Consider the following 225,873-nt stretch of genomic DNA (forward strand, 5'->3'; position numbering starts at 1 on the left):
ATCCGGTTATGGGGCATCCGGAAAAAGGCTGCATCGTCGCTCCTGGAGTGGCTGAATTCCACGTACGCTATGCGCTGCCGGCCAGTGATATCATCGCGCCGAATCTTGTCGAGCTGGAGATCCTGTGCGGCCATCCGGTGGCCAACGTTGATGAAGCCGTTAGCGCGGCCCGTGAGCTTATAGCGCAAGGGCCTCAGGTAGTGCTGGTGAAGCATCTGGCGCGGGCGGGTATGAGTATGGATCGCTTTGAGATGTTGCTGGTGACGGCGGATGAAGCCTGGCATATTAGCCGCCCGCTGGTCGATTTTGGCAGCCGTCAGCCGGTCGGCGTGGGCGATGTGACCAGCGGCCTGCTGCTGGTTAAGCTACTGCAGGGCGCCAGCCTGCGCGACGCCCTTGAGCACGTCACTGCGGCAGTGTATGAAATCATGCTGGCAACCAAAAATATGCAGGAGTATGAACTGCAGGTGGTGGCGGCGCAGGACCGCATCGCCAAACCGGAACATTACTTCAGCGCAACGCAACTGTAAGCGCGATGGCATGCCCGCTTGCGGGCATGCCGATGATTTACTTCAGACCTTCCGCCGACAGCGCCGCCGCAACGGACGGACGCGCCGCGACATGCGCCATCCAGGCGCCAATATTAGCGTAAGCTTCCATATTCAGTTTCACCGCATAGCCCCAGCGCAGGACCGTAAACAGGTAGCCATCGGCGATGGTGAAGCGATGCCCATTCAACCACTGTTTATCCTGTAGCGCCTCATCGACATACTGCAGCTTTTTCTCCAGCAGGGCGCGCACCGTTGGCTTGTAGTCTTCCGGGGTGTCAGGACGGAACAGCGGAGTAAAGCCTTTATGTAGTTCGGTGGCGACGTAATTCAGCCATTCCAGCGTCTGATAGCGGGCAATGGTGCCCACTGGCGCCAGCAGCTGGCGGTCGGGCACGCGGTCGGCAATATACTGCATGATGGCCACACCTTCGGTCAGCAGTACTTCATCGTCAAGCAGCAGCGCGGGAACCTGACCCTTAGGATTAATCAGCAGGTAGTCATCGCCGTTTTCGAGGCGTTTCTTCGCCAGGTCGACGCTATCGATGGTAAAGTCGAGGCCGCTTTCGCGCAGGGCGATATGAGAGGCAAGGGAACAGGCGCCGGGCTTGTAGAACAGTTTCATCAGTAACTCCTCGTGGCTGCAGTTTCCTGTATGTTAGTCCCCCGTGGGGCAAAAAAAAAGCCGCTAACAAATGTTAGCGGCCTAAATTTATTGGTTTTCCCGGAGCATTTAAGCGGTTGCGGTTTCGCGCGCTTTGGCGACAGCGTCGTCGTCCAGCGTCATACGGTTTAGCTTCGGCGCGGTCAGCAGCATCAGGAAGGCGATGACTGCGGTCGCGATACCAATTTGCAGGAACACGTGGCCGTAAACATTCAGAGAAACCAGCGGGTCGGTCACGTTTTCCGGTACTGCCATCAGGTTAGCGATTTTACCTGCAATGATGGCGGCGCCTGCGGTGGTCAGGAACCAGCTACCCATGATGAAGCCCATCAGACGTTGCGGTACCAGTTGAGCAACCATCGCCAGGCCGAGGCCGGAAATCATCAGTTCACCGATACTCTGCAGCGCGTAGCTGAGGATCAACCAGTTGACGGAGACGATACCGGCATCGCTGGCGAATTTGGTACCCAGCGGCAGCACCAGGAAAGCGCCGGAGCACAGCACCATACCGATGGCGAACTTATGCGGCATCGGCAGGCGGTCACCCATCTTGTTATAAATCGCGGCCAGAATCGGGCTACCAATCATAATCCAGAACGGGTTCAGCGCCTGATACTGCTCAGGTTCGAACGCGATACCCAGAATCGAGTGCTCAACGTTACGGATCGCGAAGAAGTTCAGCGAGGTTGGCATCTGGCTGTACAGTACGAAGAATACAATCGCTTCAACCATCAGCAGGAAAGCAACGATCATTTTACGACGCGCCGCGCCCTGCAGCGCCATGGCTTCTTTAGCGAAGATGATAACGATGCCCAGTGCAATGACGCCCAGCGCCATACGTGCGATGCCCTGATTGTGCAGCAGCCAGGTGGCAATAGCGACCAGCACTACCACGCCGACGATGGTCGCCAGCAGTTTGCCGACATGCACCGGAGCGAAGTCAGGTTTGGAACCGTACTGTTTAACCCACTTCTGGCAGAAGGCGAAGTTAACCACGGTGATCAACATGCCCACGACGCTCAGCGCGAACGCCACGCTCCAGCCGAACTTCGCTGCCAGCCACGGCGTGGCGAGCATAGAGAAGAAGGAGCCGATATTGACGGACATATAGTACATGGTAAATGCACCGTCCAGACGCGGGTCGTTCTTGTCATAGCAGGTGGAGAGCAGGGAAGACGGGTTAGCTTTGAACAAGCCGTTACCGACGGCGATAGTCGCCATACCCATATAGACGATGGTGGCATCGTGACCGGACCAGGCAACTAGCGCATAGCCGATAGCCAGAACAATCGCGCCAAGCATGATCACGCGTTTGGTACCAAGCACCTTGTCGCCGAGCCATCCGCCGATAGCGACCAGGCCATAAACCAGTGCACTAAAGGAAGAGAACAGGGTGATAGAATCCGCTTCCGACATACCCAGCTGTTTTACCAGGTAAACGGCCATGATCCCTTGCAGGCCGTAATAACCAAAACGCTCCCATAACTCAATGGAGAAGATGAGATAAAACGCTCTTGGTTGTTTGAAAGCGTTCAAACTCACGCTTTCTGCTGGTTTATTGTTTGCAGTTGACACATATACCTCTTTTTTTACATCCCATATTAACGGGGGCTGTTTGGGGCGCAATCCCGGAGGACCGCCGCCTTTATAGTTATTCTTGGAGGGAAAACGGCAAGTAATGTTCACTATCCTGCCCCATCAGGCAATAGCTTTGTAATACTCTGTTACACATAACCAAGCTACTATAATTAGCCAGTCATACAAATGTTATACAGAGTTAAATTTCACCTTTTCGTTAAACCTGATATTTTAATCTGCGCCGGGCGGCCATCGTGGGGATAAAGGCGATATATTCTGCTTTTTGACCTTGAAGGCAGTGGGATGGCCTATATTCCTAAAAATAAGCAGGCTATTCTCCTGGTGACTGAGGCTCTGATATTGAAATTGCTGGCTTTTTGCAGCATTTTTGCAACAGTAATTTAACGACGAGTTGCGTGGATGATCTTGATCACAAATACATAGAAAATTTTCAGCGGTAAAAAACGATTGCGCTGATTGCTGGTTATATAACCGCATAATTATCCATCTAAATGGCAAAAGTATGGAGTCATTGTCGGTGTGATTGATGAAAAATAGAACCATAACCACAGGTTAGGTTATGGATCCGGGCGATCGTTGGTGAAAATAGCGGTGACTGACGAGGACGGTAATATTCAGCAGATATGCAAAAATCAGGACTCAACCTTCTCTTTATACTCGCACAAATCTTCTATCAGGCAGGAACCGCAGCGCGGTTTTCGCGCGACGCAAGTGTAACGGCCGTGAAGAATAAGCCAGTGGTGACAGTCAACTTTAAACTCCGCCGGAACCACCTTTAACAACTTTTCTTCGACTTGTTCAACGTTCTTACCGGGAGCAAATTGTGTCCGATTGCAAACGCGGAAGATATGGGTGTCGACGGCAATAGTCGGCCAGCCAAAAGCGGTATTCAGCACGACATTGGCGGTCTTACGACCGACTCCTGGTAGCGCTTCCAGCGCCGCCCGGTCTTCCGGCACCTCACCGTTATGTTTCTCCAGTAAGATGCGGCAGGTCTTAATGACGTTTTCGGCTTTACTATTAAACAAGCCAATGGTTTTGATATAGGACTTCACGCCGTCAACGCCAAGCTCCAGCATCGCCGCTGGCGTATTGGCGACCGGATAGAGCTTCGCCGTCGCTTTGTTGACGCTAACATCAGTGGCCTGCGCTGACAGCAGCACCGCAATAAGTAGCTCGAACGGTGAGGTGAAATTGAGTTCAGTGGTTGGGTGCGGGTCGTTATCCCGCAGCCTGGTCAGGATCTCCAGGCGTTTGGCTTTATTCATCTTACGCTTTCCCTGTCACATCAGTTGGGGCGACGGAGACGGCCTGCGCCGCTTTCGCCTTACGCTGCTTAGTACGCTCATCGATGAGGTATTTTACCGCCAGCATCATACCGAGGCCAATGAAAGCGCCTGGCGGTAGCATCGCCAGCAGGAACGGCGTATCGGTATGGAAAACTTCAATGCGCAGGACTTTCGCCCAGCTGCCTAATAAGCTATCGGCACCATCAAACAGCGTGCCATTACCGATTATTTCGCGCAGCGACCCCAGCACAAACATGGCGCAGGTCGCGCCCATACCAATGGAAAAACCATCGAGCGCTGACAGCGCCGGTCCTTTTTTGGCGGCGAACGCTTCGGCGCGCCCAACCACGATACAGTTGGTCACGATAAGCGGAATGAAGATACCCAGCGATTGATACAGGCCGAAAGCGTAGGCATTGATAAGCATTTGTACCACACTGACTACCGAGGCGATAATCATCACGTAGATCGGAATACGGATCTCCGCCGGTGTCCAACGGCGCAGGCTGGAAATGGTGAGGTTGGTGAGCGTCAGCACCAGCGTGGTCGCCAGACCGAGGCCCAGGGCATTGGTAGCCGTCGAGGTAACCGCAAGCAGGGGACACATCCCCAGCAGCTGGACCAGCGCCGAGTTATTCTTCCACAACCCTTGAACAATGACGTCTTTTACTTCGCTCATGGCTTAGTCTCCGCAGGCGGTGAATTCAGGGATATGCGCGGGCAGCGTTTGCGCATACAGTCCCGCGCGTTTAACGGCGTTTACCACCGCGCGTGGGGTAATGGTCGCGCCGGTGAATTGGTCGAAATCACCACCGTCTTTTTTCACCGCCCAGTGGCTATCATTTTGGCCATGGATAACCTTGCCGCTGAAGTGGGTGATCCAGTCAGAAATACGCAGTTCAATCTTATCACCGAGCCCGGGGGTCTCATGATGCTCGGTGACGCGTGAGCCGAGAACGGTGCCTTTAAAGTCAGCTGCGACCAGCAGTTGAATCGCCCCGGAATAACCATCCGGCGCCGTGGCTTCCATCACCGCGCCGACCGGCGCATCGTTATTCTTTGCAATCCATACTTTATGCTGACCTTTGCCTAACTGCGGCGCGGTCACCAGATAACAGCTTTTCAGCAGATCGTTATTATAACTCTCCGCTGGCAGGACCTGATCGAACAGGGCCTTTTGCTGTAGCGCGGCCTGCTGCTCAATGGTGTTCTTGGTTAATTCATTGATGGCGGCCGTCAGTCCGGTAGAGCCAGCGGCGAAGAGTGCCAGCGTGATGCCGTGTTTACGCATGCTATTTAACATCGCGACTCCTCAACGGTGGCCATACACGCGCGGGCGCGTGTAGTAGTCAATCAATGGGACGGTAATATTCGCCAGCAGCACGGCGAAGGCGACGCCGTCCGGATAACCGCCGAAGCTGCGGATTAGCCACACCAGTAAACCTGCCAGCGCGCCGAAAATCAGACGTCCGCGGTTGGTGGTGGATGCCGTCACCGGATCGGTAAGGATAAAGAACGCTCCAAGCATGGTGGCGCCGGAAAGCAGATGCATCTGCGGCGATGCCAGGCTTTCCGGTGAGAAAATCCAGCCGAGAGTGGCGCAAACGGCAAGGCTTAACAGGAAGCTTACCGGAATATGCCAGCGAATGGTTTTTTGCCAAAGCAGGAACAGACCGCCAGCCAGCCAGGCGAGGTTAACCCACTGCCAGCCGAGACCAGCCAGTTGGCCGCCGTAAATTGGATACTGCAGGATCTCTTTTGCGCTGTGTCCGGCATGCAGGGACGTTTTAAACGTATCCAGCGGCGTGGCCTGGCTGATACCGTCGATTCCCATACGCAGGCTGTTCATATCGCCGCCGCTGGCGGTATGGCCGCTGAAAATAACCTGCAGCGCATCCATAAAACCAGGCACCTGAGCGGCAATCTCATGCGGTGGTAACCAGGAGGTCATCTGCACCGGGAAAGAGATCAGCAGAACAACATAGCCTATCATCGCCGGGTTAAAGGGGTTATGCCCTAATCCGCCGTACAGTTGCTTGGCAATGACTACCGCAAAGGCGGTGCCTAACACCACCATCCACCACGGCGCCAGCGGCGGAATACTGACGGCCAGCAACAGCCCGGTCAGCAGGGCGGAGTTATCCGCAAGGGTTGCCGCAATATTTTGTTTGCGCAACTTGAGAATAGCCGCTTCGGTTCCCCATGCGGTGAAGGCCGCGAGGATAATCTGCAACAGGGTACCCCAGCCGAAAAACCAGCTCTGGACGATAATACCAGGGATCGCCGCCAGCAGCACCACTAGCATAATTCGCGAGGTCTGGCGCTGGTTGTGGGTATAAGGGGAGCTTGCGATTCTGAAAACCATTTATTCCTCGTTAACTGCCTGCTGTGTTGCTTTACGCGCCTGAACGCGAGCGATAGCTGCCGCGACGGCCGCCTTACGCGGATCGTCATTGGCGGCATCCGGCGCGGATTGTTGTTCTGCTTGTTGTGCTGCCTTTCGCGCTTTGGCACGGGCGATAGCGGCCTCAACGGCGGCTTTACGCGGGTCGACCACGGGGGCAGCCTCAACCGGTGTTTCACTTTCGGCAGAAGGTGCTGCGCTTTCAACTTGCTGTGCGGCCTTACGCGCTTTTGCACGGGCGATAGCGGCTTCAACGGCGGCTTTACGCGGGTCGACCGCGGGGGCAGCCTCAACCGGGGGTTCACTTTCGGCAGAAGGTGCGACGTTCTCAACCTGCTGTGCGGCCTTACGCGCTTTGGCACGGGCAATAGCGGCTTCAACGGCGGCTTTGCGCGGGTCGACCGCGGGGACAGCCTCAACCGGTGTTTCACTTTCGGCAGAAGTTGCGACGTTCTCAACCTGCTGTGCGGCCTTACGCGCTTTGGCACGGGCGATAGCGGCCTCAACGGCCGCTTTGCGCGGATCGCTTGCTTCGGCTGTTGATTCAACAGCGGCTTGCTGTTCGGCTTTGCGCGCCCGAGCCTCGGCCTTACGCGCTTCGCGGGCGGCAATCGCTTCGCTGTTGTCCGGTTTGCTGCCGGACTGAATGACAATCGGCTGCGCCGCGTCACGCTGCTTATCGCGTACGCGGGCCAGCGCGGCGTTAATGGCATCCTGATCTTTTGCCGCCGGTTGTACGGCCGCTTTTTTGTGCCGCTCCTGACGCGCGGCTTTTTCACGTTCAAGACGCGCCTGTCGCGCTTCAAAACGAGCTTTCGCTTCGGCGGCGCGCTGTTCTTCCAGGCGAATGGCGGCTATTTCCGCTTTTTCCTGGCGGAAATATTGCACCAGTGGAATATTGCTGGGACAAACCCAGGCGCAGGCGCCGCATTCGATGCAGTCCGCTAAGTTATGGGTAGTGGCTTTGTCGTGCTGCTGGCCTTTACTGAACCAATACAGCTGCTGGGGGAGTAGATCTGCCGGGCAGGCATCCGCACAGGCGCTGCAGCGGATACAGCCTTGTTCTTCCTGCGTTTCGCCCATCTCAGTTATCGACGGCGCCAGCAGGCAGTTAGTGATTTTCACGACAGGAACGTCAAGCCAGGGCAAAGTGAAGCCCATCAGCGGCCCGCCCATGATGACCATCGGCTCCGCGCTGGCGCAGAAACCGGCATCGCTCAGCAGATGACGCACCGGCGTACCAAGGCGCGCCCAAACGTTGCCCGGACGGCTAATCGCTTCGCCGGTTAAAGTGACGACGCGCTCGGTTAACGGCTCGCCGTCAATAACCGCGCGTTTAACAGCATAAGCGGTACCAACGTTCTGCATCAGGACGCCAATATCGGAGGAGCGGCCTCCGTGCGGCACCTGCTTACCGGTAAGAATTTGCGTGAGCTGCTTCGCGCCGCCGGAGGGATATTTCGTTGGGATTACCCGCAGCGCTATGCCATGGGCGTCGGATAATACCGCGCGCAGCATGGAAATGGCCTGCGGTTTATTATCTTCGATACCAATCAGCACCTGTTTGGGCTGCAAAATATGCGCAAGGATGCGGATCCCTTCAACGACCTGCGCCGCGCAGTCCTGCATCAGGCGATCGTCGGCGGTGATATAGGGTTCGCATTCCGCGGCATTGATAATCAGGGTGTCGATTTTATCACCGCCGCCGCGCAGTTTTGTTCCCGTGGGGAAGCCGGCGCCGCCTAGCCCGGCAACGCCAAACTGGTGGATACGCTCGATCAGTTCTTCACGCGATTTGTTGTGGTAGTCGCTCCAGCCGTCGCGCTCGATCCAGCAGTCATCGCCATCGGCGTCGATAATAACGCTCAGTTCCGCCAGCGCGGAAGGATGGGCGGTCGAGTGAGGCTCGATGGCCGTCACCGTCCCGGAAGTTGGGGCATGGACCGGCAGCATTCTGCCAAAACCGCGGGTCAACGGTTGGCCGCGCAGAACCTTATCGCCCGGTTGTACGCACAGTTCGCCTTCAGCACCGATATGCTGCTTCAGCGGAATGACGAAACGCTGCGGCAGAGGAACCTGACGCAGCGGCGTGCCGTTGGACTGAGTTTTCATTTCCGGCGGATGAATACCGCCGTTGAAATCCCAGATCTTGTCTTTTCGGAAAGCGGAAAATAACTTAAACATGTTGTTCCACAGGAATATTGCGTACTGGGATGGTTTGCAGGTCCCATTTCCAGGTTTCGGTGGTCTGGGCGACTGGACGCAGGTCAATACACTGAGTCGGGCAGGGGGCCACACAGAGATTACAGCCGGTACACAGGTCGCTCATTACCGTATGCATGGCGCGGGTCGCGCCAACGATGGCATCGACCGGACAGGCCTGAATACATTTGGTGCAGCCAATGCAGTTGGCTTCATCAATCACCGCCAACATGCGAACCGGCTCTTGCTGCTGCTCGTCGCCGTCAATAGGCTGCGGATCGACATTCAATAACGCGGCGATTTTTAACATGACTGCTTCGCCGCCGGGGGCGCAGCGGTTGATTTTTTCACCTTGGGTGCCTACGGCTTCCGCGTAGGGACGGCAGCCCGGAAAACCGCACTGACCGCATTGGCTTTGCGGCAGCAGTTCATCAATTTTTTCTACCACCGGGTCGTCTTCCACCGCAAAACGGCGCGACGCGTATCCCAGTATTAAGCCGAAGATCAGCCCGAGCAGGCTGATGGCGATCACGGCTATCCAGACAGCGCTCATTACAACTTCACCAAACCACTAAAGCCCATGAATGCCAGTGACATTAATCCAGCGGTCACCAGCGCAATCGCGTTACCGCGAAACGGCGCGGGAACATCGGCAACCACCAGGCGTTCGCGAATGGCGGCGAATAACACCATCACCAGCGAGAAACCGACGGCAGCGGCGAAACCGTACAGCGCGGACTGCAGGAAATTGTGCCCGAGGTTAATATTCAGCAATGCCACGCCCAGCACCGCGCAGTTGGTGGTGATTAACGGCAGGAAGATCCCCAGCAGACGATACAGCGCCGGACTGGTTTTACGGACCACCATCTCGGTAAATTGCACCACCACTGCGATGACCAGGATAAAGGCCAGGGTGCGCAGATAAACAAGGTTCAGCGGGATAAGGATCCAGGTATCAATCAACCAGGCGCAAATCGAGGCCAGCGTCATCACGAAGGTGGTGGCCAGTCCCATCCCCATAGCGGTTTCCAGCTTTTTGGAAACCCCCATAAACGGGCACAATCCAAGAAACTTCACCAGCACGAAGTTATTAACAAGGACAGTACCGACAAAGAGCAGTAAATAATCAGCCATTATTGGACCTGAAACGAAAAAAAGCCGCCTATTATCGAATAAATCGATACCGGCGACAACAGGTGAACTGTGTGGTTATTACGGATTGACGAAGGTCCGCTTAACCCGCGCAGAGCGTCGAAAATAGGGCGCAAACAACGCTGCGGCAAGCAACGGAAACAACAGTTGGCGCATGGCCAGAAGATCCGAAATCGGCGAAAAAGCGAACGCCTTAATCGCCAGCAGCAGAGAAATAAGCAGCCAGATAATGTAGTGCTTAGGTACCACCGCGCGGCGTTTGAAAAAAGCGATTGTCAGCCACAGGGTATAATACCACATCGCGACGGCGAACAGCAGGGAAGCCAGCCATAGCGCCAGGTGGCCGAAGCTCATTGCTTTCAGCAATGCCCAGGTCTGCGGCGCCATCAGCGCATTCGCGTACAGTATTAATGATAGAGAGGTGCTGAACAGCGCGAGCAGTAACCACGCCAGCGGCGCCAGTAGCCAGCCGCCGATACGTTCTGCAGATTGAGAGGACATCGTAACCCCCGGATTCAACGCCAGTTAGTTAATTTCAGGGCGGGAAGTATAAGCAACTGGCGTGAATGATAACAGCCTTTATTGCACGTAACGCCATACCGACTTCGGCACATGGCCTACATCGAACAGTTTTCCGCCAGAGACTAACTCGGCGCGGCGATGATCGGCGGCGCGATACATGTTGACGATTTCATTGGTGTCAGAGAGAGAATAGTTAAGATGATCAAAAAGTTTTTCCAGGCTTTCCAGCGAACTAATTTTGCGGAATTTTAATAAATAATCCTGTACGGTCATTTGTGTATCCATTTAATAATCGGAATTAAGTCGAATATTACCAATTTTCTGTAAACCGTGTTTCAACTAACAGCGCCTTCTTGATGGGCCGGCGGAATTATTTCGGTTGCTAATACTAAAAACAAGAACTGATTAGGGTCCTGGCATCGTAAAAAGAAATTTAAGAATATTCTACAACCAGATCAGGCGCCGGACGGCGCCTGGGAGGGAAGATTAACGCTGTTCGCCTCGGCTGGCAATAACGTTTTGATACCAGAAATAACTCTTTTTTCGTTTGCGAGCGCGGTTCTGCTGGTGATCGACGTAGACAAAACCGTACTGCTTCTGATAACCGTTGAGCCAGCTTAGCAGGTCAATAAAGGACCAGGGGTAAAAACCACGGACATCCGCACCTAATGCTATTGCTTTTTCCAGCGCATTAATGTGGCTACTCAGATAGTCAATTCGCGGATCGTCGACAATTTCACCGTCAATTATCGGATCTTTTGCCCCCAAACCATTTTCGGTGATATAGATTGGGATATCGCCATAGCGCTCTTTTATCATCATGATGCCGTCGGTTAATCCCTGCGGCCAAATTTCCCAACCCCATTCAGTATAAGTACTTTGCGGATTGCGGACGAAATAAAATAATCCATCTACGCCGGACTCGCCGACGCCTGGACCCTCCTGCGGCGTGGCGGAGACCGTCTCCCGACGGTAATAATTCAGGCCGATAAAATCACAGCGGTTTTCCTTGAGCAGCGCATCATCGCCCGGGGCGAAGCGCGGTACATTCCACAGCGCCTGAGCCTGACGAAGCAAATCGTCTGAATAGACGCCTTTCAGTACCGGATCGTAGAACCAGTGGGTATGAATAGCATCGGCCAACGCGGTGGCCTTAATATCCTCCGCGCTTGGCGTCAACGGCGTATGGGGCTGCAGGACATTAACGAAACCAATCTGACCGTCAATGTTCATTTCACGAAAGCTCTTAACGGCCAACGCGTGGGCGATAAAGACATGGTGACAGGCCTGGATGGCGCGCGCCGGGTCGCGTACCGCCGGTGGATGGCAGCCATTTATATAACCGTGGCCAATAAATACGATAGTTTCGTTAAAGGTGGCCCACAGCTTGACCCTGGAACCGAAGCGCTGATAGCACAGACGCGCGTATTCGGCGAAGGCTTCCGCGGTGCTGCGGGCCTCCCAACCGCCTTCGTCCTGCAATGCCTGCGGCAAATCCCAGTGATAAAGGGTGATCATCGGTTCGATATTGTGCGCCAGCAGTTCGTCGATCAAATCGCTGTAAAACTGTACGCCGGGTTCATTGACTTCGCCGCGGCCACGAGGCAATAACCGTGGCCAGGAGATAGAAAAGCGGTAGCTTTGGAGCCCCATTTCCGCCATCAGGGCGACATCTTCACGAAAACGATGGTAGTGATCGACTGCGATATCGCCATTGGTGCCCTGAAAGGTGGTTCCCGGCTGGTGCGAGTAGATATCCCAAATAGAAGGGCCTTTGCCATCGGCATCGTGCCCGCCTTCAACCTGGTAGGCGGCCGTTGCGGCCCCCCAGAGAAAATCTTGCGGAAATGCGCCCATCAAAAAAACTCCTTATCAAGTGATAAAGAGAGTGTATTGAATGGCGCGACAAATCTGCAACCGGTTTCTGAAACCGGTTGCAGATTTGCGGCGAGTATCACTTTTTGCCGCTACTTCGCCTGAACGGTGCTAGCCGGAGGCGGGGACTGATAATCATCGATTTGATGCGCAACCACCAACAGCACAGCCGAAACGCCAAAAACAACCCAACCAATAAGTTCTACAATGCGGGTAAAAACAGTCGTCATAATTCTAAAGCGTAAAGTTAAAATGGACTGAAATGTTACTAAACCGCGGAAACAACGCAAGTACTACCGCCCATGCTTTGCGCAAATGGCGCAAAGATGAACACCGTACACTGATAAGTGGAAGATTGCGGTTTATAGTTAAAGTCATGTTGCCTGTGAGGATGACGCCATGAGTGATGCTATACGGGTAGGGCTGATAGGCTACGGTTATGCAAGCAAGACATTTCATGCGCCTTTGATTTCCGGTACGCCGGGCATGGCGCTGTCGGCTGTGGTCAGTAGCGACGCGCAAAAAGTGCTGGCAGACTGGCCGGCGACCCAGGTGGTGGCTTCCGCGAATTCGCTCTTTGCTGATCCCGATATCGATCTCATTGTCATTCCGACCCCCAACGATACTCATTTTCCGCTGGCGCGAGCGGCGCTGGAGGCGGGCAAACACGTCATTGTTGATAAGCCTTTTACCGTGACACTGTCACAAGCGCGTGAGTTGGATGCCATCGCCAGAAGCCGTGGGCGTCTGTTATCAGTATTTCACAACCGGCGTTGGGATAGCGATTTTCTCACGCTGAAGGCCTTGATTGCCGCTGGGGAATTGGGAGAGGTCAGTTACTTTGAATCACATTTCGATCGCTATCGTCCGCAAATTCGCGATCGCTGGCGTGAGCTAGGCGGCCCTGGCAGCGGTATCTGGTATGACTTAGGCCCTCATCTGCTGGATCAGGCGGTCAATCTGTTTGGCCTGCCGGTGAGTATTGCCGTCGATCTGGCGCAGCAGCGCCCCGGCGCTCAGGCGACGGATTATTTCCACGCGGTGTTAATTTATCCGCAACGACGCGTGATTTTGCACAGTACGCTGCTGGCGGCGGCGGAAACGGCGCGTTATATCGTCCATGGTTCACGAGGAAGCTATGTGAAATATGGTCTCGATCCGCAGGAAGAGCGTTTGAAAAGCGGAGAGCGGCTGCCGCAAGAGGATTGGGGCTACGATATGCGCGACGGCATATTGACCCGCGTTGAAGGTGAAGAGCGCGTCGAGGAAACCTGGCTGACGCTGCCGGGAAATTATCCCGCTTATTATGCGGCGATCCGCGATGCGCTCAACGGTAGCGGTGAAAACCCGGTACCCGCAAGCCAGGCGATTCAGATTATGGAACTGATTGAGCTGGGGATTGAATCGGCACGGCACCGGACGGCGCTGTGCCTGATTTAACCGCTTACTCCGCCTGTGCGGCGGAGCTTTGACTTAATGAGCCTGCAGGACGCGTTGCATTAGCGCCTCTTTTTCCTGACGACTCAGGAACGCCAGCTCCAGACCGTTAATTTGCGCCTGGCGGATCTGCGCACGGCTGAGGCCCGCCGCCGGTGCGGCGACATTGTACTCATGAATGATATCCACACCCTGTACCGCCGGATCATCGGTGTTAATGCAGGCCAGAACGCCGTGATCGAGGAAGGTCTTCAGCGGGTGCTGCGCCAGTGAGGCGACGGTACTGGTCTGGATGTTTGATGTCAGGCAGGATTCAATGCCAATACGTTCAGCGGCGAGGAAGTCCATCAGCTTCGGATCCTGCACCGCTTTCACCCCGTGACCGATACGTTCGGCGCCCAGTTCACGAATAGCCTGCCAGATACTTTCCGGCCCGGCGGCTTCACCTGCGTGGACGGTAATACGCCAACCCGCGTCACGTGCGCGGCGGAAATGATCCATAAACAGCGCGCCAGGGAATCCCAGCTCATCGCCAGCCAGATCCAGCGCGGTGATACCATCGCGATGGGCCAGCAGGGCGTCGAGTTCTTCTTCACAGGCCGCTTCGCCGAAGGTGCGGCTCATGATGCCAATCAGACGCGCTTCGACGCCAAAATCACGGCAGCCCTCACGTACTCCGGCAATCACCGCTTCGACGACGCCGGCGACCGGCAGCTGATGGGTCATCGCCATATAACGCGGAGAAAAGCGCAGCTCAACGTAGTGCAGGCCGTTGCGCGCGGCGTCTTCAACGTTTTCCCAGGCAACACGCCGGCAGGCTTCCAGAGAAGCCAACACCTTCACGCCCCAATCGAGTTTCGCCAGGAAGCTGACCAGGTCTGGTTCATTGCTGGTGACCTGCACATGCGGACGCAGCGTTTCAAGCGTGTCTGCCGGGAGAGTAATATTGAACTGGCGGCCAAGATCGAGAATGGTTTGGGCACGGATGTTGCCGTCAAGATGGCGGTGAATGTCAGTTAAAGGCAAAGTTGAATCAATCATGGACGCACTCGTTTTTTAGTTGAAGTGCACGACATTATACATCAGCAGCGGAACTGTTTAAAAGTAGGGAAAAAATCCTGTTGATACAGAGAGATGACTTGAACAAAGTCTGTTTTTGCGCAAATAAAGAGCCATTTTTTCTTTTTGTTGCGCAATTCGGCTGATGGACTGCCCGCCACAAAACTAACTGCGGGCCGCCTGAATATCCGGATGAGCGTTTAATAATTTCTGCGATTAAAATGGCAGAATCATATTTTCCATATGTAATAACGTATTATCTTTTGACCAGTAATGGCGCGTTTTTTCATTAAGATCAACCACCCACTTGAATACCCCTGCATTTGCCAGTTCAGCGCAATAGATATCAAAAGGGGTGATACCGCTAAAGTGGCGTCGCGCAGCTTCTCGGGTAAGCGTTCTGCAGGCCTGCGAGTTAACACGCAGCAACTTTCTGTTGCTTTTCAGGGAAACGAAAGTATCTGATGACATAACAAAATTCACATTCCCGGTAGCGACAAAATAAATGTAATAAGAGACATTATTTTCAATAAGTACTTCAGTAAATGAAATAAAATCCGCATCAGTACGTACTCGCTCAAAAATGGTTCTGAGCAAATCCAGAAGCTCCATGGTTTTCCTTGTGGGTCGTGTGCGCGCGTGAGACGGCTTCATATACGGTTGGTGTATATAAAACGTTCACATATCTATTTATTATAATGCTAATTATATAGGCTTAATTTTAATGTGTGTAATGGTGTTGGAACAGTGTTTCAAGTGTTACAAAATATTGCTTCAGCGTCAGATATCGCGGTTGAACTGGCAGGGAGTAAAACAGCGCGGCGACTTATCAATAGCATTTCGCTATTAGTCATAGAGAATCAGTATTTAATCTTAATATTCCGCTTTTATATAGTGTCACGGACTACTATTCCTGCCATCGTTAGCAGGCTATTTTATAAAGGACGCTGGGAAAATGGCATTTACTCTGAAAAATTTGACGCATTCATTGGTTTTCGCTGGCGCATTGCTGCTGGCGGGCTGTGGGCCAAAAGATCAGGATCCGAATCATATTAAAGTGGGGATTAGCGCGGGGATCGACCAGCAAGTCTGGGCGGTGGTGCAAAAGGTCGCCAAACAAAAATATAATCTCGATGTTGAGGTGGTGACTTTCAATGACTTCGTCCTGCCAAACGAGGCGCTGAACAATGGCGATCTCGATATCAATGCTTTCCAGCATAAACCTTATCTGGATAAACAGATTCAGGAGCGCGGCTATAAGCTGGTAGATGTCGGTACCACATTTGTCTATCCGATAGCCGCTTATTCAAAGAAAATCACCGCCATTTCACAGCTTCCGGACGGCGCCCAGGTGGCGGTGCCTAACGACCCAACCAACCTTGGACGCTCACTGTTATTGCTGGAGAAGCAGGGGCTCATCACTCTGAAAGAGGGGGTTGGCCTGCTGCCAACCGCGCTGGATATCGTGAATAACCCGAAGAAGCTGAAAATCGTCGAGATTGAAGCGCCGCAGCTGACCCGCGCGCTGGATGATAAACAGGTGACCATGGCTATCATTAATACCACCTTTTCCAGCCAGATTGGCCTGTCGCCGACGCGCAATGGTCTGTTCATTGAGGATAAAAATTCGCCGTACGTCAATATCTTCGCCAGCCGTGAAGATAATAAAGACAGCGCAAAGGTAAAGAACCTGGTGAAAGCCTATCAGACCGACGAAGTCGCCAATGCCGCCGCCGAATTGTATAAAGGTGATGCGGTGAAAGGTTGGTAGCTATTCTTCCCTCGCGGTCTGGTTCTGTGCATCCAGCACCTGAGTTAACACGCGCCGCGCATTAGCGGCGCAGTCAATGTCATCCGGCTTCTGTTGTATCTCATCAATAACGCTTACCAGCTGCGCTTTGCTGTGCGCGAGTTTCTGTTCCAGTTTTTCAATATCCGCCACTTTTTGTTGCAGGGTGGTGAGAAGCGTTTGTCGGTCCCAGTGGTTGAGATCGGACGGTAACAGGGCGGCGATTTCTTCAAGAGTAAATCCCGCCGCCTGTGCGGTAGTAATCAATCCCAGCACCACCAGCGCCTCTTCCGGATAGCTGCGATAGCCATTGGTTTTACGCTGCACGGTATTGAGGATCCCGGCGCGCTCGTAATAACGGATCCGCGAAGGCGTAAGGCCGCTGCGTTTTGCCAGAGTACCGATGTTCATTTTTATTCCTCATAAGCTGCTTGACCTTAAACTTAACTTTAAGGTTATGGTTTGTCCAGTACACTGACTGGAGCCCTGACATGACACTCTTTACTCCGCTGCGACTGGCCTCTGGCGTCGTCATTAACAACCGCATCGCTAAAGCGGCGATGGAAGAAAATATGGCCGATGCCGATCATGCGCCGTCAACGGAATTACTCACTCTCTATAAGGCCTGGGCGCAGGGGGGCGCCGGGGTGATTATTACCGGCAATGTGATGGTGGACGCCAGGGCGATGACCGGCCCGGCGGGCGTGGTGCTGGAAGATGAACGACATCTCGACAGGTTCCGCGCCTGGTCGCAGGCGGCGCGGGCGAATGGCGCGCAGGTGTGGATGCAGATCAATCATCCTGGGCGACAGATGCCTGCGGGCCTGGGACAGGAGACGCTGGCCCCTTCGGCGTTGGCGCTGGATCTTGGGTCGCAATCTTCGCGCTTTCGCCTGCCGCGGGCCATGGATGAGAAGGATATCGCCGATGTGACGCGACGGTTCATCACCACCTCCCGGTTAGCGGAACGCGCTGGATTTCACGGCGTCGAAATCCATGCCGCCCACGGTTATTTGCTGAGCCAGTTCCTCTCGCCGCTCAGTAATCAGCGCACCGATCGATATGGCGGGAGCATTGAAAATCGCGCCCGTCTACTGCTGGATATCGTGCGCGGCGTACGCGAGACGGTGGCGGCGGATTTTACCGTTGTGGTCAAACTCAATTCAGCGGATTTCCAGCGCGGCGGCTTTTCGATTAACGATGCGAAGAGGGTGGTGCAAATGCTGGCGGAAAGCGGCGTCGATCTGGTCGAACTTTCCGGCGGCAGCTACGAAGCGCCGGCGATGATGGGCGCCATGCGCGATGAGCGGACGTTGGCGCGGGAAGCTTACTTCCTGCAGTTTGCCGAGCAGATCGCCGAAGTGGCGACGATTCCTTTAATGGTCACCGGCGGCGTGCGGCGGCGTGAAGTGGCGGAAAGGGTGGTGAATAGCGGGGTTGCGCTGGTGGGGATCGCCACGGCGATGGCGATTGTCCCCAGTCTGCCGCAGTACTGGCGTGAGGGGGAGTTCGATGCGCCACTGCTGCGTCAGGGTAACTGGAAGAACAAGGCCATTGCCGCCACCGCGCATATGGCGGCGGTGAAATATCAGCTGCAGCGGCTAAGCCGCCACCGCGCGGCGCGGCCGCAGGTCTCACCGCTATGGGCGCTGCTGACGGCGCAACTGACGGCGAAACGGCAGGCTAAACGTTATCGGCGCTGGATGGCGGGCAAATAATGACAGCCGGTAGCGTGCTACCGGCCCCTCGCGTCACTTTTGAATCAGATAGCGGATTGTCGGCCCGTCCTGCTGAATATCCAGCACGGTATAGCCGTGATTTTTAGCATCGTGCGGGATGTTGTTGATTGACTGCGGACAGTCGCTCACCACTTCCAGTATTTCCCCTTTTTTTAGTGCCGGCATCGCTTCAAGCGTGGCCACGGCTGGGTAGGGGCAAGGTTCGCCAACCATATCGAGGCGGTAATCAGGAACGATCTCTTTCATGCGGTTTCCTTAATACGGGTCGCCGAAGTGTTTTTCTGGCGAAAGAAGTGTTTTTCCCAGGCGATAACCAACATCAGCGCGATAAACAGCAGCAGGTAGGTGATAAGCAGGCCGCCGAACGGACCAAAAGTCGTCAGCAGGTTAATCTTATCCCAGTTGGTGGCAAGCGTCGGCGATAAATCATCCCAGAAGTAAGCCAGCAGGGTGGAGCCGATAACGTTGCCTAACCCGACCCACCAATAATGTACCTGGCCTTCAACGGCGCGATACATCCAACCGGTTTCGCAACCACCGGCCAGTACGATGCCAAAACCGAACAGCAGGCCGCCAATTACCGCGTTCGGCCCGGCCCACATGATTTTGGGCTCCATGCCGAGCTGCACATAGCTAAAGATACCGATAGCGCTGGCCGCCATCCCGAAGATGATTGCTTTGGCCATATAGGTGCGCCCGGTCACCCACATATCGCGAAAGGCGGAGGTGAAACAGATTTGCGCTCGCTCGATGAGCAGGCCAAAAGCAACGCCGAACAGCAGGGCAAGGCCAAGTTTAGGCTGATTGGCGACGGTCAGTAGCCCCCAGCCGATCATAGCGACAAATACCAGCATTCCCAGACGAAAGCGGCGACGCGCCTGCGCGGGTTTTTGAGTTAACGGTGAGGCCGCGGAGACTTTCTCAATTTTGACCGGAATACGGAAAACAGGCAGCAGCGTAAAACGCGCGCCGAACCAGGTCCCGATGGCGGTGGCGATGGCGAAGAACCATGCGTGCAGGGAAAACTGCGGGATCCCGGTGAAGAAAGCCGCCAGGTTACAACCCATTGCCAGCCGGGCGCCGAAGCCAGCGATAATGCCGCCGGCCAGCGCCTGGAAAATGCGAATGCGGCTACGCGGCATCCGCAGCTTGACGTTATTCGCCCACAGCGCGGCGGCCAGGCAGCCGCCAAACATGCCAAGGATCATCATGCCGTCGATACGCGTTAACGGCGTACCTTCGAGATGGATTAATTGGTAGTAACCCCAGTTTTCGGCCGGAACGCCCATCATCTGCAGCAGTTGGCCGCCCCAGCGGGTAAATTCGCCGGTGACTGCCCAGAATGTACCGGTAATGCCAAAATAGTAAGTAGAAAGAATACCGGCGGCGATCACCGCAGGCGCTGGCGCCCAAAACTTAATTAGCCAGGCTTGTTTGAATTGTTGCCATGTCATAGAAATGCCTCTGAACTCAGAAGGTAATTCGCCCCGAAAGGGCTTGAAGAGCCGCGATAATACGCCGCTTAGCTTTCAGAATCACTCGACGAGATCAAAAGCGGGAAGAATGCCTCATGAAAAAGGCCGCCAGTCAGGGCGGCCTTAAATCAACAACGCTGGAATTAATTAAAGCCCAGGCGAATAAGATTCAATGGGCAATACAATTCATGGCTACCGTCTAATTCTACGCAGTCACTGCGGCGCAGCTGTTCGCTGTTTTTATTGGCGCCATGAATGGCCTTAATCACTCCCGTCGCGCCGCTGTCGGCCACCATGACCCGGCTGCCGGCATCAATAGCATTACGGTTACGATCGTAGGTTTTCATCATTTCCTCCTCTGCATTGTCATTCGGACGTGATTGTTTAGCGTTGTTTTAATACTCCTGTGTGGTTAAAAAGTTTTTGAGATATATCAAAATTATTTTAATTGAGGGCGCAATGACCGCAGAGCGGCAATCAATCCTTGAACCCCTTTCTCAAGCTTCACCCGCGGGCATCCGGCATTTAGCCTGATGAAACCGTTACCCTCTTCGCCATAGGTATAACCCGGCATGATCGCGACCTTTTGCTCTTCAATCAGCGCTTTTTGCAGCGCGCGATCGTCGATATCGAGTGGACGCAGATCGATCCACGCCAGATAGGTGGCCTGTGGTGGCTGCCAGTTTAGCTGCGGGAAGGCCTGATTCAGCTGCCCGGCGATATAGCGCATGTTTTCCTGCAGATAATCGCGTAGCGCATCCAGCCATGGCGCGCCCTGACGATAGGCGGCGATATGCGCGACCAGCGCCGGAACCGACGGAGAAGAGAGACCATCGCGGCCTTTCAGCGCTTGCAGATAGCCATCGCGCGAAGCAGTATCGGCGATGAGCCCATAGGCGCCGGTAAATGCCGGGATATTGAAGCTTTTTGAGCCCGACGTGAACAGCGCCCAGGGGCCCTGCGCAACGGCGCACCAGGGGGTATGATGGTGTTCTCCCCAGGTCATATCCATATGAATTTCATCGCTAATAACCCGGACGTTATGCTTCGCGCACAGTTGCGCCATGGTGGTCAGTTCGTCGCGGCTCCAGACTTTGCCCGTTGGATTGTGCGGGCTGCACAGCAGCAAAATGCGGTTGTCGGGATGGGCGAGCGCGGCTTCCAGTTCGTTCATATCGCAGCGCCACTCACCCTCGTCAAGCTTGAGCGCCACCGGGGCAATGCGGCGCTGGTTGCCGTCGATAGTTTTGTAAAACGCGTCGTAAGCCGGAGTATGGACCACGATGCCGTCCCCAGGATTCGACCATTGCCGGATCATTTCGGCCACCATGTAGATAACCGACGGGCCGTAAACGATGGCGTCGTGGTCGATGGGGCTATGAAAACGGCTGGCGAACCAGTGGCTGACGGCCCCGAGAAATTCGTCGTTTTTCCAGCGGCTATAGCCAAAAACGCCGTGCGCCAGGCGCTGGCTGACGGCGTCGATAATACAAGGGGCGGTAGCGAAATCCATATCAGAGATAGTGAACGGCAGGAGGTCGGCGGCGCCGAAACGGTCGGCAACGTAATCCCATTGGGTGCACCAGGTACCGTGGCGATCGACTGGCGTGGCAAAATCAAACATCTGAACGTCCTTCGAAAATGCCCCCTACGCGTGGAAGGGGGCGTATGTTTAGGCCTGAACGGTATTCATCAGGGTGGCCATTTCATCTTTTACCGACTGAACCTGTGGGCCGATGACCACTTGCAGGTTGTGATCGTTAAGCTGGACCACGCCGATTGCGCGGTTGGCTTTCAGCGCGGCGGTATCGACTTTGCTCATGTCGTTCACCGACAGGCGCAGGCGGGTAATGCAGTTATCGAGCGTGACAATATTGTCGGCACCGCCGAGCGCGGCCAGAATCGCCGGCACGTTATAACCTGATTTGCCAATCGTTCCGGCAACCGCTTTTTCGATGTTAGTCGCCGTTTCGATATCGCGGCCCGGCGTTTTCAGATTGAAGCGGGTGATGGCGAAACGGAAGATACCGTAGTACACCGCGAACCAGATGGCGGCGACAACCGGCACCATATACCACTTGGTCGACAGCCCGTGCAGGATGCCAAAGACCACGAAGTCGATAATGTTGCCGTCGGTGTTGCCGATGGTGACGCCAAGTACCGCCATGATAGTGAAACCAAGGCCGGTCAGCAGGGCGTGGATGACGTACAGTACCGGCGCGACGAACAGGAACAGGAATTCCAACGGTTCAGTGGTACCGCCGACTACGCAGGCAATGACGCCAGAAATGAGCAGCCCTTTAATTTTATGACGGTTTTCTGGGCGGGCGCAGTGGTACATCGCCAGCGCCGCGCCGGGCAGGCCGCCGAGGAAGGCTGGCATTTTACCCTGTGACAGGAAGCGGGTCGCGCTTTCAGAGAAGCCGTGCGTCGTCGGACAACTCAACTGCGCCTGGAAGATGGTCAGCGCGCCGCTGACGCTGTGGCCGCAAACGTCCATGGTGCCCCCCGCTTCGGTAAAGCGGATCAGCGCCACCAGAATATGATGCAGGCCGAACGGCAGCAGCAGGCGTTCTCCGGTGCCGAAGATCATCGGGCCAAAATCGCCGGCGCTATTGATAACATGTCCTAGTCCGTTGATACCCATCGCGAACACCGGCCACACCAGTGGAATAACCAGGCCGACCAGGCCTAACACCACGGTGGTAATGATAGGCACAAAGCGCGTGCCGCCAAAGAAGGCCAGCGCGTCCGGCAGACGGATGTTGTGGAAGCGTTCGTGCAGCATCCAGACGATAATCCCGGCGATAACCGCTCCGAGGATCCCGGTGTCGATCGACTGAATACCGATAATATTCTGAATGTTGTTGGCCTTGAGGATCGCCGCGTCGGTCGTTGGCAGAATGCCTTTCGCCGTCAGCCAGAAGTTAACCGCGAGGTTCATTACCGCGTAGCCGACGAAGCCCGCGAAAGCGGCGACGCCTTTGTTTTCACGCGCCAGGCCGAGCGGAATAGCGATACAGAACATGACCGGCAGGAAGCTAAAAGCAAATGAGCCGACTTTACTCATCCAGACAAAAATCGCCTGCAGCAGCGGCACGTTTAGCCACGGCAGCAGCGTAATCACATCGTGGCTGCTTAACGAGCTGCCGATCCCCAGCATGATCCCGCAAAACGAGAGCAACGCCACGGGCAACATAAAGGTTTTTCCTAACTGCTGGAAAAACTCCCATAAGGTAATTTTTGGTGCTGTTTTCGCCGTCATACACGAATCCTGGTTCTGAAAAGGGTCGATAGGATGTAACGTAGCGGCAAGATAAAACGTTTTATCATTTTTTAGTGCGATAAAAATCACATAATCAAGCGATAATAAGGTTTATAAAGATAACATACTGATAAAACGTTTTATCGAAAGGCAAAGGGAGTCAGCCAGTCGTTATGGCTATCGCAAAAAAGACAACCATCAATGATGTGGCGCTGGCGGCTGGCGTCTCGGTTAGTACGGTATCGCTGGTGCTCAGCGGTAAAGGGCGCATCTCTTCGGCCACCGGCGAGCGCGTCAATCAGGCCATTGAGCAACTCGGTTTTGTGCGTAATCGCCAGGCGGCGTCGCTCCGCGGCGGGCAAAGCGGGGTGATTGGCCTTATCGTTAGCGATCTGTCGAAACCGTTTTATGCCGAACTAACCGCCGGGTTGACCGATGCGCTGGAATCACAGGGTAAAATGGTATTTCTGACCCAGGGCGGGCATCGCGGCGAGAAAATGCTCCAGCGTTTTGAAACGCTGGTCTCGCAGGGGGTGGACGGGGTGATTATCGCCGGCGCTATCGACAAGGGCGGCGAACTGCGCGATCGTGCCGCCGAAGTGGGGATGCCGCTGGTTTTTGCCTCCCGCGCCAGCTACCTGGACGATATCGACCTGATCCGCCCGGATAACATGCAGGCGGCGCAAATTGTGACTGAACATCTGATTCGCCGCGGTCATCAGCGCATCGCCTGGCTGGGCGGACAAAGCGCGTCCCTGACCCGCGCCGAACGGGTGGGCGGCTATTGCGCCACCTTATTGAAGTACGGGCTGCCGTTTCATAGCGAATGGGTTGTCGAGTGTGGATCCAGTCAGCAGCAGGCGGCGGAAGCCATGATCGCGCTGCTGCGGCAAAACCCGACCATCAGCGCGGTGCTTTGCTATAACAGCGTCATCGCCACCGGGGCGTGGTTCGGTCTTCTGCGCGCCGGGCGGCAGAGCGGCGAGGGTAGCGTGGAAAGTTATTTTGAGCAACGCATCGCGCTGGCGGCCTTTGCCGAAGTGCCGGAAGCGGCGCTCGATGATGTTCCCTTGACCTGGGTGACCACCCCCGCGCGTGAGATGGGGAACAGTCTGGCGGAGTGTATTTTACGCCGCCTTGAGGAGGGGCAAGGCAGCGCGCGTAATCAGATTATGCCGCCGCGGCTGGTTATTAGAAAATAGGGGCCGCCATCGATTAAGGTGGTTCCCGGGCTGCGGCTTACGCCTTGCCCGGGCAACCTGATTGCAGCCCGGTATGTGTTTTTACTGCTGCGGTTCGGCGGTGGGGAGCGTCAGGCCGAACATGGCGGCGAAATCAGCCAGCGGCATTTTCTGCCCGTTTAGCGTGACCTGGCCGTCGGCGTACTGCAGGCTGGAGGTAATCGCGTTATCTTCCATCGTGGTCAGACGGAACATCTGGCCCATCGCCGCCAGCCCTTTAACCTGCTGATCGGCAAGTTTTGCCGCATCCTCCGGCTGATAGCCTTCCAGCCCGGCAATCTGCGTCATCAGAGCGGTGGCCATATCCACCGGGATCACCAGCTTGCCGTCCAGCGATTTCACGCTGCGGTCCAGTTCATCGGCGACGGTCTGCGGCGCGACGGTCGTTTGCGCCGGATCCTGCATCAGCACCGACAGATTCAGGGTGCTTTCGCCTTTCGCATTTTGCCAGCTCAGCGGGGAAATCGTCAGCGACGGATTACCTTTCAACAGAATCGGCAGCGAGCTAAAGAAGATTTCGCTTAACGCCTGCTGATAGAGTTCCGGATTCTGCGCCAGCTCTGGCTTCGCCATCAGCGCCTGTGCCTGGGCGTTATACTGCTGGCTGAATTGATGCCACGCCTGTCCGTCGAGATTATCCAGCTTAACGGTGAGTTTGCCGCGGCCCATATCCTGGTTTTGCAGTTTCAGGCTGTTAAGGTTGTAATCAAGCTGGCTATTGATACGCTTGCCGTCATCGGAGAGCGTAGAGCGGCCGTCGATATTCATGCCTTCCAGCAGCGCCAGCTCTTTACCTTCAACGCCGATCGCCAGTTTATCAAGCGAGATCTTCTGCTTGCCGATACGCTCCTCAAAAGCGGTCATTTCGGTGGCGCCGTCAGCCTTCAGGTTGCTGAAATTGAGCTGAACTTTCTGGTTGTATTCGTTGACCGCGTTGATCTGCCCGCTGGCCGCTTCGCCGCTCAGGCTGATAGTTTTGCCATCGCGATCGGCATTGAGCTGGAACTGGCCGCCGCTAAAGATAACTTTTTCATTGTCTTTAGCGTAATCCAGCGGGTTAAGGAAGATGGCCGACTGGGTATCGCCGCTGTAGGCAATACGGGTGTCGATGTTGAACGGCGCTTGCCCTTTAGCAATATCGAACAGCGCTTTGCTGGCGTCGTTATTCACCAGTGTGGTGTTGACGGAGGCCATTGCCGGCACGAGGTTAAAAGATTTTAACGAGGCAAGCGGGAAGGGACCATGATCGACCTTCTCGTCAAACACCAGGCTTTGACCGGCGGCCAACAGGCTGTGTTCTTTACCGGCCTGCGGCTTTACCACCAGTTGCAGATGGCTGCTGAATAACCCGCGCTGGTAGTCCTGATAGCTCAGCTCTACGCCCGCTTCCGGCGCGTTGCTCTGCAGTTGGGCATTCGCCTGCTGCACCATTTCGGCAATACGGTTTTCCAGTTGCTTACCGGTAAACCAGGCTCCGCCTGTCCAGACGACTCCGAGCGCGACGATAACTCCCGCGGCGACCAACGTTTTTTTCATAGCATTTGTCCATAAATGAAACCAGGCGGAACATGCCGCCTGGTTGTGTTGTCATGATGGGGGAAGTCTAGCAACTGCGGATTAAAAGTTCAGTAACTTACTTAAGCTTATTGAACACGCGCGCCAGACGACCGTTGCCGCTGACCTGTACCGGCGATTCGTTGCAGGCGATAAACGCCGATTCACCCGGCTGCAGGGTCAGACGCTGCTCGCCTTTACGCAGCGTTGCTTCGCCTTCCACACAGAACAGAATCGCGGCGCTCTCTTGCGCCAGAGAGGCCTCATTAGTGGTCAGATCGTGCAACGAGAAGGCGAAATCATCGACCGGGATTGGGAAATCCAGCTCGCTACCGCGTTGTTCCGGCTGGGTCAGCAGCTCAGCGGCCGGTTTGGCGACAAATTTCACGTTCGCCACCAGTTCCGGAATATCGATGTACTTCGGCGTCAGACCAGCGCGCAGCACGTTATCCGAATTGGCCATTACTTCCAGCGCCACGCCCTGCAGGTAGGCGTGCGGGGTCTCGGCGAACAGGAACATCGCTTCGCCAGGATTCAGTTTCACCACGTTGAGTAGTAGCGGGGAGAAGAGGCCGCTGTCATCCGGGTAGAATTCAGCGATCAGACGAATGGTCTGCCACGGCTCGCCCTGCTGGCGGTCGAGGGCGTTTTGCAGCACGCTGAGCGCATGCGCTTTTTCTTCACCTTTCATATTCAGCAGGCTGGCGAATAGTTGGCTTAAATGCGCGGCATCCGGCTGTTGAATGAATTCGCCAATTGCCGGATGCGCCTCGGCAACCGGCTGCAGCAGCGCGACAATTTCATTAAATTCGCGGAACGCGTTCATAGCGAGGAACGGCGTCAGGGCGAAGACCAGCTCCGGCTTGTGGTTGGGATCTTTATAGTTGCGCTCGGCGGCATCCAGCGGAATACCCGCGGCGTTCTCTTTGGCAAAGCCAATTTCCGACGCGCGTTTATTCGGGTGAACCTGGATGGAGAGCGGCTGGGCGGCGCACAGTACTTTGAACAAGAACGGCAGTTCGCCAAAACGCTCGGCGACGTTAGCGCCGAGGAGGGCATTTTTATCGGCTTCAATGACCTCGCGCAGCGACTGCGGCTGGCCGTCGGCGTTAAGGATCCGCGAGCTGCTTTTCGGGTGTGCGCCCATCCACAGTTCCGCCATCGGCAGGTTGTCCGGATTGGCGATACCGTAAAGGTCGGTTAACGCGGTGTGACTTCCCCATGCATAGTTTTGCACTGAGTTAATGAGCTTCTGCATTCTCAATCCCTGTTTCCACATAAAAATGTTGGCTCTATTAAACCAACAAATCGTCGAGAAGCAACTGCTGAAAGAAAAAGTCGTCCTTGTCTCAGTTTTTGTTAAAAAATTGTGTAAGATTGATCGACTCGCTTTTCTACAGGCAAATGGAGTGTCTGCCTGAAACATAATCAGCCAAGCAGTAAGTGAGAGTACAATGTCGAACAAACCGTTTGTTTATCAGGATCCTTTTCCGCTTAAAAAGGATGACACCGAGTATTATCTCCTCAGCAGTGATTACGTCTCCGTCGCCGAATTCGCCGGCCAGGAAGTTCTGAAGGTTGAACCTCAGGCGCTAACCTTACTGGCCCAACACGCGTTCCACGACGCCTCCTTTATGCTCCGCCCGGCACACCAGCAGCAGGTCGCGGATATCCTCAACGACCCGGAAGCCAGCGAAAACGACAAATACGTCGCGCTGCAATTCCTGCGTAACTCCGATATCGCCGCCAAAGGCATTCTGCCGACCTGTCAGGACACCGGTACCGCGATCATCATGGGGAAAAAGGGACAGCGCGTTTGGACCGGCGGCGGCGATGAAGCCGCGCTGGCGCAGGGCGTGTACAACACCTATATCCAGGACAACCTGCGTTATTCGCAGAACGCGCCGCTGGACATGTATAAAGAGGTCAACACCGGTACCAACCTGCCGGCGCAGATCGATCTTTATGCAACCGATGGCGATGAGTATAAGTTCCTCTGTATCGCCAAGGGCGGCGGCTCCGCGAACAAAACCTATCTGTACCAGGAAACGAAAGCGTTAATCACCCCGGCGAAGCTGAAAAACTACCTCGTCGAGAAGATGCGCACCCTCGGTACCGCAGCCTGTCCGCCTTACCATATCGCCTTTGTTATCGGCGGCACCTCAGCGGAAGCCACGCTGAAGACGGTGAAACTGGCCTCGACCAAATACTACGATGGTCTGCCGACCGAAGGTAACGAACATGGCCAGGCGTTCCGCGATGTGCAGCTGGAGCAAGAGCTGCTGCTGGAAGCGCAGAACCTCGGCCTCGGCGCACAGTTTGGCGGCAAGTACTTCGCCCACGATATCCGCGTGGTCCGCCTGCCGCGTCACGGCGCCTCCTGTCCGGTGGGGATGGGAGTCTCCTGTTCCGCTGACCGTAACATCAAAGCTAAAATCAACCGCGACGGCATTTGGCTGGAGAAACTGGAGAGCAACCCAGGGAAATACATCCCTGAGCACCTGCGCCAGGCCGGCGAAGGCGAAGCCGTGAAGGTGAACCTCAATCAGCCGATGAGCGAGATTCTGGCGCTGCTGTCGCAGTATCCGGTGTCGACGCGTCTGTCGCTGAGCGGCACGATCATCGTGGCCCGCGATATTGCCCATGCCAAGCTAAAAGAGCTTATCGATAATGGCGAAGCGCTGCCGCAGTATGTCAAAGATCACCCGATCTACTACGCAGGCCCGGCGAAGACGCCGGATGGTTACGCTTCCGGTTCTCTGGGTCCGACGACTGCTGGCCGCATGGACTCATATGTCGATCTGCTGCAATCGCACGGTGCGAGTAAAATCATGCTGGCCAAGGGTAACCGCAGCCAGCAGGTGACCGATGCCTGCCACAAACACGGCGGTTTCTATCTCGGTAGTATCGGCGGCCCGGCGGCGGTTCTCGCGCAGCAGAGTATCCGCAGCCTCGAGTGCGTGGCTTATCCGGAGCTGGGAATGGAAGCTATCTGGAAAATCGAAGTGGAAGATTTCCCGGCCTTTATCCTCGTTGATGATAAAGGTAACGACTTCTTCCAGCAGATCCAGACGTCGCAGTGTTCGCGCTGCGTGAAGTGAACGATGCCGCCCTTCGGGGCGGTTTTTGTTTGTGCCGCTTAGCGGCACGAACGACCAAAACAACTAATAAATCTGGTTAATACTTAATCCTTTAAGCAGGTGAGCTTTGTCGCTATGACGCACTTTGAATCCAAGGAGAAAGTAATGACAACGCATCGCAGTGAAAAAGACTCGATGGGCGCCATCGACGTCCCGGCCGATAAACTTTGGGGCGCGCAGACCCAGCGCTCGCTTGAGCATTTCCGTATCTCAACGGAGAAAATGCCTGGTGAACTGATCTACGCGCTGGCGCTGACCAAACGCGCGGCGGCGAAGGTTAACCAGGATCTGGGGCTGCTGGCGGCGGATAAAGCGGGCGCCATCATCGCCGCCGCGGATGAAGTCCTCGCCGGCAAGCATGCGCAGGAGTTTCCGTTGGCTATCTGGCAAACCGGCTCCGGTACCCAAAGCAACATGAATATGAACGAAGTGCTGGCTAACCGTGCGAGCGAGTTGCTTGGCGGCGAGCGCGGCATGGGTCGCAAAATTCATCCCAATGATGACGTCAATAAAAGCCAGAGCTCGAATGATGTTTTTCCAACGGCGATGCACGTCGCGGCGCTAATCGCGCTGCGCGAAAAGCTGATCCCGCAGCTACAGGCGCTGCGGGCCACGCTACAGGAAAAGTCGCTGGCCTTCGGTGACATCGTTAAAATTGGCCGCACCCACCTACAGGACGCTACGCCGCTGACGTTAGGGCAGGAGATCTCCGGTTGGGTCGCGATGCTGGAACATAATCTCCGCCATATTGAACACAGCCTGCCGCATCTCGCAGAGCTGGCGCTGGGCGGTACGGCGGTTGGCACCGGCTTGAATACGCACCCGGAATATGCGGTGCGGGTGGCGGCGGAACTGGCGTCGCTTAGCGGACTGCCGTTCGTCACCGCGCCCAACAAATTTGAAGCGCTGGCCACCGTGGATGCGCTGGTCCACGCCCACGGCGCGCTGAAGGGGCTGGCGGCTTCGCTGATGAAAATCGCCAACGATGTGCGCTGGCTGGCCTCCGGGCCGCGCTGCGGCATAGGTGAAATCGCCATTCCGGAGAACGAACCGGGATCCTCCATTATGCCCGGCAAGGTCAACCCGACGCAGTGCGAAGCGTTGACGATGCTGTGCTGCCAGGTGATGGGTAACGACGTGGCGGTGAATATCGGCGGCGCGTCAGGGAACTTTGAGCTTAACGTCTATCGGCCAATGGTCATCCACAACTTCCTGCAGTCGGTACGCCTGCTGGCGGACGGCATGGAGAGCTTTAATGAGCACTGCGCGGTGGGTATTGAGCCGAACCGCGAGCGAATCAACCAGTTGCTGAATGAGTCGCTGATGCTGGTGACCGCGCTCAATACCCATATCGGCTACGATAAAGCGGCGGAGATCGCCAAAAAAGCGCACCATGAAGGGCTGACGCTGAAAGCCGCGGCGCTGTCGCTTGGTTACCTGACGGAAGCCGAATTCGATAGCTGGGTTCGCCCGCAGGATATGGTTGGCAGCCTCGCTACTCGCTAGCCAGCCATAAATGCAGACGCGGGATCAGTAATCGTAACGACTGTGCCTGCGGCTTGTGGCGGTACTGCACGTTATCAGCATCGTAATTCAAAAGTTCGCCGAGATCCGGCACGCTAACCCCGTGGGTGCCGGAGATTAGCGCAATCAGCGGGCCGGGGCAGGCGTACTGCACCTGCTTCTGCTCGCCGGCATACCACACCCGGGCAATCGGCTGTACCTTGACCGGGCGTTTGATTTTCAATTTTGCCCGCTGCGGCAGGGCGGCGATATCCTGAAATTCCCGTTCCAGCTTGCTTTGCCACTGTTCGCGGGTCCAGGGCGGCACCGCGCGCGGCGATTGCAGGCTCTTCTCTAACTGCATTAATACTTCATCGCGGGTCAGATTTTTAATCACATGCTTATTGGCCCAGCCGAAGCGGATGGTGCTGGGATCGAGCAGCGGCGTCAGAGTACGATAGGCGCTAAGGGTAATCAGGCCGGGCAGGTGGCGGTGAACCCATTCGAAACGCGCGGCGGCCGGCAATCCGGAATCGACGGTCACTATTTTCTCAAACGCCGCTTTCAGCGCGTTAATGGCGCTGATTTTCTCCAGCAGGTCTGCCTGCTGTTGCGTATCAACCGCCAGGCAAATCGCCCCGGGGAGGCGTACCGCCGCCTTGCTGCTGCGGTTTTCCGACTGCTGCTGTATAAACAGATGGCTGTAGTGCCTGAGCGCCATCTCCAGCGCGCTTTGCCCGACGTGCTGGGTGACCTGAATGGTATCCAGCGGCGCGTGCTCCGCCTCTTTACTCACCGCGGGTAATTCGAAAACCCGCGCCGCCAGCAGACGGCAGCGGCTCAGCGACGCTTTGAAGGTTTGTAGTTCGCGCTCAAGCTCACGAAAGGTGTCATTTAAGCGCGCAACGAGGTCGTAGCTTGCCATGATTACCGCCTTAGTTACAACATACTGTTTGAGTATAAACTATACGCAGGCCGTAACGCCTGCGCAAGCTCGGCTAAGCAGAAGTAAAAGCGGGAAGCTGGTGGTAAATAGGCCAGCTGAAAATGAACGCCGCGCCGCCGAGCGAGCTTTCGTCGCAGCGGACTTCACCGGCCATCGCCTGAGCAATACTGTGTACGATAGCCAGCCCCAGGCCGCAGCCGCCGGTGGCGCGATCGCGGCTGGGATCGAGACGGACAAACGGCTCGAATACCCGTTCGCGTTCCTCAAGGGCGATACCCGGGCCATCATCTTCCACTCGCAGCGTCGCCCGTGAACCGGCCAGCGACAGGCTGATATGAATATGTTGATGGCTGTAGCGCAGGGCATTATTGACCAGGTTATCCAGCACGCGCTCCATTAAACGCATATCCAGCGCGCCGTAGTCGCCGGCCGTTAGCTGGCGCAACGCGACTTCACGCTGCGGATTGACCAGTTGAATGTCCTCGACGTGCGCGCGGATCCAGGCCGGGAAATCCGGGGTGGTCAGGTTGAGTTCGTTCTGCGGGCGATCGAGACGAGCGTAGGTCAGTAATTCTTCAATCAGCGCTTCCAGTTGCCCGATATCGCGGTTGAGAGCCTGCGACTCGGCCTCGGTCAGATTTTCGCTCATCTCCAGGCGATAGCGCAGGCGCACCAGCGGCGTGCGTAGTTCATGAGCGATACCGTCAATAAGCTGTTTTTTACTGGCTATCAGGGCGTTGATATTATCCGCCATTTGGTTAAAGGCCACGCCGAGTCGCTCGAAGCTCGACATGCTATCGAAATGGATGCGCTCGCTAAAATGGCCTTCGCCGAAGCGCTGTGCGGCGGTTTCGATACGCAACATATCCTGCCAGTGTGGACGCATCCAGATAAACACCGGGAACGCCAGTGAAATAGCGATAAACGCCATCAGCGCGACGTCCAGCAGGCGCATCTCATGCAAAAAATAAAGATAGGGCACCGGGCCGACTGATAATACGTAATGGCTGCGCGGGATGCGTTGAATGAAGGTGTACTGATCGTCCAGCGCCACGATATCCCCCGCGCGCAGGTGCTGCATCGAGCTTTCCGACAGCTTGAATTTGCTTAACGGTTCAATGTGCAGATCGAAAGAGAGGTTGAGGTCCAGCTCTTTCAGCGTGTTGCTCCAGTCGCGCGGCGGGATCTCACGCAGTTCGCTGCGCATCAGATACAGCGAGCTTTTCATCAGATCGTCCAGCGACTGGCGACCGGCGCGCTCGGCGGTGAATTTATACACCAGGCCGACCAGCATGGTCATGACCAGGAAGCAGACGAACAGCAAAAGGTAAAACTGCACAAACAGTTTTTTCATTAATCATCACCGGTCATTAACTGGGTTATCTCGCGTCAAAAGATTCTACAGGAGAAGGATCCCGCTCGGCAAAGTTCTCACAGAGGCGCCAGGCCAAATGGCCGATGGCCGTATTGTGCCATTTCCCCGGTCTGCCAGACGCCAGCCTCTCTGTTAATTTAAGCGCCCCTTAAATGATGGAGAGCGCCAGATGACTAAGCCCGTGTATTTGCATACTGATAATGATGTTGAGATTTTAAAAACCTTCGATATGGTCCTTAGCCATATGCAGGCGATCGCCGACCCTTATCAGTGGAAGTGGGTGATTACCGGCTGGCACAGCATCCTGCAGAACGCGATGGTGTTGGCGCTGTGTCAGGGCAATGACTTTCAGGTATATCTGGCCGACGGTAAAGCGTCGACTCGAGATATTTTCCTGCAAATTTATAACGACGATTTTTCCAACATCGACAAGCTGCAACTGCCGTCCTTTATGACGCTATACCGTGCGACGAGGGAGAACAGCGCATTCGCACCCAGCGAAGACTGTACGGTGGCGATGGGCAAGCTTCACCAGCTGCGCAATGATTTCATCCACTATCATCCCGGAGGCTGGAGCCTGCAGGTCGATGGTTTACCGCAATGGATTCTGGCGAGCGGCGAACTGCTGGATCATTTCCTCGCCAGCCGTGAGGTCGTGCGCTGGTATGGCGAAGACGATGAAATGGCATTCAGAGAGAAATACGCTGAATTTCAAGACCGACTACACGGCGTGATATCGGTCTATTCCTGACGCCGATTAATTATCCCAGGCGTGCGGAGCGAACAGATAACCTTTGTTGCGCACCGTCTTGATACGGTAGGGCTCGTTGGCGTTGTCGAGCAGCTTTTTACGCAGGCGCGAAATCGCGACATCGACGCTGCGATCCATGCCGTCGTAGCTGACGCCACGGAGATTTTTCAACAGCGCATCGCGATCCATAATCTGCCCGGCATGGGTCGCCAGCTCCCACAGCAGGTCGAAATCGGCGGTGGACAACGCAACGTTGTCGCCACCGAGCAATACCTGACGGTTAACCGGGTCGATCGACAGCGAACCAAAGACAATGGCTTTATGCGGCGTCAGGGTTGCGGGAGCGGGCATCGACGGCGAAGCCACATGCTGGCGCAGATGCAAACGTAACCGGGCCAGCAGCACCGCAGGCGGGGTGGTCTTGAGGATATAATCACTGGCGCCCATCTCCAGCGACAGAATATGGTTCATATCGCTATCGAGCGAGGTCAGCAACACAATCGGACCCTGCCACTGGCTGCGCAGGTCGCGGCACAGCGTCATTCCGTCTTTGCCAGGCAGCATGATATCCAGCAGTACCAGATCGGGTTGTTCACGAGCAATAACCTCTTCGGCCCGGTCGCCGCGCGGTTCAACGACCACGTCCATATCATGCTTTCCCAGATAGGCGGCGATAAGCGCGCCAACTTCGGGCTCATCCTCAACAAAAACGATCTTATTCATATCTTACGCGTATAAATTAAAAAGCTAACATACACCGCCCGCAAATTGCCTGCCATTAATCTTTCATAAACAAATGTTCTTCCGTTATGCTGGGGAAATTGTTGTTCAAATGTTAAGGCATAAAATGGGGCTGTTGATTAAAGCGCTGCTGGGAGCGCTGGTGGTGGTACTGATAGGCGTACTGTCAAAAACCAAAAATTACTATATTGCCGGTTTAATTCCGTTATTTCCGACCTTCGCGCTTATTGCCCACTATATCGTCGCCAGCGAGCGCGGCATTGAAGCGCTGCGCACGACTATCGTCTTCGGCATGTGGTCAATCATCCCGTATTTTATCTACTTACTTTCGTTATGGTACTTCACCGGCGTAATGCGCCTGCCTTACGCGCTGGCAGGCGCGGTGATCTGCTGGAGTCTGGCGGCCTGGCTGCTGATCCTCGGCTGGAGCCGTTTCCACTAGCGCAGCGGTCGGCCGCCGTCGACCGCGAAAGAGCGGCCGGTGACGTAGCAACTGGTGAACAGATAATCGATGAGGTCGATAATCTCTTTTTCACCCGGTGCGATTTTCATCAGCGATTTATCCAGCGCCTGTTTACGGTATTCAGCGTCATCATGCTCGTTAAACATAATCAGCGATGGCGCGATGGCGTTGACCTTCACTTCCGGGGCCAGCTTACGGGCGAAAGAGCGGGTCATATTATCAAGTGCCGCTTTACTGGCGGCATAGGCGATATGCTTATCGCTGCCGCGTTCCACCACGTAGTCGGTAATGTGAATAATATCGCTGGCCGCGTGACCAAAACCGCGCAGTAGGCTCTCCAGCGCGTGGTTAAGCAGATAGGGCGCGTGGACGTGAATTTGCATCATCCGCGATATCACCGTGGATAACGGCACCCCCGGTTTCTCCGCCATCCAATCACTGGCGTTATGAATAATCGCGCGCAGGCCGCTGGTCTGCGCTTTCACCGCTTCCGCGAAGGTAAGAATACCGTCGTCGCTGCTGAAATCGGCCTGCAGACACACCGCGCCGGCGTCGCGCAGGGTGTCAATCGATGGATAATGCTGGCGATAGCTGACGATCACCGGTTGCTGCTGGTTTAAAAAATGGTGTGCCAGAGCGAGGCCGATACGGCGGCCTGCTCCCGTGATCAGGACCGGACGAGGCTGTGCTTCAGCCATGGGTATCTCCTTTCAAGTTCAGCGGTAGGGCAACCGCTTACCCCACCAGCATCCACGTTGCCGGAACGGCGGCAACCAGCAAAAAACCAATTAATGCCATTTCACGGCGTTTGAGCATGCGATCGTGCTGGTGAGTACGGCGGGCGTACAGGAAAACCAGAAGACCCGGAGCGTAAAGTACCACCGACAATAGCAAATGCACAGGACCGGACGCATACAATAACCATAAGCCATAAACGCACGCGCCGACACCCACGGCTTTGTGTAACGGACGTACGGCAATCTTAAGCAGGAAAGCGCCGACGAGGAAATAGGGCACCAGAATCATTTCTGAGGCGATGGTTAGCAGGGTACCGTAGTCGGATCCGGTAAGCCAAATCAGCACCAGACAAATCTGCACGCTGATGTTGGTCAACCACAGCGAGGAAGAGGGGGCGTTATTCTTATTGGTTTTGGCGAACAGGCGTGGGAACGCTTTATGCGTCGCCGCCAGATACGGCACTTCAGCGGCCATAATGGTCCAGCTTAAATAGGCGCCGCAGACGGAGATAATTAATCCCGCGGCGATCACTACCTCGCCCCACGATCCCATCATCTTGACCATCAGGCCAGCCATCGACGGGTTGCGCATTTCAGCCAGTTCCGGGCGGGCGACAACGCCCAGCGACAGCAGGGTGACCAGCAGATAAACCGCCAGCGCCGAGACTACCGCCAGCAGCGTCGCGCGGCCAACGTCGCGCTTATGACGGGCGCGGGCAGAGACCACTACCGCGCCCTCCACGCCGATAAATACCCACAGGGTAATCAGCATGGTGTTTTTCACCTGTTCCCATACCGGTACGCCGAGCGCGATACCGCTGAAGTCGAGACGGAAAGTATCGAGCCGGAACGCGATAGCGGCCAGCGCCACAAACGCGCCGAGCGGCAACAGCTTCGCCAGCGTCGCCACCAGGTTAATGCCTGCCGCGGTCTGTACCCCACGCAGCACCAGAAAATGGACCACCCAGAGCAGCACGGACGCGCCGACGATCGCCTGCCAGGTGTTACCGTCACCAAAAATACGCATCTCCGGCGTATCGGTGAAGAAACTCAGGGCGGAGAAGACGATAACCAGGTAGGAGACGTTGGCAATCACCGCGCACAGCCAGTAGCCCCAGGCGGAACAGAAACCGATCAGTTCGCCAAAACCTTCCCGGGCATAGGTAAATATGCCGCCATCCAGTTCCGGGCGGATACGGGTCAGTAATAGCATGGCGAATGCGAGGAATAGAATCCCGACGCCGGTGATGGCCCAGCCGATAAGCAGAGCGGATGGGCTGGCGACGGCAGCCATGTTTTGCGGCAAACTGAAAACGCCCGCGCCCAGCATGGAGCTGAGTACCAGTGCGGTCAGGGCGCTAAGGCCCAGTTTCTTTTCCATTGTATTCCCGAGGTGGCAACAGTGAATCAAGAATATTTATTTGGCGAAATCGCATAAAAATGGAGGATTACGCTAAGGCGCGGGATTTTACGGAGTGTCTTGTACGCATGCAATGGCGGCGGGCGAAAAAATGCAAAAAGGCGACATCATGTCGCCTTTTTGAGCAGTTGAAACCGATTACTTATACAGGTCGGCGCTAATGGTGATGTTACCGCCACGTTCCTGCCACTGGCGGGTGATGTGGTAGTATTTCGCTCCTTTCTTCGCCGCGCGTTTCGCGGTCTGATAGGAGATTTCCGTCATGTTGCCGTAGTTACCGGTGAATTTGATGCTATCAAACGGCACCATCTGCGCGGCGGTGATTTTGTTCACCTCTTCGACTTTCGTGCCGTCCGGCAAGGTGACAGTGTAACGTCCGCCTTTCGACGATTGGGTTTCGTAGAACAGACCTACGCCGGTACCGGCGCCGACCGCGGCAGAGGAGGCCACGCCTGGGATTTCGACGTTTTTAGCCGCTTCGCCGCCTTTAGCCAGAGCGGCGCGACCGGCTTCGGAATCAGCAGGAATCGCATCCGGGCTCTGCAGTACGCGCTTCTGCGCATCCTTTTTATAAATATAAGCGGTGATGCGCTGGTTGCCGCCCTGGTTGGCGTCAACCTGGCGGACGATGAAGAAGGCATACGCGCCTTTAGCTTTTGCCGCTTTGGCGATGGCGTCGTTGACTTCCGGCTGGCTACGGTAGAAGCCCTGCACGGTTACGGTGTCATACGGCATCAGCGCGACGGCCTGATCTTTCGGCAGTTCCATCACGCCGTTAATAATACGGTTTTTCGGGGTATCCGCCTGCGGGGCGTTTTCTTTATAAAAATCCGCCGTTACGCGCCAGTTGCCGCCGTTGCCGAAATCTGAGGTGTCGACAACATAAAAGGAAGCTGCGCCATCTTTATCCGCCTTGCGGGAAACCGCCTGTACGGCATCGCCAATCGCGTTAAAACGGCCAGTGACGACGACGCGGTCATAGGGCTTCAGCGCTGCCGCTTGCTCCGGAGTCAGCTCGGTCGCTGCATGGGCAGACAACGCGGTGGTAGCCAGAAGAGCAGACGCCAGGAGTGTGTTCTTAAGCTTCATAAAAATAATCCTTTGCCTTGCGCAAACCATGTACTGGTATTGTTGTTGACTGAAAACAGGTGATTATTGCATTTAAACAACGTAACTGTCTGCGTCATTTTTCACTTCCCGCCCGAATCGTTCGTTACAAAAATATAACAAATACTGATATGTTGAAAAAACAGCCCCTTGAACAGCAAAATCGATAATCAATATCACTTTTATAAGTTAACGTAATGTTAATGCAATGATACTGGCGGTAATAAATGGCGAATTAACCGCAAAGGTAAGCGAATTATCAGGTTCTGGCATAAAATTAAGGCAAATATTGCTGCCTGACGCAGTCAGGACTAATTTTTCTCAATAAAATCAAAAATTCTGTTTTAACGATGTAGATCACAATCGGTATTTTCAGTAGGTTATAAAAAGTTTGTTACTGTTTCATTTTCCAGATGAATACCTGTGCGGCGTTTTTGCGCCGCCGCTGGCGCATTTGTGAAAAAAATAAACCATCATCAAAAACCGATGGAAGGGAAAACTATGCGAATTGGGATACCAAAAGAGAGCTTAGCTCAGGAAACCCGGGCCGCTGCGACGCCGAAGACGGTCGAGCAGCTGCTTAAGCTCGGGTTTAGCGTGGCGGTCGAGAGCGGGGCCGGGAAACTGGCGAGCTTCGACGATGAAGCCTTCGAACAGGCGGGCGCGGAAATCGTCAGCGCGGATAACGTCTGGCACTCCGACGTTATCCTCAAGGTTAACGCGCCGAACGATGCGGAAATTGCGAAGCTCAACCCGGGCACCACGCTGGTGAGTTTCATCTGGCCGGCGCAGAATCCGGATCTCATGGAAAAGCTGGCCGCTCGCGGTATCAACGTCATGGCTATGGACTCGGTGCCGCGTATTTCCCGCGCCCAGTCGTTAGATGCGCTGAGTTCGATGGCTAACATCGCCGGTTATCGCGCGATTGTCGAAGCGGCGCACGAATTCGGCCGCTTCTTTACCGGCCAGATCACCGCGGCGGGTAAAGTGCCGCCTGCGAAGGTGATGGTCATCGGCGCAGGCGTCGCCGGCCTCGCAGCGATCGGCGCGGCGAACAGCCTCGGCGCCATCGTCCGCGCCTTCGATACCCGTCCGGAAGTGAAAGAACAGGTGCAGAGTATGGGCGCCGAGTTCCTTGAACTGGACTTCAAAGAAGAAGCGGGCAGCGGTGACGGTTATGCCAAAGTCATGTCTGAAGCCTTTATCAAAGCCGAAATGGCGCTGTTCGCCGCGCAGGCTAAAGATGTCGATATCATTGTTACCACCGCGCTGATCCCGGGTAAACCGGCGCCGAAGCTGATTACCCGCGAAATGGTTGACTCCATGAAGTCGGGCAGCGTCGTCGTCGACCTGGCGTCGCAAAACGGCGGCAACTGCGAATACACCGTGCCGGGCGAAGTCGTGACCACCGCCAACGGCGTGAAAATTATCGGTTATACCGACCTGCCGGGTCGTCTGCCGACGCAATCTTCTCAGCTCTACGGCACTAACCTGGTAAACCTGCTGAAGCTGCTGTGCAAGGAAAAAGACGGCAATATCACCATCGATTTCGACGATGTGGTGGTACGTGGCGTTACCGTGGTCCGCGAGGGCGAAATTACCTGGCCGGCGCCGCCGATTCAGGTATCCGCGCAGCCGCAGGCGACGGCGAAAACCGTCGAAGCGCCAAAAGAAGAGGCCAAACCAGGCTCGCCGTGGCGTAAATACGCGCTGATGGCGCTGGCGATTATCCTCTTTGGCTGGCTGGCGAACGTCGCGCCTAAAGAGTTTCTGGGTCACTTTACCGTCTTCGCGCTCTCCTGCGTAGTCGGCTACTACGTGGTGTGGAACGTGTCGCACGCGCTGCACACGCCGCTCATGTCGGTAACCAACGCCATTTCAGGGATCATTGTCGTTGGGGCATTGCTGCAGATAGGGCACGGCGGCTGGGTCAGCTTCTTGAGCTTTATCGCGGTGCTGATCGCCAGCATTAATATTTTTGGTGGTTTCACCGTCACTCAGCGCATGCTGAAAATGTTCCGCAAAAACTAAGGGGTAGCACATGTCTGGAGGATTAGTTACAGCTGCATACATTGTTGCCGCTATTCTGTTTATCTTTAGCCTTGCGGGGCTGTCAAAGCACGAAACGTCGAAGCAGGGGAACCTGTACGGCATCGCCGGGATGGCGATTGCGCTGATTGCCACCATTTTTGGGCCGGACAGCGGTAACGTCGGCTGGATCATCGTGGCGATGGTTATCGGCGGGGCGATTGGTATCCGTCTGGCGAAGAAAGTCGAAATGACCGAGATGCCGGAGCTGGTGGCGGTGCTACATAGCTTCGTTGGTCTGGCGGCGGTGCTGGTTGGCTTCAACAGCTATCTCGACCACGGACCGGGCCTCGATCAGGTGCTGGCGAATATTCACCTGACCGAAGTATTCCTCGGTATCTTTATCGGCGCCGTAACCTTCACGGGCTCGATCGTTGCCTTTGGTAAGCTGCGCGGCAAAATTTCGTCAAAACCGCTGATGTTGCCGAATCGCCACAAGCTGAACCTGGCGGCGCTGGTCATTTCCTTCCTGCTGCTGGTGGCCTTCGTGCGTACCGACAGCACCGGAACCCAGGTACTGTGCCTGCTGGTGATGACCATTATCGCCCTGGCGTTCGGCTGGCACCTGGTGGCGTCTATCGGCGGCGCGGATATGCCGGTCGTGGTATCGATGCTGAACTCCTACTCCGGTTGGGCGGCGGCGGCGGCGGGCTTCATGCTCAGCAACGACCTGCTGATCGTGACCGGCGCGCTGGTTGGTTCTTCCGGTGCCATCCTCTCCTACATTATGTGTAAGGCGATGAACCGTTCGTTTATCAGCGTTATCGCCGGCGGTTTCGGCACCGATGGCGGCAGTTCCAGCGGCGATGAAGAAGTCGGTGAGCATCGTGAAATCAGCGCCGAAGAGACGGCTGAAATGCTGAAAAACTCGCATTCCGTGATCATCACGCCGGGCTACGGTATGGCGGTGGCGCAGGCGCAGTATCCGGTCGCGGAAATCACCGAGAAGCTGCGCGCACGCGGTATCAAGGTGCGCTTCGGCATCCACCCTGTCGCCGGGCGACTGCCGGGGCATATGAACGTGCTGCTGGCGGAAGCGAAAGTACCTTACGACGTGGTGCTGGAAATGGACGAAATCAACGATGATTTCGCCGATACCGATACCGTACTGGTGATCGGCGCGAACGACACCGTCAACCCGGCGGCGCAGGACGATCCGAAGAGCCCGATCGCCGGTATGCCGGTGCTGGAAGTGTGGAAGGCGCAAAACGTGGTGGTCTTCAAACGTTCGATGAACACCGGCTATGCTGGCGTGCAGAATCCGCTGTTCTTCAAAGAGAACACCCACATGCTGTTTGGCGACGCTAAAGCCAGCGTGGATGCCATTCTGAAAGCGCTGTAATAGCGCAACGCTCTAAGCCGTCTCTGTTGAGACGGCTTTTTTATATAGACAGTGAAACCATGATTTTGCTCATAAAGTGAACGGCGATGGGTGTTATACTATGCCTGTTTTTTAACCACACTGAGGATATTATGGATACCGAGTTAACCCCCACGCAGATGGCCATCGAGTACCTGCGCCGCGACACTTCCGTTATGACCCCCGCGCAGTACCTGAAGAAGCTCAAACTCCTCGAGCTCGAGTTTGCCGATCTGATGTCGCTTTCATCAATGGAGCTGAAAGAAGAGATCGACCTGGCCTGGCGTTTAGGTATCCACTAACGCATTCTGTAAGTATGTTCAATTAGCGTTGATATCCCGGGCCGTATGGCCCTTTTTCTTTTTTAGCGGGCCGACAAAAAAATCCCCCGACGGGCGGGGGATGATTAGATAAAACTTCAGGCCTGATGAGACGCCGTTAGTCGTCGTCTTCATCGTCCAGTTCAACTGGAGTTTGATAGGCCTCCGGTTTCAGTACCAGCAGGTCGCAGCGCAGGTGGTCGATAACCTGTTCCGCGGTATTGCCGAGAAACGCGGCAGAGATGCCGGTGCGGCCAACGGTGCCCAGCACCACAATCCCGGCCTGCAGATGTTCAGCTAAATCAGGGATAACCTCTTCAGGCAGCCCTTTTTCTACGTGGGTGCGACTTTCATCGATGCTGAATTTCTGACGCAGCGCTTTCATTGCCAGCAGATGCTGGCCGCGAATCGCATCGTTATAGATGCTCGGGTCAAAATCAGGTAATTCAATGGCGATGTTAATAGGCGTCACCGGATAGGCGCCAACCAGATGTACTTCGGTATGGTTAACCTGATAGGCGAGGGCGATGGTCTCCCGCACCAGTTTTTCATTAAGGGCGTTGTGATAGTTCTCTTCACTGGCCAGATTAACCGCCACCAGCGCTTTACCGCCTTCCGGCCACGGCTGATCTTTAACCATCCATACCGGGCATGGACATTTGCGCAGCAGGTGCCAGTCGGTCGGGGTGAAGATGACCGCTTCGAGTTTGTCGTGCTGATGGGCCATTTTCAGCAGCAGGTCGTGTTTATCGCTGATGATTTCCTGAATGATGGCTTCAAAGGGGCGGTTGTGCCACACCACTTTGATATCGATTGGCACCCCGGATTCAATGTAAAACTTGGCCTGTTCACGGATCCAGGCGCTGCGTTGGCTAATCACGCCCTGGCGCATCGCCGTCCGCTCGTCGGGCGACAGCAGGGTAGTCATTTCGTAGGAAAAATCATAAATCGGCAAAAAGGCTTTGATGCGTCCACCAATCCGTTGGTGCAGATACACCGCGCGCCGTAATGCAGGCTGGTCGTCCTGGTTAGGGTCGATTACTACCAGCATGTTCTGATACTTCGCCATACAGGGTCTCCTTACAGCTGTAGCTACAGTCAGTATTTAAAAAGATAACCTATATGGATGAATTGAAACAGGGGATGACCCTGGCCAGATCAACAAATTAGAAAAAAATGTCGATCCAGCACAAGGTGGAAGAGAGTATAGCGGAGATAAATCAGGCGACGTTGCGCGCCTGGCCTGCCAGTTGCGCCAGCAGATCGCTGTTTTCGATGGTGATATATTTCCCTTTCACCGCCAGCATACCGCTTTTCTGGAAACGACCAAGCAGGCGGCTGATGGTTTCAACCGTCAGGCCCAGATAATTGCCGATGTCGCCACGGGTCATGGTCAGACGGAACTCACGCGGTGAGAAACCGCGCTGCGCGAAACGGCGGGACAGGTTGTAGATAAAGGCCGCCAGCCGTTCTTCGGCGTTCTTTTTGGAAAGCAGCAGGATCATGTCCTGATCGCCTTTGATCTCGCCGCTCATCAGACGCATCATCTGCTGACGCAGGTTCGGCATTTTACCGGAAAGATCATCCAATGTTTCGAACGGAATTTCGCAGACCATCGAGGTTTCCAGCGCCTGCGCGAAGCTTGGGTGCAGGGCGGTGCCAATGGCGTCAAAGCCGACCAAATCACCAGCCAGATGGAAGCCAGTAATCTGCTCATCGCCTTGTTCGGTGATGGTGTAGCTTTTGATGGTCCCTGAACGGATAGCGTACAGCGACTTCAGCTCATCACCCGCTTTGAACAGGGTTTGCCCTTTCTGAATAGGCTTTTTACGCTCGATGATATTATCAAGCTGATCCAGCTCATGTTCGTTCAAAGTAAAGGGGATGCAGAGCTGGCTAATGCTGCAATCCTGACAATGGATTGCACAACCACCAGACTGTATGCGTCGTATAATTCGCTTTTCCGGGATCATATGTCTGCTCAAGCTTTAATTGATATTGGTCAATTTTAACATCTTTTTGAGGAGCAAGTAAGTCTCGAAACCCGGAAAGACGTAATATTAGAAGGGTAAATATGTCGATCGCCATATCTCTTTGATAACAAGAAAATTATTAAGCGATTAATTATTGTAAAGTTACCTGTAATTTCCAAAAAAGGCATTATCTGTTAAAGCAGCAAATAGCCCTCATGGCGCAATAACCACTCTTTACGCTGTACGCCGCCGGCGTAGCCGGTCATGGTGCCGTTGCGGCCAATCACCCGATGGCAGGGAACCACGATGCTGACCGGATTGGAACCGTTTGCCGCGCCGACCGCACGGGCCGCGCCCGGACGGCCAAGAACCTCGGCTAACTGACCGTAATGCATCACCTGCCCGCAGGGAATCGTGCGCAGCGCTTGCCACACCTGACGTTGAAAGGGGGTACCGGCGGTTGCCGTCGGCAGGGTATCGATAATTGCGAGATCGCCGTCGAAGTATTGCTGCAGCTTCGCGCTCAGCCCGCCAGGATCGCGCGCATCAACGCGTTTATAACCCTCGTGACGGTAGTGGATGTCGAGCAGTTGCTCCATGCGGTCGCGGTGCTGATCCCACTCTACGGCGCGCAGGTTGAATTGTTCATCGCAAATGACCCACAGCGGCCCCAGCGGGGTGTCGATTTTATCTTGCAGCAGCGTCAGCATCGGGCGTCCTTCTACGAGGTTAATTCGGCAAGGGCACACCATATCATGACGTGCGGCCTGCAAACTATACCTCCGAAAGGTCAGCAAATAATGAAACCTGTACTATTAATTTATAAATACGAATCGCAGTCATTTAAATTCAGTCATTCCGTTGCCTGATGGTTAATCGTCGGAATAAAGGAAGGGGTGGAGCAATGTTTATTTTTGCATTAACTAGCAGGCGCGGCGTGATGGGCATTTTGCTACCTTTGTCTGGCGGCGAATTTCCCTGTGCGGAGGAGCGTTCAGTTCAAATCTCTATGCAGTTTGTCATACGCACGCGGATTAGTGTGAACTGGCTAATTCACCGGGAGGCACCCGGCGCCGCAGATAAATATACAGGCATTCCTTGAGTCAATTATTTTTTCCAGCGCTTTGGCGCTGGTTTTTTTTAACTACAAGAAAGGTGGCGATATGCAATACATGTTAACGGGAGTTGTTGTGTTGATTATCAGCGGATTAGCTATCAATTTGCTGTCGGTGGTCATCGAAAGTCTGTATAAAACGTTCCTGAACCGCACCACATCGCGTTAACTTACGCAGGCCATCCCTGGCCTGTCGCCGCGTTATGGCAAGCGTGGATAAATACCTGGGCCAATCGGTAGCCCTACCAGGTACCAACCCACCAGCAACAGCAGCCAGACGGCTAAGAAAATCAGCGGGTAGGGTAATACCAGCGAATAGTAGGTACCCAGTCTGGCATCGGGCCGGTAGCGCTGTAAAAAGCCGAGAAACAGCGGTACAAATGGCGATACCGGCGCGAGCGGCAGTACGGACGAATCGGCGATACGAAACAGGATCTGCGCAAACGCCGGGTGAAAGCCCAGCAGCATAAACATCGGTACAAAAATGGGCGCCAGAATCGACCAGATAGCCGAACCGCTGGCGATAAACATACACAGAAACGCCGACAGCAGCGCCAGACCGACAAACGCCGGCACGCCATTCATTCCCGCACTTTCCAGTATATCCGTTAATCCTACCGCCATGAATTTCCCCATATTGCTCCAGTTGAACATGGCGACAAACTGGGCCAGCGGGAAGACCATCACGATGAAGCCGGCCATCTCCTTCATCGGCTCGATCATTAACTGCGGCAGGTCAGCCTGACGGCGAATTTTGCCGGTGGCGATGCCGTAAGCTAAAGATACGACGAAAAAGAAAAAGATAATCAGCGGTACGATGCCTTTAATAAAAGGCGAGGGCATCACGGTATGTTTGATAGGATCGCGCAGGATGCCGTTTTCCGGCACCACCATCAGTGCGATAACCGCCACAAACAACAGCGCCGCAATACCGGCAATGCGCAGCCCGAAGCGCTGTTCCGCCGTCAGCGTCTGCAGCGTTTCATCGCTCTGGCCTTGCCACTTTCCTAGCCGCGGCTCGACCAGTTTATCGGTAATCAACCCGCCGACCAGCGTCAGAACGATGACTGAGGTGGCCATGAAGTACCAGTTGTCGATAACGCTAACATGCAGCGAGGCATCAAGCGTTTTCGCCGCTTCGGTACTAATACCGGAGAGCAACACGTCGGTAGTGACAATAAGTAAATTTGCCGTGAATCCGCAGCCGACGCCGGCGATTGCCGCCAACAACCCGGCTACCGGATGGCGGCCGACGGCGAGAAACATTAACGCCCCCAGCGGCGGCATAATGACCAGCGCCGCGTCGGAAGAGATGTGGCTGAAGAAGGCGATAAATAACACCATGTAACTGGCGTAACGCGCGCTAACGTGCGATGACATCTTGACCATCAGCGACGGCAGCAGGCCGACACGTTCGGCGAAACCGGCACCGAGCACCAGCGCCAGAATCGCCCCCAGCGGCGCGAAGCCGCTAAAGTTTTTAATCACGTTTGGCAGAAACCAGTGCAGCCCTTCTACGCTGAGCAGGTTCTTTACCACCACTCGCGAACCGTCGGTGGGGTTCTGTACGCTGACGTTTAGCGCCGACAAAATGGCGGTGGTGGCCATCAGCGCGACGATCAGATAGATAAACAGCAAAAATGGATGCGGAACCTTATTACCTATTTTTTCAACCCAGCCATACAGCTTACCGGTGGGGGAATGCGACGGTATGGATGACATACTCATGGGCGTTCCTCAGTTGTCGTTGTTGTGTTGTTTGCGGCATGCCTCAGGGGTTGTCAGCTGTTATTTTTATTGGCGATTGCCATCACGCTGTACGCTATCCCAGAGGCTAATTTTTCTTATTTTAAAATTGATGGTACGACGTCACGCGGGATCGGGCACTGGTATGGAGTTACCGCCAGTACCTGAGCCAGTTCCTGCTGGCTTGCTTCGAGTAACGGCCTGTCGCTGAACAAACGAATCGCCGTCGCTCCCAGAATTTTACCCGCCAGCAGCATCCCTTTATGGGCGATGGAGGTTCTTCCCTGGCTCACCAGTTGCCAGCTATGCAGCGGCGTACCGATGGCGAAACAGGGGCTAAAACACTGGGCCACCGGCGCTTTCCAGCTCACGTCGCCGACGTCGGTAGATCCCGCCAGCACGTTTTCCGTTGCCGCCCACGGCGCGACTTCATCAATCAACACCGTGTCGTGATGGCGGCGGGCAAACGCTTTTCCTTCTTCACCGCTGGTGCCGGCAATATTCTTCAGGCTGTTATTTATATCGTTCACGCCGAGCGTGGCGCGAATATCCGCCGCGAAAGCGCGCTCTTCGTCACTCCACTGCGGCGTACCGTAATGACATACGGCCTGATACATTGCCGCTTCCAGCGTGCGATTGGGGAGATAGCTGGAACAGGCTTTTTCAAAACGGCAACTGACGCTGGTTTCGGTCATCAGCGCGGCGCCCTGGGCGATTTTCTCAATACGGGCGAAGATTTGCTGCACAGCGGCCATCTCCGGAGCGCGAATCAAATACAGCACTTCAGCTTGCGCCTGCACCACGTTGGGCGACACGCCGCCGGTATCGGTAATGGCGTAGTGCACACGCGCTTTCTCGATAATATGCTCATTGAGGAAATTACTGCCGGTGGTCATCAGCGTGACGGCGTCCAACGCGCTCCGCCCCAGATGCGGTGAGTTTGCCGCGTGCGCAGCGGTTCCGGTAAAGCGCCACGCCGCCTGAATATTGGCCAGCGTGCTGGTACTGAACATCCCGGCCCAGGCTTCCGGATGCCACGTGAGGGCGGCGTCAATATCATCGAATAATCCCTCGCGCACCATAAAGGTTTTACCCGAGCCGCCTTCTTCCCCCGGGCAGCCATAAAAGCGCAGGGTGCCCGCTCCGCCTTGCTGCTGCAGCCACTGTTTCGCGGCGACGGCGGCGGCGAACGCCGCGGTGCCGAGGAGATTATGCCCACAGCCGTGACCATTTTCCCCCGGCGTCGCGGATGTTGGTTCAGCACTGTGCGCCTGTTGGCTGAGTCCTGCCAGCGCATCAAACTCGCCGAGCAGGGCGATGACCGGTTTACCCTCGCCGTAGCTGGCGATAAACGCATTGGGTATGCCGCCAGCGTGACGGGTTAGCTGAAAACCTTCCGTTTCCAGCGCATCGGCCAACCGCGCGGCAGACCAGAATTCCTGGAAGCGGGTTTCCGGATGATCCCAGATATCATCGGCAATAGCGCAAAAATCGTCGCGCCGTGACGTAATGATGTCATCGACAAATTGATAGATCTTTTCCATCACACACCTCGCTGCCAGGGAAAGTTGAGCGCGATGCGCGCCAGCGTCTCGACCGCGATGACCATCACGCCTTCGTCGAAATCAAATTTCTCGTTGTGATGTCCGGCGCTCAGTTCAGTACCGAAAATCATGTATGAAGCCAGTCCACCGCGATCCTGTACCCGCGCCATCATCAAAGTGGCATCTTCGGATCCCGCCGGCGCGGCAATATGATCCACTGCTTCTACTACCCCCGGCACCTGTGCTGCCTGCTCACGCAGGTATTGCACCCACGCCGGAGAGGGGGCGCTGGAGGTTGCCGCGCCCATGAGCCGAAGTTCATAGCGGGCTTCATACATCGCTGCGGCGCCGGCAATCACGTTTTGCGCCCGCTCAAACACATACTGGTTGATAGCTTCCGTCTCGCCGCGGGTTTCCACTTTAATTAGCGCCGATGAGGGGACCACGTTACGCCCGGTGCCGGCCTGTATGACGCCGACGTTAACCCGCGAGGCGCCTGCGCTGTGCGGCGCGATGGCGTGTAATGCGAGGGCGGCCTGGGCGGCGGCCAGTAGCGCGTTGCGCCCATCTTCCGGTTTGCCGCCGGCGTGAGCGGCGACGCCCTCGAATTGCACGTCGAATTTGGTGGTCGCCATAAAGTTGTCACCGCCGCAGACCACGGTACCGTTGGGAACGCCGGTACCGATATGAATGGCGGTGAAGTAGTCCACGTTATCGAGCACGCCTGCCGCCACCATCGCGCGCGCGCCGCGGGTGCCTTCTTCGGCAGGCTGGAAAATCAGCTTGATGATCCCGTTGAGCCGATCGGCATACTGCTTTAGCACGTGCGCCAAACCCAGCCCAATGGCGGTATGTCCGTCATGGCCGCAGGCGTGCATCATCCCGGCGTTGCAGGAGGCGAAACCCGCGCGATGCGGGCGATGGCGATCGTCGTGTTGTTCGTTAAGATCGAGCGCGTCCATATCGACGCGAAACGCAAGCGTAGGGCCGGGGCGGCCGGTGTCCAGGGTGGCGACGACGCCGGCGAATCCGCCTTCAAAAGCCGGCAGCCAACGTTCCGGCGCTCCCTGTTCGCGGGCGCGCTGGAATGCCTGCTCCAGGGTAGCATCGTCGGGCAGCCCCATCCGGCTGTCGGCATCGATAACGTCGCGACCCAGCGCCAGTTGATAACCGAGGCCGTCTAAGATCTCGGCAACCTTGCTGGCGGTGCGAAATTCCAGCCAGCCGGACTCCGCGTGCAGGTGAAAATCACGACGCCATTGCGTCATTTCCGGCGCCAGCTGGCTTACCAATTCATGAAGTTGCGGCATAACCCTTCCTGTCATAATTAAAAAGTGTGACGGCGTTCACGGTGTGATAGCTTTTAATTATCACAAACGCCTTTCTGGCAATCTCACCCTTAACCTGCCACAGCATGATGGATTACAGTAGATGTCATTTTCTTCTGTCTGATAAACAATGGTTATCACCTAAAACATGTCATTTCAGATTAAATTTCATCAAATTCGCGCCTTCGTTGAGGTCGCTCGCGAGGGGAGTATTCGCGGCGCCAGCCGGGCGCTGGCGATCTCGCAGCCCGCGTTGACCAAAGCGATTAAAGAGCTGGAAGAAGGGCTTTCCGCCCAACTGTTTGTCCGCCGCAGCCAGGGGGTGGCGCTGACGGAAAACGGCGAAAGTTTTTATCAACATGCGAGCCTGATCCTTGAAGAGCTTCGGGCGGCGCAGGATGAACTGCTGCAGCGTCAGGGGGAGCAGGCCGGGCAGATTAATATTGGTCTCGGCGCCAGCGTCGCCCGTTCGCTGATGCCATCGGTTATCTGTCGCTTTCATCAGCAGCATCCGCTGGTGAAGGTTCGGATCATGGAAGGGCAACTCCTGGCGATGATTAATGAACTGCGCCAGGGTGAGCTTGATTTCACTATCAACACCTACTATCCCGGCCCGTACGATCATGAATTCAGCTTTGAAAAACTGTTTGAGAAACCGTTCGCGGTATTCGCCCGCGCAGGGCATCCGGCGGCGCGCGCCACTTCCCTGACTGAATTGCTCGCTCACCACTGGACGATGCCAACGCCGCGCGGTAGCTACTTCAAACAGTTGCAGGAGATGTTCAATCAGGCCGGGCTGGCGCCCAAGGTCGATATCGTTTGCGAAACCTTCTCTTCATGCATCAGTCTGGTGGTGAAGAGCGATTTCCTTAGTATTCTGCCGGTAGAGCTCGGAAACGATCCGATGATGGCGGATAAACTGGTGATGATCCCCATACGTGAGGTATTGCCCAGGGCAACTTACTACCTGATCCAGCGGCGCGACACGCGACCAACGCCGCTAACGGCTTCGTTAATCACCCTGTTTCGTCGTCAAAGCCGTCAATTGTTTCCTTAAATATCCCGCGTTGGTCTATTTGCCAGCAGTTGCGGCTAAACGCGTTGAGGGGTAGGCGTGAGGCGGCTATAGTAGCAGGCGATAGCCGCTGGAGGAGTGACCATGAACCTTGACGACAAATCCCTGTTTCTTGACGCCATGGAGGATGTCCAGCCTCTGAAACGCAATAATGACGTACACTGGCATCGTGAACGACCCGCGCGCGCGCCGCAGCGTATCGATACCCTACAGCTCGATAATTTTCTGACCACCGGCTACCTCGATATTGTGCCGCTCGCCGTGCCGCTGGAGTTCAAACGGGAAGGGCTGCAAAGCGGAGTGCTGGACAAGCTGCGGCGTGGAAAATACAGCCAGCAGGCAAGCCTGTCGCTGTTGCGCCAGCCGGTCGAACAGTGCCGGCAAATGCTGTTCGCCTTCGTGATACAGGCGCAAAAAGAGGGGCTGCGTAATTTACTTATCATCCACGGCAAAGGCCGTGATGACCAGGCCCACGCCAATATTATTCGCAGCTACCTGGCGCGCTGGCTGCCAGAGTTGCCCGAGGTACAGGCGTTTTGCGCCGCGCTACCGCACCACGGCGGCAGCGGCGCTTGTTACGTGGCGCTGCGTAAATCCGAACAGGCTAAGCAGGAGAACTGGGAGCTGCACGCTAAACGCAGCCGCTAGCGCAGCAGCAGCGTTAGCTCGCGGGCGGCTTTTTGTAATTCCGGCAGCACCCTGTCCAGCATTTCGCGGGTCGACATCTGGCCCGCGTGGACCCCGACGTTCAGCGCTGCTTCCACCTGTCCCTGTGGGTTATATAGCGGTACCGCCAGCGAACGCAGCCCCATTTCCAGTTCCTGATCGTTCAACGCATATCCCTGCTGATGCACACGTTTTAGCTCCGCGCGCAGCTTATTCACCGAATCTACCGTTTGCGGGGTGTAGCGAATCATCGTCACCCGGCCCAGCATGTCGTTCAGCCTTTCTTCCGGCTGATGGCTTAACAGCACGCGCCCCATGGAGGTCGCCCACGCCGGCAGACGACTGCCAATATCAAGATCGATCGTCATAATGCGCGAACTGGAGGCGCGGGCGATATACAAGATATCGTCGCCATCCAGGGTGGCGATTGAGCAGGACTCATTGAGCATTTCGCTCAGATGCTTGAGCACCGGCTGCGCCGAGCGCGCCAGCGGCGTTGAGGCCAGCCAGGCGTGGCCGAGGGCAAGTATCCGTGGTCGCAGCTGGAAATTCTTGCCGTCTTCGGCGTAGACGAAACCCAGCTTGCTTAGGGTGTACAGGCAGCGACGTACCGCCGCTCGGGGGATGCCGGTCTTTTGGCTGATCTGCGAAATCGACAGTACCGGGCGCTGCGGGGTAAAAGCCTGAATCACTTCCAGCCCGCGCGCCAGCGATGCCATAAAGTTCGGATCGCCCTTAAACGGATCGCCGTCGCCCGCCACTACATCATCTGGATGCTTGTCCATTTTGTTCTCCGTATTTGCCATCGATCACATTCTTTCGCTAAAGATATACGATGTTCGATTATCGCACCATATTTCGATTATCGCCCTTGACCAGCATCGTTAAGCAGGTCACATTTTGTGCGAACAACGCATATAAGTGCGATTACCGCACGTTAAGGAGCGACCTGATGATTGATAAAAGCGTGTCGACGCTGAGTGAGGCCATTGCCGGGATCCACGACGGCGCGACCATCATGATCGGCGGATTTGGCCCCGCCGGGCAGCCGACGTATCTGATTGACGCCCTGATTGACCAGGGCGCCCGCGACCTAACCATTATTAATAACAACGCGGGTAATGGCGAAGTGGGGCTGGCGGCGCTGCTTAAAGCCGGGCGGGTGCGCAAAATGATCTGCTCATTCCCGCGCCAGGTAGATTCACAAATTTTCGATGACCTCTATCGCCGCGGCAAAGTTGAGCTGGAACTGGTGCCGCAGGGCAACCTGGCGGCGCGGATCCAGGCCGCTGGCGCAGGTCTCGGCGCGGTCTTTACCCCTACCGGCTACGGCACGCCGCTGGCGGAAGGCAAAGAAACCCGGGAAATCGACGGCCGTCATTACGTGCTTGAATATCCAATTAAAGCCGATTTTGCGCTGATTAAAGCCCATCAGGGCGACCGCTGGGGCAACCTGGTCTACCGCAAAGCGGCGCGCAACTTCGGCCCGATTATGGCGACCGCCGCCAAAACCACCATTGTTGAAGTCTCGCAACTGGTCGCCCTTGGCGAACTCGACCCGGAAAACATCATCACCCCGGGGATTTTCGTCCAGCGCGTATTCTCGCTGGAAAATCTGTCCGCCGCGCAAAGCGCCTGAGGAGCCGAACATGCAAAAACTGACTCGTGACGAAATGGCCCAGCGCGTCGCCCGCGATATTCCGGAAGGCGCTTACGTAAACCTCGGTATTGGCCTGCCGACCCGTATCGCCAACTATCTACCTGCCGATAAAGAGGTGTTCCTGCACAGTGAAAACGGGCTACTGGGAATGGGGCCGAAGCCGCAGCCCGGCGAAGAGGACCCGGAGCTGATCAACGCGGGTAAAGAGTATGTCACCCTGCTGCAGGGCGGCTGTTTTTTCCACCATGGCGACTCCTTCGCCATGATGCGCGGCGGGCATCTCGATATCTGCGTGCTGGGCGCCTATCAGGTTTCCGCCAGCGGCGATCTCGCTAACTGGAGCACCGGCGCGCCGGATTCGATCCCGGCGGTCGGAGGGGCGATGGATTTGGCTATCGGCGCCCGCCAGGTGTTTGTAATGATGGACCATCTGACCCGCGATGGCGAATGCAAACTGGTCGAGCAGTGCAGCTATCCGCTGACCGGCGTCGGCTGCGTCAGCCGTATCTATACCGATCTGGCGGTCATCGATATTACCGACCGTGGTCCGGTGGTACGCGAAATCTTTAACGGCCTCTCATTTGAAGAGCTACAGCGCATCACTCCGGTGGCGCTGACTTTTGAACAACTGGCGGAAAGCGCGTGAGGAACCTATGATGAATCAGGCATTTATCTGTGATGCGGTGCGTACGCCGTTTGGCCGTTTTGGCGGCGCATTATCGAGTTTGCGCGCTGACGATCTGGCGGCGCTGCCGCTGAAAGCGCTGCTGGAGCGTAATCCGGGTCTCGATCCGGCGCTAATTGACGATGTGATCTACGGCTGCGCCAACCAGGCCGGAGAAGATAACCGTAACGTGGCGCGTATGGCGCTGTTGCTGGCCGGCCTGCCGCAGAGCGTTCCCGGCAGCACGATTAACCGCCTGTGCGGCTCGAGCCTTGATGCGATCGGCGTCGCGGCGCGGGCGATTAAAAGCGGCGAAACCCAGCTGATGATCGCCGGTGGGGTGGAGAGTATGTCGCGCGCGCCGTTTGTGATGGGCAAAGCCGAGAGCGCCTTTAGCCGCTCGATGCAGATGGAAGATACCACCATTGGCTGGCGTTTTATTAACCCGCAGATGAAAGCGCTGTACGGCGTGCACTCGATGCCGGAAACCGCGGAAAACGTCGCCGATGAGTTTGCCATTTCTCGCGCCGACCAGGATGCTTTTGCGCTTCGTAGCCAGTTGCGTACCGCTGCGGCGCAGGAAGCGGGGCGTTTCGCCGATGAACTGATCGCCGTATCGGTACCGCAACGCAAAGGTGAACCGCTGTGTTTCAGCCGCGATGAACACCCGCGCAGCACCTCGCTGGAGGCACTGGCTAAACTGCGCGGCGTGGTTCGCACCGACGGCAGCGTTACCGCCGGTAACGCCTCCGGCGTCAATGACGGCGCCTGCGCGCTGCTGTTGGCCAGTGAACAGGCCATGTCGGCGAATGATTTACAGCCGCTGGCGCGGGTTGTCGGCGTGGCGACGGCCGGGGTGGCGCCGCGAATTATGGGCTTCGGCCCGGCGCCGGCGGTGCGTAAGGTGCTGGCGCAAACCGGGCTGACGCTGGCGCAGATGGACGTCATCGAACTGAATGAGGCTTTTGCCGCACAGGCGCTGGCGATTACCCGTGATTTAGGTCTGCCGGATGATGCCGCCCACGTTAACCCCAACGGCGGGGCCATCGCGCTGGGCCATCCGCTAGGCGCTTCCGGCGGGCGTCTGGCGATGACCGCCGCTTATCAGTTGAAGCGAACCGGCGGCCGCTATGCGCTGTGCACCATGTGTATCGGCGTGGGCCAGGGGATTGCGCTGATTATTGAACGCGTTTAAGGAGTAGCGATGAGTTTGTTGACCCCCATGTTGCGCAGCAGTCCGCTAACCGACTGGTTTAGCGATGCGCAGCGGGTACAGGGCATGCTGGATTTCGAAGCCGCGCTGGCGCAGGCGCAGGCCGACTGCGGGCTGGTGCCGAAGGCGGCAGTCTCGCCGATAGTCGACGCCTGCCGGCATGCGCTTATTGATTTCGACGCGCTGGGACAGGCTGCGGCCAGCGCCGGTAATCTGGCAATTCCGCTGGTCAAACAGCTGACCGCGCGGGTGAAAGCGCAGGATCCTGACGCCGCGCGCTATGTCCATTGGGGCGCCACCAGCCAGGACGCTATCGATACCGGGTTTGTTTTGCAACTGCGCGGCGCGCTGGCGGCGACGGATAGCCTGCTACAAAGCCTGATTGATGCGCTTGCCGAACAGGCGCAGCGCTATCAGCATACGGTGATGCCGGGGCGCACCTGGATGCAGCATGCGCTGCCGGTCACGTTTGGCCTTAAACTGGCGGGGACGCTGGATGCGCTACTGCGCTGGCAGCAGCGGTTGATCGAGATGCGCCCACGGGTGCTGGCGCTGCAGTTTGGTGGCGCGGCTGGCACGCTTGATTCATTGAAACAGCAGGCGCCGCAGGTCGCGCAGGCGTTAGCGCAAACCCTCGAGCTGCAGTTGCCGGATACGCCATGGCATAGCCAGCGCGACCGTTTCCTCGAAGTCGGCGCCTGGTTCGCTGGCGTTTGCGGCACTCTGGGAAAATTCGCCAATGATTTTTCGCTGCTGATGCAAACCGAGGTTGCGGAAGTCGGCGAGCCGCTGGCGGAAGGGCGCGGAGGCTCCTCGACCATGCCGCACAAACGTAATCCGGTCTCCTGCGCGGCGATTTTAACCGCGGCGCAGTGCACGCCGGGGCTGGTCGCCACCCTTTACGCCGGTCAAATCCAACAGCATGAGCGCGCGCTCGGCGGCTGGCAGGCGGAATGGGAAACGCTACCGGAGCTGATTATGCTGGTGGGCGGGGCGCTGGCGCAAACTGACATGCTGGTGCGCGAGATGCAGGTTTTCGTGCATAAGATGCGTGCCGACCTTGATATTACCCACGGGCTGATTATGGCGGAAGCGGTGACCCTGGCGCTGGCGGAGTTTATCGGCAAAGCCGAGGCGCATCACCGTGTAGAAGCGCTGTGCCGCCAGGCTCTGGACAGTCACGGTTTACTTGTCGATCTGCTGGCGGCTGACCCGCTGGTCAGTCAGTATCTCTCCCGCGAACGTTTAAACATGCTACTGGATCCGGCAACGGCCACCGGTAGCGCCGAACGCTTTGTGCGCCAGGTACTGGCGCGTTATCAGGAGCAACGTCATGAATCTTGATTATCAACTCGACGGGCCGGAAGGCGCGCCGGTTATCGTGCTGTCGAACTCGCTTGGTACCACGCGCGCAATGTGGCAGCCGCAAATGGAGGCCCTGACGGCGAATTTTCGCGTACTGCGTTATGACACCCACGGTCATGGTAAAACGACGAAAAACGGCAAGGTGACCCTGGCGCAATTGGGTGAGGATGTGATTGCGCTGCTCGATCACCTAAATATCGACAAAGCGCTGTTTTGCGGTATTTCGATGGGCGGGCTGACGGGATTATGGCTGGCACGCTTTGCGCCGGAACGTTTTTATGCGGTGGCGGTGGCCAATACCGCGGCGCGGATCGGCGATCAGTCGGGCTGGCTTTCTCGCGCCCGCGCGGTACGTCAGGAAGGGATGGATGTGGTTGCCGCGGGGGCGGCGGATCGCTGGTTCAGCGATGCTTTCCGCCAGCGCGCGCCGGAGGTGGTCGAGGCATTATGCCATCAACTGACTCATAGCGACGCCGAAGGCTACGCTGCCTGCTGCGAAGCCCTGGCGGCGGCAGACCTGCGGGGGGAGGTCGGGCAAATTGCGATTCCGGTGCTGATTATTGCCGGAGAAAGTGACCCTGTCACGACTGTCGCCGACGCTAACTTCCTGCATCAGCAGATCGCCACTTCACAGGTGGTGGTGTTGAAGGCGTCGCATCTGTCGAACATTGAAGCGCCTGCTGCCTTTAACGCCGCGCTGAACGGCTTTTTGCTGGGGGAGCAAAATGGAAGATAAACAACGTTATCAGCAGGGAATGGAGGTTCGCCGCAAGGTATTAGGCGATGCTCACGTTGACCGTACTCTGCAGAATCTGACGCCGCTGAACGAGGAGTTTCAGGATTTCATTACCCGTTACGCCTGGGGAGAAACCTGGACCCGTCCAGGGCTCGATCACCATACCCGCAGCATGATCACTATTGCGATGCTGATTGCGCTGAACCGCGAGGCGGAACTTAAGATGCATCTGCGCGCCGCCTTTAATAACGGTGTGACCCGTGATGAGCTGAAAGAGCTGATTATGCATTCGGCGCTGTACTGCGGCTTACCGGCGGCAAACGCCACGTTGCACCTCGCGCAGCAGGTGTTTGCCGAGATTGACGCCGCGCAGGCGTAGCGGGGCGGCGCATTGCGCCTTGTACGGGCTACTAAATCGCACAGCGCTGTAGCCCCGGTAAGCGGTAGCGCTACCGGGGATTTTGAGTTGTAGGCCGGATAAGCGCAGCGCCATCCGGCATTGCCTGATGACGCTGCGTCGGCGTGGGACGACGTTACCTGTCGCGCTCCTGCGGCGCGACCGCCGGGGCGGTATACCAATCCTCTTTGGCGACCACCACCGCGCTTTTCGGTTGCATGACAAAATTGGGCGACATAATCTGCACGCCAAATTCGTTAAATACATCGATAATGCTGCTGTGCAGCGCGTTGCGCCCCTCCGGCAGCGTCGTTTCCGGTAACAGCCGCACCTGCAGTTCATACGACGTATACCAGTCGAGCAATCCCAGTTTGCGAACCACCGGCGCCACCTGATGATCCACTCCCTGGGCGCGGTGGGCCGCCAGTTCCAGCATCGCCTGTACCTGCCGCCACGGCGTGTCGTAACCAATGGTCACGCCGGTGGTGAGGTTGATTCCCTGTTGCGGGTCGCTGGCGCTGAGATTGGTGATTTTACCGCTGACCACCACCGCGTTCGGCAGGGTGACAATATAGTTTTCGCGGGTCAGGATTTTGGTCGCCAGCATGCCGATCTCGCTGACCTGGCCTTCGTTATCGGCGATGCGGATCCAGTCGCCTTTATGCAGCGCGCGGGTATAAATCAGCACCAGGCCGCTCATGGCGTGATTCATCACCCCCGCTGAGCCCAGCGTCAACATCAGACCGAAGAACACGCTAATCCCCTTGAAGGCCAGAGAATTTGCGCCAGGCAGGAAAGGATAGGCGGCGGAGAGCGCAAAAAGCCAGATAACCACGGCGATAAGCTTTCGCGTGGCGCCGACGGTTTCCGGATGCAGACCGGGGATCTGCAGACGTCCGGCGGCGACCTGATCCAACACCACCTTCAGCAGGCGGATGATAAACCACGTAATCAGAAAGATAAGCAGTACGATCATCAATCCCGGCAGCGCCGACACGATGGACAGCGAAATATCGCGAATCACCCCTACCGACCACTCACCGAGCGACTCTCCCCATACCCGGGTCCAAGGAAACAGGCTGAATACCCAACTCAGCCAAACATAACCCGCCAGTACCCCAAGCAGTATGACCAGCAGCGCGTATAATCGGCTTTCAATGTTGCCGAGAAAACGCCGCCAGTTATGCGGGATCAGGCTGCGCTTTTCGAGGATCCGCAGATGGAAAAAGCGCCTCACTCGCCGCCACGAACGGAAAGCGAGATAGCAGGCCAGGGCGAGGAGCAACGCGCCGGCGGCGGATTTTAGCGCCGCCAGCAGCAGATAGCGGGTATTGTACTGTTCGCGCAGCGACGTCCGCTGCGCTTCCATACGGGCAAGAACGCGCTGCGCCGCCTGATCGAGGGTCAGATCGTCGCCTTCATCGAGGTCCGCCTGGCTGAGTAACATGATGGGTTTGCCATTCATCAGGAACAGCCGCCCCGGCTGGTTGTAGCGGGTGACAGGCACCACCTGTAGCGGCTGGCTGATATCGGCCTCGGTAAAGGCGCGTAGCGTATTGCGGATGCGCAGAACCCGCTCTTCCGGCGTGGTCTGGCCGAAGGTGGCCTGCAGCATGACGATCGGTTGATGGAAAATAGCGACGGTTCGCGCCTGCTCGCGAGCGGTGGGCTGCTGACGCGGTTCTGCCGCCGAAAGCGGGAAGGCCAGCCATAGCAGAAAACACGCCGTTAATAACGCCTGGATCCTGTTCATATGCGACACCGGAAAAGGGGGAATTATTGTTATTTTTCAGCTGGTCAAACTCTGAACGGCTGCTGGATTGAGCATAGTTCAGCGTCGGGTGAATTCAAGAGTAAAGGGGGAGAATACGCCCGACGATGAGCCGCCGGGCGTGGAGGGAATTAGCCGTGTTGTTTACAACCGGCGCACTGCTGATTTTGGATCTGTTGGAAGAAATCGTTACCTTTATCATCAACGAGAATAAAGGCCGGGAAATCTTCGACTTCGATTTTCCAGATAGCTTCCATTCCCAGCTCCGGATAAGCCACGCACTCGAGGCTCTTAATGCTCTGTTGGGCAAGGACTGCCGCCGGGCCGCCAATACTACCGAGGTAGAAGCCGCCGTGTTTATGGCAGGCGTCGGTCACCTGCTGGCTGCGGTTGCCTTTGGCCAGCATCACCATGCTGGCGCCGTGCGATTGCAGCAGATCGACGTAGGAATCCATACGTCCCGCGGTGGTCGGGCCGAGGGAGCCGGAGGCGTAACCGGCCGGCGTTTTGGCCGGACCGGCGTAGTAGATCGGGTGATCTTTCACGTACTGCGGCAGCGCTTCGCCGTTATCGATAAGCTCTTTCAGTTTCGCGTGGGCAATGTCGCGGGCCACGATAATGGTGCCGTTAAGGCTCAGACGCGTGGAGACCGGGTGCGCCGACAGCTGTGCCAGGATCTCGCTCATCGGCTGGTTCAGGTTGATGCTAACCACATTGCCTTCGCCTTGCTGGCGCAGGTGTTCAGGGATGTATTTCCCCGGGTTGCTTTCCAGTTTTTCAATCCAGATGCCGTCGCGGTTGATTTTAGCTTTGATATTGCGGTCGGCGGAGCAGGAGACGCCCATGCCGATCGGGCACGAAGCGCCGTGGCGCGGCAGACGGATAACGCGAATATCGTGGGCGAAATATTTCCCGCCGAACTGCGCGCCGAGACCGAGATTTTGCGCTTCTTGCAGCAGCTCTTGCTCCAGCTGCACATCGCGGAAGGCCTGACCGTGCTCGTTGCCTGCGGTCGGCAGGTCGTCATAGTAGCGGGCGGAAGCCAGCTTAACGGTCTTCAGCGTGGCTTCCGCCGAGGTGCCGCCGATCACAAAAGCGATGTGGTAGGGCGGGCAGGCCGCGGTACCGAGGGTACGCATCTTCTCGACGAGATAGTTTTTCAACTTCGCCGGGGTGATTAACGCTTTGGTTTCCTGGTACAGATAGGTTTTGTTGGCGGAACCGCCGCCTTTCGCCATGCACAGGAATTTATATTCATCGCCGTCGACGCTGTAGAGATCGATCTGCGCCGGAAGGTTGGTGCCGGTGTTGACCTCTTTATACATATCCAGCGGCGCATTCTGCGAGTAACGCAGGTTGTCTTCGGTATAGGTGTTATAGACGCCCTGCGCCAGCGCGGCTTCATCGCCGCCGCCGGTCCATACGCACTGGCCTTTTTTACCCATGATGATGGCGGTGCCGGTATCCTGGCAGGTTGGCAGCACGCCTTTGGCGGCAATTTCGGAATTACGCAGGAACTGCAGCGCGACGTATTTGTCGTTTTCGCTGGCCTGCGGGTCGAGCAGAATGGCCGCGACCTGCTGCTGATGCGAGACGCGCAGCATAAAAGCGGCATCGTGGAAGGCCTGTTGCGCCAGCAGGGTTAACGCCTGTGGTTCCACTTTCAATACTTCCTGACCATCGAATTCGGCGACGGAGACGTGCTCTTTGCTGAGCAAATAGTATTCGGTATCGTCATGCGCCATCGGGAACGGGTCTTGATAAACAAAGGGTTTCGTCGACATATTCACATACTCCATAAAGATAAAAACCGCCGGGGGAAGACCCGGCGGTTATGAATCAGAACATCATGGACATCCACGGATAGCCAATCAGCAGCAGGGCGGCCAGGAAGATGGCGCCGAAGATGGTGCCGAGGCGCCAGTAGTCTTTGGTCGGCAGATAGCCGCTGCCGTAGTAAATCGGGCTCGGACCGGTACCGTACGGGGTGATGATGCCCATCACGCCCAGCGAGGTCACCATCAGCAGGACGAAGACTTGCATATTCATTCCCGGAATAGTCGAAGCGATGGTCAGCATGGCCGGCAGCAGCGCGGTAGTGTGCGCGGTGGTACTGGCGAACAGGTAGTGCAGCAGATAGAACGCCAGCAGCAGGACGATGGTCGCAACGCCCGGAGAAATACCGCTCATCAGCGCGCCGCCTTCTTTACCCAACCAGGCGATGAAACCAGTGGAGGAGAGACCGTCAGCCAGCGCGACCAGCGTGGCGAACCAGACAAAGGTATTCCACGCCGCTTTGTTGTTGGTGATATCGCTCCAGGACAGCACGCCGGTCCACAGCATCAGCACGATAACCAGCAGGGCAGCCAGCGCCGGTTCAATCCAGTCGGCGGCGAAGATCCACATCATCAGCGCGAAGCAGACGAACACCAGCAGCAGGATTTCATTGCGCGACAGTTTGCCCAGTTTCTCCAGTTCACGAGCGGCCCACAGCGGTACTTCGTTATTGATTTTAACTTCTGGCGGATAGAACCAGTACGCCAGCAGCGGCATGGCCAGGATCAGCAGGATACCGAGCGGCAGGAAGGCGATAAACCAGGTACCCCAGGAGATGTTGATACCGACGATGCTTTTTACCAGCGCCAGCGCCAGCAGGTTCGGCGCCAGCGCCGACAGGAACATGGAACTGGTGATACAGGCGGCGGTAATGGCTACCCACATCAGATAAGAGCCAATACGGCGTGCGCTCGGATCGTTAGGTTTAGAACCGTACAGCGGCGGCAGGTTAGCGATAATCGGGTAGATGGTCCCGCCGCTACGTGCGGTGTTGGACGGGGTAAACGGCGCCAGCAGCAGGTCAGCGAAGGTAATGGCGTAGCCCAGCGTCAGGCTGCGGCGGCCAAGATATTTTACCAGAATCAGCGCCAGACGGCGGCCGAACTGGGTTTTGTCATAGCCGGCGGCGAACATGAACGCGCCGAAGATAAGCCACACGGTAGAGTTGCCAAAGCCGCTCACCGCCCATTTAAATGACGCGCCGGCCAGCTTAAAGCTTGGCGCCGCCATCTGTTCCGGGCTGAACAGTAGCCACTGGCTACATAAAGCAATCACCACCACCCCGGTGATACCGATAACGGCGCCCGGCAGCGGTTCGAAGATAAGGCCGACGATGACGCCAACGAAGATAGCAAAATAGTGCCAGGCGAAAGGCGGTAAGCCGTCAGGCACCGGGACGAACAGCAGCAGTACGGCGACGATAATGGGCAACGCCATCATGATCAGACGTTTATACGCCGCGTTAGACGCGGCACCGGCAGGCGGTATGGTTGTCTTTTTCTCTTTCATAATGAGTATCTGCTAGTAGTTGAAAATACGGTTCCGTCTTCGCTTACAACACTCGATTTTTTTAGTTGCGAAAGTTTCTTTAATTATTAATTGTCGAGATTGCTTGTTGCTTAAACGGTTATTTAACGCGTTTTTCGCGGCGTTAAATTAAATTCATTGGGTATTTATATATTGCGCTTTCACGTTGCATTGCAATTGATCGAGATCAAAAAAAACAGGTGATCTGGATCTTTTTTTTCGTTTGGCAATAACCACATATGATGATGTGGTTATTATCCGCAAGAAACCTTAATTGTTAATGGAACGCTTAAAAAATAATAAATGGCTAAAGCAATTAATTATTTAAATTGTTGAAATTTAGTGTTTTATTTTTGTTTTGCGCGTTTTTCTAGCGTTAACAAAAGTGACCGAAATGTTATCATTCATTTGTATTATGTAAATACGATATATAAATTTAATAATACAATGGAGGTATTGCTGTTATTGCAGGTATTAAATAGTTTTTTAACTAACGTAATTAATTTAGTAACTAAAAAACACGCTATATTATTGGCATGACAACAGGAATGAAAATAAACAATCAATAAAATTTCCGTCACCCAATTCTGAATTTCAATATTTAAAATCTGGAGTATTAATATGACCAGTAACGAACGAATTCTGCAGCCATTTACTTTACCGAATGGGACTGAACTGAAAAACCGTTTGCTAATGGCGCCAATGACCACCTGCACCGGTTATTTCGATGGTACCGTCACCAGCGAGCTCGTTGAATACTATCGCGCCCGCGCCGGCAGCATCGGGACTATCATCGTTGAATGCTGCTTTATTGATGATTATGGTCTGGCCTTCCCGGGCGCTATCGGCATCGATAACGATGAAAAAATCGCCGGGCTGGCGAAAATCGCCGAAGCGATTAAAGCGGAAGGCTCAAAAGCGATTTTGCAGATTTACCACGGCGGTCGCATGGTTGACCCGCAATTGATTGGCGGTCGCCAGCCGGTGGCGCCGAGCGCCATTGCCGCGCCGCGCGACGGCGCCGCCATGCCGCGCGCCCTCAGTGGTGAAGAAGTCGAAGGCATGATCGCCAAATTTGGCGACGGCGTGCGTCGCGCGATTCTTGCCGGTTTCGACGGCGTCGAAATCCACGGCGCCAACACCTATCTTATCCAGCAGTTCTATTCGCCGAACTCTAACCAGCGTGACGATGAGTGGGGCGGCAGCCGTGACAACCGCGCCAGATTCCCGCTGGCGGTACTGGACATCACGCATAAAATGGCCCGCCAGTACGCTGACGATGCCTTTATTATCGGCTATCGCTTCTCGCCGGAAGAGATGGAAGTCCCGGGGATCCGCTTCGACGACACCATGTATCTGCTGGAGAAACTGGCCGCCCGCGGCGTCGATTATCTGCATTTCTCGGTTGGCGCGACGCTGCGCCCGTCTATCGTTGATACCAGCGATCCGACGCCGCTGATTGAAAAATACTGCGCCATGCGTTCTGAAACGCTGGCGCAGGTGCCGGTGATGGGCGTCGGCGGGGTAGTTAACGCAGCCGACGCCGAACAGGGCCTCGATCACGGTTATGACCTGATGGCCGTCGGCCGCGCCTGCATCGCCTATCCGGACTGGGCTTCACGTATCGCCGCCGGCGAAGAGCTGGAACTCTTTATCGACAGCACCCAGCGCGAGGCGCTGCATATTCCGGAACCGCTGTGGCGTTTCTCGCTGGTCGAAGCGATGATCCGCGACATGAGCATGGGCGACGCGAAATTTAAACCGGGGATGTTTGTCGAAACCGTTCAGGACGATGCCAACGAACTGGTCATTAACGTCAGCCTCGAAAACGATCGCATTGCGGATATCGAGCTGGCCGCAAGCCCAGTACAGAGCGTTGAATTTACCACCAGCTTCGAAGAGATCCGCGAACGTATTCTGACCGCCAACACGCCGCACGTCGATGCTATCTCCGGTGCGACCAGCCAGAGCGAAGCGGTGAAAAAAGCGGTGTCCAAAGCGATGCTGAAATCCAGCAAAGCGCTGGCCGCGGAAGAGGGCGGCAACGATGCCGCGCCGAAAAGCTATGACGTTGTGGTGGTGGGGAGCGGCGGCGCCGGTCTGGCGGCGGCGATTCAAGCCCACGACGAAGGCGCCAGCGTGCTGATCGTCGAAAAAATGCCGACTATTGGCGGCAACACCATCAAAGCTTCCGCCGGGATGAACGCCGCAGAAACCCGCTTCCAGCGCGTCAAAGGTATTCAGGACAGTAAAGAGTTGTTCTATCAGGAAACCCTGAAGGGCGGCCACAACAAAAACAACCCGCAGCTGCTGCGCCGTTTCGTTGAAAACGCGCCGCAAGCCATTGAATGGCTGGCGGACCGTGGGATTATGCTTAACGATATCACCACCACCGGCGGGATGAGTATCGACCGTACCCACCGTCCGCGCGACGGATCGGCGGTTGGTGGCTACCTGATTAGCGGTCTGGTGCGTAATATCACCAAACGCGGTATCGATGTGCTGCTGGATACCTCGGTAGAAGAGATCCTGATGCGCCACGACGAAGTGAGCGGTGTGCGTCTTATCAACGATGAACAAGAGATCATCGAAGTGCAGACCAAAAGTATTATCGTGGCAACCGGCGGCTTCAGCGCCAACAGCGCGATGGTGGTGAAATATCGTCCTGACCTCGAAGGCTTCGTGACCACCAACCATAAAGGGGCGACCGGTAGCGGTATCGCGCTGCTGGAACGTATTGGCGCCGGCACCGTGGACATGGGCGAAATTCAAATTCACCCGACCGTCGAGCAGCAGACCTCGTACCTGATTTCCGAATCGATTCGCGGCGGCGGCGCTATTCTCGTTAACCAGCAGGGGAACCGCTTCTTCAACGAGATGGAGACCCGCGATAAAGTGTCTGCGGCGATTATCGCGCTGCCGGAACACTATGCTTACATCGTCTTCGACGAGCATGTGCGGGCGAAAAACAAAGCCGCCGACGAGTATATCGCCAAAGGCTTCGTCACCAGCGCCAGCTCGCCGCGTGAACTGGCGGAGAAGCTGGGGATGGATTACCATGCGTTCCTCGCTACCCTGGAATGCTACAACGGCGCGGTGGAAAAACAGCACGATGAAGCGTTTGGCCGCACAACCGCGCTGCGCGCGCCGATTAACGAAGGCCCGTTCCACGCCATTCGTATTGCCCCAGGGGTGCACCACACTATGGGCGGCGTGACCATTAATACCGATGGCGAAGTGCTGAATGTGGCGCAGCAGCCAATTCGCGGCGCCTACGCCGCGGGTGAAGTGGTTGGCGGTATCCATGGCGGTAACCGCATCGGCGGTAACGCGGTCGCGGATATCATCATCTTCGGTACCCTCGCGGGCCATCAGGCGGCGAAACGTGCCAGAGGATAATAGGTAATTGCTGATGCCGGGCTGGCTTAGCCGCCCGGCTTATCCCTTCTAAGGAGAGCCCGATGTCCGATAACCGCGTCTATAGCTACTCCGCCGTGTTGATGGGCTCGCCCATCCTGCTCAAACTCTATTCCCACGATGAGGCACTGGCCTCCCGCGTATTTCAGTTAATTAAACGCTACGAAGATCTGCTCACCGTTAACCGCGCGCAGTCGCAGGTAATGAATATCAACCATGCCGCCGGGCGTCATCCCGTTACCGTTAGCCGTCCGGTTTACCAGCTGATTAAGTGCGCTAAAGCCGCCAGTATGGTGCGCGACAGCGCCTTTAATCTGGCTATTGGCCCGCTGGTTAAACTGTGGCGCATTGGCTTTCAGGGGCATAGCGTGCCGTCGGCGGCGGATATTGCGGCGCGGCTGCCGTTAACCCGCCCGCAGGATGTCATTCTCGATGACGAAAAGCAGAGCGTGTGGCTGGCGCAGGCCGGAATGGAAATTGACCTTGGCGCAATCGCCAAAGGATATATCGCCGACCGGGTACGCGATTACCTGGGCCAGCAGGGGATCGAACAGGCGCTGATTAATCTCGGCGGCAATGTACATACGTTAGGGGAATGGGCGATTGGGCTGAAAAAACCCTTTGCCGCGGCGCAGGAACTTGTCGGCTCGATTGCCGTTAGCGGGCAGTCGGTTGTCACTTCAGGCACCTACGAACGCTATTTCGAGCAGGATGGCAAACGCTGGCACCATATCCTCGATCCGCGCAGCGGCTATCCATTGGATAACGAACTCGACAGCGTCACGGTCATTTCCGCGGACTCACTGGACGGCGATATCTGGACCACGCTGCTGTATGGCCTTGGCGTGGAGAAGGGCTGCGCGGCGCTGCGCCAGCGGGACGACATTGAAGCGATTTTTGTCACCAAAAACCGCAACGTGATTCTATCGTCACCGCAGCGCATCCGCTTTCAGCTGCGCGACAGCGGCTACCAGATTACTGACTGTACTGCTTGAGCAGGCCGTACTGCTCGGCGACCAGCCGGTAGCGATACACCGGTCGGCCGGTCGCGCCGTAATGGATGGTGGTGTAGAGAATATTGATCTGCGCGAGCCAGATCAGATATTTGCGGCAGGAGACGCGCGAGATATTCACCGCCGCCGCCAGCTCATCGGTAGAAAACTCCACATCAGGGTGGCTGTCAATCCACTGGCACAGGGTGCGTAGGGTTTGCGCCGTTAAGCCTTTCGGTAGCTTACGCGCGTCAGCCGCTTCCGGCGCGCCGCCGTGCAGTAGACGATCGACATCCGCCTGCTCGTAATAGGGCTGGCCGGTCATCAGTTTGCGCTTTTCGCGCCATGCGGTCAGCGCCTCTTCAAAGCGCGGGAACTGGAAAGGTTTAATCAGATAATCCACCACGCCGTAGTGCATGGCGGTTTGAACGGTGGCGGCATCGGCGGCGGAGGTTATCATAATCACGTCGATGGCGCGGCCGCTGGCGCGAATGGTCGGCAGCAGATCCAGGCCGCTATCCTGCTGCATATAAACGTCCAGCAGTACTAAATCGATCGCCATCTGCGGGTCGTTAATCATCTCCTGGGCTTTGCCGAGCGTCGACGCGGTGCCGCAGCAGCTGAAACCGGGGATGCGCGCCACGTACAGGCGGTTCAGCTCGGCAACCATCGCATCGTCGTCAACAATCAATACATTTATCACGCTTTTTTCCTTTTACTATCCCAGGGCAGGTGAACAAAAAATTGGGTAAATACGCCAGGTTCGGACTCAACGGCTAGCGTGCCGCCGAGTTCGTGGAGCTGCTGGTTGGCGAGAAACAGGCCGACGCCGCGATTCTCGCCTTTGGTGGAGAAGCCCTTATTAAAAATGGCGTCGATATTGGCCGCCGGGATCCCCGGGCCGTCGTCGCTGACTTCACCGCTTAGCCAGCCATCCTGATAGTGCAATAGCAGGCTCACTTCGCCTTCCGCCTGGCCGCTCATCGCATCCAGCGCATTTTCAATGAGATTACCTAATACCGTTACCAGCACGGTGACCTGTTTTTCATTCGGGCAATCCGGCACCAGGCTTTCTTCGGCGAGGTTCAAGGTGAAGCCTCGCTCTTTGGCGCGCTGGATTTTACCAATCAGGAAGCCGGCGACCACCGGCGATTTTATCCGGTGCTGAATTTCGCCGATGTCGGCCTGATAGGCATGGGCGGTTTGCAGTACATATTCTTCCAGCTTGTCATAGCTTTTCATATTCAGCAGGCCGAGGATCACGTGCAGCTTGTTCATAAATTCGTGCGAAGTGGTGCGCAGGGCATCGACGTAGCTCATCATGCCATCCAGCCGTTGCACCAGTTGACTCATCTCGGTTTTATCGCGGAAGGTGCTGATGGCGCCGACGATGGCGTTCTGGCTGCGCACCGGGACGGTATTGCTAATCAGCAACAAGCCATTACAGCCGAGCGCGCGGTCATAGATGGGCTCGCCGCTGCGCAGAACTTCCTGCAGGTCCGCCAGCAGCGGGGTGCGATCGATGCTTTTATCCGGCCCGCTAAGTAACATGCCGCGGGCGGCCGGGTTAATTAGCGTGACCTGGCCGCTGCTATCCACGGCGATCACGCCTTCTTTGAGCGAGTGCAGCATCGCCTGACGCTGTTGGAACTGGGTAGAGATATCCTGCGGCTCCAGCCCCAGCAAAATACGCTTCAAGCCGCGCACCAGGCTCCAGGTGCCGATTGCGCAGACCAGCGCGCTGAACAGAATGGTCAGCAGGACGTCCCAGCGGCTATTGGCGATCTGTTCGTCGACTTTACTCAGCGAAATCCCCACCACCACCACGCCTATCTGTTGATGCTGTTCATTGAATACCGGGGTGAACACGCGCAGCGCCGGCGCCAGTACGCCGTGGTTAATCGCCACGTTTTCGCGCCCGGCGAGCGTCGGGCGGATATCCTCGCCGATAAACGGTTTACCGATGATGGCGCTATCCGGATGCGAATAGCGGATACCGCGCATGTCGGTCACAATCGCGTAAAGCAGATCGTTACGTCGGGTAATGGCCTGCGCCAGCGGCTGAATAATATTGCTCTGCGGCGGCTCGCTGAGGCCGCGCTTCACCTGCGGCATATCGGCCATGGTGCGCGCCACCGCCAGCGCCGTCTCTTTTAAGCCGTCGCGGGTGGCGTTGCTGATCTGCATAAACCATAGCGCGTAGACCAGCAGTAGCACCGCGCCGATAACGCTGCCAATCATCAGCGTGACGGCGGTGCTTAATTTCAGGCTGCGGGCGCGCTTACGGGTGGGCGGCTGTAGCTCGGCTTCCTTCATGACAACCCCGGTCAATTCGTTGAACGATCATTATCGCCGATAGGTCGGCTTTCATAAAGCCGTGTAATAACAGTAAAACCGGCTTACCGGGTATCCGCTGCCTGACATGCGTAGCCCTCATGCTCGGATAACGCGCAATCGCGCCGCGATTAGGTGTCGAGTGAACAAACTGTGACCCCCGTGGCGGTAAAGCCGTGGATGAAGGCTTTACACTGGCCGCATCAATCAAATAGCCGTGATGAATGAATGGATATGTCAGTGCTATTGATGTAGCCGCAGTGAGTTCGGTTTTAAATGGAGGTTTTATGAGCAGTAAGCCAACCGCATCAATGCTGGAACGACGCCACCCGCAAACGCGCCATATCGATACGCTCGCCACCCTCGATATGCTGACCCTGCTGCAGCAGGATAACAAACAGATAGCCGTCGCCATCGATGCCTGCCTGCCGCAGATTACCCGGCTGGTGGATAACGCCGCGGCGACCCTGAGCCGGGGAGGACGGCTGGTGATCATTGGCGCCGGGGCATCCGGGCAGGCGGCGTTGCAAACGGTTAATGACTATTCCCCTGAAGCCAATCACTCACTGGTGGCGATTATCGCCGGCGGCGAAGAGAGCTCGCTGCAGGCGGCCGAGATGGCGGCTAACGATTATGACGCGGGCGTGCGCGATTTGCAGCTACATGCCTTCAGCGCCAACGATATGCTGTTGGCCCTTTCCGTCAGCGGCAAAACACCGTGGGTGTGGGGAGCCATGCGTCACGCCTGGTCGCTGGGAGCGCCGATTGCGCTACTGACGCAGCTAAGCGACAGCGAGGCTGCGCAGCTGGCGGATATTATTATTGCGCCGCAGACCGGGCCGGAGGCGGTAGCCGGTTATGGCAATCCGAAAGCGCAACTGGCGCAGCGGCAGATTCTCACCCTGTTAACCACCGGCCTTGCGGTACGCAGCGGCAAAGTGTTCGGCAACCTGCGCGTTGATCTACAGGCAACCAGCCCGCGCTGGGAGGAGCGGCAAATCGCCATGGTGATGGCCGCCGCAGAGTGTACGCGCGCGCAAGCCAAAGCCGCGCTGGCCAGTTGCAATCAGCATTGTCGGACGGCGATTCTGATGCTGATGACGGGGCTTGATGCCTGGCAGGCGCGGGATCTGCTCAGCGAAAACAACAACCATCTGCGTATCGCCCTGGGTGAAGCGCAAGAGAAAACGCCATGTAACGTCAATTAATTTCCTCGCCGCGCCGGTTTGTTAAATAACTAAATAAACCGGCGCTATATTTCTTATCGCCTGAATAATCCTGCTTTTTTTGCCGCTATTTTCACAATAACCGCCAGTGAAATAAATAAACTGCTTTTTTAAGTTAAAAAACTGTTTGCATTAAAATATCGAAGTGTAAATGATATTTTAAAATAAAGTAAAAGTGCGTTAATATGACGGCTCTTATTACACTTTTGCTACGCGATATTTCTATTATGCCTGCAATTAAAAAAACGATTATATCTATGACCGCATTAGCGATGTTCGTCAGTACGGCGACCTACGCGAATGGCGATACCTCGAAAAAAACTGATTTTCTGCTGATCGGCGGCGGCATCATGAGCGCTTCGCTGGGCACCTGGCTGCAGGAACTGCAGCCGGAGTGGAAACAGGTGATGGTGGAGAAACTCGACGGCGTCGCGCTGGAGTCCTCTAACGGCTGGAATAACGCCGGTACCGGTCACTCGGCAAATATGGAACTGAACTACACGCCGCAGCGTGCAGACGGTTCTATTGATGTCAGCAAAGCGCTGGATATCAATGAACAGTTTATGATTTCGCGCCAGTTCTGGTCGGCGCAGGTCAAACGCGGTATTTTGCACGACCCGCACTCGTTTATTAATTCCACGCCGCATATGAGTTTCGTGTGGGGCGATAATGTGGATTATCTGCAAAAGCGTTATAACGCGCTGCAGCAGACTACCTTATTCCAGGGAATGAAATTCTCCACCGATCACGCGCAAATTAAACAGTGGGCGCCGTTGGTCATGGAAGGACGCGATCCGCAGCAAAAAGTGGCCGCCACCTGGACGCCGGTCGGTACCGACGTGAACTACGGTGAAATCACCCGTCAGCTGATCGGCAGCCTGAAAAAGAGCAGCAATTTCTCGCTGCAGACCTCTTCTGAAGTCACCGATTTCAAACGCAATGCCGACAACTCCTGGCACGTGACGATTAAGAACGTGAAGAGCGGTGAAGAGCAGGCTATTGACGCCAAATATGTCTTCATCGGCGCCGGCGGCGGCGCGCTGAAGTTGCTGCAGAAAACCGGCATTCCGGAAGCGGACAACTATGCGGGCTTCCCGGTAGGCGGCTCGTTCCTGATGACCGAAAACCCGGAGCTGACTAAACTGCACCAGCAGAAAGTCTATGGTCAGGCCTCGGTTGGCGCGCCGCCGATGTCGGTACCGCACCTGGATGCTCGTTACCTTGATGGTAAGCGCGTGGTGCTGTTCGGACCATTCGCCACCTTCTCCACCAAGTTCCTGAAAAACGGTTCGTTCTTCGATCTGCTGAGCACCACCACCACCAGCAACGTACTGCCGATGACCCACGTTGGCCTCGACAACTTCGATCTGGTGAAGTATCTGATTAGCCAGGTTATGCTCAGCGATGATGACCGCTTTGCGGCGCTGAAAGAGTACTACCCGAACGCGCGCAAAGAAGACTGGAAACTGATTCAGGCCGGTCAGCGCGTGCAGATCATCAAAAAAGACGCGGAGAAGGGCGGCGTACTGAAACTCGGTACCGAAGTGGTGGTCGATCAGCAGAAAACGATTTCTGCGCTGCTCGGCGCATCGCCAGGTGCTTCCACCGCCGCGCCGATCACCCTCAACGTTCTCAAGCAGATGTTCCCGCAGCAGTTTAACTCGCCGGAATGGCAGAGCCGCATTCGCGCCATCGTGCCGAGCTACGGCGAGAAGTTAAACGGTAACGTGGCCCTGACCCAGCAGGTTTGGGATGACACCGCCGCGGCGCTGCAGTTGACTAAGCCTCCGGTCATTCAGATGCCAGAGCCCGCGCCGACCGCGACCGCCAAACCGGCAGAGACGCCGCGCGAAGCCTCGCCGCAGCACGATATGGCGCTGTAACGACGCATCCAGGCAGTGAATAAAAGGGAAGACCATGGTCTTCCCTTTTTTGCGTTATTTACCGGCTGACGCCGCGCGCTGCCTGCAACTTTGGCCTCATAAAAGATATACTGGTTTGAATTGAAACAGAAAATTAAACCAGGAGTGTGGAAGGGCTATGAAAGACGATATCAACCAGGAGATCACCTTCCGCAAGCTGTCGGTCTTTATGATGTTTATGGCGAAGGGCAATATCGCCAGAACCGCCGAAGCCATGAAGCTCAGCAGCGTTAGCGTTCACCGCGCGCTGCATACGCTCGAAGAGGGGGTCGGCTGCCCGCTGTTTGTCCACAAAGGGCGCAACCTGCTGCCGCTGCAGGCGGCGTGGACGCTGCTCGAATACTGCCAGGATGTGATGAGTCTGATGAGCCGCGGGCTTGAGGCGACGCGCAAAGTCGCCGGCGTTGGTCAGGGGCGGTTGCGCATCGGTACTCTCTATTCGCTGACGCTGGAAACCGTTCCGCGCATCATTATGGGGATGAAGCTGCGTCGCCCGGAGCTTGAACTGGATCTGACGATGGGCTCCAACCAGATGCTGCTGGATATGCTGGAAGACGATGCCCTTGACGCTATTTTAATCGCGACCAATGAAGGCGAATACAATAATTCGGCCTTCGACGTGGTGCCGCTGTTTGAAGATGATATCTTCCTCGCCGCGCCGGCGACGGAACAGCTGGATACCACTCAGCTTGCCGATCTGCGCGATTACGCCGATCGCAAGTTTGTCTCGCTGGCGGAAGGGTTTGCGACTTATGCCGGGTTTCAGGAGGCTTTTCAGGTAGCCGGTTTTGAGCCGGAAATTGTGACCAGGGTGAATGATATCTTTTCGATGATAAGCCTGGTGCAGGCGGGCGTCGGCTTCGCGCTGCTGCCGGGGCGCATGAAGAAAGTCTATGAAAACGATGTGCAGCTGTTAAAGCTGGCGGAACCCTATCAGATGCGCCAGCTGATCTCTATCGTCTATTCACACCATCGCGAGCGCGATGCCGACCTGCTGGCGCTGGCGGCGGAAGGGCGCATGTACGCCCGCAGCATTAATCGCTAAGCCGCTTTGCAAGATGGCGGGCGACGTCTACGCCGCTGCGCTCCAGTGCAATGGTCTCGCCGCGCCAGCCTGCCTGGCGGGTCAGGCAGGTGAGCACGCCGCCGGGCGGCATCTCGATTGCCAGTCTCGCGTCGCGTTCATCGGCGGCGATCATCGCCTCCTGCCAATGTACGGTGCGCGCCATGTTCATCGCCAGATCGTCGGCGATCCGCTGCGGATCCCACAGCACGCGCGCCGTCGAGCCGCTTAAATAGGCGCGCTGAGGGCGCGTTAAGGTGACCTCGGCGAAGGCTTTTGCCAGGGCGACGGCCGGTTTAGCCAACAGCGCGCAGTGCGACGGCACGCTGACCGCCAGCCGTTGGGCTTTACTGGCGCCAGCCTGCAGCGCCAGCTGCGCCACCTCGGCCATGGCGTCATCACGCCCGGCGATCACGATCTGCGTTTCGGCGTTCAGGTTGGCGAGATACACCTCGTGGCCCTGCATCAGCGCCTCAATCCGCGGGCGGGTCAGCCCCATAATCGCCGTCAGCCCGTAACCTTCGGGATAAGCCTGCTCCATTAAATCGCCGCGCAGCGCCACCAGCCGCAGCGCGCTGGCGAAATCGAGCGCGCCGGCAATCACCGCTGCCGGAAACGCGCCGATGGACAGACCGCTGACCATCTGCGGATCCACGCCCTGACGCTGTAGCTCGCGCGCCCAGGCCACCCCGGCGATCAGCAGACAAAGCTGGACCGCACGGGTATGCTTTAGCGCATCGGCGCTATCGAGAGTATCGACTTCATCCCCCAGCACGGCGCGCGCCTGGGAGAGGATAGCCTCGCGATCGGGGATTGCCGCCAGCATCGCGGGGCGCTGACCGCCCTGACCGGGAAACGTAAATAAAATCTTCATCATTCCTCCCTGTGCCACGGCGTCGCGGTTAAGCGCGCGCCGCGGGATGTTTTCAGCAGCGCGCGGCCATCGCGCAGCCACTCATTAAGGGCGAAGGCGCCGTAGGGGGTTTCTACCTGGGTATCGGCGCGGCACGGTAGTTGGGCCACCCGGGCCTGCCATTCCAGCAAGGCCTCGCGGTCCAGCGGCTGCGGCGCGCGGATCAGCAGATCCAGATCGCTTGCCGCATGCAGCACCGGGATTTCGGTTGCCAGCGCGTAGCCGGTACTGCCGGTGACGCCCCAGCCCCAGGGCCAGCGGTGTAAGGTGAGGGCGATAGCCGCCTGGACCGGCGGCTGCGAGACAAACGGCGAGCAGAGTAATGCTTCGCGCTCGACAAGCATCTCCGGGGTGACGCTGCGCACGATATTGTGCGCCTGTACCCAGCCGGCGGCGCGCTGCTCGCGCTTCATGCCCCGCACTCCAACCGGGATGCGGGCCTGGTCGTCAACGTCGCGCCTCACCACCACCGGCAGCGCGGCTCGCCACTGCTGAGCCACCCACGGCTCGGCAATAGCTTCCAGGGCGCTGGCGAGGTTTAACCAAACTAAATCGTGGGGACGCGGCGTTGATGACATGGTTTACAGTCCTGAAGTCAAAGAGATAAACAGCGGTAGCGACAGGATACACAGAACCGAGCTTAACAGCAGCACGGCTTCAGCATCCGGAGACTGCACGCCGAAGCGGTTGCCGAAGACCACGCCGAAGAAGCCGGCGGCCAGCGCAATCATCAGGATCGCGGTAATGGCGATAGAGCCGTGCAGACCAAGTAACATCACCAGACTCCAGGCAATAAACGGCTGCACCAGCAGTTTCACGATGGTTGAGGTAGCGATCAGCGCATTGAGCTGCAGTTTACGTGCCGACAGGATCACCCCGGTGAGGAACAGCGCGGCGGCGGTGGCGGCCAGGCCCAGCGGTTTGATCGACGCCAGCAGCAGGTCCGGCATTTTAATGCCGATAGCAGAAAGCACCACCCCAAGCAGCGGCCCCCAGACGATCGGTTTTTTCACCGAACGCCACATCAGCACCGGCAGCATCGCCAGCGTAGAACCGCTGTTTTCACCCGCGGCGCGGGCTTTTTCACGCTCCAGAATCAGCAGGCAGAACGGGGTCATCAGCACCGAGCCGCAGGCGATAGAAACCGCCACCGACAGCGAGGTTGAAGCGCCTTCACCCAGCACGCTGCCGAGGATCGGCAGACCCAGCGCGGCATAGTTTGGCAGGGCGACGGTGAGGGTCAGCACCGCGGCATCCTGCGGCGTGCGTTTGAACACGCTGGTGGCGAGGAAGTAGATTGCGGCATAGGTGATCCACATCGCGCCGGTCAGCACCAGCACCAGCGGCGACTGGGCGACGATACCGGCCCACGGCGTTTGTACCGTCGCGCTAAACAGCGTGGCGGGTAAGGCAAAATCCATTACAAAAATATTAAGCAGCGAGACGTTTTTGTTATCTACCATCCCGGCCTTTCCGGCCCAGAAACCCAGCAGCATAATGACGAAAATGGGCGCGAGAGCATGAATAATCACATAAGTCATAAATCACCTGTAAATAAAATAGAGTACTGGCGCGATTGTTATTTTTTCTAAAAGCCGTCCCTTCCCGGAGCGTTTATTCCGCGCTCCGGGAGACTGCTTCCGGCAGGTTTTCTTCTACTACTTACGTACGAACGTCTTACCAGCTGGCGCGCATGCGATCGCGAACCAGTTGTGAGCTGCGGCGGTTTTCCGCGCCCAGGCGGCACTTCAGTGAGGTATCGGTGCGCGCGTCAGCGATGGCGTCGCGCAGGGTACGGCTGACCAGCGACAGATCGCCTTCGTCTGGCGCATCCGGATGGTTGATATCGAGCAGGGCGGAGAGCAGGCCGAGCGTAGCGTAGTTGCTGACGTCGTAGGCCATCGGCGGGATCGTCGCCGCCAGTTTCTCCAGCGCTTCTACGGTACGCAGCGTAATGCGCGCTGCCGATTCTTTACCCATCGCGTGAACCAGCACGCCGCTATCGTTAAAGGCTACCAGGCGGTTGGCCTGATAGCCGTGGGCCAGAAACGCCCCGGACATCGCTTTTCCGACAATCAGGCCAATCACCGGGTGGCCGGCAAGACGGGCTTTGGCGTAGGCGCCTGCCGCCCCGGCCAGGGCCTGGTGGATGCCAAAGGCTTCTTCGCGGCGGCCATAGGCCTGGCTCGGGACATCAATTACCGCGACGATCGGCCGTTTGACAGGCCGATCGGCGTCGGCGGCGATGGTTTCGTTGACCACTTTCGCCAGCGTCCAGCCTTCCAGCAGGCCGACTTCGCCGCCGGCGGCGCGCGGGTAGTGGTTGTTGGCGTCAGGTACCACGGCGATAAAGCGGACGTTTTCGCCATCAATCTGGCCATCTGCAACCTGAACAGAGGCGCATAACCCGCTCATCAGCGGCGCGTTGGGCGCCAGTTTGTTCAGCCATAGCGCGGCGCGGTTTGGGAACTGACTCATTATTTATCCTCCCGGGCAAAAAGCTGTTTAATCTGCGCGGTATCCGCCTGCTGGCGGGTATCGAATTGGCTCAAGCGACGCAGATAATCGTCATAGTTGTCGCTGCGGTGTTGTGCCGGTACACCTTTGGCGATCGCCTCATTCATTGCGGTTTTAACGGCGTTAACGCCATCGTTAACTAGCGCGTCGACCAAGCCGCTGGCGGCGCGAATTTCGCCGCCGGTCATGCTCCAGATAAACGGACGGTTACGGGAGTCGTACTCTTCAATTCCGGCTTCCTGCTCGATAACCTGCGGGCCGTTGAGGCCGAGACGGGCTTCACGGGTGACGATAAGGTAGCTGCACAGCGCCGCGGCGATGGACATGCCGCCGAAGCAGCCGACGGTACCGGTAATAATGCCGACCACCGGGGTGTAGCGGCGCAGGTCGACAATCGCGGCATGAATATCGGCGATGGCGGCCAGACCGAGGTTGGCCTCCTGCAGACGTACGCCGCCGGTTTCGAGGCACAGTACCGCCTGCGTCGGGATACCGTTGCGGTTATCTTCCGCCGCCAGCTCCAGCGCGGCGGCCATTTTGGCGCCGGAGACTTCGCCCATGCTGCCGCCCTGGAAGGTGCCTTCGATGGCAATTACCACCGCAGGTTGGCCGTTGATCGTGCCTTTGGCGACCACCATACCGTCGTCGGACTGCGGGACGATGCCCTGCGCGCCGAGCCACGGCGACATAATGGCTTCAAACGGATCCAGCAGTTCGCGGTAGCTGCCGTCGTCCAGCAGGGCGTGGGCGCGTTCGCGAGCGCGCAGTTCGATAAAGCTGCGATCGTTACGCATGAGCGGCCTCCTCAAATACTTGTTCAATACGAATACGGGCGACGCCCGGCGTGGCGCCGAAGTCGTGGATAATCAACTGCCCGGCGGGCAGACCGTTGATCAGGTTCAACCTGTCGAACAGCGCCTGCCAGCGTGCCTGGCTGTTATCCACTGAGGTGGTGATCTGTACGTTGAGCGTGGCGCCCTGTGCGGCGGTATAAAGCACTTCCATATCGCCTGAACCTACGACCCCTGCCAATGCTTTGCCGCTGAGGGCGCGGTTGGCAGGAAATGACAATGTAATCTGTTCCATAACATCCTCTGAATGCGTTAGCCGGAAACCCGGTCGAGAAACAGGGTGGCGGCAAGGAGATCGGCCGCGCCACCCGGCGAGGCGTTTTGCGCCAGCATCTGCGCATCGAGGCGCGCCAGCGCGGCGCGACCGGCGACGCTGGCGCAACCGCCCGCCGCCAGAACCTCACGGGCGCCTTGCTGCATGGCGTGTAGGCCGTTCATGCCGGCCCGCGACAGCACGCAGGTATCGCTCAGCGAGGTCATGATGGCCATCAGCGCGTCGAGGCGCGCCTGCGGCTCGCTGGCGCCTCGCGCCCGGCTTTGCTGTAGTTGCGGCAGCGCCAGGGCGGTAACATGCGGAAATCCGCGCTGCGCTTCCTCGCGTGCCCCCGGCACCTGCCAGCGACGGCTGGCGCGCAGCCCTTTACTAAAGGTTTTCGGCGCGAAGCCGTCAGGCAGGCGGGCGAGGGAGGCTGCAGCGGCGGCGATCGCCTGTGATTGACCCTCTCCACCCAACATCGCCACCGCGCTGACCAGCAGGCCCAGCGCCCAGATAGCGCCGCGGTGGGTGTTAACTCCACCCGTCGCCATCATCATCTGCGCTTCACCTTCGCGACCGAGGCGGCCGACGGTTTCGCGCAGGGCGATATCCGCCGGACGCTGCCAGCTTTGCTGCGCCAGTGCGTGAAAGGTTGGCTGCAGGCTGCGGGCGGAACGTTCCATCAGGTCCAGATTGAGATCCTGATGCGCGCCGTTGCCGCGACTATCGACCAGACCCGGTTTCGGGCTCAGACGGGCTTCGTCAATCAGACACGCGCTGGCGGTATGCGCCAGCCAGCTGACGCGGCTTTCTACGTGTAGGGGGGAGAGTTTTTTCATTACCAGCTCCGGAATTTTGCCGGTGGGTTATACAGTCCGTCGGACCATTCCACCAGCTCGGCGACGCTGCCGGCGGCCAGTAGTGAGCGGGTGGCATCGCTGCGGCGAATGCCGATATCTTCCGGGTACACCACTTTGCCGCTCTGGCGCAGCGCGGCGACGCGTTTGGCGTCCACGCCGAGGCCAATATCGGTGATCCCGGCCACCGCGGCGACCATCGCCCGGCGCTCTTCAAGGCTTTCCGCCCGGTACAGGTAAGCGATACCCTCTTCGGTCAGCACGTGGGTCACGTCATCGCCGTAAATCATCACCGGCGCCAGCGGCATGCCGGAAGTTTTGGCGACCTCGACCGCATCGAGCGTTTCAACGAAGGTCGGTTTCACGCCGGCCTGGAAGGTTTCGACCATCTGCACCACCAGTTTTTTACCGCGCTGCATCGGGTCTGGTTCAGTGATCATATTGAGCCAGGCCGGGGTGGCGTGGCGGCGACCGTGCGGGTCGTGGCCCATGTTCGGCGCACCGCCGAAGCCGGAAAGGCGGCCGCGGGTGACGGTGGAGGAGTTGGCCAGACCATCAACCTGCAGGGTCGAACCGATAAACATATCTACCGCGTACTGACCTGCCAGCTGGCAGAAGGCGCGGTTAGAACGCATCGACCCGTCCGGGCCGGTAAAGAAGATATCCGGGCGGGCGCGGATGTACTCTTCCATCCCCAGTTCGCCGCCGAAGCAGTGCACGCTCTCCACCCAGCCGCTCTCGATGGCCGGGATTAAGGTAGGGTGCGGGTTCAGCGTCCAGTGTTTACAGATTTTGCCTTTCAGGCCGAGCTGTTCGCCGTAGGTGGGCAGTAGCAACTCGATGGCGGCGGTATTAAAGCCGATACCGTGGTTAAGCGACTGCACCTGATGCTCCGCGTAGATGCCTTTAATCGCCATCATCGCCATCAGAATGTGTTCTTGCTTAATCAGACGCGGGTCGCGGGTGAACAGCGGTTCAATAAAGAACGGTTTGTCGGCGACCACCACGTAATCGATCCACGAGCCGGGGATATCGACGCGCGGCAGATCGCATTCGTCGTCCACCAGTTCGTTGACCTGGGCTATCACAATGCCGTCGTGGAAGGCGGCGGCTTCAACCAGCGCCGGGGTATCTTCGGTACTCGGTCCGGTATACAGGTTGCCTTTACGGTCAGCTTTATAGCCGGCGATCAGCGCGACGTTTGGCGACAGATCGACATACAGGCGGGAGTAGAGTTCGATATAGGTGTGGATGGCGCCGATTTCGAGCAGACCATCTTCCAGCAGTTGCGAGATGCGCAGGCTTTGCGTGCCGGAGAAAGAGAAATCCAGTTTACGGGCAATGCCTTTTTCAAACAGGTCCAGATGCTCGCTGCGCCCGACGCTTGGCATAATCATATGCAGGTCGTGGATTTTCTGCGGATTGACCTCGGCGAGCATGCGGGAGAGGAAATCAGCCTGCTTCTGGTTATTACCTTCCAGTACTACCCGGTCGCCAGGGGCGAGCAGATTTTCCAGTACGCTGACCAGTTGGTCAGTGGGTATGACTTTGCCGGCAATCTTCGTGTCGGCCAGCCGCCGCTGTTTTTCCGTCCGGCGACGGTTCCAGACCCGTCCCGTCGTTTGTTCAGCATTCATTGTTAACCTCCTGATTCGACAAATCGTTTCGTTTGTCCTGGTGGAAGTTAGTGTGCGATGCGCAGCGCTGCGCATCAATTAAGCACGCCGGCTAATCGTTAGCTTTAGAGTAATGATTGGATGTGCCCATTTGTGATGGGGATCAATAATAAAAAAGGAGTAACGGTCTAAGCGGAAAAGATGAAAGGAGGGGAAGGCTGGCGGATAGGCCAGCCAGATTACCGGTTATTCTTTACTTAAGTCGCTGAGTAAGAAAGCAATACTCTGCCCGCCGTTGGTCTGCTCAAGGGCGATTTTCACAATGATGGTCAACGGCACCGACAGCAGCATGCCGACCGGGCCAAGCAACCAACCCCAGAATATTAACGACAGAAATACCACCAGCGTGGAGAGCCCCAGTCCGCGGCCCATAATGCGCGGTTCGAGAATATTGCCGAACACCAGGTTGATAATAAGGTAACCGGCAGTGACGATCAGCGCCTCATACAGGCCGCCAAATACCATTACCTGCAAAATCGGCGGGATGGCTGCCAATACCGAACCGATATTGGGAATGTAGTTCAGCGCAAAAGCCAGCAACCCCCACATAAAGGCGAAGCGGACGTCCAACAGCGCCAGCATACCCCAGACCACCAGTCCGGTGACCAGGCTTATCGCGGTTTTCAGCACCAGATAGTGGGACACGCTATCAATCGCCCGCTGAATGGCGCCCATCCCCTCAACCGGCCGCGACATCAGCTGCTGGAGCTTGGCGGGCAGTTGCGGCACTTCCAACAGCATAAATACTACGGTGAGCAGCAACAGAAAAATGGACGACATCGCATTCGACAACTGGGTCAACAGGCTGGTAACCAGCGTCATCACCGCGTTGGGATCGATATACTTATTCAGCTCAATGGCGGAGACGGTAAAACCAAAGCGCTGTAGCCATGGCGTGACCGTTTTTAGCGGTTCGGCCAGCGACGTGCGGTATTGTGGCAGAGTGCGCGCCAGTTCGTTAAGCGAGGTGCCAAGCGACGCCAGCAGTACCACCGCCAGCAGGACGATAGCGCCCACCAGTAGCGAAATCGCCAGCACCCGGGGCACCCGACAGCGCACCATCAGCTGGACCAGCGGATTGATCACCACCGCAAGGAACAGCGCTAAGATAAAGGGGACGATAATGTCGGCGGCAAAACGGATGCCCGTAAGGATGATAACCAACATGCCCAGCATGATGACGATCTTGAGTCCATTAAGGGTGATGATGGGTTTGGCCATTGGGTTCCTTACGGTAAAGATGAAAACGTCCTTGATCATAGCGACTTTGCTATACACGTTTATGATGGAGATCAGTTTGAGAAAATACTAATTGAAATCGCGCCTTAGACGTAAAGAATTGCAAAGACTTTGAGTTAATATTAACACTATGGTACAAATTTACTTGTGTTTAACTACCGAGGACAATTTTTTTCCGCAATGACGAGAAGCAACACCGCGGATAATTGTAATTTTATGAACAATCAGTTCAGCTTTTATTTTTCGACTCATCACGCATTACCTTTCATCCTTTCCCGATTTGCTGGCGAACAGCACTGGCGCTCCGCGCTATAGTCCCATTCTCTCTGCCTGAGCTGGCGCACCGCGCACGGCTAAAACTACGTCAGAATTTTTTCGGTTTACCTTCGTAAGCCGTCATGGATTGTATTCTCAAGCAGGAGAAGGGATTATGTTTTATTGGATTTTATTAGCCTTAGCTATCGTTGCTGAAATAACCGGCACGCTGTCTATGAAATGGGCAAGCGTCAGCGGCGGTCATACGGGCTATATTTTAATGCTGGCAATGATTGCGCTTTCATATATTTTCCTGGCCTTCGCCGTTAAAAAGATTGCTCTCGGTGTGGCGTATGCGCTATGGGAAGGTATCGGTATTCTGTTGATTACCGTATTTAGCGTGCTGCTGTTCGATGAAAGCCTGTCTATCGTAAAACTGGCCGGGCTGGCAACGCTGGTCGCGGGTATTGTGCTGATTAAGTCCGGCACAAAGAAAGCGGTGAAACAGCGTGAGGAGACAGCTCATGCAACAGTTTGAGTGGATTCACGGCGCCTGGCTGGCGCTGGCTATCGTACTGGAAATTACCGCGAACGTATTTCTGAAATTTTCCGACGGTTTTCGTCGTAAAATCTACGGTATCCTGTCGCTGGCGGCGGTGTTAGGGGCTTTTAGCGCTCTTTCGCAGGCGGTAAAAGGTATCGATCTTTCCGTCGCTTATGCGTTGTGGGGAGGGTTTGGGATCGCGGCGACTATCGCCGCCGGTTGGATCCTCTTTGGACAACGCCTTAACCATAAAGGCTGGGTTGGCGTCGTGCTGCTGGTAGCCGGCATGGTATTGATAAAACTGGCTTGATATGATGCCGCCTGCGTAAGCTGGCGGCAAATTCTGTCCTCTGTATTACGCTTAAAAAGCAGATTCGGCCTGGTTTCGGTAGGCCGCTATGAGGACAGCGCATGATCCCTTTGCCAGGCTGGCGGAATATTCCCTCTGCCAAAATTCTTTCTGTACTGGTCTTTTTCGCCGGCCTGGGGCTGGTGGTCTCCGTTATTTCTCTTTTCTATTTGTCACAACACCTGGTCAGTATAAAAACCAATGAAATTGATAAGCACCGTTCGATGCTCTCGGTGCAAGGGGCCGTACAGACATCGGTCAATCGGGTGTTGTCTTTGGTATTGGATAATTCGATTTGGGATGATGCGGTTAAACAAACCTATACGCCCCATCTTGACCCACACTGGCTGTATGATTCGTGGGGGGCGGGTTTTAAGATTAATAATCTCTACGACGGGACCTTTATCCTGGATGAAAACTATCGGATCCTGTGGGGCGCTTTTCGCAGCGAGCCATTTACCGAACCCGATATTGGTTTTTTTGGCAGCGGGCTGCAAGCCCTTATCGAGCAACACGCGAACGCGCTGAGACGTGGTGAAAATGCCTTTGCTGGTATTACCCGCACCCGGGAGGGTATCGCGTTTGTGGGTATCGGCTTGATTCGCCCGACGATCGGCCGCTTACCGGTTTATGACAAGACCCGTCGCTATCTGGTTATTACCCGCCACATTAATCCGACCATGCTGGAAAACCTGGGGAATACTTTCCAGATTAATCGCCTGCATACGACGCAGCTCGCCGGCGAATACAGCGTACCATTGCGCACAGAAGGTGGGGAAACGCTGGCATATCTGAGCTGGCAACCGCGTCTTCCTGGCGCGGAGGCGGCGCGAGCCGCGTCAAACAGCATCAGGCTCATCGCCATTCTGGCGGCGAGTTTGATTCTGCTATTTATTCTGCTCAGTAGCCTGGGGTTATACAAACTGGCGCGCGGCGAACAGCAGGCGCGAAAAAATGCGTTAATCGATTGGCTGAGCCGTTTGCCGAACCGTCGGGCGCTGATTGAACGCTTAAATGCGATGGGCGAATGCGGCAAGAATGAAATGCAGAGCGTGGTATTTATCGATCTCGATGGCTTCAAAGACGTTAATGACAACTATGGCCATGATGTTGGCGACGCGCTAATCGCACGCATTGCCCGCGAATTACGCGACCGTGTTCCGGCGGGGGCGATGCTGGCGCGGATGGGCGGTGATGAATTCGCCATGACCGTCAGCGGTGAACAAGCGGTTAATCAGGCTTCCGCGTTTGCCTGGGCGGTGCTTGAGTTATTAAAAGCCCCTATTGAACTCAGCGAGCGCAAAATATACATCAGCGCCAGTATCGGTATTGCCAGCGGCGTACCGGCATTATGCTCCAGTACCGAGTTATTCCGCCGCGCCGACATGGCTATGTATCACGCGAAGAAGAGCGGTAAGGGGAGAGCGGCCTGGTACGATGATACCCTCAACGAAACGCGTCAGCACCAGTTGCACATTGAAAATGGTATCCGGGAAGGGCTGGAAAGGGGCGAATTTGACGTCTGGTATCAGCCGATCGTCAACGCCGAAACGCTGGCGATGGAAGGAGTTGAAGCGTTACTACGCTGGCCGCGGCGGCCTGAAGGCCCACTTGCGCCAGATGCTTTTATTTCTATCGCTGAAAGCAGTGGTTTGATCTACGCGCTAGGTCAATTTGCCTTATCGCAAGCCTGTTACGACTTACAACCGATGGGGGATTTGTTGCTTTCCGTCAATATTTCACCGGCGCAATTCCGTGACCCGGAATTCGAAACGCGGGTGGTCCAAACCCTGGGACGCTGTCAGTTTCCTGCTCGCCGCCTGCAGCTTGAAGTGACCGAAAGCTATGTACTGGAAAACCCGGAGCGCGCCCGCGTGGCTATCGAGAACCTGAAAGCGTTGGGTATCGCCGTCGCGCTGGATGATTTCGGCATTGGCTATTCCAGTATTGGTTATCTACGCAGCTGTCGTTTTGATAGCCTCAAGATTGATAAGTCGTTAGCCGGGGTGGTGGATGTCGACCCACAGGCGGCAGAACTGGTGCGCGGCACGGTACGTATCGCTAATGCGCTGGGGATCACCGTGGTTGCAGAAGGGGTAGAAACTCAGCAGCAGCTGGCGCTGCTGCGGCGGGCGGGATGCGATCGACTGCAGGGATTTTATTTCAGCCAACCGATGCCTATCGACTCATTGCTTCAACTGCGCCAGCAGCAGGGATAATTACTCTTTGGCCAGCGCTTCCAGCTTGTCGAGAAAACCGGTCACGGCAATGGCCCGGTTATCGGCGCGATAGCGATCTTTCGGCCCCGGCGCCGAGCTTTGCACCGCAATGACCTGCCAGCCGTTATCCGTTTTCAACAGCAGTGGAGAACCGCTGTCGCCCGGTAGCGTATCGCATTGATGCGATAACACCGACGTTTGCGCCCATCCCGTCACCAGACAATCCTGGTGGCTATAGAGGCTATCCAGATGATCTTCCGGGTAGCCGGATTGCGTCACTTTGCGGTCCGTGGCTTTTAGCGCCGCGGTCAGCGCTTCTTTATCACCACTAAAAACAGGAACAGGCGTAATACCGCCTGGCGCGTAGCGCAGGACGATCAGGCCAAAGTCCCAGGGGGCTGCGGAAGAGGGGACAATCCAGCCATCGCCGTCAGCTTTAAGCCGTTTGCCTAGCGATGGGTCGGTACGGCCGTCAATCCCGTGAATTTCATAGACCCAGTTGCCTTTACGCGAGATAAAACGCAACGCGACGGCCTTGTCCGGCTTGCCTTTCGGCGGCTGCAGCAAACAGTGACCGGCGGTGAGGGCCAGATGCGGAGAAATCAGCGTTGCGGTACACAGATTACCGCTGGCGGTTTCTAATTGACCGATGGCATCCCAGGGGGAACTGGCCGGATCGCTGACCGCTTTACGATCGTCATGGCCGAAAAAAAGCGTTTTGATATCTTTCGCGCTCATGCCGTCATCATCGGCGTGAGCAAACAGGGGAAATACACAAAACGAACACAGTAATAACAGTACGTCTCTACGCATATCACTCTCTGGGGAGATAATTATGTCTATTGAAAGTAGCAGGAGATTTAAGTTTATGAAAGTTAAGAATAATTTTTATTAAGCCAAACGGCAGATAAAACGACTCCTGAAGACATTTCATCTCTGCGAGAACCATGGTAATTCAGAGGGTTAACGCATAATCTCTGCTGTCGTCATTTCCGCAGAAAGCGGCGGGCAACGCAACATAATTCGTGTATCGGAACGTACGTAAAGCGCGGGAAAAATAATCACTTTGCCTTGCAGGACATTCGTAAAGCGCAATTTTTAGCGGGCGTTTTAGTTGCCTGAAGTACGCAAAAGTTCATCGTCATTGGCGTTTTTTTACCATCTTCTCAATTATTTTCACTACGAAACATTTTCTCACTGTAAACATTGTTTTCGCCGGTTCCCATTGAGTGAAATGTGAGGTTGACCCGGCCATCATAAGCACAAGGTCATTTCCCGCAGTGGGAGGGTGTATGTCTAAACAAGGTATTCGCGCGTTAGTTTATGTTTCGTTAGTTTCAATTTTTATGTGGGGAGCGATGGGTTATCTCGTGATTGAGGCGGTACATGCCCTGTAACGAGCCGCCAGCGCCGCTGAGGTGGCGTTGGCTATAATATCTGCCAGTGAATGCAGAACTGGCGGACATGATGACTATCGATGAGACGCAATTACGGGCGGTGATTACAGGAGCGAAAACCGAAGTGTCGGCCGCTGAATTGGCGGTGGAGTTGCTGGCGGCGCGGCAAAAAATTAGCGAGCTGGAACGTCAACTGGCGACGCCGATTCGCTTGCCTTTCTCCAGCGCGAGCCCGGTATGTGAAATTGAAGCGGGATATGCTGCAGGAGTCAGCGATTGCCGTCAGGCTATTCGTGAAGCCGGTTTTCCCATTGAGGGGGAAGATTAGCGGCGCCTAATAGAGGAAAAAGCGGGTTGCCACCAGCGCGCAGATTATCAGCAGTATCAGGATGAGCTCAAAACGATAACGTCGCAGCATAGCGCTCTCCAGAAAAAAACGGCGCTGAAACAGCGCCGATTTATACAAGACCAGACTAACCGGAAAGATTATGCAGCCGGCTGAGCAGCAGGTTTAGCTGCGGTGTGTTTAGTGGTTTTGTGGTGTTTTTTGGCAGCCTGAGCTTTCTGCGCTACTGGTTTAGCGGCAGTTTTGTGGTGCTTTTTGGCAGCCTGAGCTTTCTGCGCAGCCGGTTTAGTGGCGGCTTTGTGGTGTTTTTTCGCTGCCTGAGCTTTTTGCTCTACAGCAGGTTTTGCCGCGGCTTTTTTGTGTTTCTTAGCAGCCTGGGCTTTCTGTTCTGCAGCTGGTTTGGCGGCAGCTTTGTGATGTTTTTTATGGTGAGTGGTCTTGGCAGTGGTGCTGTGAGTTGCAGCAGCAGGTGCCTGAGTGGTGCTTACTGCATCAGCAGCGAAAGCAGCGGAAGACAGACCCATAGCAGCGGCAACGACCAGAGCTAATACTTTTTTCATTCTGATATCCTCGAAAAGGTTTCTTCATTTCAACCCCACTGCGGGGCCGTTGAAGTAACTATATGCTTGTCTTTTCGAGCTTTCCGTGAGTGTTTGGTATCGGCGTGTAACCGTTTGTACAATACGAGCAAGGCGGGGGTAAAGCGCCGGAGCAGGCCCCGGCGCGCAGGCTTAGAGATAACGGGCGGTAAGGTGCTGGCGGAAATACTCGCTGTTGAGATCTTCACCGGTGGCATTCTTAATCAGCTGCGAAGTGGTAAAGCGGCTGCCGTGTTGCCAGATATTTTGCCGCAACCAGTCGAACAGGGCGTTAAAATCGCCGCCGGCGATATCCTGTGCGAGATTCGGTAGCGCGCGTCTGGCGGCCGCCATCAGCTGTGCGGCGTACATCGCCCCCAGCGTATAAGAAGGGAAATAGCCGAAACCGCCATCGGTCCAGTGAATATCCTGCATACAGCCGTCACGATAGTTGCCGAGGGTCGAAATACCCAGCCAGCTCTGCATTTTCTCATCCCACAGGGCCGGAATATCGTCTACTTCAATATCGCCGTCGATCAGCGCCCGCTCGATTTCATAGCGCAGAATGACGTGCGCCGGGTAGCTGACTTCGTCGGCATCGACGCGAATGAAGCCCGGCTTCACGCGCTGGTTCCAGGCGATAAAGTTTTCCGCGCTGAACGCCGGCTGGTCGCCAAAGCGCTGACGCACGGCGGGCAGCAGGCGGTTGAGGAAGGCTTCGCTGCGGCCAAGCTGCATTTCGAAGAACAGACTCTGAGATTCGTGAATCGCCGTTGAGCGAGCCAGCCCAACCGGCTGATCGACCCAGTTACGCGGGAGGTTCTGTTCATAGCGAGCGTGGCCGGTTTCGTGGATCACGCCAAATAGCGCGCTGAGCAGATCGTTTTCGTTATAGCGGGTGGTGATCCGGACGTCCTCTGGCACGCCGCCGCAGAAGGGGTGTGCGCTAATATCCAGACGCCCGCCGTCAAAATCAAAGCCTAAAACCCGCATCGCTTCCAGGCCCAGCTCACGCTGATCGGCGATGGCGAAGGGCCCCTGTGGCTCGAGCAGCGTCTTCTGCGCTTGCTTATCGACGACGTTTGCCAGCAGCGACGGCAGCCAGGATTTCAGATCGGCGAATAGCACGTCAAGACGCGCGCTGGTCATGTCGGGTTCAAAAATATCCAGTAGGGCGTCGTAGCGGGAACACCCTTTCGCTTCGGCTCGGATTTGCGCCTCTTCGCGACTGAGCTTAACGACTTCGCACAGGTTTTCGGCAAATCCCTGCCAGTCGTTAGCCGGACGCTGGCTGCGCCACGCGTGTTCGCAGCGGCTGCCGGCCAGTGATTTCGCCTCCACCAGGCTCTCCGGCAGTAGCGCCGCCTGCTGGTACTGCCGGGTCATTTCGCGCAGGTTAGCTTGCTCCAGATCGTTAAGATCTTCCTGCTGGGCGTGCCGCAGCCATTCGCCAACCTTCTTATCGGTCAAAATTTGGTGCTGCAGTACCCCGAGCTCCGCCAGCGCTTCGCCGCGCGCGCGGCTGCCGCCGGGCGGCATCATGGCGAACATATCCCAGCCGGCGATGGCGGCAAGGTGCGAGAAGCGGGAGAGCCGTTGGAAAGTGCGGGTGAGCTGCTGATAGTTGTTGTTTTCAGTCATAGTCTCTGCTGGCCTGTGGCGAGTGAAATAAATCTGTTGTCAGTGGGTACACTAGCGCGTCGGGGGGATTTGGTCGAGTCGTGGGCACGACATTTTGCGTGCGGCGAAAAATGCGCATGTGATGACTATAACGGACGGCGCGCCACGCCAGCGGCTACACTGATAACAGGCGCTGGCTGTCAGCGGAGGCGAGTATGAATCCGTTCACGTGGGTGTTTTTCGCACTGCTCTCTATGGATGCTCTCAGAGAACTGTTGGGGTTGCCGTCGGTGCTCGGGCTATGGTGAGCGGACGTGACCCGTAAGGTCACGTCGTTTAACGATTATTTCAGGCGGTTGTGCAAACAGGCGCCGGTCAGCAGCGCGGCCATTAACAGGAGCGCGATAAAGCCGCCGACGCCGTTCCAGCCGTAATGATGCCAGAAGACCCCGCCCAGCGTCCCCGCAATACTTGAACCCAGATAGTAGCTGAACAGATATAGCGAAGAAGCCTGGCCGCGCGCGCGACGCGCCCGTGGGCCGATCCAACTGCTGGCGACCGAGTGCGCGGCAAAAAAGCCGGCGGAGAACAGCAACATGCCGATGAAAATTAGCCACAGGGGCGAGAATAGCGTCATCAGCAGGCCAAACAGCATCACCGCAATAAAGAACAGCATCACCGGTCCACGGCCATAGCGCACCGTCAACGCGCCGGCTTTTGGCGAACTCCAGGTCCCGGTCAGGTAGGCGACCGACAGCAGACCGACCACCGCCTGGTTCAGCGACCACGGCGACATCATCAAGCGGTAGCCAATATAGTTAAACAGGGTCACAAATGCGCCCATCAGCAGGAAACCTTCGAGGAACAATAGCGGCAGGCCGCGATCGCGCCAGTGCAGATGGAAGTTAATCAGCAGCGTTTTCGGTTTCAACGAAATAGGGCGGAAGTGGCGCGACTCGGGAAGAATACGCCAGAACATGATTGCCGCCGCGAGGGCGAAGGCGCTTATCACCGCCAGCGCCACGCGCCAGCCGAAGAAATCGGTAAAGACCCCGGTGAGCAGGCGGCCGCTCATGCCACCTATCGAGTTACCGCTGATATAAAGCCCCATTGAAAACGCCACCACGCTTGGGTGGATCTCCTCGCTGAGATAAGTCATCCCAACGGCGGCTACGCCGCTTAACGAAAGACCAATCAGCGAGCGCATGATCAGAATCCCGTGCCAACTGGTCATCATTGTTGATAAGAGGGAGCAGCACGCGGCCAGCAGTAACGCGGTGACCATCACCGGTTTACGGCCAATGGCATCCGACAGCGGGCCGGTAAACAGCAGGCCAATGGCAAGCATCGCGGTGGAAATCGATAACGAAATACTGCTGCTGGCGGGGCTTACGCCGAACTCGCCCGACAGCACCGGCAGAATGGGCTGCACGCAGTAAAGCAGGGCGAAGGTTGCCAGTCCGGCGGAAAACAGCGCCAGGGTGACGCGGATAAACGCCGGGGTACCGCGTTTAATAAATTGATTTGGCTGGTTTACCGCCTTATCACCGGCGCTGCTCGCCGGCGCGGTGCCGGCGGTTGTTGTGTTGCTCACGGAGAATTCCTTGCTTATATACAGCTGGATTACAAACAAACTGATGTGAGCATTCAGCTCACATTTTTAGGGTATAAAATTGTAAATATTCCGTCTAATATATTAATAATCTCAAATAAGATGTTTTAAATATGAATATCGAGCTGCGTCATTTGCGTTACTTCGTCGCCGTGGCGGAAGAGCTACATTTTGGCCGTGCGGCGGCGCGCCTCAACATCTCTCAGCCGCCGTTAAGCCAGCAGATTCAGATTCTCGAACAGCAAATTGGCGCGCGACTGTTTGCCCGTACTAACCGCAGCGTCAGCCTGACGGCGGCGGGGAAGCAATTTCTCGCCGATAGCCGACAAATTCTGACGCAAGTTGAAGATGCCGCCGCCCGTGCCGGGCGCCTGCATCACGGCGAAACCGGTGAACTGCGCATTGGTTTCACTTCATCGGCGCCATTTATCAAAGCGGTTTCCGATACGCTTTCCACTTTTCGCCGCCGCTTTCCCGATGTCCATATCCAGACTCGCGAAACCAACACCCGCGAACAGATAGTGCCGTTAACTGAAGGGGCGCTTGACCTTGGCCTGATGCGCAACACGCAGCTGCCGGATACGCTGTGCTGGGAAAAAGTGCTGCGCGAACCGCTACTGGCGATGGTGCCCAGCGATCATCCTCTGGCCCGTCAGCAGGCGGTCAGTCTGCTTGAGCTGGCGCGCGAGCCGTTTGTCTTTTTCGACCCGCACGTTGGTACCGGCCTGTACGACGATATTCTCGGACTGATGCGCCGCTACGGTACCGCGCCGGTTATCACCCAGGAGGTCGGCGAGGCCATGACCATCATCGGCCTGGTGGCTTCTGGTCTTGGGGTATCAATCCTACCGGCCTCGTTTAAGCGGGTGCAGCTGAATGAAATGCGCTGGCTGCCGATTACTGAACCCGATGCGGTGTCGGAAATGTGGCTGGTGTGGGCCAAACATCGCGAAAAGGGGCTGGCGGCGCAGCGTTTTCGCGATTATCTTCTCGCCGCCGCCGCGTTAGCAAAATGAGACAAAAAAGACCCAAAAACGTGCGGTAAATCACAAGGCTAAGTAAAAATTTGACGTGTACCATCGAAGTGCTTCACCATAGCCGAAAGTTTATTTCGAAGCGCGAAAATAAAGGGAGTCAACGGTGGTAGCGGACAGTCAACCAGGCCATATCGATCAAATAAAGCAGACCAACGCAGGAGCCGTGTATCGCCTGATTGATCAGCTTGGCCCGGTGTCGCGTATCGACCTTTCCCGATTTGCGCAACTGGCGCCGGCCAGCATTACCAAAATTGTTCGCGAGATGCTGGAAGCGCATCTGGTGCAGGAGACCGAAATCCAGGAGCCGGGGAGCCGCGGCCGCCCGGCGGTCGGGCTGATGGTTGAAACGGAAGCCTGGCATTATTTGTCGTTGCGCATCAGCCGGGGGGAGATTCATCTGGCGCTGCGCGATCTCAGCAGCAAACTGGTGGTGGAAGAACAACTGGAACTGCCGCTGCAGCATGCGCAACCGCTGCTGACGCGGATCATCGAGCATATCGACCAGTTTTTTATTCGCCATCAGCACAAGCTCGAGCGCCTTACCGCTATCGCCATCACCTTGCCAGGGATCATCGATACTGAAAACGGCATCATTCACCGGATGCCATTTTACGACGATGTGAAAGACATGCCGCTTGGCGAAACGCTGGCTAATCACACCGGGGTGTCGGTCTATATTCAGCACGATATCAGCGCCTGGACCATGGCCGAATCGTTGTTTGGCGCGTCACGCGGGGCGCGTGACGTCATCCAGGTGGTGATCGACCACAACGTCGGCGCTGGCGTCATCACCGATGGCCGCCTGCTGCATGCCGGTAGTAGTAGCCTGGTGGAGATCGGCCATACCCAGGTCGACCCTTATGGAAAACGCTGCTACTGCGGCAATCACGGCTGCCTGGAAACCATCGCCAGCATCGAAAGCGTGCTGGAACTGGCGCAGATGCGCATGGCAAAATCGATGAGCTCGATGCTGCATCAGCAGCAGTTGAGCGTTGAATGGTTATGCCAGGCGGCGCAGCAGGGTGATTTACTGGCGCGGGACATCATTACCGGTGTTGGTACGCACGTGGGGCGTATTCTGGCCATTATGGTTAACCTGTTTAATCCACAAAAAATCCTTATCGGTTCGCCGTTCAACCAGGCATCCGATATTTTGTTTCCGGCAATTTCTGACTGTATTCGGCAACAGGCGCTGCCAGCATATAGTCGTCATATTGCGGTTGAGAGTACCCAGTTCTCAAACCGCGGCACGATGGCTGGCGCGGCTCTGGTGAAAGACGCCCTCTATAACGGATCGCTCCTTATCCGACTGTTACAGGGTTAACATTTTTTCATAGTCGCACCAAAAATTGCGCTATCTCAATCTGGGCCCCGACGGCTTCGCGTAGACTTTTCCCACTGTTGATTATTTCTCTTATGTATCTTTCGTATAGACAACTTTGGGGTTAGTGATGTTTAAGCGTTTCTTTATAACAGGTACTGACACTGCTGTCGGGAAGACGGTAGTTTCCCGCGCGTTGCTGCAGGCACTTGCTGCCAGCGGTAAAAGCGTCGCCGGGTATAAGCCTGTGGCGAAGGGCAGCAAAGAGACGCCGGACGGACTGCGTAATAAAGACGCGCTGGTATTACAGAGCGTGTCGACGTTGTCGCTGCCGTATGATGCTGTCAATCCCATCGCGTTAAGCGAAGAAGAAAGCAGCGTGGCGCACAGCTGCCCGATCAACTACGGTTTACTCAGCGACGGGCTGCAGCAGCTCAGCGGCAGGGTCGATCATGTCGTAGTGGAAGGTACCGGCGGCTGGCGCAGCCTGATGAACGATTTACGCCCGCTCTCCGAGTGGGTGGTACAGGAACAACTGCCGGTAGTGCTGGTGGTGGGTATTCAGGAAGGGTGTATCAACCATGCCCTGTTGACCGCTCAGGCGGTGGCTAACGACGGTTTGCCATTAATCGGCTGGGTCGCCAACCGCATTAATCCTGGTCTTGCGCACTACGCTGAAATCATTGATGTACTGAGCAAAAAGCTACCCGCGCCGCTTATTGGCGAGCTGCCTTATCTGCCGCGCGCCGAACAACGTGAACTCAGCCAGTATGTTGACTTAGACGTTCTCGGCAGCGTCATGGCGATAGATCGAATCCCGGCGTAACGTTCGCGACAGTACCGAGGCCAGTACGCAGGCGATCAATAAACCGGGCAGCAGCACATACTGCCCGGTCATCTCACAAATCATCAGCGTTGACATAATCGGCGCATGCGTTGTCGCGGCGAGAAACGCCGCCATCCCGGTTAACCCAATCATAATCGCCATGTTCTGATCGTTATCTAACCACAGCCCGCTAAAACTGGCGAACAGCATGCCCAGCGCCAGCCCGACGAAAAGCGTCGGGGTAAAGACGCCGCCCGGGGCGCCGGAGCCGCTGCTGGCCAGAACCGCCAACAGCTTACAGACAAAGACGATGATAATGACGCTAAATAGCGGCGGCGACAGCAGGTAGCTTTGCACCACACTATAACCGTTGCCCCACACCGCTGGGGTAATGAGCGATAACATGCCGACGATCAGTCCACCCATCGCCAGCTGCCACGGCGGTGACAGTTTCAGCCTCACGAAGCCACGGTGGCTGTAGTTCATCAGCCAGATAAATAGCGGCCCACACAGCCCGGCCAGCAGGCCGGTCGCCAGCATTAAAACGTAATGCAGCGCGTTAAGGTTTTGCTGAAAGACGACGTGGTACAGCGGCGCGGCGCCGCCGTTGAGCAGATTCGTTAGTAACAGGGCGATTACCGCCGAAATGACTACCGGGCCGAGCGAGGCCAGCATCAGAGTGCCAAAGAGGATTTCGGCGATAAACAGGCTACCCGCCAGCGGCGCATGATAGGCGCTGGCCATCCCGGCGGCGGCGCCGCAGGCGACCCACAGCTTCCATTCAGCGCGCGGGGTAAAGCGGCGGGCGAACAGCGAGGCGGCCAGCGCGGCCAGCAGGATCATGGCTCCTTCGCGGCCAATGGCGCTGCCGGTCACAACCACCAGCAGCGACGCCAGAGATTTCACGAGGCTTGCCGGCGTATCGAAACAACCATCGCCGGTTTCCAGCGCTTCCATGTAATCGGTCGGGGCGTGCGGACGCGACACGCTGCGCCGTTGCCATAACCACAGCAATGTCCCCGCGGCCAGTCCGCCAAGCGCTGGCGTCAGCAGCCGACGCCACCACGGCAGCGACTGTGCGGCGTTCACCAGGCTACCGCTATCGTTACCGAGAAATAATGTTTCCAGCACGACCATCGAGTGGCGAAACAGCGCCACGGCCAGCGCCGCAAAGATGCCGACGAGCGTGGCGATGAGCAGGCGACGGAACATCACCTGCACATCAGGATAGTTATGAAGACGGTGCATTAGCGGGCGTGAAATTGGGAGTCATGGCGTTATTGTGATAGGGAATAACCTTAGATGCAAAAGCTATAAGTGCCGCGCCGGGGATCGACGCGGCGGGTGAGTTAACGATACAGCTGCTTTTCTGCCACCGCGATGGGCAAATGTGCCTGCCAGTTAGCCAGCGTCGACTGCGCCAGTTGGCCCAGCGCCCGATAGAACGGATGCCCGGCGTTTTCCATAAAGACGCTCAGGAAACGCCCGGACCACGGCAGCAGATGCCAGGCCAGCAGTTGCGCAAACAACTCATCCTGATTTGTTTCGCACAGCCATGCAGCCAGCAGCAGCAAGGTGCCGAAGTGATCTTCGGGTTCGTTGCGCTCAAGAGCCAGCGCGATACCGCTGGCCCGCATCCATTCGCGCAGCGCAAGCGTCGAGTCGCCGAATAACACCGACTCTTTATCCAGCCACACCGAGCCCCACGGCGGAGCGGGCAGCGCCCATGGGCCGATAAACAGACGCTGCCAGGCTTGCGGCAGCGTCTCGTCGCTGCTGGCGGCGAATTCCATTGCCAGTGAATCGGAGACCGGGAACGGCCACTGCGGCTGCCAGCTACCATCGAGAAAAGCGGCGACCAGCGGCGCGTTTTGCTCGCTGTCCGGTACAAAAGAGAACAGCGCGCCCAGCGTACGGGCGCTTAGTGCGACGGCGTCGCGATTTGGGATCTGCATCATTACCCTATTCCTTACTGCGGCGCGCACAGGCGCGCCGTCTCGTTAACCCGCAACCGCCATACCTACGGTCATATGCAGGCCATAAAACAGGCCGCGGCCTATACACTCCGCGACTAAAACCATTATCAGCCCGATCAATAACCCGGCGGCGCGCGGCGGCTGGCGGCGGAGAAGCGGACACAGCCAGCAGCCGAGACCGAGCGCCAGCAGGATCAGCCGTAGAACCTGCAGTCTGCCGTAATCCGGAAGAAGGGCGTTCGCCTGTTGTACTGAACTGTGGATCGTGCCGAGGTCAGCGCTTTGCAAGACAACAACGGCCACGCTGATGATGAGGGCGGCGACGCTAATCGCGGCAAAAAACCAGCCGTTGAAGTCAACTTTCGCCAGCTTCAGCAGCAGGGCGGCGAACAGCGGCCCGCTGAGTAGTACCGTCAGGAAGAACGCGCTGGTAGTGTAGCCATTATACCACGTCGGCACGGTGTCAATTTGGTAGACGCGGGTCATCGCCATCACAAACAGCAACCCCAGTAGCATGGTGAGAAACAACCAGATTTTGCCGAGCGCCGCCGGCATTTTTCCTGGCACCGCCAGTAGCCACCAGAATCCGCCAACGGCGAAGAAGAGGGCGCCGCTGGCGATTTCATTACTGAGCGCTGAAGCGCCAACGCGGTTCAGTGAATTAAATGCGCGTAGCGGCGAGCCGAGATGGATTACGGAAGCGAGAAAACCTATTCCCATCAATAGCCAGATAAAGAACATGCTGCGCACCAGCCGCTCTCGCGCTTCGCGCTGACCGCAGAGCGACACCCAGCCCAGGCCGCTGACGATGACTGCGCCAGCGACGCATTGCCCCAGTACCGTAAACAGGACCAGCGGCCATTCATGCCATCCATTTCCCATTTCAGACCTCCTGCGGATTGGCCAGATAGCCGGTGGTATCGCCACACGGACGGCTGTTGGCGTTAGGTTTTATCACAATGCTCGGCCTGGTGAAGTGCGCTGAAGGCAGCGGCGCCACGGCGGCCAGCTGGCCGTGTTTTTCCCGCAGTTCGGCAATCGGCCCGAAGTCCAGCGCGCGCAGCGGGCAGGACTCGACGCAAATCGGTTTCTTGCCTTGTGCGACACGCTCGTGACAGCCGTCGCATTTGGTCATATGCCCTTTAGCGGCGTTGTACTGCGGCGCGCCATACGGGCAGGCCATATGGCAGTAGCGACAGCCGATGCACACCTCTTCATTGACCACCACAAAACCGTCTTCGCGCTTGTGCATCGCCCCGCTCGGGCAGACCTTGGTGCACGCCGGGTCTTCGCAGTGGTTACAGGCGATAGAGAGGTAATAGGCAAAAACGTTCTGATTCCAGACGCCGTTGTCCTCCTGCCAGTCGCCGCCGGCATACTCATAGATACGACGGAAGCTGACGTCCGGCGTCAGGTTCTTGTAGTCTTTACAGGCCAGCTCGAAGGTTTTGCAGCCGGTGCAACGGGCGGAATCGATAAAAAATCCGTATTGAGCGCTCATGGTTTACTCCTTAAACCTTCTCGATTTCGACCAGGTTGGTATGCTGCGGATTTCCCTTCGCCAGCGGTGAAGGCCGGTGGGTGGTGAGGGTATTCATGCAGGCGCCGTGGTCGACGCGATCGCCAGACATATTGGCATCGTGCCATGCTCCCTGACCCATCGCCGTCACCCCAGGCATAATACGCGGCGTGACCTTCGCCGGAATACGCAGTTCGCCGCGCTGATTAAAGACGCGCACCATGTCGCCGTTTTTAATCCCACGTTTTTCGGCATCGATGGGGTTAAGCCACACTTCCTGGCGGCAGGCCGCTTGTAAGACATCGACGTTGCCGTAGCTGGAGTGGGTACGCGCCTTATAATGGAAGCCAAACATTTGCAGCGGGAATTGGCTGCGCAACGGATCGTCCCAGCCTTCAAAGGTGGAGGCATAGACCGGCAGCGGGCTAATGACGTCGCCTTTTTCCAGTTGCCAGCGGGCGGCAATATCGGCGAGGCGGCTGGAGTAAATCTCAATTTTGCCGGAGGGGGTTTTTAGCGGATGCGCTTCAGGATCGCGACGGAAATCGCGATAGGCGACGAAATGGCCGTTCGGGTCTTTACGCTTGTAGATGCCCATTTTTTTGAGTTCGTCATAGCCCGGCAGCGCCGGATCTTTAGCGACCATTTTGGCGTACAGGTACTGTAACCACTGCTCCTGAGTCCGGCCTTCGGTGAAGCGCTGATGCACGTCGTCGCCAAGGCGTTTTGCCACTTCACTTAAGATCCAGTAGATAGGTTTGCGTTCGAACTTCGCCGTGGTGGCGGGCTGGATGAAAATCAGATAGCCCATATTGCCGGCATAGTCGTTAGGAATGATATCTTCCTGTTCTACGGTCATCAGGTCCGGCAGCAGAATATCGGCATATTTTGCCGACGAGGTCATAAAGTTTTCGATAACCACGATCGTCGAGCATTTGCTCTCGTCCTGTAGGATATCGTGGGTTTTATTGATGTCGGAATGCTGGTTAATGATGGTGTTGCCAGCATAGTTCCACAGGAATTTGATGGGAACCGTCAGCTTCTCTTTGCCGCGCACGCCGTCGCGGGTGGCGGTCATCTCCGGCCCGCGGGCGATAGCGTCGGTCCAGCTAAAGCAGGAGATGGCGGTTTTTACCGGATTTTCCAGTACCGGCAGACGCTCAATGGTGATGGTATAGGTCGATTCGCGGGCGCCGCTGTTGCCGCCGTTGATGCCGACGTTGCCGGTTAAAATCGGCAGCATGGCGATAGCCCGCGCGGAGAGCTCGCCGTTCGCCTGGCGCTGCGGCCCCCAGCCCTGGCAGATATAGGCGGGTTTGGTCATACCGATTTCGCGCGCCAGTTTAATGATGCGATCGGCGGGAATACCGGTAATACGCGAGGCCCACTGCGGCGTCTTGGCGGTCGCGTCGTCCCCCTGGCCGAGAATATAGGCTTTATAGTGGCCGTTGGCCGGAGCATCGGCCGGCAAGGTTTTCTCATCGTAGCCGACGCAGTATTTATCGAGGAACGGCTGGTCTACCAGATTTTCATTAATCAATACCCAGGCGATACCGGCGACCAGCGCGGCATCGGTACCGGGACGAATGGGGAACCACTCATCTTCACGCCCGGCCGCGGTATCGGTATAGCGTGGGTCGATGACGATCATGCGGGCGTTGGAACGCTCACGGGCCTGCTCCAGGTACCAGGTAATGCCGCCGCCGCTCATGCGGGTTTCCGCCGGGTTATTGCCGAACATTACCACCAGTTTACTGTTTTCAATATCCGAAGTGCTGTTACCGTCGTTGCTACCGTAGGTATAGGGCATGGCGCAGGCGATCTGCGCCGTACTGTAGGTGCCGTATTGGTTGAGCGATCCGCCGTAGCAGTTCATCAGCCGCATCACCGGCGAGGCGGAAGGGGAAGAGCGGGTCATATTGCCGCCGACAATCCCGGAAGAGTAGTTAATATAGACCGCTTCGTTGCCGTACTCTTTTACCACGCGTTTCAGACTTTCGGCGATGGTATCCAGCGCTTCGGTCCAACTAATGCGTTCGAATTTTCCTTCGCCGCGTTTGCCTACGCGTTTCATTGGGTAGTTAAGACGATCGGGGTGATTGATACGTCGGCGGATAGAACGCCCGCGCAGGCAGGCGCGAACCTGATGATCGCCGTAAATATCATGGCCGGTATTATCGGTCTCCACCCACACCACTTCGTTGTCGCGAACGTGCAGGCGCAGCGCGCAGCGGCTGCCGCAGTTAACCGAGCAGGCACCCCAGACGGTTTTTTCTTCTGCTCCGGTGGCTTGCTGCACGGCGGCGGCCGCGGCGCGTAGACTGAAAGGCAACGACAGGCCGCCGGCGGCCAGGGCCAGGGAACCGATTGCTGAGGATTTTATGAGGGTGCGACGACTGACGCCGCCGGGATGTTCAGGGTTGGACATTGTGCTCACTCCATGATTTTTATTATGCGAAATGCCGCTGGCAACCGCAGGATTGCTGGCGCATGGGTGAGGAATAATACTTAAATAGGGGTAGGCGAATCTTATCTCCGGTCAACCAGAGATAAGATCCTTCACTCGAAAGCGGCGGTTATTGCCCGTCTGAATCGGTCGCCGTCGCGTCGCCGTTGCGGGTATAGATTATCTTGAAGGTGTCGTTAGCGCAGTGGCCAACCACCTGAGCGCCGGGCTGGTCAGGCTGATCGTTCGGTACAATGGCCAGGCTGAAACCAGAAGCCGGAACGCCGTTGTTGATGATCTTTTGCTGGATCTCGCCCTTTACCCGCTCGCAGGAGTCCGGCGCTGCCAGTGCGGATGCCGAACCCAGCAGCAGGGCCGCGCACAACCATGGGGATAGTTTCATCATAAGCTCCTTATTGATGTCATCCATTTTTAAGCATAGCAGAATTGGTGTAAATAATTGTATTTGCTAAAATGATTGGAATATTCCCAAAAAGGTAGCGGCTGTGAATAAACTGTTTTTGCTGATCCCGGCAGCGTTGCTGCTCAGCGCCTGCGATAAGCCATCAACGCCGGCGGCGTTTACCCCGGAGATGGCCAGTTTTTCCAATGAGTTTGAGTTCGACCCGCTGCGCGGCCCGGTGAAAACGTTTACTCAGATCCTGTTCGACGACCAGGGGGAAATGGTGAAGCGGGTGCGTGCCCAGGTGTCGGCAGAAGGGTGTTTTGATCTGCTGGATTTTACCGACCTCGAAAATAAAACCGGCGCCACGCTGGTACTTGACGCGAATTACTATCTGGATGCGCAAACGCAGGAGAAACGCCTGCGGCTGCAGGGGAAATGCCAGCTCGCCGAGATGCCGGCGGCGGGCGTCAGCTGGGAGACCGATGACAACGGGTTTGTGGTGACGGCTCGCGGGAAAGAAAGCACTTCCAGCTATCGCTATGACAGCGAAGGTTATCCGCTGGGCAAAACCACCACCGCGAAAGATGAGCGCTTCAGCGTCGTATCGACGCCGTCCACCGATCCGCGTAAAAAGCTCGATTACAGCGCGGTGAGCGTATTTAACGACCGCGCGTTAGGTAAGGTGAAGCAAACCTGCGACTATGACGATCACGACAACCCAATCCGCTGCGAGATGCAGGTTGTCGATGAAAGCGTCCAGCCGGCGGTGACGCGACATTACAGCATCAAAAACACTATCGACTATTACTGAGCGGTGGGCTTGAGCAGCGTCTGGCCTTGAGGACGATGTTTCTCAAGGTACTGATGCTGGAACAGGCACATGCGAATGGTATTGCGGTATTCGCCGTTGATAAAGAACTCGTGAATCAGCTCGCCTTCGACCATGAAACCGAGTTTGCGGTAGATGTGGATCGCTTTTTCGTTTTCTTTATCAACAATCAGATACAGCTTATACAAATTGAGAACGGTAAAGCCGTAGTCCATTGCCAGCTTAGCGGCGCGCGTCGCCAGCCCTTTGCCCTGATATTCCGGGGAGATGATAATCTGGAACTCGGCGCGACGGTGAACGTGGTTTATCTCCACCAGTTCAACCAGCCCGGCTTTTTCGCCATCGCATTCGATAACGAAACGGCGTTCACTTTGATCGTGAATGTGTTTGTCGTAAAGGTCAGAGAGTTCGACGAAGGCCTCGTAAGGTTCTTCAAACCAGTAACGCATTACGCTGGCGTTATTATCAAGCTGGTGGACGAAGCGCAGGTCTTCGCGCTCAAGCGGGCGGAGTTTGACGTGAGGGGCGTCAGACATGGGAAATCCTGTGTGCATTAATAGAGGATGGCGCCCACGGGCGCCGGGGAATTATGGCGTAATAACGCGACCGGTGCGGCGGTCAAGACAGCGCAGGGTGTTAGGTTCCCAGTAGGCGTTGACGTTGGCGCTCTTCTGGCAGTTATCCTGCGCATCGAAGGCGACGTCGGTTTTGTCCCACTCTTTCTCCGCGCGTTTATTTACCTTCTGCCGTAGCGAGCGGGTATCGTTCCACTGCTCTTTTTCCATTGCGGCTTGCTGACGGCTCTGCGCGCTGTCGCCGGACTCGATCACCAGTTTGTCGGTTTGCGCGAAGGACGAAGCGGTATAGACCATTGCGCTTGCCGCCAGCAGGGCGGTCAGGCACCAGCGTTTATTGCGTGTCATTTTCATCACGATTTCCTTTGAGTGATAAAAAGGGTTAACCAGTTGGACAAGTTTACTACAACTCGCTACCCGCGCCTACCGGACAAAATGGCATGGGTGCCTGCGCATTATCGCGTACACTAGTGCAACAAATTGTCTCATTTACCAAACTTTAATGCTGAAAACCACATTACTTTTCTTTGCTACCGCGCTGTGCGAAATCATCGGCTGTTACCTGCCGTGGCTATGGCTGAAGCGGGACGGTTCGCCGCTGCTGTTGATCCCGACCGCGATGGCGCTGGCGATGTTCGTCTGGCTACTGACCCTGCACCCGGAGGCCAGCGGCAGAGTCTATGCCGCTTATGGCGGCGTCTACGTCTGCACCGCGCTGCTGTGGCTGCGTTTCGTCGATGGTGTGAAGCTAAGTCACTTTGACTGGGCGGGGGCCGCGATTGCGCTATGCGGCATGCTGATCATCGTTGCTGGCTGGGGGCGGGCATAGCGTCTTGTAGCAGGATAAAAAATCGCCCTTTGTGATCTTCCACGCTAATTTCAACCTTAATTCTTGTATGGTAGCCGACTAGTTGCCTTACTTACCCTAAACGCATCGTGCTGTTTATCGTAAGAGGCAATTATGGCTACACAAACCCTTGCCAGCGAAGCTGGCGCCAAACCCGTGCGCATTGGCCGGGTGCAAAAAGTCACCCTGACGCTGCTGTTCATCGCCGGTATCGTCAACTTCCTCGATCGTTCGTCATTAAGCGTTGCCGGTGAGGCTATTCGCGGCGATCTCGGGCTTAGCGCGACGGAATTCGGCGTGCTGCTGTCGGCGTTCTCTCTGTCATACGGCTTTGCTCAACTGCCCTCGGGTATTTTGCTCGATCGCTTCGGCCCGCGAATTGTATTGGGGGCAGGGCTGATTTTCTGGTCACTGATGCAGGCGCTAACCGGGGTGGTGAACTCCTTTAGCCACTTTATTTTGCTCCGTATTGGCCTCGGGATTGGCGAAGCGCCGTTTATGCCGGCGGGGGTAAAATCCATTACCGACTGGTACGTACAAAAAGAACGCGGTACCGCGGTCGGCATCTTTAACTCCTCAACGGTGCTTGGCCAGGCGATCGCGCCGCCGGCGCTGGTGCTGATGCAGATAGCCTGGGGCTGGCGCACCATGTTCGTGGTTATCGGCCTTGCCGGGATCGTTGTGGGCCTGTGCTGGTACGCGTGGTATCGCAACCGCGCGCAGTTCGATCTGCAACAGGAGGAGCGCCAGTATCTGGCGGCGCCGGAAAAAGCGCGCCCAACGCTGGTATTCAGCGAGTGGCTGGCGCTGTTCAAACGGCGCACCACCTGGGGAATGATTTTAGGCTTCTCCGGGGTTAACTATACCGGCTGGCTGTATATCGCGTGGCTGCCCGGTTATCTGCAGGCGCAGCAGGGATTGAGCCTGGCGAAAACCGGCTGGGTGGCGGCAATCCCGTTTCTGGCCGCGGCGGTGGGCATGTGGGTCAATGGGCTGGTGGTCGATGCGCTGGCGCGCCGCGGGTACGATCTGGCGAAAACGCGCAAAACGGCCATTGTGGTTGGCCTGACGCTTTCTGCGCTCGGCACGCTGCTGGTGGTGCAATCGAGTTCGCCGACCCAGGCGGTGGCGTTTATCTCCATGGCGCTATTCTGCGTCCACTTTGCCGGGACCTCGGCCTGGGGGCTGGTTCAGGTGATGGTTAGCGAGAATAAAGTCGCGTCTGTGGCGGCGATCCAGAACTTCGGCAGCTTTGTTTTCGCCTCTTTTGCGCCGGTTGTCACCGGTTGGGTAGTGGACACCACGCACTCCTTTAACCTGGCCTTAGTCATCGCCGCCTGTGTGACCTTTACCGGCGCGCTGTGCTATTTCTTCATCGTAAAAGACCGCATTAATTAATCGCTAACGGGGGGACGCCTGGCGCCCCCCGCAACCACATCCGTTTGTGATCCTTCGCATCTTTTTTAAATATCATACTTGTATGGTAGTAGGTCTGGTGATTTAATTTTGATCACTAACCGCACAGATGTAAGGAATTACCCATGAAGATCGTTGCCGCCGACGTGTTCGTTACCTGCCCAGGGCGTAACTTCGTCACCTTAAAAATCACCACCGATGACGGGATTGTCGGCCTCGGTGATGCCACGCTCAACGGCCGTGAATTGTCGGTCGCCTCATACCTGAAAGATCACCTTTGTCCGCAGCTGATTGGCCGTGATGCTCACCGCATCGAAGATATCTGGCAGTTCTTCTACAAAGGCGCCTACTGGCGCCGCGGTCCGGTGACCATGTCGGCTATTTCCGCCGTTGATATGGCGCTGTGGGATATCAAAGCCAAAGCCGCCGGAATGCCGCTTTACCAACTGCTGGGCGGCGCCTCGCGCGAAGGGGTGATGGTCTACTGCCACACCACCGGTCATTCCATTGATGAAGTGCTGGACGACTACGCCCGCCATCAGGAAATGGGTTTTAAGGCGATCCGCGTGCAGTGCGGTATTCCGGGGATGAAAACCACCTACGGCATGGCCAAGGGCAAAGGTCAGGCATACGAGCCGGCGACCAAAGGCGTGTGGCCGGAAGAGCAGCTGTGGTCAACGGAGAAATATCTGGATTTCACCCCGCGGCTATTTGCCGCCGTGCGCGAACGATTTGGTTTCAACGAGCATTTACTGCACGACATGCACCATCGCCTGACACCGATCGAGGCGGCGCGATTTGGTAAAAGCGTTGAGGAGTATCGTCTGTTCTGGATGGAAGATCCGACACCGGCAGAGAATCAGGCGTGCTTCCGCTTAATTCGCCAGCATACCGTCACGCCGATTGCCGTCGGCGAAGTCTTTAATAGCATCTGGGATTGCAAACAGCTGATTGAAGAACAGCTCATTGATTATATCCGCACCACTATTACCCACGCTGGCGGGATCAGCGGCATGCGGCGCATCGCCGATTTTGCTTCATTGTACCAGGTTCGCACCGGCTCTCACGGGCCGTCCGATCTCTCTCCGGTGTGCATGGCGGCGGCGCTGCATTTCGATCTGTGGGTGCCAAATTTCGGCGTTCAGGAGTACATGGGCTATTCCGAACAGATGCTGGAGGTCTTCCCGCATAGCTGGCGTTTTGACAATGGCTATATGCATCCGGGCGATAAACCAGGGCTGGGCATCGAGTTCGACGAGAAGCTGGCGGCGAAATACCCCTATGAACCCGCCTGTCTGCCGGTGGCGCGCCTCGAAGATGGCACTTTGTGGAATTGGTAAGGAGAGAAAAATGAAAAGTATTGTTATCCAACAGCCGAACGCGCTGGCGATTGAAGAACGGCCATTGCCGCAGCCGGGGAACGGGGAAGTGCGGGTAAAGGTGAAACTGGCGGGAATTTGCGGCTCAGATAGCCACATCTATCGTGGACATAATCCGTTCGCCAAATATCCGCGGGTCATTGGCCACGAGTTTTTCGGCGTGATTGATGCCGTGGGCGAGGGCGTGACGGATAAAGTCGTGGGCCAGCGGGTGACGGTTGATCCGGTGATCAGCTGCGGCCACTGTTATCCCTGTTCGGTCGGTAAGCCCAACGTCTGCGCGTCGCTGGTGGTGCTGGGCGTGCATCGCGATGGCGGGTTTAGCGAATACGCGGTGGTACCGGCCAAAAATGCCTGGCCGGTGCCGGAGAACGTGAGCGACCATCATGCGGTAATGGTGGAGCCCTTTACTATTGCGGCGAATGTCACCGGCCAGGCTAAACCACGCGAACAGGATATCGCGCTGGTCTACGGCGCTGGGCCGATGGGGCTGACCACCATTCAGGTGCTCAAGCGCGTCTATAACGTGCGGCAGGTGATCGTCGCCGACCAGATCCCTGAGCGTTTGCAGATGGCGCAGCAAAACGGCGCCGACTGGACCATTAATAATAAGGAGCAACCGCTGGCGCAGGCGCTGGAAGCGCAGGGTATCCGGCCGACGCTGATTATCGACGCCGCCTGCCACCCGGCGATTTTCCCAGAGGCCATCGCACTGGCTTCGCCGGCAGGCAGGATTGTGCTGATGGGCTTTTCTACCGAACCGTCAATGGTGGCGCAGCAGGGGATCACCGGCAAAGAGCTCACTATTTATTCGTCCAGGCTCAATGCCAATAAATTCCCGCTGGTTCTCGAATGGTTGGCAAACGGCTTAATTAATCCGGATCGGCTAATCACCCATCAGTTTGCTTTTGAGCATGTTGTCGATGCCATGACGTTATTTGAAGAAGACCGCAAGCATTGTTGTAAGGTGTTATTAACCTTCAACGCATAAATATAAATAACCTCGCTGTATCCTACTTTAGAGATTATTATTATGACGACAGCTAAAAATGAGAGAAGCACTACGGATCTTATCCGCGCCGCGGTATCCGGCTGGCTTGGCACGGCACTGGAATTTATGGATTTCCAGCTTTATTCTTTAGGCGCCGCGCTGGTCTTTCATGAGATATTTTTCCCGGAGCAGTCGGCGGCCATGGCGCTGATATTAGCGATGGGAACCTATGGCGCAGGATATATTGCGCGGATCGTCGGCGCTTTCATATTCGGTAAAATGGGGGATCGCATCGGGCGTAAAAAGGTTCTGTTTATTACCATCACCATGATGGGCATTTGCACCACGTTAATCGGCGTATTACCCACCTATGCGCAGATTGGTATTTTTGCGCCGGTGTTACTGGTGACCCTGCGTATTATTCAGGGGCTGGGAGCGGGCGCCGAAATTTCCGGCGCCGGTACCATGCTGGCGGAATATGCGCCAAAAGGTAAACGCGGCATCATCTCTTCTCTGGTGGCGATGGGCACCAACTGCGGGACGCTGAGCGCCACGGCCATCTGGGCAGTGATGTTCTTCTTGCTCGATCGCGAACAACTCATCGCCTGGGGCTGGCGTATTCCGTTCCTTGCAAGCGTCGTGGTAATGATCTTTGCCATTTGGCTGCGTTTAAATCTGAAAGAGAGCCCGGTATTTGAACAGGTCAACGAAGCTGATGAAGTTAAGGCTAAAGTCGCCGCCGCGCAAAATACCTTCGGCGCGATGTTAAAAAGTAAATCATTCTGGCTGGCGACCGGTTTACGCTTTGGACAGGCCGGTAATTCCGGTTTATTACAAACATTTCTCGCGGGATATCTGGTTCAAAGCCTATTATTTGATAAAGCGATTCCGACCGATGCCTTAATGATTAGCTCAGTGATTGGCTTTATTACTATCCCACTGTTAGGCTGGCTATCGGATAAAGTTGGGCGCCGTTTACCTTATATTATCGTCAATATTTCCGCCATTATTCTGGCCTGGCCGATGCTGGCTATTATTGTCGATAAAAGCTATAGCGCCAGCACCATTATGCTGTCCCTGATTGTTATTCATAACGTGGCGGTACTGGGTCTGTTTGCGCTGGAAAATATCACCATGGCGGAAATGTTCGGCTCGCGTAATCGCTTTACCAGAATGGCTATCTCAAAAGAGGCCGGCGGCCTGGTGGCGGTGGGATTCGGACCGGTGCTGGCCGGTATCTTCTGTAACGTAACCGGTTCGTGGTGGCCGATTGTCGCGATGCTGATCTGTTATTCAGCTATCGGTCTCATCTCGTCATTACTGATGCCGGAAGTGTGTGACCGTGACCTGAGTCTGGACCACGATGCGGCGGACGCCGGTACGCGTCAGGCGCTAAACGCGAATGGCCAATACGCGAAATCATAATCTCATCGTTAACCCAGGATAGCCGGGATACTCCCGGCTCATCCCCGCCATTGCGCGCAGGATCACGAAACGCGACAGCGCCGGATCTTCTTGTATGGTAGTTGATGGAAATCAAAGATGTCATACCAATTGCGTGCGATGGTTTACCTCACCAAAACATTCTGTTTGAGAATGATTTATCAGTCATCATAAAAATGAGAGACACCATGGAAAACACGCTTTTAAACGCCAGGGCAACGCTTCCTTCTTACGATCGCAGCAAGCTGGTTTCTCGCATCGTTCATCTCGGTTTTGGGGCTTTTCACCGCGCCCATCAGGCGGTGTATGCCGATATCCTTGCCGCCGAACACGGCAGCGACTGGGGCTATACCGAAGTGAACCTCATTGGCGGTGAGCAGCAGATTGCCGATTTGCAACAGCAGGACCTGCTCTATACGGTGGCTGAAATGTCCGCCGATGCCTGGACCGCACGCGTCGTCGGCGTGGTGAAGCAGGCGATGCATGCGCAGGTCGATGGCCTGGAAAGCGTGTTGGCGAAAATGTGCGAGCCTCAGGTAGCGATTGTCTCGCTGACCATCACCGAAAAAGGCTACTGCCACTCTCCGGCCACCGGTCAGCTGCAGCTTGATAACCCGCTGATTGCCGCCGATCTGCAAACTCCACACCAGCCGAAATCGGCGCCGGGCGTGGTGGTAGAAGCGCTGGCGCGCCGTCGCGCCGCCGGTCTGCCGGCTTTCAGCGTCATGTCCTGCGATAATATGCCGGAAAACGGCCACGTAATGCGCAACGTAGTTTGTGCGTATGCCCGCGCCGTTGATGACGAACTGGCGCAGTGGATTGAGCAGAACGTGACGTTCCCTTCCACAATGGTCGACCGGATCGTTCCGGCAGTGACCGCTGATACGCTGGATAAAATTGAACAACTCACCGGGGGGCGCGATCCGGCAGGTGTGGCCTGTGAACCGTTCCGCCAGTGGGTTATCGAAGATAACTTCGTCGCCGGTCGTCCGCAGTGGGAGAAAGCCGGCGCGGAGCTGGTCACTGACGTCGTGCCGTTTGAGGAGATGAAGCTGCGAATGCTCAACGGCAGCCATTCGTTCCTCGCTTATCTGGGCTATCTCGCCGGTTATCAGCATATCAATGATTGCATGCAGGATGATAACTACCGCCGTGCCGCGCAGGCGTTAATGTTGCAAGAGCAAGCGCCGACGCTGAGTGTACAGGGCGTGGATCTGGCGCGTTATGCGGGTTTGCTCATTGAGCGTTATAGCAATCCGGCGCTTAAGCACCGCACCTGGCAGATTGCGATGGACGGTAGCCAGAAGCTCCCGCAGCGTATGTTGGACTCCGTGCGCTGGCACCTGGCGCATCACAGTGATTTCAGCCTGCTTGCGCTGGGTATTGCCGGCTGGATGCGCTACGTGAGCGGTGTCGATGACAAGGGGCAGGCGATTGAAATCAGCGATCCGCTGCTGCCGGTCATTCAACAGGCGGTGCAGGGTAGTAAAGAGGGTAGCGAACGCGTGCAGGCGCTGCTGGGTATTAAGGCCATTTTCGGCGAAAGTCTGCCGCAGGAACCGCGTTTTGTCGATGCGGTGACGGCGGCGTATCTCTCTTTACAGATTCACGGCGCCAAGGCGACCGTCGGCGAATGGGCTAAAGGCCAGTAAAAAAACATCATTCCATTCATAGCCCGGCATCGCATAGCGAGTCGGGCTATTTTTGTATTAGCAATACGAATAGCCTCTGATATTTCCCGTCTATACATAACTCTAACTTTCCATAATTAATTATATATTGTTGATGTTTATTTTTATCTCTGAAGTATTTATTTGGGTGATTGATCGTATTCCCGCACGCTTAAATATGACAGAATAAAATCCCCCCAACGGTTTCTTCAGGACTAAGGAGCTCAGGCTATGTACAAAAAGATATTATTGCCGGTCGATGTGTTTGAAATGGATTTAAGCGATAAGGCCGTTCGTCACGCGGATTTTTTAGCATCTGCCGAAGAAGGTGAAATCACGTTGCTGAACGTGCTGCCAAACAGCACCAGTTCTTTGCTGCGCGGCTTCACGGCGGATATTCGTAAATTTGAAGCCTTCATGAAAGAAGAGTCGGAAAAGAAAATGCGCGATCTGTCGCGATTGTTTTCAATCCCGGCGTCGCGGATCCATACCCGCATTGTTTTTGGCAATGTGCGTGATGAAATATTAGCGCTGAGCGAAAAAGAGAATTTTGACGTTATCGTTATTGGTTCACGCAAGCCGGGTATATCAACTCATCTCCTCGGTTCTAACGCCGAGTCCATTTTACGCTATGCCAAAATTCCGGTGTTAGTGGTTCGGTAATCTATTTTACGGCAGCTGACGCAACGTTGGCTGCCGTGTAACGCATTATTCTTCGCTGAACCACTCGCTATTTTCCTGACGAATCAACAAAACCGACTCGCTAATTTCATGCAGGTGAATATTCATCGCCTTTTCTACGGCATCAAGATCGCGTTTTTCCAGTGCCTGAAAAATATCGAGATGCTGACGCAGCAGCATATCGGGCGGAGTCACGTGGTCAAGGCTCATATAGCGTACCCGATCGATGGTCGCCTTGATATTTTCAATGGTGTCCCACGCCAGCTGGCAGTCGGCGATAAGGGATAATTTCTGGTGAAATTCATCATCGAGCTGGAAAAAATCATTGAGCTGCTGACGTTCAACCGCCACCCGCTGCTGGTTGAGGTTTTGTTCCAGCTGATAGAGCTGTTCATCGTTGATCATCGTTCCTGCGCGGCGCACTACCGCGCACTCAATGGCCTGGCGCACGAAACAGCCGTTGCGCACCTGGGTCATTGAGATTTTATTCACATAGCTGCCGCGCTGGGGACGGATCTGAATCAGCCCGTTTTCCGCTAATTTGATGAAGGCTTCCCGTACCGGCTGGCGCGAAACATCAAACCGCACCGACACCTCTTTCTCTGACAGCGGGGTTCCCGGCGGGATCAGGCAATGGACAATATCCCGGCGAAGGATGCGATAGATTTGCTGATTGACGGGCTGGGTCGGATTCAGTTGCGTTTCTGCGGCCATTGATGATTACTTTTTAATGGGTTATGAGCATTATTTTACTCGTTTTTTGCCGTCCCGCCCAGACCTGGCCCGCAGGCCAGGCCGCTGAGGGCGTTAGCCCTGACGATGGACGCTGAGCCCGGCGAAGCTCTGGCTGACCGGCATCATTTCCAGCGTGTTAATGTTGACATGTTTCGGCAGATTCGCGACCCACCACACCGCTTCGGTGACATCTTCCGGCGTCAGCGCCTGGGTGTTCTCGTAAGTTTTACCGGCTTTCGCATCGTCGCCTTTAAAACGGACGTTGGAGAACTCGGTGCCGCCTACCAGGCCCGGCTCGATATCGGTGACGCGAACCGCGGTGCCGTGCAAATCAGTGCGCAGATTCAGGCTGAACTGGCGTACGAAAGCTTTAGTCGCGCCGTAGACGTTGCCGCCGGCGTAGGGCCAGCTACCGGCGGTCGAACCGATATTAATAATATGGCCGCGATTACGCTCCACCATCCCCGGCAACACCGCGCGGGTCATGTACACCAGGCCTTTATTATTGGTATCGATCATGTCTTCCCAGTCTTCGACGCTGGCGCGATGAGCGGGTTCCAGACCCAATGCCAGGCCGGCGTTATTCACCAGAACATCGATAGACTGCCAGTCCGCGGGCAGCCCGGCAATCATCTCTTCGATGGCGGCGCGATTACGCACGTCGAGTTGCGCGGTATACAGGTTATCGCCAAGCTCCTCTTTGAGCGTCTTCAGGCGCTCTTCACGACGCCCGGTGGCGATCACTTTGTGGCCGTTAGCGATAAAACGACGAGTAATACTTTCGCCAAATCCAGCAGTTGCACCAGTCACCAGAATAATCATCTTACTGTTCCTCAAAGCTTTTTGTGTTGTCATAACATAGCACGCGTTAACGCCGCGCGGTAAAGGAAAATCGTATCGTCATCTGTTGGTATAGCGCGCTGGCTGGATAAATCATTGCGGCCAATCAATGAGTTGCCTAATCTTAGTGGATACCCGCGTTCAGGAGAGAATGATGACGGACAATAATCCCTTTTTACACGTCAGCCTGCTGCCGTACCAGGCGCCGCATTTTGATTTGATTGCAGATAGCCATTATCGCCCGGCTTTTGATGAGGGCGTTCGGCGCCAGCGCGAGGAGATTGCGGCAATCGTCAACAATCCGGCGCCGGCGGATTTTGACAATACCCTGGTCGCGCTGGAGCAGAGCGGCCAGCTCCTGGGCCGGGTGACCCGGGTCTTTTTCGCTATGGCCGGGGCGAATACTAATCCGCTGATACAGCAACTGGATGAACAATTCTCCGCCGAGCTCGCCGAGCTTGGCAACGATATCTGGCTCAACGATGCGCTGTACCAGCGAGTCAAACAGGTCTGGCAGCAGCGCGACGCCCTGAATCTGGATCCGGAGTCGCGGCGTCTGCTTGAGGTGAGCTGGCAGCGTTTCCAGCTGGCGGGAGCCGCGCTGGCGCAAGAGCAGAAAACCGCGCTAAAAGCATTGAATACCGAGGAGGCGTCGCTGCAAAGTCAGTTCCAGCAGCGTCTGCTGGCGGCGGTGAAGTCCGGCGGTCTGGTTGTCGATTATCAACACCAGCTCGACGGGCTGGCCGCGGATGAGATTGCCGCCGCCGCCGATGCCGCGCGCGATAAAGGCCTGCAGGACCGTTGGCTGCTGGCGCTGACCAATACCACCCAGCAACCGGCGCTACAGGCCCTTGCCGATCGCCAGACCCGGCACAATCTATTCACTGCAGGCTGGACGCGTAACCAGAAGGGCGATGCCAACGACACCCGTGAACTGGTTTTGCGGCTGGCGGAAATCCGCGCGCGTAAGGCCGCATTGCTCGGCGTCGCCGATTACGCGAGCTGGTCGATGGCTGACCAGATGGCGAAAACGCCGTCTGAGGCTTTGGCTTTTATGCGCCGCATCGCGCCGGCGGCCCGCCGTCGCGCCGAACAGGAGCTTGCCGATATCCAGCAGGTTATTGATGAAGAGGGTGGCGATTTTCAGGCTGCGGCCTGGGACTGGTTATATTACGGCGAGCAGGTGCGGCGCGCTAAATTCGCCATCGATGAAGCGCAGCTAAAACCCTATTTCGCCCTGGATCGGGTGCTGGAAGATGGCGTGTTCTGGACCGCCTCCCAACTGTTTGGCATTCGTTTTGTCGAACGTTTTGATATTCCGCTTTACCATCCCGATGTACGGGTATGGGAAATCTTTGATGCCAACGGCGAAGGAATGGCGCTGTTTTACGGCGACTACTTCTCGCGTGACAGCAAAAGCGGTGGCGCCTGGATGGATGTGTTTGTCGATCAATCGACGCTGCGTGCCCAGCGTCCGGTGATTTACAACGTTTGCAACTACCAGAAACCAAAAGCCGGCGGCTGCGCGCTGCTATCGTGGGATGACGTCATCACGCTGTTCCACGAATTTGGCCATGCGCTGCACGGCCTGTTCGCTAACCAGCGCTATGCGAGTCTTTCAGGCACCAATACGCCGCGTGATTTCGTGGAATTCCCGTCGCAGATTTATGAACATTGGGCCAGCGAGCCGCAGGTCTTCGCCCATTATGCGAAGCACTACCAGACCGGCGAAGCCATGCCCGATGATCTGCGCGACAGCATGTTCCGCGCCTCAACGTTCAATAAGGGTTATGACATGAGCGAACTGCTGGCGGCGGCGCTGCTTGACATGCGCTGGCACAGCGTCACCCCGCAGGCGCTGCCGCAGGATGTCGATGCTTTTGAACAGCAATCGCTGCGCGAGGAGCAGATGGATCTGGCGGCGGTTCCGCCGCGCTATCGTAGCAGCTATTTCTCGCATATTTTCGGCGGCGGTTATGCGGCGGGCTACTATGCCTATTTGTGGACGCAAATGCTTGCCGACGATGGTTATCAGTGGTTTGTCGAGCAGGGGGGATTAACCCGGGAAAACGGTCAACGTTTCCGCGAGGCGATTTTGTCGCGCGGTAATAGCTGCGATCTCGAAGCGCTGTATCGCGACTGGCGCGGGCACGATCCGCTGATCGAGCCGATGTTGAAAAATCGCGGCTTGTAGATACTGTGCTATTCGTCGCCGCCCGGTTTTTTCTCCGAGGCGGCGCATCGCGTCTTGTCCGGCTACCAAATAGCTCAGCATCCCACTGTAACCAATGTACATTTTGCGACCATTCTCAACGCCCTGAGCAACAAATAAGAGTTGTTAAGATTCACAATTCCACTTTTTTCCTTCATCATTTGTCGGCCTTTACTACTAATAATGCGTGCTTACAAAGTGCAATTCGTTTTTTTTTATACTCCAGGCCGCTATGAACTATAAAAAAGTACATACGACGATTTTTTTTCCTGCGGCGCTTCAGCGTGGCCAGGGACTTGTTCAATGACATTTTTGACCCCACTCGGGAGGAATACAGTGCACCCGTTAATTAAGGTCATGCTGGTGGGCGGCAAAGCAGATGGTCTGCTGGTTAGCGTCGCCGACACCGCGACGGAAGTTTCCGTCACTCCTGCGCAGTACGGCGCGCCATCCGGACAGCCGTTGAACTACCGGGTCGTGTCGCAGGTTATTGATGATGAACGCCTGTTTTTCGGCGTCTTTAGTGATTCACATCTGGATGCCGATAAACTCGCCAGAGTCGCGCTAACGCGCGGGATGAAAAAATCGCTCAGTTGAGCATCGGCGCGCCAGAGGAAAGGTATGATTAACCGCATTCGTATTAACAATTTCCGTTCAGTCAGGGCGATTGAACTGGAACTCGGGCCGCTGAATATCGTGTTTGGCCCCAACGGTTGCGGAAAATCGAACATCTACAAAGCGATTCACCTGTTAACCGCCTCGGCCAGCGGCCAGTTTTCCAGCTATGTCAGCGAGGAGGGTGGGCTTGAGAATATCATGTGGTCGGGGAAACAGGCGCCGACCGACCGCCACCCACGGCGTCTGCAAATCGCCTGCCTGACCGACGAATTTGAATACGAATTGCAGGTCGGGTTTCCGGAAAAACTGCCGTATCCAACGCAATTCATGCTTGACCCGATCGTTAAAGAAGAGAATATCTGGCTATCGGGTTTTAACCGCCGGCCATCGTCACGGGTACTGCAACGAAAAAACCAGGCGGCGTTTCTGGTTGATGTCAATGGCGAAAAAAGTACCTTCACCGATACTATTTACGAAAACGAGTCTATTTTCGGCCAGCTAGGCGAACCGCATCGTTTCCCGGAAGTGTCGCGCGTGCGGGAGACCATGCGCCGCTGGCGTTTTTACCATGAGTTTGCCATCGGCAGGCTTTCACCGCTCCGCCAGCCGACGGTCGGCTACCGTTCACCGGTGCTCGATAGCGATGGCGGCAATCTGGCGGCGGCCTTTCAGACTATCGTCGAAATCGGCGCTGAGGAGTTGCTGCACGAAATCCTCGGCGAAGCGTTCCCCGACTGTACCTTTTTCTGCGAGAACGACAACTCGCGTTTCGTGATGAAGATGCGCCGGGAGGGGATTTATCGGCCGCTGCTGGCGGCGGAGATGTCTGACGGCACCCTGCGTTTTTTGTGCCTGGCGGTCGCGTTACTCAGCCCACGGCCACCGGCGTTTCTCGCCATTAATGAGCCGGAAAACAGCCTGCATCGCCAGATGTTCCCGGCGCTGGCGCGTCTGATTGTCGAAGCGTCACGCTATAGCCAGATCTGGCTTACCAGCCACTCGGCAGAACTGGCGCAATTGATCTCAGCGCGAGCGGAGTGCCGCCTCTACGAACTGGAGAATAGCGGCGGGCAAACGCAAATCAAAGCGGCGTCTCCGTCATCCGTGACGGAAGGATAATCTCAGGACGCATTGTTATACTCTGCTGTAGGCAGCAGTGTCTTACTACCTTTTAAGGTAAATAGCGATATCAGGGTAAAGCTCAGGGTGATTGAGCCGAGGATCAGGTAGGCCTGGTGAAAACCTACGGTGTCGTACATCCGTCCCACCCAAGCCGAAAGCACTACCCCGGAAAGCTGTTTCGACAGGTTAAAGCCGATTAAAAATAGGGTGGCGGAAAGCTTAGGGTTAAATGCGGAAGAAATATATTTGAAAGTGCCGACCAGCAGGAACGGTAATTCAAACATATGCAGCATTTTTAAAATGACCACTTCCACCGCCGAAGTCGCAAAAGAAGATCCGAGGATGCGCATCGACATAATTATGCCGGCGGTCAGCAGGGCGTTTTTCGCGCCGATGCGGTTAATAATTGCCGGTGCGCAGAACATAATCAGCGCGTTGAGTAATTCACCGCCGGTGGTGACAAAGCCGAAGACCTCGGTTCCACGCTGCGGCGTGGCGAAAAAGCCTTTAAAAAAGTTAGCGAACTGCTGGTCGAAAACGTCATAGACGCTGGCGACGCCTACCACATAAATAATAAATCCCCAGAAGCGCGGCATTCGCAGCAGTTCGGCCGCCGTACGTAGTGAAAAGGCCTGGCGGTTGGCGCCGATGGCGTCGATAACCTGCGCGCTGCTGCTGGCCTCCGGGCGCGATAGCCATAACAACACGCCAAGCACCAGCGCAAAACCGGAGGCTATCCAGAAGGTAATGTTAGGGTCGATACCGAACAAGATGCCGGTAATTGACGCGCACAGCGCCCAGCCGACGCAGCCGGAGACGCGTACTTTGCCGTATTCAAAACGGTTGGCGCGGCTGACGCGTTCAATATAGGCCTCGACCGCGCCGGAACCGCTGGAAAACACCACGCCTAAATAAATTCCTCCCACCAGCGCGCCGGCGATAATGTTCATTTGCAGCAGCGGCGAGAAGACAAAAATAAAGAACGGGGCGAACAAAATAAGCAGTACGGTAATGGTCCACAGCAGATGTTTACGCAGCCCGAGCTTATCGGAAATCAGTCCAAACACCGGTTGGAATATTATCGCGAACAGCGAAATGGAGGAGAAAACAATCCCCGTTTCGGTTTTCGTTAAATGGTTTACTTCCGCCAGCCACACCGGAAAAAAGGGAAAGTAAGCCGACATAATGAAATAGTAAAAGAAAAAGAACAGCATGAAATAGATAAAATTATGCCGTTCGCGGGGCGTGAGTTCAGAGAGTTTCATATCTTATTATACCTGTGCGGTGGGGGCCGAAGCCCCCGTTATTATTGACAATGAAGCGTAACCTGATAGTGCCATTGGGCCTCGAGCAGCAGCCACTGTGACAGAACGCTTGGTGTCCAGGAATCATCGCCGCCAACGCCCATATGCTGGCCGTCGAGCGTGATCCAGACGCCTTTTTCCGGCGTCATACGATGCCAGTGATCGGTCGTCATCAGCTGTTCCGTACTGTACGGCTGCACCGAGAAGTGGAACTGGCCTGCGACGTGCCAGCATCCCCAGTCCAGCGCTTTGCAATCGCAGCGCAGACCGTTTTCGCTGGGGAAGATATAGGGCGTGCTCATCTCGCGCAGCGGCTGTTGCCAGCGCGAAAAACAGGCGCTGCTTTTGCGATCCGGATAGTTTTCGTGCGGCCCTAATCCCAACCAGCTGACTTCGGCATGTTGATCGGCGACCTGGAAGCGCAGCCCGACGCGCGCCAGCGGCGGTAACGTTGCGGCACGTTCGCCATCAACGGTGATCTGGAGCCCGCCGTCGGCCGTGAAGGTCATGCGCCAGTGGCTGGCAATGACCGTCTCCTCGCCGCGCAGATAGTGCCAGTGGCTATCAACGATCACCTCCCGCGCCAGCTGCTGCGCCTCGCATTTCACGCAGCGGGTCGTCAACGAATACAGACCGGCGCTCTTCCAGCGCTCGACCCAGGCGTTCGGATCGATACGTTCGACTTCGCTGACGCCAATATCATTGTCCAGCGGCGCACGGATAAACTGATCCGCCAGCGGGGTCAGCAACTGCTGTTTGCCCGCGGCATACCATTCGCTTAAACGTCCGCTCTGACGATCGATAATCCAGCGCTGGGATCCGACGCTGACCTGATAGAGCGTGGGTTCGATCGTCAGGACCGGCGCCGGGCCTTCGGCGGACGTCTCAGATAGCGCCAGCGGCGCGGCAAGCGCTAGCTGCTGCCAGGCGACGCGGTGACCGGGCTCAGACCATGACGTCGCCTGCGGCTGGATCACTTCGAGCTGCAGCCAGACATCACGGGCGCCGCGCGGCAGGGCCAGGCAGTCGCTAAGAATCAATTCCGCCCGTCCTTGCGGCTGCAGCGCCAGCGCTAAGTCGCCGCTGGCTATCGTTTCTCCCGCGCACTGAACCTGCCAGCGCAGCATTTCGTTATCGGTGACGCGGAACAGATATTCGCTGGTGATAGCAATCCGCAGCGGACTTTGCTCCAGCAAGGCGAACTGGAAATACTGTTGCGCATGTTTGGCCTCGATGAGCGAAGGATGGGCGCGCCGGTCGGGGAATACCAGGCCATTCATGCAGAACTGCCGGTCGTTAGGTTTATCGCCGAAATCGCCGCCATAGGCCCAGCCGACGCTACCATCCGGGAACGTTTTCTCGATTGCCTGGTCGGCCCAATCCCAGATAAAACCGCCCTGCAGGCGAGGATAGTCGCGGAAAGCCTGCCAGTAATCGGCGAAATTGCCCAGGCTATTGCCCATCGCGTGGGCGTATTCGCAGAGGATCAGCGGGCGTTGTTCGCCGGGCATCCCGATCCACTTCTTGATCGACCATTTGGGTACCGCCGGGAAGGGCTGGTCGCGCTCGACGCGGGCGTACATCGGGCAGATAATATCGGTGGCGCTGCTGTCGGCGCCGCCGCCTTCATACTGTACCGGACGCGAAGGGTCGTTATGCTTCAACCACTGGTACATGGCCTGATGGTTGTCGCCGCAGCCGGACTCATTACCCAGCGACCAGATAATGATCGAGGGATGATTGCGGTTGCTCTGCACCATACGAGTGACGCGCGCACTGTAAGCGGCAAGCCAGGCCGGATCGTCAGACAGCCGATTCATCGGTACCATGCCGTGAGTTTCGATATTGGCTTCGTCCACCACGTACAGGCCGTAGCGGTTGCATAGCTCGTACCAGCGCGGGGCGTTGGGGTAGTGCGAACAGCGCACGGCGTTGAAATTGTTCTGCTTCATCAGCAGAATGTCCTGCACCATATCCTCTTCGTTGACCACCTGGCCGCGCTGATGATGATGTTCGTGGCGGTTGACGCCGCGGATCAATAGCGGCTTGCCGTTGAGCAACAGTAGCCCGTCGCGGATTTCTACCTGGCGCAAACCAATATCCCAGCCTTCCGCTTCAAGCAACGTCTCGCCGCGCCATAGCGATACCACCGCGCGGTAGCAATGCGGCTGCTCGGCGCTCCACAGCCGCGGGCGCTTAATATCGAGATTGACAATTGCCCGCTCGCCGTAGCTGCCGCGTTCATCGATAATCGGCGTACCCAGCGGCTGGCGCTGGCTGGCAAGGCGCGTTTTGCCATCCCACAGCGCGACGTCAATTTCCAGCGCCGCTAGCGCTTCAGGCGCGGCCTCGACGCTAAGCTTGACCTGCAATTGCGCGTCGCGATATAGAGCATCGAGCTGCGGGGTTAATTGCACATCGCTGAGGCGGACCTGCGGTTTATGCAGTAACCACACCGAACGGAAGATACCGCTCATGCGCCACATATCCTGATCTTCAAGCCAGCTGCCCGCGCTCCAGCGCATCACCATCACGCACAGGCGGTTGGCGCCTTGTTGCAGAAACTGGCTTAAATCAAAGGCGGCGGGCAGACGGCTATCCTGGGAGTAGCCGACCCACTCGCCGTTGCACCACAGATGAAACGCGGAGTTAACGCCGTCAAAGATAATTTGCGTTTGCCCTTCGACCCGCCACGCCTCATCGACGGTCAACTGTAGCGAATAGCAGCCGGTAGGGTTGTCTTCGGGCACCCGCGGCGGCACGGTATCAATCGGATAGCGGACGTTGCTGTAAATCGGCGCGTCATAGCCCTCCATTTGCCAGTTTGAAGGCACCGGCGTCGGGCGGCTGTCAGGCAGGTCATGCTGCAGCCAGTTGGCATCCACCTGAAACGGACTACGGGCATAGGAAAATTGCCATTCGCCGTCCAGCTGACGGCGGCGGTCGGAAGGGCGGTTGTCGCGCGCCGCATCGGCATCGCGCCAGCTGGCAAAAGAGGGATGGGCGGGCAGGCGGTTGAGGTGAGTGATAGTCTGGTTTTGCCAGTCCTCGCGGGCCAGAACTTCGTGAAAAGCGGGGCCGCGAGCGGCGCCTGAATCATATCGTTGCATACGCATACCTGACGGATAATGGTAATAAATGTTATTCGCTAAACAATCTCATCGGGTTATCGGGTATTTTCCACAGACCCGCAATGTTGGCGAAAATGAAACCCATTCACGATCACGAATCACGGCGCAAATAGCAGATTTTTGTCGTAAGGAAGACATAAAATGTTAGCGTAAGACATTAAGCCGTTTTCACTGACAGGAGTACGCGATGCAGCGCCGTTCAGCCACTTTAGAAGATGTCGCCCGCGAGGCGGGCGTTTCGCAGCAGACGGTATCGCGGGTGGTGAATAACCCACAGATTGTGGCGCAGCGCACCCGTGAAAAGGTGCTGCGCGCGATGCAGACGCTGCACTATGTGCCTAACCGTTCGGCACAGCTATTGGCGGGCAAAGCGGCGGCATCGATAGGGCTTATCACCGCGTCGTTGACCTTACACGCGCCGTCGCAAATTGCCGCGGCGGTGAAAAGGTATGCCGGTGAGCAGGGGCTGGAGGTCGCCATCGCCATGCCGGCGCAAAGTGATTACCCGGCGCTGCAGGCGCGGCTGGATGAGTTTCGCGCCCAGCATATTCGAGGCGCCATTATCAGCCTGCCGCTGGAGAGCAGCGTCGCCGAACGGCTGGCGGCGGAAAATACGGATATCGCCTGTTTGTTTCTCGATGTCTCGCCGGAGACAGATGTCTCCTGCGTGCGTTTCGATCATCGCGATGGCTGCGGCGCCTGCGTGCGCCACCTTTGGGAATTAGGTCACCGAGAGTTTGGCCTGTTGGCCGGGCCGGAAAGCTCGGTGTCGGCGCGGATGCGCCTCGGCAGCTGGCGCGAGACGCTGCACCGGCTTGGGGTCAGTCAATCGATCACGGTGTTCGGCGACTGGAGCGCCGCCAGCGGCTGGCAAAAAACCTTCGAGTTGCTGCATAAAAACCCGAAATTAAGCGCGATCGTGGTCGCCAACGATCAGATGGCACTCGGGGTGCTAAGCGCGCTGGCGCAGCTTAATCGACGCGGCAGCCAGGCGATTTCGGTGACCGGCTATGACGATACGGCCGATAGCCTTTACTTTCAGCCGCCGCTTACCACCGTCGCCCAGGATTTTGATCTGTTAGGCCGGCGGGCCTTGGAATTAGTAATGCAGCAGATGGCGGCGCCGACCGGCCGCCTGCGCGAACTGCTGCCGGCGCGGCTGGTGGTACGTCAGTCGACCTGGCCGCTCGCGACGCAGGATAATACTGCGCCGCTGATCACTGAACTAAAAGCGCTGGTGGAGAAGCTATGAGTACGTCTGCGGTTTAAGATTTATTGAACAAGGGCGTGCTAGCCTGCGAGTCAGACGTAGGAAGTCCCGACGCACTCCTACGAAAACGCTAAATACAATCTACGATCTATCCATGCAAGCATTTATTCACCGCCAGTCACATGGCGGTTTTTTTTTGCCTATTCACCCCTGGCTCGTCGCTGGCGATTTTATTATCTTCTGCTAATTGCCGATAATTTGCGCTGATAACAGCATAAACGCATTGTTTTTCATGGCGTGGGTCTCGGCGCTTCCCTGGGCCGTATTTTTTAAGCCAGCATAAAATGCGGATAGCTATTGGGATGGAAAAAACGGCCAGGGCTAACCATACTGATGACATTGCGACAGGAGGTGGTGCTTTCAATGAACGATGATTTTCAGGCGATTAAGAACGAATTTGCTAAATACGCCGATGCGGCGCAAGGGACCGCGGTGGCTTTCGCCATGTATGAAGATTTAGCCCGACGGCTGGCGAATTACTTTCATAACCTCGATCAGCTCAACAAACGACGTTTTCTGCTGAAGCTGGAAGAGGGGGAACGCGAAATTGGTACCCAGGGCAGCTATGACTGGTATGGGGCGCTGACGCGCTTTTCATCGGCTGCTCATTAATCCCGCCATCTGATTTTTTCGCTTTATTGCAATGAGGCTTTATGAAATTCCCAGGCGTACCGGAAAATGAAGAAGAAAGACTGAAATCGCTGTATCTGGCGGACCTGCTCGATACCCGTGATGATGAGCGTTTCGAACGCCTCACCCGGCTGGCTAAAAGAATTTTTCAGGTGCCGGTGGTACTCATCAGCCTGCTCGACCGTGAACGGCAGTGGCTGCTCGCCTGTCAGGGGTTGGGGATTCGCCAGACCCGGCGCGATATCTCTTTTTGCGCCCACGCCATCTTGCAGGACGGCGCATTCATCGTTAACGATGCGGTCAATGACGATCGTTTTTATGATAACCCGTTGGTGACGGGCGAACCCTATATCCGCTTCTACGCGGGCTATCCTGTCCATCTGCCCGATGGCGCCGTGGCCGGCACGCTATGCCTGATTCATACCACGCCGCGCGAGTTTAACGATGAAGAGATCGCCGTCCTCAAGGATCTGGCTTATATCGTCGAGGATGAGTTCCAGGTGATTGGCATGGCGATGACCGACAGTCTGACCGGCATCGCTAACCGGCGCGGCTTTTACCGTATCGGCGATAAACGTTTCCGTACGCTTACTAGCAACGCAACGCCGTTTAGCCTGGTCTTTTTTGATCTCGATAAATTCAAACCCATTAACGATCTGTGGGGGCATGCGGAAGGTGACGAGGTGCTAAAAACCTTCGCGGCGTTTCTGGCGCAACATCTGCTGCCAGGCGAGGTTGTCGGCCGTTTAGGCGGCGATGAGTTCGCCGCCATCATTACCCGCAACGGGCGTGCCGACACATTCTTGCAAAAGCTGCGTGAGAGTGTCGATCATTACAACCAGACGTCAGGAAAACCCTATAACATTAATTACTCTTACGGCGAGCTACAGAGCGATGTCAGCCGTTATCCGACGCTCGGGGATATGCTCAAACAAAGCGATGAAGTGATGTATTCGCGCAAGCGTAGGAAAACCTTATAAACGCGATTATTCCGCCAGAGGATATTTTTTAAAAGCGGCTAAAGCCTCACATGCTTCTGCTAAACCATGTATATGTTTAAAATCGTGGGGCGGGATCGTCGTTGGGATCATGGCCTGAATAAATGACCAGACGACAGTACTGGTTATCATGACCTGATCCAGCGGTTGGGCGGTAGTGCGGCCGGCCAATCTTGCATCCCATTCATGACAAGCTGCCAGCAGTTGCTGTGTTACACGCTCAATCCATGGCTGATGCTGTTTTTCCGCCGGACGGAGACGATGTTCATAAATATTTTGTACCGCCTTTTCGCTGGCAGCGAGAATAAACCCCAACAGTTGCAGATCCTCCGCTAACCGATGCGGATTTTTCGGTAACAGTTTACGCCTGGGTTCGGCCTGCATTTCGAAATATTGTAGAATCAGTGTCGAGTCCATTAATAACAAACCGTTATCCAGTACCGCCGTTGGCGCTTTAACAACCGGGTTAATTTGTGAAAACGCATCAAAGGTGCTGAATACTGATAAAGGAACGCTCACAAATTGTATGCCGTATAGTTCCAGCGAGATTGCAACACGCCTAACGTAAGGCGAATCCATCATACCAATAAGTTTCATCGTCATTTTTTATTCCAGATTAACATCATTCTATTATCGGGAAATCATGTGTTCAGGCGCTGCCGATAAGCAGACCATCGCAGATTAGCGTAAACCGATAGCGACGAATATCATGGTTTTCTTATACAGAGCGTAAGTATTTCTGACATTAGCCGGCAAGGTGCAGAGAACAACAGATGTCGAATTATCCACCCATTGCAAGTTTACGCAGTTTCGAGGCCGTCGCCCGTCTTGGCAGCGTGACGCTAGCGGCGAAGGAACTGAATGTGACACATTCGGCGATTAGCCAGCAAATCAAAATCCTCGAGGAGCTCGTTGGGGTAAAACTCTTTATCCGCCAGGGGCGTGGCGTACAAATCAATGAAGAAGGGCGGCTGTACGCGCTGCAAATTCGCGAGGCTCTGCAGCACATCGCAGAGGCGACAAAGCTGGTACAGATTAAACCTCGGACGTTGGAACTTACGTTGTCAACACTACCTTCATTTGGCTGTCACTGGCTATTGCCGCGGCTAATGCGATTCCGCGAGAAATATCCTCACATCTTATTGCGGCTTCAGGCCAGCTTGACGGTGAGCGCTCTGGAACAGGAAGGGATTGATATTGCTATCCGTATGGGGCGTGGTGAATGGGAAGGGGTTAAAAGTCATTTTCTCTTTGCGGATGAATTAATGGTAGTCGCCGCGCCAAATTATAACGGCGGCAAGCTGCCAGCGACGCCGGAGGAGGTGGCTGCGAGCAACATTATTTTTTCGATGGAATCATGGAAAAGCTGGAGCCTGAACGCTGGGCTGGAGAAAGAGATCGAGCCTGGCGGACTACGGATTAATGATTCAAATCTGGTTCTTGATGCGGTACGGCTGGGCGAAGGTATCGCTCTGGAGCGTAGATCTCTGGTTCAGGGGGCGCTGGATAGAGGTGAGTTGGTGCAGATAACGGCAATTACTGCGCCTTATCCCTGGCACTACTGGTTGGCGGTCTCTCCGTTGGCGGAGGAAAAGGAGGAGGCAGCGCTGTTTATCGGCTGGCTTTTTGACGAAATCACTATTTGGCAGCAACAACGGCAATAACGGTCTTTAAAAACAGAACGCCCCCTGGTGCAACAGCAGCAGGGGGCGCTTACGGGTGGGGATTATCGTCGTTCATCAGTCATCCCATTTGTGGCTTAGATACGCGGCCAGAAAACCAAAGAACAGGATGGTTCCCAGTACGGCCATGAAAACATGCATATTTCCCAGCATGATCTACCTCCATCTTATTTATGCGCTAATGTTGTCCTCATTGAACAGGGTTTACGGTTGTTGAATAGATAATATCCTGGTCAATCTAAACAAAAGATTAACCAGAATAGCGTTATGTTTATGAAGTAAATTAACGCATCAGATGGCGCGTTCGAGCACAAATAAATAGGCTTCGCGCGACCAGAACAGGGCGCTGCGGCGGCGTTCGACCGCCATGGTTTTGACTTCCCAGCCCTGCTGCGTGTACTCAGTGAGGAACCGGCTCATTTTATCGGGATCGGCTTTCGCTTCGCCAAAAAACATACTGCCCAGCAGCCCCTCTTTATAGATAACGACGCGACACTCTTTTTTCATCAGCTTAATCCTTGCAGGTGTAATTCAACGACGTGAATTATTGTCGCTGGCCATCTTAATATTACTACTGACGGGGGAAAACTTTTTTCGATATTGCAGCGGACTCACGGCGAAATGCTGGCGAAAGTGGTGACGTAGCGTACTGGCATTAGCGAAACCGCAGATTTCGGCGATTCTGTCGATGCTGAGACGGCTATCGGTGAGCTGCTGGCGGGCGCGAAGCAACCGCTCATCAAGCAGCCAGCGGGCCGGCGATTTACCGGTCGCCTGCTGAAAACGACGCAAGAAAGTGCGCGGGCTCATATCCATTCGCTGCGCCAGCGAGGCAAGGGTATGGCTCTCAGCGAGATGCTGATGCAGATAATCAAACAGCTGGCCGAGGCGCTGGCTTTCACGCGCTGTTGCTACCGGGCGGATCACCTGCTGCGCCTGCCCGCCGTCGCGGTGCGGCGACACCACCAGCCGCCGGGCGACGATGTTCGCCGCTTCGTGACCGAAATCTTCGCGCACCAGATGCAGACAAAGGTCGATGCCCGCGGCGCTGCCGGCGGAGGTCATCAGCCGCGCATCGCCGACGTACAGCACGTCTTCCACCACTTCAATCAACGGAAAACGCTCCTGCAGCCGGGCAGTATAACGCCAATGGGTGGTGGCCTGCCGGCCGTTGAGCAATCCGGCGGCGGCGAGCACAAATACCCCGGAACAGATAGAGGCGATTCTGCAGCCGCGCGCATACGCTGCCGCCAGCGCCTGGCACAGCGCCTGAGGAACCTCGCTTTCTATGCCTCGCCAGCCGGGGACGACGATGGTGTCCGCTTCGTTAAGCAGCGCCAGCCCGCCGTCGCTGACGATACGAATACCGCCGGTGGCGCGAAGCTCGCCATCATCGACGGCGGCGACCGCGAACCGATACCAGCTATCGCCCATTTCCGGGCGCGGGAGACCAAAAATCTCGACCGCCACGCCGAACTCGAAGGTACACAGGCCGTCATAGGCCAGAACGACGACTTTTGGTGGTGACAGTGTCACATTGTTGGTTGTCAGGATTTCAGCGTTTTCTGTCATCAATGGGGGCGGTGGTCCGGGTCGGGTGGTGGTTAAAGTAGTGTTACCACAGACAAGGAGAATACGCCATGAGTGTTGTAAGCCAATTTACGCCAGCCGCCCCGGCCGATGCCGCTGCCTGGTTTGCCCATAAACTGAGTGTCGAAACCGACTGCGCCGATGTCCATCACGCTTTGCAGCACGGTGAGCAGGACTTTGTGCTGCTGCATGTGATAGGCAGTCATGATGTTTTCGCCCGTCGTCACCTGCCAGGGGCGCTGCATCTGCCGCATCGCGAGATCAATGCCGCGCGAATGGCGCAGTGGCCCGCGGAAACGCTGTTTGTTGTCTATTGCGCTGGGCCGCACTGCAACGGCGCGGATATTGCCGCCTTAAAGCTGGCGCAGCTTGGCAGACCGGTAAAAATGATGCTCGGCGGCCTGACCGGTTGGGCGGATGAGGGGTTTGCATTTAGCGTCAGCGAAGCCAGCAACATGAAATAAATTCAACAGCCATGAATTTTTCTCGTTTGCCGATGCTCCTTCTGCATGACAGTATCTGGACATATAGACATCCAGAAGTCTAAAAATTCAAATAATGAATTATCACGGCGGGCAACTACCTGCCTGCCGTTAAGGAGAGAACATGCAACGTCACCAGGCCCCGTTCCGCGCAGATATTGTCGGCAGTTTTTTACGTCCTAACGCCATTAAGCAGGCGCGCCTGCAGCTGGCGGAAGGCAATATTGATGCCGGCCATCTGCGTGAAATTGAAAATGAAGCCATCCGCCAACTGGTTCAGCAGCAGTGCGATTGCGGCCTGCACGTGGTGACCGACGGTGAGTTCCGGCGCGCGTGGTGGCACTTCGACTTCTTCGACGGTCTGGAAGGCGTTGAACGTTACGATTCAGAGAAAGGTATTCAGTTCAACGGCGTACAGACCAAAGCGCACGGCGTGCGCGTGACCGGTAAACTGGGCTTCGGCAACCATCCAATGCTGGAAGATTTCCGCTTTTTGAAAAGCGTCAGCGGCAGTGCGCAGCCGAAAATGACCATCCCCAGCCCCAGCGTGCTGCACTTCCGCGGCGGACGTAAAGATATCGATAGCACGGTATACCCGGACCTGGCTGAATACTTCGACGATCTAGCAACCACCTGGCGCGATGCGATCCGCGCTTTCTATGACGCTGGCTGCCGTTATCTGCAGCTTGATGATACCGTCTGGGCCTATTTATGTTCAGACGAACAACGCCAACAGGTACGCGAGCGCGGTGACGATCCGGACGAACTGGCGCGTACCTATGCCCGGGTACTGAATAAAGCCCTTGAAGGGAAGCCGCAGGATCTCACCGTCGGCCTGCACGTCTGTCGCGGTAACTTCCGCTCGACATGGATTTCAGAAGGCGGCTACGAGCCCGTGGCGGAAATTCTCTTCGGCGGCGTCAACATCGACGCGTTTTTCCTTGAATACGACAACGATCGTTCCGGCGATTTTGCCCCGCTGCGCTTTATTCGTCCAGGCCATCAGCAGGTGGTGCTTGGGCTGATCACCACCAAGAACGGCGAACTGGAAAATCCGGAAGGCGTGAAGGCGCGCCTGCAGGAGGCGGCGCAATATGTGCCGCTGGAACAGATTTGCCTGAGCCCGCAGTGCGGCTTTGCCTCCACAGAAGAGGGCAATTCGTTAAGCGAAGCCCAGCAGTGGGATAAAGTGCGGCTGGTCACTGGGATCGCCGCCCAGGTCTGGTAACGAGATAGCCCGCATTAAGCGGGCTTTTTCTATTTACGCAGCAGGCGCTGCAGTCGCGCCTGCCGCCACTGGCGGATCCACCCGGCAAAGACAAACAGACGTAATCCCCGCAGCAGCAATAACGCGCCCCAGATGATTGCCACCCACACTGACCAGTAGATATCCGGTTGGGTAAAACGGTTAATCACCAGCAACAAAACGCAAACCGTGATCGCCACGCTTAGCGAGCGAAAAAAACGGCTCTCCTGATGCAGGCGGCTTTTCGCTTCTTCGATACGTAAATCGAGCGATGCTTCGTGACCGACGGGAGCATCGTCGCTGAGCTCGGCCACATTTATCTCAAACACCGCCGCCAGAGCGCTCAGGGTTTCTAACCCCGGGCGATCGCCGTTTTCGATCCGCTGGATAGTGCGAACGCTGACGCCAGCCAGTTCGGCAAGTTGTTCCTGGGACCAGGCGCGCTGCAGACGTAATTGCTTTACTCGGGTACTGCCGTTCATGGTGTTAATCTCCGGATGGGAACCTGAGACCAGTGTGGTTTTTTAGCCTGCCGGGCGCCACGACGGGCACCCGACAGAGAGGTGACAGCAACCCGACAGCCGCATGACGCCTGGGTTTACGCCTGTACGGTTTGCCAGGGACGCACATTCATGCCGCGGAAAATCATCAGCCAGGCGGCAACGATCGCCAGCATTAAGATGAAGAATAGCGACCAGTGCGGCAGATGGGTAAGGATTATCCCGGTCAGCATCGGGTTGAACGCCGCGCCTAACCAGCCTAACGACTGGGCGGAAAAATAGCTGGCTTTCATACCGGGTGGGGCAATCTGATCGATCAACATATATTCGCCCGGCGCATAAATAACTTCGCCAAGGGTAAAGATAGCGGCGGAAATGCCCCACATCAGCAGATTATTACCGGAGAGGATAAAACCGCCGAGACCCAACACATAGCACAGGGTGCCGAAGGTCATCAGCGGGCGGATGTTTCGCGCCGAAAGCCGTCGCCCGACGGCGTATTGCAACGCGACCACCACCGCGGCGTTGACCGGCAGCACTACCGCGACCACTTTTTCCGCGAAGTCGCTGGTGCCTGCGGCGAGTACATACTGCGAAATACAGGAGGCAAATGAGCCGCCGACAAACGATGCCAGTAAACCGGAAAAAGTAAACCACAGCAAGGCGCGATCGCGCAAAAGCACCGACGGCGTCCACTGCGGCGCGGTACCTTCCACGCTAACGGCAGAGGTACGTTCGACGAAGAGCTGTATAAACACCAGCGGGAAGGCGGCACACAGCGCGGCCAGCCAGAAAGGCAGGTTAATGCTCTGCATCACCAGTAGGGTGCCAATTGGCGGCCCAACGGTCCAGCCGATATTGAGGAAGGTATAGTTGAGCGAAAAGATGCGCGCCTTTTTCTCCGGCGTCAGCACATCGGCAAACCAGGCTTTCAGCACGGTAGAAAAAACCGAATAAGCGCAGTTGATCAATGAGAAAAAGAATACCACCAGCGCCACGCTATTGACCGCGGGGATGGCGATAAAGCCAGCGATAAACGCCACGATGGCGATCAGCATATAGCGTTTTTTGTCGAACTTATCGGCAAGAATACCGAAGCCCATGCTGAAGATAACGCCGACGACCAGCGCGACGGAGAGCGCATAGCCGATGACGTCGACTTCCAGCTGAAAACGGCGGGTGAGATAAATCGTCATAAAAGGAAGCGTTGCGCCGCGGCCGATGGTTAACAGCAACGACGACGCCAGTAGCGCTACCGTTGAGCGCCTGATGGTGGTTGTCATTTTTTCCTTGCCCGATGTTGTGTTTTATTTTTGTTGTGCCCGATCACAAATAGCATGCTAACTGAGCCTTGTATAGCGGGCTCTATGTCGGAAAGTGCCTTCAGCACCTGCTAAAAATAATGATCTGTTCGAGCGGCGGGAATTTGGTTACTTTGACCTTGGTCATCGTTGACCAGAAAGACAGAGGCATCGTATGACGCGCAGAGATGGACTGCTGGCAATGCTGGTAGTGGTGGTGTGGGGGCTTAATTTTGTGGTGATTAAGCTCGGGTTGCACAATATGCCGCCGCTGATGCTGGCGGGGTTACGTTTTTTACTGGTGGCGTTTCCGGCGCTACTGTTCGTTGCGCGGCCCAAAATACCGCTGCGCCTGCTGCTGGGCTACGGCCTGACCATCAGTTTCGGCCAGTTCGCCTTTTTATTCTGCGCGATTAACCTCGGTATGCCAGCCGGTTTGGCATCTCTGGTACTGCAGGCTCAGGCCTTTTTCACTATCGTGCTGGGCGCTTTTGTCTTTGGCGAGCGGTTACAGGGAAAGCAGGTCGCCGGTATCGCGCTGGCTATTTTTGGCGTATTGGTACTGGTTGAGGCCAGCCTCGGCGGCCAGCACGTGCCGCTGGTCGGCTTTATGCTGACTCTGGCGGCGGCGTTCAGCTGGGCCTGCGGCAACATTTTCAACAAGAAAATTATGTCTCATCAACATAAGCCGCCGATTATGTCGCTGGTGGTGTGGAGCGCGTTGATTCCGGTGTTACCGTTCATGCTGGCGTCTGGCATTATTGATGGCCCGCAGGCGATGGCGGCAAGCCTGGTTAATATCGACGCCACGACCGTGCTGTCGCTGATGTATCTGGCGTTTGTCGCCACCATCGTTGGTTACGGTATCTGGGGGGCGCTGCTCGGGCGTTATGAAACCTGGCGGGTGGCGCCGCTGTCGCTGTTGGTGCCGGTAGTCGGGATGGCGAGCGCGGCTCTGCTGCTTGGCGAACGGCTCAATGGCCTACAGCTGTTGGGGGCGGCGCTGATTATGGGCGGGCTCTATATTAACGTGTTCGGTCTGCGGCTTGCGCGCCGCGGCGCAGCGCGGTAATGACCGTCCCGACGAAGCCGGGATAAAAAAGCCCCGCTTCAGCGGGGCTTGAGTCATTGCGGAATGGGCGGGCGTTAGTTGTAATACGGTACGCCCAGCTCATCCGATTTATCATTGCCGGCAGCCATGTGATTAAAATCAAACGGCGAGTCGTTATGTTCGGAAGGGATAATCATCGCGTCCCGGTTATTGTGGCGAACCGGAGTGGTGGTTTGCTCCGCATAACTCTGGCTTGCAGCCAGCGCCATTAGCACGATGGCGGCGGTAGCGAATAATTTCATGATTTCCTCAGTACGTCTTTATGCAGGCGATTAACAACAATAATTATTTAGCGGCATCAGGTAGCGGGATTCACCCGGAACGTTGGTGATGCGATATTTATGCGGCGGCACATCGAAATAGTTTTTAAACGTCCGCGTCAGCGTCTGCTGCGATTCAAAACCGTAGCGCTCGGCCAGATACAAAATCGGCTCATTGCTCTGCTTGAGTTTTTGCGCGATTTCCGTCAGCTTGCGGCTGCGGATGTACTGGCCCAGCGAGTGGCCGGTCTCTTTCTTAAACATTCTTTGCAGGTGCCATTTGGAGTAACCTGAGCGCTCCGAAACTTTCTCCAGCGATAATGGAGATTCCAGGTTCTCTTCGATCCACGACAAAATACTATGGATAGTGATGGCGTCGTTATTGCGTCTGGACATCATCTTACCTCTTCTTATTACGGCAGGACTTTCTTGAGCAGTTGCTCAAGCATGACCACTTCGTCTGCCGTTAGATTTTTTGTTAGTTCCTGGTGCAATTTTTGACCCACAACCTGATGACAGTGCTCACAAAGGGCTGCGCCTTCTGGTGTCAGTTGCACCAGAACGCCGCGCTTGTCATTTGGGTTGGGCAACCGTTCTATCCAGCCTTTGCAGACTAGCCTGTCGAGCATGCGCGTCATTGCGCCTGGATCGACCGACAGGACGGTCTTCAGCTCAACGGGTGTTGTACATACTTCACAGCGAATGGAACAGAGCACCCGGAACTGGGTGGCGGTGATATCCATGGGTGAAAGATAGTCGTTGAGCAGTCGATCTTTTTTCTGGTTAACCATCTGGATCAATCGGCCAAGAGGGATCATCTCGTTGAACAGATTGTTAGTGTTTTCCATGATAGTTGCCCAGGCAATTATTTAGTTGCGATGGATATTATTGCCGCGGCAATCATAAGTCAACATTATGAATTCGCCGATGCCACGATTTGCTAAAGATTGATAATTTGACGGCTGTCACTTTTTCTCATTTTACTAACGCTTGTTATTTTTTATCGACGTGATTTTTTTCGTGGATGTGGCATCTGAGTCGCTGCTGTCGATATACTCACGGGGTGAAACTGTACTGAAAAAATAATACTTAACGGGATGTTGACTCACTATGCTGGAACTCTTTAAAGCAATAGGGATCGGTCTGGCGGTGATTTTACCGTTGGCGAACCCGCTCACCACCGTGGCATTGTTCCTTGGTCTGGCGGGCAATATGAACAACGCTGAGCGTAATCGACAGTCGCTGATGGCATCGGTGTATGTCTTTGCGATCCTGATGGTGGCGTGGTACGCCGGTCAGGTGGTGATGAATACCTTTGGTATTTCCATTCCCGGTCTGCGTATCGCCGGCGGTCTGATTGTGGCTTTTATTGGTTTTCGGATGCTGTTTCCGCAGCAGAAAGCCCACGATTCGATGGAAGCGAAGATCAAATCGGAAGAACTGCAGGATGAACCCACGGCGAATATCGCCTTCGTGCCGTTGGCGATGCCCAGCACCGCCGGGCCGGGCACCATCGCGATGATTATCAGCTCCGCCTCGACGGTAAAACACGGCGTCGATTTCCCGGAATGGGTCGTGCTGGCCGCGCCGCCGATTATTTTTGCGCTGGTGGGGATCATTCTGTGGGGCTGCCTGCGTAGCTCAGGGGCGATCATGCGGCTGGTGGGGAAAGGCGGTATCGAGGCGATTTCGCGCCTGATGGGTTTCCTGCTGGTCTGTATGGGCGTGCAGTTCATTATTAACGGCGTGCTGGAAATTATCACCAACTACCACGCCTAAGGGCCAATACGATTCACGCGCCCGGCAGTAAGCGGCCGGGCTTCGCTGCTCGCTAATGGGAGTGGTGCGGCTGCTGCTCATCGCCCGGCGAAGGCCAGCGGCGAAAAATCATCACCGACCACACCAGCGCCACCAGCGCCGGTACGGCGCCAACGTAGCCTATCGCCGACATCGACAGTTGCGTACTCACCTGGCTGCCGACCAGCGCGCCGGCGCCAATACCAATATTGAAAATACCCGAAAACAGCGACATCGCCACATCGGTAGCATCCGAAGCCAGCGCCAGCACTTTCACCTGCATGCCGAGGCCGATGACCATAATCGCGATCCCCCAGAACACGCTGAGCAGCATGAGCTGGTTGGCGTTCCTTGAGGCAGGTAGCAGCAACAGCAGGCATACCAGCAGCAGGCCGATAGCGGTGGTAATTAGCGCGGAAGCATGCTGGTTTCCCAGCTTGCCGAAGACAATACTACCAATAATACCCGCGCCGCCGAGCACCAACAGCAGCAGAGTGGCGAAATTAGCGCTCAACCCTGCGACGTTCTGCACGAAGGGTTCAATATAGCTGTATGCCGTGTAGTGGGCGGTCACCACGATAACCGTCAGCAGATAAATACCGAGCAGCGCCGGACGGCGGAACAGCACCGGCAGGCTCTTGAGCGAACCGGAATGTTCGCTTGGCAGCGCCGGCAATAGTTTCGCCAGGCAGACCAGCGTCGCTAAAGCGCCAAGACCAATGGCCAGGAAGGTTGTGCGCCAGCCAAAATATTGTCCGACGATACGGCCAATAGGAATGCCGAACACCATGGCCAGCGCGGTACCGGTGGCGATAAGGCTAAGCGCCTGGGCGCGCTTGCCGGGAGGGGCCATACGGATAGCCAGCGCGGAGGTGATCGACCAGAACACCGCGTGGGCGAAGGCGATGCCAATGCGGCTCACCACCAGCACCGTGAAGTTCCACGCGAAAAATGACAATACGTGGCTGGCGATAAATAACACGAACAGGCCAATGAGCAGGCGACGGCGCTCCATCTTGCTGGTCAGCAGCATGAACGGCAGCGACATCAATGCCACTACCCAGGCATAAATGGTCAACATGATCCCGACCTGGGCCGTTTCCATACCGAAGCTGTCGGCAATATCAGACAGCAGGCCGACCGGGGCAAATTCAGTGGTATTAAAGATAAAGGCGGCAATTGCCAGCGTGACGACCCGCAGCCACGCGACTTTGCGTGAGACCGTATTTGTAAGCATAAATTCCGGGCTGGTAGTAATGAAAAGGAGAGATGACCGATCTTAAAACGAATGCTGCCGAAAATACAATCACTTTGTGATCTGTATCTCATTTTTTGCTGACGCCTGTGGCAGCTAACAACTTAATTTTTCGGCTAATAGTGTGCGGGCATGGTTTATGTGTCATGTTGATAGCCGATAAAAAAGGGGAGCACGATGAAAGAAATCAGTTTTTACCTGGTCGATGCCTTCAGCGATCGCAATTTTGGCGGCAACGCGGCGGCAGTATGCCCGCTCAGCGAATGGCTGCCTGATGAAACGCTCTTAAAAATGGCGCAGCAGCATAATCAATCCGAAACGGCGTTTTTTGTCCGCACCGACGCTGGCTATGAGCTGCGCTGGTTCACGACGCTTGATGAGATTAACCTCTGCGGCCACGCCACGCTCGCGGCATCGCACGTGATTTTTGAATATCTCGACCACCCCTCGGCAACTATCGTATTTAGCACCCGTTTTGTCGGTGAACTACGGGTAACGCGCAGCGGCGACTGGCTGACGCTGGATTTCCCCGCCTGGCAAACCACGCCGGTGCATGACGTACCGCCGGCGCTGTTCGCCGGGTTGGGCATCGATGACGCGCTGGAGGTGCGGGAAGGGCGTGATTATCTGGTGGTTCTGCGCGACCGGGCGCAGGTTGAAGCGGTGCGCCCGAATATGGCGCTGCTGGAGAGGCTGGATAAGATGATTTGCATTAGCGCGGCCGACGAAGAGTACGATTTTGTCAGCCGCTTTTTCTGCCCCGGTGAATCGGTACCGGAAGATCCGGTAACCGGGTCAACCCACAGTATGCTGATCCCCTACTGGGGAGCGAAGCTCAATAAAACCGACCTGCTGGCGCGGCAGGTGTCGGCGCGCAGCGGCGAGCTGCGCTGCCAATGGCGCGATGACCGCGTACTGATTAGCGGCCAGGCGACCACCTATCTGCGCGGCACGGTCTATTTGCGCGAAGGTTAATGATAGTTTCCCCCGGCTGGCGCGACGTTTAGCCGGGTACTCCTAACCAAGCGAGGCGCCGCCACACATCACCAGCTCTTGTCCGGTCATGGCCGCGGCTCCTTCGCTAAGTAGCCAGCTCACCAGCGACGCCACCTCCTGTGGCTTAATCAATCTACCGAGCGGCGGCGCCTTCGGCGGCGAACTCTCGCGTCCTGGCTGGCGCAGCATTGGCGTATCGGTGGCGCCGGGGGCGATAACGTTAACGGTAATGCCCGCAGCGGCAAGTTCCGCCGCCCAGCTTCTCGCCAGCGCCACCAGTGCCGCTTTGCTTGCCGTATACTGAGAACGGCCTGCCGCTCCGCGCGAAGTCCGGCTACCCAAAAGGATAATCCGACCGCCGCTCCCCATAACCGGCGCAAAGCGGTTGGCTAAGGTCTGCGCCGCATCTACATGTAGACGCCACAACGTCTCGCCATGCTGCGCGTCAAGTTCTCCTAGCGGCGCCGCCGCCATCAAACCGGCGGCATGGATAATCGCCTGCGGCGGTGGTACCGACGACAGAGCATCAACCAGCGCGCGGCGGTCGCTCACATCGACCGCCAGATGGGTGAAGCCTTCATGGATGAACGTCGGCGCGGAGCGGCTCAGACCGAGCACCTGCCAGTCCTCCGCCAGCAGTTGACCGACAATCGCGGCGCCGATCCCCGAGCTCGCGCCCGTCACCAGTGCCTGCTTCATGGCGCCTCCAGCATGCTGCGCGGTACTTTAAACACCGCTTTCCTCACCGGGGCGGGTGACGTAACGGCGCACAGTGCCTGGTGCGGTTCGCCGGGGAGAAAGACCGCGAAGTCCCCGGCGCACAGATGCAGCGTGACGCTTTGCGGCGTCTGCTTGCTGATAAAGAGATCCGGCTTGCGTTCTTCATCATCAGGTTGGCCTGTGTACACCATACCGGCATGCAGCGTCTCCTCGCCGGCTAAAATGACCTGAATATCGGCCCATTGGTGGTGATATTCGGTATGTCTCTGTCCTGCCGCCTGGGTTTGCGCGGTGCCGATGGTGCAGTACCATCCGCCATCTGCAGGTTGGAAGCGGCCATCTTCGCGGGCTGTCAGGGCGGCAAGAGAACATTCAGTGCGGCTGAGTATCTGCCGCAACGCCAGCGGCAACCCCGCCTGAGGCAGGGCATTCAGATTACCGATGATCATACGCCTTCTCCTTTAACCCATTGCGGCGAGACGCGGACATACTTAATGGCCTGCCGGTACCAGGTATAGGCAATGTGTAAATTACCGTCTTCACCCTGTTTAATACTGGGATAGGAGAATTCACGGTTTAGTTTTTGCTCTGAATTGTTGGTCATACAGTAGCCGTCGCCCTCATCAAGGTTGCGCATCCACGGCCAGCTTTTGCCGCCATCGGCGGAGATAGCCACGGTCATTGGTGCGCGCGGCGCGCCCCAGAAGGCGGTTTTCCCGGTGCATTCAGGCTCTTTCCGGCCGTCGTCGTCTTCTATCTCATCGTATAGCGATGCCCGACGCTCGCTGGCGCCTGCTGCGCTCATGTTATTGAAGACCAGCGCCAGATCGCCGTTACTCAACGTGGTCGCCTGAATGGACGAGTTATTGTTTGGCAGCGTGGTGGGGATCGGCGCTGACCAGCTTTCGCCATAATCTGTCGATTGGCTGTACCAGATATGATCGGCCCAGCGGCTGCGGAAGAAGGCGGCCAGCGAGCCATCGGCCAGCGGGGTGATATTCATATGCACGCAGCCGAGGCTTTGCGGTACCGCCACGTCGCGCCAGCTTTTGCCGCCATCGGCTGAGATTTTTACCGCGCTGATATCGTCGTTACCGACCCATTTTTCCCCTGGACGGCTACGACAATAGAAAACCGGCAGCAACCAGTTGCCGTTGGGCATTACGGTTATGGGTTGCCGGATAAAGGTGCCGGGTTCATCGAGTAGGGTGGCAATCGCTCCCCAGTGCTTTCCTCCATCGTGCGACTGGCGATAACGCACAATAGCGGTGTCCTGATTGCCGGCGTGCTGCGCGGTCCATAACAGCCACAGCACGCCATCAGGAGCCTGGAACAGCACCGGATTTTGTTCTGAACGTTCCGGGTCGTCGGATAACTTTATCGCGTCGCTCCACGTTGTGGCGCCCGGCGCTAAACGCGATCCCCAGACTGAAATATCCGCTTTCCCTTCCTGCGAACCGCCGAACCACACGCACATCAGCGTGCCATCGGGCAGCGGCAGAAGATTGGCGGCATGGTTTTGCGGGCAGCCGGAGGGCAGCATTGCCGCGGCGAGCTTAGGATCCTGCTGGTGTTGGCGAATCACGCCGTCAAAAGTTGGGGTGGTGGTCATTTTTACACTCCACGTTGTTCAATGGGGGCCGGGGATGATTGTTGCGCTTTATTGGGGATTAGGCGGTCGATCACCATAATCAGGGCCGGGGTGATCAGCGCGATGTACATGTTATTGATGCCGAACGGATCGCCGAGCAAATACCACGCCGAAGTCACCACGCAGGCGCCGATGAGGCCAGCGTTCGCGCCGCGGGCGCTCTTAAAGAACGGCGCATAGAAGGCGATGACCGCGACCACGGTGATAGAGAGTCTGATGGCGCGGGTAAAGAAGGAGAGCTTCAGCACTTCCGGTACCAGCAGCACAAAAATAAGCGGCAGAAAACCGATGATCAGCGAGGCCCAGCGGGTGGCCTTAAACTCCTGCTCCGGCGTTGGGTTGCGCCACGGCACGTAAAAATCTTTTACCACCAGAGAGGCAATCGCCAGGGCAACGGTGCTGACGCTAACGAAAATAGAAGCCACAAGTGACGTTGTCACTAATCCGGCAAGCCACGGGTTCATATCCTGCAGGAACACCGGTAGAGCGTACAGGCTGTTGATTTCCGGGTGCAGAAACTTCGCCGCCACGCCGATAATGGCGATCGCGAAGGCGATAGGCAGGCAGAAGAAAAAGGCAATCCAGGTAGAGCGTTTCGCCGATTTTACGTTTTTGGTCGAACTGATCGCCTGAATGACAAACTGGGTACAGAAGATGGAGCCGATGGTGCCGATAAGCCAGGCGCAGATGGTGCCGGCGCCAAAATTACCATCCCAGGTCCAGTAGTAATCCGGCATCTTCTCAATCATCGGCGTGAAACCGCCGGTTTTTGCCAGCGCGAAACCCATAATAATGAGTAGACCGGCATATTTTAATGCGCTGTGCAGCATGGTGACCCAGGCTACGCCTTTCATACCGCCGAAGGCAAAATAGAAAGTACTTACAATGGCGGTAATAAACGCCGCGAGGGGTAAATTGATCTTTAATACCGTGGAAATTGCCGCCGCGCCGCTGACGTAGTTACCGACGTTCACCAGCAACAGGGCGTAAATCATAATGATGGAAATAATATTCTTGGTACTGGTGCCGTATCGCTCGGCAATCGCCCCGGAAATAGTAATTTTACCAGTATTATAAATCCTCTTGACCAGTATCAGGCCAAACAGTGGAAAGCCAATGGCGGCGCCCAGCACCGACCAGGAAGCGGCAATCCCGCTCTCGAATGCGGCCTGTGCGGTACCGATAGTCGACTTGGCGCCGATATATTCGGACATCAGCAGGATACCGACGATAAAGGCCGGCATCGCGCGCGAGCCCTCCATAAAATCCCCGGAATTTTTACTTCTGATACGGAACGTCAGCCAGGTGGTAAATAAGATATAGGCGATGACAATGCCGACAATAATAAAGGTATCTTCAGTGGTAAAATGATTCATCTTAGCCTCTCTTTGGGCGTACGAATCCTGGGTACACAGGTACCCGGTCTATTTTGTTGAAGAAGCGCAGCGCTTAATTAAGATACTGCGCGATGATCCCGCGTATTTGCTGCAGTTGAGATGCGCTAAACTGCACCGCGTAGCGGCTATCGCCGACTTCATGGCCCATCAGCTGCAAGGCTTTTTTCACCGCGGCAGGGGAAAAGGCGACTTTATAGAGATCGGTACGCAGGCCGGTGACGTTTTCCTGCGCCAGCCTTGAGGCCGCAATATCGCCAGCCTGGAAGGTTGACCAAATCGCGTTAATCTCCCGTGGCGCCACGTTAGCCAGCCCGGAAATGCACGCTGTACAACCATCCACGAAACCCTGATGAATCAGCGAATCCGGCCCGTTCAGGACATTAAAACCGTCGATGTCGCGCACCGCATCAAGAAAGCCCTTCAGGCTGTCATAGCTACCCGCGCTATCTTTTATGCCAATAATGTTGCCATGCGCAGCCAGCCGACGAGCGGTTTGCGGTTCAATGGTGTTCCCGGTACGCGCCGGGATGTTATAGAGAAATACCGGTACGCTGAGCGCATCGGCGATCGCCATGTAGTGGCTTACCAGCTCATCTTGTTTAAGCGGCACGAACCACGGGGTGATGACGGACACCGCGTCGACGCCTGATCTTGCTATCTGCTGGCCAAGACGAATGGTTTCCCGCGTCGACACTTCGCCAATATGGGCCACCACCGGCGCGCGTCCGGAAACCGCCTCGACGCAGGTTTCGGCAACCGCAATTTTTTCCGCCTCATTAAGGACGAAAAACTCACCGTTGGTTCCGCCGCAAAAAATGCCGTTACCGGCGGCCAGCTGTCGCTCTACCTGCTGGCGTAGCGCCGTCAGGTTCAGTTCACCGCTAGCGGTAAAGGGGGTAACAATGGCGGTTAACACGCCGCGAATGGAATGATGCATTTATCTCTCTTCTCCCTGATGACATGACTGTGGAAACAGCGTCTGGTAAATCGCCTGGACTTGAGCCTGGCTTACGCTGCATGGGGCATTGTTCATTAATCGTTTTACTTCCAGCGCCGCGGCGCTTAGCGTTTCAATACTCTCTGGTGGTACGCCCAGCGCGGCGAGGTTGTCCGGCAGCGCCAGCCGTTTCACCAGCTGTGCCAGCCAGCGGACCAGCGCATGAGATTTCTGTTCGTTATTCAAGGTCAGATCGGCGTCCGGGATTAGATCCCAGACCCGGACGAATTTATCCACCGCGTACGGGCGCACGACCTGCATACAGGGGGCCAGCAGAATGGCGTTCGCGACGCCGTGCGGCAGATGCCAGGTGCCGCCAAGCGGGTAGGAGAGCGCGTGCACCAGATGCGTGCCGGCATGATTGATAGCCACGCCGCCATAGTACGAGGCCCACAGCATCTCCAGTTTCGCCGTGAGATCCTGCGGGTCGGTCACGGAACGCTCAATATTCCGTACCAGCTTATACAGGCCGATTAAGGCGGCGTTATCGCTTACCGGGTTCGCGACGGTTGAAGTAAAGCACTCCAGAAGATGACACAGCGCATCGATGCCGGTGGAGGCGGCAATGGCCGCAGGCATGCTGGTGGTCAGTTCCGGCAACAGGGCCACGAAATCCGGCAGCAGTACCGGGGAGATAATCCCCACTTTGGTATTACGTTCGGGAATAGCCAGGATGGCGTTTGGCGTCGCTTCCGAGCCGGTGCCGGCGGTGGCGGGTATCAGCAGCGATGCCAGACGCAGGCGCGGTTTCTCGCCGTCGATCAGCGCGTTCAGCGCAGGGGATGCGGGATGAAGTAGTACCGAGAGCAGCTTAGCCACGTCGAGAACGCTGCCGCCGCCGATACCGACGACCATCTCCGGCTGCGCTCCCGCGAGTTGGGCAACAATCTGCGCCACATCATGTTGGCTGGGCTCTGCCGGGACGGAATCCACGATCCTCACATCAACGGTATTCCCGCCCAGCAGATGTTGGATCCGTTTGGTCGCTTCGAGCTTACCGACGTTCGCATCGGTGACCAGCAAAATGCTTTTTTTACCTGCCAGCACTGGCTTCAGGGCTGAGATGGCGCCCGCGCCGCTGATAATCGTGCTGTTAATCGTCGCCACGTCTTACTCCTCTTTTGTAATGATTAAATTCAATCAATCCACTTAGTGTTAACTCATTTCGATGAGCAAAAGTTATAATTTATACGGAGGTTTAATAACTTGAGCTTGCTCACATTTAATCAAATATGATTGAATATAATCATTAACGATTCGGATAAGCGATGAAGGAAAGAGAATGAGCTGCGGCGATAATCCTGTTCTGGTGCTGGCAGATGACTTTACCGGGGCCAATGATGCCGGTGTCAGTCTGGCGGAAGCGGGTTTAGCGGTTGAGGTGGCGTTTAACGCCGGTCATCAGCCGACCACCCGGGCGTTGGTTCTCAATAGCGATAGTCGGGCGCTTTCCGCGGCGCAGGCAGCAGAGAAAGTAAACGCGATACTCCGTGATGCGGAAAATTTCGCCGCCGTCTGGCAGGTGAAGAAAATCGACTCCACCCTGCGCGGCAATCCCGGCGCGGAACTGGAGGCAATGATGCGTGCGCGGAGCTGTTCTGTCGCAGTTGTCGCGCCGGCCTTTCCGGCGGCAGGGCGCATAACCCGCGGCGGACGATGTTATGTCCACGGTGTGGCGCTCGATAAAACCGAATTCGCCAGCGATCCCAAAACGCCGGTCAGTAGCGCCGATATTGGGCAATTGCTCGCCATGCAGAGCCGCCTGCCGTGCCGTTCGCTGGATGTGCAGCAACTGGCAGCCGCCCTCGCGGAAGAGAGCGACCAACCGCGTGTGTTGATTATTGATGCTGAAGAAGACGCGCAACTGGATGAGGTTATCGCCGCGGTAGCCAGCCGCGCGCGGCAAACGCTGCTGGTGGGATCTGCGGGGATCTGCGAGGCGCTGGCGCGCTACCTGCGCCGGGCCACGACCGGACCGTTGCTGGCGGTGGTCGGTTCCATGAGCGAAATAGCGCAGGCTCAGGTCGCCGCTTTGGCCGGCCATCCGCGAGTCGCGCGGATCGGGATTGATGCCGTCCGCGCCTTTAACGGCGACGCCCTGGCCGATGCCCGGCGAATCGCCGCGGCGCTGGCGGCAAATCATCATTGCGTGGTCACCACCTGCGCGGACAGCGCTGTCCGGCACGGCATTGAGGCGCTGTGCCGTGAACGCGGCTTGAGCCGCGCTGCGCTGGGAGAACGGATCTGCGCTTATCTCGCGCAGGTCACTCAACTTGCCGTTGAGCTCCATGCGCCCGGGGCGCTCTATCTGTCCGGTGGCGATGTCGCGATCGCCGTCGCTCAGGCGCTCGGCGCGCAGGGGTTTCATATAACCGGCCGGGTGGCGCAATGCGTGCCGTACGGCCATTTTCTCGGAAGTCGCTGGCCGCGTCCGGTGATGACCAAAGCAGGGGGATTCGGTACGGAGACCACGCTGCGGGATGTCGTGAATTTTATTGAGGAGAAACTGAGTGTCTAACATGATTGCGGTAACGATGGGCGACCCGGCGGGCATTGGTCCGGAAATTATTATTAAATCGCTGAGCGAAGGCGAACTGAGCGGCGCGCCGGTGGTGGTGGTGGGCTGCGCGCAGACGCTGCGGCGAATCCTGGCGCTGAACATTACCCCGCGCGCGGAGTTGCGGATTATTGAACACCCGAGAGAAGCGCAGTTTTCACCCGCGACGATTAACGTGATTGATGAACCGTTAAGCGACCCTCAGGCCCTGCGGCCCGGTGAAGTTCAGGCCCAGGCCGGGGATTTGGCGTATCGCTGCATCAAGCGCGCCACCGCGCTGGCGCTGGTGGGCGAAGTTAAAGCTATCGCCACCGCGCCGTTAAATAAGGAAGCGCTACATTTGGCCGGGCACCATTTCCCGGGACACACCGAACTGCTGGCCCACCTGACCCAGACTAAAGATTATGCCATGGTGCTGTACACCGATAAGCTTAAGGTGATCCACGTCACCACCCATATCGCGCTGCGACGTTTCCTCGATACCCTAAGCCAGTCACGGGTAGAGACGGTTATCCGCGTCGCCGATGATTTTTTACGCCGCGTGGGTTACCAGCAGCCGCGTATCGCGGTCGCTGGGGTGAATCCCCATGCCGGTGAAAACGGTCTGTTTGGCGATGAGGAAATTCGTATCGTCGCCCCGGCCGTCGCGGCGATGAAGGCACAGGGCGTTCATGTCTTCGGACCGTGCCCGCCGGACACCGTTTTTATGCAGTGCCATGAAGGCATGTACGATATGGTGGTGGCGATGTATCACGATCAGGGGCATATTCCGCTCAAGCTGCTCGGGTTCTATGATGGGGTGAATATCACCGCCGGGCTGCCGTTTATCCGCACCTCCGCGGACCACGGCACCGCTTTTGATATTGCCTGGACAGGTAAAGCGAAGTCTGAGAGCATGGCAACCTCCATTGAGCTCGCCATGCAAATCGCACAGGAATAACATGAAGGGATATAATCGGTTAGAGCAGATTATGGACTTCCTGAAAAGCCATAATCTGGTAACGGTCGACCAACTGGTTGCGGTAACCAACGCCTCGCCGGCGACCATTCGTCGCGATCTGATTAAACTCGATCAGGAAGGGGTAATTAGCCGTACCCACGGCGGCGTGACGCTCAACCGATTTATTCCCACACAGCCGACGACGCTGGAAAAAGCGCAGCGTAGTCCGCAGGAGAAGTACGCCATCGCGAAAGCGGCGGCGTCGCTTATCAAGGCCGGCGATGCCATTGTGCTGGACGCCGGTACCACCATGATTGAACTGGCGCGACAGATTACGCATCTGCCGCTGCGGGTCATCACCAGCGATCTGCATATCGCGCTGTTTCTGGCCGAATTCAAACAGATTGAAGTGACGATTATCGGCGGGCGCATTGATGACAGCAGCCAGTCGTGTATTGGCGAACATGGGCGACGCCTGCTGCAGAATGTGTGGCCGGATCTGGCGTTCGTCAGCTGTAACGGTTGGGATTTGCAAAAGGGCATTACCGCGCCGACGGAAGAGAAGGCGGCGCTGAAACGCGATCTGATTGCCAACGCCAGGCGGCGGATCCTGCTGGCCGACAGTTCGAAATACGGCGCCTGGTCACTGTTCAATATCGCGCACCTCGACTCGCTCACGGACATTATCACCGACGCGCATTTGCCGACGGAAACCCGCGAGGCGCTCCAGGAGCTCTCGCCGCGGCTGATTATCGCCGATTAACGTCCGCCATCATGTCGCGGTTGCCGCCTGACGATCCTCGTTCAGCAATTCAATAAATGCCTCCAGCTGGCGCGTTTTCGCGCCGCGCCGCCATACAAGCCAGGTCGTCAGCCAGCGCCACTCTTCGGCGAGCGGCCAGGCGGAAACCTGCTGATGGCCGGGCATACTCTCCAGCATACTGCGCGGGATCAGCGCCAGCCCGGCGCCGGCGATTACGCAGGCTAGCATACCGTGGTAGGACTCCATCTCATGGATCCTTCCGGGCGTCGCGCGGTCGGCGTGAAACCAGCTCTCAAAATGGCGGCGGTAAGAACAGTTGGCGCGAAATGCGTAAACGTTCGCGCCGTTAACCTCGCTGGCGCGGGTTACCGGCGCATGGCCATAGGGGGCGACGATCATCATCTCTTCCGGGAACACCGGCAGCCCCTCCAGACCGGGGTGAACCAGCGGGCCGTCAACGAACGCCGCGCTCAGCGCGCCTTCCAGCACGCCGTCAATCATGGTGCCGGACGGGCCGGTGGATAACGCCAGGTGGATCTTCGGGTAGCGCTGGTTGAAAAGGGCTAACGTGGTTGGGATGCGCACCGCAGCGGTGCTTTCCAATGATCCGAGGGAAAACAGCCCTTGCGGCTCATCGCCGGCGACCACCATCCGCGCTTCGTCGACTAACGCCAGGATATGCTGGCTGTAGCGTAAAAAACTGTGCCCGGCCGGCGACAGACGCAGCCGCTGGTTCTCGCGAATAAATAGCTCGACGCCGAGGTCGGCCTCCAGTTGGCGAATGCGGGTGGTCAGATTCGACGGGACGCGGTGCACCTTCTGCGCGGCCTGGGTAATACTGCCGGTGCTGGCGACGGCGTTAAACATCTCAAGCTGGGTTAAGTCCATACTGTTCTTCTTTTGTGAATACGTTGCTTAATATTATTCATTTTCAATGAAAGGAAGGGTAGGCCACACTATCCATACTTCGCAATCCCTACAGAGAGAATAACCATGAATTTATCTGCCACCCATGCGGTTTCCGTTAACCCGACCACTGGTGAAGTCGTGTCGTCTCTGCCGTGGTCAACCGAACAACAAGTGGATTCAGCCATTGCTCTGGCACAACAGGCTTTTCGCCAGTGGCGCCACGTAGCGGTCGCCGACCGCGCCGCCGCGCTGCGTAAAGTCGGTAGCGTAATGCGCGCCCGTGGCGAAGAGCTGGCGCAAATGATCAGCCTTGAAATGGGTAAGCCTATCGCCCAGGCGCGTGGTGAAGTGAGCAAATCGGCCAATCTCTGCGACTGGTATGCCGAACATGGCCCGGCGATGCTGGCGACCGAAGCCACCCAGGTAGAAGATAATAAGGCGGTGATTGAATATCGTCCGCTGGGGCCGATTCTGGCGGTGATGCCGTGGAACTTCCCGGTCTGGCAGGTTCTGCGCGGCGCGGTACCGATTCTGCTGGCAGGGAATAGCTATCTGCTGAAGCATGCGCCAAATGTGATGGGCAGCGCGCAGCTGCTGGGCGAACTGTTTGCCGAAGCGGGACTGCCGGCTGGCGTTTTTGGCTGGATCAACGCCACGAACGAGGGCGTCTCGCAAATTATCAATGACGACCGTATCGCGGCGGTCACGGTGACCGGTAGCGTACGCGCCGGGCGGGCAATCGGCGCTCAGGCCGGCGCAGCGTTGAAAAAATGCGTGCTGGAGCTTGGTGGTTCCGATCCCTTTATCGTGCTCAACGATGCCGATCTGGACGAAGCGGTAAAAGCCGCCGTCATCGGCCGTTATCAGAATAGCGGACAGGTTTGCGCGGCGTCGAAACGCTTTATTGTGGAAGCGGGTATTGCCGACGCTTTTAGCAAAAAATTCGTGGCCGCGGTGGCGGCGTTGAAAATGGGCGACCCGCGCGACGAGCAAAATTATATCGGTCCGATGGCGCGTTTCGATCTGCGCGATGAACTGCATCAACAGGTGGAAGCCACGCTGAAAGAAGGGGCAACGCTGCTGCTTGGCGGCGAGAAAATCGCCGGCGCCGGTAACTATTACGCGCCAACGGTGCTGGCCAACGTTACCCCCGAGATGACCGGTTTTCGTCAGGAGCTTTTCGGACCGGTGGCTACCATCAGCGAAGCCCGCGACGCGGCGCATGCGCTTGAACTGGCTAACGATAGCGAGTTTGGCCTTTCCGCAACCGTATTTACGTCAAGCAGCGCGGAAGCGGAACGTTTTTCTCGTGGTCTGGAGTGTGGCGGGGTATTTATCAATGGCTATAGTGCCAGCGATGCCCGCGTGGCTTTCGGCGGCGTGAAGAAAAGCGGCTTTGGTCGGGAACTGTCGCATTTTGGCTTGCATGAGTTCTGCAATATTCAAACCGTATGGAAAGACCGTCGCTAATCGACGTTAGCGCCTGACGTCCGTCGTCGCGCTCTGCTATACTCGCCACCCGAATTTCGATGGTGGGCAAGGAGCCGAGTGTGGCGACGGTTATTAATAATGCAATGCTGGATGCCGTTCTGGCAGAAATCAGGCCGCTGATTGGGCGCGGCAAGGTAGCGGACTACATTCCAGCCCTGGCGCGCGTTAGCGGCAATAAACTTGGCGTCGCTATCTGTACGGTCGACGGCCAGCACTATAGCGCCGGCGATGCCCACGAACGCTTCTCAATTCAGTCTATCTCGAAGGTGCTCAGTCTGGTGGTGGCGATGAACCATTATCAGGAAGAGGAGATCTGGCAACGCGTCGGTAAAGATCCCTCCGGCCAGCCCTTTAACTCCTTACTGCAGCTGGAAATCGAGCAGGGCAAACCGCGTAACCCCTTTATCAACGCCGGAGCGTTGGTGGTTTGCGACATGCTGCAAAGCCGTCTGAGCGCGCCGCGTCAGAGAATGCTGGAGATCGTGCGTCGGCTGAGTGGGGTGGACGATATTGCCTATGATTCGGTGGTCGCGCGATCCGAGTTCGAACACTCTGCACGTAATGCCGCCATCGCCTGGCTGATGAAATCTTTCGGCAATTTCCATAACGATGTCGCCACGGTGCTCCAAAACTATTTCCACTACTGCTCGCTGGAGATGAGCTGCGTCGAGCTGGCGCGGACCTTCCTGTTCCTCGCCGATCGGGGGATTGCCCCGCATCTGGCGGATCCGGTTATCGCGCCGATACAGTCGCGGCAGGTAAACGCGCTGATGATGACCAGCGGTATGTACCAGAACGCCGGCGAGTTCGCCTGGCGCGTCGGGCTGCCGGCAAAATCCGGCGTCGGCGGCGGCATTGTGGCGATTGTGCCGCAGGAGATGGCGATTGCGGTGTGGAGTCCGGAACTTGATGAGGCCGGTAACTCGCTGGCGGGGATCGCTTTACTGGAAAAACTCACCCAACGTTTAGGAAGATCGGTGTTCTGATGTCTGCAATGGAAACTCTGTTCGCCCGGCTTGGGCGTTCAACGTTCCGTTCACGCTTCCACCTTGGGGCGAAAGAGCGGCAGTATTGTTATGATAAAGGGCCGGAGGTTATCGACAGCCATGCGGCGGATTTTATCGCCAAACGGCTGGCTCCGGCGCAGATCGCTAATGATGGTAAGCAGACGCCGATGCGCGGGCACCCGGTGTTTATCGCTCAGCACGCCACGGCCACCTGCTGCCGCGGCTGTCTGGAAAAATGGCATGCGATCCCGCGCGGACGGGAACTGAGCGGCGAGGAGCAGCGTTACGTCGTCCAGGTGATTCACCATTGGCTGGTCATGGAAATGAATGCGATTACCCACCGTTAACCTGTAACGCGAAGGCATGGGCAGTATGCCTAACAAATATTCTCATGCTATGATAATCCGCTAACTAATTATTTACATAATAATTGCCTGAAACAATTAGACGGATAATTACTGAATGTCTTCACTGTCGATTCGGTCATTCACGCTATTTCGCGAGGATCAACCGGTGCGCGATGCGCTGGTGTTATTCACGCTGACGATCCTGCTGCACTTTATGGGCGCCATGCTGCGTCTGGTGCAGGAGCTTTCGTTCTTTTGGCCGCTCAATGCCGTCATGGCAGGTATTTTCGCACGCTACGTCTGGCTAAATCGCAGCTATTTTTACGCTATTTGTTTTGCCGCGATGCTGGTTTATGACGGCCTGACTTCCCGCTGGGGCATGGGTTTTGCGTCGCTGCTGATTAACTTCTCCAATATCGTCTTTATCGTTATTCTGGCGCAACTGGTGCTGTGGGATAAGCGGCGCGCCGATTCGATGCCGGGGCCAATTAACGCTCTGAATCTCTTTTGTTATTGCCTGCTGGCGGCGCTGGTGTGCGCCGCGGTAGGCGCCTTGGGCTCGGTTGATGTTGAACGGGCGACTTTTATTCCGCAACTGGCGGACTGGTTTAGCGAGCAGTTCTCGACCGCGGTACTCATCTTGCCGTTTATTCTGACCCTGACGCTGCCCTCGGTACTTGGGCGCTTTCGTTTTAGCCAACTGTTGCCGGTTATCGCGCTGGTGTTATCGATAGCGCTCGGCGTGGCGGTAGGCGGCGCCGGAAGCCTGACCTTCCCGTTGCCGGCCTTGATCTGGTGCGCGATTCGCTATCCCTTGCCGCTGACCTGCCTGCTGACATTTATGACCGGTATCACGGAAATTCTGCTGGTGGCGAACTCGCTTATTCATCTGTCGCCGGATGCGCGTCCTCAGCCGTGGCAGCTGTTTTCAACCCGTCTTGGTATGGCGGCGATGCTGATTAGTCCGGTGATCGTGGCGACCAGCGTCGAGGCTATCAATAACCTGGTCAAACAGCTGGCGCTCCGCGCTGACTTTGATTTTCAGACCCGCGTTTACTCGCGCTCCGGTTTGGGCGAGGCGCTGAAACGTCAGGCGCCGCAGGCGAATAAACAGCTCTCGGTGATGGTGCTGGATATCGACGGTTTTAAACGGGTGAATGATACCTGGGGTCATGAATGCGGTGACTGCGTGCTGGCCCAGTTTGCCCAGCGCGTACGTGAACTGGCAGGCGAAGAGGGGATGGTGGCGCGTATCGGCGGGGAAGAGTTTGCCGTCGCGGCGCTGCTCGATAATGCTCAACAATCCCATCTGCTGGCGGAAAAAATTCGCCAGGGAATCGAGTCGGAAACCTTCACCTGGGGGCAGCAGCGCATTCGCCTGACGGTGAGTCTTGGCCTGCAGTGCCGTGAAGTGGGTGAAGGACGGATCGCCGAGCTGTTTAATCAGCTGCTAATGGAAGCGGATGACCTGTTAGTCAACGCCAAGCAGGCCGGGCGCAATCGTGTTTGCGTGCAAGCGCTGCCTGACGGCGTGTGATAAGAAAATCCAATGGTCTTTTAGCTTGAGTTAAATATTAGTTAAAAACATAGTGATGTGGTCATTATCAGGGAGCAACCCATGGCCACACCTATTTCACTTCGCACGCTGACGCGTGAATCCATTCTTGAGCATCTTCCGCAATTAAATGAAATCCTCGCCAGCTGCGTTAACGGCGGGGCTTCGGTCAGTTTTATGCAGCCGTTTTCGCCGGATACCGGCGAGCGATTCTGGCAGCGGATGGCGCAAAGCGTCGCCGCCGGTGAGCGGATTGTGCTGGCGGCAGAAAACCAACAACGGCAGATAGTGGGGACCGTCCAGTTGATTATCGACCAACCGGAAAACCAGCCTCACCGTGCCGATATCGCCAAGCTTTTGGTTCACCAAAATGCGCGCCGACAGGGGATCGCCGGGTTACTGATGAGCGAGCTTGAGGCTATTGCACTGGCGCACGGGAAAACGGTACTGGTGCTGGATACCGCTACCGGCAGCGGAGCGGAACGCTTCTATCAGCAGTGCGGCTGGCAAAAAGCGGGGGAAATTCCGCAGTTTGCCTTAATGCCTGACGGGGAAATGACGAGCACCACGCTGTTCTATAAGATCCTCCCGGCGACAGAATAAAGCGAAGAGGTTTGATCAAAACGGGGTTTTGCCAATCATAAAACCTGATAATTTATTGGACCAATTACTCAGGTTGTATGACTACTCTAAGAGGGAACCCATTGTGAAAACCTTAAACCGTCGTGATTTCCCCGGCGCGCAGTACCCTGAACGTATCATCCAGTTTGGCGAAGGTAACTTCCTGCGCGCGTTTGTTGACTGGCAGATTGACCTGCTTAACGAGCATACTGACCTGAATGCTGGCGTGGTCATCGTCCGACCCATCGCCAGCGATTTCCCGCCGTCGCTGAGCACTCAGGATGGCCTCTACACCACGATTATTCGCGGATTGAATGAAAAGGGCGAGGCGGTCAGCGATGCGCGTCTTATTCGTTCGGTAAACCGCGAAATTAGCGCCTACCACGATTACGATGAATTTCTGCGCCTGGCGCACAATCCGGACATTCGTTTTGTCTTCTCCAACACCACGGAGGCCGGTATTAGTTACCATGCGGGCGACCGTTTCGACGATGCGCCCGCGGTAAGTTATCCGGCGAAACTGACGCGGCTGCTATATGAGCGCTTCAGCCATTTTGCCGGCGCTGCTGATAAAGGCTGGGTTATCATCCCTTGTGAGCTCATTGATTATAACGGCGAGGCGCTGCGTGAACTGGTGCTGCGCTATGCACGTGAATGGGCGCTGCCGGCAGCTTTCGCCGCCTGGCTTGCAGAGGCGAACACCTTCTGTTCGACGCTGGTGGACCGCATCGTGACCGGCTATCCGCGCGATGAAGCGGAGCAGATTGAAACGCAGCTTGGCTATAACGACGCCTTTCTTGATACCGCCGAACACTTTTACCTGTTCGTGATCCAGGGGCCGAAATCGCTGGCCGCCGAACTGCGCCTCGATAAATTACCGCTCAACGTGCTGATTGTTGACGATATCAAACCGTATAAAGAACGAAAGGTCGCGATTCTCAACGGCGCGCATACCGCACTGGTGCCGGTGGCCTGGCAGGCAGGTCTGGACACCGTTGGTGAAGCGATGAACGACGTGGAAGTCTGCGCATTTGTCGAAAAAGCGATATACCAGGAGATTATCCCGGTTCTCGATCTGCCGCGCGATGAGCTGGAATCATTCGCCAGCGCGGTAACAGGACGCTTCCGCAATCCCTATATCAAGCACCAACTGTTATCTATCGCCCTTAATGGCATGACTAAATTCCGCACTCGTATCCTGCCGCAGCTGCTGGCAGGGCAGAAGCAGAGCGGTAAGCTCCCAGCGCGCCTGACCTTCGCGCTGGCGGCGCTGATCGCCTTCTACCGCGGCGAACGTAACGGTGAAGTCTACCCGGTTCAGGACGACGCGGAGTGGATCGAACGCTTCCAGTCGTTGTGGGCGCAGCATCGCGACGGCCAGCTTGCAACGCGGGATCTGGTAACGTCGGTGTTGTCGGTAGAAACGCACTGGCAGCAGGATCTGACGAAGGTGCCGGGGCTGACGGCGCAGGTGACGGCCGATCTGGAGGCTATTTTACGTGATGGCATGCGCAGTGCCGTAAAACCGCTGTGCTAAACGCTCCACTGTAATGACCCGGCATGCTGCCGGGTTAATTTTTATCATTAGTTACAACATTCTGATTGTTATTAACAATAAACCGTTGCAGTAACGCCATACCCGCATCGCTTAGTAGGGAGGAAAAAGATGAAATGTGCACTCGGCGCTTGAAGTCATTTTCAGAAAGCAAAATAATGACTTAACGATGACGTTTAGCGTGCGGAGATCCCATCAATGAATATCGACATTCGTGAACCTGCCGACCGGGATTACAGCGCCTGGCGAGCGTTATGGGAGGGGTACACGCAGTTCTATAATAGCCCGCAGCCGGACAGCGTCACCGAACATACCTGGCGGCGTTTGCGGGACCCGCATTCACCGGTAATCGGCCGGGTGGCCGTGGTTGATGGCGAGGTGCTGGGGTTTGCTATCTGCGTATTGCACGAAGGCACCTGGGTGACGACGCCAATTTGTTATCTGGAGGACCTGTTTGTTGCGCCAAAAGCCCGCGGACGGGGAGTCGCGAGAACGCTGATTCAAACCCTGCAGGCTGAAGGTAAAATTCAGGGATGGTCGCGGCTGTACTGGCACACCCGTCACGATAATCCTGCACGCCGACTGTATGATGAATTCACTCCTGCGGACGATTATGTTCGGTATCTGATGAAGCTCTAGCTGTGCGACACAGGAGAAGCAACATGGAAAAACGAATCGAAACTACCGTTAATCTGATTATGTTTCTGTCGTTACTGGCCACCGCCTGGGATCTTTCGCTGGTTCACGACTTCCCCTGGTAACATGCCGCGGCGCCGTCGGGCGCCGCTGGTACCGCACCTATTTGAGGTAATCCGCCATATACTCTTCGATCATTTCGCTGAAGCTGTGGTTGGCGCTAAACCCAAGACGCTGAGCGTAACGCGTGTCGAAATCGCCGGGCCATGAATTGACAATGCGTTCAATGGCGGCATCGGGGATGAAGGTAATGCGCTGCGCGACCTCACTGCCGGCAACCTGGCGTAACGCCGCGATCATCTGTTCGACGCTGACCGACAGCCCGCAGAGATTAATCACCCGACCGTCCGTCAACTGTGCTTCAGCCAGTTCATGCCCGTGAATTAAAGCTTTAATTGCGTTACGGGGCGACAACAGCCATAAACGAGTATCCGCCGGGACCGGGCAAACGGCGGGTTCTCCATTAAGAGGCTCGCGGATAATACCGCTGGCAAAACTCGATGCCGCCTGATTGGGCCTTCCCGGACGCACGACGATGGTGGGCATGCGCAGACTTCTGCCATTAAGCCAACCGCGTCGGCTGTAATCCGCCAGTAACAGATCGCAAATCGCTTTTTGTGTGCCGTAAGAACTCTGCGGCAACCATACCTGTGAATCGCTCACTTTTTCCGGCAAGTCGCCGCCGAACACCGCCACCGAACTGGTGGTCACCAGTTTGACGCTCTGCGGCAGCTGACGCAGGTGCTCCAGCAGTTGGCGGAAGGCATCAACGTTGATTTTCATCCCCAGCTCGAAGTCTTGTTCCGCCTGGCTTGAAACGATGGCGGCTAAATGAAAGACGCTATCGACCTGAGCGGGAATCGCGCTACGTAACCATTCGCTATCGCTGATGTCGCCGGTTAATACTTGTAAACGGCTATCGTCGATCCCCTGTAACGCCACGCGGTCGATAGCGATCAGTCTACCGATTTCTTGCGTTTCGCCCTGCGGGCCGCTTAGCGAACCACGTTGAAGCAGGGCCTTGACCAGTTGGGAGCCAAGAAATCCGGCGGCGCCGGTGACGGCAATCGTTAATGTATTATTCATGGTGATGTTCTCAATATTATTAATGGTTAACCATACGAGCAGGAATGCGGAATATCGCAGCGGCGCCGATAAACAGCGTCGCGGAGATGATTAAGGTGCCAGTTAGCGTCGAATGGGTCATATCGGTGAGCAGGCCCATGATCCACGGCGCGACAAAGCCGGCGAGATTGCCAAAGGAGTTGATTACCGCGATACCAACCGCCGCTGAAGCGCCGCCAAGGAAGGCCGTCGGTAGGCTCCAGAAGAGTGGTAGGGTGCTCAATCCGCCCGCGGCGCCAATTGTTAAGCCGATCATCGCAATCACCAAATCGTGGCTGAATAACGCCGCAATAATCATGCCCAGGCCGCTCATGACGGCGATGGCGGCGAGATGCCAGCGACGTTCTCTGTGTTTATCGGCGCTACGCGAAGCGGCAATCATGGTGACTATCGCTGCGGCATAAGGAATAGCGGTTAACAATCCGACTTTCAGCACATCGCCTTCACCGGCGTTGTGAATCAGCGTTGGCATCCAGAAACTAACGGTATAGAACCCGGCAATCAGGCAGAAATAGATAAAAGTCAGTAACCAGACCTTCGGATTCTTCAGGACGGCCAGCATTGAACCATGCTGCTCGGTTTTATGGCTGCCATCGCTGTGCAGTCGCGCCTCGAGCAACGCTTTTTCGTCATCTGAAAGCCATTTCGCCTGAGAAATGCGGTCGGTAAGCAGAAATATCACCAGTACGCCAATCAGCAGTGATGGCGCGCCTTCAATAATGTACAACCACTTCCAGCCAGCGAGACCGCCATACTCATGAAAATGGCCCATAATCCAGCCAGAAAGCGGAGCGCCGAGGATCCCCGAAAGCGGCACGGCGGTAGCAAAGAGGGCAAACATCCGTCCGCGGCGATAGCTGGGGAACCAGAACGAAAGATACAGAATTACGCCGGGATAAAAGCCTGATTCCGCCACGCCTAAAAAGAAGCGCACGGTATAAAACTCCAGCGGCGTGCGCACGAATGCCGTCAGCGGCGCGATGAGCGCCCAGGAAATAAGTAAACCGCCAAGTAAACGTCTGGCGCCGAAGCGATGAAGGATCATATTGCTGGGAATTTCAAAAAAGAAAAAGCCGATAAAAAATATTCCCGCGCCGATACCGTAAACAGTATCGGAAAAGGCCAGATCGCTCGACATTTGCAATTTAGCGATACTGACGTTGATTCGATCAAGATAGGCCAGAATATAGCAAATCATTAATAAGGGCAGCGTGCGGCGGACGACTTTCTTCCACACTAACTCTTCATTTACGGCAGGCGCAACCGCCTCCAGGCTCAACGCAGAGTGGTTTGACATAGTTCTATCTCCAGAAAATGAGCGCGCATCGGCGCTCACTGAGGCATTGATATTATGTGATTTTTAGTTATTTAACCAAGGTTGCGCCCAGCGCAGTCCGGCTTGTGTCCCGGCGCGTGGACTATATTCTGCGGCGACGTAACCCTCATATTTTTCCTGCTCGAGTACGGCGAATATCCATTGATAATCCACTTCGCCGTCAATCGGTTCCTGGCGCGCCGGTACAGATGCGATCTGGATATGGCCGATATACTCTTTAAAGTTTTTCAATAAATAAGTTAGATTGCCATCGACCTGCTGGGCGTGGAAAATATCAAGCTGCAGTCGAATATTATCGCGGTCCGCCTGGTGAATATATTCCATCGCCTGATATTGGCTGGAAAATAAATATCCCGGACGGGTGGCGGGCGATAAACCTTCAAGCAGAATGGTGATGTTATGCGGTTTGGCTCGATCCGCCGCGTAGCGTACGTTGTCAATAAACGTGTTAGCACATTGCTGCCGGTCGAACCCTTCGGTGACGCCCGCCATAACGTGTATCGCCGGGCACTGCAGAGCTGCAGCATAATGAATAGCTAAATCAATGGCTTTGCGGGCTTCCTGTTCACAGCCGGGTAAAGCCGATAACCCCCATTCGCCGCGTGCGGTATCGCCTGCCGGAGTATTGATGCCGATAAGCTTGAGGTGATGTTTCTCTAATTCGTGGGCGACGGTCGCTACGGGATATTCATAGGGGAACCACATCTCCACGGCGTTAAAACCGGCACTAGCCGCCAGGGAGAAGCGCTCCAGAAGCGGATTTTCGCCGAATAACATCGATAAATTGGCAGCAAGTTTCAACATTATTGCATTCCTCGCAGCACAGTCATTTGTTGATGATCGAGATAGTTCACCGGGCTGTTTTTCAACGTGAAGAACAGGCGGGCGGACGCTTCCATCTCTTCCAGATTGTCGGCGGCATCGCGAAGCGATTTACCCACCACCACCGGACCATGATTAGCCAGCAAAAAAGCCTTATGCTGCGCGGCGCGTTCGCCGAGCCATTGGCCAATCTGCGGATCGCCTGGGCGGAAATAGGGGACAAGCGGTATTTCACCTACCCGCATGACCACATACGGCGTGCAGGCCGGCAGGGTATTAGCCGGATCCAGATCCTGCAGGCAGGATAAAGCCGTCAGGTAGTGGCAATGCAGATGGACGACGGCGCGACACTGAGGATTGTTGCGGTACAGCGCGAGATGAAAACTCACCTCTTTTGAGGGTTTTAACCCCGAGAGCAATTCACCGCTCAGGGTCACGTGCGACAATTCTTCGGCGTTAAGCTTGCCAAGACAGGAGCCTGTCGGGGTGGCCAGAATCGTGCCGTCAGCAAGCTGGACGGAAAGATTGCCCGCCGAACCGGTTGCGTAGCCGCGTTGAAAGAAAGAGCGTGCGATAGCCACCATCTGTTGGCGTAAGGATGACTCGTTCATGCGCAAACCTCCGCGGACTGCGCGCGAGCAAAGAAATTGTCATCGCCAAAATTACCCGATTTGAGCAGCAAGAAAAGCGGTCGGGAATCTGCCTTAATCCACGGCACGCCGGGTGAGACCGCGGCGCCAATAGCGAAATGGCGAAGCTCCAGCGCTTGCGTTACCGCGCCGGAGGTTTCTCCACCAGCGACGATGAACCGGCTCACGCCTTGCTGCACAAGTTGTTTTGCCAACAGAGAAAACAGCGCCTCAACGATCAACCGGCTTGGCTCGGCGCCATAGCGTTGCTGGATGTTGTGCAGTTCGGCGACCGAAGTGGTGGCATAAATCATAGGCGCCATGTCCGCGTTGGACTGCTTTTTCAGCCATTCAACGATCTGGACGCAGTACTCATCAAGCGTCCAACGTTTATCCAGCAAACCTGCCACGTCCACGGCCAGCGATGGCGCCAGTTGGCGGTATTTTTCCACCTGCGCCTGAGTTCTCATAGAACAGGAGCCGGATAATACTACCGTGCTGGCCGCTGGCGTGGTGACGCTAAAGGGAAGGGAAGGCGCCGTGGCGTTGGCCCAGCAGCGCGCGAGACCGGCGGCTAAGCCCGATCCCCCGGTAACCAGCTTCATATCGTGCAGCGCTTGTCCCTGAATTTGCAGATGTTTATCGTTTAATGCGTCCAGTGCGATATAGCGATAGCCCGCGGCGGATAGGGTTTGGATGCCGTCGCGCACGGCCGCCTCGCCGGACTCCAGCATCTGAGCATTGATAAGGGCGCATGTTCCGCGTGACTGACGTTCCATTAAACGTCGCAGATCGCTGTCATCCATGGGATTGACCGGATGATTGCGCATACCGGATTCCTGGAGCAGGCGATCTTCAACGAATAAATGTCCCTGATACACCGTACGACCGTTAATGGGCAAGGCCGGAGAGATCACCGTGGTTGCGACGCCCAGCGCATCCATTAAGGCATCGGTGACCGGACCGATATTCCCCGCGATCGTGCTATCGAAGGTGGAGCAGTACTTAAAATAAAAACGATCGCACCCCTGTTGTTGCAACCAGTGCAGCGCATTCAGTGACAGTGTCACAGATTCTTTGGCTGGAACAGAACGTGATTTCAGACTCACGACTAATGCGCGAGCATCACCCAGGTAATCTTCTCCTGGGACGCCGCTAAACAGGCTGGTCGCTATTCCGTTATTGGCCAGAAAACTGGCGATATCCGTCGCGCCGGTAAAATCATCGGCAATTATGCCTGCTCTCATATCCAGTCCTCTTCATACAGCGAGTGTTAATTTACGGTACTATCTGTTGTTAAATGTTAATATCAATGATTCAGATGATGAATACAGCGACGGCGATCACATTAAATAACATTTATTATCTATTTTTCACATGGTGTGGCGCTGTCAATCCGATGTACAGCCCATCTGAATGTGATAAAATGTGAAAATATGAGATGACGAGACACCATCAGGAGAAATCGATGCTGCCGTTGGAAAGACAAGAGAAGATACTGGAAATCATTAAAGACAAAGGGGTGGTCAGCGTCGTCGAACTGGTCGAGGCGCTGGGCGTGTCGCATATGACGATCCGGCGCGATATTCAGCGCCTGGAGCAGCTTAACGTGCTGGCCAGCGTATCAGGGGGCGTGGCCCTGCCGCAACGAACCCGCTTGCTGAATGAACCTTCGCATCGCGATAAGACTCTGATGTTCCCACAGGAAAAGGAAGCTATTGGCCTGGCGGCGCTTAAGCATATTCCGGCGAATAGCACCGTCTATCTGGATGCCGGGACCACGACGCTGGCGTTGGCTGAAAACCTGGTTGAGCGCAAGGATTTGCTGATCGTCACCAATGATTTTGCCATTGCCAATTTGATGATTGAACGCGGGCAGTGTGAATTGATTCATACCGGCGGGCGTCTATGTCGTGAAAATCAGTCAGCCGTTGGCCACCTGACGGCGAAAATGTTAGAGAATCTGTTTATCGATGTCGCGTTTATTTCAGCGTCATCGTGGAATTTACGCGGTCTGTCGACGCCTAACGAAAATAAAGCCATCGTGAAACAGACCGTCGCGAAGGTGAGTGAAAAATGCATCCTGCTAAGCGATTCATCAAAATACGGAAAAATGGCGAATTACCTGATCCTGCCGCTGAGCGAACTTGATGTCATCATCAGCGATGACGGGCTGAGCAGCAGCGTGGTAAATCAACTGAATGCGCTTAACGTTGAGGTCGAACTGGCGACGAGGCGTTAACCAGGCGTCGCGCGACAATAAACAGCCGCGGGAACAATAACAGCACCTTTCCGTTACACTGTAACGGATAGTGTTGCTGTAACAGCGTCAGATAACGCTCTAAAAACACCTTCTTTTCTGCTTCATCAAGATTTTGCAGATACGGGCGCAGACCGGTCGCCTGCAGCCAGTCAACGATCGCCTGGTGCGATTCCAGAGGGTGATAATAGGTAGTGCGCCAGATGTCTACCTCGCAGCCGCTGTGGGTCAGCATGTCGTAATACTGCTGAACGCTGGGGAGCGGCTGTCGGCCGCTTTCCGGAAATCCCAGTTCTTCAGCAACCTGACGCATCAGAGTATGAGAGGGCTCTTGCCAGTTATCCGGCATCTGAACCGCCAGAACGCCGCCATCGCTTAACTGACCGGCCAGCCGAGGTAACAGCGTTTGATGGTCTGTGAGCCATTGCAAAGAGGCATTGGCATAAATCAGGTCAACCCGCTCTGCGGAATACCAGTTTTCGATATTCGCCGTAACGAATTCGCAATCGGGAAGCGCTTGCGTCGCCTGTTCCAGCATGGCGACGGAATTATCAACGCCGATAATTCGTGCTTCAGGCCAGGTTGCACACAGCAAGGCAGTGCTGTTACCGGGGCCGCAGCCCAGATCGACTGCCAGCTTTACCGGCTGTTGCGCAATACGCGCCGTGAGCTCAGCCGCCGGTCGGGTACGCTCATCAGCAAATTTCAGATACAGCGAGGGATTCCAGTCTGCCATAGTCGACCTCAGATTAATGTTCCGCGTTCATCAGCATAGAGGACGTAGCGCGGTTGTGAAGCTGTTTTTTAGTGACGGTGTCACTTTTTTGGGGGTGAAGGGTGCGGCGCTCATCACACAGATTGCAGGGTTTCTTCGTTACACTGGTCGTGCATATATAACAGGGATGAATGATATAATGGCCTTAACCATCAGGGTATTACTGGAAAATCGCCTTGCGGCGCACGCCGACCCGGCGTTGATAGCCAAAGCCGGGCTCAGCCTGCTCATTGAAGATGAAACCAGTAAAGTGCTGTTTGATACCGGCCCGGATGGCAGTTTTCTTGAGAATGCGCAGCGGATGGGGATTAAACTGGGGAATTTGACCGCGACGGTATTATCACACGGCCACTACGATCATTGCGGCGGCGTCCCCTGGCTGCCGGATGAGAGTCGAATTATCTGTCATCCACGTCTTGCCCAACCGCGCTATGCCGCTATCAGCCTTGGCCGGCACGTACGCAAAATCAAAAAACTCTCGCTTGAGCTCGACTATTCCCGCTTTCGCATGGAATGCTACCGGCAGCCGTTTGCCATCAGCGAACGTCTGTTGTGGTCCGGCGAAATCGTGGTAAACCGTCCGCAATCCTTTGGCGTTTTAGCCAGTACGCCGTTAACGCCTGATTATATCGTCGATGAAGGCGTCCTTATTTATCTCTCCGACCACGGTCTGGTCATTATCTGCGGCTGCGGACATCGCGGAGTAGAGAACATCGTGCGGCATTGTCAGAATATCACCGGCATTGAGCGGGTCCACGCGTTGATCGGCGGGCTACACCTGCGCGCCGCATCTGTCGCCAGGGTCTGGCAGGTCAGGAGTTACTTACAGCAGCTGCAGGTGGAGAAAATTATGGCCTGTCACTGTACCGGCGCCTGGGGAAAACTGTGGCTCGCCGGCGCACAGGCACCGGCCACCGGCGATATTTTGCAACTAGCTTAATAAGGGTTAGTCGGCATCTTTGAGCATTTCGGCGCGCCGGGCGGTGGCATAGACAAATTCCAGCATCGGCTCAAGGTCAGTATCGTGTCCCGCCTGGATGATTTTGCCACGCAGCCATTCGATTTCGCTGGTGATATCCGGATGAAAAATGTTGTTGTCCTGCGCCTTGCGTAACCATTTGAGAAGAAAATTATTTTTCCCTCTCGCTCCGCCCGATTTCTTCGTTTTTACGTGGATTTTCAGCGCGACCAGAATGCAGTAGTAAAAATGGACGCGCTGGTTGAAACTTTGATGCATGTCGGTATTTCCCGCCAGGGTAAGCCGCTCGCCGCATCAGGCGACGAGTCGAATGGAGCCAGGTCACGGGGGGATCGTTTTGTTGACGACCTCTATCACTGCACCCGTACCGCCCGGCATCTAGGACTGGATGCTCGCGGAATGGTGGCACGGATATTAAAGCGTCGTCAATTATTGATTAAATTGTTACCAGTATCATGATTAATCGGCATACATCATACGTTCGACCTGGTCTGTTGCAGACGAACCCGAAGCAGCAGGATAAACGCCATGGCGACGACCACCGCCGCCAGTAGGTACAGCGTATCGAGCGCATAATAACCCGCCACCCAACCGGCAACCGGGCCGGTCAAACCCAGCGCCAAATCGAGAAAGGCTGAATAGGTACCCAGCGCCGTGCCCTGGTTTTGTTCTTCTACCTGTTTCACCGCCTCAACGCCCAGCGCCGGGAAGACCAGCGAGAAACCAGAACCGGTGAGGAATGCGCCAATACCGGCGACCCACGCCGACGGCGCCTGCCAGATAATCAATAATCCAAGACACTCCACTACGAAGCAGACAAGCGACACCGGCACGCCGCCGTAGCGGGTAATGGTGTTGCCAAGGATCAGGCGTATACAAATAAAACCGATGCTGAAGAGAGAGAGCGTGAATGCAGCGCCTTGCCAGTGGTGAGCCGAAAAATAGAGGGTGATAAAAGTGGCGATGACGCCAAAGCCGACGGTACCCAGCGCCAGCCCCAGCCCGTAGGGCCAGATCCTGCGCACTACCACATGGAATGGCGCTCTCACTCCGGCGGTTACGCTGACATCCTGTCGCGTGCGGGCAAACAGCAGGCCAATTAGCGCAACCAGCACTACCACTACGGCAAAACCGCTGATGCCAAAATAGCTATTGAGCATCACCCCCAGCGGCGCGCCGACGGCCATTGCCACGTAGGTCGCGACGCCATTCCATGAAATCACCCGCGAGGTGTGAATCGCGCCAACGGTTTTAATGCCCCATAACGTCGCCCCGGTGGCGGTAAAGCTTTCTCCCACGCCGAGGAAAACCCGGCCAATCAACAGGGCGCTGACGGCGAGAAGCGGTATAGCTTGCAACATCACCGCCGCGAGGGTGAAGAGTCCGCTTAACATGCAGCAGATGATGCCGAGGCTAACGACCTTTTTCGGCCCCCAGATATCGGTATAGCGGCCAGCGTGAGGTCGACTTACGAGCGTTGAAATGTACTGCAGGCTGATAACGACTCCGGCGATTAGCGTACTGTACCCGAGCTGATAGTGGATGTAGCCGGGAAGCACCGCCAGCGGCAGGCCGATGGAGAGATAGCAGATACAGGTGAAAACCACGATGGAAATAATACGCAGGTTAAGCTGAGTGGTGCTAACAGAAGTGGTCATAACGCTAAGTGTTTAAAACGAAAGGGAGGATAAGCATAGCGCAAGCGCGGCGACTCCGGCGAGCGGGCGAGCATTTTATGCCAACGCTCGGTTCATTTATTGGCAAAATGACCGATAATATAGTTATACAGATGATAAATAACGCCCATATTATTTTTTAGAGTGATACCTGAGTTTGAAAGGGAAATGGATGAGTGGCCAGTCTTAGGATGGAGCACGGCAATCTATTTGCTTCCCGGAGGTCATCGCGATGAAAAAATTACTTATATTGCTCATTGTTTTTGCAGCATCCGCCTGTTCAGGAGGTTCCTCATCATCCTCGGGCATGGCGCCGGGTCAGGGGCTTGATTCGCAAACCTGCATGAACGACACCATTGATGCTAACAGCGCCTGCGGCCATTCGGTTGCGCCACAGTTTAATTGATAGAAGACAGCCTGAGAGAGGAGCGCGCCTCAAATCAGGCTGCCGACTATTTTAACGGGCAAAGCGCTTCGAACCGATCACGCAGAAAATGATGCCAAGCGTGACGACTACCATCAACGGGCTCACTGCTTCATGAAGGAGCAGCGCCGCCAGCGCCAGGCCGAAAAAGGGCTGCAATAGCTGGAGTTGACCGACCGCCGCAATACCGCCGATTGCCAGTCCCCGATACCAGAAGATAAAGCCTACCAGCATGCTGAATAACGAGACATAGGCCAGCGCCGTCCATGCAGACGCACTGATACCACTGAAGCTGACGGGAAGCGTTAAGCCGCAGGCTATCAACATCAGGGGTAGGGACAGGAGCAGCGCCCAACAGATGACCGCCAGCCCGCCAAGCTCTCGGGTGAGGCGCCCCCCCTCGGCATAACCCAATCCGCAGACCACTACCGCCGCCAGCATTAGCAGATCGCCCGCGACGGAGATCCCGGCATTACCGGCCAGCGCGAAACTGGCCACCAGCACGCTGCCCAGCAGCGAGAATCCCCAAAAGGCAGGGCGCGGTCTCTCACCACCGCGGATCACCGCGAAAATCGCCGTCGCCAGCGGCAATAACCCAATAAAAACAATTGAGTGTGCGGATGTCACCCGCTGTAGCGCCAGCGCCGTCAGCAGCGGAAAGCCGATGACCACGCCGCCGGCAACCAGCGCCAGTGAACGCCATTGTCCCGCTTGCGGGCGCGGCAGGCGTAAAAGCCAGATCAGGCCCAGCGCAAGCACCCCGGCAATCGCACCACGACAGAAAGTCAGGAAAAAAGGATCGAATTCCTGCACGGCGATGCGGGTGGCGGGTAGCGAGCCGCTAAAAATAGCGACGCCGATAAAGCCGTTTATCCAACCGGATATGGAAGTGGAAGCGCGACGGTTGTGCACGTGTGACCTCTTTGTAGTGATAGTTAAGGTGGTTGACCGGGTCGATAGTAGGTCGCACAATTCATGACAATCAAATAATTGTCATGGATACAATGACGATGAAAAACCGCTATAAATCTCTGGTTGATCGCTATGCGGCAGCAATCCGCAGCGGTGCGCTGGCGGCTGGCAGCCAACTGCCGACCCATCGGCAATTGGTCGTTGAACACGGAATTTCTCTGGCTACCGCGACGCGGGTCTACAGTGAACTGGCGTTAATGGGGCTGGTTAGCGGTGAAACGGGACGCGGCACTTTTGTGCGTGAACTGAGCTTGCCGCCGGGGCTGGGTGTCGATCAGCACGCCATTGCCCCGGATATGATCGATCTTAATTTCAACTCTCCGGCGTTGCCGGAACAAACCGTTCTCCTGCGCGAGGCCTTAAAAAAACTCTCTGGCGCGGGCGATCTGGAGGCGTTGTTACGCTATCAACCGCACGCCGGACGCATGAGCGAACGGGAAATAGTGGCCCGGCATCTTAACAGACAGGGTATTGCGGCCAGCGCCGGGCAGGTCGCTATCGTTAACGGCGCTCAGCATGGGCTGGCGGTCACGCTCGGCGGCCTGCTGCGTCCCGGCGATGTGGTTGCGGCAGATGCATTGACCTATCCGGGATTTCGCGCCCTCGCCAGGCTCTATCAACTTGAACTGGTTGCTATCCCGCACACAACACAAGGGCCGGATCTCGACATGCTTCGCAGCCTGTGTGAAAAACGGCGGGTAAAAGCGATTTACACCATGCCGACGCTGCATAACCCTCTCGGCTGGGTAATGAATCTGGCGCAGCGTAGTCAACTGGTTGATATTGCCCGCCAGTTCGATTTGTTCCTCATTGAGGATGCCGCCTATGCATGGTTGATTGACAACGCGCCGCCGCCGCTGATGTCTCTGGCGCCTGAGCGTACGGTCTATGTGTGCGGTTTTTCAAAAAACATCGCCACCGGTTTACGGGTTGGCATGGTGGTATGCCGCGAGGCGTTAATGCCGGCGATAGAGCGGACGATCCGCGCCACCAGCTGGAATACGCCGGCCTTAACGACGGCGCTGGTCTGCGGCTGGATCCAGGATGGGACGCTGGCCCGGCTCGAAACTATAATGCGCGCAGATGCGCGGAGGCGGCAGGTCATCGCCCGTCAGGCGTTGGCTGGCTTACCAATGATTGGCAATGAAAATGCCTGGTTCCTTTGGCTGCCGTTGGGCGAGGAGATCCGCGCCGATCGCGTCGTGAAACAGCTGCTAACCATGAATATCGCTATTTCCACCGCCGAACCGTATAGCGTCGGCCGTGATGTGCCGCATGCTTTACGTCTGGCGCTGGCGTCACCGAGTCTCGATAAACTGAGCGCCGCGCTGAAGATAATGAGGCCCATTATCGAGTACGGCGTTTAACGACCATTTGCTTCTGACAACCATCCTTCGTCTCTAATCGAAGTATCTTGCGGTTGGTGCTTTTACTCTTTGCCTTAGCGCGACGACTTGCTCGGCGCATTATGCTATTCCATAATAAAAAGAGAATAAAAATTAAATGATATTCTCTTTTTGAGATTAATTGTGCAAGGGGTAACGGAGATGCGACAAATCAGGCCGCAGATAAACGCTTTCTTATTAGCGCTGGCAGGGGCGACGGTATTAATGATTGGTATGGGTTACGGCCGCTTCGCCTTCACCGGGATCCTGCCGGTGATGTTAAGCGATCAGATCCTGACGCTGCGTCAGGGTAATCTGGCCGCCTCCGCTAATTATGCCGGATACCTGCTGGGAGCATTGTTGCTGGCGAAGGCAAAGCCGGAGCAGGCGACCAGAATGAATATTGTCTCGGTCATTCTGACGCTAATTTGTCTGGCGCTACTGGCCTGGCTGCGCTCGCCGCTGGCTATCATTATTCTGCGCGGGTTGGCCGGGGTACTCAGTGCGGTAACGCTTATCTCCGCCTCGTTATGGCTACTGCAGCATATGAAACATCATAACGGCGCGCCGGTACTGTTTGCCGGTGTCGGGGTGGGGATCTTTTTGTCGGCGGAGTTTATTGCCGCCGGTAAAGCGCTGGCGTTTAGCAGTCAGCAAATCTGGCTACTGTGCGCCATCACGGCGACGGTGCTGTTTTTATGCGCCTTGCGCGGATTATTAAGCCCGGCGGATTCGCTGCTGGCGTTACACCGCGGGCCCGCAACAGCGATGCCGAGCGACAATGGGCGCACGGGCGATGCGGTAAAATTGCTGCTGATTTATGGCCTCGCGGGTTTCGGCTACATCATCACCGCGACCTATTTGCCGCTGTTTTTGCACGGCGCGCTATCGGGTATCGACCCGGTGCACCTGTGGGCGGTATTTGGTCTCGCGGCGGTACCTTCCTGTTTTATCTGGCACCAACTTGTACTAAAAATTGGCTATCAGCGGGCATTTTGTAGCAATCTCGTTATTCAGGCCTTCGGCGTGGCCTTACCGGCATGGAGCCACTCATTCACCTTTTGTCTGTTGAGTGCGCTGCTGGTTGGGGCGACCTTCCTTGGGACGGTAACCATTGCCTTGTCAGAGGGCAAGCGGCTAAATCAGGCGGTAAAATTTAATATGATTGCCGCGCTCACGGCGACTTACGGCGTCGGGCAGATAATCGGGCCGCTGGTCGCCGATGGGTTATACAGCCTGACGGGATCGTTTAATCCTTCACTATTGACGGCCAGCGGCGTGTTGCTGGGAGCCGCCGGGCTGGTTGCCTGTGGCCGGCGTCAGCAATAACTGGCGCAGGGCGTCGAGAATAGGCGACACATACCCGCGGCGCCAGATAAGCTGGGTGGCGGCCTGGGTCACGTATTGCGTCTGGCATCCTGCGGGCAGCGTGAGCAGGGCCAGGACGCTTTCCGGGAGCAAACAGGCGTAGCGACCGGTGGCGACGTTAGCCATCATCGCGTGATAGGAGCTGACTTCGACGATGTCCACGTGCGTTCCCGTCTGCTGCAGATATTCGATGCCGCGTTGGCGGTAGGTACATCCTGCCGGGAAGGCGGCAAAGCGGTAGTCGCGCCCATCGACAGGGGAGATCAGGACCAGCTGTTCGATGAAAAGCGGTAGATATTCAAGCGTTTGTGGGCATTGAAGGCTGCCGTCTGGGCCGGCCGGCAGTGAAACCAGCGCGCAGTCCAGCGTTGCGTTTTCGACCAGTTCAGTCAGCTGACGGGTGGGCATGGTACGCAATGTCAGGTCGGCGTCCGGACAGCGTTGCTGAAACAAAGGCAATATGGCCGGCAGGCGGCTGGCGGCGCAGGCTTCCATCGCGCCGAGTTTTAACGTCCCCGAGGGCCGTGCCGGGTGCAGCGCCAGTTTGGCCTCTTCGGCAAGGCTTAAAATTCGCCGCGCGTAGCTGAGGAAGTTTTGTCCGGCGGGTGAAAGCAGCATCTTCTTGTTTCCGCGCACGAAAAGCTCGACTTCCAGCTCCTCTTCAAGCTGCTGAATGCGCGTGGTGATATTGGATTGCGCGCGACCAAGTTGTTTCGCCGCCTGAGTGACGCTTTGCGTTTCGGCCACCAGTTTAAAGATCAGTAATGTGGTGTGGTTCATATTTTTCTTCTCAATATGACAATGGAGTTGATCTTATCATCTTAAAAAGAGATGGTTAATGTCTCACATCGCAAATTGCGCAGGATCGTCAATGAATCAACATTTAATGCAATTGCTTAATATTCGTTACCCGATTATTCAGGCGCCGATGGCGGGCGTGTCGACGCCGGCCCTGGCTGCGGCGGTAAGCAATGCCGGGGGATTGGGTTCGCTGGGACTCGGCGCGTCGACGGTTACGCAGGCGCAGGCGCTTATTGAACAAACCCGGAAGCTCACCGAACGTCCCTTTAACGTCAACCTTTTCTGTCATACGCCGTCGCGCCGCGATGCCGTTCAGGAAGCGCAGTGGCTGGCGCGGTTAGCTCCGTCGTTTGCCCGCTATCACGGCACGCCGCCGAAACAGCTTAACGAGATTTATCAGAGCTTCCATCAACATCAATCCATGCTCGATATGCTGCTTGAAGAGAAGCCGGCGGTGGTGAGTTTTCATTTTGGCGTGCCGTCTTCGGAGGTTATTCGCCGCTTCCAGCAACAGGGAACGGTGACGATGGCGTCCGCCACCTGCGTCGCGGAAGCGCGATTAATTGCGCAAGCGGGTATTGATGTCGTTATTGCGCAAGGGTATGAGGCCGGTGGCCATCGGGGGATTTTTGACCCGCACGGCGACGATCGTCAAATGAGCACCTTCACTCTGCTTCAGGCACTACTGCGGGCCGTCGATTTACCCATTATCGCCGCCGGCGGCATTATGCATGGAACGGCGATAGCCAGTCTGATGCAGCTCGGCGCGTCGGGCGTTCAGCTGGGAACCGCGTTTTTATTATGCCCGGAAGCGGGTATAGATAGTGGATATCGACAGGCGCTCACGCAAAATAGTGACGTTGTCACCTTTTTGACGGCGGCCATTTCGGGTCGGCCAGCACGCTGCGTTAAAAATAGCTGGAGCGAAATGGTGGCTTCATTCAATGAACGGGACATTCCCGCCTATCCGCTCGCTTATGACGCCGGAAAAGCGCTGGCGACGGCAGCAAAGGCGCAGGGCGATCATGGTTTCGGCGCGCACTGGGCGGGACAAGGGGTGGCGATGATCCGCGAAATGCCGGCGGCAGACCTGGTCAGGGTTCTGGTGGTAGAAGGCGGCCTGCAGTAGCCGCCTGCGAATGAGAACTTAGCGGCGATGGGCAAGCTGTCGTACCAGCCTGTCGCCGATCATTTGTACGCCCTGAACCATCACCACCAGAATCAGTACCGTACCGACCATCACCTGATCGTTAAAACGCTGATAACCGTAGCGAATCGCCAGGTCTCCAAGCCCGCCGCCGCCAATGACGCCCGCCATCGATGAAAAGCCAATCAGCATCACGATAGTCAGGGTGATCCCGGCAAGCAGGGTCGGTAGCGCCTCCGGCAGCAGCGATTTAAAGATAACGTGCCACAGATTACCGCCCATCGACAGAATGGCTTCAATGCGCCCGTAATCCACTTCATCCAGCGCGTTTTCGGTCAGCCGCGCGAAAAACGGAAAAGCGCCGATAGTAATCGGCACGACGGCCGCGGTGCTGCCCAAGGTGGTGCCGATAATCAAACGGGTGAAGGGGATCAGCGCAATGAGCAGTACAATAAACGGCAGCGATCGGCCAAAATTGATAATCGCCCCCAGCAGCGCATTCAGTTTCGGCATCGGCGCCAGGCCGTTGCGCCGGGAGACAAACAGTAACACGCCGACCGGCAGGCCGATTAAGATGGTAAACAGCGCCGCCAGCCCCACCATATAGAGGGTTTCAAGGCTGCCTTCCCATAATAAGGGCCATAAATCTTCCCAGCTCATGCGACTACGCATAAAGGCCTCCCGTGAAAGCCGTGGCGGGCAAGGAAATCTTGCTCCGCCTGCGGATTATGCAGTAACGACTGACGTAATCTGGACCACGGCGCCACCAGCAGATCGGCGATTTTCCCGCTCTCGATGACTTCGCCATGCTCCAGCAGCGCCGCGTGATCGCACAGCGTTTTGACGACTTCCAGCTCATGGGTAATAAGCACGATAGTCAGATTGAGCCGCTGATTGATATCGGCCAGTAACGCCAGCACCGAGGCGGTGGTTTCCGGATCGAGGGCGCTGGTTGCTTCGTCGCATAGCAGCACATCCGGGCCGGCCGCCAGCGCGCGGGCGATGCCGACGCGCTGCTTTTGACCGCCGGAAAGCTGGGATGGAAAGGCGGTTGCTTTATCCGCCAGTCCAACCAACTCCAGCAACTCGAGCACGCGTTCGCGGCGCGCACGTTTGTCGACACCGGCGATTTCCAGCGGTACCGCGACGTTGTCAGCCACGTTGCGGGCATGCAGCAGGTTGAAGTGCTGGAAGATCATTCCGGTGCGCAGACAGTGCTGACGTAAACCGGCTTTGTCTAACTGAGTGATATCCTGTCCGTTCACCACAATCCGGCCCGTAGAGGGCCGTTCGAGTAAATTGAGACAGCGGATCAGCGTGCTTTTGCCTGCGCCGCTGCGCCCGAGAATGCCATAAATCGCGCCTTTCGGGATCTGCAGCGACACGTCGTTCAACGCCGGTCGGCCTGTTCCGGCATAGGTTTTACTCAGCCCGACGACCTCAATCATGATTGCGGCGCTACCGGGATAACCGAGCCGTTATAGTTTTTGCGAATAAACTCGGCAACCTGCGGTGAGGTGAGATCTTTGGCCAGCGCTTTAATGCGTGGGTCATTAGCCAACTGCGGCGTCGTCACCAGGATATTGGCGTAGGGGTTGTTGTTCGCGCTCTCCAGTCCTAACGCATCTTTCGCCGGTACCAGTCCCGCCTCCAGCGCGTAGTTGCCGTTAATAACCGCTAAATCGACATCGTCTAATGAACGCGGGATCTGCGGTGATTCAATTTCGAGGATCTTCAGATGTTTGGGGTTTTCCACGATGTCTTTCGGGGTGGCTAACGTGGTCGCCGGGTTGGTGAATTTAGCGCCGAGTTTGATTAATCCCTGGCTTTGCAGCAGGAACAAGGCGCGACTGAGATTGGTGGTGTTGTTCGGCACCGCGACGGTCCCGTTTTCCGGAACGGAATTTAAGTCTTTGTGCTTACGGGAATAAATACCCAGCGGTTCAATATGCACTGTGGCAGCGACGGCAAAAGTCTTACCCAGCGCTTTTTCCTGGTCCTTCAAATAGGGAACGTGCTGGAAGTAGTTGGCATCAACATCGCCATTCGCCAGCAGTTCGTTGGCGTTGACGCCGCTGGTGAGTTCGACCACTTTGATATCGAGACTGGGATCGATTTTTTTGATGTAATTGAGGATCTCAGCGTGCGGCACCGGGTCAGCGGCAACGCGCAGCGCGGCAGCCTGGGCGGATGTCCATGCCAGAGAAAGAGATAAAGCGACCCCTGCCAGTTTGAATGCGGCATATTTCATGTTGTTATCCTTATTAAATTAAACGATCAGTTGCTCAGTACGTTCGCGAAAAACATCCTGGTAATAACGTTCGGCGACGTCCGGGTGGGAACGCAGCCGCCCTTTGAGGTAATTCCAGCCAACATCCCGCAGCAGCGGATTTTGCGGATCGCTATCCGGGCCGAGCGCTTCCTGCGCCAGATGGGCGGGCAGGCGGTACACCGGCACCACGGCATCGAGCTGCGCGCCAAGAAAGAAGGCGATAGAGAGACGTTCCTGTTCTGCCGGCGGCGAGACCACGCGATGAACGGTGGCGCGCAGATAACCATTAGTCGCCAGCTCAAGCAGCTCGCCGATATTTACCACAAAGCTGCCCGCCAGCGGCGTGGCATCGATCCAGCGGTCCGGCGCGACTTCCACCTGCAGTCCTTTCTGCTCGTCCTGTAACAGGAAGCTTAAGAATCCGGAATCTTTATGCGCGCCGACGCCCTGGGAGCTTTTCGTTTCACGCTGTCCGGGGTAACGAATCAGTTTGATATGTTCATTCGGCTTATCGCCATACAGCGCGTCAAAGGCGTCGGCAGGCAACTGTAGCGCTTCGGCAAACGCGCGCAGCAAGGTCACCCCGACGCCGGTCATCGCCTGCTGCCAGCCCAGTAGAGTGGGTTTCAGTGACGGTAGCGCGGCGGGCCATAAATTCGGTCCCTGCAGGCGTTGCCAACGTGGCGCGTTTTCGGCGAGAGTTAAAGCCGGGCGTTCAGCGCCGATATCAAACTGTTCGCGCCAGTCCGGCTGGCCGCGAGTGAGCTCGGAAGCCGCGCGGTTATAGCCGCGAAAATGCGGGGAGTGAATCATCGCCACCTGCTGCTTTTCGCTATCATCAAGGGCAAAAAAGCGTCGGGCCTGGCGTTGAACTTCAGTTTGCAATCCGGCGTCCACGCCGTGATTAATAAGATAAAAGAAACCAATATCGCGCGCGGCCTGGCGGAGGTCGGCAAGAAAACCGGCCTTTTCAGCAGGATTGCTATAGCGGGCCAGATCGAGAATCGGCAAAGTCGTGGCGTTCATTGTGTTCTCCGAAAACGGGGTACGGGTCATTGGCTATTGAGTGATTCTGGGTTCGGCAACAACAACGGCGCATGATGATTTCCTCTGTCGGGTAGATGCGCTCAGCTTGCCTTAGCGCAATTTTTTCGACCAATAACGTTCTTTTCTAATTTATGACCGCGGTGGGTTCAGTGCTTTTGCGAAAAACGGATAAGGAGAGAGGAAACGCGTGGACGTGATGTAAAAAAGTAGCGGGATGTTGCATGATGCCGCCGCGGTCCGTATGGTGAGCGAAATTTTTCATGCAGGAAAGACAATGCACACGTCAAAAGATCCGCTTCACGGCGTGACGCTCGAAGCGTTACTCACTGACCTTGTGGCCAGATATGGCTGGGATGAACTGGCCCGACATATCAAAATCAACTGTTTCAAAAGCGATCCGAGCATTAAGTCGAGCCTGAAATTTCTGCGCCGCACGCCGTGGGCGCGTAAAGAAGTCGAAAACTTTTATCTCGATTCGCTGGAAGGGCTTATCGACAAATCTACTGCCTCTGCCGACGCTGGCCCGTGGGCCAACTGGCAGAAGAAGTAACGCTTATCAGGTTACCGCTTGTTCATTGACCCCATTGCGCAGCGCTCCCGGCGCTTTGCCGGTAATGCGTTTAAAAGCGCGGCTAAACGCGGCGAGCGAGTTGTAGCCGAGGCGGAAGGCGACTTTTTCCAGCGCTTCGCCTTCGTGGCTGATGTACTGCACCGCCAGGCGCATGCGTAATTCCGTCAGGTAGCGGGCCGGCGTGGTACCGGTGGCGGTGAGAAAACGTTCGGCGAATACCGAACGCGACAGGCCGGATTCGCGGGCTAAGTCTTCTACCTTCCAGTTGACACCGGGCTGCTGATGCATAGCGTATATCGCGCGCGATAGCTTCGGGTCGCGCAGTACCTGTACCCAGCCGGTGGCGTTACCGCAGCCGCATTCCACCCAGGCGCGGACGATCAGCGCCGCGACGACGTCGGCGAGACGTGCCAGAATGCCGGCATAGCCCACCTGACGCGTCAGGGATTCACGCTCCATTGCCGCCAGCAGCGGCTGGATTTCCGGGCGGGCGTTTAACAGGCTACTGACCAGCATCACCTCCGGCATGGCCCGAACCAGCGGCTGCATTCCGCCTAATTCAAAATCCATACAGGCGCTGAAGATCACCGCATTTTCTTCAGTATTAACGCAGCCCGCGTTTTTGACGCAGGAAACCGTCCCGCAGACCGGTTTGCTGTCGAGCTCCATCACGTTCACCCGCGCGGCTTTGCTATCTGAGAGCAGAGCATGCGCATCGCTATTGGGTATAAACACCGCATCGCCGCTCTCAAGCGAGAACTGTTTACCGTTGCTCATTTGTAGCAGCAGCGGGCCGCGGCTGACAAAATGAAACTGCGCTTTGCCAGGAACCGAATTAAACTCCACGCCAAAAGGACGAGAGGTTTCAATCCGTCGGTATTTCACTCCCGACAGCCGCATGCCCTGTAACAGCTCGCTGGTCAGATCTAAGGTTTGCTGGCTCATCGTTTTTCCGGACGAATAATCAATAATTGCAGAGTATGTATCATATATCGTCTTAACGGAAGCCACTAAGCTTGGCGAATGTTAATGATTCTGGAGAGATGTATATGAGTTCTTGCATTGTCGCTGAAGAGAGCGCAGTTAACGCCCGTCCGGCGTGGCGCGCCGTGTATGCGCTGGCGCTGGGGGTCTTCGGCCTGATCGTCGCTGAATTTCTACCAGCCAGTTTACTGACGCCAATGGCCAGCAGCCTTGGCGTGAGTGAAGGGATGGCCGGACAGGCGGTGACCGCCACGGCGTTAATCGCTCTGGTGACGGGGTTGTTGATTACCTCTGCAACCCGCAATATCGACCGGCGTTGGGTGCTGATGTTCTTTTCCGTATTGCAAATCATCTCCAGTCTGATCGTGGCCTTTGCCGGTTCACTGGAGTTCCTGCTGCTGGGACGCCTGCTGCTTGGCATCGCTATCGGCGGCTTCTGGGCGATGTCGACGGCGACGGCGATGCGGCTGGTACCGGCGGCGATGGTGCCGAAAGCGCTGGCGATTATCTTCTCGGCGGTGTCGATTGCCACCGTAGTGGCGGCGCCGCTGGGTAGCTACCTGGGCGCGCTCATTGGCTGGCGTAACGTCTTTATCATCTGCGCCGTACCGAGCCTGGTCGCGCTACTGTGGCAGCTATGGGTACTGCCGTCGATGCGCCCGGAGAGCGCTGGCAGCTTTAGTACGCTCTTTAAGGTACTGCGGCGGCCGGGAATGGTTGGCGGTCTGCTGGCTTCAATTTTGATTTTTGGCGGCCACTTCGCTTTCTTTACCTATCTGCGGCCATTTCTCGAAACCGTGGCGCTGGCAAGCGTAGAAGGGGTATCGTTGATATTGCTGGGGTTCGGCGTGGCCAACTTTATTGGCACCTCGCTTGCCGGGCATCTGCTGGCGCGCAGTTTGCGGATGACGCTGGCGCTGGTTCCACTGGCGATGAGCGTGCTGGCGCTGATGATGGTGCTGTATGGTCATATTGCGCTACTCGATGGTCTGTTGGTCGCCCTGTGGGGATTTGCATTCGGCCTGGTGCCGGTGGCCTGGTCAACCTGGCTTGCCACCACGGTACCGGATGAAGCGGAAAGCGCAGGGGGATTATTAGTCGCGGCGATCCAGTTGGCCATTAGCGCCGGGGCTGCCGGCGGTGGGGCAATATTTGATATCAGCGGCGCCAGCGGCGTATTTACCGGCAGCGGACTGTTATTATTAAGCGCCATGCTGATTGTCTTTATTGGCGTCAGGGTGACGCCGCCGGTCAGAAACAATTAATGATTAAACGCGCCAACTGGCGCGTTTATTTTTCTTCAGGCGCAGCGAGTACTCATTTTATTATTATAAAACGAGCGGGTAATTGATGAGTTGAAAACTATGTATGCTTTCCCGCATGAATGCGGTTGCTGGCCTCAGCGTTTTGTCAGGTGGCTTCCATCACAGATTGGGCGCTATGTTATTAATTATTCTGTTAAATAGCGTCTGTCAGTTGGTCAACGATAACTTTACCGCTGTTATCAAACTGGGTAATACGAAAATTAACGTTCCACGAGCGACGAGTATTAAATTTATCAAACAGGGAGACGCGGCCTTTTTTCTTACCCTCTTTATTGAGGATCACCCACTCAGTCACTTCGGTATACTGCTGGCTAGGTTGATGACCGCTTTGTTGTTCAACTAATTGGTCTTCAGAATCCAGTTTTAAATAATCGCGTAACATTTTGCACCTCTTTGTTAATGTTTTTTTAACGTTACTCCTTTTTTTGATTCTTTCAATCTGAGTTTTTAATCGATGTGTGTGACTATTAGTCGGCGATCTAGCTGGTATATTTTTGCTAATCACTCTGCTGAATATCAGTTCATTGTGACCATCCTGCACCGGACCAATCTAAGGACGCGAAGCGATGGATGCCTCATCCAGCGGAAAGGGCCCGTTGGATTTGGCATCGATTACCCGGTTTTTGGGATTGAGGTTATTCATCGTGCTGATGGATATTACAGCACCGCTACGTACTTAATACCGTTATTGTTCTGTTTTAGCCTTTCCAGCGCCTGCGGGATCTCGTCGAAGCTGACGCTTTCTATCGGCGGCATCACCAGTTCGCCGCGGCCGATCTGCTGCAGCATGCTTTCCCCGGCCTGACGTAATCGACTCCACTGTCTCTGGGTACCGTAAGGATGGATTGCCGCCAGCGCGACCTCATGTAGTGAGATACTGGTAGTAAACGCCGGTAGCGGCGCGTGCTCGAGCCGGTCCTGTATACAGACCAGATGGCCGTAGTAGCCCAGCAACCCGGCAAGCGAAAGGGCATTTTGCTGGTTTACGGTATCGAAAGCGGCGTACAGCGATTTACCCGCCAGCGCGCGTTTTAACTCCTGCGGCCACGAGGTATGGTGATAATCAAAGGCCTGAATCACCCCGCGAGCCAGCAGTTTCGCGTGATGTGTGGCGCTGGCAGTGACGTAGACGTTAGCGCCGCTCTCAATCAATAACTGGCTTAACAGACTGCCAGCAGCGCCGCCGGCGCCGCTGACCAGTACATTCTCGCCAGCCGGAAGGGGGATCTTTTGCGCTGCCTGCCACGCCGTCAGACCGGGGCACGGCAGCGCCGCAGCGGTGAGGTCGCTGATGTGGTCGGGAACCGCAATCACCGCCTGAGCGCTGACTAACGTATGGCGGGCAAAGCTACCGTCAAAACGCAGGTCGGTGTGATACATCACTCGCGTGCCGGGACGAAGGTGGCGGGCGTTGCGGCCAACGGCGGTAATCACCCCCATACCGTCGACGCCGGGGATCTGATCCTCCTGCCAGGCGTCGGAGAGACCGGCCATCAGCTTCCAGTCGACCGGATTAAGGCCAATGGCGCGGTTCTCGATCAGCACCTGATCGTCAGCGGGTGTGACTAACGTTTTCTCATGGCGTTCGAGCAGAAGCGGGGAGGCGTGCTTTTTCCACAGCCAGGCGTCGGTTTTTATCATTGTTTCTTCCTCTGGTGTTGGTGAGCTATCCATTTAAACAAAATCAGAACTCAAGATAATTCCCTAAATAGCAATTATCTATTGCGATTAGTGCTGTTTATTGCAATAGCATTCCATGAAACACTTTGCTCATATTTTCAACGTGATACCGCCAGGCGGTTGACGGAGTGACCTATGAGCATCGAAAAATTAACCCAGCAGCCGCTAACGATTGGCGTTGAACTGCCGCTGGACAATGACTGGTCAACAAGCGGACAGCTAAAACGGCAGCGCGACGGGCGACCGTTTGGCGTGCCGGATATGAGCGAGCACGCGGAGCGCATTAAACTGGCGGATACGCTCGGTTTTCGCGCCGCCTGGATCCGCGATGTTCCGCTGTACGATCCGCAGTTTGGCGATGCGGCTAACGTCTTTGAAGCCTTTACCTACCTCGGCTATTTATCGAGCCTGACGCAAAATATTTTACTGGGCACGGCGGCGGTTGTGCTGCCGTTACGTCAACCCTGGCTGGTACGTAAAGCCGCCGCCACGGTGCAGGCGCTCAGCGGCGACCGGCTGCTATTGGGCATCGCCAGCGGCGACAGGCCGGTCGAATACCCGCTATTTGGTGAAGACTACGCCAGCCGTGGCGAGCGTTTCCGTCACGGCGTGAGCGTGCTGAAGGGGGAGACCGATCGTCAACTGGAGCCGGGCCTGCAGTTATTGCCAGCCAAACCGACTCCGCCGCTGCTGGTTGCTGGTTTGGCGCAACAAACGGCGCAATGGGTAGGCAGTAACATGGATGGCTGGCTCGCCTATCCAGGTCAGCCTGACGAGCACGTTAGCCGCGTCAGGCTGTGGCGCCGGGTAGCGGGCGAGAAACCCTATATCAGCTTCATCCATCTGGATCTGCAAGATGACCCCAATTCGGCTATTCAGCGCCATCGTTTTGGCATCAGCAGCGGCCGCCATGGTCTCATTCAGGAATTGAATGCGATGCGCGATGCCGGCGTGAACCATATCGGCCTGCATTTCCGCCGTAACCAGCGTCCGCTGGCCGAGACGATGCAGGAGATTGGCGAACTGGTGCTGCCGGCATTCCATCATTAAAGTACGCCGTCACCGCCGTCAGAACACCAGACCTGGCCGGAGGCATACGAGCAGGCATCAGAGGCGAGGGTGACATACAGCGGGGCGATCTCAACGGGTTGCCCTGGCCGCCCCAGCGGCGTATCGCCGCCGAAGTTTTGCACTTTTTCTGCCGGCTGTCCGCCGCTTGACTGCAGCACCGTCCAGTACGGGCCGGGAGCGACTGCATTGACCCGGATCCCACGCGGCCCTAACTGCTTGGCCAGCGATTTGGTGAATGCCACCAGGCAGGCTTTGGTCTGGGCATAATCCAGCAGGATTGGGCTCGGTTTAAAAGCCTGGACCGAAGAGGTGTTGATAATCACGCTTTGGGCTTTGAGGTGCGGCAGCGCGGCTTTGGTTATCCAGAACGGCGCATAGACGTTGGTTTTGAAAGTAGCATCGAAATCGGCGGTGGTGAGTTGCTCAATTTTTTCACAGTATTGCTGACGACCTGCATTGTTCACAACAATATCCAAACCGCCAAGACCGCTTACCGCTTTTTCCACCAGCGTTTCACAGAAGGATTCCACGCGAATATCGCCCGGTATCGCCACCGCGGTACGGCCTTCCGCTTTGATAAGCGCGATGACGGCGTCCGCATCGCTCTGTTCTTCCGGCAGATAGTTAATGGCAACATCCGCGCCCTCGCGGGCAAAGGCGATGGCCACGGCGCGACCAATCCCGGAATCTCCGCCGGTAATCAGCGCTTTCTTACCCTGTAGCCGTCCTGAACCGCTATAGCTGACTTCACCATGATCCGGTGTGGGTTCCATTTCGGCGGCCAGGCCGGGAGGGGTTTGCGGTTGATCGGGGAAAGGGGGGTGTGGCCAATGGTTGGTACGCAGTTTGTCATTATCCATAGCAATCTCCTTCACAGAAAAGAGTAATGATAGAAGACATGCGGAAGTTTTTAAAAATACAGCTGGAGTCTAAATAGATATATTCCCGGTTTTTTACGGGGCAACTGTTTGATATAAGAGGTTTTGCAAACTGATTTCTTTGCTGTGGTTTTTAGGATTATTCAATGATGAAATGTTTCGAATTATAATCTTTAACATTTTTTACATTACACTTTTTATCTCGACGGGATAGTTTTTTATTTATCCTGTGGTTGCGTTTATTTCTCTCATAAAATATCACCTTATGCCGCTAAGTTGTTATTTTGCGGCTTCGCTATTTATTGTTTAATTAATTTTGTGGTGGCTTTTAATTAATTATTAGTGAATTGCTTTTTTTAGTGATTACGCCATGCTTAGTTTTCGACGGCGATGATTTAGACCGATAAATCATCATTAACTAACCGAGCTAAAAGGTAACCATTATGGCAGAACATAGAGGCGGTTCAGGTAATTTCGCAGAAGACCGGGATAAAGCATCTGAGGCCGGACGTAAAGGCGGTCAGCACAGCGGCGGGAATTTTAAAAATGACCCGGAACGTGCATCCGAAGCCGGTAAAAAAGGCGGTAAAAACAGCCATGGCGGCGGCCGTAAATCCGGTGACAGTTAGTCAGTTGAAGTAAATTTGGTTGATCAGCAAACAACCATAGACAAAATACCCTGCGGGTCATTTGGCCCGCTTTTTTTTAAAGGTGTGATTTATGAAAATTCAAACCATTGAAGATATTTTTACCCATTTATTATCGGATACCTATAGCGCGGAAAAACAGTTAACCCGCGCGCTGGCTAAACTATCCCGCGCCAGCGCATGTGAAGAGCTACAAACCGCATTCAGCGCTCACCTCGAGGAAACGCAGGGCCATATAGAACGTATCGATAAACTCCTCGAACAAAATGATCAAATTCGCCTGAAACGGATGAAGTGCGTGGCGATGGAAGGGCTTATCGAAGAGGCCAACGAAGTGATCGAAGCGACGGAAAAGAACGAGATCCGCGATGCTGCGCTGATAGCCGCCGCGCAGAAAGTTGAACACTATGAAATTGCGGCCTACGGTACGCTGTGTACGCTGGCAGAGCAACTCGGCTATAAAGCCGCGGTGAAACTGCTGGCGGAAACGCTGGAAGAAGAAAAAGACGCTGATATGAAATTAACGTACATCGCCGTTGGACACGTCAATCAGGATGCCCAACAGTCCGCTTAATCCTATCTAAGGCATCAGGCAAAAAAATGAGTCTTAGTCCGGTTGTAATAAAAAGGTGTCATCTCGTCGCGGCGATAATGTGGTTTGTACTGGCTATACCGTCGGTAATATGGTGGAAAGACAGTGTCCTGTGGGTCATCATTATTAGTATTTATGCAAATATTGTCGGCCACTTATCCGGGTATAGCGCAGCGCGAGCCGACCAGGCCGCAGAAGAAGAAAATAAAGATAAGGCTGAAGAGTAATCATCTTGTATAAAGAGGTTGTTATGACTGATATTGAAAACTATCACGATTGGTTGCGTGACGCGCACGCTATGGAAAAGCAGGCTGAATCAATGCTTGAATCAATGGTAAAACGCATCGACAGCTACCCGGAATTATGTACCCGCCTTGAGCAGCATCTTTTTGAAACCCGTCGGCAAATTACCGTGCTGGATGATATTATTGCGCGCAATAATATTTCCCGCTCTGTTCTTAAAGACTCAATGAGTAAAATCGCCGCGATGGGACAATCTATTGGTGGAATGTTTCCACAAGATGAAGTGGTGAAAGGGGTGATCAGCGGCTACGTTTTCGAGCAATTTGAGGTCGCCTGTTATACCTCCTTATTAACCGCCGCGCAAAAGGTCAACGATCATGATTCGATTGCTGATTTAGAAAGTATTCTGGCGGAAGAAAGAGGCATGGCCGAATGGTTGCTGCATCATATACCCGATATTACGGAGCAATATATTATTCGCTCCGAAACGCCGGGTTTTGATGCCAAGCGTTAGCGGCAAAAGGTTTATAAATGATACGCCTCCTTGCCATCTTGTCACGAATTAACCAAATCTCGCTGGCTCTAACGAGGGCGGAAAAGCAGATTATGTTAGAGATAAATTTCAGCGAGCACTGTCAGTGTCCGTCATTGACCCCGAGGCAGCAAATGATGGTAGATAAACTTGCCACACGTCCGAAGCCTGCGCAGAGAAAATAAGAGCTTATACCTCGGGTATGTTTCGGGCGCTCGTGATGTTCTGCTGATACGAGGGGGAATAATGCCTCGCCAACCGTGCTTTCAAAACGCTGTAATTTATCAGGTTGATACCTCGCTGTTTTATGATGCCAATGGTGATGGCTGTGGCGATCTGGCCGGAATAAGGCAAAAACTCTATTACTTACGTAGCCTTGGGGTGACGGTATTGTGGTTAACCCCCTTTTATCTGACCCCATTTCTCGATGACGGTTACGATGTGCAGGATCATCTGCAGCCCGATCCGCGTTTTGGGCAAATTAGCGACGTTATTCGACTGATTGATGACGCGCGCGAATTGGGGATACGCGTAATCATCGAGTTGGTTATCCAGCATACCTCTTCGCAACATCCCTGGTTTCAAGAGGCGCGTAAAAACAGGCATTCTCCTTTCCGGCCATATTATCTCTGGGCCGATTCGCCGCCCAAACAGGACGATCCGCCAATGTTTCCCGGTGTCGAAAAGAGCGTCTGGCGCTGGGATCAACAGGCGGGACAGTATTATCGCCACATGTTCTATCGCCACGAGCCGGATCTCAATCTGGTGCACCCTCCGGTGATAGACGAAATTGACAATATTGTGCGTTTTTGGCTACGCGTAGGGATTACGGTTATCGCTGGTTTAGCCGCCAGCACGATTAACGGCGCTTGCGCGGGCGGCGTAGTAGTCCGCGTAATATCATCAGTCCAAATGCGATCCCTACGCCAGATGCGACTTTACCAGGCAAATCGGCGCTGACGTTAAATGAACGCTGGCGAGCGCCGGCGCTAAATGTCCCGCGAGAGCTGTGCTCGCCCCGCACGGCAGAATAGAGATCGTCTGGCTTTTCGCTACGTTTTGCTTGCGCTGTCAGCTGACCTTCCCAGGCTTTGTTAACCATCAGGCGGTCAAGTAGTGAAGGGAAGAAAAACTGGCCAACGATGGATTGAATGGTGCTTTTACCTACCCACAATTCGCGAACGGGGCGCTGAACGACGCTGAAAATCGCCTCTGCCGCCACCTCCGGCTGATAAACCGGGGGAACGGGCTGCATCTCTTTATCCATTTTATTCCTTGCCCAACCAAACTGTGTCGTATTCATTCCGGGCAGTTGCACCATGGTTAATTGGATCCGGCTGCGTTGATGCATCAGTTCGGTTCGCACTGCATCGGTAAATCCGCGAATCGCCGCCTTCGCGCCGCAATACGCCGATTGCAAAGGGATGGAACGCCAGGCAAGCGCGGAGCCCACCTGGATTATTATCCCGCGGTTTCTCGGGCTCATGACCTCCAGCGCGGCGCGTGTGCCGTTGACATAACCCAGATAGGTCACCTCCGTCACGCGGCGAAATTCCTCATCACTCATCAGATGGAAGGGCGCTAACACCGTGGTCATAGCATTATTAATCCACACCTCAATGGCGCCGAGCTGGGTTTCGATTTCCGCCGCGGCTTGCCGCAGCGAGCGGGCGTCAGCGACATCAGCGCTGATAACCTGCGTCCGCACGCCGAACTGGCGGCATGCGTGTTCGGCCTCCTGTAACCCACTTTCATCGCGCGCAATAATCGCCACGTCATAGCCGGCTTTCGCAAAGCGTAGCGCCGTCGCTTTACCGGCGCCCGCACTACCGCCGGTGATAACCATTACCGCCATAGTCGCCTCGATTGGTCTGAACATGGCATTTCGCCATGGTGTTTTGGTTACTGAGTACTTAAGTATTATTGATTCATTGCTGACCGGTGGTCGGAAATATCTTAGAGTACTTATTATGGCTAACAAGCGACATTATTTATAATGGCAATGGATAAAATTCGTGGTAACGCTACCTTTATAATTCAATGCCGCAAAGTTGGAGGGGGTATGTATATTAATTATGTTACTGAAAAAGAAGAGGACGACCCGACACGGGCACCTGAGTCGGGCGATAAGCAACCGGAACGCGATAAGTAACGTCTCACGTTTCGGTCGGAATAATTGAAATCTGGCCGTTACGTTCGAGGATCGCAAATTTAATCTTCTCAAGTTGATATATACCATGGTGCTGTCGCGCGGCGAGCAATATGTCATCCACAGAGATATCGACCATTTTCATTTTATCGTCAGCGACAACGCCATTTTCTACGACGATCGTCGGCGAACCATCAAGATAATTCTCAGCCTGCGAAAAGCGTTTCTTAATATAGCCAAATAAAATATCTACGCTGACCAGCGTGACAATCGTCAGCATTGAGCCGGTAACAGAATAGTCGGTACTGAGCATGGCCTGCTGGGTGGCCTCACTGATAATTAGCAGTAAAATCAGATCAAAACTGGTGAGTTGCATAAGCGTTCTTCTGCCAGCAACTTTAAAAATAATCAATAAGATAAGATAGATTGCGACGGCTCTGAGCACCATTTCCATCGTTGTGGCTCCTACGGAAAGACAAATTGGTTAAAGGTGACGGCGGGTTGCTGATTCGCCTGCAGTGTCGTGGAAAGGTTGCCGAAAGTTTTTGGCGTGATGGATAACCACACTGAAAGCGGCGCGCCACGGCTATTTTCATTGTAAACCAGGATCAGATGACCGTTAGCGCTGTACATTTTATCGGGCTGCGGTCGAATATCGCCAATTTGGTAATGGCTTAATAACGTGGGTGAAAAATCCACTGAGGTATGAGCGAGGCTACTGTTTTTCACCTGAATATTGACTTCGGTTTCGCTCATTAGTCTGGCAAAACGGTCATAGTCTACCGTTAACGATGAAGCGGAATTCTCATGATGGGCGGAACTCAGGATGCCAGATGAAAATAAACCGCATAATGCAGCAATGATAATAATGGCGAGAAAAACCACCCCGTAGCGCCGGAAGTTATACTCGAAGCGTAGCGCCTGTAGATTCTCGTTTATCTCTGGCGGATCCTGTTGATTATTGTCCATTATTTGGGCTCCAGCATGATGTTTATATTTAACGCAGCGATAGCGACGTTGTTATTTTAGCTGATATCAGAATTATTGACGTTGTTAAAATCGCTATCAGCGGCCAGACTTTAATAACAGTCTGCTGACATGAAAGGTGAAATAATGAGGAAAAAGCTAATCGCGACACTCTGTTTGTTACTCACCGCTGGCGTCTGGGCTGAAGAAAAGGGCGGTTTTAAAAACGATGCTGCGCCGCCGCCACCGCACCAGCTGGACGACGGCTATCGCGGTATGGAGGATGGCCGGATTATGACCATTGAACAGGCGAAAACTATGCACGACGGCGCGACTATTTCCCTGCGCGGCAATGTGATTAAGCATGAAGGCGACGACCGCTATCTGTTCCGTGATAAGACCGGCACCATTGCGGCCATTATTCCGGCAGCCGTTTTTGATGGTCAGGAAATCAAGCCGGACAAACTGGTGAGCATTAACGGAAGCCTGGATAGCAAAATGACGCCGCCGCTGGTGCGGGTTGATAAGCTGCGCCAACAGGCGCCCAATTAACCGGAGAGCCAGACGATGAGCAGAGCGCATCACCATGAACTGGATAAACGCGGTAAACACCCGGCGCGCGAAGAGCCGGGTAAACACGGTGAGATCCCACGTAAACGGGATGATAGCGACGATCACAAAAGCGATCCCTATCATCCGACGGAAAACGCCAAAGCGGTTTGTTTCTGCTGAGGCTAATGATACCCCGCGCGGTGCGCGGGGTTAGCGTTTACTAACGTAGCGCGTTTCGCCAGTCAGCGATCAGGTCTTGCGGATCTTCAATACCTACCGAGAGTCGGATCAACTGCGGCGTTATGCCATTCGCCAGCCGCTGTTCCAGCGGAATGGAGGCGTGGGTCATGCTGAATGGCTGGCTCACCAGGCTTTCCACACCCCCCAGGCTTTCCGCCAGGGTAAATAACCGTAGTTTTTTGATGATGCGCCCGGCGTAGTCATCATCTCCTTTGACCACAACGGAAATCATACCGCCTGGCAGGGCCATCTGTCGGCGAGCCAGATCGTGATGAGGATGGCTGGCGAGCCAGGGGAACCACACTTTCTCGACCTGCGGCTGCTGCTCCAGCCATTCCGCCAGCAGCAGAGCGTTGCTGCTATGACGTTCCACCCGTAGAGCCAGGGTGCGAATGCCGCGCAGGGTCAGGAAGCTGCTGAATGGGTCAAGTACGCCGCCGACGGCGTTTTGCAGATAGCCCAGCTTCTCGGCTAGCGCGGGGTTGTCGCCAACCACCGCCAGACCGGCAACCACGTCCGAGTGGCCGTTGAGATATTTGGTCGCCGAATGCACCACGATATCAAAGCCCAGTTCGATAGGGCGATGAATGATCGGTGAGGCGAAGGTATTATCGGTGACGCTGATAATGTTATGTCGACGGGCAATCTCGGCAATGGCCGCAAGATCGGCCAGCTTGAGTAACGGATTGGTCGGCGTTTCCACCCAAATCATCCGCGTATCAGGGCGGATTGCGGCCTCGATGCCTGGCAGATCGTCAGGTTTTACCCAGGTGACCTGTAACCCGGCACTACGACGGCGAACATTTTCAATCAGTCGGTATGTGCCGCCATAAACATCATCTACCGCTACCAGGTGGCTGTCCTTATCCAGCAGTTCCAGTACCGTGGAAATGGCCGCGAGGCCTGAAGCGAAAGCAAAACCCCGGCTACCGCTTTCCAGCTCCGCGATGGCCGTCTCCAGCGCGTGGCGGGTCGGATTACCGCTACGTGAATATTCGTAGCCGGTATGCTGGCCCGGCGCGGGCTGGGCAAAGGTGGAGGTGGCGTAAATCGGCGGCATCACCGCGCCATGCTGGTCGTTAAAAATGCCGCTATGGACGCTGAGCGTCTGTAAGTTTTTCATGTTCGTTCCTTATTGTTCCAGTCGGTTACGCCAGGTGGTCAGGACGTCGCTACGGGTAATCAGGCCGATAAACCGATCGTTATCGGTGACGACCACGACGTGTCCACGGTCGAAGATATCTTTAAGCGCGCTTTCCGGGGCGTGCTTATCCAGGGTTTCGACATGGCGGGTCATCGCCTCTCTGACCGGCAGCGCGAAACGCCGGCTGTCGCCCTGGACGTGGCTTATCAGATCCCATTCATCGACGATGCCTACCACGTGACCGTTTTCCAGCACCGGCAGCTGGGAGAAATCGTACAGGCGCATACGAGCAAGGACGGCAGCCAGCGTATCGTCGGGCGCGGCGGTGACGGTTGCGCCTTCGTCATGACGCAGGGCAATAAAATCGCTAAGATCGCCGCGCGTCGGACGGCTTAGCAGACCTTGCTGGCGCATCCAGTCATCGTTGAACATTTTCGACAGGTACTTGTTACCGCTATCGCAGGCGAAGGTCACCACCCGTTTAGCGGTGGACTGCGCCCGGCAGTAGCGCAGGGCTGCTGTCAGCAGGGTGCCCGTTGACGATCCGGCGAGGATACCTTCCACCTGCAGCAGTTGCCGGGCGGTGGCGAACGCTTCACGATCGGTCACCCGCCATGCTTTGCGTACTTTCTCCAGATGGGCGAGCGGGGGAATAAAATCTTCGCCAATCCCCTCCACCAGCCAGGAGCCGGTTTCACCGTATTGTCCGGTCTCTACCTGATCCGCCAGAATCGACCCCGCAGGATCGGCAAGAATAAATTCGGTTTTCGGCGAATGTTCCGCAAACCACGCCTGCAAACCGCCCAGGGTACCGCCTGAGCCGACACCGACCACCACGGCGTCAATATCGCCATCGAGCTGCTCAAACAGCTCCGGCGCGGTAGTGGTGGCATGAGCCAACGGGTTGGCTTCATTGTTGAACTGGTCAATATAAAACGCGCCCGGCGTTTCCTCCGCCAGACGGCGGGCGTAGTCCTGATAATAGGCGGGATGGCCTTTGTTGACGTCCGAGCGGGTTAACTGCACGGTGGCGCCCAGCGCGCGCAGATGGAAAATTTTCTCGCGGCTCATTTTGTCCGGTACCACCAGGATCAGTTTGTAGCCTTTCTGGGCGGCAATCAGCGCCAGCCCCAGCCCGGTATTACCGGCGGTGGCTTCAATGATGGTGCCGCCGGGGCGCAGTTTTCCCTGGCGCTCGGCTTCATTAATCATCGACAACGCCACGCGATCCTTTATCGAACCGCCGGGGTTTTGGTTTTCCAGTTTCAGGAACAGGCTGCACGGGCTGGTATCCAGTTTATGCAGCTGTAACAGCGGGGTATGACCAATCAGGTCGCTTACAGAGTGAAAGAGTGACATAACCATTTACCCATTCGTATCGAGATAGCTGAATGGTAGAACTGTAAAAACGGCATTTTAAAGAACATAAATCTGCCGTTTAGCGCAAAATGGAATATAAGATGCTTTTTAGCCATCCAGAAGGAAAGCAGGTTATCCGCCCGGGCGTATCGATTGCTGGAATAGCGGTTTTTTGCCTTGTTTTTAAGCAAATTAGCCGCTGCCTTTAACCTGTCTATGCGTTTTCCGGCAAAGCATTACTGAAAATTATCGATAGCTTGACTCTCCAGGCATAGCGATTATAAATAAATTGACTATGCCGATACGGCAAGGCTATGACCGTCACTGGATTACCACCTGGACCGATAAGGGAATACTGATGAAACTGTGGAATAAAACGCTGATTACCTCTGCATTGTGCCTGGCGTTGTTTGGCTGCGATGACTCATCGAAAGTCGACAATAAACTGGATCAGGCCAAAGATAACGCGGAACAAATTAAAGATGCGGCCGCCGATAAAGCGCGGGCCATTAAGCAAGAAGCGGATAAGCAGATCGACGACATCAAAACGCAGGCCAATAATGAAGCTGATAGCCTGAAAAACCAGGCCAGCAGTATTAAATCTGAAGCCGACAAGAAAGCCGACGCGATTGCCCAGGATGCGAAAAATAAAGCGGATGCGGTTAAACAGGATGCGCAGCAAAAAAGCGATGCGATCATGAAAGAGGCGGGAAAAATTAAAGATAACGCCATCGTTGAAGCCAACCAGCTTTCCGCCGATGCCGCCAATAAAACTAAAGAGATAAAAGAGAGTATCGCGCCGGAGCAAGCGCCAGCTCAGCAGGCGCCGGCCGGCCAGCAGTAAGATACTGGACTGCTACCGCGGCGATACTATTCTCGCCGCGGTGTATTTTATCAGGAAATAAACAGACTCAGTAATAACACCATCAACAGACCCACCACCGAGTTGATAAGCTCCAGTAAGCCCCAGGTCTTAAAGGTATCGCGCATCGAGATACCAAACGTTTCCTTAAATAGCAGAAACCCGCCGTCATACATCAGAGTAATGGTATTGCTACCGCAGGCCACCGCCAGACACATCAGCGCCGGATTAAGGTGAAACGCGGTCACCATCGGCGAAACAATCCCGGCTGAAGTAATTGCCGCCACGGCGCCCTGGCCGGTAAGAATACGAATAATCGCCGTAATCAACCAGGCGATAATAAACGGCGACAGCGGGACGTGGCTCATCATCGTGACGATATGATCGCCGACGCCGGAATCGATAATAACCTGTTTGAGAATGCCGCCGGCGCTGATGACGAACAGGACGTTGGCAATTCTGGCGACCGAATCCGTTACGCAGTGGTTAACCTGAACGGCGTTCATACCGCGGCGGCAGCCGAGCAGCCAGATTGCGGCGCCGGTCGCCAGCAGCATGCTAATTTCCGCGCTGCCGAGAAACAGGAAGAATTTTGCCGCAGAAGAGGTCGCGCCAAACAGCGACTGAATCAGCGAAGACGCAATCATTAATATCGCGGGGATCAGCGGAATAGCAATGCTGACCGCAAACGACGGCAGCGCCTCCGCGGGTTTCTCCTCCTGTGGTTTAATCATGGCATTCAGCTTCATCTCGCGGATGCCCGGAAGCCAGGCGGGTAATAAAATCCCCGCACAGAACAGCGCCGGGATGATAACGATAATTCCGTACAGATAAACCTGAACAATATCTGCCTGGAAGGCGCTGACTAATGCAACCGGCCCCGGCTGTGGCGGAAATAAACTATGGCCCATGGTGGCGCCGACGACCGTCGGTATAACCAGTTTCATCCACGGGATATTGGCTTTGCTGGCGATGTTGAGAACCAGCGGCATGGCAATCAAAAACGCCACTTCATAAAACATGGCGATGCCGAAGATGACGCCGATAAACATCAAGCCGACCGCCAGATAACGGGTGCCGCAACGCCTGATGACCGTATCGGCAATCTGCTGGCTGGCGCCGGATTCAGTCATGAATTTGCCGATGATAGCGCCGAATATAATGATCAGCGCCAGGTGTCCCATTATTCCGCCCAGTCCTTGCTGAACCATCGAGACGATTTTATCGAGGGGCACGCCCTCCATAATGGCGACAAACAGGCCGGCAATTAACAAGGCGAAAATATTGTGGACTTTGTATTTCAGATTCATGATGACCAGTAGCGCAATACCGACCACCACCCATAGCAGAGCCAGGGCTGGAGACATGGCATCCTCCCAACAGAGATTTTATTATATTTTCAGTGCCGGAGAACTCCGGCACCTGAGTGAAGAGCGGATCAGGCGTGCTGGTTTTCCAGCGCTTCCCATAATCCCAGCAGGTAAGTGGCGCCGAGCGCGCGATCGTACAGGCCGTATCCCGGGCGGCCGGTTTCACCCCAGATAAAACGGCCATGATCGGGACGAATATAGCCGTCGAAGCCGTTGTCGTGCAGCGCCTGCATCACCCGATACATATCGAGCGAGCCGTAGCGGGTAGGGTGCGCCGATTCGTAGAAATCTTTATCTTTTATGATTTTAATATTTCTCACATGAGCGAAATGAATGCGCCCGCGCTGGCTGAATTCCGCGAGGATTTGATAAACATTATTTTGCGGCTCCTCGGCAATAGAGCCGGTACATAAGGTAATTCCGTTTGCCGGTGAATCCACCGCGCGACACAACCAGTCGAGGTCGTCGCGGTTTTTAATAATGCGCGGCAGACCAAAAATAGAATACGGCGGATCGTCAGGATGAATGGCCATTTTCACGCCGACCTCTTCGCAGACCGGGATAATTTTTTCCAGGAAATAGAGCAGATTTTCTCGCAATTTGTCATCATCGACCGCTTTATAGCTGTCGAATAGCGTCTGTACCTGCGCTAAACGTTCTGGCTCCCAGCCCGGCAGAGCATAGCCGTTGGCGTTGCTGAGCACTTCCGAGACGACCTGTTCCAGCGTTTTATCGATGCCGGCTTTTTCAAAAGCCATCGTCAGCGACCCGTCCGCCAGCCGGTAGTTCATGTCGGTTTTCATCCAGTCGAAAACCGGCATAAAGTTGTAGCAGATGACCTTAACGCCAAAGGCGGCGAGGTTACGGATAGTTTGCTGATAGTTGGCGATATAGCGATCGCGCTCCGGTAACCCGATTTTAATCGCGTCGTGAATATTCACGCTTTCGATAACTTCCATCGTCAGACCGTTAGCGTGGGCCTGCTCGACTAACGCCTTAATTTTCTCCCGCGGCCAGACTTCGCCAACCGGAACGTCGTACAGCGCGCCGACCACACCTTCCACCCCCGGAACCTGACGGATCTGTTCAAGAGTGACTTTATCTTCGTCTGGCCCAAACCAGCGCATCGTCATTTGCATGAAAACTTTTCCTTACCGCGTTGTTTATAGTCTACTACCATACAAGTTGAATTAAGGATAACGACAATGCGTAGTGGAGGACATGATCGAACTCACAAAACCATACATCGGATGAATTGCACTCGCTGACGCAATAGTCATTACAAGATGCGTAAAATCGGGTAAAAAGGGCGGCTAACGTGGCGGCATCAGGTAGAATTACTATGCTTAGAGACGAGGTCTCTTTTTTAAGTCGTTAATTTTGTTTGTATGGAGAGTGTATGGGTTTCTGGAGAATCGTATTTACTATCATCCTGCCGCCGCTGGGCGTACTGCTGGGTAAAGGTTTCGGCTGGGCATTCATTCTGAATATAATTCTGACCTTGCTGGGCTACATTCCTGGTCTCATCCACGCGTTCTGGGTGCAAACCCGCGATTAACCCTGCCGTAATCTAGCGGCGCTGATGCGCCGCTATCATTCGCTTCGTATAGTCTCAGCAATTAGCTTTTAACGTACCTTTCAGACCATGCGGCTCCGAGCGCAGATATTGCGGCGGCACGCTAACCTGGGCCCCCAGAGCAGCCGCAGCCTGCCACGGCCAGTGTGGGTTGTAGAGCGCAGCGCGGGCGATGGCAATCAGATCGGCGTCGCCGTTTACCAGGGCATCTTCAGCCTGCTGCGGTTCTGTGATTAACCCTACGCCAATGACCGGAACGTTGATCTGCTGGCGGATTTCATGGGCGAACGGTAATTGATAGCCAGGACCGACCTGAATCGCCTGCTGTGGCGACAATCCGCCGCTGGAAACGTGAATATAGTCGCAACCCAGCGCTTCAAGCTGCTGACTAAAGACGATGGATTGCGCGGTATCCCAACCGCCGTCCACCCAGTCCGTCGCCGAAAGTCGCACGCCGACGGCGATATTTTCGCTGACCGCCTCCCGTATTGCCTGGAACACCTCCAGCGGGAAACGTAAGCGATTCTCCAGCGAACCGCCGTATTCATCTGTACGCTGGTTGCTCAACGGGGAGAGGAACTGATGCAGCAGATAGCCGTGCGCGGCATGCAGCTCTATCAATTCAATTCCCAGGCGTTCGGCGCGTCGCGCGCTATCAACAAAGGCTTGCTTAAGCCGCGCCAGATCGTCATGGCTCAGCGCTTTCGGCGCCCGGTCGCCGTCATGGAATGCCAGCGCGGATGGGGCGACGGTTTGCCATCCGCCGTTATCCAGCGCTAACTGACCGCCGCCAAGCCAGGGTGCAGCGGCGGAAGCTTTGCGCCCGGCATGTCCCAGCTGGATACCGATGCGGGTTGCTGAATAGGCGCGAACATCTTCCAGTACCCGGTACAGGGCGGCTTCGGTTTCATCGTCCCACAAGCCGACGTCCGCCGGGGAGATGCGGCCCGCAGGCTCGACGGCGCTGGCTTCGATAATTAATAAACCGGCGCCGGAAAAAGCCAGTTGACCGAGATGAATGCGGTGCCAGGCGGTTGCTTTGCCATTATCCGCGGAGTACTGGCACATCGGGGCGATGACAATACGGTTTTCCAGCTCCAGTTTGCCAATTCGCGCAGGGCTAAATAGTTGACTCATAAGTACCTCGTAAGCGTTGTGCTGCCTGATGACCTTTAGTTGTAGCATGCCTGAATGGCGGCCTCTTTTCCGTTGTTGCGCTTAAGACGCTGTTCGTCGTTATTCGCATGCTGATGGATCACCACTCATCGCTGAACCACAGCTTGCGCCGGCGACCGCTGGCCTGTTGTGAAACCGCTCTCGCCATCGCGGCGCCGATTTCCGCGCTGGCGACGAGGCCCTGAACGAAAGGGCGGTCATGCATCAACCACGGCAGCGCGCCGAAGGCAATGCGTCCGCGAGCGCACGCCGGCGCCTGCAGGGTGTAATCGTCACCAATATCCGGGATTTCATCACCACAGGCGAGAAGCTGCTGGCGCAGCGTCGGGAAAGGGATGTCTTTACTCTTCAGCGCCTTTTGGCCTCTGGCGTCAATAAAGACGTCAAATTCGCTGCGTTGATTGTGATGGTGGATGACCGTTCGTTGTGGTTGAACTTCCAGTTGATAATCGGACCCCAGCGGCAGAATACTAATAAGCCCTGCCTCCCGTAACGCCAGCAGGCGGCGAATCGATTCCGACGGAATGGCCGCGTAATTATCGATAAATACCCGGGCGAGCCCTGTTTTAAAGCGTTCACGATCGCGTTCGTTAAGATGCGGCGCAATCATCTCAATCACTTCATGCAATCGTAGAATGGTATACCGCCACGGCACGGTATGCTGTTGCTGTTTGTTGCGTTCCACTTCCTGCAAATTGGCTTGCGCCCAGGCGAAGGGATCGTGGCGTTTTCTGTCGACAAACCAGGCGTCGCTGAATGTATCTGCGTTGAGCTGGCGTAAGCCTATCTGCTTGCACCAGTGCGGCGCGGCGAGTTCCAGCTCTTTGACGATAAGTTGGAATACACGATCCAGCAATCCCTCGCTCCCCTCGGCAATGGCCGCTTCCAGCGCCTGATGGGTGACTATCTCCAGCGGTTCATAGGGGATGGGGCAGTAGAAATCGGCCTCGGGCAGAATGCCGTTTCGCGACATCAGAGTAATGTGGAGTTTGTGGCTGGCGTCATGAAGCCGAAAATGGACGCTCTCATCCTCGTCAGTCGTAAAGTGGCCATGCTGAATGACGACGGCGACGGCGGCATCAATGCCGCTGAGTGACGTCCCCATGATACCGACCCGGCACGGGGCTATCTGCGCCTGCATCAAGCCGCTCCAGGGACTGGGATAATATTCGCGGGGGGAATCATCATCCTGCGGCCAAAGATGTCCGGTGGTGATAACGGCAAAATCCGCGCGTTCCGCCGTGGGCGCATGGTTAACCCACAGTTTGACGCCATCCTGTTCTGCCTGGATATCGGTCACCTCGCAGGACTCGCGCACGCTAACTTTGAACCCCGCTAACCTTGCTTTCTCTAACAGTGCGAGAAACCGATCGCGATAATAGTCGCCGAGGATCACACGCGGTAAAAACTGCCGCTCATGTAAGGCCTCACGCTCAATGCCATACCGGGTGAGCCAGTCTTCGCTCTGATTTTGTAGCCACGTCAGATAGGTAATATAGATGGGGGGAATTTCGATACTGGCGATATTCGCCAGCATTTGCGCTGAATTATGCTCATCGTTATAAGGCATGCCGACGCCAGCCTCTTCACCCTGCTCGTAGAGCACTATCTCCAGCGGCTCACCCCGTTCAACCAGGGAATGAAAGGTATATATCCCGGTCGGCCCGACGCCGACAATCGCCACTTTCTTCATCGTTATCCTTCCTTTGGTGCGGTTCCCGAACTGAAAGATAAGTGTGGTAGAGAAAATGACGAAAGGTGGAGTTATTTAGGCAAAGCGAGGAAAAGTGTGCGTTCCTGGGTGGTTGAGGCTTTGAATCCGTGGTGTAGATAGAATCGTTTCGCGCTATCGGTCAGAGCATGGACCATCAGGGCACATACGCCAACATTTTCGGCAACGCGATAACTGCGTAAGAGCGCATCATGGAGTAGATCGGCCCCCAGCCCCTGTCCGTGAAAAGCGCAGTCGATCGCCAGGCGGGCGAGAATGATGACCGGGATAGGATCGGGCATATTGCGCCGCAGGCCGCCAGTGGCTTCCGTGTGATTAACGCTGCCGGTGGCTAGCGAATAAAACCCCACCACCTGGTGGCTATCTTCCTTGCAGACCACAAAGGTTCTCGCGGCGCCCTGAGCCTGGTTTTTCAATCCTCGCTGTTTTAGCCATTGATCGAGAACCGTTTCTCCACAACAAAATTCCGCAATCTGGTGGTGTGAAGATAGCGGCGTCGGCGCGCTTACTTTTCCCATTGCGGTTTTCTCGCCAGCAATTTATCGAGAGCGGGGTTAGCTTCAACCGGCGCATCCAGCATGTCGATAAATTCGGCGTATTGTTCATCGCTTAAGTTAAACACCCGACGGTCGAGAATGACGTTTTCTGCCGCCTGGCAGGCCATTTCAAGGATAAAGTCGGTCCGTGATTTATGCAGAATTTCAGCGGCCGCATCAATCAGCGCCCGCTGGGACTCCTTCGCCCGGATGTTGAGTTGGATATCTGATTTCATCTTCTTTTCCCGTATAGCAATTGGTATACAGCTCATTGTAGAACAGCTGTATATCAAATGCTATACATTCTGCCTGCGCGGGGTATCAGGGGACATATACTTAATTTGAAACAAATTAGCATGCTAATTAACTTGCAGCCATACGATTGTTGGGTGTATTTAACATATGGGTAACTTAAGAAACTTTACATTTACATATGCAGTTGGCCCTGCATGTTCTTTCGGCTAGCTGCTACATCTCCAGGCCGCTGTGCCAGGATAGGGATAACACGATGTTAGGCTGGACTTCACTACAGCGCAATGCCGCCATTGCCAGCTTCTTAAGCTGGACACTTGATGCCTTCGATTTTTTCCTCCTCGTCTTCTTACTGAGTGACATTGCCCAGACGTTTCACGTTGGGCTGGAAAAGGTCACGCTGGCGATATTACTGACGCTTGCCGTACGGCCTATCGGCGCGCTCATTTTTGGTCGGCTCGCCGAGAAATATGGCCGTAAGCCGATCCTGATGTTGAATATCATCTTCTTTTCGATATTCGAGCTGTTGTCCGCCGTGGCGCCGTCATTAATGATTTTTCTGGTGTTAAGAGTGCTGTATGGCGTGGCGATGGGCGGTATTTGGGGCGTGGCGTCGTCGCTGTCAATGGAAACCATTCCGGATCGTTCCCGGGGGCTGATGTCAGGAATTTTCCAGGCCGGTTATCCGTTTGGCTATCTGATTGCCGCCGTCGCTTATGGGCTGCTATTTGATTTACTCGGCTGGCGCGGGATGTTTGTTATCGGCGCTGCGCCTATTTTGCTGTTGCCGTTTATCTGGTTCTGCGTGCAGGAGTCCCCGGTATGGCTGGCGTCACGGGCGAAAAAGGAGAGCACGGCGCTACTGCCGGTACTGAAAGCGCACTGGAAATTGTGCTGTTATCTGGTGGTACTGATGGCGGCGTTCAACTTCTTCTCCCACGGCACCCAGGACCTGTATCCGGTATTTTTGAAAGTGCAGCACGGCTTTGATCCGAAAACGATCAGTATTATTGCGGTCACTTACAATATTGCGTCGATCATCGGCGGGGTGCTGTTCGGTTCGCTTTCCGAGAAGATTGGTCGTAAAAAGGCCATTATAACCGCCTCGCTGCTGGCGCTACCGGTTATCCCGCTGTGGGCATTCGCTAGCGGTTCACTGATGTTGGGAATCGGCGCATTCCTGATGCAGTTCATGGTTCAGGGCGCCTGGGGCGTGGTCCCGACCTATCTGAATGAACTGGTTCCAGCGAATACCCGGGCGGTGCTGCCGGGCTTTGTGTATCAACTGGGTAATCTTATTGCTTCGGTTAATGCGACTTTGCAGGCCACGATCGCGGAACATCATGGTCAGAACTATGGACTGGCGATGGCAATTGTTGCCGGTACGGTAGCGATCATTATCGCGATACTGACCTTCTTTGGTCAAGAAAGTCGAGCGAAGAAGATAAGCGGGGCGGTTGAGCAAAACGCCATGCAGCATGTGAGTCGGTAACCCGCTATGGCAAAGCGGGTAGCAATAGTCTACCCGCGCTTTGGATTAGCCCTGGTTAAGTTCGCCTTCGATAGATTTCAACCCGGCAATTGCGCAGGCTTCGTCAAAATTTCCCCCCGGCGCGCCGCCGACGCCAACCGCGCCAATGACCTGGTTGCCCATCTTAACCGGCACTCCGCCAGCTAATAGCAGAAAACCGGGTATATCGCGCAGATTCGCGGCTCCGGCGTTGGACTGAGAACCTTTCATGACAGCGCTGGTGGCGTTTTTAGTGGTTAGCGCGGTGAATGCTTTCATACGGCTGGCTTCGACGGTATGCGGGCCGGCATTATCCATTCTCTTCATCAATAGTGGCGTACCGGAACGGTCGACCAGAGTGACGGCGACGTTATAGCCATCTTTGACGCAGGCCTGAAGCGTGCTTTGCGCGATTTTATCCGCGAGCTCAAGTGACAAATTTTGCTGGCTGAGTACGCCCGTGGCGGCGCTGGCGGTAGTGACCAGGCTACCGAGCAGAATGGCGCTAAGAAGAATACGTTTCATAGTGATGCTCCGTCGTGTTGAGTGGCGATAGGCCAATACTAGGGCGCAGGGAGCATGGCGACTATTGCCGCGAATACCGAACGTACCAGGTATTTTTACTTAGAACCACTGGCGACATCAGCGTAAATCTTTAACAGTTTGGGCAGCGAGTTAACTTCAAGCTTGCTAAAAATATTGGCGCGATGCGCTTCGACGGTACGCGGCGATAGCGAGCATAAACGGGCGATTTCTTTACTGGAATATCCCTGAATCAACTGCTGGAGCATTTCATGTTCGCGGGCGGTAAGTGTGGCGAGCTTTTCCTGCAGCGGCAGTAATATTTGTTGTCGTTCGAGATGCGCTTTTTGCTGCGCCATCGCTTCGCCGACCACTTCGAATAGCAGGTCGGCATCAATGGGTTTGGTTAAAAATTCAAAGGCGCCATTTTTGAAGGCGCGACGGCATAAATCAATATTACCGTGCCCGGTCATAATAATAACCGGTAAGGTTAAACCCAGCCGGCGCCACTCATCGAGCAGCGTCAGCCCGGTTTTCCCCGGCATGCGGATATCCAGCAGCATACAGCCGGTTAATTCAGCAAGATTCCCTGCCTGATGTTGAAAAGCGTGTGCGCTATCAAAAGCCTGCGCCTGCCAGCCAACGGTTGAGAGCAGCAGACTCAATGAATCGCGGATTGCCGCATCGTCATCTATTAACCAGATATACTGTTCCATTACTTTTCCTCCGTGCGTAGCGGAAACCATAGCCGGAAGCAGGCGCCTTGTCCGGTGATATTGCTCGCTTCTATCGTGCCATTAAGGCGCTGGACGAGAGTATCGGTGAGGGCCATGCCCAACCCAACGCCGTCGCTACGGGTGGTATAAAACGGCATAAATATCTGCTCCAGCGCTTCAGTCGATAACCCTGGTCCGCCATCAGTAATAGTTAAGGTAATACCGTCATTCACTCGCTCAGCTTGCAAATGAATCCATGCGCTACCGGGAGCATTTGCGCCTTGCGCCTGAATGGCATTGCTGGCGATATTATGCAGTATTTGCTCCACCCATAGCGGCGGCGCAGGAAGCGCGGGGAGGTCCGACGGAAAATGGCTGGAGATACGAACTTTCCCCGCGCCGATCTCGTTATCCAGTAATTCGCAAACGCGTAGCCACAGAGACGGAAGATCCACCGGCTGATATTCGGCGCGCTTACTAGTGAGCTTGAGACGAAACTGGCTGAGCAGGGCGTCAATGCGTTTTATCTGCAACACTGAGGCCTCAAGTAGTTCGGGGATCCGCACGGGATCATTTTTTTTAATCAGGCGCACTGCCGCCTGGTTATAGCTCATGATGGCGGTCAACGGTTGATTAAGCTCATGTACGATGCCGGCGGCAAGTTCGCCCATGGTATTAAGACGAGTAAGTTCGCCATAGCGAGAGCGTAAATCGGCGATATCCCGTCGGCGTTTATTGGTTCGATACTGATTAACGAGATAGATAATCACCGCCCAGAACAGTGCCGGTGAAAGTATCAGCCACCACGGCAGTTGATGCCACTGCGGGTTATCGCCTGCGCTAATCCGCAGCGGCTGCGTCGGGCTGGCGACGGTTTTCTCCCAACGCCACCAGGTGTTGGCAGAGGCGGTACCTTCCTCAAGCAACGTGGTATCGTCCCAGAGAATGGCAAGATGTTTGAATGTCTTTTTCTCATTGAGACTGTTAAGTAGGGTGTTCAAATCAATCTGCAGGGAGATGCCCGGAAGATTCAGCCAGTAGCGTGCAGGGCTTTGCGCGACGATGGGGCGTCGCGGTTCAAGGGAATCGTAGCGGCGCCATTGCACGATTTGCGGCAGGATCTGCTGGACTTCGGCGGCATTTTGACCGGCCGGAAGCAGGGGGATGATGGCATCGTGCTGCGACACCTTTACCGTGATTTCTCGATACAGGATGCGGAAGTCGGCGGAGCGCGCGTCATATTGCTGTTGAAGAAACCAGGCGCCAAGCCCCGTCGAGCTTAACAACGTCAGCATGAGCCAGCAGAGGTTTTTTATCATATCGCATTTTGTGCATGATGTTTTAATTGCCAGCGCCAAACTCGATTATGTAAATAAAATGCTGAGGTTTTTACAAACATAGCGCTGTTAATGAGTTTGATGCTCCCAGCGCTAAACAATACACCAACCAAAGCACTTATAAGCAAACCGGCATGCCCGCCAAATATGAATACCGAAATGAATGCGTAAACGAGATTTCCCGCGGCGAGCGCGGCGGTCAGGAAAATCAGACCTAGATAGAACTTAAGCGCCGCCAGAAAACCCCGAGAGAACAGCGTCATCGACGGGAAGATCAGCAGACAATAGAGTAAACCTGTGGGGATGATACCAGCAAAAACAGCATGCGCGGGCCAGGAAAACCACTGAAAGATGGCTCCCCAAAGCGTTAGCTGCGGCATAGCAAAACTTATTACGCTTAACAGCGCGCTTAAAATAAAAGGCACGCCAGCCGTATGCAACCCGACAGGCGTTCCCATACGCTCCATCAAGTACATTTTCGCGGACTCTAACTGCTTAGGATCCTGCTCCTTTATCCTTTGCTCAACGATGGTGCCCAGTTTGAGACTGTCATTAATATATTTCATTATGCCGAGTGCTTTAACTATCTAAAATGAGAACGACTGTATAACGCCGATGACGTACTTACCGGATTGCGTCATATTTTGCGGGTGGCGTATTGTTCCGGTGAGCGCGCTCCCCGCGAAGGCTGAGGTATTAATAACCGCATTCGTTAATTCGCGCTGCAAAGAACGCTGTATAGCCTCAGACGGGAAACGCTTAGGGTAAAGCTGCGCCTGCATGGCCGCCTTAATTCCACCGTTAGAAATTCCTGGATTTTGGGCGCGGATGATTTCTTCTGTAATACGCTTACGCTCGGCCCGGCTCAGACTTTTGAGCCAGTTTATCGCCCCGGAGGAGGAACTGGCTTTCATTAATTTATATGTTGCAATGGTACTTTTTAAACCCGCACCAGCGCCAGCTAAAGAAACGATATCCAGGGCTGTTGAGGTTGCGGTATACCAGTCCTGGCTGTCAAGCCAGGCAATATCCTCCTCATGGCCGATACCGATAGCTAACAGACGTCCGCTACCGATAAAACACTGTAAACCGGTAGCCACACCACCTGCAGTGATCATTGCTGCCACCACGCCTGAGGCTCCGGCGGTGAGGGGGATGGCCGCGCCAGCTCCAAGCGCTAAAAAGACAGTGACCACGGCAGCGCCGCAGGCTATAGCCGTGGAGGTAATTTCATTAGCCAGTGACGGTGCTTGTAGCGTTTTGATCGTGGCTTTTGCGGCATTGTGCGGCGTCGAGGATGCAATTTTTGTCACGATAACATGGCTAACGCTACTTTGGTTTGGTGTGGCGATTCTACGTGAAGGGCGCACAAGCCAGCGATTCATTCCGTCGGAATAGATTATCCCGGCTTGAGAGAAATCACGGGAGCAGTCCAGTTGTGCGGCCAGCGCGGTAAAATCAAAATCACTACCAGAGGCTAGTCCCAGGCTACGAGCAAACCCATAGTCGGGCAGATTTGAAGAATGTGCAGGGAAGGTCATGAGCTGCTCGCTACGTGAATTGTGGAATTATAGAAAAATGAGGTTAGATGTTAAAAAAACCATAAACAACCAGGAATAGTCCGAAATAGACTAACTTTTGAACTCAATCAAGTATTTACCTGATATTGGAAGGGTACGCGTCGTACAGTACGGATGAGGGCTTGAGCAATATAATTAGGCGGTGATGAAAAATTGAAAACATCGCCTGCCAGCGATTTAGTGTATCGCCGGCAGGAACGAAGTGGATGGTACAAAGTTGTGAAATAAACTGGTGAATTATTTATTCAGCAGTGCTTCATATTGCGCCTGAAATTGCGGCGCGTTCGTTGCCCCATCAAAGAGGGTGTAGGTGATATAACCTTTATTAAGCCAGCCGGAATCGGTATCGTTCTCAACGTTCTTTAACGATGCCGGGTTGATGATTTGTTTGGCGCGTCCATCAGGTAAAATATCATAACCAATCTGTGGGGTAGGGAACATCTCATTTTCGATATAGTGCACACCTTTAATTTTTGATTTTGGCAGCGGCGGATAGTTAATGCTTAAACCCGATCCTTTAGGCACCAAAGGTGAACCAGGAACATGATTACGATTCAGGGTCTCAACAACCTCAACCACATAATCCACCGCATCAGGCCAATATTTATGTGTGCTTGGCCATTTATTCTTCATTTCATCTTCGGTAAAGATATACCCAATGCTGGCCGCAATCGCCGGGAAACCATAACGTACAGCCCTGGCTGCCGCACTTACCGTCCCTGAATTGACCTGGGCCATCCCGGTATTCGGGCCATCGTTGACGCCAGAGATAACCAGGTCCGGCTGATTATTAATGAGTAGTCCCCGTAAGCCGAAATCAACCGCATCAGCAGGCGTTCCCGGGAAGCAGTAGCGTTTATCAGCAGCTTTCTTTACATCAAAGATTTTACCCGTTTTGAAGGTAATGGCCGAACCGATGCCGCTCTGATTGGTGGCAGGAGCGACCATCCATACCTCAAAACCTTTTTGCGTGAGTTTTTCCTGAAGCGAAATACTGCCCGGAGATTCGCAACCATCGTCGTTTACAATCAAAATTTTAAGCGGGGCGGCGCTTACGGTGAAAGTGAATGCAGAGATCAGCGCTGCGGCAATACATGACTTGTTCATCGAAACTCCTGTTAATCCTAGGGTAGATACAATGCAAAAAAAAACCTAAGGCCGCTCCTGCAACGAGTACAGAAACGGCCTTAGGTTTTGCCTGAAAAAGTAACAATCCCAAGTGAATTTAAAATACGTACTGCAGATATTTACGTCCAGACGGAAATACGGTTGATATGAGGAGGATCACATTTACATAAATCATCGTTATAGATTAAGTGCAATTCAAAAGCATTAGTGATAGGGTCCGTAATAGCTGGATTGTTACTGTATCAACAGGCAAAACCTACGTTTTCTTCTCCACCTGCATGCCAGGGCGCTGAAGAGTACGTAGGTTTTTTTTTGGCTATAGAAAAGGATTCTTATAAAATGAAAAAATTATTTCTGGGGGCCTTAATGGCTGTTACCGCCGTTACCAGTCCACTGCTGATGGCGAAAAGTAACGATAAAAATGACCAGGAGGTCATCAATATTTATTTTGCGCGTCATGGGAAAACGCTGCTTAATTCGTTTGACCGCGTGCAAGGTTGGATTGATTCCCCATTGACGAAGGATGGGGTGCAGGTTGCTCAATATTTAGGTGAGGGACTCAAAGGGATAAAATTTGATCGTTTTTATTCCAGTGATGCGGGACGGCAGCGCGAAACCATGGCAGTGATTCTTAAACAGGCTGGCGTAACGGATTATCATTTAACCGAAATGACAGGCCTGCGAGAGGCGTTTTTTGGCGGTTTTGAAGGCGGTTATAATGTCGATATGGCCAATGCAGGCGCACACGCACTAGGGATGTCGGACAGTAAAGCGCTTTTTAAGGCGATGAAAGCTGGCACACTTTCGGTAAGCGAAAGCCAGAACGCGCTGGCCAAATCCGATCCTAAACAACTAGCGGAAAACTATGAGCAGGTAAAAGAACGGACACAAGCTGCGCTGGCAACTATTGTAGAAAATGCCCAAAAAGAGGGTGATAAAAATATTCTGGCCATTTCTTCAGGTACCGCGATTCAGATAATGATTTCCGATCTGACGGACGACCCGGCCAAAAATCTGCCATTGTCGAATGCTGCGGTGGTGAAAATCACTTATCACGATGGTAAATACAGTGTGCCAGAAATTGGCACCATGAAATACGTTGAAGCAGGCAAGGTTTCACTAAACCATAAATAATCTGACAGTTTAGTTTTCCGCCATAAATATGCTATGGCGGATCTTTTCTCAGGAAATAAAAATGTTTAAAAATATAACTGCCGCGTTAATAGCGTGCGGGCTGGTTACGCCTGTATGGGCCGCTACAGACGCTATTTTTGAAGATCCTTTTTTTACTGACTCACAGCTCACTGTCTCTGCAAAGAATTATTGGAAATATCTTAAGGAGGAAAATGCCAACCCTAAACATGTACACAACGCCTGGGGACAGGGATTTTCAGCAGAATACCAGTCTGGTTATTTAGCCGATATTATCGGCTTCGACGTATCGTATTATAGCGCGATAAAGTTGGGCGCCAGCGACTATTTCAACTCCCGCGGCGTGCTTTATAACAATGGGACTGGTAACAAAAAAAGCAATGCAGAAGGGTATTCAAAGTTTGGTCAACGTAATGTGAAGCTTAACTACACGCTTTCTGGTGCTCAGCTAAACGCGCGCTGGGGATGGCAGATGCTGAAAAATTACGGCGTTATTTCAACATCTAACAGGCTTTCGCCGACAACGTATTCCGGCGTAAGCAGTGCTTTAAGCTACGGTCCATTTACCATAAGAGGGGCATGGCTTGAAAATTCCATGGACAGAAACTCACCAGATAAAAAGCGATTTCAGACCAATACCGGTGAATATATTAGCCACCTGGCAAGCGGAGAAATTCTCTGGCGGGGAAAAAATTTTGATGCACAGTATGCTTATGGTGAGAGCAAAGGCTATCTGCAGCGGCACCTGCTGTTTACGCAGTTTCGACCTGATACGCAGCTAACGATAGGCACTCAGGTATACGGCACCCACGCCATGGAAAGTTACCGTGCAATGCCCGCGAGTAAACGGGATTTTGACAATAATGCCTGGCATTTTGCGTTGGACGCGACCTGGAAAGGTGAACGCTGGAATAGCAAAATGGGCATTGGCTACACCAATGCTAAAAAAGCAGATGAAGTCGGGTTTTATCCACGCCACATGAGCAAAAATTCCCGGGGAACATTTATTTCTATGGCCTACGCTGGCGACGATTACATGCGTGATGGGGAACTGGTGCTGGCGAACATCACCGAATATCGGTTAACGCCTGAATTAGCCGTGGGCCTGGCGGGAAACATCGGGCAATTTAACTATAAGGGGAATCATGTGCGCACCGGGGAAATCAATGCCTTTAGCCGTTGGGTTCCAACGCAGTCCATGTTTAAAAACTTCACCTTTTGGGCAATGTTCGGGCCGGGATGGTCATACAAGACGCAAGGAAAAACGCCAGTCCTTACGGATGGCCATTATACACGTACCAACACGCTGTCTTCGGAAGTCATCATGGAATATCGATTTAAGGTGTTCTGATCGGGATGACATGGCGAGGACGAAGCCGTCCGGGAGCGATGGCGAACGATGAGCCGTGAAAACGCCATGTTGAGAATGATATTGTAGACGCGGACAACGACATAATGATGTTGTTGTCCGCGATGTAATCTGACAGCCGGAGATGATTGTTGGAGAAAGAAAGCGACATGTCTGATTGCGGATATCATTAAGGCTGAATGGCGCTCGTCGCAGACAGAGCAACGATAGATGACCAGTTTGATTGGATAGCTACGAGAACGGAACAAGCACAGGCCAGCAGGAACCACAGTAATGCACAACGTTAAACGCCGTTATCCGTCACGCTCCATGCAAGTGCGCATAATGTATATTATGTTAAATTACATCCATAAGTCTATTACTTCTTTGTTTAATCATGCGCCCATAGAAATCAGCCTGTTGTCAATTTTGAGATACCTCCCTTATATTGCATTAAGTCTGTCTTACACCAGATTTGTAGGTGACTTCCCTTCTATATTCCTTATATAGCCTTTGTATTCGTCTGTCTGTTGGAAACCGCTGTCCTGAGTTGTAGCAGTCAGCGGAAATGGTAATGTAAGTATCCCGGCAAAACGGCCCATTCACTTTTAGAGATCTTCCGACACACTGATTATGTCACCTGAGTAGATCGCTATGCGTAAGATCCGATTCACTGAACACCAGATCATCGTCGTATTGAAGCCGGACGTACCGTCAAGGATAAGGTATCCTTCCTGTTCAGGATACCTATTGTATAGCTTACGTGTAAGTGTAAGCATCCCAGCTTCAGTTCCATGCACTAGGCCCTCTCGCTATGTTATCAGTTGACCATAAATCGTGCAGCACGCCAGTTTTGAATAGCAATGGCAGCCGTTTCACGTGTAATGGCGATATTTGCCTGAAGAGCATCAATATTCTGCTGCAAGGAAGCCCCGGAATCGCAGTGCGTATCCATCGCCGATGAGATATTGCTAAAAGGGATCTCCGTGACCGAATAAAGGCTATGTTTACGGTGCCAGCCATTTGCTTTGGCATTTAACCGGGCAAGAGAAGCATAGAAATACTTCGAGTAGCTTCGCTCAAATTGCATGTTCAGTTGTGCTTTAAAAATGGAGGGCTCTACTGGCTTACCAAAATGTAGAAGCAAGTCATGAAGGGCCGCGACATAGTCGTCGATGACGATATTTTTATAGGCGCAGGCTGGTGTGGTATAGAGCATGCGATCAACCTGAACAACACTCCCCCGCTCAATCATTTCATCCAGATAAAACGACGCATGTGCTAGACTTTTACTCTTAAGCAAATTGGCAATTTCAGGTTTCGTTAGCGGTTTATCGCTGTTGTTCATCGCTTCGATGATGACATCCTTTTGCGTGATGTTTTTAAAACCTTTCTCCATCCCTATCGAATCTGCCTGAGATTTTCCGTCGAAGTAAAAACCGTAATCCTCGCCGAAATGTTTCACAAAATGGCGAATGACATAGTAATCATGCTTTTTCATATTACACGAGGCCCGGTAAAACTCACTCAAGTGGAAAACCGAGCGGGAATTTTTCTCGGCGTATTCCATCATGTCCAGAAAAATGTCGTCTATCTGCGCTGCATTGAGATCGATAAAACAGGTGTGCTTGTAGGTACCCTTGCCCGATAGGTAGATATATTCAGGCTGGTTTAACGCTTCTTGATCCTGACGGTCCTCGTAAACAGGACTACGTGAATAATTATTCCCATTGATTAATTTCGCAATATCCAGCCAAGGCAGACCCTTAGGGTGTTTAATCAGCACGCAGGCGCTGGCCTCAGCTTTCTTTAGTTGCAGGGGGTAGACGTTCTCACCTTTAAGCAGGATGGCGCCTTGTTGCGCAAGATGACGAATCGCATTGTCAACATAGGGGGTTTCTATGCTGCAGACGGAGGGGATAAATTCCCGGATATCGTCAAGGTGTATTGGTGCGCCATTCTCGGCAAAGTAGGTATTCAGGATCGCCTTGTCAATCTCGGGATAGGCATGAGCGATAAGGTCTGTCTGACCTGAAACCATATCCAGAAATTCAAAAAAGTCACGTTCAGAGTGGAAACAGGAAAAAAGCGTCTGCATTTTTACACAAAGGTCCGGCGAAATCTCAGGCTCCAATGCCTCCCAAACTGATGGTTGACTGACACGCATATGTCCAAGGAATTCTTGTTTTACATCGGCCTGAATCTGGCGAATGCGCTCTCTTGATACGGCGTAATCGGCCCCGATCTCTTCGAGAGTATTTTTTTCTTCGACGAATCCCCAGCGCCGTTGAGCAATGTCGACCTTCATTTCACTGCTTTTATCGAAGTAAGATTCGATATCTTCCAGTATAACAACTTCAAGTTTATTCAATGGGCAGTTTATAAGTCGTTTTGGAACGATCAATACGGACTCGAGCGCCAGGTAGTCAATATCACCATTCTGGATAGAGATGATCTCTTCCCGTAACCTGTCTCTAAATGCCAATAGCTGTTTAATACTACCTTTTCCCCAAGCAGGAATGGCTGCTAATTGCTCATGTTCAGTATGCAGAATAGCCTGCAATATCTCGCCCATATCTTCCTTTTTAAGATAGCGACTAAACTTTTCCAGTACTTTCGTATAGTTGTCTTCCACGCCCGCAAGGCTCAACCGCATCTGGCTGATATCCATCTTCGCGAAATCAATGCCAATATTAGGAGTGCCGTTAGCCTCAAAGGACGGTGCAGACTTAGCCCACTGTTGCAATTCTTTAAAAGTATCAATATATAGTGCCCCTATCCCGGGCTGTGCGGCCAGCTCATGAACTGTTAGTGCGACGAGTTCGCCGAAGGTTTCTCCGAGTCCAAAATCGGGGTTTAGCAAGTGTATGTTTTTTAGCCTCCTGATTAGTTTCATAAATCTATCAGGTAATTGAATCGTGTCCAGTAAAGTATAGGAGGCAGGGATCTGCAGACATTCCATCACCGGCTCATCACTCGTCATCTCCGGCTGTTCCCCAACCTCAGTTTCAATTTTCCTCATTTCCTCATCATCTACTGAAAGCTTCTGTCCCCGATGGGGATAAATCTCTACTGCTCGCAGAAAATCTGCAAAATAGACATTTTTCTTCAATGCCATAAATTGCTGCGTGCTGAGTTTTTCACAGAGCTCCCAGGCACTGCACATTTCTCCGAGCGTGAGCCGACTTTCTTCAACCAGGTTTTGAAAGAGTTTATTGAGGGCTCGGTCGAGCTGAATTTGATCTACAACAATGTCAATTTTTTTCATATTAAAGCGCGTCTTTTAACTTTTTGAGAAACACAAATGCCGATTGATATTTATTCTTAATCTGTTCCTGCACATCCGACGGTAATTGCTTAAAGCTGACAAGGTTCATAGACTGTCCCCGGTACGTTTCGATCCACGGGCAAACTTCCACTTCCTTCACCGGCATATCACTCACGACCTTCGGGGCTGTCACTTTAATTCGCGCATTGACAAGGTTGTCGTAATCAGGGAGAAGCTGTTGAATCTCTTTTTCGCTGAATTCGTACAACGGGTTCACACCGAAATTCAGTGAAATCGTGTAAAAACTAGGTGCCATATTGTTCTCCCCGATAAAAGTATCGAGAAATTCTATCAGTCTCGTACGCATAGAATGAGTATCCACGTCTTCATTGAATGCTATTGTCAGGTAGCTCAAATAAGAGCCGAAATGGGTGGCAATTTGATCAAGGCTGACGTCATCTAACTCTTGTTCCAGTTGTGCAATGGAGGGTAACTCGGCATTTTCTTCTCGATATCGGCGCAGCTTATCTAACAGTACATCGCGGCTATTAAGCTGCAATTTCATCTCTTCCAGCAGAGTCAGTACTTTCGCAGCCTCTGCACTGAATTGCACATCTAGCGAACTGTCATGATAAACCCTGGACGCGTCCATTTCCTCCGGATCATCAATAGAGCTATCGGGATACCGTGGCTGCTGTTCTATCTCTTTTGCTAGGCCCTTAATCTCATTCAATCGCTCAAGGGATCCTACAAAGTCTAAGACATGAACAAACTCTTTATTTGGGGTTTTGCGCAACCCACGCCCTAACTGTTGCAACCAGATTGTACGTGACCCGGTATAACGCATAAAGATCAATAGGTTGGTTTCTGGAATATCAATACCTTCATTGAACAGGTCGCACACCAAAATATATTTATAATCCCCTTCCCTGAACAATCGAATATTTTCTCGTCGTTCCTGGTCATACATTTTTGAGTGCACAAGGGTGGCTGTGCCGGGCTCAAAGAATGCAATAAGATGATTCATATGCTGGATGTTTCGGCAAAAGATGATCCCTTTTACGTTCTCTATCCCCTGCTCGGCCACAGTTTTGTCGATGAGGCGAACAATCTCATGATCTTTTTTATGCAAAAAAAGTAGTTTATCGATATCAGATAGAGAAAGACCGCTCTCGAGCTGATCGATCTTATCCTGATCCAGATCGTCAAGAAGAACAAGATATTTGGGGAATGCTAATTTTTTATTTTTGAGTGCCCAAACCAGATCAAACTTACCGATATGCCCATCGGCACCACCAAAGAAACTCACTACATCGCGATTATCCGTCCGGTACGGGGTCGCGGTTAGGCCAATCAGAAGCTGCGGTTGGAAAAGGGACACCACCGTAGAATAGGTTTTTGCCGGCGTATGATGGGCTTCATCGACAATGACGTAATCAAATACCCCTGCAGATAACGCATCGAGTTTGCTATAGATAGTATCAAACGACGCAAAGACGAAATCAATCTTTGGGATGTGCGCCACCGAAACAGGCAGAAAAACTGTAGTTACCAATACCCAAAACGTTTTTAAATGCGGTAACAGATTGCAGTAAAATCTCAATCTGATGAGCCAGAAATAGCACTCTTGACCTGCGGCTATTTTGTTGGAATAAGCGCTTAATTAAGTGGGCAACGGTATAGGTTTTACCTAATCCCGTCGCCATTTCAATCAGCAGTTTTGACTTTCCTGCCGCATGAAGTTCAAGGGCCTCGTTAATCACATCCTGCTGATAAGTTCTCGGCTTAATGTCACGGCCAATCTCGGAATGCTTAATGACCCAAAGATTTTGCAACTCATCTCGGTCTATCAACTCGACGCCGAGTCGTAATGCCCGCGCCTTCACTTCAGAGGTAAACCAGGAGTTGGTAACTAAAATTTTGTAGGTAACATTAGCCAGTGTGGCGCCGGTAACTAGTTGATTAAGAGCCTTCACATCTACTGTCGTACCCAGTTGCCGCTGTTTCACCTCAATAGCAAATTTTCGTTTCCCTTTCCAGGCGAAAATATCGACTCCGCCATCACCGTGTTTGAATTCTTTGCCTGTTTGGGTAATTTCGGCATCGGTCCATCCCGATGCGACAAACAAATCGCGAACGAAAATTTCAAAGTCCGAAGCAGAAAGTTTATCGATGTCTTTAAATTCTGCGATTAAAGGTTTGTACTGCGGGATTACAGAAACCGTCATAACACCTTTATCCTCCATAAAAAAACTTATTAACTCCATAGCCACATGCTTCCGCGAAATGTAGGGACAACTTGCCGGAGTGATGCCAAGCTTCCTGCCCTAAACAACTTCCACCTACGTAAAAAAGAAAAAGAGATTTCTCTCGAATCTAGTTAAAAGGGATACTGATAAAGCTGATATGTCAATAGAAACAATGGGTTATAACCATATAGAAGCCTGCAAGATAGCTGACAGAGGTACCGATGCCGGATGTGGCGAAAAATATCAATTACTAACATCACGGTGTACTACTCAATAGGCGGCGGGTCACGTCTATGCTATATCAACCTGTATTTTATTCAATAGATCAATCCGATAATCCTTCAATAACATGAGATATTCGTTTTGAAAATGTGATATGAGATGGTTAATAGAAAGAATTACCTCAATCAACAGTCAACCTAACTGGCTGTTAAGTTCATTGGGAGTCACCTGACAGGCCTGAAGCCTGACATCAAACCATCGCTGGAGGAAGCATGCTTAAAAAATCGATAGTCGCCCTTTCATTGTTTTTCGCTCTGACGCCCGCCGTTTTTGCGGGCAATAGCGAAAGCGAGCTGTTGAATAAAAAGAATGTCATTGATTTTTATAATAACGCCTTAAACGACAAAGACTTCTCTGCCGCCAGGCCCTATCTCGGGGATCGCTATGTACAGCACAATCCGATGGCAAAAGATGGCGTGGAAGGCTTCGAGCAGTTTATCGCTTTTCTGAAGAGTAAATATCCCGACTCGCACAGCGAAATTAAGCAGGCATTCGTCGACGGAGATAACGTGATTTTGCATGTTGAAGTAACCGGTCGTGAGCCAGGCGTTACGCGGGCTATCGTGGATATCTTCCGCCTCAACGAACAGCACAAAATCGTTGAACATTGGGATGTTACCCAAAACGTTCCGCAAAAAACCGCCAGCGGCAACGGCATGTTCTAAAATCCGGGTTGGATCCTTCTGCTAACGCTCCCGCTTTCCTTTATTCTTGCCCTTCCCTTATCGGCAGATTCTCTAAGCGTAAAAGGAGAATACCACCGGTATTCTCCTTCGTTTATGCGTTAATCACCCCGACATATATAAGTGGGATAATGCCGGTCCTGGATCAGCCACACCGAAGGCGCAACCTCGGAGATGGTAAGATAGTAACGGGCGGTTGGATTGGCGAAGCTTCCCCATTGCTCATCGGGCGTGTTGTCATTGTGCCTGCGCCAGGTTTTGGTGTAGCTCAATACCACCACTTTATCATCATCCCGCCGCGACCAGATAAAATCGACATCTCTGTCAACAATCATACTCTGGCCATTTGCCCAGGCAGCCCCTTTGTAGGCGGTCAGACCAGTACCGTCGCGGTGAAAATAGAACTGAGCAACTGTATTAACCCGCACTTCACTGGCCTTCCCTTCATTGCGCGTAAAATTAAATAGGGTACTGCAGGCCAGTACATCACGTTTACCAACTCCGGTAGAACAGTAATAAAGCGCCAATCCGCCACCGAGCAGAAAAATACCGAGGCCACAGAAAACTTTAATTTTCATTTTTCTGCTCCACTTTTATAGCGAATGGTTTTACACAAACTGGCTTTATTGATCGGGCATGCGCCGATAAACACTTCATCCGCAGCGACCAGGGAAAAACGAGCGCTGAAATAATAGACGTTGTACTCCTCGCGCTGGCACGCTACGTTGTTTTTATCCAGCAACGCGGCCAGTTTCGATAATACCAACGGTCGCCCATGATCGTTAATAAGCCAGATGCTACATTTAGCGATTTTTTGCTCAACCGGCTTTAGCTTTATCGGCGTCGTTATATTCTGTTGTTGGCGAATAATTATACCAATACCGAATACCGACGCTAATAATGCCGTGAATACCAGCCACCATTTCAGACGTCGTGGTTGCTTCCTCTTTTCAGCGTTTTGTCGCTGGGGTTGAGGTTCGCTTGCGTAAGCGTTTTGCGCCGGTTGAAAAATAACATCCGCCTCAAACCGGAAACCATAGCGTGGTATGGTCACAATCAATTCATGATGTTCTCCCAACGCCTGGAAGCTTTTGCGTAACTCACTTATCGCTTTGTTGAGATTATTTCCCGAAGGCGTGAAACCGAATTCCTGCCACACGCGGGTAATCAACTCCTCACGGCTAAGTTCGCTTCCTTTATGACGAATAAATTCCTGTAACAGACGCACGGCGGGCGCCGAAAGCGTTAATACGGACTCAGGCTGTCCAACAATACTTAATGTGTGAGCTTCAGGATCAAATAACAACGAATTGTTGCATATAAAAAACATATTTCATTCTCGGCTGTTGCCGCTTGCTTTTTATCCCTGTAACTGCAGGCAAGAAATCCCCTTCTGAATTAGCTTATTTTTTCATCAGTAGGAATTTTCTCCCCATCCTGGGTTGCGGCATTTTCTTTTAACTATACAACTTTAAAGCCTGGATTGCAGGATAAAGAACTGTATTTTTTAAGTTAACTAATACAAATTTTCACAACCTGCTGTTCCGGTTAAAGTTTCCCTGTCCTGAAGCGATACGAAAGCAGACGGTGTCGTGGTGTAAAAACGCCGTACATGAACTCAGAGCAGGCAGAATGAATGTGAAAGTAAAAAACAGAGTAAACAAGTCCACTGCGCTTTATCTCGCTGCCCTGTCGATGTCATTTTTCGCAGAAATGACACAGGCTAATATGAGCGTTTACCCGATGGAACTTAACGTCGACAGTTCCGGGACGGCCCAAATCAGAGTGGCCTCTAAAAGCGATGATATTCAGTTCATTCGGGTGAGGCAAAAGAAAATTCTTAATCCGGGTACGCCACAGGAAAAAGAAGTTGAGATGGCAGCCTGGAAAGACGGTGGCGTTGTCGTTACCCCTGAAAAATTCGCCTTAGCGGCAGGCGCTTTACGTATCGTGAGGCTGGTATCTCTGACGCCGCCAGAAAAAGAGAGTACCTGGCGCGTTTATTTTGAAGGGGTAAAACAGCCGGATAGTATTCTGCCCGCAGCATCCGCGGGAACGCCGGCTTCGGCCAAACTCGGCGTTAACGTTATCTGGGGAGCATTGGTTCATTTGGCGCCGGAAAAGCCGGTGGTTTCTCTGCGAATAAATCCCGCAGCAGGAACTTTAAAAAATGACGGCTCTTTGCGGGTACCGCTGAAAGAAATTGGCGCTTGCGATGTTAATGATAAATGCAGGTGGTTTAAAGAAGATGCGACTATTTATCCGGACACCGAGCGAAAATTAAAAGTGCTCACTCAGGTTCGTGGCCAAAAATATAAATTCCGCTATTTCAACTGGATTAATAAAACAGCTGAAGAAGCCGACTTACCCGTCGTGCAATAACACGACATCACTGTCAAAACCACGTGTGGTTTGTTTAAAGAGCTAATGGAGCTCGTTTATAAATATGGAGATATCAATGAAGAAGTATATTAAACCTCTGATGATCGTTGCTGCGATGTCGACTGCGTTCAGCGCAATGGCTATTCAGAAGGATATTACGGTTAATGCCAACGTAGATTCCCAGTTGGATATGACCCAGGCCGATAATACGCCATTACCAGCCAGCATCGATATGCAATATCTGCCGGGCCGTGGGCTGGAAAGCTACCGTCTCAATACCAAAATTTGGTCGAACTCAGCCACCAGCAACGTCAAAGTCCGTCTGGTTAGCGCAGCGAATCTGACCAATGAAGATGGCGCCGAAACGGTACCGATGACCGTAAAACTGGGCGATAAAACCCTGAATACCACCGATGCTGAATTCACCGGTAGCGAACTGTTCCCGGGCAGCGTTGAAAACGGTTCTGCGGTCCTGCCGCTGACCATCTCTCAGACCACAAAAGGCATTCTGAAAACCGGCCAGTACAGCGGCGTAGTGAGTCTGATGCTGACTCAGGCGACCACCGCGGAAGGTGGCGCGTAACCCCACAATACGTATAAGGAAGTACATCAGAGGGCGCCTGCCCTCTGATGTCAGGATGACGTCGAGGCTCGTTCATGGCTTTTCACAGAAATGCTCTTCTTTTTGTCGTTTTGTTACCCGCTTCCGTTCAATTAGCCAGCGCCACTATCGTCGTACCTGCGGGCTTTGAGGATCTGGCGAAAACGCAGCGCCTGTGGACAGAAGTGAGTCTGTATGGCGCGTCGCTTGGGCTGTTTGAGGCCGATATTACGCTTGAAACGGTAACCTTTGTGGCGCCGGAAACGCTTGTCGCGGCAATTAAACGTCAGTTCAACGATGATCCTGCCTTGATCGCCTCGGTGACCGGCGCCCTTTCCTCTCCGCTTGCGCGTAACGGCAATCTCGCCTGCAGCAGCAATGGTTCCGCGCCGGGCTGCGATTTTATCGATACCAAAAGCGTGGCCCTGATTTATGACGAGAATAACGCGCGCATAAACCTGTTTTTCGATAGGCGGTATCTACCTAAACAAACGGCGGAAAATCAGTGGTATCAGCCTACGCGTAATACTGAAAACGCGCTGATCCACCAGCAAAATATCAACTTCGTGGCCGATGAAAACTATCAGTCGATGACCGTGCAGGGAAACGGCGCGCTGGCCATGACTGAGAATGGGTATTTTAACCTCGACTGGACCTGGCTTGGGCAGCGCTCTCGCCATCAACAGCAGCAGGAGATCACGGTGAATAACGCCTGGTTCCGTCAGGATCTGTGGCACGAATATTACGTTCAGTTAGGTGAAATGGATACGCGCGATCTCTTCAGCGCGGCCGGCGGCAATATCAACCTCAGCCAGCTGCCGCTTGGAAAAATTCGCGGTTTGCGTGCCGGCTCGACGCGGGCGTGGATCAACCCCGTGCAGCAGTCCAGCGGAACGCCCATTACCGTGCTGCTTTCCCATGACGCGCGTATAGACGCCCGTAGGGGGAATCAGCTGCTGGCCAGTTTTTATCTTAATGCCGGGGCGCAAACCCTGGATACCCGTTCGTTTCCGGACGGGAGCTATACCGTGACGCTGGCGATTTATGAAAACAACCGCCTGACCCGCACCGAGCAGGTTCCGTTTACCCGCACCGGCATCACGCCATTCGACCGCGTCGAGTGGTTTATGCAGGCCGGTGAAACCGATAACGACGATGTAAACGACGAACGCAGCGCCGTGGCGCAAGCGGGCGTTCGCCTGCCTGTAACTTCTACGCTGGCGGTCACCAGCGGCGCAACGGTGAAAAACAACCAGCGTTTTGTGGAAAGTGCCGTCGACTGGAGTCGCGGATTCAATACCGGCCCCATTGATGGCGTGCTCAGCACACGCTTTAGCTACCTTTATGGCAGCCAGGGCCAACGCGGCAATATCCAGCAAATCAGCTACAACGATGGCTTTTCACTAAGCTTCTATCGTAATGCCTTATCGGCTGATAACTGTGACTCCAGCAGTACAGGATTTGACGCGGTGAATGGTTGCTACCGAAGCCTCTCGGTAATGTTCTCCGTACCTGTCGGCTCGTGGTATGCCAACCTCGGTTATTCCGATAACCGCAATGAAGGTCGCTATGTTTCGCGGCGTGAATTACCGAATAGTGACGATCGGCGCGACAACGGTTTGCCCTGGGAATCGGTGTATATGACCCGCACACGCTCGCAGGCATGGCAGGCCGGACTGAGCAATTCGTTCAGCACCCGCGGGCTGAATATCAACAGCAGCATAAACCTGTTTATGCGTAACGATCATTCTGGTGATGGCAAGGATAAAGGCGGCTTCCTGAGCGTAAGCCTGTCGCTGGCTCATAACCGTCAGGGCGATGCCTCCAGCTACACCTCCGTGGGGGCCACGTGGCAACAGCAGAAGCATGAAAAAAATCAGCTCAACTATAACATCGCGCACAACTGGTACACCGATGCGCGCGGTGAAAACGAATATGGTCTTAACGCTTCCGGGATTAATAGCGACTCGCTAAATACTTCGGCCTATACCCGTCAGGGCGGCCGTTTTGGTAACGGAAGTTTGACCGTCAGCGATTCGTGGGATCGCCAGGATCATCGCCACCGGTTCAGCAGCAGCGGTAACTACAGTTCTACGCTGGCGTTATCTCGTTCTGGCCTGTGGTTTGGCCGCTGGGGTGACGGACGCCCGGCGTCAGCCATTGCGGTCAACGTCGACACGCCGGAAGCGTCTCCTGATTCCCGCATTGCCGTTTCGCTTGATAACAGCGGTAGCGCCGATATCCCGGCAAACGCCCGCGCGCTGTTCGCCCTGCCTGGCTATCAGCAAACCACGCTCACTATTAATGAGTCGACGGACATTTCCCACGGCGCCAACAGTGAAATTACGCAGGGGTCGGGAAGCAGAACGGTATTCATGGTGCCAGGAAAAATGCTGCACAGAGAGGTGCAAACCACCACGCGTTACACCTGGCTTGGCCAGTTGACCGATGAACAACATACGCCGTTTATCGGCGGCATGCCGCTCAACGTCAGCGGCTGGAGCGATTTAGGTAATGGCGGCTTTAGCGCGGAAAGCGACAGCCTGATCCAGTCGCTCTATCTGGTGAAACAACAGCAGTTTTACCAGTGCGCGCTGAAGGTGAAGACCATGCGTGACGTCGTGCGTTATGTCGGCACGGTGACCTGTGAAGAACTGACTTATTCCGCGTTACCGGAAACCGTGCAGCAGCAGGCGCAATTACTGCTGGCTGGCCGTACGCCTGCGGTCAGCCCAACGGCGATGAATAACTCAACTCTCTCTACAGGAAAATGATGTGATAACGCGTCTTTTGATTTTACTGCTTGCCTGCATCTGTTTTGCCGAGGCTCAGGCCGGTAGTCCCGCCGGCAGAAATACCAGCGTGGCGTTCGCCTTCGATCGCCAGTCTCCTCCTGCCCGGTTGGATATCTGGCTGCACGAGTCCGGCGGTTATGATTCCAGCGATCCGCAAAAATGGGGACGAAATACCCTGACCTGCCAGTCGCGTACCGATACAACCTATGGCGCCTGCATGACCGCGCCGGTATGGTTTTCGGCAAACCCGGCCGCGCCCTATCCGATAAACCTGCGTTTTACCCACGCAATAACCAACAAAACGGTGGACGTAAAAGTCTATGGCGAACACCGTATGTTTATCAATAACAGAACCTTTGTTTTCGCCAGCTACGTAACGGGCGGTACAGTAGATTTGCCAGCCTGGAACAGTGCGCCCTATTTTGATTTTTACATCGTTCGTAGCGAATTAAACAAACTCGATCAGGCCGGTATCTGGACGGCAACGCTGAAACAGAATTTGCGTGAATGGGGCACCGCCGACTGCAACGGCAACTTTAATGACGTCAATGTTGGCTGCCCAGGCTACCTCACTCTTGCTAACTGGCAGGCAAACCTGCGTATTGAGGTGGTCGACCCGGGCAATCAGCAGATTTACTTACCGGCATTTCCGCACTCCACGCCGGTGGTGAACCTCAACCTCACCAATTTCCCAGGCAGACCCGGCGGCAGTGAGATTAAGGGCGAAAACTCGCTGGATATGTGCCTCTATGATGGCAACAACAGTTCCAGCTCGCGGGCGTTTCTACGCTTTGAAGACGATGGACTTGACGCGACCGGGCGTGCCGAAGGGGCGTTCTCCATCCGGCGACGGGGGGGCAGCCAGACAGATCCAAGAGATCGTCTTGATTATCAGGTGCTGGTGACCAACCCGACCACCGGCGCAACTGAAGTTGCCGCTAACGGTAAAACGTTGACCTGGGAGGGCACCAACAATCGCCGTTATTTGCGCCAGGTTGTCCTGCCGGGCGGCCGCGAAAGCGTGTTATGCATCCCGGCGCCCATTACCCTGAAAACACCCGCCTTTGCCGCCAGCAGCAAAAACGCGGGTGACTATACCGGTACGTTACGCGTTATCTATACCCCCAGTACGTTATAAAGAGGCTACTGTGAGCTACGTTGTTCTTGATAATAATCGCTTTTATGCGGAGGGACTGCGCTACGCCCTCCTCCGTCGTAACGTTAAGACGGAAGTGCATAGCGGCACGGTGCAGTGGCAGCCCTTACTGTTAGAGAGCACCACCCTTGTTATTCGCTGCCGTTTCTCCATCAGTGGTACACATCAGTCGCTGGTTGAAATTTTGCTTACCCTCGAGGCCCATTGCTGGCAGGGTACGGGCTATCTGGTGTGTAATGAAAAAAGCTGGGGGCTGGCCACCTATCTGCGCAAGCGCTTTGAAACGTTAACGTTGCATATCATTGATGACCGAATTTCCGTTGCGGATGCCGCCTGGCTGTTATCTAAAGAGCCAAGGCGGATCCGCACCCTGCGCTGCTGCCTGACCGAGATGGAATTTAACGTCCTCGACAGACTGGTTAAGGGGCAGTCGGTAAGATATGTCGCGCATATGACGAAGATGAGTGAAAAACAGGTCTCGACCTATAAATGTAATGCGCTGAAGAAACTCAATGCGAATAATCTTCTACAGCTTCTGGTGTAACGACTTGTCCATGCGGCATATCGCCACTATTTTCTCTCTAAGCCAGCGGTGAGCGGGATCGCGTTCCATTCTCGGATGCCACATCTGCGAGACGGTAATCCGCCGGCTTTTAAAAGGCAGTTCAAAAAGATGCACCTGCTCAACTACTTGCTGATTGACTAAATAGAGGGCGGGGATCATAGCGATAAGATCCGATTGCAGCGCCACGGAAAGCGCGGTCGGAAATCCGGGTACGACGCTGGCGATTTTGCGTTTCATGCCGAGTTCGGCCAGTACATCATCGACGGACCCGTGCAGCGTACCTTCTGGTGAGGCCACCACATGACCCCAGGCAACATAATCCGCCACGGTTATCTCTGTCAGGGCGGCCAGCGGGTGCCCCTTACGCACCACCCCCACAAACCGATCTTCAAATAGCCGTTGCAGACGGATTTCAGGCCCCATATTGCTCTGGACGCCAATCTCCAGATCAACCAGTCCTTCCCGTAGATAGCGTGACGTTTTCTCAGGCTTAGGCGCAAAGCGTAAACAGACGTTGGGCGCGGCTTCGGCTATCGCCGCAATCAGCGAAGGGCCAAACGCCACCACAAACCCATCGTTTGCCCTGATGGTAAAAAGACGCTCCAGATTTTGCACGTTGAGCGCTTCGGCCGCTGGCTGCAGCACCGCTTTCGCCTCGAAGACCGCGCGACGGGCGCGATCGCGGGTCGCCTCCGCCCACGGCGTCAGCACCATGTTACGCCCGGCGCGAACCAGGATCGGATCTCCGGTGACGTCGCGTAACCGGCTTAGCGTGCGGCTCATGGCTGACGTACTGAGTTTCAAACGACGTGCCGCGCCCGCCACGCTGGCTTCGTTCAGTAATACGTCGAGTGCAATCAATAAATTAAAATCGGGGTCTGACATGACCATCACTCCTGGAACATTCAGATAAGGCGTTTCATGCAACTATAGAGTGTAAATGGTGCGCCTTCCGCCCGGTAAAAGCCATCTTTATAGTTTCGTCATCCAGATATCCTCTGCAGGAGACAACACGATGACACTTTTTTCCAGCCAACCTGGCGATGACGGGCTGCCAGGTCCGGCGCGAGCGCGGGTCATGGCCGCGGTAATGACCACCACCTTAATGGGCGTCTTTGATGGCACCATGGTAAACATTGCCCTGCCGTCGATGGCGCAGGAACTGCAGGCGTCAGCCAGTACCGCCGTCTGGTTCGCCAACGGGTATCTGCTGGCGGCGGCGATGACGCTGGCGATATTCGCCGCGCTGGCGGCGCGTTTCGGCTACCGCCCGGTGTTTCTGGCCGGACTGACGACATTTATTTTGGCATCAGCAGGTTGCGCGCTGGCGACGACGCCTGAGCTGCTCATCGGCATGCGGGTGCTGCAAGGGATCGGCGGCGCGGCAACGCTCAGTATCGCGCCCGCCATATTGCGCTCCGTTTTTCCCGGACGACTGCTGGGGCGTATTCTCGGGATACACGCCCTGCTCATCGCTTCAAGCTCCGCCATCGGGCCGGTGCTGGGCGGCACGATCCTGCATACCTTGAGCTGGCAATGGCTGTTTGCAATAAACGTGATCCCCGGCACCGTCGCCTTACTGCTGGCGGTCAGAGCGCTACCGCGGCCGGCAGTTGGCGGGAAAGCCGCTTTTGATACGCCCGGGGCGATATTGTCGGCGCTGCTATTGGGTTCAACGATCATGGCGGCGAATAGCTTGCAGAGCGCTTCGCAGCATATCGATAGTCTGTACTGGACGTTGCTCGCGGCGATAAGCGGTACCGCCTTTATCTGGCGTATCCGGCGTACGGACAACCCGCTGCTGCCGCCTGCGATGTTTAAGAATGAACGTTTTACCCTTTCGGCCTTTACGTCGCTGATCGCCTTCGTAAGCCAGGGGATCACTTTTATTGCGCTGCCGTTCCTGTTCCAGAACGAGTATGGCTATAGTCCGATGCTCTCGGCGCTGCTGTTTACTCCGTGGCCATTGGGGATAGTGCTGATCGCGCCGCACGCCGGCCGCTGGGCGGACTCAATCTCTGCTCCGCTCATCTCGACGCTGGGATTGATGATTTTTGTCGCGGGTTTAATCCTGCTGGCGATGCTGCCCGCTACGCCCGCCGCGTGGGATATCTGCCTGCGGAGCCTGGTATGCGGTATTGGCTTTGGCTGCTTCCAGAGCCCGAATAACCGTGAAATGCTGTCAAACGTGAGTCGCGAACAGGCGAGCTATGCCTCGGGCGTGTTATCCATCATGCGCACGTTCGGGCAGTGTCTGGGCGCCGCCGTGATGGGCGTACTGTTGGCAAAAGACGAAAGCGCCGTTCATATTGCGCTGTGGATCGCCGCCGCGGCCTCGGCGTTGTCGGTGGCCGTTAGCGCCAGCCGACTGCGGAAAATAGCTTTTCCTGCGGGAGCGGGATAAGTCTGCGGCGCATCCCCGACAAGAGGATGCGCCCGTTATTGCTTTACCCGGCAAGTTTTATCACCGCCCGGCTGAAGGCATCAATCGCCAGTTCGACATCGGCTTCGCTGACCGATTCCGCCGGATGGTGACTAATTCCCCCTTTACAGCGCACAAACAGCATCCCCACCGGCCAGCGCTCCGCGACAGCAATCGCATCATGTCCGGCGCCGCTTGGCAGCGTCAACGCCGCGCCCTGTACCTCGCATACCGCTTCGGCAATCACCCCCTGTAATCGCGGATCGCAGGTGGTTGCCGCAATGCGATAGAACTCCTCAGAGGCAAACTGCAGGCCGCGACGCCCGGCAATCTCTGCGGCTGACGCCAGCAATGAATCCAGTAATGCATCCAGCGGTTGATCCTGCGGACCGCGGATATCAAGAGTCAATGCGACTTCGCCGGGAATGACGTTGACCGCCCCCGGCGAGCAGCGCAATGTCCCGACGGTAGCGACCAGGTTGCCTCCCTGCTGGCGCGTTGTGCTCTCAATACACAGCATCCACTCCGCGGCGGCGGCAAGCGCGTCGCGGCGCTGGTCCATCGGCACCGTGCCGGCATGACCCGCCTCGCCGGTAAAACAGCAATTGAGGCGCCGCGCACCGTTGATCGCCTCGACCACACCGAGTGCCGAACCGGCCTGTTCCAGCCTCGGCCCCTGCTCGATATGCAGTTCGAGATAGGCGGAAAAATCTTCCGCCGGGCGCGAGGATGAGTGAACGCGTGATGGATCCAACCCGGCGTTGACCATCGCCTGCGCCAGGCTAATGCCTTCGGCATCATGCTGGTCGAGCCAGGCATGTGGCCAGCTTCCCGTCAGACCCTTGCTGCCTAATAGCGTGATACCAAAGCGTGTTCCTTCTTCATCGCAGAAACCGACGATTTCGATGGCCTGCGCCAGTCGGCGCTCCTGATTATGCAGGCTCTGTACCACTTCGATGGCGGCTAACACCCCCAACATGCCATCATATCGCCCGGCGTTGCGAACCGTATCGAGATGCGATCCAAGCAAAATCGCCGGTGCCCCTTCTTCACGGCCTTCATAGCGCCCGCAAATATTACCGACGCTGTCCTGCCAGACGAGCATACCTGCCTGGCGCATCCAGTGGCCAACCTGCTGATTAGCTTCAAGATGCTGTGGCGAAAGGTAAACCCGCGTCAGGCCTTCCGGCGTTTCGCTTATCGCCGCCAATCTCTCAGCCCGCGCCATCACTCGCGCTGCGGCCAGGTTCATAGCGGCTTCTCGCTGCGATAATGATCCCACGCCGCCTGCATGGCTGCCCCTTGCGTGGTGGGGAATTTCAGGTAATTGAGTACTGATTCCAGCGCGCTGAGGGTAGTCATGACGCAATCTTTACGCGCGTTGTAACCCATTGTGCCTATACGCCACACTTTGCCGTGCAGCGGGCCGAATGAGGTGCCAATCTCAATGGCGAAATCTTGCAGCATCAGTTGGCGTACCTGGTCGCCACTAATGCCCTGCGGGATGATCACGCCCAATACGTTATTCATTTTGTGTTGCAGGTCGCCAAAGATTTCCAGACCCATCGCCTGAATACCTTTCACCAGCGCGTCGCCGTGCAGTTTGTGGCGGGCAATGCCGTTATCGAGCCCTTCCTCAAGAATCAGACGCGCGCATTCGCGGGCGGCGAACAGCGCGGATGTCGCTTCCGTATGGTGGTTAAGGCGTTCTGGCCCCCAATAATCCATCACCATCCCGAGATCGAAATAGTTGGAATAAACCATCTCATCGACGCCATCAAGGTGTTCGGCGGTACGGATCCCCTGCTCAACGCATTTACGTCGACGGATAGCCTCTTCCATCCGCGGGCTCAGGGTAATGGGCGAGGTGCCGGAGGGGCCGCCGAGACACTTTTGCATCCCTGCCGATACCGCATCCAGTCCCCAGGCATCGGTCTCCAGCGCATTGCCGCCCAATGAGGCGGTGGCGTCGGTATAAAACAGCACATCATAACGACGGCAGATCTCGCCCAGCTCCGCCAGCGGCTGCAACATGGTGGTCGAGGTATCTCCCTGTACCGTCAGCAGCATACGTGGACGCACCCGTTTGATCGCATCTTCAATCTGCTCGGAAGAGAACACTTCACCCCACGGCACCTCAATGGTATGCACTTCCGCCCGGCAGCGGCGGGCAATTTCACATAACAGATGGCCAAAGCGGCCAAATACCGGCACCAGCACTTTGTCGCCGGGGCGGATCGCGGAGATCAAAATGGCTTCAATCCCCGCCCGTGACGTGCCATCCACCAGCATGGTCCAGCGGTTGCTGGTGCGGAATACCCCGCGGTATAACGCCATGACTTCGTTCATATAGTGCGTCATAGCCGGATCGTATTGGCCGATAAGCTGGCTGGACATCGCGCGCAGGACGCGCGGGTCGGCGTTGATCGGCCCCGGCCCCATCAGCAGACGATGCGGAGGATTGATTTGTGAAAATTGAGCGATATCCATCGTAGATTCCTTTATTAATTCAGTCCGCGCACGGAGGAGATAAATTGTTTGAGTTCATTGGTTTGTGGCTGGCTAAACAGCGTTTTGCTGTCGCCCTGCTCCCAGACTCGCCCCTGGTGCATAAACACCACCCGGTCGCCGACTTCACGGGCAAAATTCATTTCATGGGTAACCAGAATCAGCGTCATTCCTTCCGCGGCCAGCTGTTCCAGCACTTTGAGCACCTCGCCCACCAGTTCCGGATCCAGCGCGGAGGTGATTTCGTCACAGAGTAAAACTTTTGGCGACATCGCCAGCGCGCGGGCGATAGCTACCCGCTGCTGTTGCCCGCCGGAGAGGCTGGAGGGATAGAAATCCAGCCGATCGCCAAGCCCGACTTTTCCCAGCATTTGCTGCGCCAGTTCGCGGCACTCGGCAGGCTTTTTTTTCAATACCCGCCGCGGCGCCAGCATCACATTTTCCAGCGCCGTCATGTGCGGAAATAAATTGAAGTTCTGGAATACCATGCCAACGGAGCGGCTAATCTCCCGCGCCTGCGAGTCACGATCGGTAATGGTCATGCCGCCGAGCTTAATACTGCCTTCCTGGTACCCCTCCAGCCCGTTAATGCAGCGCAATAAGGTGCTTTTCCCCGAGCCGCTTCGGCCGATGATGGAAATCACCTCGCCCATATTGATATCGAGATCGACCCCCTTCAGCACGTGGTTATCGCCGTAGAATTTCTGCACCTGATTAATGGTGATGAGCGGCATTGAATTTATTCTCCAGATAGCGGCTGTAACGGGACAGCGGATAACACAAGATGAAGTAGCCCAGCGCGACCAGCGCGAAAACCTTAAACGGCTGATACGTCACATTGGTGAGCATGGTGCCAGCCTTGGTGAGCTCGACGAAACCGATAATCGACGCCAGCGCGGTGCCTTTTATCACCTGCACGGCGAAACCCACGGTGGGAGCGATGGCAATCCGCACCGCCTGTGGCGCCACTACGCGACATAACGTCTGGGTGAAATTTAATCCCAGGCAACGCGATGCCTCCCACTGTCCTTTCGGCAAGGCCCGGATACTGCCGTACCAGATATCCAGCAAAAAGGCGCTGGTATAGAGGGTCAGCGCCAGCGCGGCGGCGGTCCACGGCGACACATCGATCCCGAATAACGCCACGCCGAAAAAGGCGAGAAACAGCTGCATCAGCAATGGCGTCCCCTGAAATAGCTCGATATAGCCGCGAATGAGGCGCTGCACCCACAATTTACCCCGCAGGCGCAGCAGCAACAGCGGTAATGTCACCAGCGCGCCGCCAATAAAAGCCGTCAATGACAGCAGCACGGTCCAGCGTCCGGCCAGCAGCAGATTGCGTACGATGTCCCAGTCGGTAAAGGTTGTCATCATGCCTGCACCCTCAGCCATTTACGTCCAGCCGCCATTAGCAGCTGGCGCATCGCTATCGATAACGCTAAATAGAGACACGTCGTCACCAGATACACCTCGAAGCTCAAAAACGTTCGCGATTGAATTAAGTTGGCGGCAAAGGTCAGCTCTTCATAAGAGACCTGCGATACCACCGACGATCCGAGCATCACGATAATGCACTGGCTCACCAGCGCCGGATAAATACGCTGCAACGCCGGCGGCAACACCACCTGAATAAAGGTCTGACTCCGGCTGAGCCCCAGTACCCGGCCGGCTTCCCACTGCCCTTTTGGCGTCACCTGGATCCCGGCGCGGACAATCTCCGTACTGTAGGCGCCCAGGTTGACGATCATCGCCAGTAGCGCCGCTTCGCCCGCCGTCATCTTCAACCCCAGATTCGGCAGGCCGAAAACAATAAAGAACAGTTGAACCACGAACGGCGTATTGCGGATAACCTCAACGTAAGCCCCCCATATCCGACTCAGCCAGCTTGCCCGCCCGCTACGCAGAGCCGCGCCGACGATCCCGATGGCCAGGCCGCCGAGTGTGGCGAGTACAGTGAGTTGGATAGTGACCCAGAGTCCCGCCACGAGCTCCGGCCAATAAGGCCAGAGCGCGGAAAAATGTAATTGCTCCGTCATCGCCGTACCTTAAGCGGCAAAGTCGCTGGGCAACGGCGCTTTCAGCCACTGCTGTGACAACGTATTGAGGGTGCCGTCCTTAATGCCCTGCGCGATTAAGGCATTCACCTTTTCCTTCAGCGCCGGTTCATTCTTTTTCAGGCCAATCACGCACGGTGAATCCTTAAGCATAAAGTTGGCGACCGGGGCTTTCGCCGGGTTTTGCCGCGAGATAGCCGCCACCACCAGGTTACCCGTCGCTACGTATTGCACCTGACCAGAAAGCCAGGCCGACAGCGTGGTGTTGTTATCTTCGTAACGCTTAATCTGCGTCGCTTTCGGCGCAATGCTGGTCAGCACCATATCTTCCACCGCGCCGCGGGTCACGCCGATACTCTTACCGCTCAGTTCGGCCGCATCTTTCAGGGTACTGCCCTGCGGGCCGAAGACGCCAAGGAAAAACGGCGCGTAGGGTTGGCTGAAATCGATGACCTTTTCCCGCTCGGCGTTCTTACCCAGGCTTGAGATCACCAGATCCACTTTATCGGTCTGCAGATACGGTACCCGGTTGGCGCTGCTCACCGGAACCAGCTGCAGTTTTAGCTTCATCTGCTTTGCCAGATAGCGGGCCATATCGATGTCATACCCCTGTGGCTGGAGATCGGTGCCGACGGAACCAAACGGCGGGAAATCCTGGGGAACGGCGACGCGGATCACCCCGCGTTTTTCAATATCCTGGAGTTGGTCCGCGCGTGCGGCGGTGATTTGTGTTAACAGACAAGCGGCCCCGGTCAGCGCGATCAGCAGTTTTTTCATCATCATTCCCCGTTATGTTAGTATGAAACAAAAGATTCTTTAAATAAACTTCTGCAACTAATGTGCCAGATACGGACAAAACAAATTTGCGCCGGCTAATCGGCTTTTAGCGGGAAATGACGGGAATATTAACCATAGCGGTAAGAAGAATTGGATTTCTTCTTACCGCATTTTGGCACCAAAAAGGTGCAAAGCACCAGCATGACTCCCCATTATCGTTGTTCAAGCTCATCCAGTTGTTGGTATAACGTAGCGATGTCATGAATGCGCGGGCGACCGCTATCGAGAATTTCATGTAGCAAGGCGTTGGCCAGCAGGTTGATAAGACTATTGGCCGACGCGTAGCTGTCGAAAGCCGACACGCTGTCCAGCGGGGCGCAGAGCCGCCAGCGCGCCAGAGGAAACAGGCTATGCGCCTGCGGCTCGCAGATTAGCAGCTGCGGAACTCCCCGCTGTTGCAGTTGCTGCATCAATGGGCGAATAATTCGCGGCCGACGGCGAAACGCCATCACCACCACCATATCTTCCGCGCTTAAATCGACCAGTTCTTCACTTAGGCTTTGCCCCGGTTGCGGCAGCACCACCACTTGCCCGCGCGCCTGCAGTAACTGCTGACGTAGATGCAACGCCAGCGGCCAGGAGTTACGCATCCCAATAATGACGACGCGCCTGGCATTCACCAGTGCGTTAATGGCTTCGGCAAACTGCCGGGCATCCAGCGCGTTGACCCACTGCGTCAGGTTTGCCATCTCCTGCTTATAATGCCGCGCCAGCAAGGTATTACCCTGCACCGCCTCGCGATGATCGGTCAACGGCATCCCGCTCTGGCGTAACGTGCGCAGCTCATCGCGCATATCGCGATACTTTTCATACCCCAGCCGTTTAAACAGGCGGCTTACCGTCGCTTTAGATACCCCGCTCAGCTGGGCCAGCTCGGCGCTGTTGTAGCTAATCAGGTCATCAAAGTGGTCGACAATGAAATCCGCCACCCGCTGCTCCTGGGGTGACAACGAAGCATATTGCGCCTTCAGCCGTTCATCGAGTTGTTCCATAGCGCCTCTGTAACTTTTGTTTCACTGAACTATACCGCTAACCCCCTTCACAATGCATGCCACAATGAGAAAAGAAAATGATAACCGCAACATTGAAACTTTCTTTTCAAAGTGGAACAG

221 protein-coding genes and 2 pseudogenes (1 of these 223 running past the window's edge) are annotated in these 225,873 nt (G+C 55.2%); 92 read left to right on the plus strand and 131 right to left on the minus strand.

All coding sequences use genetic code 11. The annotated features are described in order from the left end of the window. On the plus strand, positions 1 to 530 hold the 3' portion of the coding sequence (pdxY, locus tag PGS10_RS00295) for a pyridoxal kinase PdxY (protein ID WP_015366860.1). Its footprint begins 331 nt before the window's first position; only the last 530 of its 861 coding nucleotides appear in the window; its start codon lies beyond the left edge, outside the window; it ends in the stop codon at positions 528 to 530. Positions 531 to 567: 37 nt separating this feature from the next. Here the strand turns inward: pdxY and gstA are convergent, their stop codons facing one another. From gstA to blr, 13 genes are all read right to left on the minus strand, one after another. Next, positions 568 to 1,173: a glutathione transferase GstA gene (gene gstA, locus PGS10_RS00300; protein WP_045392456.1), complete on the minus strand. Its 606-nt coding sequence runs from the start codon at positions 1,171 to 1,173 to the stop codon at positions 568 to 570. A 108-nt stretch (positions 1,174 to 1,281) separates the two neighbouring features. Next, entirely contained in the window at positions 1,282 to 2,787 is a 1,506-nt protein-coding gene (dtpA, locus tag PGS10_RS00305) for a dipeptide/tripeptide permease DtpA (RefSeq protein WP_316422195.1), read from the minus strand. 656 nt (positions 2,788 to 3,443) lie between these two features. Next, complete coding sequence (gene nth / locus PGS10_RS00310) at positions 3,444 to 4,079, minus strand: endonuclease III (protein ID WP_045392454.1); 636 nt, start codon at positions 4,077 to 4,079, stop codon at positions 3,444 to 3,446. Between the two features lies 1 nt (position 4,080). Next, positions 4,081 to 4,779, minus strand: a complete 699-nt coding sequence (locus PGS10_RS00315; RefSeq protein WP_015366856.1) for an electron transport complex subunit E — start codon at positions 4,777 to 4,779, stop codon at positions 4,081 to 4,083. 3 nt (positions 4,780 to 4,782) lie between these two features. Further along, positions 4,783 to 5,403: an electron transport complex subunit RsxG gene (rsxG, locus tag PGS10_RS00320; protein WP_063447909.1), complete on the minus strand. Its 621-nt coding sequence runs from the start codon at positions 5,401 to 5,403 to the stop codon at positions 4,783 to 4,785. A gap of 9 nt (positions 5,404 to 5,412) precedes the next feature. Continuing rightward, the gene (gene rsxD, locus PGS10_RS00325; protein ID WP_316422196.1) at positions 5,413 to 6,465 is read right to left on the minus strand and encodes an electron transport complex subunit RsxD; all 1,053 of its coding nucleotides are present in this window, start codon (positions 6,463 to 6,465) and stop codon (positions 5,413 to 5,415) included. Further along, the gene (gene rsxC, locus PGS10_RS00330; RefSeq protein WP_316422197.1) at positions 6,466 to 8,688 is read right to left on the minus strand and encodes an electron transport complex subunit RsxC; all 2,223 of its coding nucleotides are present in this window, start codon (positions 8,686 to 8,688) and stop codon (positions 6,466 to 6,468) included. Then, positions 8,681 to 9,259, minus strand: a complete 579-nt coding sequence (gene rsxB / locus PGS10_RS00335) for an electron transport complex subunit RsxB (protein ID WP_045392444.1) — start codon at positions 9,257 to 9,259, stop codon at positions 8,681 to 8,683. Before rsxB ends, rsxC begins: the two co-directional genes overlap by 8 nt. Beyond that, positions 9,259 to 9,840 carry an electron transport complex subunit RsxA gene (rsxA, locus tag PGS10_RS00340; RefSeq protein WP_015366851.1) on the minus strand — a complete coding sequence of 194 codons (582 nt, stop codon included), beginning with the start codon at positions 9,838 to 9,840 and terminating at the stop codon, positions 9,259 to 9,261. The genes rsxB and rsxA overlap by 1 nt, the downstream gene beginning before the upstream one ends. 78 nt (positions 9,841 to 9,918) lie before the next feature. Then, a complete protein-coding gene (locus PGS10_RS00345) occupies positions 9,919 to 10,359 on the minus strand; it encodes a DUF2569 domain-containing protein (RefSeq protein WP_047042807.1) in 441 nt (146 codons plus the stop codon). A 78-nt stretch (positions 10,360 to 10,437) separates the two neighbouring features. After that, entirely contained in the window at positions 10,438 to 10,653 is a 216-nt protein-coding gene (gene ydgT / locus PGS10_RS00350) for a transcription modulator YdgT (RefSeq protein ID WP_316422198.1), read from the minus strand. 213 nt (positions 10,654 to 10,866) lie between these two features. Next, a complete protein-coding gene (locus PGS10_RS00355; RefSeq protein ID WP_316422424.1) occupies positions 10,867 to 12,237 on the minus strand; it encodes a GH1 family beta-glucosidase in 1,371 nt (456 codons plus the stop codon). A 110-nt stretch (positions 12,238 to 12,347) separates the two neighbouring features. Further along, positions 12,348 to 12,485 carry a division septum protein Blr gene (gene blr / locus PGS10_RS00360; RefSeq protein WP_015366847.1) on the minus strand — a complete coding sequence of 46 codons (138 nt, stop codon included), beginning with the start codon at positions 12,483 to 12,485 and terminating at the stop codon, positions 12,348 to 12,350. A 169-nt stretch (positions 12,486 to 12,654) separates the two neighbouring features. On the opposite strand from blr, the gene PGS10_RS00365 reads away from it, so the two are divergent. Then, positions 12,655 to 13,695, plus strand: coding sequence for an oxidoreductase (locus tag PGS10_RS00365; RefSeq protein ID WP_045392435.1), 1,041 nt, complete (start codon positions 12,655 to 12,657; stop codon positions 13,693 to 13,695). A gap of 33 nt (positions 13,696 to 13,728) precedes the next feature. On the opposite strand, the gene add is transcribed toward PGS10_RS00365, so the two are convergent. Further along, positions 13,729 to 14,733 carry an adenosine deaminase gene (gene add, locus PGS10_RS00370; RefSeq protein ID WP_045392433.1) on the minus strand — a complete coding sequence of 335 codons (1,005 nt, stop codon included), beginning with the start codon at positions 14,731 to 14,733 and terminating at the stop codon, positions 13,729 to 13,731. Between the two features lie 234 nt (positions 14,734 to 14,967). Further along, complete coding sequence (locus PGS10_RS00375; protein WP_045392431.1) at positions 14,968 to 15,363, minus strand: DUF1398 domain-containing protein; 396 nt, start codon at positions 15,361 to 15,363, stop codon at positions 14,968 to 14,970. A gap of 343 nt (positions 15,364 to 15,706) precedes the next feature. Between PGS10_RS00375 and metQ the strand changes: the two genes are divergently transcribed. Beyond that, positions 15,707 to 16,522 carry a methionine ABC transporter substrate-binding lipoprotein MetQ gene (gene metQ, locus PGS10_RS00380; RefSeq protein WP_289576453.1) on the plus strand — a complete coding sequence of 272 codons (816 nt, stop codon included), beginning with the start codon at positions 15,707 to 15,709 and terminating at the stop codon, positions 16,520 to 16,522. On the opposite strand, the gene PGS10_RS00385 is transcribed toward metQ, so the two are convergent. Further along, positions 16,523 to 16,951, minus strand: a complete 429-nt coding sequence (locus PGS10_RS00385; protein ID WP_316422199.1) for a MerR family transcriptional regulator — start codon at positions 16,949 to 16,951, stop codon at positions 16,523 to 16,525. Positions 16,952 to 17,031: 80 nt separating this feature from the next. Here PGS10_RS00385 and PGS10_RS00390 point away from each other — a divergent pair, with 80 nt between their 5' ends. Further along, on the plus strand, positions 17,032 to 18,258 hold the full coding sequence (locus PGS10_RS00390) for an NADH:flavin oxidoreductase/NADH oxidase family protein (protein WP_316422200.1): 1,227 nt from the start codon (positions 17,032 to 17,034) through the stop codon (positions 18,256 to 18,258). A 33-nt stretch (positions 18,259 to 18,291) separates the two neighbouring features. On the opposite strand, the gene yedF is transcribed toward PGS10_RS00390, so the two are convergent. The 5 genes from yedF to malX form a co-directional block, all read right to left on the minus strand. After that, positions 18,292 to 18,525 (minus strand): sulfurtransferase-like selenium metabolism protein YedF, encoded by a 234-nt coding sequence (yedF, locus tag PGS10_RS00395; RefSeq protein WP_015366840.1) that lies wholly within the window; start codon positions 18,523 to 18,525, stop codon positions 18,292 to 18,294. Next, a complete protein-coding gene (gene yedE / locus PGS10_RS00400; RefSeq protein ID WP_316422201.1) occupies positions 18,522 to 19,733 on the minus strand; it encodes a selenium metabolism membrane protein YedE/FdhT in 1,212 nt (403 codons plus the stop codon). Before yedE ends, yedF begins: the two co-directional genes overlap by 4 nt. A gap of 164 nt (positions 19,734 to 19,897) precedes the next feature. Further along, on the minus strand, positions 19,898 to 20,101 hold the full coding sequence (gene ydfZ, locus PGS10_RS00405; protein ID WP_015705242.1) for a putative selenium delivery protein YdfZ: 204 nt from the start codon (positions 20,099 to 20,101) through the stop codon (positions 19,898 to 19,900). A gap of 92 nt (positions 20,102 to 20,193) precedes the next feature. Then, entirely contained in the window at positions 20,194 to 21,378 is a 1,185-nt protein-coding gene (locus tag PGS10_RS00410) for a MalY/PatB family protein (protein ID WP_316422203.1), read from the minus strand. A 48-nt stretch (positions 21,379 to 21,426) separates the two neighbouring features. Further along, on the minus strand, positions 21,427 to 23,019 hold the full coding sequence (gene malX, locus PGS10_RS00415; protein WP_045392419.1) for a maltose/glucose-specific PTS transporter subunit IIBC: 1,593 nt from the start codon (positions 23,017 to 23,019) through the stop codon (positions 21,427 to 21,429). Positions 23,020 to 23,192: 173 nt separating this feature from the next. On the opposite strand from malX, the gene PGS10_RS00420 reads away from it, so the two are divergent. Continuing rightward, positions 23,193 to 24,221: a Mal regulon transcriptional regulator MalI gene (locus PGS10_RS00420; protein WP_063414992.1), complete on the plus strand. Its 1,029-nt coding sequence runs from the start codon at positions 23,193 to 23,195 to the stop codon at positions 24,219 to 24,221. Positions 24,222 to 24,302: 81 nt separating this feature from the next. On the opposite strand, the gene PGS10_RS00425 is transcribed toward PGS10_RS00420, so the two are convergent. Then, positions 24,303 to 25,796: a YdgA family protein gene (locus PGS10_RS00425; RefSeq protein ID WP_047042826.1), complete on the minus strand. Its 1,494-nt coding sequence runs from the start codon at positions 25,794 to 25,796 to the stop codon at positions 24,303 to 24,305. A gap of 97 nt (positions 25,797 to 25,893) precedes the next feature. Further along, a complete protein-coding gene (manA, locus tag PGS10_RS00430; protein WP_047042830.1) occupies positions 25,894 to 27,072 on the minus strand; it encodes a mannose-6-phosphate isomerase in 1,179 nt (392 codons plus the stop codon). Between the two features lie 196 nt (positions 27,073 to 27,268). Here manA and fumA (PGS10_RS00435) point away from each other — a divergent pair, with 196 nt between their 5' ends. Both fumA (PGS10_RS00435) and fumC read left to right on the plus strand, forming a co-directional pair. After that, the gene (gene fumA, locus PGS10_RS00435; RefSeq protein WP_032714392.1) at positions 27,269 to 28,915 is read left to right on the plus strand and encodes a class I fumarate hydratase FumA; all 1,647 of its coding nucleotides are present in this window, start codon (positions 27,269 to 27,271) and stop codon (positions 28,913 to 28,915) included. A gap of 144 nt (positions 28,916 to 29,059) precedes the next feature. After that, entirely contained in the window at positions 29,060 to 30,460 is a 1,401-nt protein-coding gene (fumC, locus tag PGS10_RS00440) for a class II fumarate hydratase (RefSeq protein ID WP_213797294.1), read from the plus strand. Here fumC and tus read toward each other — a convergent pair. Further along, positions 30,450 to 31,382: a DNA replication terminus site-binding protein gene (gene tus, locus PGS10_RS00445; protein WP_047077715.1), complete on the minus strand. Its 933-nt coding sequence runs from the start codon at positions 31,380 to 31,382 to the stop codon at positions 30,450 to 30,452. The genes fumC and tus overlap by 11 nt on opposite strands. Before the next feature lie 73 nt (positions 31,383 to 31,455). Then, complete coding sequence (gene rstB, locus PGS10_RS00450) at positions 31,456 to 32,757, minus strand: two-component system sensor histidine kinase RstB (protein WP_015705253.1); 1,302 nt, start codon at positions 32,755 to 32,757, stop codon at positions 31,456 to 31,458. Between the two features lie 190 nt (positions 32,758 to 32,947). Between rstB and PGS10_RS00455 the strand changes: the two genes are divergently transcribed. Next, positions 32,948 to 33,529: a hypothetical protein gene (locus PGS10_RS00455; protein WP_316422204.1), complete on the plus strand. Its 582-nt coding sequence runs from the start codon at positions 32,948 to 32,950 to the stop codon at positions 33,527 to 33,529. 6 nt (positions 33,530 to 33,535) lie between these two features. Here the strand turns inward: PGS10_RS00455 and rstA are convergent, their stop codons facing one another. After that, complete coding sequence (gene rstA / locus PGS10_RS00460; RefSeq protein ID WP_015366827.1) at positions 33,536 to 34,252, minus strand: two-component system response regulator RstA; 717 nt, start codon at positions 34,250 to 34,252, stop codon at positions 33,536 to 33,538. Between the two features lie 124 nt (positions 34,253 to 34,376). Between rstA and PGS10_RS00465 the strand changes: the two genes are divergently transcribed. Then, positions 34,377 to 34,712 carry a GlpM family protein gene (locus PGS10_RS00465; RefSeq protein WP_015366825.1) on the plus strand — a complete coding sequence of 112 codons (336 nt, stop codon included), beginning with the start codon at positions 34,377 to 34,379 and terminating at the stop codon, positions 34,710 to 34,712. Here the strand turns inward: PGS10_RS00465 and folM are convergent. The 3 genes from folM to ydgH all read right to left on the minus strand — a co-directional run bounded on the left by folM (position 34,709) and on the right by ydgH (position 37,979). Next, a complete protein-coding gene (gene folM, locus PGS10_RS00470; protein ID WP_045392402.1) occupies positions 34,709 to 35,431 on the minus strand; it encodes a dihydromonapterin reductase in 723 nt (240 codons plus the stop codon). The genes PGS10_RS00465 and folM overlap by 4 nt on opposite strands. A gap of 37 nt (positions 35,432 to 35,468) precedes the next feature. After that, positions 35,469 to 36,851 (minus strand): amino acid permease, encoded by a 1,383-nt coding sequence (locus PGS10_RS00475; protein ID WP_015366823.1) that lies wholly within the window; start codon positions 36,849 to 36,851, stop codon positions 35,469 to 35,471. A gap of 177 nt (positions 36,852 to 37,028) precedes the next feature. Further along, positions 37,029 to 37,979, minus strand: coding sequence for a DUF1471 family protein YdgH (ydgH, locus tag PGS10_RS00480; protein WP_032711543.1), 951 nt, complete (start codon positions 37,977 to 37,979; stop codon positions 37,029 to 37,031). 519 nt (positions 37,980 to 38,498) lie between these two features. Here ydgH and pntA point away from each other — a divergent pair. The 3 genes from pntA to PGS10_RS00500 all read left to right on the plus strand — a co-directional run bounded on the left by pntA (position 38,499) and on the right by PGS10_RS00500 (position 41,747). Then, positions 38,499 to 40,028: a Re/Si-specific NAD(P)(+) transhydrogenase subunit alpha gene (gene pntA, locus PGS10_RS00490; protein WP_289576436.1), complete on the plus strand. Its 1,530-nt coding sequence runs from the start codon at positions 38,499 to 38,501 to the stop codon at positions 40,026 to 40,028. Positions 40,029 to 40,038: 10 nt separating this feature from the next. Further along, positions 40,039 to 41,427, plus strand: coding sequence for a Re/Si-specific NAD(P)(+) transhydrogenase subunit beta (pntB, locus tag PGS10_RS00495; protein WP_020078971.1), 1,389 nt, complete (start codon positions 40,039 to 40,041; stop codon positions 41,425 to 41,427). A gap of 131 nt (positions 41,428 to 41,558) precedes the next feature. Beyond that, a complete protein-coding gene (locus PGS10_RS00500; protein ID WP_045392396.1) occupies positions 41,559 to 41,747 on the plus strand; it encodes a YdiH family protein in 189 nt (62 codons plus the stop codon). A 136-nt stretch (positions 41,748 to 41,883) separates the two neighbouring features. On the opposite strand, the gene uspE is transcribed toward PGS10_RS00500, so the two are convergent. The 3 genes from uspE to ogt form a co-directional block, all read right to left on the minus strand. Continuing rightward, positions 41,884 to 42,834, minus strand: coding sequence for a universal stress protein UspE (uspE, locus tag PGS10_RS00505; RefSeq protein ID WP_316422206.1), 951 nt, complete (start codon positions 42,832 to 42,834; stop codon positions 41,884 to 41,886). Between the two features lie 151 nt (positions 42,835 to 42,985). After that, positions 42,986 to 43,738 carry a fumarate/nitrate reduction transcriptional regulator Fnr gene (fnr, locus tag PGS10_RS00510; protein WP_004862555.1) on the minus strand — a complete coding sequence of 251 codons (753 nt, stop codon included), beginning with the start codon at positions 43,736 to 43,738 and terminating at the stop codon, positions 42,986 to 42,988. A gap of 194 nt (positions 43,739 to 43,932) precedes the next feature. Beyond that, complete coding sequence (gene ogt, locus PGS10_RS00515) at positions 43,933 to 44,448, minus strand: methylated-DNA--[protein]-cysteine S-methyltransferase (protein ID WP_045392390.1); 516 nt, start codon at positions 44,446 to 44,448, stop codon at positions 43,933 to 43,935. A gap of 453 nt (positions 44,449 to 44,901) precedes the next feature. On the opposite strand from ogt, the gene PGS10_RS00520 reads away from it, so the two are divergent. Next, positions 44,902 to 45,021, plus strand: a complete 120-nt coding sequence (locus PGS10_RS00520) for a hypothetical protein (protein ID WP_045392558.1) — start codon at positions 44,902 to 44,904, stop codon at positions 45,019 to 45,021. Between the two features lie 32 nt (positions 45,022 to 45,053). On the opposite strand, the gene abgT is transcribed toward PGS10_RS00520, so the two are convergent. The 3 genes from abgT to PGS10_RS00535 all read right to left on the minus strand — a co-directional run bounded on the left by abgT (position 45,054) and on the right by PGS10_RS00535 (position 49,452). Then, positions 45,054 to 46,580 carry a p-aminobenzoyl-glutamate transporter gene (gene abgT / locus PGS10_RS00525; RefSeq protein WP_316422208.1) on the minus strand — a complete coding sequence of 509 codons (1,527 nt, stop codon included), beginning with the start codon at positions 46,578 to 46,580 and terminating at the stop codon, positions 45,054 to 45,056. Between the two features lie 116 nt (positions 46,581 to 46,696). Beyond that, the gene (locus tag PGS10_RS00530; protein ID WP_063415000.1) at positions 46,697 to 48,142 is read right to left on the minus strand and encodes a M20 family metallopeptidase; all 1,446 of its coding nucleotides are present in this window, start codon (positions 48,140 to 48,142) and stop codon (positions 46,697 to 46,699) included. Beyond that, a complete protein-coding gene (locus tag PGS10_RS00535; RefSeq protein WP_047064903.1) occupies positions 48,142 to 49,452 on the minus strand; it encodes a M20 family metallo-hydrolase in 1,311 nt (436 codons plus the stop codon). Before PGS10_RS00535 ends, PGS10_RS00530 begins: the two co-directional genes overlap by 1 nt. 166 nt (positions 49,453 to 49,618) lie before the next feature. Between PGS10_RS00535 and PGS10_RS00540 the strand changes: the two genes are divergently transcribed. After that, a complete protein-coding gene (locus tag PGS10_RS00540) occupies positions 49,619 to 50,527 on the plus strand; it encodes a LysR family transcriptional regulator (RefSeq protein WP_047042859.1) in 909 nt (302 codons plus the stop codon). Between the two features lie 102 nt (positions 50,528 to 50,629). Further along, positions 50,630 to 51,193, plus strand: a complete 564-nt coding sequence (gene smrA, locus PGS10_RS00545; RefSeq protein ID WP_045392373.1) for a DNA endonuclease SmrA — start codon at positions 50,630 to 50,632, stop codon at positions 51,191 to 51,193. On the opposite strand, the gene PGS10_RS00550 is transcribed toward smrA, so the two are convergent. Then, entirely contained in the window at positions 51,190 to 51,996 is an 807-nt protein-coding gene (locus PGS10_RS00550; RefSeq protein ID WP_015366809.1) for an IclR family transcriptional regulator domain-containing protein, read from the minus strand. The two genes, smrA and PGS10_RS00550, sit on opposite strands and share 4 nt — an antisense overlap. A 167-nt stretch (positions 51,997 to 52,163) precedes the next feature. On the opposite strand from PGS10_RS00550, the gene PGS10_RS00555 reads away from it, so the two are divergent. Genes PGS10_RS00555 through pcaC form a run of 6 tightly spaced genes read left to right on the plus strand, consistent with a single transcriptional unit; the run spans position 52,164 to position 57,228 of the window. Next, positions 52,164 to 52,850: a 3-oxoacid CoA-transferase subunit A gene (locus tag PGS10_RS00555; RefSeq protein WP_045392371.1), complete on the plus strand. Its 687-nt coding sequence runs from the start codon at positions 52,164 to 52,166 to the stop codon at positions 52,848 to 52,850. Positions 52,851 to 52,860: 10 nt separating this feature from the next. After that, on the plus strand, positions 52,861 to 53,517 hold the full coding sequence (locus PGS10_RS00560) for a 3-oxoacid CoA-transferase subunit B (protein WP_015705262.1): 657 nt from the start codon (positions 52,861 to 52,863) through the stop codon (positions 53,515 to 53,517). A gap of 10 nt (positions 53,518 to 53,527) precedes the next feature. After that, complete coding sequence (pcaF, locus tag PGS10_RS00565) at positions 53,528 to 54,730, plus strand: 3-oxoadipyl-CoA thiolase (protein WP_316422425.1); 1,203 nt, start codon at positions 53,528 to 53,530, stop codon at positions 54,728 to 54,730. Between the two features lie 9 nt (positions 54,731 to 54,739). Beyond that, positions 54,740 to 56,092: a 3-carboxy-cis,cis-muconate cycloisomerase gene (locus PGS10_RS00570; protein WP_316422210.1), complete on the plus strand. Its 1,353-nt coding sequence runs from the start codon at positions 54,740 to 54,742 to the stop codon at positions 56,090 to 56,092. Continuing rightward, positions 56,082 to 56,849 (plus strand): 3-oxoadipate enol-lactonase, encoded by a 768-nt coding sequence (gene pcaD, locus PGS10_RS00575; protein WP_045392362.1) that lies wholly within the window; start codon positions 56,082 to 56,084, stop codon positions 56,847 to 56,849. Before PGS10_RS00570 ends, pcaD begins: the two co-directional genes overlap by 11 nt. Then, positions 56,839 to 57,228 carry a 4-carboxymuconolactone decarboxylase gene (gene pcaC / locus PGS10_RS00580; protein WP_015705266.1) on the plus strand — a complete coding sequence of 130 codons (390 nt, stop codon included), beginning with the start codon at positions 56,839 to 56,841 and terminating at the stop codon, positions 57,226 to 57,228. Before pcaD ends, pcaC begins: the two co-directional genes overlap by 11 nt. Positions 57,229 to 57,382: 154 nt before the next feature. On the opposite strand, the gene PGS10_RS00585 is transcribed toward pcaC, so the two are convergent. The 3 genes from PGS10_RS00585 to PGS10_RS00595 form a co-directional block, all read right to left on the minus strand. Then, complete coding sequence (locus PGS10_RS00585) at positions 57,383 to 58,999, minus strand: mechanosensitive ion channel family protein (protein ID WP_315710271.1); 1,617 nt, start codon at positions 58,997 to 58,999, stop codon at positions 57,383 to 57,385. Between the two features lie 149 nt (positions 59,000 to 59,148). After that, entirely contained in the window at positions 59,149 to 60,801 is a 1,653-nt protein-coding gene (gene fumA / locus PGS10_RS00590) for a class I fumarate hydratase FumA (RefSeq protein ID WP_316422211.1), read from the minus strand. A gap of 55 nt (positions 60,802 to 60,856) precedes the next feature. After that, the gene (locus tag PGS10_RS00595) at positions 60,857 to 62,362 is read right to left on the minus strand and encodes an anion permease (protein ID WP_015366800.1); all 1,506 of its coding nucleotides are present in this window, start codon (positions 62,360 to 62,362) and stop codon (positions 60,857 to 60,859) included. Between the two features lie 639 nt (positions 62,363 to 63,001). On the opposite strand from PGS10_RS00595, the gene PGS10_RS00600 reads away from it, so the two are divergent. Together PGS10_RS00600 and PGS10_RS00605 are read left to right on the plus strand one after the other, a co-directional pair. After that, complete coding sequence (locus tag PGS10_RS00600; protein WP_213193970.1) at positions 63,002 to 65,779, plus strand: flavocytochrome c; 2,778 nt, start codon at positions 63,002 to 63,004, stop codon at positions 65,777 to 65,779. 62 nt (positions 65,780 to 65,841) lie between these two features. After that, positions 65,842 to 66,792, plus strand: a complete 951-nt coding sequence (locus PGS10_RS00605; protein ID WP_316422213.1) for an FAD:protein FMN transferase — start codon at positions 65,842 to 65,844, stop codon at positions 66,790 to 66,792. Here PGS10_RS00605 and dcuR read toward each other — a convergent pair. After that, positions 66,773 to 67,492, minus strand: coding sequence for a two-component system response regulator DcuR (dcuR, locus tag PGS10_RS00610; RefSeq protein WP_047042881.1), 720 nt, complete (start codon positions 67,490 to 67,492; stop codon positions 66,773 to 66,775). The two genes, PGS10_RS00605 and dcuR, sit on opposite strands and share 20 nt — an antisense overlap. Next, positions 67,489 to 69,105, minus strand: a complete 1,617-nt coding sequence (locus PGS10_RS00615) for a sensor histidine kinase (RefSeq protein WP_213797284.1) — start codon at positions 69,103 to 69,105, stop codon at positions 67,489 to 67,491. Before PGS10_RS00615 ends, dcuR begins: the two co-directional genes overlap by 4 nt. A gap of 305 nt (positions 69,106 to 69,410) precedes the next feature. Here PGS10_RS00615 and PGS10_RS00620 point away from each other — a divergent pair, with 305 nt between their 5' ends. The 3 genes from PGS10_RS00620 to PGS10_RS00630 all read left to right on the plus strand — a co-directional run bounded on the left by PGS10_RS00620 (position 69,411) and on the right by PGS10_RS00630 (position 73,316). Continuing rightward, the gene (locus tag PGS10_RS00620; protein WP_316422214.1) at positions 69,411 to 70,331 is read left to right on the plus strand and encodes an N-acetylmuramic acid 6-phosphate etherase; all 921 of its coding nucleotides are present in this window, start codon (positions 69,411 to 69,413) and stop codon (positions 70,329 to 70,331) included. A gap of 245 nt (positions 70,332 to 70,576) precedes the next feature. Continuing rightward, a complete protein-coding gene (gene mqo, locus PGS10_RS00625; protein WP_316422215.1) occupies positions 70,577 to 72,232 on the plus strand; it encodes a malate dehydrogenase (quinone) in 1,656 nt (551 codons plus the stop codon). 157 nt (positions 72,233 to 72,389) lie between these two features. After that, entirely contained in the window at positions 72,390 to 73,316 is a 927-nt protein-coding gene (locus tag PGS10_RS00630; RefSeq protein WP_063105627.1) for a LysR family transcriptional regulator, read from the plus strand. On the opposite strand, the gene mdcH is transcribed toward PGS10_RS00630, so the two are convergent. The 9 genes from mdcH to PGS10_RS00675 form a co-directional block, all read right to left on the minus strand. Next, entirely contained in the window at positions 73,306 to 74,208 is a 903-nt protein-coding gene (gene mdcH / locus PGS10_RS00635) for a malonate decarboxylase subunit epsilon (protein WP_042892381.1), read from the minus strand. The two genes, PGS10_RS00630 and mdcH, sit on opposite strands and share 11 nt — an antisense overlap. Further along, positions 74,208 to 74,825, minus strand: coding sequence for a malonate decarboxylase holo-ACP synthase (locus PGS10_RS00640; protein ID WP_316422216.1), 618 nt, complete (start codon positions 74,823 to 74,825; stop codon positions 74,208 to 74,210). The genes mdcH and PGS10_RS00640 overlap by 1 nt, the downstream gene beginning before the upstream one ends. 3 nt (positions 74,826 to 74,828) lie before the next feature. Beyond that, on the minus strand, positions 74,829 to 75,788 hold the full coding sequence (locus tag PGS10_RS00645; protein ID WP_316422217.1) for an AEC family transporter: 960 nt from the start codon (positions 75,786 to 75,788) through the stop codon (positions 74,829 to 74,831). Positions 75,789 to 75,924: 136 nt separating this feature from the next. Continuing rightward, a complete protein-coding gene (gene mdcE, locus PGS10_RS00650; protein WP_316422218.1) occupies positions 75,925 to 76,725 on the minus strand; it encodes a biotin-independent malonate decarboxylase subunit gamma in 801 nt (266 codons plus the stop codon). Beyond that, positions 76,725 to 77,558, minus strand: coding sequence for a biotin-independent malonate decarboxylase subunit beta (locus tag PGS10_RS00655; RefSeq protein WP_049060958.1), 834 nt, complete (start codon positions 77,556 to 77,558; stop codon positions 76,725 to 76,727). Before PGS10_RS00655 ends, mdcE begins: the two co-directional genes overlap by 1 nt. Next, positions 77,551 to 77,850 (minus strand): malonate decarboxylase acyl carrier protein, encoded by a 300-nt coding sequence (gene mdcC / locus PGS10_RS00660; RefSeq protein ID WP_008805033.1) that lies wholly within the window; start codon positions 77,848 to 77,850, stop codon positions 77,551 to 77,553. The genes PGS10_RS00655 and mdcC overlap by 8 nt, the downstream gene beginning before the upstream one ends. A 17-nt stretch (positions 77,851 to 77,867) precedes the next feature. Continuing rightward, positions 77,868 to 78,710: a triphosphoribosyl-dephospho-CoA synthase gene (locus PGS10_RS00665; RefSeq protein WP_316422220.1), complete on the minus strand. Its 843-nt coding sequence runs from the start codon at positions 78,708 to 78,710 to the stop codon at positions 77,868 to 77,870. After that, a complete protein-coding gene (mdcA, locus tag PGS10_RS00670) occupies positions 78,710 to 80,365 on the minus strand; it encodes a malonate decarboxylase subunit alpha (RefSeq protein WP_316422222.1) in 1,656 nt (551 codons plus the stop codon). The genes PGS10_RS00665 and mdcA overlap by 1 nt, the downstream gene beginning before the upstream one ends. A 225-nt stretch (positions 80,366 to 80,590) precedes the next feature. Further along, positions 80,591 to 81,625, minus strand: a complete 1,035-nt coding sequence (locus PGS10_RS00675) for an AI-2E family transporter (RefSeq protein ID WP_015366785.1) — start codon at positions 81,623 to 81,625, stop codon at positions 80,591 to 80,593. A 448-nt stretch (positions 81,626 to 82,073) separates the two neighbouring features. Here PGS10_RS00675 and mdtJ point away from each other — a divergent pair, with 448 nt between their 5' ends. From mdtJ to PGS10_RS00690, 3 genes are all read left to right on the plus strand, one after another. Next, positions 82,074 to 82,436, plus strand: coding sequence for a multidrug/spermidine efflux SMR transporter subunit MdtJ (mdtJ, locus tag PGS10_RS00680; RefSeq protein ID WP_021463805.1), 363 nt, complete (start codon positions 82,074 to 82,076; stop codon positions 82,434 to 82,436). Beyond that, entirely contained in the window at positions 82,423 to 82,752 is a 330-nt protein-coding gene (mdtI, locus tag PGS10_RS00685) for a multidrug/spermidine efflux SMR transporter subunit MdtI (protein WP_045392324.1), read from the plus strand. Before mdtJ ends, mdtI begins: the two co-directional genes overlap by 14 nt. Positions 82,753 to 82,853: 101 nt before the next feature. Then, the gene (locus tag PGS10_RS00690; RefSeq protein WP_213797278.1) at positions 82,854 to 85,010 is read left to right on the plus strand and encodes a putative bifunctional diguanylate cyclase/phosphodiesterase; all 2,157 of its coding nucleotides are present in this window, start codon (positions 82,854 to 82,856) and stop codon (positions 85,008 to 85,010) included. On the opposite strand, the gene PGS10_RS00695 is transcribed toward PGS10_RS00690, so the two are convergent. Beyond that, on the minus strand, positions 85,011 to 85,823 hold the full coding sequence (locus PGS10_RS00695) for a trypsin-like serine peptidase (protein WP_047042911.1): 813 nt from the start codon (positions 85,821 to 85,823) through the stop codon (positions 85,011 to 85,013). Between the two features lie 654 nt (positions 85,824 to 86,477). Here PGS10_RS00695 and PGS10_RS00700 point away from each other — a divergent pair. Continuing rightward, entirely contained in the window at positions 86,478 to 86,735 is a 258-nt protein-coding gene (locus tag PGS10_RS00700; protein WP_052667954.1) for a hypothetical protein, read from the plus strand. 158 nt (positions 86,736 to 86,893) lie between these two features. On the opposite strand, the gene asr is transcribed toward PGS10_RS00700, so the two are convergent. Both asr and PGS10_RS00710 read right to left on the minus strand, forming a co-directional pair. Beyond that, positions 86,894 to 87,313: an acid resistance repetitive basic protein Asr gene (asr, locus tag PGS10_RS00705; RefSeq protein WP_045392316.1), complete on the minus strand. Its 420-nt coding sequence runs from the start codon at positions 87,311 to 87,313 to the stop codon at positions 86,894 to 86,896. A 171-nt stretch (positions 87,314 to 87,484) separates the two neighbouring features. After that, entirely contained in the window at positions 87,485 to 88,972 is a 1,488-nt protein-coding gene (locus tag PGS10_RS00710) for a carboxypeptidase M32 (protein ID WP_316422224.1), read from the minus strand. Positions 88,973 to 89,166: 194 nt separating this feature from the next. Here PGS10_RS00710 and PGS10_RS25075 point away from each other — a divergent pair, with 194 nt between their 5' ends. Beyond that, positions 89,167 to 89,259 carry a KPN_01571 family protein gene (locus tag PGS10_RS25075; protein ID WP_020078946.1) on the plus strand — a complete coding sequence of 31 codons (93 nt, stop codon included), beginning with the start codon at positions 89,167 to 89,169 and terminating at the stop codon, positions 89,257 to 89,259. A gap of 35 nt (positions 89,260 to 89,294) precedes the next feature. On the opposite strand, the gene PGS10_RS00715 is transcribed toward PGS10_RS25075, so the two are convergent. Continuing rightward, positions 89,295 to 90,545: an MFS transporter gene (locus PGS10_RS00715; RefSeq protein ID WP_316422225.1), complete on the minus strand. Its 1,251-nt coding sequence runs from the start codon at positions 90,543 to 90,545 to the stop codon at positions 89,295 to 89,297. 131 nt (positions 90,546 to 90,676) lie between these two features. On the opposite strand from PGS10_RS00715, the gene PGS10_RS00720 reads away from it, so the two are divergent. From PGS10_RS00720 to bioD, 3 genes are all read left to right on the plus strand, one after another. Further along, entirely contained in the window at positions 90,677 to 91,579 is a 903-nt protein-coding gene (locus PGS10_RS00720; RefSeq protein WP_316422226.1) for a LysR family transcriptional regulator, read from the plus strand. 124 nt (positions 91,580 to 91,703) lie between these two features. Continuing rightward, positions 91,704 to 92,924, plus strand: a complete 1,221-nt coding sequence (gene mlc / locus PGS10_RS00725) for a sugar metabolism global transcriptional regulator Mlc (protein WP_045392308.1) — start codon at positions 91,704 to 91,706, stop codon at positions 92,922 to 92,924. 127 nt (positions 92,925 to 93,051) lie between these two features. After that, a complete protein-coding gene (gene bioD, locus PGS10_RS00730; RefSeq protein ID WP_045392306.1) occupies positions 93,052 to 93,747 on the plus strand; it encodes a dethiobiotin synthase in 696 nt (231 codons plus the stop codon). Here the strand turns inward: bioD and clcB are convergent. The 6 genes from clcB to PGS10_RS00760 form a co-directional block, all read right to left on the minus strand. Then, a complete protein-coding gene (gene clcB / locus PGS10_RS00735) occupies positions 93,700 to 94,995 on the minus strand; it encodes a voltage-gated ClC-type chloride channel ClcB (RefSeq protein ID WP_047042925.1) in 1,296 nt (431 codons plus the stop codon). The two genes, bioD and clcB, sit on opposite strands and share 48 nt — an antisense overlap. A 101-nt stretch (positions 94,996 to 95,096) precedes the next feature. Further along, on the minus strand, positions 95,097 to 95,705 hold the full coding sequence (gene dmsD / locus PGS10_RS00740) for a Tat proofreading chaperone DmsD (RefSeq protein WP_045392302.1): 609 nt from the start codon (positions 95,703 to 95,705) through the stop codon (positions 95,097 to 95,099). A gap of 42 nt (positions 95,706 to 95,747) precedes the next feature. Further along, positions 95,748 to 96,605, minus strand: coding sequence for a DmsC/YnfH family molybdoenzyme membrane anchor subunit (locus PGS10_RS00745; RefSeq protein WP_316422228.1), 858 nt, complete (start codon positions 96,603 to 96,605; stop codon positions 95,748 to 95,750). A gap of 1 nt (position 96,606) precedes the next feature. Further along, complete coding sequence (locus tag PGS10_RS00750) at positions 96,607 to 97,224, minus strand: DMSO/selenate family reductase complex B subunit (RefSeq protein ID WP_316422229.1); 618 nt, start codon at positions 97,222 to 97,224, stop codon at positions 96,607 to 96,609. Between the two features lie 10 nt (positions 97,225 to 97,234). Next, a complete protein-coding gene (gene ynfE / locus PGS10_RS00755) occupies positions 97,235 to 99,670 on the minus strand; it encodes a selenate/tellurate reductase subunit YnfE (RefSeq protein WP_316422230.1) in 2,436 nt (811 codons plus the stop codon). A gap of 148 nt (positions 99,671 to 99,818) precedes the next feature. Further along, entirely contained in the window at positions 99,819 to 100,091 is a 273-nt protein-coding gene (locus PGS10_RS00760) for a DUF1161 domain-containing protein (protein ID WP_045394628.1), read from the minus strand. A 103-nt stretch (positions 100,092 to 100,194) separates the two neighbouring features. Here PGS10_RS00760 and PGS10_RS00765 point away from each other — a divergent pair, with 103 nt between their 5' ends. Next, positions 100,195 to 100,905, plus strand: a complete 711-nt coding sequence (locus PGS10_RS00765) for a YnfC family lipoprotein (protein ID WP_045394624.1) — start codon at positions 100,195 to 100,197, stop codon at positions 100,903 to 100,905. Here PGS10_RS00765 and speG read toward each other — a convergent pair. Both speG and PGS10_RS00775 read right to left on the minus strand, forming a co-directional pair. Next, the gene (speG, locus tag PGS10_RS00770) at positions 100,899 to 101,459 is read right to left on the minus strand and encodes a spermidine N1-acetyltransferase (protein ID WP_015366764.1); all 561 of its coding nucleotides are present in this window, start codon (positions 101,457 to 101,459) and stop codon (positions 100,899 to 100,901) included. The genes PGS10_RS00765 and speG overlap by 7 nt on opposite strands. A 51-nt stretch (positions 101,460 to 101,510) precedes the next feature. Beyond that, positions 101,511 to 101,852 carry a DUF1283 family protein gene (locus PGS10_RS00775; protein WP_015366763.1) on the minus strand — a complete coding sequence of 114 codons (342 nt, stop codon included), beginning with the start codon at positions 101,850 to 101,852 and terminating at the stop codon, positions 101,511 to 101,513. Between the two features lie 86 nt (positions 101,853 to 101,938). Between PGS10_RS00775 and PGS10_RS00780 the strand changes: the two are divergent. The 7 genes and pseudogenes from PGS10_RS00780 to PGS10_RS00810 all read left to right on the plus strand — a co-directional run bounded on the left by PGS10_RS00780 (position 101,939) and on the right by PGS10_RS00810 (position 109,907). Next, a pseudogene (locus PGS10_RS00780) lies at positions 101,939 to 102,327 on the plus strand (YnfA family protein). Positions 102,328 to 102,459: 132 nt separating this feature from the next. Then, positions 102,460 to 103,743, plus strand: a complete 1,284-nt coding sequence (locus PGS10_RS00785) for an MFS transporter (protein WP_047048077.1) — start codon at positions 102,460 to 102,462, stop codon at positions 103,741 to 103,743. Between the two features lie 143 nt (positions 103,744 to 103,886). Then, positions 103,887 to 105,101 carry a D-mannonate dehydratase ManD gene (gene manD / locus PGS10_RS00790; protein ID WP_047048080.1) on the plus strand — a complete coding sequence of 405 codons (1,215 nt, stop codon included), beginning with the start codon at positions 103,887 to 103,889 and terminating at the stop codon, positions 105,099 to 105,101. Positions 105,102 to 105,111: 10 nt separating this feature from the next. Beyond that, on the plus strand, positions 105,112 to 106,131 hold the full coding sequence (locus PGS10_RS00795; protein ID WP_047048082.1) for a Zn-dependent oxidoreductase: 1,020 nt from the start codon (positions 105,112 to 105,114) through the stop codon (positions 106,129 to 106,131). A gap of 42 nt (positions 106,132 to 106,173) precedes the next feature. Beyond that, the gene (locus PGS10_RS00800; RefSeq protein ID WP_316422232.1) at positions 106,174 to 107,556 is read left to right on the plus strand and encodes an MFS transporter; all 1,383 of its coding nucleotides are present in this window, start codon (positions 106,174 to 106,176) and stop codon (positions 107,554 to 107,556) included. A 206-nt stretch (positions 107,557 to 107,762) separates the two neighbouring features. Continuing rightward, positions 107,763 to 109,226: a mannitol dehydrogenase family protein gene (locus PGS10_RS00805; RefSeq protein ID WP_316422234.1), complete on the plus strand. Its 1,464-nt coding sequence runs from the start codon at positions 107,763 to 107,765 to the stop codon at positions 109,224 to 109,226. A gap of 249 nt (positions 109,227 to 109,475) precedes the next feature. Then, positions 109,476 to 109,907 (plus strand): universal stress protein, encoded by a 432-nt coding sequence (locus tag PGS10_RS00810; RefSeq protein ID WP_045394603.1) that lies wholly within the window; start codon positions 109,476 to 109,478, stop codon positions 109,905 to 109,907. A gap of 45 nt (positions 109,908 to 109,952) precedes the next feature. On the opposite strand, the gene PGS10_RS00815 is transcribed toward PGS10_RS00810, so the two are convergent. Both PGS10_RS00815 and ydfG read right to left on the minus strand, forming a co-directional pair. Continuing rightward, a complete protein-coding gene (locus PGS10_RS00815) occupies positions 109,953 to 110,639 on the minus strand; it encodes a GntR family transcriptional regulator (RefSeq protein WP_045394600.1) in 687 nt (228 codons plus the stop codon). A gap of 93 nt (positions 110,640 to 110,732) precedes the next feature. Beyond that, complete coding sequence (gene ydfG, locus PGS10_RS00820) at positions 110,733 to 111,482, minus strand: bifunctional NADP-dependent 3-hydroxy acid dehydrogenase/3-hydroxypropionate dehydrogenase YdfG (RefSeq protein ID WP_045394599.1); 750 nt, start codon at positions 111,480 to 111,482, stop codon at positions 110,733 to 110,735. A 172-nt stretch (positions 111,483 to 111,654) separates the two neighbouring features. Here ydfG and dcp point away from each other — a divergent pair, with 172 nt between their 5' ends. The 3 genes from dcp (at position 111,655) to PGS10_RS00835 (ending at position 115,449) form a co-directional block, all read left to right on the plus strand. Beyond that, a complete protein-coding gene (dcp, locus tag PGS10_RS00825) occupies positions 111,655 to 113,694 on the plus strand; it encodes a peptidyl-dipeptidase Dcp (RefSeq protein ID WP_316422426.1) in 2,040 nt (679 codons plus the stop codon). A gap of 354 nt (positions 113,695 to 114,048) precedes the next feature. Next, complete coding sequence (locus PGS10_RS00830; protein WP_045394594.1) at positions 114,049 to 114,309, plus strand: hypothetical protein; 261 nt, start codon at positions 114,049 to 114,051, stop codon at positions 114,307 to 114,309. A 24-nt stretch (positions 114,310 to 114,333) separates the two neighbouring features. Next, positions 114,334 to 115,449, plus strand: coding sequence for an AAA family ATPase (locus PGS10_RS00835; protein ID WP_045394592.1), 1,116 nt, complete (start codon positions 114,334 to 114,336; stop codon positions 115,447 to 115,449). 2 nt (positions 115,450 to 115,451) lie between these two features. Here the strand turns inward: PGS10_RS00835 and PGS10_RS00840 are convergent, their stop codons facing one another. Next, positions 115,452 to 116,717: an MFS transporter gene (locus PGS10_RS00840; RefSeq protein WP_045394589.1), complete on the minus strand. Its 1,266-nt coding sequence runs from the start codon at positions 116,715 to 116,717 to the stop codon at positions 115,452 to 115,454. A gap of 41 nt (positions 116,718 to 116,758) precedes the next feature. Further along, entirely contained in the window at positions 116,759 to 119,866 is a 3,108-nt protein-coding gene (locus PGS10_RS00845; protein ID WP_316422235.1) for a beta-galactosidase, read from the minus strand. Positions 119,867 to 120,074: 208 nt separating this feature from the next. On the opposite strand from PGS10_RS00845, the gene PGS10_RS00850 reads away from it, so the two are divergent. The 3 genes from PGS10_RS00850 to PGS10_RS00860 all read left to right on the plus strand — a co-directional run bounded on the left by PGS10_RS00850 (position 120,075) and on the right by PGS10_RS00860 (position 122,767). Further along, positions 120,075 to 121,139: a LacI family DNA-binding transcriptional regulator gene (locus PGS10_RS00850; protein ID WP_316422236.1), complete on the plus strand. Its 1,065-nt coding sequence runs from the start codon at positions 120,075 to 120,077 to the stop codon at positions 121,137 to 121,139. Between the two features lie 381 nt (positions 121,140 to 121,520). Next, positions 121,521 to 121,769 (plus strand): hypothetical protein, encoded by a 249-nt coding sequence (locus PGS10_RS00855; protein ID WP_045394583.1) that lies wholly within the window; start codon positions 121,521 to 121,523, stop codon positions 121,767 to 121,769. A 41-nt stretch (positions 121,770 to 121,810) separates the two neighbouring features. Then, positions 121,811 to 122,767 (plus strand): sensor domain-containing diguanylate cyclase, encoded by a 957-nt coding sequence (locus tag PGS10_RS00860; protein ID WP_045394581.1) that lies wholly within the window; start codon positions 121,811 to 121,813, stop codon positions 122,765 to 122,767. 6 nt (positions 122,768 to 122,773) lie between these two features. On the opposite strand, the gene PGS10_RS00865 is transcribed toward PGS10_RS00860, so the two are convergent. Continuing rightward, the gene (locus PGS10_RS00865; RefSeq protein WP_316422427.1) at positions 122,774 to 123,382 is read right to left on the minus strand and encodes a glutathione S-transferase family protein; all 609 of its coding nucleotides are present in this window, start codon (positions 123,380 to 123,382) and stop codon (positions 122,774 to 122,776) included. Positions 123,383 to 123,558: 176 nt separating this feature from the next. On the opposite strand from PGS10_RS00865, the gene PGS10_RS00870 reads away from it, so the two are divergent. Next, positions 123,559 to 124,449 (plus strand): LysR substrate-binding domain-containing protein, encoded by an 891-nt coding sequence (locus tag PGS10_RS00870; RefSeq protein WP_316422237.1) that lies wholly within the window; start codon positions 123,559 to 123,561, stop codon positions 124,447 to 124,449. Positions 124,450 to 124,524: 75 nt separating this feature from the next. Here the strand turns inward: PGS10_RS00870 and mgtS are convergent, their stop codons facing one another. From mgtS to ftrA, 3 genes are all read right to left on the minus strand, one after another. Beyond that, positions 124,525 to 124,620 carry a protein MgtS gene (gene mgtS, locus PGS10_RS00875; RefSeq protein WP_004102377.1) on the minus strand — a complete coding sequence of 32 codons (96 nt, stop codon included), beginning with the start codon at positions 124,618 to 124,620 and terminating at the stop codon, positions 124,525 to 124,527. A 138-nt stretch (positions 124,621 to 124,758) separates the two neighbouring features. Beyond that, positions 124,759 to 124,974, minus strand: a complete 216-nt coding sequence (locus tag PGS10_RS00880) for a DUF4177 domain-containing protein (protein WP_015366741.1) — start codon at positions 124,972 to 124,974, stop codon at positions 124,759 to 124,761. 24 nt (positions 124,975 to 124,998) lie between these two features. Beyond that, positions 124,999 to 126,039 (minus strand): transcriptional regulator FtrA, encoded by a 1,041-nt coding sequence (gene ftrA / locus PGS10_RS00885; protein ID WP_316422238.1) that lies wholly within the window; start codon positions 126,037 to 126,039, stop codon positions 124,999 to 125,001. Between the two features lie 68 nt (positions 126,040 to 126,107). On the opposite strand from ftrA, the gene PGS10_RS00890 reads away from it, so the two are divergent. After that, positions 126,108 to 126,521: a rhodanese-like domain-containing protein gene (locus tag PGS10_RS00890; RefSeq protein WP_047048097.1), complete on the plus strand. Its 414-nt coding sequence runs from the start codon at positions 126,108 to 126,110 to the stop codon at positions 126,519 to 126,521. 142 nt (positions 126,522 to 126,663) lie between these two features. Next, positions 126,664 to 127,767, plus strand: coding sequence for a cobalamin-independent methionine synthase II family protein (locus PGS10_RS00895; protein WP_047079238.1), 1,104 nt, complete (start codon positions 126,664 to 126,666; stop codon positions 127,765 to 127,767). A 29-nt stretch (positions 127,768 to 127,796) separates the two neighbouring features. On the opposite strand, the gene PGS10_RS00900 is transcribed toward PGS10_RS00895, so the two are convergent. Both PGS10_RS00900 and ydeE read right to left on the minus strand, forming a co-directional pair. Beyond that, complete coding sequence (locus tag PGS10_RS00900) at positions 127,797 to 128,267, minus strand: helix-turn-helix domain-containing protein (protein ID WP_047079237.1); 471 nt, start codon at positions 128,265 to 128,267, stop codon at positions 127,797 to 127,799. 116 nt (positions 128,268 to 128,383) lie between these two features. After that, positions 128,384 to 129,568, minus strand: a complete 1,185-nt coding sequence (ydeE, locus tag PGS10_RS00905) for an efflux MFS transporter YdeE (RefSeq protein WP_047079236.1) — start codon at positions 129,566 to 129,568, stop codon at positions 128,384 to 128,386. Between the two features lie 193 nt (positions 129,569 to 129,761). Between ydeE and eamA the strand changes: the two genes are divergently transcribed. Next, positions 129,762 to 130,658 (plus strand): O-acetylserine/cysteine exporter, encoded by an 897-nt coding sequence (eamA, locus tag PGS10_RS00910; RefSeq protein WP_213797265.1) that lies wholly within the window; start codon positions 129,762 to 129,764, stop codon positions 130,656 to 130,658. A gap of 74 nt (positions 130,659 to 130,732) precedes the next feature. Here eamA and marB read toward each other — a convergent pair whose 3' ends face one another. Genes marB through marR form a run of 3 tightly spaced genes read right to left on the minus strand, consistent with a single transcriptional unit; the run spans position 130,733 to position 131,805 of the window. Continuing rightward, on the minus strand, positions 130,733 to 130,939 hold the full coding sequence (gene marB, locus PGS10_RS00915; RefSeq protein WP_020078926.1) for a multiple antibiotic resistance protein MarB: 207 nt from the start codon (positions 130,937 to 130,939) through the stop codon (positions 130,733 to 130,735). A 30-nt stretch (positions 130,940 to 130,969) separates the two neighbouring features. Next, positions 130,970 to 131,353, minus strand: coding sequence for an MDR efflux pump AcrAB transcriptional activator MarA (gene marA, locus PGS10_RS00920; RefSeq protein ID WP_015366733.1), 384 nt, complete (start codon positions 131,351 to 131,353; stop codon positions 130,970 to 130,972). 17 nt (positions 131,354 to 131,370) lie between these two features. Then, positions 131,371 to 131,805, minus strand: a complete 435-nt coding sequence (gene marR / locus PGS10_RS00925) for a multiple antibiotic resistance transcriptional regulator MarR (RefSeq protein WP_045394564.1) — start codon at positions 131,803 to 131,805, stop codon at positions 131,371 to 131,373. 262 nt (positions 131,806 to 132,067) lie between these two features. Here marR and PGS10_RS00930 point away from each other — a divergent pair, with 262 nt between their 5' ends. Then, complete coding sequence (locus PGS10_RS00930) at positions 132,068 to 132,736, plus strand: MarC family NAAT transporter (RefSeq protein ID WP_047048110.1); 669 nt, start codon at positions 132,068 to 132,070, stop codon at positions 132,734 to 132,736. A gap of 52 nt (positions 132,737 to 132,788) precedes the next feature. On the opposite strand, the gene PGS10_RS00935 is transcribed toward PGS10_RS00930, so the two are convergent. Then, a complete protein-coding gene (locus PGS10_RS00935; RefSeq protein WP_213292585.1) occupies positions 132,789 to 133,991 on the minus strand; it encodes a sugar transporter in 1,203 nt (400 codons plus the stop codon). Between the two features lie 195 nt (positions 133,992 to 134,186). On the opposite strand from PGS10_RS00935, the gene PGS10_RS00940 reads away from it, so the two are divergent. Then, positions 134,187 to 134,984 (plus strand): PhzF family phenazine biosynthesis protein, encoded by a 798-nt coding sequence (locus tag PGS10_RS00940; RefSeq protein WP_316422239.1) that lies wholly within the window; start codon positions 134,187 to 134,189, stop codon positions 134,982 to 134,984. Positions 134,985 to 135,026: 42 nt separating this feature from the next. Here the strand turns inward: PGS10_RS00940 and PGS10_RS00945 are convergent, their stop codons facing one another. From PGS10_RS00945 to PGS10_RS00970, 6 genes are all read right to left on the minus strand, one after another. Beyond that, positions 135,027 to 135,704, minus strand: coding sequence for an SDR family NAD(P)-dependent oxidoreductase (locus PGS10_RS00945; RefSeq protein WP_316422240.1), 678 nt, complete (start codon positions 135,702 to 135,704; stop codon positions 135,027 to 135,029). Continuing rightward, the gene (locus tag PGS10_RS00950) at positions 135,701 to 136,174 is read right to left on the minus strand and encodes a YhcH/YjgK/YiaL family protein (protein WP_213797263.1); all 474 of its coding nucleotides are present in this window, start codon (positions 136,172 to 136,174) and stop codon (positions 135,701 to 135,703) included. Before PGS10_RS00950 ends, PGS10_RS00945 begins: the two co-directional genes overlap by 4 nt. Next, positions 136,171 to 137,337 (minus strand): sialidase family protein, encoded by a 1,167-nt coding sequence (locus PGS10_RS00955; protein ID WP_316422241.1) that lies wholly within the window; start codon positions 137,335 to 137,337, stop codon positions 136,171 to 136,173. Before PGS10_RS00955 ends, PGS10_RS00950 begins: the two co-directional genes overlap by 4 nt. A 2-nt stretch (positions 137,338 to 137,339) precedes the next feature. Continuing rightward, the gene (locus PGS10_RS00960; protein WP_047038689.1) at positions 137,340 to 138,752 is read right to left on the minus strand and encodes a sodium:solute symporter family protein; all 1,413 of its coding nucleotides are present in this window, start codon (positions 138,750 to 138,752) and stop codon (positions 137,340 to 137,342) included. A gap of 73 nt (positions 138,753 to 138,825) precedes the next feature. Beyond that, complete coding sequence (locus tag PGS10_RS00965) at positions 138,826 to 139,710, minus strand: dihydrodipicolinate synthase family protein (RefSeq protein ID WP_289576343.1); 885 nt, start codon at positions 139,708 to 139,710, stop codon at positions 138,826 to 138,828. Beyond that, a complete protein-coding gene (locus PGS10_RS00970; RefSeq protein ID WP_316422242.1) occupies positions 139,711 to 140,877 on the minus strand; it encodes an iron-containing alcohol dehydrogenase in 1,167 nt (388 codons plus the stop codon). A gap of 175 nt (positions 140,878 to 141,052) precedes the next feature. Here PGS10_RS00970 and dtnK point away from each other — a divergent pair, with 175 nt between their 5' ends. From dtnK to PGS10_RS00985, 3 genes are read left to right on the plus strand one after another with little or no spacing between them, the layout of a single operon-like run. Then, positions 141,053 to 142,288 carry a D-threonate kinase gene (gene dtnK, locus PGS10_RS00975; protein WP_047048136.1) on the plus strand — a complete coding sequence of 412 codons (1,236 nt, stop codon included), beginning with the start codon at positions 141,053 to 141,055 and terminating at the stop codon, positions 142,286 to 142,288. Next, positions 142,281 to 143,267 (plus strand): D-threonate 4-phosphate dehydrogenase, encoded by a 987-nt coding sequence (locus PGS10_RS00980; protein ID WP_047048139.1) that lies wholly within the window; start codon positions 142,281 to 142,283, stop codon positions 143,265 to 143,267. Before dtnK ends, PGS10_RS00980 begins: the two co-directional genes overlap by 8 nt. Position 143,268: 1 nt before the next feature. Continuing rightward, a complete protein-coding gene (locus tag PGS10_RS00985) occupies positions 143,269 to 144,030 on the plus strand; it encodes a DeoR/GlpR family DNA-binding transcription regulator (protein ID WP_047048141.1) in 762 nt (253 codons plus the stop codon). A 9-nt stretch (positions 144,031 to 144,039) separates the two neighbouring features. Here the strand turns inward: PGS10_RS00985 and ptrR are convergent, their stop codons facing one another. Further along, the gene (gene ptrR, locus PGS10_RS00990; RefSeq protein WP_047048144.1) at positions 144,040 to 144,918 is read right to left on the minus strand and encodes a putrescine utilization regulator PtrR; all 879 of its coding nucleotides are present in this window, start codon (positions 144,916 to 144,918) and stop codon (positions 144,040 to 144,042) included. 105 nt (positions 144,919 to 145,023) lie between these two features. On the opposite strand from ptrR, the gene sad reads away from it, so the two are divergent. The 7 genes from sad to PGS10_RS01025 all read left to right on the plus strand — a co-directional run bounded on the left by sad (position 145,024) and on the right by PGS10_RS01025 (position 152,154). Beyond that, positions 145,024 to 146,409, plus strand: a complete 1,386-nt coding sequence (gene sad / locus PGS10_RS00995; protein WP_047048148.1) for a succinate-semialdehyde dehydrogenase — start codon at positions 145,024 to 145,026, stop codon at positions 146,407 to 146,409. A gap of 80 nt (positions 146,410 to 146,489) precedes the next feature. After that, positions 146,490 to 147,416, plus strand: coding sequence for a glutaminase B (glsB, locus tag PGS10_RS01000; RefSeq protein WP_015366717.1), 927 nt, complete (start codon positions 146,490 to 146,492; stop codon positions 147,414 to 147,416). Further along, a complete protein-coding gene (locus tag PGS10_RS01005) occupies positions 147,416 to 147,784 on the plus strand; it encodes a DUF4186 domain-containing protein (RefSeq protein WP_047048151.1) in 369 nt (122 codons plus the stop codon). Before glsB ends, PGS10_RS01005 begins: the two co-directional genes overlap by 1 nt. 115 nt (positions 147,785 to 147,899) lie before the next feature. Beyond that, positions 147,900 to 149,321, plus strand: a complete 1,422-nt coding sequence (locus tag PGS10_RS01010; protein ID WP_045394513.1) for a GGDEF domain-containing protein — start codon at positions 147,900 to 147,902, stop codon at positions 149,319 to 149,321. Positions 149,322 to 149,402: 81 nt separating this feature from the next. Next, complete coding sequence (locus PGS10_RS01015; protein WP_047048155.1) at positions 149,403 to 149,942, plus strand: GNAT family N-acetyltransferase; 540 nt, start codon at positions 149,403 to 149,405, stop codon at positions 149,940 to 149,942. A gap of 103 nt (positions 149,943 to 150,045) precedes the next feature. Continuing rightward, on the plus strand, positions 150,046 to 151,497 hold the full coding sequence (locus PGS10_RS01020; protein WP_213797259.1) for a tagaturonate reductase: 1,452 nt from the start codon (positions 150,046 to 150,048) through the stop codon (positions 151,495 to 151,497). 216 nt (positions 151,498 to 151,713) lie between these two features. After that, the gene (locus PGS10_RS01025; protein ID WP_316422246.1) at positions 151,714 to 152,154 is read left to right on the plus strand and encodes a GNAT family N-acetyltransferase; all 441 of its coding nucleotides are present in this window, start codon (positions 151,714 to 151,716) and stop codon (positions 152,152 to 152,154) included. Between the two features lie 159 nt (positions 152,155 to 152,313). Here PGS10_RS01025 and denD read toward each other — a convergent pair whose 3' ends face one another. From denD to otnK, 5 genes are all read right to left on the minus strand, one after another. After that, positions 152,314 to 153,297, minus strand: a complete 984-nt coding sequence (denD, locus tag PGS10_RS01030; protein WP_047048165.1) for a D-erythronate dehydrogenase — start codon at positions 153,295 to 153,297, stop codon at positions 152,314 to 152,316. Between the two features lie 19 nt (positions 153,298 to 153,316). Then, entirely contained in the window at positions 153,317 to 154,633 is a 1,317-nt protein-coding gene (locus tag PGS10_RS01035) for an MFS transporter (RefSeq protein ID WP_045394499.1), read from the minus strand. A gap of 63 nt (positions 154,634 to 154,696) precedes the next feature. Continuing rightward, a complete protein-coding gene (gene otnI / locus PGS10_RS01040) occupies positions 154,697 to 155,476 on the minus strand; it encodes a 2-oxo-tetronate isomerase (protein ID WP_316422247.1) in 780 nt (259 codons plus the stop codon). Then, positions 155,476 to 156,105 carry an aldolase gene (locus PGS10_RS01045; protein ID WP_316422248.1) on the minus strand — a complete coding sequence of 210 codons (630 nt, stop codon included), beginning with the start codon at positions 156,103 to 156,105 and terminating at the stop codon, positions 155,476 to 155,478. Before PGS10_RS01045 ends, otnI begins: the two co-directional genes overlap by 1 nt. Then, positions 156,102 to 157,370 (minus strand): 3-oxo-tetronate kinase, encoded by a 1,269-nt coding sequence (otnK, locus tag PGS10_RS01050; RefSeq protein WP_213797256.1) that lies wholly within the window; start codon positions 157,368 to 157,370, stop codon positions 156,102 to 156,104. Before otnK ends, PGS10_RS01045 begins: the two co-directional genes overlap by 4 nt. A 221-nt stretch (positions 157,371 to 157,591) precedes the next feature. On the opposite strand from otnK, the gene PGS10_RS01055 reads away from it, so the two are divergent. Then, positions 157,592 to 158,365: a DeoR/GlpR family DNA-binding transcription regulator gene (locus PGS10_RS01055; protein ID WP_045394489.1), complete on the plus strand. Its 774-nt coding sequence runs from the start codon at positions 157,592 to 157,594 to the stop codon at positions 158,363 to 158,365. Here PGS10_RS01055 and tam read toward each other — a convergent pair. After that, positions 158,331 to 159,119, minus strand: coding sequence for a trans-aconitate 2-methyltransferase (gene tam, locus PGS10_RS01060; protein ID WP_316422249.1), 789 nt, complete (start codon positions 159,117 to 159,119; stop codon positions 158,331 to 158,333). The genes PGS10_RS01055 and tam overlap by 35 nt on opposite strands. Positions 159,120 to 159,297: 178 nt before the next feature. On the opposite strand from tam, the gene PGS10_RS01065 reads away from it, so the two are divergent. Further along, positions 159,298 to 160,098, plus strand: coding sequence for an MBL fold metallo-hydrolase (locus PGS10_RS01065; protein ID WP_315710362.1), 801 nt, complete (start codon positions 159,298 to 159,300; stop codon positions 160,096 to 160,098). 6 nt (positions 160,099 to 160,104) lie between these two features. Here the strand turns inward: PGS10_RS01065 and PGS10_RS01070 are convergent, their stop codons facing one another. Continuing rightward, positions 160,105 to 160,395: a hypothetical protein gene (locus PGS10_RS01070; RefSeq protein WP_015366702.1), complete on the minus strand. Its 291-nt coding sequence runs from the start codon at positions 160,393 to 160,395 to the stop codon at positions 160,105 to 160,107. A 215-nt stretch (positions 160,396 to 160,610) separates the two neighbouring features. After that, positions 160,611 to 161,795, minus strand: coding sequence for an MFS transporter (locus tag PGS10_RS01075; RefSeq protein WP_108418527.1), 1,185 nt, complete (start codon positions 161,793 to 161,795; stop codon positions 160,611 to 160,613). Between the two features lie 250 nt (positions 161,796 to 162,045). On the opposite strand from PGS10_RS01075, the gene PGS10_RS01080 reads away from it, so the two are divergent. After that, positions 162,046 to 162,219 carry a hypothetical protein gene (locus PGS10_RS01080; RefSeq protein WP_162184068.1) on the plus strand — a complete coding sequence of 58 codons (174 nt, stop codon included), beginning with the start codon at positions 162,046 to 162,048 and terminating at the stop codon, positions 162,217 to 162,219. 51 nt (positions 162,220 to 162,270) lie between these two features. On the opposite strand, the gene PGS10_RS01085 is transcribed toward PGS10_RS01080, so the two are convergent. Further along, the gene (locus tag PGS10_RS01085) at positions 162,271 to 163,149 is read right to left on the minus strand and encodes a DMT family transporter (RefSeq protein ID WP_289576322.1); all 879 of its coding nucleotides are present in this window, start codon (positions 163,147 to 163,149) and stop codon (positions 162,271 to 162,273) included. Positions 163,150 to 163,247: 98 nt separating this feature from the next. Between PGS10_RS01085 and PGS10_RS01090 the strand changes: the two genes are divergently transcribed. Both PGS10_RS01090 and PGS10_RS01095 read left to right on the plus strand, forming a co-directional pair. Next, positions 163,248 to 164,576: a PLP-dependent aminotransferase family protein gene (locus tag PGS10_RS01090; RefSeq protein ID WP_047079215.1), complete on the plus strand. Its 1,329-nt coding sequence runs from the start codon at positions 163,248 to 163,250 to the stop codon at positions 164,574 to 164,576. A gap of 180 nt (positions 164,577 to 164,756) precedes the next feature. Next, positions 164,757 to 165,923 carry a YbfB/YjiJ family MFS transporter gene (locus PGS10_RS01095; RefSeq protein ID WP_316422250.1) on the plus strand — a complete coding sequence of 389 codons (1,167 nt, stop codon included), beginning with the start codon at positions 164,757 to 164,759 and terminating at the stop codon, positions 165,921 to 165,923. On the opposite strand, the gene PGS10_RS01100 is transcribed toward PGS10_RS01095, so the two are convergent. Beyond that, a complete protein-coding gene (locus PGS10_RS01100; protein WP_316422251.1) occupies positions 165,855 to 166,742 on the minus strand; it encodes a LysR family transcriptional regulator in 888 nt (295 codons plus the stop codon). The two genes, PGS10_RS01095 and PGS10_RS01100, sit on opposite strands and share 69 nt — an antisense overlap. 91 nt (positions 166,743 to 166,833) lie before the next feature. Between PGS10_RS01100 and PGS10_RS01105 the strand changes: the two genes are divergently transcribed. Continuing rightward, positions 166,834 to 167,892: an NAD(P)H-dependent flavin oxidoreductase gene (locus tag PGS10_RS01105; protein ID WP_316422252.1), complete on the plus strand. Its 1,059-nt coding sequence runs from the start codon at positions 166,834 to 166,836 to the stop codon at positions 167,890 to 167,892. Positions 167,893 to 167,910: 18 nt separating this feature from the next. Here PGS10_RS01105 and PGS10_RS01110 read toward each other — a convergent pair whose 3' ends face one another. From PGS10_RS01110 to PGS10_RS01125, 4 genes are read right to left on the minus strand one after another with little or no spacing between them, the layout of a single operon-like run. Continuing rightward, positions 167,911 to 168,570, minus strand: coding sequence for a methionine ABC transporter permease (locus PGS10_RS01110; RefSeq protein ID WP_161798788.1), 660 nt, complete (start codon positions 168,568 to 168,570; stop codon positions 167,911 to 167,913). Further along, a complete protein-coding gene (locus PGS10_RS01115) occupies positions 168,567 to 169,358 on the minus strand; it encodes a methionine ABC transporter ATP-binding protein (protein WP_316422253.1) in 792 nt (263 codons plus the stop codon). The genes PGS10_RS01110 and PGS10_RS01115 overlap by 4 nt, the downstream gene beginning before the upstream one ends. Beyond that, positions 169,355 to 170,161, minus strand: a complete 807-nt coding sequence (locus tag PGS10_RS01120; protein WP_316422255.1) for a MetQ/NlpA family ABC transporter substrate-binding protein — start codon at positions 170,159 to 170,161, stop codon at positions 169,355 to 169,357. Before PGS10_RS01120 ends, PGS10_RS01115 begins: the two co-directional genes overlap by 4 nt. A gap of 18 nt (positions 170,162 to 170,179) precedes the next feature. Next, on the minus strand, positions 170,180 to 171,208 hold the full coding sequence (locus PGS10_RS01125; protein WP_316422256.1) for an isopenicillin N synthase family dioxygenase: 1,029 nt from the start codon (positions 171,206 to 171,208) through the stop codon (positions 170,180 to 170,182). Positions 171,209 to 171,503: 295 nt separating this feature from the next. On the opposite strand from PGS10_RS01125, the gene PGS10_RS01130 reads away from it, so the two are divergent. Next, on the plus strand, positions 171,504 to 171,779 hold the full coding sequence (locus tag PGS10_RS01130) for a VF530 family DNA-binding protein (protein ID WP_047048980.1): 276 nt from the start codon (positions 171,504 to 171,506) through the stop codon (positions 171,777 to 171,779). Positions 171,780 to 171,785: 6 nt separating this feature from the next. Here the strand turns inward: PGS10_RS01130 and PGS10_RS01135 are convergent, their stop codons facing one another. Continuing rightward, positions 171,786 to 172,745, minus strand: coding sequence for an AraC family transcriptional regulator (locus tag PGS10_RS01135; protein WP_047079210.1), 960 nt, complete (start codon positions 172,743 to 172,745; stop codon positions 171,786 to 171,788). 104 nt (positions 172,746 to 172,849) lie between these two features. On the opposite strand from PGS10_RS01135, the gene PGS10_RS01140 reads away from it, so the two are divergent. Beyond that, positions 172,850 to 174,049, plus strand: coding sequence for an MFS transporter (locus tag PGS10_RS01140; protein ID WP_213292565.1), 1,200 nt, complete (start codon positions 172,850 to 172,852; stop codon positions 174,047 to 174,049). Positions 174,050 to 174,242: 193 nt separating this feature from the next. On the opposite strand, the gene PGS10_RS01145 is transcribed toward PGS10_RS01140, so the two are convergent. Continuing rightward, positions 174,243 to 174,491, minus strand: a complete 249-nt coding sequence (locus PGS10_RS01145) for a hypothetical protein (RefSeq protein WP_015366686.1) — start codon at positions 174,489 to 174,491, stop codon at positions 174,243 to 174,245. A 275-nt stretch (positions 174,492 to 174,766) separates the two neighbouring features. Further along, on the minus strand, positions 174,767 to 175,750 hold the full coding sequence (locus PGS10_RS01150) for a zinc-binding dehydrogenase (protein WP_063447053.1): 984 nt from the start codon (positions 175,748 to 175,750) through the stop codon (positions 174,767 to 174,769). A gap of 174 nt (positions 175,751 to 175,924) precedes the next feature. Here PGS10_RS01150 and PGS10_RS01155 point away from each other — a divergent pair, with 174 nt between their 5' ends. Continuing rightward, positions 175,925 to 176,839: a TIGR03571 family LLM class oxidoreductase gene (locus PGS10_RS01155; protein WP_316422258.1), complete on the plus strand. Its 915-nt coding sequence runs from the start codon at positions 175,925 to 175,927 to the stop codon at positions 176,837 to 176,839. Here PGS10_RS01155 and PGS10_RS01160 read toward each other — a convergent pair. Next, the gene (locus PGS10_RS01160) at positions 176,836 to 177,720 is read right to left on the minus strand and encodes an SDR family oxidoreductase (RefSeq protein WP_047076460.1); all 885 of its coding nucleotides are present in this window, start codon (positions 177,718 to 177,720) and stop codon (positions 176,836 to 176,838) included. The genes PGS10_RS01155 and PGS10_RS01160 overlap by 4 nt on opposite strands. Positions 177,721 to 178,181: 461 nt before the next feature. Between PGS10_RS01160 and PGS10_RS01165 the strand changes: the two genes are divergently transcribed. The 5 genes and pseudogenes from PGS10_RS01165 to PGS10_RS01185 form a co-directional block, all read left to right on the plus strand. Then, positions 178,182 to 178,367: a general stress protein gene (locus PGS10_RS01165; RefSeq protein ID WP_045394453.1), complete on the plus strand. Its 186-nt coding sequence runs from the start codon at positions 178,182 to 178,184 to the stop codon at positions 178,365 to 178,367. A gap of 91 nt (positions 178,368 to 178,458) precedes the next feature. Continuing rightward, positions 178,459 to 178,959 carry a ferritin-like domain-containing protein gene (locus tag PGS10_RS01170; protein WP_047048227.1) on the plus strand — a complete coding sequence of 167 codons (501 nt, stop codon included), beginning with the start codon at positions 178,459 to 178,461 and terminating at the stop codon, positions 178,957 to 178,959. A gap of 26 nt (positions 178,960 to 178,985) precedes the next feature. Next, positions 178,986 to 179,204, plus strand: a complete 219-nt coding sequence (locus PGS10_RS01175) for a hypothetical protein (protein WP_047079206.1) — start codon at positions 178,986 to 178,988, stop codon at positions 179,202 to 179,204. Between the two features lie 23 nt (positions 179,205 to 179,227). Continuing rightward, positions 179,228 to 179,734, plus strand: coding sequence for a ferritin-like domain-containing protein (locus PGS10_RS01180; RefSeq protein WP_047067453.1), 507 nt, complete (start codon positions 179,228 to 179,230; stop codon positions 179,732 to 179,734). A gap of 264 nt (positions 179,735 to 179,998) precedes the next feature. Then, a pseudogene (locus tag PGS10_RS01185) lies at positions 179,999 to 180,583 on the plus strand (alpha-amylase family glycosyl hydrolase); the annotation flags it as partial. A gap of 28 nt (positions 180,584 to 180,611) precedes the next feature. Here the strand turns inward: PGS10_RS01185 and PGS10_RS01190 are convergent. From PGS10_RS01190 to PGS10_RS01200, 3 genes are all read right to left on the minus strand, one after another. Next, positions 180,612 to 181,631: an SDR family oxidoreductase gene (locus tag PGS10_RS01190; protein WP_316422259.1), complete on the minus strand. Its 1,020-nt coding sequence runs from the start codon at positions 181,629 to 181,631 to the stop codon at positions 180,612 to 180,614. Between the two features lie 277 nt (positions 181,632 to 181,908). After that, positions 181,909 to 182,355: a DUF421 domain-containing protein gene (locus tag PGS10_RS01195; RefSeq protein ID WP_316422260.1), complete on the minus strand. Its 447-nt coding sequence runs from the start codon at positions 182,353 to 182,355 to the stop codon at positions 181,909 to 181,911. An 11-nt stretch (positions 182,356 to 182,366) separates the two neighbouring features. Next, the gene (locus PGS10_RS01200) at positions 182,367 to 182,870 is read right to left on the minus strand and encodes a hypothetical protein (protein WP_047048243.1); all 504 of its coding nucleotides are present in this window, start codon (positions 182,868 to 182,870) and stop codon (positions 182,367 to 182,369) included. A 144-nt stretch (positions 182,871 to 183,014) separates the two neighbouring features. Here PGS10_RS01200 and PGS10_RS01205 point away from each other — a divergent pair, with 144 nt between their 5' ends. Together PGS10_RS01205 and PGS10_RS01210 are read left to right on the plus strand one after the other, a co-directional pair. Further along, positions 183,015 to 183,419 carry a YdeI family stress tolerance OB fold protein gene (locus PGS10_RS01205; protein WP_045394442.1) on the plus strand — a complete coding sequence of 135 codons (405 nt, stop codon included), beginning with the start codon at positions 183,015 to 183,017 and terminating at the stop codon, positions 183,417 to 183,419. A 15-nt stretch (positions 183,420 to 183,434) separates the two neighbouring features. Then, a complete protein-coding gene (locus tag PGS10_RS01210) occupies positions 183,435 to 183,599 on the plus strand; it encodes a hypothetical protein (protein WP_074165369.1) in 165 nt (54 codons plus the stop codon). A gap of 40 nt (positions 183,600 to 183,639) precedes the next feature. On the opposite strand, the gene PGS10_RS01215 is transcribed toward PGS10_RS01210, so the two are convergent. Both PGS10_RS01215 and PGS10_RS01220 read right to left on the minus strand, forming a co-directional pair. Beyond that, positions 183,640 to 184,782 (minus strand): trans-sulfuration enzyme family protein, encoded by a 1,143-nt coding sequence (locus tag PGS10_RS01215; RefSeq protein ID WP_316422261.1) that lies wholly within the window; start codon positions 184,780 to 184,782, stop codon positions 183,640 to 183,642. 9 nt (positions 184,783 to 184,791) lie between these two features. Further along, the gene (locus PGS10_RS01220; RefSeq protein WP_316422262.1) at positions 184,792 to 186,168 is read right to left on the minus strand and encodes a pyridoxal-phosphate dependent enzyme; all 1,377 of its coding nucleotides are present in this window, start codon (positions 186,166 to 186,168) and stop codon (positions 184,792 to 184,794) included. A 352-nt stretch (positions 186,169 to 186,520) separates the two neighbouring features. Between PGS10_RS01220 and PGS10_RS01225 the strand changes: the two genes are divergently transcribed. Then, a complete protein-coding gene (locus tag PGS10_RS01225) occupies positions 186,521 to 187,006 on the plus strand; it encodes a hypothetical protein (protein WP_045366309.1) in 486 nt (161 codons plus the stop codon). A 50-nt stretch (positions 187,007 to 187,056) separates the two neighbouring features. On the opposite strand, the gene PGS10_RS01230 is transcribed toward PGS10_RS01225, so the two are convergent. Further along, positions 187,057 to 188,391, minus strand: a complete 1,335-nt coding sequence (locus PGS10_RS01230; protein ID WP_316422263.1) for a gluconate:H+ symporter — start codon at positions 188,389 to 188,391, stop codon at positions 187,057 to 187,059. Between the two features lie 71 nt (positions 188,392 to 188,462). Next, entirely contained in the window at positions 188,463 to 189,533 is a 1,071-nt protein-coding gene (gene uxuA / locus PGS10_RS01235) for a mannonate dehydratase (RefSeq protein ID WP_045394436.1), read from the minus strand. Positions 189,534 to 189,793: 260 nt separating this feature from the next. On the opposite strand from uxuA, the gene PGS10_RS01240 reads away from it, so the two are divergent. Next, entirely contained in the window at positions 189,794 to 189,952 is a 159-nt protein-coding gene (locus tag PGS10_RS01240) for a YqaE/Pmp3 family membrane protein (RefSeq protein ID WP_002903230.1), read from the plus strand. 54 nt (positions 189,953 to 190,006) lie between these two features. Here PGS10_RS01240 and PGS10_RS01245 read toward each other — a convergent pair whose 3' ends face one another. From PGS10_RS01245 to PGS10_RS01260, 4 genes are all read right to left on the minus strand, one after another. Next, a complete protein-coding gene (locus PGS10_RS01245) occupies positions 190,007 to 191,107 on the minus strand; it encodes an NADH:flavin oxidoreductase/NADH oxidase (RefSeq protein ID WP_315710398.1) in 1,101 nt (366 codons plus the stop codon). A 118-nt stretch (positions 191,108 to 191,225) separates the two neighbouring features. Further along, a complete protein-coding gene (locus PGS10_RS01250) occupies positions 191,226 to 192,839 on the minus strand; it encodes an FAD-NAD(P)-binding protein (protein WP_316422264.1) in 1,614 nt (537 codons plus the stop codon). A gap of 71 nt (positions 192,840 to 192,910) precedes the next feature. Beyond that, a complete protein-coding gene (locus tag PGS10_RS01255) occupies positions 192,911 to 193,396 on the minus strand; it encodes a GNAT family N-acetyltransferase (RefSeq protein WP_316422265.1) in 486 nt (161 codons plus the stop codon). Further along, a complete protein-coding gene (locus PGS10_RS01260) occupies positions 193,384 to 193,650 on the minus strand; it encodes a DUF1778 domain-containing protein (protein ID WP_015705366.1) in 267 nt (88 codons plus the stop codon). The genes PGS10_RS01255 and PGS10_RS01260 overlap by 13 nt, the downstream gene beginning before the upstream one ends. A gap of 272 nt (positions 193,651 to 193,922) precedes the next feature. Here PGS10_RS01260 and PGS10_RS01265 point away from each other — a divergent pair, with 272 nt between their 5' ends. After that, positions 193,923 to 195,158, plus strand: coding sequence for an MFS transporter (locus PGS10_RS01265; RefSeq protein WP_316422266.1), 1,236 nt, complete (start codon positions 193,923 to 193,925; stop codon positions 195,156 to 195,158). Between the two features lie 45 nt (positions 195,159 to 195,203). Here the strand turns inward: PGS10_RS01265 and PGS10_RS01270 are convergent, their stop codons facing one another. From PGS10_RS01270 to surE, 6 genes are all read right to left on the minus strand, one after another. Continuing rightward, positions 195,204 to 195,701 carry a GlcG/HbpS family heme-binding protein gene (locus PGS10_RS01270; RefSeq protein WP_045394424.1) on the minus strand — a complete coding sequence of 166 codons (498 nt, stop codon included), beginning with the start codon at positions 195,699 to 195,701 and terminating at the stop codon, positions 195,204 to 195,206. 95 nt (positions 195,702 to 195,796) lie between these two features. After that, complete coding sequence (locus PGS10_RS01275) at positions 195,797 to 196,414, minus strand: response regulator transcription factor (RefSeq protein WP_047048266.1); 618 nt, start codon at positions 196,412 to 196,414, stop codon at positions 195,797 to 195,799. Then, the gene (locus PGS10_RS01280) at positions 196,414 to 197,733 is read right to left on the minus strand and encodes a sensor histidine kinase (RefSeq protein WP_316422267.1); all 1,320 of its coding nucleotides are present in this window, start codon (positions 197,731 to 197,733) and stop codon (positions 196,414 to 196,416) included. The genes PGS10_RS01275 and PGS10_RS01280 overlap by 1 nt, the downstream gene beginning before the upstream one ends. After that, positions 197,730 to 198,317, minus strand: coding sequence for a hypothetical protein (locus PGS10_RS01285; RefSeq protein WP_047048272.1), 588 nt, complete (start codon positions 198,315 to 198,317; stop codon positions 197,730 to 197,732). Before PGS10_RS01285 ends, PGS10_RS01280 begins: the two co-directional genes overlap by 4 nt. A 21-nt stretch (positions 198,318 to 198,338) precedes the next feature. Further along, complete coding sequence (locus PGS10_RS01290; RefSeq protein WP_047048276.1) at positions 198,339 to 199,292, minus strand: hypothetical protein; 954 nt, start codon at positions 199,290 to 199,292, stop codon at positions 198,339 to 198,341. 276 nt (positions 199,293 to 199,568) lie between these two features. Beyond that, positions 199,569 to 200,438 (minus strand): 5'/3'-nucleotidase SurE, encoded by an 870-nt coding sequence (gene surE / locus PGS10_RS01295; protein WP_045394414.1) that lies wholly within the window; start codon positions 200,436 to 200,438, stop codon positions 199,569 to 199,571. Between the two features lie 360 nt (positions 200,439 to 200,798). Between surE and PGS10_RS01300 the strand changes: the two genes are divergently transcribed. Further along, complete coding sequence (locus PGS10_RS01300) at positions 200,799 to 201,593, plus strand: histidine phosphatase family protein (protein ID WP_049060921.1); 795 nt, start codon at positions 200,799 to 200,801, stop codon at positions 201,591 to 201,593. 61 nt (positions 201,594 to 201,654) lie between these two features. Next, positions 201,655 to 202,962, plus strand: coding sequence for an OprD family outer membrane porin (locus PGS10_RS01305; protein WP_213797244.1), 1,308 nt, complete (start codon positions 201,655 to 201,657; stop codon positions 202,960 to 202,962). An 817-nt stretch (positions 202,963 to 203,779) separates the two neighbouring features. On the opposite strand, the gene PGS10_RS01310 is transcribed toward PGS10_RS01305, so the two are convergent. From PGS10_RS01310 to PGS10_RS01320, 3 genes are read right to left on the minus strand one after another with little or no spacing between them, the layout of a single operon-like run. After that, positions 203,780 to 206,227, minus strand: a complete 2,448-nt coding sequence (locus PGS10_RS01310) for a sigma factor-like helix-turn-helix DNA-binding protein (protein ID WP_316422268.1) — start codon at positions 206,225 to 206,227, stop codon at positions 203,780 to 203,782. Between the two features lies 1 nt (position 206,228). Further along, entirely contained in the window at positions 206,229 to 207,782 is a 1,554-nt protein-coding gene (locus PGS10_RS01315) for a DEAD/DEAH box helicase (RefSeq protein ID WP_316422269.1), read from the minus strand. Further along, complete coding sequence (locus PGS10_RS01320) at positions 207,730 to 208,494, minus strand: restriction endonuclease (protein ID WP_316422428.1); 765 nt, start codon at positions 208,492 to 208,494, stop codon at positions 207,730 to 207,732. The genes PGS10_RS01315 and PGS10_RS01320 overlap by 53 nt, the downstream gene beginning before the upstream one ends. 476 nt (positions 208,495 to 208,970) lie before the next feature. On the opposite strand from PGS10_RS01320, the gene PGS10_RS01325 reads away from it, so the two are divergent. Beyond that, positions 208,971 to 209,423 (plus strand): nuclear transport factor 2 family protein, encoded by a 453-nt coding sequence (locus tag PGS10_RS01325; protein WP_316422270.1) that lies wholly within the window; start codon positions 208,971 to 208,973, stop codon positions 209,421 to 209,423. A gap of 119 nt (positions 209,424 to 209,542) precedes the next feature. On the opposite strand, the gene PGS10_RS01330 is transcribed toward PGS10_RS01325, so the two are convergent. Beyond that, positions 209,543 to 210,019: a hypothetical protein gene (locus PGS10_RS01330; RefSeq protein WP_316422271.1), complete on the minus strand. Its 477-nt coding sequence runs from the start codon at positions 210,017 to 210,019 to the stop codon at positions 209,543 to 209,545. Beyond that, a complete protein-coding gene (locus PGS10_RS01335; RefSeq protein ID WP_047048345.1) occupies positions 210,016 to 210,771 on the minus strand; it encodes a winged helix-turn-helix domain-containing protein in 756 nt (251 codons plus the stop codon). Before PGS10_RS01335 ends, PGS10_RS01330 begins: the two co-directional genes overlap by 4 nt. Positions 210,772 to 211,073: 302 nt before the next feature. Between PGS10_RS01335 and PGS10_RS01340 the strand changes: the two genes are divergently transcribed. From PGS10_RS01340 to PGS10_RS01360, 5 genes are all read left to right on the plus strand, one after another. Then, a complete protein-coding gene (locus PGS10_RS01340) occupies positions 211,074 to 211,823 on the plus strand; it encodes a fimbrial protein (RefSeq protein WP_045394403.1) in 750 nt (249 codons plus the stop codon). Positions 211,824 to 211,899: 76 nt separating this feature from the next. Further along, entirely contained in the window at positions 211,900 to 212,406 is a 507-nt protein-coding gene (locus PGS10_RS01345) for a CS1 type fimbrial major subunit (protein ID WP_015366620.1), read from the plus strand. Positions 212,407 to 212,480: 74 nt separating this feature from the next. After that, positions 212,481 to 215,198 carry a TcfC E-set like domain-containing protein gene (locus tag PGS10_RS01350; protein WP_316422272.1) on the plus strand — a complete coding sequence of 906 codons (2,718 nt, stop codon included), beginning with the start codon at positions 212,481 to 212,483 and terminating at the stop codon, positions 215,196 to 215,198. A 1-nt stretch (position 215,199) separates the two neighbouring features. Next, the gene (locus tag PGS10_RS01355; protein WP_047048351.1) at positions 215,200 to 216,357 is read left to right on the plus strand and encodes a CfaE/CblD family pilus tip adhesin; all 1,158 of its coding nucleotides are present in this window, start codon (positions 215,200 to 215,202) and stop codon (positions 216,355 to 216,357) included. Between the two features lie 10 nt (positions 216,358 to 216,367). After that, positions 216,368 to 216,919, plus strand: a complete 552-nt coding sequence (locus PGS10_RS01360) for a LuxR C-terminal-related transcriptional regulator (RefSeq protein ID WP_045394397.1) — start codon at positions 216,368 to 216,370, stop codon at positions 216,917 to 216,919. On the opposite strand, the gene PGS10_RS01365 is transcribed toward PGS10_RS01360, so the two are convergent. Continuing rightward, complete coding sequence (locus tag PGS10_RS01365) at positions 216,902 to 217,825, minus strand: LysR family transcriptional regulator (RefSeq protein WP_316422274.1); 924 nt, start codon at positions 217,823 to 217,825, stop codon at positions 216,902 to 216,904. The two genes, PGS10_RS01360 and PGS10_RS01365, sit on opposite strands and share 18 nt — an antisense overlap. A gap of 130 nt (positions 217,826 to 217,955) precedes the next feature. Between PGS10_RS01365 and PGS10_RS01370 the strand changes: the two genes are divergently transcribed. After that, positions 217,956 to 219,344 carry an MFS transporter gene (locus tag PGS10_RS01370; protein WP_316422275.1) on the plus strand — a complete coding sequence of 463 codons (1,389 nt, stop codon included), beginning with the start codon at positions 217,956 to 217,958 and terminating at the stop codon, positions 219,342 to 219,344. A gap of 43 nt (positions 219,345 to 219,387) precedes the next feature. Here the strand turns inward: PGS10_RS01370 and hpxK are convergent, their stop codons facing one another. The 7 genes from hpxK to hpxU all read right to left on the minus strand — a co-directional run bounded on the left by hpxK (position 219,388) and on the right by hpxU (position 225,753). Continuing rightward, complete coding sequence (gene hpxK / locus PGS10_RS01375) at positions 219,388 to 220,614, minus strand: allantoate amidohydrolase (protein WP_316422276.1); 1,227 nt, start codon at positions 220,612 to 220,614, stop codon at positions 219,388 to 219,390. Next, positions 220,611 to 221,852 (minus strand): pyridoxal-phosphate-dependent aminotransferase family protein, encoded by a 1,242-nt coding sequence (locus tag PGS10_RS01380; protein WP_063415298.1) that lies wholly within the window; start codon positions 221,850 to 221,852, stop codon positions 220,611 to 220,613. Before PGS10_RS01380 ends, hpxK begins: the two co-directional genes overlap by 4 nt. Positions 221,853 to 221,866: 14 nt before the next feature. Next, complete coding sequence (locus PGS10_RS01385) at positions 221,867 to 222,604, minus strand: amino acid ABC transporter ATP-binding protein (protein ID WP_045394384.1); 738 nt, start codon at positions 222,602 to 222,604, stop codon at positions 221,867 to 221,869. Continuing rightward, positions 222,585 to 223,241, minus strand: coding sequence for an amino acid ABC transporter permease (locus PGS10_RS01390; RefSeq protein WP_032715563.1), 657 nt, complete (start codon positions 223,239 to 223,241; stop codon positions 222,585 to 222,587). Before PGS10_RS01390 ends, PGS10_RS01385 begins: the two co-directional genes overlap by 20 nt. Continuing rightward, positions 223,241 to 223,906, minus strand: coding sequence for an amino acid ABC transporter permease (locus PGS10_RS01395; protein ID WP_047048364.1), 666 nt, complete (start codon positions 223,904 to 223,906; stop codon positions 223,241 to 223,243). Before PGS10_RS01395 ends, PGS10_RS01390 begins: the two co-directional genes overlap by 1 nt. 9 nt (positions 223,907 to 223,915) lie before the next feature. Next, on the minus strand, positions 223,916 to 224,701 hold the full coding sequence (locus PGS10_RS01400) for a transporter substrate-binding domain-containing protein (RefSeq protein WP_045394380.1): 786 nt from the start codon (positions 224,699 to 224,701) through the stop codon (positions 223,916 to 223,918). A 212-nt stretch (positions 224,702 to 224,913) separates the two neighbouring features. Continuing rightward, positions 224,914 to 225,753: a MurR/RpiR family transcriptional regulator HpxU gene (gene hpxU, locus PGS10_RS01405; protein ID WP_047079182.1), complete on the minus strand. Its 840-nt coding sequence runs from the start codon at positions 225,751 to 225,753 to the stop codon at positions 224,914 to 224,916. Positions 225,754 to 225,873 lie beyond the last annotated feature (120 nt).

It is taken from the genome of Klebsiella sp. 141153 (genome assembly GCF_032601995.1).
Classification (GTDB): domain Bacteria; phylum Pseudomonadota; class Gammaproteobacteria; order Enterobacterales; family Enterobacteriaceae; genus Klebsiella; species Klebsiella aerogenes.

What these genes read in the sequence shown, in the direction of transcription:
- gstA (WP_045392456.1), bottom strand. Translation starts at nt 1,173, where the DNA reads ATGAAACTGTTCTACAAGCCCGGCGCCTGTTCCCTTGCCTCTCATATC.
- nth (WP_045392454.1), bottom strand. Translation starts at nt 4,079, where the DNA reads ATGAATAAAGCCAAACGCCTGGAGATCCTGACCAGGCTGCGGGATAAC.
- PGS10_RS00315 (WP_015366856.1), bottom strand. Translation starts at nt 4,779, where the DNA reads ATGAGCGAAGTAAAAGACGTCATTGTTCAAGGGTTGTGGAAGAATAAC.
- rsxG (WP_063447909.1), bottom strand. Translation starts at nt 5,403, where the DNA reads ATGTTAAATAGCATGCGTAAACACGGCATCACGCTGGCACTCTTCGCC.
- rsxD (WP_316422196.1), bottom strand. Translation starts at nt 6,465, where the DNA reads ATGGTTTTCAGAATCGCAAGCTCCCCTTATACCCACAACCAGCGCCAG.
- rsxC (WP_316422197.1), bottom strand. Translation starts at nt 8,688, where the DNA reads ATGTTTAAGTTATTTTCCGCTTTCCGAAAAGACAAGATCTGGGATTTC.
- rsxB (WP_045392444.1), bottom strand. Translation starts at nt 9,259, where the DNA reads ATGAGCGCTGTCTGGATAGCCGTGATCGCCATCAGCCTGCTCGGGCTG.
- rsxA (WP_015366851.1), bottom strand. Translation starts at nt 9,840, where the DNA reads ATGGCTGATTATTTACTGCTCTTTGTCGGTACTGTCCTTGTTAATAAC.
- PGS10_RS00345 (WP_047042807.1), bottom strand. Translation starts at nt 10,359, where the DNA reads ATGTCCTCTCAATCTGCAGAACGTATCGGCGGCTGGCTACTGGCGCCG.
- ydgT (WP_316422198.1), bottom strand. Translation starts at nt 10,653, where the DNA reads ATGACCGTACAGGATTATTTATTAAAATTCCGCAAAATTAGTTCGCTG.
- PGS10_RS00355 (WP_316422424.1), bottom strand. Translation starts at nt 12,237, where the DNA reads ATGGGCGCATTTCCGCAAGATTTTCTCTGGGGGGCCGCAACGGCCGCC.
- blr (WP_015366847.1), bottom strand. Translation starts at nt 12,485, where the DNA reads ATGACGACTGTTTTTACCCGCATTGTAGAACTTATTGGTTGGGTTGTT.
- PGS10_RS00365 (WP_045392435.1), top strand. Translation starts at nt 12,655, where the DNA reads ATGAGTGATGCTATACGGGTAGGGCTGATAGGCTACGGTTATGCAAGC.
- add (WP_045392433.1), bottom strand. Translation starts at nt 14,733, where the DNA reads ATGATTGATTCAACTTTGCCTTTAACTGACATTCACCGCCATCTTGAC.
- PGS10_RS00375 (WP_045392431.1), bottom strand. Translation starts at nt 15,363, where the DNA reads ATGGAGCTTCTGGATTTGCTCAGAACCATTTTTGAGCGAGTACGTACT.
- metQ (WP_289576453.1), top strand. Translation starts at nt 15,707, where the DNA reads ATGGCATTTACTCTGAAAAATTTGACGCATTCATTGGTTTTCGCTGGC.
- PGS10_RS00385 (WP_316422199.1), bottom strand. Translation starts at nt 16,951, where the DNA reads ATGAACATCGGTACTCTGGCAAAACGCAGCGGCCTTACGCCTTCGCGG.
- PGS10_RS00390 (WP_316422200.1), top strand. Translation starts at nt 17,032, where the DNA reads ATGACACTCTTTACTCCGCTGCGACTGGCCTCTGGCGTCGTCATTAAC.
- yedF (WP_015366840.1), bottom strand. Translation starts at nt 18,525, where the DNA reads ATGAAAGAGATCGTTCCTGATTACCGCCTCGATATGGTTGGCGAACCT.
- yedE (WP_316422201.1), bottom strand. Translation starts at nt 19,733, where the DNA reads ATGACATGGCAACAATTCAAACAAGCCTGGCTAATTAAGTTTTGGGCG.
- ydfZ (WP_015705242.1), bottom strand. Translation starts at nt 20,101, where the DNA reads ATGAAAACCTACGATCGTAACCGTAATGCTATTGATGCCGGCAGCCGG.
- PGS10_RS00410 (WP_316422203.1), bottom strand. Translation starts at nt 21,378, where the DNA reads ATGTTTGATTTTGCCACGCCAGTCGATCGCCACGGTACCTGGTGCACC.
- malX (WP_045392419.1), bottom strand. Translation starts at nt 23,019, where the DNA reads ATGACGGCGAAAACAGCACCAAAAATTACCTTATGGGAGTTTTTCCAG.
- PGS10_RS00420 (WP_063414992.1), top strand. Translation starts at nt 23,193, where the DNA reads ATGGCTATCGCAAAAAAGACAACCATCAATGATGTGGCGCTGGCGGCT.
- PGS10_RS00425 (WP_047042826.1), bottom strand. Translation starts at nt 25,796, where the DNA reads ATGAAAAAAACGTTGGTCGCCGCGGGAGTTATCGTCGCGCTCGGAGTC.
- manA (WP_047042830.1), bottom strand. Translation starts at nt 27,072, where the DNA reads ATGCAGAAGCTCATTAACTCAGTGCAAAACTATGCATGGGGAAGTCAC.
- fumA (WP_032714392.1), top strand. Translation starts at nt 27,269, where the DNA reads ATGTCGAACAAACCGTTTGTTTATCAGGATCCTTTTCCGCTTAAAAAG.
- fumC (WP_213797294.1), top strand. Translation starts at nt 29,060, where the DNA reads ATGACAACGCATCGCAGTGAAAAAGACTCGATGGGCGCCATCGACGTC.
- tus (WP_047077715.1), bottom strand. Translation starts at nt 31,382, where the DNA reads ATGGCAAGCTACGACCTCGTTGCGCGCTTAAATGACACCTTTCGTGAG.
- rstB (WP_015705253.1), bottom strand. Translation starts at nt 32,757, where the DNA reads ATGAAAAAACTGTTTGTGCAGTTTTACCTTTTGCTGTTCGTCTGCTTC.
- PGS10_RS00455 (WP_316422204.1), top strand. Translation starts at nt 32,948, where the DNA reads ATGACTAAGCCCGTGTATTTGCATACTGATAATGATGTTGAGATTTTA.
- rstA (WP_015366827.1), bottom strand. Translation starts at nt 34,252, where the DNA reads ATGAATAAGATCGTTTTTGTTGAGGATGAGCCCGAAGTTGGCGCGCTT.
- PGS10_RS00465 (WP_015366825.1), top strand. Translation starts at nt 34,377, where the DNA reads ATGGGGCTGTTGATTAAAGCGCTGCTGGGAGCGCTGGTGGTGGTACTG.
- folM (WP_045392402.1), bottom strand. Translation starts at nt 35,431, where the DNA reads ATGGCTGAAGCACAGCCTCGTCCGGTCCTGATCACGGGAGCAGGCCGC.
- PGS10_RS00475 (WP_015366823.1), bottom strand. Translation starts at nt 36,851, where the DNA reads ATGGAAAAGAAACTGGGCCTTAGCGCCCTGACCGCACTGGTACTCAGC.
- ydgH (WP_032711543.1), bottom strand. Translation starts at nt 37,979, where the DNA reads ATGAAGCTTAAGAACACACTCCTGGCGTCTGCTCTTCTGGCTACCACC.
- pntA (WP_289576436.1), top strand. Translation starts at nt 38,499, where the DNA reads ATGCGAATTGGGATACCAAAAGAGAGCTTAGCTCAGGAAACCCGGGCC.
- pntB (WP_020078971.1), top strand. Translation starts at nt 40,039, where the DNA reads ATGTCTGGAGGATTAGTTACAGCTGCATACATTGTTGCCGCTATTCTG.
- PGS10_RS00500 (WP_045392396.1), top strand. Translation starts at nt 41,559, where the DNA reads ATGGATACCGAGTTAACCCCCACGCAGATGGCCATCGAGTACCTGCGC.
- uspE (WP_316422206.1), bottom strand. Translation starts at nt 42,834, where the DNA reads ATGGCGAAGTATCAGAACATGCTGGTAGTAATCGACCCTAACCAGGAC.
- fnr (WP_004862555.1), bottom strand. Translation starts at nt 43,738, where the DNA reads ATGATCCCGGAAAAGCGAATTATACGACGCATACAGTCTGGTGGTTGT.
- ogt (WP_045392390.1), bottom strand. Translation starts at nt 44,448, where the DNA reads ATGCTGACGCTGCTGCAAGATAAAATCGACACCCCGCTGGGGCCGCTG.
- PGS10_RS00520 (WP_045392558.1), top strand. Translation starts at nt 44,902, where the DNA reads ATGCAATACATGTTAACGGGAGTTGTTGTGTTGATTATCAGCGGATTA.
- abgT (WP_316422208.1), bottom strand. Translation starts at nt 46,580, where the DNA reads ATGAGTATGTCATCCATACCGTCGCATTCCCCCACCGGTAAGCTGTAT.
- PGS10_RS00530 (WP_063415000.1), bottom strand. Translation starts at nt 48,142, where the DNA reads ATGGAAAAGATCTATCAATTTGTCGATGACATCATTACGTCACGGCGC.
- PGS10_RS00535 (WP_047064903.1), bottom strand. Translation starts at nt 49,452, where the DNA reads ATGCCGCAACTTCATGAATTGGTAAGCCAGCTGGCGCCGGAAATGACG.
- PGS10_RS00540 (WP_047042859.1), top strand. Translation starts at nt 49,619, where the DNA reads ATGTCATTTCAGATTAAATTTCATCAAATTCGCGCCTTCGTTGAGGTC.
- smrA (WP_045392373.1), top strand. Translation starts at nt 50,630, where the DNA reads ATGAACCTTGACGACAAATCCCTGTTTCTTGACGCCATGGAGGATGTC.
- PGS10_RS00550 (WP_015366809.1), bottom strand. Translation starts at nt 51,996, where the DNA reads ATGGACAAGCATCCAGATGATGTAGTGGCGGGCGACGGCGATCCGTTT.
- PGS10_RS00555 (WP_045392371.1), top strand. Translation starts at nt 52,164, where the DNA reads ATGATTGATAAAAGCGTGTCGACGCTGAGTGAGGCCATTGCCGGGATC.
- PGS10_RS00560 (WP_015705262.1), top strand. Translation starts at nt 52,861, where the DNA reads ATGCAAAAACTGACTCGTGACGAAATGGCCCAGCGCGTCGCCCGCGAT.
- pcaF (WP_316422425.1), top strand. Translation starts at nt 53,528, where the DNA reads ATGAATCAGGCATTTATCTGTGATGCGGTGCGTACGCCGTTTGGCCGT.
- PGS10_RS00570 (WP_316422210.1), top strand. Translation starts at nt 54,740, where the DNA reads ATGAGTTTGTTGACCCCCATGTTGCGCAGCAGTCCGCTAACCGACTGG.
- pcaD (WP_045392362.1), top strand. Translation starts at nt 56,082, where the DNA reads ATGAATCTTGATTATCAACTCGACGGGCCGGAAGGCGCGCCGGTTATC.
- pcaC (WP_015705266.1), top strand. Translation starts at nt 56,839, where the DNA reads ATGGAAGATAAACAACGTTATCAGCAGGGAATGGAGGTTCGCCGCAAG.
- PGS10_RS00585 (WP_315710271.1), bottom strand. Translation starts at nt 58,999, where the DNA reads ATGAACAGGATCCAGGCGTTATTAACGGCGTGTTTTCTGCTATGGCTG.
- fumA (WP_316422211.1), bottom strand. Translation starts at nt 60,801, where the DNA reads ATGTCGACGAAACCCTTTGTTTATCAAGACCCGTTCCCGATGGCGCAT.
- PGS10_RS00595 (WP_015366800.1), bottom strand. Translation starts at nt 62,362, where the DNA reads ATGAAAGAGAAAAAGACAACCATACCGCCTGCCGGTGCCGCGTCTAAC.
- PGS10_RS00600 (WP_213193970.1), top strand. Translation starts at nt 63,002, where the DNA reads ATGACCAGTAACGAACGAATTCTGCAGCCATTTACTTTACCGAATGGG.
- PGS10_RS00605 (WP_316422213.1), top strand. Translation starts at nt 65,842, where the DNA reads ATGTCCGATAACCGCGTCTATAGCTACTCCGCCGTGTTGATGGGCTCG.
- PGS10_RS00615 (WP_213797284.1), bottom strand. Translation starts at nt 69,105, where the DNA reads ATGAAGGAAGCCGAGCTACAGCCGCCCACCCGTAAGCGCGCCCGCAGC.
- PGS10_RS00620 (WP_316422214.1), top strand. Translation starts at nt 69,411, where the DNA reads ATGAGCAGTAAGCCAACCGCATCAATGCTGGAACGACGCCACCCGCAA.
- mqo (WP_316422215.1), top strand. Translation starts at nt 70,577, where the DNA reads ATGCCTGCAATTAAAAAAACGATTATATCTATGACCGCATTAGCGATG.
- PGS10_RS00630 (WP_063105627.1), top strand. Translation starts at nt 72,390, where the DNA reads ATGAAAGACGATATCAACCAGGAGATCACCTTCCGCAAGCTGTCGGTC.
- mdcH (WP_042892381.1), bottom strand. Translation starts at nt 74,208, where the DNA reads ATGAAGATTTTATTTACGTTTCCCGGTCAGGGCGGTCAGCGCCCCGCG.
- PGS10_RS00640 (WP_316422216.1), bottom strand. Translation starts at nt 74,825, where the DNA reads ATGTCATCAACGCCGCGTCCCCACGATTTAGTTTGGTTAAACCTCGCC.
- PGS10_RS00645 (WP_316422217.1), bottom strand. Translation starts at nt 75,788, where the DNA reads ATGACTTATGTGATTATTCATGCTCTCGCGCCCATTTTCGTCATTATG.
- mdcE (WP_316422218.1), bottom strand. Translation starts at nt 76,725, where the DNA reads ATGAGTCAGTTCCCAAACCGCGCCGCGCTATGGCTGAACAAACTGGCG.
- PGS10_RS00655 (WP_049060958.1), bottom strand. Translation starts at nt 77,558, where the DNA reads ATGCGTAACGATCGCAGCTTTATCGAACTGCGCGCTCGCGAACGCGCC.
- mdcC (WP_008805033.1), bottom strand. Translation starts at nt 77,850, where the DNA reads ATGGAACAGATTACATTGTCATTTCCTGCCAACCGCGCCCTCAGCGGC.
- PGS10_RS00665 (WP_316422220.1), bottom strand. Translation starts at nt 78,710, where the DNA reads ATGAAAAAACTCTCCCCCCTACACGTAGAAAGCCGCGTCAGCTGGCTG.
- mdcA (WP_316422222.1), bottom strand. Translation starts at nt 80,365, where the DNA reads ATGAATGCTGAACAAACGACGGGACGGGTCTGGAACCGTCGCCGGACG.
- PGS10_RS00675 (WP_015366785.1), bottom strand. Translation starts at nt 81,625, where the DNA reads ATGGCCAAACCCATCATCACCCTTAATGGACTCAAGATCGTCATCATG.
- mdtJ (WP_021463805.1), top strand. Translation starts at nt 82,074, where the DNA reads ATGTTTTATTGGATTTTATTAGCCTTAGCTATCGTTGCTGAAATAACC.
- mdtI (WP_045392324.1), top strand. Translation starts at nt 82,423, where the DNA reads ATGCAACAGTTTGAGTGGATTCACGGCGCCTGGCTGGCGCTGGCTATC.
- PGS10_RS00690 (WP_213797278.1), top strand. Translation starts at nt 82,854, where the DNA reads ATGATCCCTTTGCCAGGCTGGCGGAATATTCCCTCTGCCAAAATTCTT.
- PGS10_RS00695 (WP_047042911.1), bottom strand. Translation starts at nt 85,823, where the DNA reads ATGCGTAGAGACGTACTGTTATTACTGTGTTCGTTTTGTGTATTTCCC.
- PGS10_RS00700 (WP_052667954.1), top strand. Translation starts at nt 86,478, where the DNA reads ATGACTATCGATGAGACGCAATTACGGGCGGTGATTACAGGAGCGAAA.
- asr (WP_045392316.1), bottom strand. Translation starts at nt 87,313, where the DNA reads ATGAAAAAAGTATTAGCTCTGGTCGTTGCCGCTGCTATGGGTCTGTCT.
- PGS10_RS00710 (WP_316422224.1), bottom strand. Translation starts at nt 88,972, where the DNA reads ATGACTGAAAACAACAACTATCAGCAGCTCACCCGCACTTTCCAACGG.
- PGS10_RS25075 (WP_020078946.1), top strand. Translation starts at nt 89,167, where the DNA reads ATGAATCCGTTCACGTGGGTGTTTTTCGCACTGCTCTCTATGGATGCT.
- PGS10_RS00720 (WP_316422226.1), top strand. Translation starts at nt 90,677, where the DNA reads ATGAATATCGAGCTGCGTCATTTGCGTTACTTCGTCGCCGTGGCGGAA.
- bioD (WP_045392306.1), top strand. Translation starts at nt 93,052, where the DNA reads ATGTTTAAGCGTTTCTTTATAACAGGTACTGACACTGCTGTCGGGAAG.
- clcB (WP_047042925.1), bottom strand. Translation starts at nt 94,995, where the DNA reads ATGCACCGTCTTCATAACTATCCTGATGTGCAGGTGATGTTCCGTCGC.
- dmsD (WP_045392302.1), bottom strand. Translation starts at nt 95,705, where the DNA reads ATGATGCAGATCCCAAATCGCGACGCCGTCGCACTAAGCGCCCGTACG.
- PGS10_RS00745 (WP_316422228.1), bottom strand. Translation starts at nt 96,605, where the DNA reads ATGGGAAATGGATGGCATGAATGGCCGCTGGTCCTGTTTACGGTACTG.
- PGS10_RS00750 (WP_316422229.1), bottom strand. Translation starts at nt 97,224, where the DNA reads ATGAGCGCTCAATACGGATTTTTTATCGATTCCGCCCGTTGCACCGGC.
- ynfE (WP_316422230.1), bottom strand. Translation starts at nt 99,670, where the DNA reads ATGTCCAACCCTGAACATCCCGGCGGCGTCAGTCGTCGCACCCTCATA.
- PGS10_RS00760 (WP_045394628.1), bottom strand. Translation starts at nt 100,091, where the DNA reads ATGAAACTATCCCCATGGTTGTGCGCGGCCCTGCTGCTGGGTTCGGCA.
- speG (WP_015366764.1), bottom strand. Translation starts at nt 101,459, where the DNA reads ATGTCTGACGCCCCTCACGTCAAACTCCGCCCGCTTGAGCGCGAAGAC.
- PGS10_RS00775 (WP_015366763.1), bottom strand. Translation starts at nt 101,852, where the DNA reads ATGAAAATGACACGCAATAAACGCTGGTGCCTGACCGCCCTGCTGGCG.
- PGS10_RS00785 (WP_047048077.1), top strand. Translation starts at nt 102,460, where the DNA reads ATGGCTACACAAACCCTTGCCAGCGAAGCTGGCGCCAAACCCGTGCGC.
- manD (WP_047048080.1), top strand. Translation starts at nt 103,887, where the DNA reads ATGAAGATCGTTGCCGCCGACGTGTTCGTTACCTGCCCAGGGCGTAAC.
- PGS10_RS00795 (WP_047048082.1), top strand. Translation starts at nt 105,112, where the DNA reads ATGAAAAGTATTGTTATCCAACAGCCGAACGCGCTGGCGATTGAAGAA.
- PGS10_RS00800 (WP_316422232.1), top strand. Translation starts at nt 106,174, where the DNA reads ATGACGACAGCTAAAAATGAGAGAAGCACTACGGATCTTATCCGCGCC.
- PGS10_RS00805 (WP_316422234.1), top strand. Translation starts at nt 107,763, where the DNA reads ATGGAAAACACGCTTTTAAACGCCAGGGCAACGCTTCCTTCTTACGAT.
- PGS10_RS00810 (WP_045394603.1), top strand. Translation starts at nt 109,476, where the DNA reads ATGTACAAAAAGATATTATTGCCGGTCGATGTGTTTGAAATGGATTTA.
- PGS10_RS00815 (WP_045394600.1), bottom strand. Translation starts at nt 110,639, where the DNA reads ATGGCCGCAGAAACGCAACTGAATCCGACCCAGCCCGTCAATCAGCAA.
- ydfG (WP_045394599.1), bottom strand. Translation starts at nt 111,482, where the DNA reads ATGATTATTCTGGTGACTGGTGCAACTGCTGGATTTGGCGAAAGTATT.
- dcp (WP_316422426.1), top strand. Translation starts at nt 111,655, where the DNA reads ATGACGGACAATAATCCCTTTTTACACGTCAGCCTGCTGCCGTACCAG.
- PGS10_RS00835 (WP_045394592.1), top strand. Translation starts at nt 114,334, where the DNA reads ATGATTAACCGCATTCGTATTAACAATTTCCGTTCAGTCAGGGCGATT.
- PGS10_RS00840 (WP_045394589.1), bottom strand. Translation starts at nt 116,717, where the DNA reads ATGAAACTCTCTGAACTCACGCCCCGCGAACGGCATAATTTTATCTAT.
- PGS10_RS00845 (WP_316422235.1), bottom strand. Translation starts at nt 119,866, where the DNA reads ATGCAACGATATGATTCAGGCGCCGCTCGCGGCCCCGCTTTTCACGAA.
- PGS10_RS00850 (WP_316422236.1), top strand. Translation starts at nt 120,075, where the DNA reads ATGCAGCGCCGTTCAGCCACTTTAGAAGATGTCGCCCGCGAGGCGGGC.
- PGS10_RS00855 (WP_045394583.1), top strand. Translation starts at nt 121,521, where the DNA reads ATGAACGATGATTTTCAGGCGATTAAGAACGAATTTGCTAAATACGCC.
- PGS10_RS00860 (WP_045394581.1), top strand. Translation starts at nt 121,811, where the DNA reads ATGAAATTCCCAGGCGTACCGGAAAATGAAGAAGAAAGACTGAAATCG.
- PGS10_RS00865 (WP_316422427.1), bottom strand. Translation starts at nt 123,382, where the DNA reads ATGAAACTTATTGGTATGATGGATTCGCCTTACGTTAGGCGTGTTGCA.
- PGS10_RS00870 (WP_316422237.1), top strand. Translation starts at nt 123,559, where the DNA reads ATGTCGAATTATCCACCCATTGCAAGTTTACGCAGTTTCGAGGCCGTC.
- mgtS (WP_004102377.1), bottom strand. Translation starts at nt 124,620, where the DNA reads ATGCTGGGAAATATGCATGTTTTCATGGCCGTACTGGGAACCATCCTG.
- PGS10_RS00880 (WP_015366741.1), bottom strand. Translation starts at nt 124,974, where the DNA reads ATGAAAAAAGAGTGTCGCGTCGTTATCTATAAAGAGGGGCTGCTGGGC.
- ftrA (WP_316422238.1), bottom strand. Translation starts at nt 126,039, where the DNA reads ATGACAGAAAACGCTGAAATCCTGACAACCAACAATGTGACACTGTCA.
- PGS10_RS00890 (WP_047048097.1), top strand. Translation starts at nt 126,108, where the DNA reads ATGAGTGTTGTAAGCCAATTTACGCCAGCCGCCCCGGCCGATGCCGCT.
- PGS10_RS00895 (WP_047079238.1), top strand. Translation starts at nt 126,664, where the DNA reads ATGCAACGTCACCAGGCCCCGTTCCGCGCAGATATTGTCGGCAGTTTT.
- PGS10_RS00900 (WP_047079237.1), bottom strand. Translation starts at nt 128,267, where the DNA reads ATGAACGGCAGTACCCGAGTAAAGCAATTACGTCTGCAGCGCGCCTGG.
- ydeE (WP_047079236.1), bottom strand. Translation starts at nt 129,568, where the DNA reads ATGACAACCACCATCAGGCGCTCAACGGTAGCGCTACTGGCGTCGTCG.
- eamA (WP_213797265.1), top strand. Translation starts at nt 129,762, where the DNA reads ATGACGCGCAGAGATGGACTGCTGGCAATGCTGGTAGTGGTGGTGTGG.
- marB (WP_020078926.1), bottom strand. Translation starts at nt 130,939, where the DNA reads ATGAAATTATTCGCTACCGCCGCCATCGTGCTAATGGCGCTGGCTGCA.
- marA (WP_015366733.1), bottom strand. Translation starts at nt 131,353, where the DNA reads ATGTCCAGACGCAATAACGACGCCATCACTATCCATAGTATTTTGTCG.
- marR (WP_045394564.1), bottom strand. Translation starts at nt 131,805, where the DNA reads ATGGAAAACACTAACAATCTGTTCAACGAGATGATCCCTCTTGGCCGA.
- PGS10_RS00930 (WP_047048110.1), top strand. Translation starts at nt 132,068, where the DNA reads ATGCTGGAACTCTTTAAAGCAATAGGGATCGGTCTGGCGGTGATTTTA.
- PGS10_RS00935 (WP_213292585.1), bottom strand. Translation starts at nt 133,991, where the DNA reads ATGCTTACAAATACGGTCTCACGCAAAGTCGCGTGGCTGCGGGTCGTC.
- PGS10_RS00940 (WP_316422239.1), top strand. Translation starts at nt 134,187, where the DNA reads ATGAAAGAAATCAGTTTTTACCTGGTCGATGCCTTCAGCGATCGCAAT.
- PGS10_RS00945 (WP_316422240.1), bottom strand. Translation starts at nt 135,704, where the DNA reads ATGAAGCAGGCACTGGTGACGGGCGCGAGCTCGGGGATCGGCGCCGCG.
- PGS10_RS00950 (WP_213797263.1), bottom strand. Translation starts at nt 136,174, where the DNA reads ATGATCATCGGTAATCTGAATGCCCTGCCTCAGGCGGGGTTGCCGCTG.
- PGS10_RS00955 (WP_316422241.1), bottom strand. Translation starts at nt 137,337, where the DNA reads ATGACCACCACCCCAACTTTTGACGGCGTGATTCGCCAACACCAGCAG.
- PGS10_RS00960 (WP_047038689.1), bottom strand. Translation starts at nt 138,752, where the DNA reads ATGAATCATTTTACCACTGAAGATACCTTTATTATTGTCGGCATTGTC.
- PGS10_RS00965 (WP_289576343.1), bottom strand. Translation starts at nt 139,710, where the DNA reads ATGCATCATTCCATTCGCGGCGTGTTAACCGCCATTGTTACCCCCTTT.
- dtnK (WP_047048136.1), top strand. Translation starts at nt 141,053, where the DNA reads ATGAGCTGCGGCGATAATCCTGTTCTGGTGCTGGCAGATGACTTTACC.
- PGS10_RS00985 (WP_047048141.1), top strand. Translation starts at nt 143,269, where the DNA reads ATGAAGGGATATAATCGGTTAGAGCAGATTATGGACTTCCTGAAAAGC.
- ptrR (WP_047048144.1), bottom strand. Translation starts at nt 144,918, where the DNA reads ATGGACTTAACCCAGCTTGAGATGTTTAACGCCGTCGCCAGCACCGGC.
- sad (WP_047048148.1), top strand. Translation starts at nt 145,024, where the DNA reads ATGAATTTATCTGCCACCCATGCGGTTTCCGTTAACCCGACCACTGGT.
- PGS10_RS01005 (WP_047048151.1), top strand. Translation starts at nt 147,416, where the DNA reads ATGTCTGCAATGGAAACTCTGTTCGCCCGGCTTGGGCGTTCAACGTTC.
- PGS10_RS01010 (WP_045394513.1), top strand. Translation starts at nt 147,900, where the DNA reads ATGTCTTCACTGTCGATTCGGTCATTCACGCTATTTCGCGAGGATCAA.
- PGS10_RS01015 (WP_047048155.1), top strand. Translation starts at nt 149,403, where the DNA reads ATGGCCACACCTATTTCACTTCGCACGCTGACGCGTGAATCCATTCTT.
- PGS10_RS01025 (WP_316422246.1), top strand. Translation starts at nt 151,714, where the DNA reads ATGAATATCGACATTCGTGAACCTGCCGACCGGGATTACAGCGCCTGG.
- denD (WP_047048165.1), bottom strand. Translation starts at nt 153,297, where the DNA reads ATGAATAATACATTAACGATTGCCGTCACCGGCGCCGCCGGATTTCTT.
- PGS10_RS01035 (WP_045394499.1), bottom strand. Translation starts at nt 154,633, where the DNA reads ATGTCAAACCACTCTGCGTTGAGCCTGGAGGCGGTTGCGCCTGCCGTA.
- otnI (WP_316422247.1), bottom strand. Translation starts at nt 155,476, where the DNA reads ATGTTGAAACTTGCTGCCAATTTATCGATGTTATTCGGCGAAAATCCG.
- PGS10_RS01045 (WP_316422248.1), bottom strand. Translation starts at nt 156,105, where the DNA reads ATGAACGAGTCATCCTTACGCCAACAGATGGTGGCTATCGCACGCTCT.
- otnK (WP_213797256.1), bottom strand. Translation starts at nt 157,370, where the DNA reads ATGAGAGCAGGCATAATTGCCGATGATTTTACCGGCGCGACGGATATC.
- PGS10_RS01055 (WP_045394489.1), top strand. Translation starts at nt 157,592, where the DNA reads ATGCTGCCGTTGGAAAGACAAGAGAAGATACTGGAAATCATTAAAGAC.
- tam (WP_316422249.1), bottom strand. Translation starts at nt 159,119, where the DNA reads ATGGCAGACTGGAATCCCTCGCTGTATCTGAAATTTGCTGATGAGCGT.
- PGS10_RS01065 (WP_315710362.1), top strand. Translation starts at nt 159,298, where the DNA reads ATGGCCTTAACCATCAGGGTATTACTGGAAAATCGCCTTGCGGCGCAC.
- PGS10_RS01070 (WP_015366702.1), bottom strand. Translation starts at nt 160,395, where the DNA reads ATGCATCAAAGTTTCAACCAGCGCGTCCATTTTTACTACTGCATTCTG.
- PGS10_RS01075 (WP_108418527.1), bottom strand. Translation starts at nt 161,795, where the DNA reads ATGACCACTTCTGTTAGCACCACTCAGCTTAACCTGCGTATTATTTCC.
- PGS10_RS01080 (WP_162184068.1), top strand. Translation starts at nt 162,046, where the DNA reads ATGAAAAAATTACTTATATTGCTCATTGTTTTTGCAGCATCCGCCTGT.
- PGS10_RS01090 (WP_047079215.1), top strand. Translation starts at nt 163,248, where the DNA reads ATGAAAAACCGCTATAAATCTCTGGTTGATCGCTATGCGGCAGCAATC.
- PGS10_RS01095 (WP_316422250.1), top strand. Translation starts at nt 164,757, where the DNA reads ATGCGACAAATCAGGCCGCAGATAAACGCTTTCTTATTAGCGCTGGCA.
- PGS10_RS01100 (WP_316422251.1), bottom strand. Translation starts at nt 166,742, where the DNA reads ATGAACCACACCACATTACTGATCTTTAAACTGGTGGCCGAAACGCAA.
- PGS10_RS01105 (WP_316422252.1), top strand. Translation starts at nt 166,834, where the DNA reads ATGAATCAACATTTAATGCAATTGCTTAATATTCGTTACCCGATTATT.
- PGS10_RS01110 (WP_161798788.1), bottom strand. Translation starts at nt 168,570, where the DNA reads ATGAGCTGGGAAGATTTATGGCCCTTATTATGGGAAGGCAGCCTTGAA.
- PGS10_RS01115 (WP_316422253.1), bottom strand. Translation starts at nt 169,358, where the DNA reads ATGATTGAGGTCGTCGGGCTGAGTAAAACCTATGCCGGAACAGGCCGA.
- PGS10_RS01120 (WP_316422255.1), bottom strand. Translation starts at nt 170,161, where the DNA reads ATGAAATATGCCGCATTCAAACTGGCAGGGGTCGCTTTATCTCTTTCT.
- PGS10_RS01125 (WP_316422256.1), bottom strand. Translation starts at nt 171,208, where the DNA reads ATGAACGCCACGACTTTGCCGATTCTCGATCTGGCCCGCTATAGCAAT.
- PGS10_RS01130 (WP_047048980.1), top strand. Translation starts at nt 171,504, where the DNA reads ATGCACACGTCAAAAGATCCGCTTCACGGCGTGACGCTCGAAGCGTTA.
- PGS10_RS01135 (WP_047079210.1), bottom strand. Translation starts at nt 172,745, where the DNA reads ATGAGCCAGCAAACCTTAGATCTGACCAGCGAGCTGTTACAGGGCATG.
- PGS10_RS01140 (WP_213292565.1), top strand. Translation starts at nt 172,850, where the DNA reads ATGAGTTCTTGCATTGTCGCTGAAGAGAGCGCAGTTAACGCCCGTCCG.
- PGS10_RS01145 (WP_015366686.1), bottom strand. Translation starts at nt 174,491, where the DNA reads ATGTTACGCGATTATTTAAAACTGGATTCTGAAGACCAATTAGTTGAA.
- PGS10_RS01150 (WP_063447053.1), bottom strand. Translation starts at nt 175,750, where the DNA reads ATGATAAAAACCGACGCCTGGCTGTGGAAAAAGCACGCCTCCCCGCTT.
- PGS10_RS01155 (WP_316422258.1), top strand. Translation starts at nt 175,925, where the DNA reads ATGAGCATCGAAAAATTAACCCAGCAGCCGCTAACGATTGGCGTTGAA.
- PGS10_RS01160 (WP_047076460.1), bottom strand. Translation starts at nt 177,720, where the DNA reads ATGGATAATGACAAACTGCGTACCAACCATTGGCCACACCCCCCTTTC.
- PGS10_RS01165 (WP_045394453.1), top strand. Translation starts at nt 178,182, where the DNA reads ATGGCAGAACATAGAGGCGGTTCAGGTAATTTCGCAGAAGACCGGGAT.
- PGS10_RS01170 (WP_047048227.1), top strand. Translation starts at nt 178,459, where the DNA reads ATGAAAATTCAAACCATTGAAGATATTTTTACCCATTTATTATCGGAT.
- PGS10_RS01175 (WP_047079206.1), top strand. Translation starts at nt 178,986, where the DNA reads ATGAGTCTTAGTCCGGTTGTAATAAAAAGGTGTCATCTCGTCGCGGCG.
- PGS10_RS01180 (WP_047067453.1), top strand. Translation starts at nt 179,228, where the DNA reads ATGACTGATATTGAAAACTATCACGATTGGTTGCGTGACGCGCACGCT.
- PGS10_RS01190 (WP_316422259.1), bottom strand. Translation starts at nt 181,631, where the DNA reads ATGTTCAGACCAATCGAGGCGACTATGGCGGTAATGGTTATCACCGGC.
- PGS10_RS01195 (WP_316422260.1), bottom strand. Translation starts at nt 182,355, where the DNA reads ATGGAAATGGTGCTCAGAGCCGTCGCAATCTATCTTATCTTATTGATT.
- PGS10_RS01200 (WP_047048243.1), bottom strand. Translation starts at nt 182,870, where the DNA reads ATGGACAATAATCAACAGGATCCGCCAGAGATAAACGAGAATCTACAG.
- PGS10_RS01205 (WP_045394442.1), top strand. Translation starts at nt 183,015, where the DNA reads ATGAGGAAAAAGCTAATCGCGACACTCTGTTTGTTACTCACCGCTGGC.
- PGS10_RS01210 (WP_074165369.1), top strand. Translation starts at nt 183,435, where the DNA reads ATGAGCAGAGCGCATCACCATGAACTGGATAAACGCGGTAAACACCCG.
- PGS10_RS01215 (WP_316422261.1), bottom strand. Translation starts at nt 184,782, where the DNA reads ATGAAAAACTTACAGACGCTCAGCGTCCATAGCGGCATTTTTAACGAC.
- PGS10_RS01220 (WP_316422262.1), bottom strand. Translation starts at nt 186,168, where the DNA reads ATGGTTATGTCACTCTTTCACTCTGTAAGCGACCTGATTGGTCATACC.
- PGS10_RS01225 (WP_045366309.1), top strand. Translation starts at nt 186,521, where the DNA reads ATGAAACTGTGGAATAAAACGCTGATTACCTCTGCATTGTGCCTGGCG.
- PGS10_RS01230 (WP_316422263.1), bottom strand. Translation starts at nt 188,391, where the DNA reads ATGTCTCCAGCCCTGGCTCTGCTATGGGTGGTGGTCGGTATTGCGCTA.
- uxuA (WP_045394436.1), bottom strand. Translation starts at nt 189,533, where the DNA reads ATGCAAATGACGATGCGCTGGTTTGGGCCAGACGAAGATAAAGTCACT.
- PGS10_RS01240 (WP_002903230.1), top strand. Translation starts at nt 189,794, where the DNA reads ATGGGTTTCTGGAGAATCGTATTTACTATCATCCTGCCGCCGCTGGGC.
- PGS10_RS01245 (WP_315710398.1), bottom strand. Translation starts at nt 191,107, where the DNA reads ATGAGTCAACTATTTAGCCCTGCGCGAATTGGCAAACTGGAGCTGGAA.
- PGS10_RS01250 (WP_316422264.1), bottom strand. Translation starts at nt 192,839, where the DNA reads ATGAAGAAAGTGGCGATTGTCGGCGTCGGGCCGACCGGGATATATACC.
- PGS10_RS01255 (WP_316422265.1), bottom strand. Translation starts at nt 193,396, where the DNA reads ATGGGAAAAGTAAGCGCGCCGACGCCGCTATCTTCACACCACCAGATT.
- PGS10_RS01260 (WP_015705366.1), bottom strand. Translation starts at nt 193,650, where the DNA reads ATGAAATCAGATATCCAACTCAACATCCGGGCGAAGGAGTCCCAGCGG.
- PGS10_RS01265 (WP_316422266.1), top strand. Translation starts at nt 193,923, where the DNA reads ATGTTAGGCTGGACTTCACTACAGCGCAATGCCGCCATTGCCAGCTTC.
- PGS10_RS01270 (WP_045394424.1), bottom strand. Translation starts at nt 195,701, where the DNA reads ATGAAACGTATTCTTCTTAGCGCCATTCTGCTCGGTAGCCTGGTCACT.
- PGS10_RS01275 (WP_047048266.1), bottom strand. Translation starts at nt 196,414, where the DNA reads ATGGAACAGTATATCTGGTTAATAGATGACGATGCGGCAATCCGCGAT.
- PGS10_RS01280 (WP_316422267.1), bottom strand. Translation starts at nt 197,733, where the DNA reads ATGATAAAAAACCTCTGCTGGCTCATGCTGACGTTGTTAAGCTCGACG.
- PGS10_RS01285 (WP_047048272.1), bottom strand. Translation starts at nt 198,317, where the DNA reads ATGAAATATATTAATGACAGTCTCAAACTGGGCACCATCGTTGAGCAA.
- PGS10_RS01290 (WP_047048276.1), bottom strand. Translation starts at nt 199,292, where the DNA reads ATGACCTTCCCTGCACATTCTTCAAATCTGCCCGACTATGGGTTTGCT.
- surE (WP_045394414.1), bottom strand. Translation starts at nt 200,438, where the DNA reads ATGAACAAGTCATGTATTGCCGCAGCGCTGATCTCTGCATTCACTTTC.
- PGS10_RS01300 (WP_049060921.1), top strand. Translation starts at nt 200,799, where the DNA reads ATGAAAAAATTATTTCTGGGGGCCTTAATGGCTGTTACCGCCGTTACC.
- PGS10_RS01305 (WP_213797244.1), top strand. Translation starts at nt 201,655, where the DNA reads ATGTTTAAAAATATAACTGCCGCGTTAATAGCGTGCGGGCTGGTTACG.
- PGS10_RS01310 (WP_316422268.1), bottom strand. Translation starts at nt 206,227, where the DNA reads ATGAAAAAAATTGACATTGTTGTAGATCAAATTCAGCTCGACCGAGCC.
- PGS10_RS01320 (WP_316422428.1), bottom strand. Translation starts at nt 208,494, where the DNA reads ATGGAGTTAATAAGTTTTTTTATGGAGGATAAAGGTGTTATGACGGTT.
- PGS10_RS01325 (WP_316422270.1), top strand. Translation starts at nt 208,971, where the DNA reads ATGCTTAAAAAATCGATAGTCGCCCTTTCATTGTTTTTCGCTCTGACG.
- PGS10_RS01330 (WP_316422271.1), bottom strand. Translation starts at nt 210,019, where the DNA reads ATGAAAATTAAAGTTTTCTGTGGCCTCGGTATTTTTCTGCTCGGTGGC.
- PGS10_RS01335 (WP_047048345.1), bottom strand. Translation starts at nt 210,771, where the DNA reads ATGTTTTTTATATGCAACAATTCGTTGTTATTTGATCCTGAAGCTCAC.
- PGS10_RS01340 (WP_045394403.1), top strand. Translation starts at nt 211,074, where the DNA reads ATGAATGTGAAAGTAAAAAACAGAGTAAACAAGTCCACTGCGCTTTAT.
- PGS10_RS01345 (WP_015366620.1), top strand. Translation starts at nt 211,900, where the DNA reads ATGAAGAAGTATATTAAACCTCTGATGATCGTTGCTGCGATGTCGACT.
- PGS10_RS01350 (WP_316422272.1), top strand. Translation starts at nt 212,481, where the DNA reads ATGGCTTTTCACAGAAATGCTCTTCTTTTTGTCGTTTTGTTACCCGCT.
- PGS10_RS01365 (WP_316422274.1), bottom strand. Translation starts at nt 217,825, where the DNA reads ATGTCAGACCCCGATTTTAATTTATTGATTGCACTCGACGTATTACTG.
- PGS10_RS01370 (WP_316422275.1), top strand. Translation starts at nt 217,956, where the DNA reads ATGACACTTTTTTCCAGCCAACCTGGCGATGACGGGCTGCCAGGTCCG.
- hpxK (WP_316422276.1), bottom strand. Translation starts at nt 220,614, where the DNA reads ATGAACCTGGCCGCAGCGCGAGTGATGGCGCGGGCTGAGAGATTGGCG.
- PGS10_RS01380 (WP_063415298.1), bottom strand. Translation starts at nt 221,852, where the DNA reads ATGGATATCGCTCAATTTTCACAAATCAATCCTCCGCATCGTCTGCTG.
- PGS10_RS01385 (WP_045394384.1), bottom strand. Translation starts at nt 222,604, where the DNA reads ATGCCGCTCATCACCATTAATCAGGTGCAGAAATTCTACGGCGATAAC.
- PGS10_RS01390 (WP_032715563.1), bottom strand. Translation starts at nt 223,241, where the DNA reads ATGACAACCTTTACCGACTGGGACATCGTACGCAATCTGCTGCTGGCC.
- PGS10_RS01395 (WP_047048364.1), bottom strand. Translation starts at nt 223,906, where the DNA reads ATGACGGAGCAATTACATTTTTCCGCGCTCTGGCCTTATTGGCCGGAG.
- PGS10_RS01400 (WP_045394380.1), bottom strand. Translation starts at nt 224,701, where the DNA reads ATGAAAAAACTGCTGATCGCGCTGACCGGGGCCGCTTGTCTGTTAACA.
- hpxU (WP_047079182.1), bottom strand. Translation starts at nt 225,753, where the DNA reads ATGGAACAACTCGATGAACGGCTGAAGGCGCAATATGCTTCGTTGTCA.